The organism is Altererythrobacter chaiwopuensis (assembly GCF_054957735.1).
This window is the reverse complement of the sequence record NZ_JBTXJF010000001.1, coordinates 613,731-841,281: the sequence shown is the minus strand read 5'-3', so window position 1 is coordinate 841,281 and position 227,551 is coordinate 613,731. Positions and strand designations below refer to the sequence as shown.

The following is a 227,551-nucleotide window of genomic DNA, read 5'->3' as shown; positions in this document are numbered from 1 at the left end:
GGCAAAGACATTCCCGTGTCGAGCCATCGCCTGCTGGGCACAGTGCTCTACCAGCTTGGCGGCGAGCGGACCTATGCGCTCGAAGGTTCGGTATTCGTGGCCGGCAGCCTCGTGAAGTGGCTGCGCGATTCCCTTGGCATCGTTGATGTCGCTGGGCAGACCGAAGCGCTGGCGCGTTAAATTCCCGACAGCGGAGGCGTCACCATCGTACCCGCACTCACCGGGTTGGGCGCGCCGCATTGGCGGGCCGAGGCACGCGGGGTGATCACCGGGCTCAGCTTTGCCAGCGGCAAGGCGCAGCTGGCACGCGCCGCGCTGGAGGCGATGGCGCACCAGACGCATGATTTGGCCGAAGCTTTTGCTGCCGATGGTGCGCCTTGGGGCACCTTGCGGATCGATGGCGGAATGAGCGCCAATAACTGGATGGCGCAGGATCTTGCCAATATGCTCGATCTCACCGTCGAGCGGCCTGATTTCGTGGAAACGACTGCGCTTGGCGCGGCGATGCTGGCTGCAGCAGGGGCAGGGATATATCCGGATTTTCCAGCTGCAGCGGCGGCAATGCGTGGCCATTCGAGCAGCTTTACACCCGATATGGCTGATGCGGTCAGGTCAGAGCGGCTGGCGCGCTGGCACGAGGCGCTGGCAGCGGCCTGAACTTCGCAACTGCTTCAGTAAAGCGGATCAGCGCTGGCCAAGCGCGCGGCCCAGCCGCTCGTGCATGTTGTGCACCATCGGCCGCGCGGCAAAATGCTCGCTCCAGGCTTCATCGAGCCGGGAGATGCGGCGATGTAAATGGATCGTATCTTGGATCAGGGCGCGGGTCGCCGGCTCGAGCAATTCCATATCTTCGGGGCACGAATCCCGATCCTCGGGCAACCGCCCGTGGCGCCGCAACTGCATTTCGTTGAGCTCGCCGGAGAAAAACGCCCGCTGGTTGAGCAGCCAGGCGAGCACATGCATCATCCGTGTCGTCGCCTTCAAGCCCTCGCTCGACAGTACCAGGCGCAGCTCGTCGCTGCCGCCTGCGGCCTGATCCCCCATGCGCAGGGCGAACACAGCGCGTACTTCATCGGCCAGGAGCAAGGCTTCGCTGTAAAGCGATTCAATGATCGGGCGTGAAAGGCTGCTGGTTCGAAACATGTTCGCATCGCTAAAACGCTTGCGCGGCAAAGGTCCAGAGCGGCAACCATATTGTCCGCTACTTCTCCACCTACTGTCCCAAAGCGGAACGGATCGTAAGCCCGTATTAACCAAGAAATCATTGAAAATAAGTTATAATATTCAAGGAGGCGGTTTGCCGCAGCAGGTCTGGCTAAACGTCGTTAACGACAATTTTCGACCAGCGGCTGCCGCGCCCTGACCGGCGCAATCACGCGATAATGTCAGGCAACAAGTTGTCCTCGATCAGGGAGATCTGGTCCTTGAGCTTCAGCTTGCGCTTTTTGAGGCGCGCTATCTGCAGCTGGTCCTGCGAACCTGCCTCGGTCAACGCAGCAATGGCTGCATCGAGATCGCGATGCTCCGTGCGCAGCAGTTCCAGCCGCTTGCGAAGCTCTTGTTCGGACACTCGATTGCCTCCTGAAACCGGCGGCTTGCTGCGCGCCGGATGTTTCGAGCCGAATAGGGGCTCAGCCAGTCTTTTCAAGTTAAGCATTATATGGTTTGATGACAATTCGTGGCTCGTCCGCGTTCGGACGAGTCGCCCCTGCGGTCCCAACGTAAAGGAGAACCTTGATGGAATCGTCTCACGTCCAAGCGCTGCAATCCAAACATGCCGGTCTTGAAGCGCGGTTGCGCGATGAAATGAACCGACCCGCGCCTGACAATGCGACGATCCAACAACTCAAGAAGCGCAAGCTGAGGATCAAGGAAGCGCTCGCCGAAGCCTGATTTTCGGAAGTCTGCCCCCGGCGGCGCTGCAACGTGCGCATGCGCGTTGATGCGGCGTTCCGTATTGCGTTGAAGCTGCTATAGGCTCGGGCATGTCTGCCACTGCATCTGCTCGTTTGATCCTCACCCGCCTGCACGAGGTGATGGCTTCGCGCTTGCATGCGCAGGGCAAGCTTGACCAGGTGGTCGATATCATCGGGCAGAGCCTCGATAGCGAAGTATGCTCGATCTATCTCCTGCGCGAGGGCATGCTCGAACTGTTTGCTACGCGCGGGCTCAATGCCAGTGCAGTCCACGTTACCCGCATGGCGATTGGCGAAGGGCTCACCGGCACAATTGCCGCCAATATCGAAACGCTCAACCTGGCTGAGGCCAAGGCGCATCCTGACTTCCTGTATCGCCCGGAAACGGGGGAGGACAAGTTCCACAGTTTTGCCGGCGTGCCGATCGTCTATCGCGAACGGGCGGTGGGTGTGTTGTGTGTGCAGCATGTCGATCCGCGCCGTTATGAGGATGTAGAGATCGAGGCACTGCAGACCACCGCCATGGTCCTGTCCGAACTGATTGCCAATGCCGAGCTGGTCGACGAAGAAACACGCGGTCTTTCCGACGCACAAACGGGGATGCAGACCATCACCGGGCTTGCCTTGGTAAAGGGGCTGGCGCTGGGCCAGGCGGTCTATCACCAGCCGCGCGTCACGATAGACCAGGTTATGGCCGATGACATCGAGGCCGAACGCCAGCGGGTTTACCGCGCCTTTGACAAGATGCGCGAACAGATCGACAATATGGCGAACCAGGCCGAATTCGGCATCGGTGGCGAGCACGAGGAGGTCCTCCAGACCTACAAGATGTTCGCCTATGACGAAGGGTGGAGCCGCCGCATTAACGAGGCGATCGATAGCGGCCTGACTGCCGAGGCCGCAATCGAGCGGGTCCAGCAGCGCACCCGCATGCGCATGCGGGAAATTGATGATCCGTTGCTGGCAGACCGCATGCATGACCTTGAGGATCTGGCGAACCGCCTGCTGCGGATCGTTTCGGGCCAGCTTGGCACCGCAGCGCAGCAAGGCTTGCCGCGCGATTCGATTCTGATTGCGCGCAACCTCGGGCCGGCCGAATTGCTCGAATATGATCGGCGGCGGCTCAAGGGCGTTGTCCTTGAGGAGGGGTCGCTCACAGCGCATGTGGTAATCGTTGCCCGCGCAATGGGCCTTCCGGTGCTTGGCCGCGCGCGCGGGATCCGCGGGATCGTGCGCAGTGGCGATGAAATCCTGCTTGATGCCGATACCGCGAAAGCCCATGTCCGCCCTTCTCCGCAGATATCCGATGCCTTCGCTGTACGTTTTGCCAAGTCGCGCAAGAAACAGGCGGCCTATGCCAAATTACGCGACGTGGAGCCCTTCACCCGCTGCGGCACACGCATTCAGGTGATGATAAATGCCGGCCTGCGTGACGATATCTCGGCGCTGGCGATGACCGGGGCGGATGGAGTCGGTCTGTTCCGTACCGAGTTTCAATTCCTGGTTTCGGCCACCTTGCCGCAGCGCGAGCGGCAGACCAGGCTTTATCGCGATGTGCTTGATGCCGCCGGTGACAAGCCGGTGATTTTCCGCACGGTCGACATTGGCGGTGACAAGGCGGTGCCCTATCTGCAATCCGAGCAGGCCGAGCATGATGAAAACCCGGCGATGGGCTGGCGCGCCTTGCGCCTGGCGCTCGAGCGCGAAGGCTTGCTCAAGGTCCAGGCGCGTTCGCTGCTGGAGGCGGCCGCCGGGCGCGAGCTCTATGTGATGTTCCCAATGGTGTCGGAACCGTGGGAGTTTGACGCTGCGAAGCAGGTTTTTGACAGCCAGCTCAACTATCTGCGCAGGCAGAAGAAGTTGATACCTGATGCGATCCGTTATGGCGCGATGCTGGAAGTGCCCGCGCTGGCCGAAGTGCTTGATCTGATGTTGCCCAAAATCAACTTCCTTTCAGTGGGCACCAACGACCTTACCCAGTTCCTGTTCGCAGCCGATCGCGCCAATCCCAAGCTGGCTGAGCGCTATGACTGGCTCAGCCATTCGATCCTGCGGTTCCTGCGCAGGGTTTCCAACCAGATGGTGGGCTCGGATGTTGACCTGGGCGTGTGCGGCGAAATGGGCGGCCGACGGCTCGAGGCGCTGGCATTGATGGGTATCGGCTTTCGCCGCCTTTCGATCACGCCAGCTGCGGTTGGCCCGATCAAGGAATTGATTCGCAAGGTTGATCTGGAGGAGATAACCGAATCAATGAGCGGCTGGCTGGCTGATCCACAAGTCAATTTGCGGCAGGAAGTGCAAAACTGGGCCGAAGCGCGCGGGATCGAGACCGATTGATGAATTTCACCGGTTTGGCGTTGATTTACCGGCCTGCTGGCCATCTCGTCCCGATCCGATCTCGTCCCGACGCCAGATCGCTTGACAGGAAGGCTGTTCTTGCGGCTTGTTGCAGCAAATAAAAAAGGTCGCGGATATCATGGTTGAGGAAGAAACTGGCGAAACGGGCGAAGAACTGCCCCTTGAAGGGGTGGGCCAGAGGTTGCGCCGCGCGCGAGAAGAGCAAGGCCTTACGCTTGAGCAAGTGGCGCAAAGGACACGTATCTCGTTGCGCTATCTGGACATGATGGAGCAGGGCCAATTCTCTGAACTTCCCGCCCGCACATATGCTTTCGGTTTTACCCGAACCTACGCCCGAGAGGTCGGGCTTGATGACCAGAAGTTGATCAATGCCCTGCGCAGCGAATTTGCCGAAGGCGGCGATCGCCGCTCTGCCTATACACCTGCATTCGAACCTGGTGATCCGGCCAAGGTGCCGCCGGCCGGAGTTATCTGGGCGGCAGCGATTGCAGCGTTGGTGTTGGCGGTGGGAAGTTATGCTTTTTACGCAAGCCATTTTGCGCCGGGCGCTGATCCGGCTCCGCTAGTGGCCGAGAAGCAACCCGGCCCCACTGGCGCAGCGGTTGCTGCGGGTGCAAGCAATACCGAGCGGGCCGGTTCCCCGGTTCTTCCGCCCGACCAGGTTGTATTCACTGCACTCGAAGAGGGTGTGTGGGTAAGCTTCTATGAAGCTGGCGGGCGCCGGCTGGAACAGAAGCTGATGAGCGAGGGAGAGCGGTTTGTCGTCCCCAGCGAAGCGCGCGACCCCCGTATCTGGACCGGGCGGCCTGATGCGTTTGCGATCACCGTCGGCGGGGAGCGGGTTCCCAAACTGTCAGAGGAGGAAGTGGTAATCCGCGATGTTGCCATCACGGCCGAAGCGCTTCGCACTCGCGGTCAACCCGGCGAAGCCAGCCCCGCCGCGATGATTGAAGCCAACTCTGCGCCTGCGATGGTTATCGGCTGAGGATTACCCACCATTTTGGCATCTGCGCCGCTCGACTTGAGGGGCGGGATTGAGGCAGGATTCCTTTAAGGTTCAGGCGCAATGCGCTAAAGGCTGCCGCGAGCGCGCGCAGCCGCGCGTAATTTGATCGAGGAGTTTTCGCAGTGAAATTGCCTTCCCTCACACCGATTGCAGCAGCGGCGCTTGCCCTGTCTGTTGTTGCGACCTCGCCAGTGCCCGCGGTTGCGCAGGATGAGGTTTCTGCAGCTCGCGTGCGCAAGATCGAGGCCGAGATTCGCGCGCTCCAGCGCAAGGTATTTCCCGGTGGAGATGCTCGCTTTTTCGAGCCCGAGATCAGCACGGCCCAGCCGCAAGGCACCGCTGCCATCGACACGCCGTCAACAACGGCGGTGACCGACATCCTCGCCCGGCTCGATGCGATCGAGGCGCAGCTTCAGCAGTTAACTGCTGCGGGAGAGGAAAACCGCAATGCTGTTGCCCTGATGGAAGAGCGGGTGGCTGCACTTGAAGCAGGGAAAGCTGCTTTTTCTGCCCCTGAGGTGTTACCCGTGAGCGAGCCAGCGCCGAGCGAGCCAGAGGCACCTGCTACTCAAAGTAACCTTTCCGCGATGACTGGCGGAGCCTCAACCGGTAGCGCCGAGCTTCCGCCAGCCGCTGCTGCGAAAGGGCCCAGCGCAGATCGGCTCGCGGGTGTGCAGGCGATCACCAAACCGCAGACCGACGATGCCGGCGACGATGAATATACCTATGGCTTCCGCCTGTGGGATGCCGGTTTCTATCCCGAAGCGCAGCAGCAGCTTTCGCTGTTTGTCGAGAAATATCCGGAGCATTGGCGCGCCACCTATGGCCGCAACCTGCTTGGCCGCGCTTATCTTGACGATGGCAAGGCACGCGAAGCAGCCCCGTGGTTCCTGCGCAATTACCAGGTCGAAAAGCAGGCCGCACGCGCTGGCGACAGCCTGCTTTACCTTGCCGAAACGATGATCTCGCTTGGAGACACCAATCGCGCATGTATTGCATTGGCGGAATTTGGCGAGACTTATCCGGCGCTTGCGGCTGGCCGCCTCAAGGACCAGTATGAGGCGAACCGGCAGAAAGTAACCTGTAATTGATACGGCGCTCACACCTCAACTGATCGCCCGGTTCCGGGCGGAACTTGACCGCCTGGGAGCAGGTTCGGCGCGGCTTGGCGTGGCGGTGTCAGGCGGGCCGGACAGCCTGGCGCTGTTGCTGATCGCGCAGGCAGCCTGTCCGGGGCGGATCGAAGCGGCCACAGTCAATCATGGACTTCGGCCGGAAAGCGCTGCGGAAGCTGAAATGGTGGCTGGCCTGTGCGAGCGGCTCACCGTTCCGCACGCCACGCTCAATGTGGAGGTCGCCGCTGGAAATCTCCAGCAGCAGGCGCGGCTTGCGCGGTATCGGGCGCTGGGCGATTGGGCCGAAAGTCGCGGGCTTGCCGCTTTGCTGACTGCCCATCACGCAGATGATCAGGCGGAAACCTTGCTGATGCGGCTCAATCGCGCAAGCGGGCTGAGCGGGCTGGCAGGGGTGCGCGAGCGCGGCACTAACCCGGCAGGCGCAGGGCCGGTCCTGCGGCCCTTGCTCGGCTGGCGCAAGGCAGAGCTTGAGGCAATCGTGCGAGCAGCAGGTATCGAACCGGCGCGCGACCCCTCCAACGAGGATGAGCGGTTTGACCGGGCGCTAATCCGCAAGGCGCTGGAAGATGCGGACTGGCTTGATCCCGTTGCGATTGCGCAAAGCGCAGCCTGGCTAGGCCAGGCCGAGGCGGCTCTGGCTCATTTTGCAGCGCGAGAATGGGACACCTGCGTTCTTCTGCGTGATGGCGTTTTGCGCTATGCGCCCGGCCAAGAAACCCCGCGCGAGATCAGGCTGCGGGTGTTGGCGCGCGCAATTGCCACACTTGGCAGCACTCCGCGCCTGTCGCAGGTTGCCGAGCTGCTGGACGCGCTTGAACAAGGCGAGGGCGGCAATCTTGGCGGGGTGCTGGCGCGAGTGGAGCAGGGCGCATGGGTGCTGCGCCCAGAACCGCCGCGCCGCTGAGCGCGGTTAGCCGTGCGCGCCGAACTCGTTCGCGATTGCCGCAGATAGCCGCAGGCACAGCGCATAGGACCGCTCGATCCGGTCAATATAATCGCGTGCGATCGCAGTATAACCTTCATCGTTGGTATCCGGATAATCGCTCGGCTCGTCCACGGCGAAGTCGGTTATCTGCGGGAAGTGCGTGGGATAGGCGCGCCGCAATTGCGCCAATGCGTCATCGATCCGCAGCGTGAATACCATTTCCAGCACATCGTCGCGGCTAATGTCATTGGCGCGGCTGAAAGCCGGGATAGAAACAGCGCGCAGAAACATGTGCTGCAGCAAAGTCAGCCGAATGGCCTGTGCCGCGCCGATCAGGCGGCGGGTATGTTCGCGATCTTCAAGCGGGTTTTCGTCCGGTATCAGCGCCAGCAGCCGGTGCAGCTTGAGCGCATCGACCCGCAGGCGCGAGGCCAGACGACGAAACACGCCCGCGCGGTCATCCTTGGTGAGATATTCGGCCAACGCTTCGCAAGCGTCGGACAAATGGCCTTCCGTGCCGCGATAGGGGCGGCTGGCCCAATAGGCGCTGTTGAACAATTCACCATGCGCCGCCACCGTCTTGATGCTGGCCAGCGCATTGGAACTACGCACGAGACGGATCAACTGCTGCCCGCGTTCGCTTTCGGTGAGCAGCTGCGCAAGCTCTTCATATGTTCCGTCGGCCGCGCTGCCGATCCCGGCGATCACATTCACCGGATAGCCAAGTTGTTGCAGGACCGCATTGTGCGGGATCGCGCGGATCTGGCGCAAGCTCATTTCGCGATCGGCGGACAGATCGCCCTGGCGGCGCGAAACGCGGCTGCCGGTGGAATTGAGCAAGCCCAGGCCGAAGGCGGTGAGCGCGCGCGAATAGGTCTGGCTTTCCAGATGTTCGCGCTGATGGCTGCGGATCGCGCGGTAAAAATCCAGGCTCAGATCGGTGCGGCGATAGAACGGATCGACCGGCGCATCGGCACTGGTTTCGGCAGGACGAAGCTCGGCAATGCGGGTGAGCGTGGCGCGCGCCAGTTCGGGCGTGGCGAAGAACAGATAGCCATCGCCGCCCTGAAAGCTGACCTCGGGCTCGAGCCGGATCCCGGCGCGCTGGAAACGGCGTTTGGCCCAAGGGCTGAGCGGCCAGGTCAAACGGTCTGCAAAGCTATCTGGGTGGGCCCCGCGACCCATGCTTTCGCCATGTGTGTTGAAGATGAGTGCGGCGACATCGGTCAGGCCGCTTGCCGCCATGGCCTCGCAAAGCCGACCCTGGAGCCGCTCGATCGCAAGGCTTGCGGGGATTTGCCCGACAAAACGCCCGGCATCGGAAAAGCCCGTCTGGATTGCCAACCGTCCGCGTTTTCGCACATACTGCTGGTAGCTTTCTTCGGCACACAGCGCGTCAAGAAAACGCCCACCATGCTCAAGCGCACTCTCGGTTTCGAACAAGGGCGATACATCGACCTTGTCCTCGATCCCGAACAGTTTGGCAAAATATAGCGCCGCAAGGATGGTTGAAGGCTGCTCGCATTCGGCAATCAGCATTCGGATCGGCGTGTCTGCATCCACATGCGCCAGAATCTGCGCCATTGCCAGGAATTGGCGGATTGCGGTCGAACTTTCGATCGCCAGCGCGGCAAAGTTACTGCGCAGCGGCTTAACTTCAGCCAGGATATCGCGCAGTGCCGCAACCGCCCCCTGGCTGGCCAGGTCCAGCGTATTGTCCGGGTCAATCCGGCGGCGGATGGCATTGTGGAGCTGGCTCGAATTTACGCGGAAATGGATCCAGCCCATGCCCAGCCCGTCGGCGCGCATCGCAGCAGCCAGTGTCTTGAGCTGTACTGCACGCGCCGTCTCGGCCCCGCGTGCGTCCGCTTCCAGCGCTTCGATCAACGGCGTCAGGCTGAGCAGCTTGTGCGGATCGTCGCTAGTCAGCCGGTTGGCGGCGGCAGACAGCGTTTCGGGCTGGCTGAGGTCTGCCGCAAAATCTGCCATGCGTGCTTGCGCATGGGCAAGGGCAGGCCGCAGCGTGCCTAGCAACCGATGCTGCGGGTCGATCGCCTCAAGCGAGGCAGTGTAGCTTTCCAGTCGCTCGGCCTTTTCGGACAGCCTGAAACCGATGGAATCGAACCACTTGATGTCGGTCCGGCCATCCATGTCATAGCCGACCCAGCTAGCGAAGCGGAACGGCAGCGGCGCCAGATCATGCCATTGCTGGGGCCATTTGGCGGCGGCATGTTCCAGCGCCTCGCGAACAATTATGTCGCGCGCGTCCTGTGCGTGGGAAATCGCGCGCATCGCCCGGCCATGTTCGTAGCCAAGCGTGATTGCAGGCCGCACGGCGCCGGTTACGCACACGCGGGCGTCGATCTCGGCGCTGCTGCTGGCGGCCTCTGCCACCGCTTCGGACTGCTGCGGTGTGAGCAGGAAAGTAGGGTGGGCAGTGAACACGGCATTGAGCTGCGGCCGTTCCCAGCGAGCGCGGAAGGTATCGAAATCGGACTCTGTAAATGCATCTGCCAGCGCCTGACTGTTCTGGTCCGGCGCGACCGGCGCAACCAGCCGGCGCAGGCGCGCAGCGCGGCTCTGCATGCTTTCGCACTCAAGCTCTGCCACCAGCGCCTCGATCGCATCCAGATCAAGTTCTCCGCTTTCCAGCTGGCGCGACAGGTCAAGGCCCAGCTGGAATACAGGATTGAATAACGGGGTTTCCCGCGTCCGGTTGTGGAGCTGGCCAAGCCGCTCGATCAGGCCTGGAATACTGTTCATGAACCCAGTTTCATTGCCTCGCGGGCCATCGCCTCGATTTTCGCCTTGTCAGGCGCACCCCTGGGCGAAACCCAGCTTCCGCCTACGCAAAGCACGAAATCATGTGCCAGCCATTCAGCGGCATTGTCAGGTCCGATGCCTCCGGTGGGGCAGAAGCGCACCTGGCCAAACGGTGCCGCGAGCGCCTTTAGCGCGGGCAGGCCGCCTGCGGCCATGGCGGGAAAGAACTTGAAATGCCTGAGGCCCAGATCAAGCCCGCGCATGATGTCGCTGGCATTGGCTGTGCCGGGCAGGAACGGCACTTGCGCAGCAATCGCTGCACGGCTGAGCGGCTCGGTCAGGCCGGGCGAGACAATGAATTCGGCCCCTGCATTGAGCGCATCTTCAAGCTCTTCAGGGTTGGTTACTGTGCCCGCGCCGACAACCGCACCAGGCACTTGCTTCATCGCCGTAATCGCAGGCAGGGCGGCTGGCGTGCGCAACGTCACTTCGAGCGCGCGCAATCCCCCTGCAACCAGTGCTTCGGCCAGCGGTACGGCATGCTCGACTTCGTCGATCACAATCACCGGCACAACCGGCGCCAGGCGCATGACGCTATCTATATCCATCATCAAAAATGTTCTCTGGCAAATGCAGCGGCCGCGCCGAACAGGCCGGGCTGCGGATGAGTAATAAGCTTGACCGGAATGCGCGACATCAACCCGGCAAAGCGGCCCTTGGCGCGGAAGCGTTCCGCAAAGCCTGAACTGGGAAGATGGTCGCGCAAGCGATATCCCAGTCCGCCCGCGATCACGACCCCGCCGAAGCCGCCCTGCGCCAGTGCGATATCGCCCGCGACGCTGCCCAATGACAGGCAGAACCGGTCCACCGCCGCAGCCGCGAGCGAATCCTGGTCACTCATCCCGCGGGTCCAGATGGTGACATCGTCTTCATCGCGTGTCTTGCGGTTCTCCATCGCGGCGAGTGTCTGGTAAATGTCCACGATTGCGGGGCCGGCGACCACCCGCTCCACTGAAACACGGTTGTGCCGCTTGCGCAGGCGCGCCAGCACCGCGTCTTCGATCTGGTCGAGCGGGGCAAAATCGATGTGCCCGCCTTCGGTGGCTGTCACGCGATATTCGCTGCCCGAACGCCACAGATGGGCAACGCCCAGCCCCGTGCCCGGGCCGAGTACGCTGATCGTTCCTTCGCTGGCGAGCGGTTCGTCAGGGCCAGCAAGATGCAGAAACTGGTCATCCGGTGCGCGCGCCACGGCATGGGCTACCGCCTCAAAGTCATTGACGATGGTGAATTGTTTCACGCCCAGCTTCTGCGGCACCATTGCCGGGCGGATGATCCAGGGATTGTTGGTGAAACGGATCACTTCCTGATTGACCGGTCCGGCAATCGCCATGCTGACGCGCGGCGGGATTGAGCCCCCCTTGCGGGCCCGGTAATCCTCCCACGCGGTCTGGAAGCTGGCGTGATCTTCGGTGTGAAGCGTTTCGGGCTCGTCGAGCGTGATCGTGCCGTCCTGCGCGACAGTGGCGATGGCGAACCGCGCGTGGGTGCCGCCAATATCGACGCTGACCAGCTGGGTCACAGCCCTGCCGCAGCGAGCATGGCGCTGCCTCCCTGCTCGGCGCCATCCGCCCCCATGCGGAACATGGCGAATAGTTCGCGGCCCACGCCCATCGCGGGGCGCGGATCGGGGGCAGCGTCGCGCGCCTCAAGATCTGCTGTGGTCGAAAGCTCTCCTGTGGCCGCGCAGACTTTCACCACATCACCGTCGCGCAATTTTGCCAGCGGCCCGCCGCCAAGCGCTTCCGGCGTGACATGGATCGCGGCAGGCACCTTGCCCGAGGCGCCTGACATGCGGCCATCAGTGACCAGCGCCACGCGGTAGCCACGATCCTGCAGCACGCCCAGCGGCGGAGTGAGCTTGTGCAGTTCGGGCATGCCATTGGCGCGCGGCCCCTGGAAACGCACCACGACCACGACATCCTTGTCGAGTTCTCCGGCCTTGAAGGCTGCTGCGACGGCAGACTGGTCCTCGAACACGCGGCAAGGTGCCTCAATCGTATAGCGCTCGGGATCCACTGCCGAGCTCTTGAAGCAGCCGCGACCGAGATTGCCCTGCAGCAGGCGCATCCCGCCGTCAGGATGGAACGGGGCGCTCGCTGGGCGGAGCATGGTTTCGTCACCGCTTGCGCCAACTTCCCGCCAGACAAGATCCTCGCCGTCGAGCCCCGGTTCCTTCGCATATACCGAAAGATCGCTGTCCCACACGGTCAGGATATCGCGATGCGCCAGCCCTTCGCTCAACAGCTCACCGATGACATAACCCATTCCGCCCGCGTCATGGAAATGGTTCACATCGCCCGCACCATTGGGATAGACCCGCGCCACCAGCGGCACCGCGCTGGAAAGCTCGGATAGATCGTCCCAGTCGAACAGCACGCCCGCTGCGCGCGCCATGGCGGGGATGTGGATCGCGTGATTGGTCGATCCGCCGGTCGCGAGCAGGCCGATTGCGGCATTGATGATCGCTTTTTCATCGACGCACTTTGCCAAGGTGCGTTCACGCGTCCCGGCCAATGCGGCCAGGCGATGCACGGCGGCACGATCGAGCGCCTGGCGCAGCTTGGTGCCGGGCTGGATAAAGGCAGCGCCGGGGATATGCAGCCCCATCATCTCCATCATCATCTGGTTCGAATTGGCGGTGCCATAGAAGGTGCAGGTGCCGGGCGAATGATAGCTGCCCATCTCGCTGGCGAGCAGTTCGTCCCGCCCGACCTTGCCCTCGGCATAGAGCTGGCGCACGCGCTGCTTTTCCTTGTTGGCGACGCCGCTGGGCATCGGCCCGGATGGCACGAACACCGCCGGCAGATGGCCGAAGCGCAGCGCGCCGATCATCAAACCCGGCACGATCTTGTCGCAAATACCAAGGCAAGCCACACCGTCATACATCGCATGGCTCAGCGCCACCCCGGTCGACAGCGCAATCACATCACGGCTGAAAAGAGACAGCTCCATCCCGTCTTCGCCCTGCGTCACCCCGTCGCACATGGCGGGGGTGCCGCCGGCAACCTGCGCCGTTGCGCCCACTTCGCGGGCGTAAATTTTCATCCGTTCAGGATAACGGCCATAGGGCTGATGCGCGCTCAGCATATCATTATAGGCGGTGACGATACCGATATTTGGCGCGCCGCCCGCCTTCATCGTGGCCTGGTCATCCAGTGCCCCGGCATAGGCATGGGCGAGGTTTGAGCATGAAACCTGGCTGCGGTCTGGGGCGCGGTCAGCCTCGCGTTCCATCAGGTCAAGATAGGTCTGGCGGCTGCCGCGCGATTTTTCGATCACCCGCTCGGTCACCCGCGCGATGGTGGGGTTGAGATCACTCATGCCAGCTTACTCCGTCACGTTCGGCCAGCGCGATCGCGGCGCTCGGCCCCCAGCTTCCGGCAGTATATGTCTTCGGGGTCAGGCCATCGGCCTGCCATCCGGCGCGGATTGCGTCGATCCACTGCCATTGGGCTTCCACTTCGTCACGCCGCACGAACAGCGTCTGGTCGCCTTCGATCAGGTCGAGCAGCAGGCGTTCATAGGCGATGCGGCGCACCGCACCGGAAAAAGCATCGGGCATGGCAATATTGAGCGGCACCTGGCGCAACCGGATCCCTTCACGGTCAAGCCCGGGCACCTTGGTCATCAGAGACAGCGTGATGTTCTCTTCCGGCTGAATCCCGATCACCAGCCGGTTGGGCTGCATGGTTGCGCCTTTTCCGGCGAAGATCGAATGCGGCACGCAGCGGAACTGGACCACGATCTCCGTCACGCGTTCGGGCAGCCGCTTGCCGGTACGGAGGTAGAAGGGCACGCCCTTCCAGCGCCAATTGTCGACATGGGACTTGATAGCAACAAAGGTCTCGGTGTTCGATTCCTTGCCCAGTTCGTCATCATAGCCGGGCACGGCCTTGCCGTTGATCGCCCCGGCGCGGTACTGGCCCGTCACCGTCTCACCCGATTCGACCTGGCGCAGCGCGCGCAGTACCTTGACCTTCTCGTCGCGCACGGCGGTGGCATCGAAGCTGCCAGGCGGCTCCATCGCCACCAATGCCAGCAGCTGCAGCATGTGGTTCTGCACCATATCGCGCAGCGCGCCGGCATCGTCGTAGAAGCCAACGCGGCCTTCGAGCCCGACGGTTTCAGCCACAGTGATCTGGACATGGTCGATATGCGCCGCGTTCCAAATCGGTTCAAACATCAGATTGGCAAAGCGCAGTGCCAGCAGGTTCTGCACGGTTTCCTTGCCCAGATAATGGTCGATCCGGAATATCCGCTCCTCGGGGAATGCAGATGCCACCGCATCGTTGATTTCGCGGCTGGTGGCCAGATCGGTGCCAAGCGGCTTTTCCAGGCACATGCGCACGTTTGCGCCATCTAGCCCGGCGTGTTGCAGGCCCTTGATAGTGGGTTCGAACAGGCTCGGCGCGGTCGACAGAAATATCGCGAGCCCCTGCCCTGGTTGGCCAACCTTCTCCGCCAGCGCGTTGAAGCCATCAAGCGTAGTGGCATCGAGCGGCTGATAGCTCAGGCGATTGAGGAAATCGGCCATCCCGCCGCGCCGGTCTGCGGGCAGGTATTTCTCCAAAGCCGCGCGTGCGAAGTTGCGATACTCATGGTTCGTCAGCTCCGAGCGCGCCGTCGCCACGATCTTCAGCTCAGGATCGATCAGCTCGTCAGCGTGGAGCGCGCAGAGCGAGGGCAACAACATGCGCTGCGCCAGATCGCCTGTCGCGCCGAACAGCAACAACCGGTCGGCAGTGAAGCCGCCACTGTGCATCGAAGGCATGTTCATCTGCTCGCTTCTCCCGCGCGTCGTATCACAGACATCTAGCGTGTCGGCCAAATGTGGGCCATAGCATCGCATAGCTATTCACGCGCCGAAAATTCGCTCGTTCAAGGGTGGGGGTGGAAGCAAGGGATGAGGACGATGGATGCCCAGCGCAAGCCCGTGCGGGTTACCAGTTTCGATGTTGCCGAAAAGGCCGGTGTGAGCCAGTCAACGGTGTCGCGCGCACTGTCCGGTTCGGCGGTGATCACCGAGGGAACGCGAACGCGCGTGCTCGAGGCGGCACGTGAGCTGGGCTATTTCGTGGATGAACGCGCCGCCCGGCTGCGGCGCGGGCATACCGGCACCCTGGCCGCCGTTGTGATCTGCAAGCCGGGCTATAGCGCGAAAGACGTCAATCCGTTCTCCTATGCGCTGCTGGGCGGGATATGCACGGCGGCTTCCGCGCGCGGGCTGGAAGTGCTGGTGTCACTCCAGGCAGAAGAGGACCAGCTTTTCGGCCATTATGTCGAACGCGGCCAGGCCGAAGGACTGATCGTGATCGGCACCACGGCCAACCGGGCAGCGTGGGAATTTTTCCGCAAGATCGGCGAAGCCAGCCAGCCTGTCGCCTATTGGGGATCTCCGATGGGTGATCTCGATTGGGTCAGCTCTGACAATCATGCGGGTGCGAGGCTGGCGGCAGAGCATTTGGCCGGGCAAGGCTGCAAAGGGCTGGTTTGCATCGGTTCGCATGGTTCGGTGCAGCGCCAGTTTGCCGAACGGACGGACAGTTTCATGGCGCGCGCGACCGAATTGGGCCTGAAGGTTGATCTCATCGCGATCGAACAGGGCAAGGATCGGCGCGAGCAAGGCCGACTTGCGGCGCAGGCCTTGATCAAGCGCGGCGAACCCTTCGACGGCGTATTTGCGGTATGCGACGCAATCGCCTTTGGCGTGCTCGAGGCCTTCCATGCAGCAGGGGTAAGGATTCCCGGTGACGTAAAAGTTGTGGGCTTTGACGGGCTTCCGGCAGGGGAACTCAGCAACCCGCCGCTGACCACGATAGAGCCTGACCTTGATCTTGCCGGAAGGCTGCTGGTTGAAGCGGTCAGCGGTGAGGGCGTAAGGCACCCCAGCGTGCGGCGGGTGCCAGTGCGTCTGTTGGTGCGCGCCAGCAGCTGATTGCAGGCGTTGGATTACCCCATGTGGATCATGCGCATCGGCGTGTTCCACCGCGACATTGACAATATCGCCTGAGCTCAGCGTTACGGGCACATTGCGCCGATAGACCGCGCCGTCGATCTCTGGCGCATCGACTTGCAAATCTGCCTGTCACTGCGGCGAAATGCGATCTGATTATTCTGGCTGCGAGAAGCTGGTTGCGGCCGGCCCAGCCCGGACAGCAGCATAATCGGCCTCTGAACGCTGCATCTTGATCGTACCGTCAGCGATCATTTGCCGCGCCTTGGCCTGATCGGCTTCGGCCTTGGCGAGCTTTTTGCGGGCGTTGGTAATCTGGCTGGTACTTCTGGCGATCAGTTTCTCGCCATCGCGAACTTCCTTGTTTCCGGATGTCCAGTCATCGCCATATTGCGCGATCTCGCCGCCGCGTTCGGTGATCCGGTCACCCGCGCTCATTTGTGAAGTGTCCGGTCCGGCGCAGGCGGCAAGGCCCAAAGTGAGGAGGACGAACGCTGAAAACCCGGTAAATTTATTCATCTCATTTTCCTTTGTTTCCGATCAGATCAAAATCTGTCGGTTGCCATTCAATCAACAAAGGGAAAATACCGATGAATATTGTAATAGCCTAAGCTTGGTTTCTATATGGGAATAATCTTTTTTATTACAACCATTGCTTACATCAGCAAAGGAGGTTGGCAGGTTTTATTAAAATACTATTGTATTATTTTGGAGAAATCACCCCGAATAGGTCATGCGCGTCGGCATCTTCGATCTGCGTGTCGACAATATCGCCCGAACGCAGCGTTTCAGGCACATTGCGTAGATAGACCGCGCCGTCGATCTCCGGCGCATCGGCCTGCGAGCGCCCGGTTGCACCGATATCGCCGTCCTCGTCGGGCTCGCCGACCTCGTCGATGATGACGGTGAGCGTGAGGCCCACTTTCGCCGCAAGCTTGGCCGCGCTGATCCGTTCGCTCACTTCCATGATCCGCGCGTAGCGTTCTTCCTTGACCGCTTCGGGCACCGGATCGGGCAGGGCATTGGCCGCCGCGCCGGCCACCGGCTCGAACCGGAAGGCGCCGACACGGTCAAGCTGCGCCTCTTCCAGCCAGTCTAGCAGATAGCGGAAATCATCCTCGGTTTCGCCGGGAAAGCCGACCACGAAGCTGCTGCGGATGGCAATATCGGGGCAGATTTCACGCCAGCTTTTCAGCCGTTCGAGCACCTTGGCCTCGTTGGCGGGGCGCTTCATCAGCTTGAGCACCTTAGGCGCAGCGTGCTGGAAGGGAATGTCGAGATATGGCGTCAACAGCCCCTCGGCCATCAGCGGAACCACCGCATCGACATGCGGATAGGGATAGACATAGTGCAGCCGCACCCATGGCGGGGTGCCGTCTGCCGTGCGCAGCTGCCCCAGTTCGCGCGCCAGATCGGTCATGTGCGCGCGGACCGGGTGACCCTTCCACTCCCGCTCCTCGTGGCGGATATCGACACCGTAAGCGCTGGTATCCTGGCTGATGACGAGCAGTTCCCTGGTTCCCGCCGCGACCAGCTTTTCCGCCTCGCGCAGCACCGCATCGACGCGGCGGCTGGCAAGCTTGCCGCGCAGTTGCGGGATGATGCAGAAGGCGCAGGAATGATTGCAACCCTCTGAAATCTTGAGATAGCTGTAGTGACGGGGGGTGAGCTTGATACCCGCCTCGTCAGGCTGCGGAATCAAATCCACAAACGGCCCCTGGCTGGGCGGAGCATGTGTGTGCACCGCTTCAACCACCTGCTCATATTGATGCGCCCCGGTGATTGCCAGCACCTGCGGATGGGCAGCGCGGATCGCATCGGCCTCCTCGCCCATGCAGCCGGTCACGATCACGCGGCCGTTTTCGGCAATCGCTTCCCCGATCGCCGCAAGGCTTTCTTCCTTGGCACTGTCGAGGAAGCCGCATGTGTTGACGAGAACCACATCCGCCCCGGCATAGTCGGGCGACATGGCATAGCCATCGGCGCGCAGCCGAGTAAGGATGCGTTCGGAATCGACCAGCGCCTTGGGGCAGCCGAGGGAAACCATGCCGACCTTCTTCTGGTCGGGGAGACGGGTTGTGGTGGTGTCCATAAGTGGCGGCGCCCCTACACCAGCGCGGCAAAATACGCTACTGTTTCGCGCGGGTCGATTGGAGGGGAGGGCAATTCGATGGATCTGTTTGCAGTAAACTGGCTGGGCGTAGTGCTGGCGGCGTTGGCCGGTTTTGTAGTGGGCGGCATCTGGTACGGCCCGGTCATGGGCAAGAAATGGATGGGCGCGGTCGGCCTGACCGAAGAAGATGTGAAATCGGTCAACATGGGCATGGTCTATGGCGGCGCGTTCGCGTTTTCATTGCTGGCGAGCTGGGTGCTGGCGCATACGTTCCAGAGTTATGCCGAACTGGGCGCTGAATTCTCGGTTGGGGTCAAGGTGCTCACAGCGTTTGGCATGGCGCTGGGCTTTATCGTCCCGGCGATTGGCACCAATTACCTGTTCTCGCAGAAGTCGAAGGCGTTATTCTTCATCGATGCGGGATATTGGCTGCTGTTTTACATCGCCATGGGGCTGGTGCACGCCTACTTGCCTTAACGCCTTTGGCATGTGCGCGAAGATCAGTGATCGTCACCCCTGTCGTTGCCGTTCTCGGTCGGAACGATCTCGACGATAATATCGCCTGCCTGCAGGTTCTTGCACTCATCTTCCCAGAAACCGAACGTTTGGCCGTCACGATAGACGCGCAGGCCGCGTCCGCCGCCCGGCAATTGGTCGATTGAACTGCCGCATTCCTCTTGCGTGATCATGCGCTCGACCAGCTGCACCCGGCCACTGACGGAGGCGAGGTCTGCCAAGTAATCAGCGATGTGGGCGCCGCGCGCGCTTCCTGCCAGCAACAGGCCGGTGAAGCGGACCGGATTGATAACGGTGTTTGCGCCCGCCTGGCGCGCGAGCGCTTCATTGTCATCCGCGCGCACTACTACGCTGATCGGTACGTCGCCCGCCAGCGCGCGCACGGTCAGCACGATCAGGATCGAAGTGTCATCGCGCCCTGCCGATACCAGCACGCGCTGGGCCTTCCTGATCCGCACTGCCTCCAGCGTCGAATCGCGCGTCGCGTCGGCTGCCATCACATTGCAGCCCAGCTTTTCCGCTTCCACCAATCGTTCTTCGCTGGGGTCGACCACCACGATATGGCTTGGGTTGATCCCGCGCTCGATCAGCTCGTGCACGCTTTCGGAGCCGGAAATACCGAACCCCAAGACAACGATGTGATCAGCGAGGTTTTCCTGGATACGCTCCATGCGCCACTTCTCCCAGCTGCGCTTGATGATGAAATTATAGGCGGTGCCGACAAAGATAAAGAACACGGCAAAACGGATCGGAGTAACGATGATCGCCTCCACCATCCGCGCGCGGTCGGTCACCGGGGCAATGTCGCCAAATCCCGTGGTGGTGATCGAGATCATGGTGAAATAGACGATATCCGAAAAGCTGACTTCACCATCGACACTGTCGACCAGTCCTCCCCGGTCTAACCAGTGGATTATCACCACGAAGAACACCAGGGCGAGGGCCAAGCCGATGCGAATGAAGAAATCGCCCCAAACGGGCACCTTTACGGCGCGCCTGAGCGGCTTGAATTGCGGCCCGCGATAGTGGCGCGTGTCCTTGGCGATAACGACCCGGTCGAGCTGTTTTTCCGTCACGCTGTCGACTCTATCGCCCGTTGAACCGCTGCGCCAGCGGTTCCAGCGAAGCGCGGTGAGTGAGATCGAGCTGCAGAGGGGTGACCGAGACATAGCCTGCGGCGATGGCTTCAAGGTCAGTGCCGTGATCGGGGGTATGTTCGATCGCGTCGAGCCCGAACCAGTAATATCGCTGCCCGCGCGGATCGCGGCCTTCGATCACCGACGCGCGGGCATAATCGTGGAAACCCTGGCGCGCCACGCGTATTCCCATGACTTCTTCTGGTGCGAGGCAGGGGAAATTGACGCTCACCAGCGTGCGCGGCTGGAACGGTGTGCCAAGCAGCGGCTGGATCACCTTCGGCCCCCATTCGCGCGCCGCAGCAAAGCGGTCACCCCACGCCGGGCGATCCTGTTTCATTACCTGGCTCATGGCGATCGACCTCACGCCGGCCAGCGCCCCTTCCATGGCTGCGGATACCGTGCCTGAATAGGTGATGTCGTCACCCAGATTGGCACCTGCATTGATACCCGACAGGATCAGGTCAGGTTCGCCCTCCATCACCTGCTTGAGCCCGATCGAAACCGCATCGGTAGGCGTGCCGGTGACGGAAAAGCGCCGCTCGCCATGCTTGCGCAGGCGCACCGGCATCGCCAGCGTCAGCGAATGGCCCGCGCCGGTCTGGTTGTCGGACGGGGCACAGACCCACACGTCATCAGACAGCGCATGGGCAATCTCTTCCAGCGCCGCAATGCCAGGGGCGTGAATACCGTCATCATTGGTGACGAGAATACGCATCAGGACGCCGGCTCCAACTTGGTTACGCCGCCCATATAGGGGTGCAGCACTTCGGGCACATTCACGCTGCCATCGGCCTGCTGGTAGTTCTCGATCACTGCCACGAGCGTGCGCCCGACCGCCAGGCCCGATCCGTTGAGCGTATGGACGAAGGCGGTCTTTTTGTCACCGTCAGGGCGATAGCGCGTGTTCATTCGCCGTGCCTGGAAATCCCCCGTGTTGGAGCAGGAGCTGACCTCGCGATACGCGCCTTGCCCCGGCAGCCACACTTCAAGATCATAGGTCTTGCACGCGCCAAAGCCCATGTCGCCCGTGCAAAGCAGCATCTTGCGATAGGGCAATTCAAGTGCGCGCAGGATCGCTTCGGCGGCTTCGGTCATGCGTTCGTGTTCCGCCTCGCTATCTTCGGGCCGCGTGATGCTTACCAGTTCGCATTTCTCGAACTGGTGCTGGCGGATGAAGCCGCGTGTGTCCTTGCCCGCTGCGCCAGCCTCGCTGCGGAAGCACAGTGTCAGCGCGGTGAGCCGGATGGGAAGCACCGCATCGTCAAGGATCTGGCCCATAACCGAACTGGTGAGGCTGACTTCGGACGTGGGGATGAGCCAACGGTCGTCGGTTGTCCGAAATGAATCATCTGCAAACTTTGGCAGCTTGTCCGTGCCATACATGGCCTCATCACGCACCAGCACCGGCGGATTGCATTCGGTATAGCCATGCTCGCGGGTCTGGACGTCGAGCATGAACTGGCCCAGCGCGCGGTGGAGGCGCGCCATGTCGCCCCGCAGAAAGGTGAAACGGGCGCCGCTGATGCTGGCGCCGGTCTCGAAGTCCATGCCCAGCGCGGGCGCTATATCGGCGTGTTCCCTGGGCTCGAATTCGAATTCCCGCTTGGTGCCCCAGCTCGCAACCTCGACATTGTCGTTCTCGTCCGCGCCCACAGGCACATCGTCAGCCGGAAGGTTGGGAATAACCGCTAATAAGCCTTCAAGCTGTTGGTCGGCCGCGCGCGCGGTTTCCTCGAGCGCTGGCAGGACTTCCTTAAGTTCGGACACCTCGGCCTTCAGCGTTTCGGCGGTTTCCTTGTCACCCTTGGCCATGGCCTGGCCGATCAGCTTCGAGGCTTCATTGCGGCGGCCGAGTGCTTCCTGCAGGCGCGTGGTGGCGGCGCGGCGTACCTCGTCAGCCTCAAGCAGTTGGGCGGCCACAGGCTGCGCGCCGCGCTTAGCCAGCGCGGCATCGAACGCCTCGGGGTTCTCACGGATAAAACGGATATCGTGCATGGGCAGCGCCTATGCCCTTTGCGCCGCGCAAATGCCAGATGGGAATGGACGAAAATTCCCGCCTCTCAGCGCATCAGCCAGCGATCGCCCGGAAAGCCGCAGCCATGCGTGCCTTGTTCGGCTTAAAGCTTTGTCATGCAAGCCGCCAGGCAGGCGTGGCCCTATCTTTCCGCATCCTTCAGGTAGGCAATCAGATCCGCACGCTCCTGATCGTTTCTGACTCCCGCAAAGGCCATCCGGTTGCCAGGCACAACCCGGCGGGGATTTTCAAGAAACTCATACAGCTTCTCCGGCGTCCAGGTGATTTCGCTTTCAGCCATCGCTGGCGAATAGTTGAAACCGTCCACGGTGCCCGCCTTGCGGCCTATGATACCGGCCAGCGATGGCCCCATGCGGTTTACGCCGGGGTCCGTGACATGGCATGTGCGGCATTGCATGAAAGCCCTCTCGCCAGCAGCTGCATCTCCGTTGAAGTCTGCCAGCGCGGTGGCGCCAACCGTTGAAATGCTGCCTGCTTTCGGGGTTGCGGGGGCTGATTGTGGTGCCACCTGCTGGCTAGCTGGGGCAGTATCTTCGCTTGCGACGGAGGTGCTTTCGCTGCCGCCGCAAGCCGCAAGGAAAAGAGAGACGGCAATGGCGCCAATGCGGATCACTGATTGTTGCACGATGCTCTCTTTCTTTGCTGGTTTGGCAAAACGACACGGGGCTTAGAAGAACAAAGGGGCAAGGTCCATATGGCAGGCTCACTGGCCACGACGTTTTCAAACCGGCCTGATTCAACCTTCCTCTACTTCCAATACTGCTGCCATTGGTGTGGTACGCGGCAAGCTCTGGAATGCCTGCTGCTCGCGTGGCGGCACTGAACCGCGAGCCAGGGTGCGAAGCATACCGAAAATGGCACCCATTGCAGCGATCCCGCCGATAACCACAAATAGCCCCTCAGGGCCCAGCAATCCCATGCCCGTAGAACCGATTATCGGCCCGGCCATGGCACCAGCCGAGTAGGCCAGCACCAAGCCGCTACTTGCACCAACGCGTTCATCCTCGCCGAGATGGTCGTTCGAGTGCGCAACGCACAAGGGATAGAGAGCAAAGGCAAACCCGCCGAACAGGCTACCCAGCGCAATGGTGCCGACTGGAAGCAGCGGGAAAAAGGCGAGCGCAGCGCTGATTGCAGCGACGACCAGGAAGCAGGCGATTATTACGCGCCGTCTGTCAAACCGATCCGACAACATGCCCAGCGGATACTGCAATGCTACACCTCCAGCGATCACACTGGAGGTGAATAGCGCCACTTGCGACAGTTCCATCCCGATCCGCTGCACGTAGACCGCCCCCATCGCGTAGAACGCGCCCAGCATTGCACCCGTTGCCAGGGTCCCGAAGATTCCGAGGGGCGAGGCGTCATAGAGACGCCGCAGCGAAAATGGCACGAAATGCTCAAGCTGGGGTTGCTCCATGCGGGTCAGCAGCACCGGCAGCAATGCGATCGATAGGAGTACCGCAGAGATCATGAAGGGCAGATCGGGTGCGTTCTCGCCAAGGTTGAGCAGAAACTGTCCTGCCGCCTGACCGAGATACAGAGCGATCATGTAGGACGCGAGGATCGCGCTGCGGTTTGTTGGAGTTGCCTGCCGGTTCAGCCAGCTTTCGAGGCAAACAAACACTCCGGCCATGGTGAACCCATCGACAAATCGGAGGACAATCCAGATCGAGATGTGATCGATGATCGCATATGTCAGGCTGCTCGCCGAATAGACGGTAACAAAGGCAGCAAAGGCACGAATATGGCCGATCCTTGCGATCAGGCTTTCCACACGCAGCGATCCCAAAGTGAGGCCGGAAAAATAGCTGGTCGCCGCCAGGCCGATCAGCAACGCTGCCACACCTGCCTGTTCCAGTCGAACGGCGATCAAGGTCGACAGAAAGCCGCTGCCAATCATCAAGATGAAGATCGCTATCAGTAGAGCACGGACAGAGATGGCAGAAGCGAACATGCGCCATGCCTAGCAGCAATGCAGTGAGCATCAAACTCGGGACGGCTGGTTCGACAATTCCTGCTTCGCTGTCTAATTGGGGTGGCATGGACAAGATCGAATTCGCCGACTTCCTGAAGGTGGACATACGTTGCGGCACGGTGACGAGGGCGGAGCCATTTCCAGAGGCGCGCAAGCCTGCGATCAAGCTTTGGGTCGATTTCGGCCCTGGGGTTGGTGAAAAGAAGAGCTCGGCCCAGATCACCGATCTCTACACGCCTGAAGGCCTGGTGGGCCGCAAGGTCATGGCAGTGGTGAATTTCCCGCCGCGCCAAATCGGCCCGCTCATGTCCGAAGTGCTGGTGCTGGGCTTTCCCGATGAACACGGCCGGATCGTTCTTGCCGACCCTGGCGAGGCAACACCAGACGGAGCGCGGCTGGCCTAACTGGCCAGCGAACCGAGCGCTTCCTTGAGCGGACCCAGCCAGGGTTCATAGGGTTTCCATGCGCCTTGCCCGGTGCGGTTGAGGGGCTGGCGCACCTGCTCGGAACTGGCGGTGCGCACTGCACGGTCGGTCTTGTGGAACTCGAGGCACGCCTGTTCGAACGGCAGGCCGAGAAATTCGAGCATGCGGCGGGTCTGCCCTTCCAGATCGTCCAGCACGTCCTCATGCTGGACGCGCAATATCTTGCCCGGCAGCACGCGGTCCCAATGTTCCATCAGTTCGACATAGTCGGCGTAATAGCGCCCTATTTCGTGCAGGCCGTAGGTAAATTCCTGCCCCTCGGCGAATAATTGTTTGAAGCCCGAAAAACAGCAGTCGAGCGGCGCGCGGCGCGCATCGATGATCCTTGCATTGGGCAGGATCAGGTGGATCAGCCCTATGTGGCGGAAATTGTTGGGCATTTTGTCGATGAAGAACGGCGCGCCCTGGCGGTGAATGCCGGTCTCTTCGACAAATTGCGCGCCAAATTGTTCGAGCTGTTCGCCTGTCAGATCATGCAGAATTTCGGGATAGCGAGATTGGCCGGTTTGCTTGCCTCGCAAACGGTGTGCCAGCGCAAGGATATTGGGCAGTTCCAGCGTGCCGTCGATTTGCGAATGGCTGGCGAGAATCTGTTCCAGCAGGGTAGAGCCTGCGCGCGGCAGGCCGAGGATGAAGATCGGATCGGGCGCTGTATGCCCCCTATCGCGGTGTTTTGCGAACAGTTCGGGCGTGCAGACCTCGCGCTGGCTGGCCAGCTCGCGGCTCATCGTCTCCGCGCTATAGCGGCTTTGTGCCCGTTTCAGAGCATTGCCTGCGTCATAGAAACGGAAGCTCTGTTCATATTCGCCGCGGTCTTCCAGCGCCTTGCCCAGTGCAAAGGACAGATGAACCCGGTCCATGAAGGCAAGATCGGGGCGAGCAGCTTGCCGGCGCATCGCATCGATCTCGTCAGCGTCAAACCGATATGTCTTGAGATTGGCGAGCGCATAATAGGCATCGCCATGATCGGGCTTGGCCGCGATCGCCGCGTGATAGCTGGCCACCGCATCTTCGGCCTGGCCCACGGTCTTGAGCGCGTGCCCCCGGCTGGTGAGCGTGGCCGGATCGCCGGGCAATTTCTCAAGCACCGCATCGAACAGGGCGAAGGCGCGATCATAGGCGCCGGTCTGCATGCTCTCGATCGCCAGCCTTGACTGGAACACCGGATTGTCAGGATCGCGTGCGTGCAGCGCCTCGGCTTCGGCACAGGCCTTGTCGAACTTCTGCCGGCGGCGAAGAGCATCGATATAGTCCAGCCGCAGCTGGATATTGTCAGGCTCGAACGCGACCGCGCTCTCCAGCAGGAATTCGGCATCGTCGAGTATTCCCAGCTCGATCCCGATCCGCGCCAGCAACCGCATACCTTCGACATTGCGCGGGTTCTGGCGCAGGAAGTGGCGGCAGATCTCCTCTGACCGCAGCAGGCGCCCCTCATGCAGATGATTGGTAACGGCGACTAGCTCGCGCGGAAGCGAGCCGAGCCGTTCGAACTGTGCCGCAGCGCTGGCCGCTTCGGCAGGTCTGCCGAGCTTTCCCAGCAGGTTCGCCTGTTCGCGCCAGCTGGCCGCCAGCGCCGGGTTGAAACGGGTTGCCCGCACAAAGGCGTTAAGCGCGGCCGGTTCGTCCTGGCGGGCAAGCGCCAGATGGCCTTCTTCCTGCCACGCGCGGCCATACTCCGGCATCGCCTGGTGAAGTTCGCGAAGGTATCCGGCCGCTTTATCGTGCTGCTTGAGGTACCGGCAGGCAACCGCCGCCATATATAGCGCTTCGGGATGCGCAGCATCACCGTCCAGAACCGCTTGAGCGTGAGCGAGCCCGCGTTTGAACTCACCGGCTTGCAGAGCGGATTGTGCGGCTTTGAGTTGATCGTCGCGTTCGGCCATTGCCTGTCCCTACAAAGCAAAACGGTGGAGGTGAACCGCCAAGGCTCACCCCCACCGCTTCAAGCGCGTTTACGCAGAGTTCAATAGTCGAACGACACGCGCATGCCCACCGTGAGCGGACGGTTGGTGGTGATGCGCGCCCGGTCGAACACGAAGTTGCCGGAAATCTCGGCCCGTGTGTCGAACAGGTTCTCGCCAAACACTTCGAATTTCCACTGATCGGCGGCGATACCGGCGGAAAGATCGAATACCGTGTAGCTATCGAGTTCAAGCTTGTTGATCTCGATGATGTCGGTGAACTTCGAGGCGGAATAGGAAAGCTGCGGCTGGATATAGGCGCCCAGCGTGCTGCTGAGATCCCATTCATAACGCACCCGCATATTGCCCTGGAACGATGGGGCAAATGCCAGATCCGAACCTTCAACCACATCGTCGGTCGGGGTCAGCACCTCGGTGATCTTGGTGTCGAGCACCGAGAATGCGCCCGCCACTGTCAGGCCCGGCGCGGCATAGGGGGCAAAGGTGAAATCGGCTTCGACACCAAGGATTTCAGCATTCGCCGCATTGTCGGAAAAGAACAGATTGGTGATGCTGGGATCGAAGATGGTCGTCTGCAACCGGCTGATATCGACGAAAAACGCGCTGCCGTTGAAGCGCAATTGGCCATCGGCCATTTCCGTCTTCCAGCCCAGTTCGTAATTCTTCACCTCATCGGTGTCGAGTTCGAACGGCACCGTGAATCCAGTTGCGTTGGTTGCCCCGCCCGGGCGGTTTAGCAGGCCAGGGCGGAAACCCTCTGAATAGGTGGCGTAGAACAGAATATCTTCGCTGGGAGTGAGTGTGACGGTGCCCTTGTAAATCACACCGTCGGTCTTGGCCTTGTCGGGTGCGCGCACGGCGTTGAACACCTGCTGGGCCTGCGTCGCCGAAAGGCCAGCGGCCTGGATGTCGGCCAATGTATCGTCAAGCGTGAAGGTCTGGCGCAATGCCGGATCGCACGATCCAATGAAGGTGAATTCGCCATCGCCATCATACAGATCCGAGATATTGGTCCCGAACGCGTTCTGATCGGTAGCGCTGAAGCTGTTGCAGAACGAACCGTTGGCGCTGCCCTCAAGATCGACCTTGATGTCATAATAGCGTGCGCCAAAGGTCACCGTCAGCAGGTCAGGCACAATGTCCAGGCTCGCTTCACCAAACAGGCCGAGCTGCTTGTCCGTGCGGCGAATGTCGTTGCGGAAAATGACATCGGCCGGGAACGGCCCCGGATCGGTGTTGAAACCGGGGAAGGGGAAGTTCGGCTTGAACGGACCGAACGGATCGGCAAGCACATTGCCTGGATATGCAAAGTCATTGCGCTCCTTGAGCGTAAGATCGCTGTAGAAGCCGCCGGCTGTCACGCGCCAGCGGTTTTCCACCGGCGTGCTGAAGCGCAGTTCCTGGGTGAACACGGTGGTCTTGCTGTCCGAGGACACATAGAGATTGGGGGCCTGGCATGTGCCGCTGGGATCGGCCGCGCCGGGATAGGTCACAGCGCCATCGCAAATATAATAGGGCAGATACTGCCCGGCGAAGAGATAGTCGGAATAATCGACCCGCTGCTGCGTATCACGGTCGGTATAGGCACCGGTATAGACAACATCGAGCATGGCCAGGCGACCTTCGACGGTCCAGCTCGTGTTCGAGAAATCATCTTCCAGGCGGTCGTCTTCGAAACGCTGGATTTCGAGATCGCCGAGCCCGTCAAGTTCTGGATCGGCGAAAAATACGCCGTCGCTTTCCACGCTCTGGCGCGTGTGCGCGAGAGTGACGGTCCAGTCCGGCGTTACTTCCCATAGGGCGGTGGCGCGGAAGCCCGAATATTGCGTGTCGTTGAAGTCATCTTCAACCAGGCTACTATTGTCCGCGTCGATGAAATTGACTGCCGAAAGGTCTGATCCGGCCTGAAAGCCCGCCCGGCCAGCGCTGACCGGCACACCATTGGCGCGCACGGTGCCGGCGCTGCGGAAACGCGCGCTTTCGCTGGCATTGCGCGTGCCTGCGACATTGTCGATGTAGCCGCCCTGGTCATCCAGATAGACGACCCCGCGCAGGGCCAGCGTGTCGCTGACCGGCACATTGACCATGGCTTCCGCCTTGTAGCTGGCTTCCCCGCCCTTGGTGAACGAGACTCCTGCGGTGGCGCTTGCATCGAAGCCCGTAAGGCTGGGCTTGTTGGTGATCAGGCGCACAACACCTGCCTGCGAACTCGCCCCGAACAGCGTGCCTTGCGGCCCGGACAACACCTCGATCCGCGCCATGTCGGCGGCGTAGACATCGAGATTGCGGCCTGGCTGCGCAAGCGGTTGCTCGTCGAGATAGAGAGCGACATTGGGCGCAAGCCCCGCCACGCCGGCGGTGGTCAGATTGGGCGTGGTTGATGCCAGGCCGCGGATATAGATCGTGCTCTGGCCAGGGCCGCTGCCACCGGCCGTAACGGTGGGAAGCTGATCGAGATAGTCTTCGAATGTATTGATATTGAGCTGTTGAAGCTCTTCCTCGCCGATTGCCTGCACGGAAACCGGCACATCCTGCAGGTCTTCGCTGCGCTTCTGCGCAGTCACGACAATCGTCGGCACCCCTCCAGTGCGCTTCGGCTTGGCACCAGCAGGGCCCTGATCCTGGGCCGCAACCGGTGAAGCCATGGCGATGGCAATGGCGCTGATTGATGCGCCGGTGACGAACTGTTTCATTCTTTTGTCCTCTCAAGGCAAACTGTGCGGTCTTGATGGGCGCAGCGTGCGGAACTCACGCCGCCAATATTCACATGAGAATTTTGTGAATTTGAATCGATACCGATCCAATGGATGCGCGAGTTAACAATCCAATGGAGGGATAACCACAGCTTGAGGAGACAAAGTTTCAGAAAGAGTTGGGATGTTGTAAAATAACCACAACATGAAGTAGATATTGATTTTCTCTATGTAGTTTTAATGTAAAAACTACTATATATAGAAAGAGACGTTTTTTGATTGATCAGTCGAAAGAAAACGATAAAATACATTCATGTATACTCAAATATCAAAAAGTTGTTATTTGATTTTAGCAAGTTTTCCGCGGAATCAATCGGGTGTTCTTATTTTGCCGGTTGCCAGTCCTGACAAGCTTCGGCTGTAGTTGGCACGCCATGGTGTTTGCGTATCAGGTCGAAAATGATCGCCTTGACGATCGCAATCGCCATCAGGGCCAGCACAAATGAGAATGGCAACGCGCCGATTATCATCGTGATTCTGATTGCCTCAATGCCGCCCAGCACCAGCATACTGCCCACCATAAATGCCAGTGCTGCGCCCCAGAACATGATGTGATGACGCCTTTGGCCCTCGTCTTCACCGGCACCGTTGATCGTGTTGACGATCAGGATCGCACTATCCGCTGAAGTCACAAGATAAGTCATCAGCAAAACCACCACGATGATCGAGACGGCAAAGGCCATCGCCGGATCGAGCAGTACTGCCAATGTTGCATAGAGCTGGTCCGAGATACCCGTGCCCAAGATTGCACCTTGCGCCGCGCCGCTCAGCTCCAGGTCAATCGCCGTTCCGCCAACAATCGCCATCCAGGCAAAGCACATCAGCGAAGGGATGAGTATCACTCCAAGTACATACTCCCTGACCGTGCGGCCGCGCGAAACCCGGGCAATGAACATTCCTACAAAGGGTGCAAAGGCGATCCACCAGGCCCAATAGAACACCGTCCAGTCAAGCTGCCATTGCTGCAATTGCTCACCGATTGCAGAGCCATCGCTGGTGAAGATGGTCAGCGCCGTAGCTGGCAATGTTCGTAGATAGTCGAACAATCCGGTCACCAGCAGTTCCATGCCAAACAGACCTGAACCAACAAACAGGAACAGTGCCAGAAGAAGGAACGAAAGGCCCATGTTGAGGTTCGACAACCATTTGATGCCGCGGCCAACCCCGGACAACGCACTCAGGGTAGAGGCACCGACAAGCACCAACAGGGCAAGCACTATCGCGGTTACGCTGGCCCGTCCGTCTTCATTTAGCAGCCACTCGCCCATGCCTACCCGGTAGAGCCCCGCTACAAATTGTTCGACCCCAAGCCCCATGGTCACGGCCACACCCAGAATAGTCGCGACGACCGCCACGACATCGACGACATGTCCAGCCAGGCCTGACATCCGCTGCCCGAACAGAGGAACCAGGGCAGATCGGATGGTCAGTGGCAGATTGCGCCGATAGGCCACATATCCGATTGCAAGCCCGACCAGCGCATAAGTTGCCCAGGCGGCAAATCCCCAATGCAGAAAGGTGTAGACATAGGCAGGCCGCACTGCTTCGGCCGAGCGTGCATCGATCGCGCCACGAATAATCTCTGGACTATTGGCAAAATGGGACATCGGCTCGCCAACCGAATAGGTCAGCATGCCGATCCCGATGCCGGCGCCGAACAGCATGGCAAACCACGAAAAGCGCGAGAATTCGGGTTTCTCTCCGGGAGTTCCTATCCGCAAGCTGCCCGATTGCGGCAGGATCGCCAAAACCAGCGCCAGAACCATCAGCAGCGCGACGAGGTAGACATACCAGCTGCGGAAGCTCGAAATGATGTTGGCATTGGCGGCGGTCAGGGCTTCGCTCGCGCTGACAGGGAAAAAGATCGCCCACATGATGAGCAGGGACACGATGATCTTTCCGGGTATCGTCACCTCACGGCTGAAACCGTCGTAAAATCCCCGATTATGGGTCTCGATCGGCAGTTCAATGATGGGTGGTTCAATCGGACGATCCTGGTTTTCCGCCATGTGCTGATCTGATGTTCCTGCTAGCTGAATGGCAAATGCCTCATCGGCTCTGGAAGCAAGCCAATCAGCGTTTACCAATGAAAGATGGGGAACCAGCATAGAAGCCGTTCGGTACAATGCAAACCGGGTGCAGATTCAGAAGCAACGGCCAATGGCATCAAATTGATGGAAAGCCTTCATTTTGGCAGCTGAGCCATTCGGCACCTGGCCGAGATGGCGGCGATGCGCTCGAGGCAGTCCGCTGTCTTCGAGAAGAGCGAGCAATGGAGCTGACCGAGGCGCAGGTCCCCCTCGCCGAGGTGGGTGGGCATCTGCCCAGCTAAGGATCTGAAAAAGATGGTGGGCGCGGCAAGGATTGAACTTGCGACCCCACCCGTGTGAAGGGTGTGCTCTACCACTGAGCTACGCGCCCGTCCGCCTGGACAGGCGCGCGCCATTGCCATGCAGCGCGCCGATTGGCAAGCGCTCTGTTGCCGCTGTGCGGGCGCTAGCGCGCGATCAGCCGCCCTAGCATAGCGAGCCAGCCAGTGATGCCGATTTCAGGAGCTGCGCGCGCTTCGCGCGGGCATTCAAGGCAATAGGCCTGAACGCCCTGGACTCGCGCCAGCCGGTCAAGGTCGGTGGCGATCTGTGCGAATGTGGCGCTGCGCTGCCGCGCCATCAGGCCGAACAGATCGGCCTGGCCGCCGCTATCCTCGGCATTGTCGACCAGTAGTTGGCGGATCAGTGAATCATAGCTCGAAGGCGGCGTGCCCAACCGCTTGGCGTGCCATTTGCCCTTGTCGAGCTTGGCTTGTTTGGCCGCCCATTCGAGCGCGTCCTCAAGCCCGCCGAACTGATCCACCAGGCCCAGCTGGCGCGCGCTGCCGCCATCCCACACCCGGCCCTGCGCGATCCGGTCGACCTCCTGGGTCGAGATTCCGCGCCCGTCCGAAACATGGCGCAGGAAATCCGCGTAGCTGTCTTCCACCGAGGCTTGGAGGATCGCGTCGACTTCAGGGGTGAAGCCGGCGATGAGATCGGGCTGGCCCGAAAGCGGCGTGGTGCGCACGCCATCGGCATTGATGCCAAAGCGCGCCGCCGTGTCCTCGAAGGTAGGGATAACCGCGAAGACACCAATCGAGCCGGTAATGGTTTCGGGCTGGGCGAAGATGCGGTCGCCAGTGGTGGCAATCGAATAGCCCGCGCTGGCCGCGACATTGCCCATCGATACGGCGATCGGGATGCCCTTGGCCTTGTGGCGCAGGATTGCGCGCCTGATTTGCTCCGACGCGGTAACAGAGCCGCCGGGCGTATCGATCCGCACCACCAGCGCGGCGAGATCAGCATTCAGCGCATCGTCGAGCAGATCGGCGATCCGGTCGCCGCCTGCGGTGCCGGGGCCAGCCTCGCCGTCAACCACTTCGCCGGCCACGGTAATGATGCCAATTGCCTTGCCGCTGCGATCACTCCCGATGTCGGCCAGATAGGGCTTGAGCTCGGTTGAGGCGAAAGCGCCGGGCGCATCGCTCCAGCTGTCTTCCCCGGCCAGTTCCGCTACGCGGGCGCCCCACTGGGTGCGGTCGCCCAGCTTGTCGACCAGCCCGGCGTTAAGCGCCGCCTGGGCCAGGTCGCCCCTTGCGGACTGAACCCAGGCCACCGGATCGCCGGTCACAAGGTCAAGCTGGGCGGCAGCGCGCGCTTTCTTGACATTGGCTTGCCACTCTTCCCACAGCGCGCCGTAAAGCGCGGCCATGTTTTCGCGCGCCGGTTCGGAGAAGTTGCTGCGCGTATAGGGCTCGGTCGCGGCCTTGAAAGTGCCCACGCGATAGACCCGGGCGTTGACGCCATATTCCTTGAGCAAATCACCATAGAACAGATAGGATCCGCCCGGGCCGGCCACGATGGCCCCGCCAATGGGATCGACCCATACCTCGCTGGCGTGTGCGGCCAGATGCAAACCGTCGTCGGCATAGGCGAAGGAATAGGTCAGCACCGGCTTGCCGGCATCACGCACCCGCGCCATCGCCTCGCCCACTTCCTGCAGGTGGACCTGGCCGCCGCCAAGAAAGCGCGACAGATCGATGGCGACTGCCTTGATCCGATCGTCGCCAGCCGCAGCGTCAAGTGCACTGACCAGCTCGCCTACCTCGTATTCGGCCACCGGCGCTTGCTGTGACAACAGCGCCTGTAGCGGGTCGAACGTGGCACGTTCTTCCACCACATAACCGTCAAGCTCGATCAGCAACGCGCCATCGCGCACCGTGCCAGGGCTGGGCCGCGCTGAAAGCACTGCAAACAGCAGCGCAAAGAACAGCAGCATGAACAGCAGGACCAGGCCGTCCTTGATCCCGACCAGCAACCGCCAAACCTTGCCTGCAAAGCTCATAATTCGTGCATTCCCTTGCTTCTGCCCGCCAAGTTAGGCGCGATTGCGCAAACTTCCACTCAATTCGGGCCAGGAAATGGTTGAGCGAACGAAATGTCTCGTCGAACAACTTCCGGAGTGGAAAAGGTGGAAACGCACTGGACGGTTGGTTAAATCCAACTTACAGACCGATGCCATGCAAGACCTGCTCCACGAAATTGAAGCATTTTGCCTTCGCCATGAATTGTCCGAGACCCGCTTTGGCGAGTTGGCGCTCAATGATAAACCGTTCGTGTCACAGCTCAAGGCGGGGCGTGATCTGCGCAGCAGCACCGCAGTCCGGTTGCGTGAATTCATGGCCGAATATGAACAGAACCAGGCCGCGAGCTGCAGGAATTCCAGCCGCTATCCTGCGGGTAGGCTGGCCTTTCCGCATCGCGACCTGCTCGGCATCGCGCAGCTTGAGCGGCACGAAATCCTTTATGTGCTCGATCAGGCCGAACCCTGGATCGAACTCAACCGCCGCAGTTCGAAGCATGATGATCTGCTTTCCGGCCTCACCATCATCAACGCCTTCTTCGAGAATTCGACCCGTACGCTGCTGAGCTTCGAAATAGCGGGCAAGCGGCTGGGGGCAGACGTGGTCAACATGCATGCCGCGCAGTCCAGCGTGAAGAAGGGCGAAACGTTGATCGACACCGCCATCACGCTCAATGCCATGCGCGCCGATGCGATCGTGATCCGCCATGGATCGAGCGGGGCCACGCAGCTGATCGCGAGCAAGGTCGATTGCCCGGTCCTCAATGCAGGCGACGGGCAGCATGAACATCCTACGCAGGCGTTGCTCGATGCGCTTGCGCTGCGCCGCGCCTTGCGGGCGAGGGGCGAGAAGGCAGAGGATTTCACCGGCCTGACGGTCACAATCTGCGGCGATATATTGCACAGCCGCGTCGCGCGCTCGAACCTGCTGTGCCTGCAGGCGCTGGGTGCCTCAGTCCGCCTGTGCGCGCCCCCGGCGCTGATGCCTGCGGGCGTCGAGGCGTTGGGGGCAGAGCCGTTCCATGATTTCGATGCCGCGCTGGTCGGCAGTGACGTGGTGATGATGCTGCGCCTCCAGACCGAACGGATGCAGGGCCAGTTCATTCCCTCCGCGCGCGAATACCATCACCTCTACGGCCTCACCAAAGAGCGTCTGTCACGCGCCGCGCCCGATGCGCTGGTGATGCATCCCGGGCCGATGAACCGCGGGGTGGAGATCGACAGCGATGTAGCCGATATGCTCGATCGTTCGATCATCACCCGCCAGGTCGAAATGGGCGTGGCGGTGCGCATGGCCTGCCTCGACATACTCACCCGGCGCGCGCGGCAGGTGGAGGGCTGGGCATGAAGCAGCAGGCCCCCCTCACGATCCGGAACGGCCGCCTGGTCACGCCCGGGGGCGTTAGCCAAGGCGCCATTCGGCTGGTCGAAGGGCAGATCGCGGCGGTTGGTGAAGTCGCGGCGCAGGAAGGCGACGAGGTGATCGACGCGAACGGCCAACTGGTCACGCCCGGCCTGGTCGATCTGGGCGTGTTCGCGGTCGACAAGCCGGCCTTCCATTTTGGCGGGATCACGCGTGCAGCGTTGATGCCTGACCAGTCTCCCACGCTCGACCTGCCCAGCCGGGTCAGCTACATCGCCAAGAGCGGCAAGCCCGATCTGTGGGTGCATCCTCTGGCGGCGGCGACGCGGGCGCTGGAGGGACGCGAGCTGGCCGAAATCGGCCTGATGAAGGAGGCGGGTGCACGCGGGGTTGCAACCGGGCGGCGCTGGATCGCCGATAGCGGCGTGATGCTGCGGCTGCTACAATATGCCGCCATGCTCGATCTGGTGGTGGTGAGCCATGCCGAGGATGCCGGTTTGGTTGGTGATGCGGCCGCAACTGCCGGTGAAATGGCGACACGGCTCGGTTTGCCGAGTGCGCCATCCGGCGCTGAGGCGCTGGCGGTGGCGCGCGATATCGCGCTGGCCGAGATGAGCGGGGCGCGGCTGCATTTCCGCCAGATCACGACTGCCGCCGCGCTTGAACTGGTGCGTGCGGCCAAGGCTCGCAGCGTGCCTGTGACTGCGGGCGTCACCCCGGCGCATTTCATGCTTTCGGATCTCGCGACCGGCGATTTCCGTACCTTCGCCCGGCTTTCACCCCCGCTCCGCAGCGAGGCCGATCGGCAGGCGGTGATCGCAGCGATTGGCGATGGCACGATCGACGTGATCGCGTCTGGCCACGATCCGCGCGGGCCGGAAGACAAGCGGCTGCCCTTTGCCGATGCCGAACCGGGCATGGCCGGGGCCGAGACGCTGCTGGCGATGGTGCTTACGCTGGTGCGCGACGGGGTGATCGACATGAGCCGCGCATTTGCGCTGATGGCGGGTAACCCGGCCGCGCTGCTCGGTGTCGAGGCGGGCCTGCTGGTGCAGGGATATGAAGGCGATGTTGCGCTGGTCGATCCCGACAAGCCATGGATCGTCGACAGCGGCAAGATGGCCGCGAGCGCGGGCAATACGCCGTTCGACGGTCAGCCCGCGCAGGGACGAGCCACCGCGCTGTGGAAAGGCGGGGTGCGCGTGGGCGACTGAGAGCGCTTCCCATCGCCCGCCAAATTGCGCTATGCTCATAACCAAGGTCGCGTCCTTTTGGGGGAGGGGATATGGCGACCCAAGTAGAAGCGGCCTATGCCAGCGCCAGCGCTGGCCAGGCAAGCTCGCTGATATCGTTCGTTGATCGCTGGATTTACGTTTTCATGGCCGCACTGTTGATTGCGGTCGTACTTGTAGGCTTTGTGCCTGATTCCTTGGCAAAGATCGCTGCAGTAGAAGCCGGCCAACGACCACCTTTCCCGCTTGCCTTGCATGCTCACGCTGTCCTGATGGGCAGTTGGATGCTTCTGCTTCTGGCTCAGACTACCTTGATGGCTACGGGGCGCAGGCAATGGCATATGCAGCTTGGCGTGGCGGGTATGGTGCTCGCGCCGGCGCTGGTCATCGCCGGGGTCGTGCTGGTGCCAACCAATATCCGCTCGTTCCTGGCATTTACCGCTGACGCGCCAGCCGAGGTGCAGCTGCAAGTGCAGGGTTTCCTTGATTTCATGACGGACATAGCCTTGTTGCAGCTCAGGGCTGGAGTATGCTTCCTGCTGCTGGTGTATCTGGCCTTGAGGGCACGCAAGCGGGACTCAGGGTTACACAAGCGGTTGATAATCCTGGCAACGATCGTACCGATGCCCGCCGCTCTCGATCGCATGCCGTTTCTATACCACTCCTTGCCGGAATCACCGCTCACGGCTGACATCTGGCCGCTGTTCTGCATCGCGCCGATGTTCCTGTGGGACCTCTACCGCCAGCGTTCGATCCACAAAGCCTACTGGATTTACGCCGCCGTGATGATTCCGACCGGTATTGCGCTCAATCTTTTGTGGGGGTCACAGTGGTGGCACTCGGTCGCCCCGCAATACCTCTACGGTTGACAAGAAAAGCCCCCGGAACCTTGCGGTGCCGGGGGTGATCTTGCTGAAGTGTCGGGAGGAGATCAGTCAGCGAGAAGAAGCAACGCGGATGCCGCGATCCACGGCGCCGGGCAGCGGGCGGCTTTCGGCATAGGCAATACAGCCCCTGCCACCGGCCTTGACCGTACCGCACATCGCGCTGGCGCTGCGTGCACCGAATCCGGCGGCGGCAACGCGGAAGTAGGTCTTGCCCATCACCACCGCTTCGGTGATCACAACGTCGCGGCCAGACAATTCGGGATAGCGCTTCTGATAAATGGTCCAGGCTCGATCGGCATGCTCGCGGCTTGAGAAACTCCCCAGCTGCACAAGGTGCGTACCTTTGCCGCTGTCAGCCGTGGCGGCCATGCGGCGCTGTGACGAACTGGGTGCAAGGGGCGACTTCGCAGCAGGCTTGCTGGTTTCAGCCGACTTATAGTTTGCCGGAAGCGGTTGCACGACCGGCCCCTTGGCCGCGTGCGCGCGGGTGGCAACGGCGGCGGGTTCGGACGGAGCAAAGCTCTGATTCTGGGCGAATGCCACCGCAACGCTTTGCGCCGGGGCGGGTTCGCGCTGCGGCACTGGGCCGGGTTCGGGTGAGGGTTGCACGGCCGGTTCGATGGAAGCGAGTTCGCCCCCGGCACCGGTATCAACAACCGGCGTTTCGACACTGGAAGCAGCATCAGCCACCATCGCGCCATGGCTGGGGAAATTGGCCAGAGCCAGCTGCGCCGGCTGCCCGCCATCATAGGTCGGTTCGACCTGGAGCAGCCCGGCAACGCGGGACTGGAATTGTTCAGGCGCGGCAGTTTGCGCCCACTCGGCGATCCGGTCGGAAACCATATCGGCGGGCACATCTTCGGCCACCATGATGCGCGCGGCGCGCCAATTACCCTGAAGGGCATAGGCATAGGCGAGGTTCTGGCGCACCTTCGGGGTGGACTGGCCGGCTCGCAGCGCGTCTGAAAGCACCGCAACGCCGCGATTTGGGTTGCCCGCCAGCGCAAGCGCCAGGCCCATATCAGCCGGATCGATATCGGCTTCCGCCCGGTCGAGCGCGGCGACAGCTTCGTGGCTGTTACCCAGCGCGATCTGTGCCAGGGCATAGCTCAACGCGGTGCGGGGATTGTTGTCGCCCAGTTCGATCGCATCGGAGAAGCTGGTGGCGGCGGCCTGGAATCGACCGGCTTCAAGATAGGCGGCGCCAAGCAGGGCGCGCATCTGTGCATTGCGCGGATCGGCCAGAACGGCACTTTCTGCATGTGCCACAGCCTTGCTGGCATGGCCCTTTTCCAGTGCGACCTGTGCCTTGGCCATCGAAGCCTGTGCAGGCGGAGCAGTCGAAGTGGCGCAGCCTGACAGCGCGATGCTGACGAGTGCAGTGCTGAGCGCAAGTGCGATCTTGGGCTTGTTGGTAGCGGTGTGGCTCATTGGGTTATCCCCTCAGTCAACGCATTTCCGGTCACTTGCGCGTCATTTTTGCGGCAAGCGCATCCAGGTCTTCGAATTCTGCAAGCAGGCTATCGAGCGCATCGGTTACGATTTGCTGCGCGCTTTCACCTTTGATGGTGGCGGCGAGGCGAAGCTTCAGGTGGCGTTCTGCATCAAGCCGCAATGTAAACGCCGCGCGTTTGCCGCGTTTCAGTGCCGAGCTGCGCGTAGCAGCCGGCCTGGCTTTCTTCGTCGCAAGTGTGACCATCGGCGCTTCGTCATTTGAAGCGGCATTGATCGGCACGACATTGGTGCCGTCATCCTGCCCCATATCGTTCCAGCCCAGATCTTCCAGATTGGTAGCCTCGCCGGCTGGAATTGGCCCAAGCTGCGGGCGCATCGCGGGCTTGGCGCCACCTTTGCGGGCCAGCAGCGCTGGATTGAGGGAAGCAAAGCTGGCTTCGGTCATCTTGCGCGCTCCTTATTGAGCGACGCGGCGGCCAAAGCCGCCAGCTGGACGGTTCACACCTGGCATTTGTGATTGCGACCCCGGGGCCGCAAAGACGGTGCGGCGGAAATTCTTTTCGAGCCGGTCGGAGATGTATTTCCACAGCGCGGTCACTTCAGCTGCGCTGCGGCCTTCGGGATCGACTTCCATCACCGTGCGGCCATCGATCATCGAGGCGGCAAAGTCGGTGCGATGGTGAAGCGTGATCGGGGCTACGGTGCCATGCTGTGACAGCGCAACGGCAGCTTCCGAGGTGATCTTTGCCTTGGGCGTAGCTGCGTTGACCACGAACACCAGTGGCTTGCCGGCCCGTTCACACAGGTCAACCGTCGCACCCACGGCGCGCAGATCGTGCGGGCTGGGGCGGGTCGGCACAACAATCAGCTCAGCCACTGAAATGACTGACTGGATCGCCATGGTGATTGCCGGCGGCGTATCGATTACTGCCAGCTTGAAGCCCTGCTGGCGCAGTACCTGCAGGTCGTTGGCAAGGCGAGCGACGGTGGTCTGGGCGAAAGCAGGGTATTCTGCTTCGCGCTCGTTCCACCAATCGGCAAGCGAGCCTTGCGGATCGATATCGATCAACACGACAGGTCCGGCGCCAGCACGCTGGGCCTGGACTGCCAGATGTCCGGACAGGGTCGTCTTGCCCGATCCGCCTTTCTGCGATGCCAATGCTAGTACACGCAACGCTGGTCCCCCTATAAGGCCAAATTCACCCGCAAGCGGGCACTTCCGTTCCACCGGGATCGCAGGATACCCCTAATTTTGGGTTAACGTCGGCGCTCAAATCCGCTTTGCGGTTAAGATCGGAGCATCAAGAAAAGCAACGGAGCCTTGCCTCCTTCTTGTGTCGGGCTAGCTGTGATACGGGGCTCTATCGGGATGCTTCGCAGGGGGAACGGGTGGGCGATCTGGACAGTCTGGAAAATGGGCAGGCGGCGGCACCGCTGCAACCTGCCACTTCGAACGAGCGGATCGCCAGCCTGGATTTCATCCGCGGCATCGCCGTGATGGGAATCCTGGCGGCGAATATCGTGGCCTTCGGCCAGCCTTTCGGCGCCTATATGTATCCGGCGGGCTTCCTCACCGAACATGGCGTCACTTCGGACTGGCTGTGGGCGGCGCAATTTGTGCTTGTCGATGGCAAGATGCGGGGGCTGTTCACGCTGCTGTTCGGGGCCGGGACGATGCTGTTCATGGAGCGGGCCTGGGCGCGCGGCGCCACGCGCTGGCTGCAGGCGCGGCGATTGTTCTGGCTGGGCGTCTTCGGCCTGGTCCACTTTTTCTTCATCTGGCGCGGGGACATACTGTTTTACTACGCGGTGATCGGCCTGGCGGTGCTGCTAATGGTCGGCTGGCAGGCGCAAACCCAGCTCAAGGTCGGAATATGGGGCTATCTCGCCGGCGCTTTCATGTACGCGGTGATGATGGCGCCGCTGCCGCTGGTGGCGGACACGGACCTGGGCGAGCAGGCAAACTTCAGCGAGATGCGCGCGGAGCTCGAGGGTGCCAAGCAGGAGGCACTGGCCGATGACGTGATTGAAACAGAAATCGTGCAATCGGGCGATTACGCGGGATATGTCGTGCATCGGTTCAAGGAGCATGGCTCTGAGCCAGTCGCCAATATCGCGCTGTTCTTCATGGAAACCTTGCCGCTGATGCTGATTGGCATGGCGCTTTACCGCATGGGTCTGTTCAGCGGCGAGTTCGATCCCGGGAAGCAGCGCCGCTGGGGCTGGACCGGGGTTATTGTGGGCGGCGCGCTTCACCTGATCATCGCGCTGTGGGCCATGGCAGGCGGTTTGACCTATTACGGGACCCTGGCGGCCTTCGTCGGGATCAGTCCGGTGCCTCGGCTGGTGATGGTGTTGGGATTGGCCGCGCTGCTATCGCTCTATGCGCCGCGTGCGACCGGCTGGTTGGGGCAGCGGATTTCGGCTGCGGGCCGGGCGGCCTTCAGCAATTACCTGGGCACGTCGATCGTGATGCTGTTCGTCTTTCACGGCTGGGCGCTGGGCCTGTTCGGCAGGCTCGATCGCCCGCAGCTCTACCTGGTGGTGGCGGTGACCTGGGTGTTGATGCTGTTGTGGTCGAAGCCATGGCTGGACCGGTTCCGTTATGGCCCGCTCGAATGGCTGTGGCGCTGCCTGACCTATGGCAGGATTTTTGCCATGCGGCGCTGACAGCGCTTGCTATTGCGAATAATTCGCATAAATTGGTGTTTGCGAATCGCTCGCAGGAGAACACAGCCGATGTATGTCTGCATCTGCAATGCCATCAGGGAAGCAGAGCTGCGCCGCGTTGCGCAGCACGTGGTCGGCGATGCCGAAGCGGCCTATGCGGCGCTGGGAAAACAGCCCAATTGCCGCCAGTGCTTGGTCGAAGCCGAAGACATCCTGCTTGAAGAGCGCGCATGCGGTCTGCGATCCGTCGCGGCCTGAGCCTGAATTTCTCACAAGGCGCGGAATACCGGCGGCTGGCGGACTGCATGGCTTGCCAATCCTGCCTGCGCCCCGCATAATTGTGCCCGACCCGCTTCAGCTATAGGAGATGCGCCGTGAAGGGCGATGCCACTGTCATAAAGTTCCTCAACAAGGCACTGACAAACGAGCTGACCGCGATCAACCAGTATTGGCTGCACTACCGCGTGCTGCATGATTGGGGTGTTACCCGCCTGGCCGAATATGAGCGGCACGAATCGATTGACGAGATGAAGCATGCCGATCAGCTTGCCGAGCGGATATTGTTTCTGGGCGCTCTGCCCAATTTCCAGGCGATCCACAAACTCAAGGTGGGCGAGACGGTGGAGGAGATCCTCAAGGCCGATCTCGCTGTCGAGCTGGAAGCGATCCCGCTGCTCAAGGATGCGATCGCGCATTGCGAGAAGGTGCGTGACTATGTCAGCCGCGACTTGTTTGCGGGCATCCTCCAAAGTGAAGAGGAGCATGTCGATTTCCTTGAAACCCAGTTCGACATGATCGAACGTATGGGCCTGGAAAACTATGTTCAGCTGCAGAGCAAGCCAGCTGAAGGTTGAGCCCGCTTAAACCGTGCGGTGTTCTGGCAGCGGCCAGCGCCGGCGGCAGCTACTTCGTTGAGTTATCAGTTTGACTCTGCAACGAATCAGGCCCAGCTTCGACTCTGGGTGCGTGCAAATGCAAAACGGGGTCGTACACCATCCAGCTTTCGGGTCGCAGTCACCTGAAACGAATGGGGTACAAAATGAAATTTCTGAAATCGATCGGGCTTGGAACCGTGGCTGCCGCGGCAATGGCTCTCTCAACACCTGCCGCAGCCCAGCTGCAGGAATGGAAAGACTACACGCCGCAAAAGGAAGTGGTCGAACTGACATATGTCAAGGTCGACGAAGGGCAGCTTAACACCTATCTTGAAGGCTTGCGGCAAACCTGGGTCAGGGCCAATGAAGCGGCCAAGTCGATCGGCCAGGTTTCGTCCTACGGCATCTATGTGGTGCCCTATGGCAGCAACGAAGTGAACCTGGTGCTGCGGATAACTTATCCCAGCATGGCTTCGCTCGATGCCGATAAGGCGGAATATGACAAGTTCATGGATGCGTGGGGCAAAGCGCACCAGGCATCCAGTAACAAGACCGTGCTCGAGCTTTACAACAAGATCCGCGAGATCAAGGGCACTTATGTGCTGCGCGAATTGAAGATGAAATAAGCGTAGCGGCCTTTGAGGTCGGAATTTTGGGGCGGGGCGCCGTGCGCTTCGCCCCTTATTCTTGCCCTTGATCAACCGCGCCGGTCGTGGGCTCGCATTCTTGAGCGGCTTCGGCCTCTGCCCGCGCATCGTGGCCGCGCGCCGCGACCAGCGTTTCGAGCACGAAATGCACCAGTGCGGTGATCAGCAGAGCCATGGTCATGATCCAGGACACTGCAGTCAGCGTTCCGATCTGCGGCTTGATGAAAGCACTGATGAACAGCAGCGCTATCACCACGCAGATAATCAGCGCTGCCGAGGTCGAGAATACCACTGCACGCTGGGCCAGCTGGCGGCGTCGCTCGAGCCAGGCGAGTTCGCGCGTGGCGCGCGGGTTCCGTTTTCTCTTTGTGCGAGCCTCAAGCCGCTCGATCCGTTCCGCCACCCAGATCAGTCGGCTCATCATTACGTTCATGATCGCGCCGATGCCCGCGAGCAGGAAGGCTGGGGCGAGGCTGAGGCGCACGATTTCCTGCACGCGCACAGTGCTGGATGTGCGTTCGAGCAGTTCCACGGCAAGGTTAACGTTACTGGCGAGAAAATCGAACAACATCACCCATTACCCGCTGAAATTTCCGCCACCGCCCTTGTTGGCATTGAAAGGGTTCTTGGGGCTTCGCAGCAGCAACCGCACCGGCACAGCATCAAAGCCCAGCTTTGCGCGGATCGAATTCACCAGATAGCGTTCATAGCTTGTGGGAAGGGATTCCAGCCGCGTGCCGAAAATAACGAACCGCGGCGGCCGGGTGCCGGCCTGGGTGATATAACGCAGCTTGATCCGGCGGCCACCGGGCGCGGGCGGCGGATTGGCCTCCAGCGCATCGTCAAACCAGCGGTTGAGCGCTGCGGTTGGCACGCGTTTGCTCCAGCTGTCGCGGATTTCAAAGGCCGCGCGCAGCATATCGTCCAGGCCCTTGCCGGTCTTGGCGGATACGGCGAACAGCGGCAGGCCGCGCACCTGCGCCAATCCGTCGTCAAGTGCGCCGCGAATGCCGTTGAACAGCTTTGAGGCGTCTTCGTGCCCAGTCTGACCAGCAACGTCCCACTTGTTGATCGCCACCATCAGCGCGCGGCCTTCTTGCAACACCATGTCGGCGATCTTGAGGTCCTGATGCTCCAGCCCCTGCGTCGCATCGAGCAGCAGCACCACCACTTCGGCAAAATCGACCGCGCGGCGGGCATCGGCGACGCTGAGCTTCTCCAGCTTTTCGACGACATTGCGCTTCTTACGCATACCGGCAGTGTCGATCAGGCGGACGTCGCGCGTCTCGCCGCTCTTCGGATCGGTCCATTGCCAGTCAACCGCAATCGAATCGCGGGTAATCCCGGCTTCCGGGCCGGTCAGCAACCGCTCTTGACCCAGCAGGCGATTGATCAGTGTTGACTTGCCCGCATTGGGTCTGCCAACGATGGCCAGTTTGAGTGGACCAAGCGGTGCATCCTCATCTTCGCTGGCTGCAAACTCCGCTTCCGCCTCGGCAGCGTCTGCCTTCTCGCCGATAATCGGCCACAGCGCGCCAAACAGGTCCGCCACCCCTTCGCCGTGCTCGGCGGAAAGCGCAACCGGTTCGCCCAGGCCAAGCGAATAGCTTTCATATACGCCCGCTTCGCCCGCCCTGCCTTCGGCCTTGTTGGCCACCAGCACCACGGGAATATCCTGTTCGCGCAGCCAGCGTGCGATTTCCTCGTCAAGCGGTGTGATGCCAGCGCGCGCATCGATCACGAACAGCGCCGCATCCGCGCCTTCCAGGCTTACCTCCGTCTGCGCGCGCATCCGGCCGGGCAGCGAGTCCGCATCCTCGTCTTCCCAGCCTGCCGTATCGACCACGGTGAATGCCATGCCGGCCACTTCGGCATTGCCCATGCGGCGGTCGCGCGTCACCCCCGGCTGGTCATCGACCAGCGCAAGCTTCTTGCCCACCAGCCGGTTGAACAGCGTGGACTTGCCGACATTGGGGCGGCCGATAATGATGACCTGTGGTTTCATGTGCGCCTGCAAGTGGCCCTTAACCTGCCACTTGGCAAGCCAAGCGCAAGATCAGCCCTTTTTTGCGACCGGCGGGCTCTCGCCCAGGTCTTCGTACCAGGCTTCGACCGGACCATTAAGCCTGATCGTCAGCGGGTTGCCCTTGCGGTCCATCGTCTTGCCGGCCTGAACGCGTACCCAACCCTCGGAAATGCAATATTCCTCGATGTCGGTCCGCACCCGGTCCTTGAAGCGAATGCCGATGCCGCGCTGCAGCTTGTCGGCATCAAAATATTCACTGCGCGGGTTGACCGACAGGCGGTTGGGCGGGGTGTCTTGTGCGGGTTTCTCAGTCATGCGCGGCCCTTAGTCGCGTCGAGACGACCAAACAAGCGGCTTCCGCTTGCCCTTTCGCGCCTGCACGACTAATGGCGCTCCCCTACACGCGTTGCGGGCTGTTTCTGCGCGCGCGGCTTCGTTCGGGCTAGCGGGCGTGGCGGAATTGGTAGACGCGCTGGTTTTAGGTACCAGTATCGCAAGATGTGGGGGTTCGAGTCCCTTCGCCCGCACCAGTTCGCCCGGACGTAGCTATGTTATAGCGAAATTGTTGAAAAGGCTTCAGTTTAAATCCCATGAAGATCAAGGAAACCACCAACAACGGGCTCAAGCGCGCCTACCAGCTCACCATCGTGGCGGGCGATATCGCCGCCAAGATCGATGCCGAGATCAAGAAGATCGCGCCGCAAGTGAAAATGCCGGGCTTTCGCCCAGGCAAGGTCCCGGCGAATCTCGTCAGGAAGATGCATGGGGAACAGCTGCACGCGCAGACTGTGAACGATGTGATCCGCGAATCGGTCGACCAGCTGATGAAGGACAAGGCGCTGCGGCCCGCCATGCAGCCCAGAATCGAGCTTGGCGAAGGTTACGAAGAAGGCAAGGATGCGGAAATCCTGGTCGAGCTTGAAGTGCTGCCCACGGTCGAGGCACCTTCGCTCGATGGCCTGAAGCTTGAGCGCCTGATTGTCCCGGTGGCTGATGAGACGGTGGATGAAGCGCTGCAGGGCATTGCCGGGCAGAACAAGAGCTACAAGGATGCCGCCAAGAACAAGAAAGCGGCTGAAGGCGACCAGCTTATCATCGATTTCGTCGGCAAGCTGAACGGCGAGGAATTCGAAGGCGGCAAGGCTGAGGACGCAGCACTGGTGATCGGTTCGGGCCAGTTCATTCCCGGCTTCGAAGATCAACTGGTGGGTGTGAAAACGGGCGATACCAGAACCATCAAGGTCACCTTCCCTGACGATTACCCGGCGGAAAACCTCAAGGGCCAGGAAGCCGAATTCGACATCACTGTGAAGCAGGTGAAGGTCGAAACCGAAACCAAGGTGGATGAAGATTTCGCCACCTCACTGGGCCTCGACAGCCTCGACAAGCTCAAGGAACTGGTCCGCGGCCAGCTGGAACAGCAAACCGCCGGGCTCACCCGTACGCAAATGAAACGTCAGCTGCTTGACGCGCTGGCCGCTGGCCATGACTTCGAAGTGCCACAGGGCATGGTCAATGCCGAATTCGAACAGATTTGGGCGCAGCTGCAGCAGGAAGCCTCGCGCGAGGAAAATCCGCAGGATGCGCTCAAGGAAATCCAGAACGAACGCGATGAATATCGCTCGATTGCCGAACGCCGCGTGCGTTTGGGCCTGTTGCTGAGTGAAATCGGCCAGGCCAATGGCGTCGAAGTGACGGCGCAGGAAATGAGCATGCTGATCCAGCAGGCGGCGCAACAGTACCGCCCCGAAGATCGCGATCGTTTCGTGCAATATGTCCAGCAGGAGCCGATGGCTGCTGCTCAATTGCGCGCGCCGCTCTATGAAGACAAGGTGGTCGATTTCCTGTTCGACAAGGCCGAGATCACCGAGCGTGAAGTGACACAGGAAGAGCTGGAAGCGGCCATCGAAGCCGAGGAAACTGCCGAACCGAAGCCGGCTGCGAAGAAGAAGGTTGCAGCCAAGAAGAAGGCCCCGGCCAAGAAAGCCGACGACAAGGCGCCGGCTGAAAAGAAGGCGCCAGCCAAAAAGGCTGCGGAAGCAAAGCCTGCCGCCAAGAAGGCTCCGGCCAAGGCGGCAGCTGAAAAGAAGGCGGCTGACAAGACGCCCGCTGCCAAGTCGGCCGCGGCTAAGAAGCCTGCCGCTGAAAAGGCTGCACCCAAGAAAGCGGCGCCCAAGAAGGCTCCTGCCAAAACGGCCGCCAAGAAGTAATCAGCTGCGCGGCTGGCGGGGGATCACTCTGCCGGTTGCCAAGGTCTGAATGAGGGCGCGGGCAGCGGTGCTGTTCGCGCCCTTTCATATGCCGCACCGGCTTTCAGCACGGCATGATCCTGCCACTTGCCGGCAAAGATGCTGAGCCCCACAGGCAGGCGCTCAACCGCCCCCATCGGCACGGTCAGATGCGGATAGCCCGCGATCGCAGGAAGCGATCCCGCACCGATACCGCCACCGTAATTGTCGCCATTGACGAGATCGGTCGACCACGCCGGGCCGGTGGTCGGCGCGATCAGGAACTGCACATCATGCTCCGCCATCAGGCGGTCGATCCCGTTTTCGCGGGTTGCCTTGAGGATTGCCTCAAGCGCTTCCCGGTAGGCAATTTCATCCGTTGTTTCGAGCGCTTGTTCAAACAGGTCCTGCCCGAACCAGCGCATTTCCGCTTCGGCATTGGCCCTGTTGAAGGAGACCAGATCGGCGAGTGTGTCTGGCATAGCCGGATCGGTAAGAGTGCCGAGGTAGGCGTTCATATCGCGCTGCAATTCGTAAAGCAGCACCGTGAGCGAGCGCTCCCAGAATCCCTCGGGCCAATCATACTCGATCGGGACCAGCTCTGCGCCAGCACGTTCCAGATCCGCTTTCGCCTGCTCGAACAGTGCCGTGACGCCCGGATGCGAACCGACCTGGCTGGTCATCACACCTATCCGCACGCCTTCAAGCGAATAGTCAGCCAGCCCGGCGGTAAAATCGGTGGCATGTCGATCCGCTTCGGCCGTTGCCGGATCGGCCGGATCGCTGCCTGCCATCGCGCCGAGCAGTTGCGCCGCAGCCTCGACGCTGCGCGCCATCGGCCCGGCAGTGTCCTGAGTCGCGCTGATCGGCACCACATGAGTGCGACTGACCATGCCAACCGTGGGCTTGAATCCGACGATGCCGTTGACGCTGGCCGGGCAGGTAATCGAGCCATTGGTTTCGGTGCCGATCGCCGTCCAGGCAAAGCCCGCCGCCACCGCGGCCCCGCTTCCTGAAGAGGAGCCGCAGGTATTTCGGTCTGTCGCATGCGGATTGCGGGTGAGGCCGCCAATCGCGCTCCACCCGCTGGTCGAATTGTTGCTGCGGATATTGGCCCATTCGGAAAGGTTGGTCTTGCCCAGTATCACGCCACCCGCCGTGCGCAGGCGGGCGATCAGTGGCGCGTCGCGGCCGGTTGCATTGTCCCTGAGCGCCAGCGAACCGGCGGTGGTGGGCCATTCGCGCGTTTCGATATTGTCCTTGACCAGCACCGTTCGCCCGGCGAGCGGCAGCCCCGCCTGCTTGGCCTTGAATGCTTCGCCCATCGCATCGGGATTCATGGCAATGACTGCATTGATGGCCGGGCCCGCGTCATCCACAGCCTCGATCCGCTTGAGATAGAGTTCCGCACCCGCGGCGCCGTCAAATTCCCCGGTGAATTCGAGTTCGACTGTCTGCGGGTCGTTGCTGGAGTGGGCAGGCGCGGCGAATGCGATGGCAGCGGCAGCCGCAAATTGTGCGTATTTCTTCATACCGCCTACACTGCCACGCGCGGCCAAACTTGCAAGTTCCACATGCATTTTGGCGAGCAAGGGTTAATGCCCTTGAACATATGCGCTGCGCATCCGAAATAGGCGCTCAACCAAATGCACAAGGAATGTTCCATGATCGATCTGTTCGGCACCGGCGGTTACGCCAGCCAAGACCAATTCACCCGTGACCCGGTAACCGGGGCGCTGGTGCCGGTGGTTGTCGAGCAGACCAGCCGCGGCGAACGCAGCTTCGACATCTTCAGCCGGTTGCTGCGCGAGCGCATCGTGTTTGTCACCGGTCAGGTCGAAGACAATATGGCATCGCTGATAGTGGCGCAGTTGCTGTTTCTCGAAAGCGAGAATCCATCCAAGCCGATCAGCATGTATATCAACTCGCCCGGCGGAGTGGTGACGGCCGGCATGGCAATCCATGACACCATGCAATACATCAAGCCGCGCGTGTCGACCGTGTGCATCGGCCAGGCCGCCAGCATGGGCAGCTTCCTGCTTGCAGCGGGCGAGCCGGGCATGCGAATCGCGCTGCCCAATGCGCGGATCATGGTGCACCAGCCATCGGGCGGTGCGCGCGGCATGGCGTCCGATATCGAGATCCAGGCCAAGGAAATCCTGCGCATCAAGGCGCGCATGAACGATCTTTACGTCAATTACACTGGCCGGAGCCTCGAAGATATCGAGAAGGCGATGGATCGCGACACCTTCCTTGAAGCAGACGAAGCGCTGAAATTCGGGATCGTCGATAAAGTGTTCGAAACCCGCCCGGAAGGCGATTCCGATAGCGATGCAGAGGGTTCGGGCGGCGCGCCCGAGTAAGGATATCCGGTATTTTTTGCCCCTTCACGGGACATCAAGGGCCAGAAAGCCACTTATTTGCGCGGATTTGTCAGGCCACCCGGTGAAATGTGCGCGCTATAGGTTGATTCACGATTATGCGGCTATAGAGTCGCCGAATCCCCTCGGTTTCGGGGTTCAGGAAGCTTAGGAAATGACCAAATTGAGCGGAACTGATAGTAAGAGTACCCTGTATTGCAGCTTCTGCGGCAAGTCGCAGCATGAAGTGCGCAAGCTGATTGCGGGCCCCACCGTGTTCATCTGCGATGAATGCGTCGAGCTGTGCAATGACATCATCCGCGAGGAAACCAAGGCAGGTGTCGCTGGCCGCAAGGAAGGCGATGTTCCCACCCCTTCAGAGATTTTCGGCACGCTCAACGATTATGTTATCGGGCAGGACCGCGCCAAGCGCGTGCTTTCGGTGGCGGTGCACAATCACTACAAACGGCTCAAGCACAGCGGCAAGGGCAATGATGTAGAGCTGGCCAAATCGAACATCCTGCTGGTCGGCCCGACCGGATCGGGCAAGACGCTGCTGGCACAGACGCTGGCGCGCACCTTCGATGTGCCTTTCACCATGGCCGATGCCACCACGCTGACCGAAGCTGGCTATGTTGGCGAGGACGTGGAGAACATCATTCTCAAGCTGCTCCAGGCATCGGATTACAACGTCGAAAAGGCGCAGCAAGGGATCGTCTATATCGACGAGATCGACAAGATCACCCGCAAGGCCGAAAACCCTTCGATCACGCGCGATGTTTCGGGCGAGGGCGTGCAGCAGGCGCTGCTCAAGCTGATGGAAGGCACCACCGCCTCTGTGCCGCCGCAGGGCGGGCGCAAGCATCCGCAGCAAGAATTCCTGCAGGTCGACACCACCAATATCCTGTTTATCTGCGGCGGGGCGTTTGCCGGGCTCGACAAGATCATCGCCGACCGCTTGCAGAAGCGCTCGATCGGGTTCGGCGCGCACGTCGCCGATCCTGACAAGCGCCGCGTGGGCGAGCTGCTGGAAAAGAGCGAGCCGGAAGATCTGCTCAAGTTCGGCCTGATTCCCGAATTCGTCGGCCGTCTGCCGGTTATCGCCACGCTGCATGATCTTGATGTCGATGCGCTGGTCACCATCCTGCAAGAGCCGAAGAACGCGCTGGTCAAGCAGTATCACAAGCTGTTCGAGCTTGAGGATGTCGAGCTGACTTTCACCGCCGAAGCGCTGCAGGCAATTGCCGAGAAAGCCATCCTGCGCAAGACCGGTGCGCGCGGCCTGCGCTCGATCGTGGAGGGCATATTGCTCGACACAATGTTTGACTTGCCCGACATGGAGAACGTCAGCGAGATTGTGATCGACAAGGACGTGGTAGAGGGCCGCAAGGATCCGATCCACGTTGTCAACGGCGATGCCAAGAAAGGCGGTAAGGAAGCGGCGGCCTAGGTCACCGACTTGGGTGCCTGACCCCAAGGCACCTGTTGCCCCGGCTTCAAACGAATAGCCGCGCCAATATCGGGCAATCCGGCGATCCGCCACCTTCGCAGCTTTGCGACAGCGCCTTGAGCGAGGCTTCCATCCGTTTGAGGTCGGACAGGCGCGAGCGCACCGATGCGAGATGTGCCTCGGTCAAATCCTTGACCTCCTGACAGATGCGATCATTCGAGCCTGCAAGATCGAGCAGCGAGCGTATGTCGTCGAGCGAGAAACCCAGTTCGCGGCAGCGACGGATAAAGCTCAATCGCTGCCTGTCTTGGGGGTCATAGATGCGCCTGCCACTGTTGCTGCGCTGTTGCCGGGGTATCAATCCAATCCGTTCATAATAGCGGATCGTTTCGATATGCACGCCGCTCTCACGCGAAACTGATCCGATAGTATGTTGAATTTCCGTCATAAGACTGCCTCGATTTATCGCTTGATCCTGTAGCGGCTACAGCATGTATACGCCCTGTAGGCACTGCAAAACAGGAGAATCGGATTGCCAGCACAAACCGGATTGCACCGTGCCCGATCTTGCGTGGCGGCGGCATTGCTCATGGTGCTGGTGCCCACGCAGGCCGATGCGGCGCCGGCCACGTTCAATACTGCCCTTCCGGTGAGCGAGGGCCATGTCGTGGTGCGCCAGCAGATTATCGTGGCAGAGGCCGATCGGGGCAGCGACCGGTTGGAAGAGCGCACCCTCGAAACCGTGGGGGGATATGGTTTAACCCCCGATCTGGCGCTGTTTGTGGCGGTGCCGTGGGCCGATCGGGAGTTGCACGCCGCATTCGCAGACAAAAGGTCAGTCGCGGGTTTTGGCGATGTGCGCGCCTTTGCCCGCTATACCCTGATTCAGCGTGACCGGAATGGCCAGACCTTGCGCCTGGCTCCGTTTGTGGGAGTGGAATTGCCGACAGGTAAGGATTCGGCCGCTGACGAATACGGGCAATTGCCGCCCGGTTTGCAGCCGGGCTCAGGTTCGCTCGATCTGGTGGGCGGGGTGGTCGGATCGATTGCTTCGATCGACTGGAACCTCGACGCGCAACTGGCCTGGCAGGAAAACCGCGAAGCCGGATTGCAGGCGCAGGGTGATGTATTTCGCGCCGATCTTTCAGTGCAGAAAAGGCTGTTGCCTGCCGCGATCAATGCCGGAACGCGGGGGTTCCTGTTTGGCGGGGTGGAGCTAAACTATCTCGATCAGCGCCGCAGCCGCCTGGCGGGAGCTCCGATACCCGGGACCGCTGGCGAGCGGCTCTTTGTATCCCCTGTGCTGCAATATTCGCAGCGCCGCTGGATGGCCGAGGCGGCCTTGCAAATTCCCGTAACCCAAAGCCTCGATCAATCGAACTTCAGTCAGGACTTCGTGCTGCGGTTTGGTGTGCGAGCCAATATCTGAAGGAGATCGCCGACATGAGACCGAAATTCACTCTGCCGATTGTAGTGCTGGCCCTGGCGCTGCCCGCTGCCCCCGCATTGGCGCAGGAAGCGCAATATGTCCTGCGGATCGATGGCATCACCTGCCCGTTTTGCGTCGCAACATCGGAAAAAGCGCTGAAAAAAATCAAGGGTGTAAGCGCGGTGTCGGCAAATCTTGAGGAGGGCACAATCACGCTATGCGCCGATGAGAGCAAGGCGGACATTTCCGATGCCACTCTTGCCAAACTGTTCAAGGGCAAGGGCTTTACATATCGCGGCAAGGCAAAGCGCGGATCCTGCCCGGTGTGACCGTGCTGCATTCGACCATCACCTGCCCGCAATGCGGCCATACCCGCGGCGAGACCATGCCGACCGATGCCTGCCGCTTCTTCTATGAATGCGAGGGCTGCCACGCCCGGCTCAAGCCACTGGCGGGTGATTGCTGCGTGTTCTGCTCTTTTGGCGACGTGCCGTGCCCGCCGATCCAGGCCGAAAAGGGATGCAGTGATGCCCGCGCCTGATGCGATGCCCACGCCGCGCAGATGGGGCTGGCTGGTATTGCTGACCAGCACCACCACGCTGATATGCTGCGTCATCCCCATCGTTCTGGTTTTCCTGGGCCTGGGCGGGGCGGTGGCGTCGCTCTATGGCAATTCTCCATTCCTCACCTTCCTTGGCCTGCACAAGGAATGGACCTTTGCGATCACTGCGCTGATCATGCTGGCGGCGGCCTGGGCACTATTCAGGCCGGGGCGTGCCTGCCCCGCCGATCCCGAACTGGCGCGTGCCTGCAACACTGCCGATCGCTGGAACCGGCGGCTTTTAACAATTGCCTTTGCAATCTGGCTGATCAGCCTGTTTGCGGCTTATGCCCTGTTGCCGCTGGCGCAATGGCTGGGATTTCTTTGAATCGTAGCGCCGCGCTTTCAACAGCAGCCGGGCGTGGCGCATTTGCGTGAATTCTCGATCTGCACGGTCACGTGACCGATGCCGAAATTGCACGCAAGACCGTGTGCGACATCGTTGAGAAAGTCATCGCCCGGATGGCCGCCGGGCATCACCAGATGCACGGTCAGCGCGGTCTCTGTTGTGCTCATTGGCCAGATGTGGAGATCGTGGATCGTTTCGACGCCGTCCTGACTGGCGAGGTGCAGGCGCACTGCGGTGTCGTCGATATTCTCAGGCACAGCATGCAGGCCCAGCTTGATGCTGTCTCTCGCCAGGCCCCAGGTGCCCCAGCCAATTACCGCCACGATCACCAGGCTGGTGACGGGGTCGATCCACATTTCACCGGTCAAGAGGATCGCCAGGCCCGCCAGCACTACGCCCAGCGATACCAGCGCGTCAGCGGCCATATGCAGGAAGGCACCGCGAATGTTGAGGTCGCTCTTGCGGCCGCGCATGAACATTAGCGCGGTGGCAGTGTTGATCGCGATCCCGATCCCGGCCACCACCACCAAGGTCATGCCTTCCACCGGCGCCGGGTCGACCAGGCGGTTGATCGTTTCGAACAGGATCGCGCCGATTGCCAGAGCCAGCAGCATGGCATTGGCGAGCGCGGCCATGATGGTCGAGCTCTTGAAGCCATAGGTATAACGCGGGGAAGCCGGTTTTTTCGCGGCCACGCTCGCGCCCCAGGCCAGCATCAGCGCCAGAACGTCGGACAGGTTGTGGCCGGCATCGGCCACCAGCGCCATCGATCCTGACAGGATGCCATAGGTCGCTTCGATGATGACAAATGCCGTGTTGAGCACCACGCCCACCGCAAATGCCCGCCCGAAATCGGGCGGAGCATGGCCGTGGCCATGCGCGTTGGCGTGATCATGCTGGTGTCCCGGCCCCATCGCGGTCACTCATAGACGCAGGCGTCGAGCCCGTCACGCCGCACTGCACCCATACGGGCAGCGATCGTATTGCCGTAACGGCGGGTAAAGCCCGAAGGGGCGATCACCGCGCGCTTCTTCGGCTGGGGCAGGACGGCCGCCATGCGCGCGGCCTTGTCGCGGGTCAGGCGGGCAGCGGAATGCCCGAAATAGCGCTGCGCCCCGGCTTCGGCACCGTAAGTGCCAATTCCCGTTTCGGCGACGTTGAGATAGACCTCCATGATCCGCCGCTTGCCCCACACCTGCTCGATCAGGAAGGCAAACCAGGCCTCAAGTCCCTTGCGGAAATAGCCGCCACCTTGCCACAGGAACACGTTCTTGGCGGTTTGCTGGGAGATGGTCGAGCCGCCGCGGATACGCCCGCCCTGCAAATTGCGGGCAGCGGCCGTGGCAATCGCTTCGGCATCGAAACCGTTATGGCTGCAGAACTTGCCATCCTCACCAGCGATCACCGCGCTCACCAGATTGCGGTCGATGTTTGAAAGCGACTCCCAATCCTTGCTCAGCCCGTTTTCCCACACCTTGTCGTCGAGCAGCATGGTCGCGGTGATCGGCACCGGCACCCATTTGTAAAGCAGCACCAGCGCCAGGCTGATCCCGATGAACCACACGATAGTCTTGGCCAGCCAGCGCGCGAGCGTGCGGCCGGGCGCGCGCCGAAGGTTGGCGAAGCCATCGCGGACAGCGGGGAAGAAAGCGAAACGCATAGAGCCCTGCCGATTAATGCGCCTGCACGACTTGCGCAATCGGTGATGCGCGCTTGCACGGCCAGTGCGAAGCTGCTTGGATTGGGCAAGTGGGGATCACAGGAGGGATTCGATGATTTCGATGCGCAAATTGATGCTGGCCGCAAGTGTGGGTGCAATGCTGGCGGCAAGCCCGGCCTTGGCGAACACAGACGAGGTCGCGGCTGCGGTCGACGCTGATTACGAGGCCTATCTTGACGAGCTGTTCGTGCATTTTCACATGAACCCGGAGCTCTCCTTCCTTGAGACGAACACCTCTGCGCGCATGGCGGCGGAGCTGCGCGCGGCGGGGCTGGAAGTGACCGAGGGCGTGGGCGGCACCGGCGTTGTCGGCATGCTCAGGAACGGCGAGGGGCCGCTGATCCTGCTGCGCGCCGATATGGACGGGCTGCCGGTGGTGGAGAAATCGGGCCTCGAATATGCCTCGACCGCAACCCAGGTGGGCCAGGACGGGCAGGAATATCCGGTCATGCATGCCTGCGGGCACGATGTGCACATCACCTCGATGGTGGGAACCGCGCGCCGCCTGATGGCGATGAAGGACCAGTGGAGCGGCACGCTGATGTTCGTGGTCCAGCCGGCCGAAGAGCGCGTGGGCGGGGCGCGTGCGATGATCGCGGACGGGCTCTATCAGCGGTTCGGCAAGCCGGATTATGCGCTTGCCTTCCATGTCGCCTCCGTGCTGCCCACCGGAATGGTCACGGCATCCGAAGGCATCCAGTATTCGAGTGCGGATTCGGTCGACATCATGGTGCCCGGGATCGGCGCACATGGCGCCAGCCCGCATTCGGGGCGCGACCCGGTCTATATCGGCGCGCAGATCGTGAATGCGCTGCAATCGATCGTGAGCCGCGAAACCATGCCACTCGATCCGGTGGTGATCACCGTGGGGGCGTTCCATGCGGGCACCAAGCACAACATCATCTCCGACCGGGCTGACCTGCAGCTGACGGTGCGCGCCAATGACGAGAAGGTGCGCGCCAAAACGCTGGCGGCGATCGAACGAATCGCGGTCAATGTCGGGCGTGCGCACGGCCTGCCCGAGGATATGCTGCCAAAGGTTACGGTGACTGAAGGCACGCCGGTGACCTATAATGATCCGGCGCTGGCACGGCGGCTCAACGCGGTGATGAAGGAAACCTTCGGCGAGGCGGCGGTACCGCCCTTCGCGCAGCAGAACATGGGCGCGGAAGATTTCGCCTTCTTCGTGACCGAGGACTTGGGCGTGCCGGGATATTACTTCGCGGTTGGCGGAACCCCGCAAGCCGCGTTTGATGCGGCGGCCAATGGCGGACCGCCGGTGCCCAGCCATCACTCACCGCTGTTCAAGATCGCGCCGAAGGAATCGGTCACCACCGGCACCCGCGCGATGATCGCGGCAGTGCTGGATCTGGCCGGGGCGGAGTAGTGCAGATCAGATCCTCCCCGTTGCAGGGCAATGGGGAGGGGGACCGCTCGTGAAACGAGTGGTGGAGGGGCTAATTCAGCCTTTCCCTGCAAACTGCCAGAATAGCTTCAGCGCTAGATGTCGGGGATGAAAGTATTTCGTTCGCCGAGATACGAACAGTTTTTATTCCGCGGCTTTGGATTGCTTCATCACGCGCTGCGTCCTTGCAGGGCATTGCGCCCATATCATGAGCAATACCGTCTACTTCGATAGCAAGCTTCGCGGCCGCGCAATAGAAGTCCACTATATATGGGCCAATGGGATGTTGTCTGCGAAATTTCAGGTCAGACTGCCTTAGCTCGCGCCACATCAGGACTTCAGGCAAAGTCATGTTGCGCCGCAACGCCTTGGCTTGGCGGACTTTTCGCTTTGTCGTCTGTCGAGCCACAGCCCCTCCGTCAGCAACTGCGTTGCTGCCACCTCCCCATGAGCAAGCTCACGGGGAGGATCGCTCGATCAAACCACTCCCGGCAGCAGCCTTTCGCCCGCGATGCGCTGCATCGCCTTTTGCAGCTTCTCGAACGCGCGCACTTCGATCTGGCGGATGCGTTCGCGGCTGACATCGTAAACCTGCGACAGTTCTTCGAGCGTCTGCGGGTTCTCTGTTAGGCGGCGTTCGGTCAGGATATGCTTCTCACGCTCGTTGAGCGCATCCATCGCGTCGGCCAGCATTTCATGGCGCATCTGCGCCTCTTCGGCATCGGCCACCGTCTCGTCCTGCAGCGGACGGTCATCGGTAAGCCAATCCTGCCATTCGCCCGAGCCTTCCTCGCCGCCGCGCATCGGCACGTTGAGCGAACCATCACCGCCCATCATCATCCGGCGGTTCATATTGATCACTTCTTGCTCAGGCACGCCCAGATCGGTGGCGATCTTGGTCACGTCTTCCGGAGAAAGATCGGTATCCTCGTAAGCTTCGAGCTGTTTCTTCATCCGGCGCAGGTTGAAAAACAGCTTCTTCTGAGCGGCGGTGGTGCCCATTTTGACAAGCGACCAGCTGCGCAGGATGAATTCCTGGATACTCGCCTTGATCCACCACATGGCATAGGTGGCCAGGCGGAAGCCGCGATCGGGCTCGAACTTCTTCACGCCCTGCATCAGCCCCACATTGCCTTCGGAAATGAGATCGCTGACCGGCAGGCCATAGCCGCGATAGCCCATCGCGATCTTGGCCACGAGCCGCAAATGGCTGGTCACCAGCTGGGCAGCCGCCTCGGGATCGTCATGTTCGGCATAGCGCTTGGCCAGCATGTATTCCTGCTCGGCCGTAAGCACGGGAAACTTCTTGATCTCGGCGAGATAGCGGTTGAGGCTCTGCTCACCGCTGAGCGCCGGGACCGACGGGGTAGTCTTGTTGCTCACTTCTTCCCTAACCTTTCTTGCGTCAACCCGTCGTTACCGGACCCCTGATGGGCATCCGCTGGTGCGGGCTACTCAATTACATATAAACGCTTTTGCAGCGATTTGCAGTGCGTTTCATCGATTTCAACGAGCGGTTCGGCCGATTAGTTCCTGCATATCGGCGGGCAATTCCGACCGGAATTCGAGCCATTCGCCGCTCACCGGATGCTCGAATCCCAGCACTGCCGCATGCAGTGCCTGCCGTTCAAAGCCCAATTCCTTGAGAACAGGCCGTAAATCGTTTGGAGTGCGTCCATATAACGGGTCTCCTAATAGTGCATGACCGATTGACGCGCAGTGAACGCGCACCTGGTGGGTTCGCCCGGTTTCAAGCCGGCATTCGATCAGCGCGGCGGAATGCAGCCTTCTGATGGTTTTATAGTGCGTCACCGCGTGTTTGCCGCGCGAGGAATTCTTGTCGAGCACGGTCATTTTCTTGCGGTTTGCATCCGATCTACCGATTCGCGTGGCAATCGTGCCTTCGGGCGGGCTGGGATGGCCCGCGCAGACCGCCAGATAGCGCCGCTCGATCGAATGGTCCTTGAACTGGCGCGCCAGCCCTTCATGCGCCTTGTCGCTTTTGGCCACGACCAGCAGGCCCGATGTGTCCTTGTCGATGCGGTGGACGATGCCGGGGCGCGCCACCCCGCCGATACCCGAGAGCTGCCCCTGACAGTGATGGAGCAAGGCATTGACCAGCGTGCGGTCCGGGTTACCTGCTGCCGGATGGACCACCATGCCCGCAGGCTTGTCGATCACGATCAGGTGCTCATCCTCGTAAACGATATTGAGCGGGATATCCTGCGGCTGTGCCTCTGCTGCCACAGCGGGCGGGACATGGATGGCGAACCGTGCGCCAGCGGCCACCTTGATCTTGGCGCTGGTGGCGGGCTGGCCCTCCACTTCGACCTGGCCTGCGGCAATCAGCGCCTGGATGCGCGCGCGCGAAAGCTCGGTTACCTCGGCCAGCGCCTTGTCAAGGCGATCGGAGGTCGTGATAGTGCCGGTGATGGTGGCGTGTCCGTCCACTATGCTCGCTCAGCCCCGTTCGTTCGTCATCCCCGCAAAGGCGGGGGTCCAGATAAATTGCGCGCGATCCATGGATTCCCGCTTTCGCGGGAATGACGAAAAAGGCAAGGTAAGACCATGGTTTCGACAAGCTCAGGGCGAACGGATAGAGAGGGTGAATGGAGCTGTTCATCGGAAAATCAGTTATTTCCCAACTGATTGGTGCTTCCCGCGCCGTCCACCCGCGCGAATGCTGCGGTATCCTGCTGGGCAAAGCCGGCCGGATCAGCGAGGCAATGCCAGCCGCCAATGTCCACCCTTCGCCCGAGACACATTTCGAGATCGACCCGCAGGCGCTGATCGATGCCCACCGCAGCGCGCGCGGCGGCGGCCCGCAAGTGATCGGCTATTACCATTCGCATCCCTCCGGTCCGCCTGAGCCATCCGCCACTGATCGCGCAATGGCAGCGGGCGATGGATTGGTCTGGGCGATCATCGGGCATGACAGCGTGATGTTCTGGCAGGATGCGTCCGATGGGTTTCTCGCGCTTTCCTACCAGGCCGTTCGGGCATAATTTGCCCCAATGCAGCGGGTTCAAGCACAATCTTTGGCAGCTTTTCGGGGCAATCGGTCGATCCGTGACTGGCGAGCCGGGTTTTTTATCCTTAGGACTGTGTTCCAAGTGTTCCATCCTGCAGGAATTGAAGCCGTTCCATGAATTCCACATCCGCTACAGAACTCGCCGCGCTGATGTGCTCGCGCCTGTGCCATGACATGCTTTCGCCCGTCGGTGCGCTTTCGAACGGGCTTGAGCTGCTGGCCGACGAAAAAGATCCGCAGATGCGGGCGCGCTGCATCGAATTGCTCGAACAGAGCGCGCGGATCAGCACCGGCAAGCTCAAGTTCTTCCGCCTTGCATTTGGTGCGGCGGGCGGATTCGGCGATGCGGTGCCGGTTGAAGAGGCGCAGAGCGTGATCGACACGTTGGTGAGCGAAGCACGCGGGGTGACGGTCAACTGGGCGATCTCCGATACCAGCCTGCCCAAACCCGCGGTGAAGGTGATGCTCAACCTGGCGCAGATCGGGCTCGACGCCCTTATCCGCGGCGGCACGCTTGATATCGGGGCTGAACTGCATGACGGCAATTACGAGATCGTGGTGCGCGCAAGCGGTGACCGCATCGCCTTTGACGAAACCATCGGGCGCGCGCTGCAAGGCGATTTGGCGCCGGGCGAGCTTTCCAGCCGCACTGCCGCTGCTCATATGATCGCAACCCTGGCCGAAGAGATTGGCGGCGGGCTGCAATACAAGCGCAGCGAGGATGCGCTGGTGATGGGGGCGGTGTTGCCGCAGCCGCACGGGATGATTGGCTGAGATGGATAGCGAGCTGGTCCACCGCGAACAGCTGTCGCCCAATTTCAACGAGCGCAGCCTGCCGGTGAGCATGGTGGTGTTGCATTATACCGAGATGAAGCCGGTCGAGACCGCGCTGCAAAGGCTGTGCGATCCCACCGCGCAGGTCAGCGCACACTATCTCATCAGCGAGGAAGGGCAGGTGACCCGCCTGGTGCCGGAAGAGAAGCGCGCCTGGCATGCCGGCGCATCATATTGGCGCGGGCACAAGGATGTGAATTCGGCCAGCATCGGGATCGAGCTTGACCATCCGGGCCACGCCTTGGGCTATCGCGAATTTGCCGATGCCCAGATCGAGGCGCTGGTTCCGCTGCTGCACTGGATCGTGAAACATTACGATATCCCGCGCGCCAATGTTGTCGGCCATTCGGATGTCGCGCCCGCGCGCAAGACCGATCCGGGCGAGCTGTTCCCGTGGGACCGGTTGGCCGGATACGGCCTATGCCTGCCCAAGCCGGAAAAGCTCGAACTGGGCGATCCGTTCGACAATGACGGGGCGTTCTATCTTGCGCTCGAACGGTTCGGCTATGACATTACCGACGGGCACAAGGCGGTGGAGGCTTTTCAGCGCCGCTGGCGGCCTGGGAGGATCGACGGCCAGATCGACGGCCAGGTGCGGGCGATTCTGTTTCAATTGCTCTTGGATCGCGACCGCGGAGCGACTAGATAGGCCGTGCCAGGGGGCCGGGCAGCCGCGTCCTTCGACAAGCTCAGGATGAGCGGGAAGAAGGCCGAGGAAAGTCCGGGCTCCACGAAACAAGGGTGGCGGGTAACGCCCGCCCGGCGAGCGCCTTTCGGGGCGCGAAGCCGAGGGAAAGTGCCACAGAGAGTATACCGCCGATGGAGGGAAACCTCACAGGCAAGGGTGAAAGGGTGCGGCAAGAGCGCACCGGGGTTCTGGCAACAGCGCCCGCATGGCAAACCCCACCCGGAGCAAGGCCAAATAGGGGCCTCGCGCTGTAACGCAGCAGGGGCGTTTCGCCCCGAGAGGCCCGGGTTGGCTGCTTGAGCCATGGAGCGATCCATGGCCTAGACGAATGGCTGCCCCTGCGGGGCTGGTGTTCCCGAGATAATCGAGGGGCATACCGCCTGCAGGACAGAACCCGGCTTACAGGCCCCCTGGCATTTCTTTCCGCGAACGTTGTTATCTTTCGACAAACGAAGTTGCCAGGCACTGGCATTTCCTTGCAGGGACGGGCAATGTGCAGCTAAGAAACAGGGAGAAAACTATGACCATTCGCTGGTTTGCCGCCGCACTGCTGGCCGGCAGCATCATGTCCACCCAGGCCCATGCAGAGACGCGGTTGTTGCGCGATCCGGCAGTGTCGGACAACGCCCTTGCCTTCGCCTATGCGGGCGATATCTGGATCGCCAATCGCGACGGCAGCAACCCGCGCCGGCTCACATCGCATCCGGCGGACGAGCGCGATCCGATCTTCTCGCCCGACGGCAGCATGATCGCCTTCACCGCCAATATCGATGGCAATGACGATGTGTTCGTGATCAGCGCGAATGGCGGCCCGCCCAAGCGGCTGACCTGGCATCCGGGCAATGACCTGGCGGTGGACTGGGCGCCCGGCGGCAAGGCGGTGGCGATGGTTTCTGCGCGTGAGCGCCGCGCGGGCCGCGCCGGCCAGCTTTACCACGTCGCGCTTGATGGCGGCCTGCCGAAGAAGGTTTCCGAAGCGCGCGTCGCATCAGGCAGTTATGACGAAACCGGGCGGATCTTTGCCAATGTTCCCGGCTGGATGGCCTATAACGGGCTGGCTGGCGGCAGTTCTGGCTGGCGCGGCTATCGCGGCGGAAGCAGCCCTTCGATCCAGCTGATCGATTTCGCGGGCGGCACAGCCTCCACCATTCCCGGCGATCGCACCACCGAATTCGATCCGGAATGGATGGATGGAAAGCTCTATTTCCTTTCCGATCGTGACGGCAAGGTGTTCAACATATTCCGCTTCGATCCGGCAGATGGCACGCTGGTGCGCGTTTCGAACGAAACGGTGTGGGATATTCGCCAGTTCGGCGCACATGGCGGCGAAATCGTCTATGAGGCGGGCGGCGAGCTCAAGCGGCTCGATCCGGCCAGCGGTGCGGTGTCGCAGCTCAAGATCACGCTCAACGCCGATTTGCCGCAGCGCCAGCCCGGCTGGAAAGACGTTAGCGGCAATGTGACCAGCGTTGCTCTTTCACCTTCGGCCAAGCGTGTCGCAGTGACTGCGCGTGGCGAGCTGTTCACTGTGCCGACCGACAAGGGATCGACCCGCAATATCTCGAACAGCGCAGCGGTGCGCGATTATACCGGCATCTGGTCGAATGACGGGCAGAAGCTGGCCTATATCACCGACAATGGCAGCGGGCAGGCGCTGGTGATCGAGGATCAGAGCGGCATCGAAGCGCCGCGCCGGATTGAGCTGGGCGGAGATTTCTATCAGCTGGTCGAATGGGGCGGGGATGGCAAGCACATCGTTTATGCTTCCAACAGGCTGACGCTTCACGCGCTTGACTTGGCCAGCGGCAATTCATGGCAGATCGCCACAAGCGACCGCCGCAACGGCGATTTCGATGCGGCGATCTCGCCCAAGGGTCGCTGGGTGGCCTATACCACTCGCGGGGCGGCGAATAATGCTTCGCTGGAGCTTTATGATCTGGCCGAGCGGCGCAGATATCCAGTGACCGGCGATTTCGCCGATATTTCCTCGCCCACCTTCTCGAAGGACGGCAAATTGCTGTTCTTCGCAGCCTCCACCAATGCCGGATCGCAATTCGCGGGTCTCGACATGACGACGCAGGAGCGGCCCTATCGCGCGGGCATCTATGCCGCCGTGCTGGAAGCAGACGGCAAGAACCCGCTGGGGCCGGTGCTCGCCAATGAGGAAGCTCCCGAAAAGGACGAGGGCAACGGCAAGGACAAGAAAGACAAGGGGGACAAGGGCGACAGCGGCGGCAAGGGCGACAAGGGCGATGACAAGGCTGTCGCAGTAGCCCCCGCCGGGATCGCTGACCGCATTGTTGCACTGCCGGTTCGTGAAGCGGCCTATTCGGGCATCGCGACGGGTAAGGATGGTGCGCTCTATCTGGTTGAATCGGTGCAACCCGGCATCACCGCTGGCCCGGAAAGCGGGCAGGAAGATTCCACCCTGTTGCGCTTCGATTTCGAAGAACGGGAAACGAATAATCTGCTGAGCGGCGTGGTCGCGGTATCCACCGATGCGGCGGGCGAAAATCTGCTGATCCAGAAGCACGACGAGACTCTGCTCACCGCCAAAGCTGGCGAAAAGCTCGAGCCCGAGCCGGTCGATCTGTCCGGCTTGCGGATGCTGGTCGATCCCGCTGCTGAATGGAAGCAGATATTCGGCGACGTGTGGCGCATGGAAAAGGCATATTTCTATGCCGAGAACATGCATGGGCTCGATTGGGATGCGGTGCGCGCCCGCTACGAACCGCTGTTGGCGCATGTCGGGCGGCGCGAGGATCTGAACGAGCTGCTGGTCGAGATGATTGCCGAAATGCAGGTCGGGCACAACCGTGTGGGCGGCGGCGATGTCTATGACAATTCCTCTGCCCGGCCGGGCCTGCTCGGCGCCGACCTTGCAATCGAGAACGGGCGATACCGGATCAAGCGAATCTTTGCCGGCGGGCGCTGGAACCCGTTCCAGGCGGCTCCGCTAGCCGCGCCGGGTGTCGATGTGAAGGAAGGGGACTATATCCTCGCGATCAATGGGCGCGAGCTTGGCCCGGATGACAATATTTATGCTGCCTTGTCCGGCTCTGCCGGTGGGCAGGTGGCGCTGACCGTTTCAGCCACACCTGGCGGCACCGGGCGAACTTCGGTGGTTGAACCGATCCGTGATGAGGGACAGCTGCGGTTGTGGGCCTGGATCGACGGCAATCGCGAGCGTGTCGAACAGGCAACCGGCGGCAAGGTGGCCTATGTCTACATGCCCAATACCGCCGATGCCGGTTACACCTTCTTCAACCGTATGTATTTCGCCCAGACCGACAAGCAGGCGCTGATCCTGGATGAGCGGGCAAATGGCGGCGGGCAGGCGGCGAATTACGTGATCGACGTTTTGAATCGCAAGTTTCTGTCAGGCTGGAAGGATCGCGAAGGGCTGACCTGGTCCACGCCGGGTGGCGGAATTTGGGGCCCCAAGGTGATGCTGATCGATCAGGACGCGGGTTCGGGCGGTGACTGGATGCCCTATGCCTTCCGGCAATCGGGCATCGGCACGCTGATCGGTACTCGCACCTGGGGCGGGCTGATCGGGATCAGCGCCAATCCTGACCTGATTGACGGCGGTTTCCTGACCGTGCCGTTCTTCCGGTTCTACGATCCGAACGGACGTTTCTCCATCGAGAACGAAGGCGTTGCACCGGATATCAGGGTTGAGCTTGACCAGATCGCGCTGGAGCAGGGGCGCGATACTCAGCTCGAGGCGGCGATTGCGGTGGTGTTGCAGCAGCTCGCAGAAAATCCCCCGGCGCAGCACCCTGCGCCCCCGGATCCGGTCGAACTGGGGCAGTGAGGGCGGCTGTGGCGCAATGTCGGGCGGAATTAACCGCGGCCAATGCTTTCATATGTAAAGCCTGCAGCGCGCATATCTTCAGGTTTGTAGATATTCCGCAGATCCACGAGCAACGGCGTTTTGGCGAGCGATTTGACCCGTTCAAGGTCAAGCGCCCGGAAGGCGTCCCACTCGGTTACGATCACCACCGCATCGGCGCCTTCGATCGCGGCATAGGGGCTGCTGCACATGGAGACATCGGGCATTAGCGGGCGCGCCTGTTCCATGCCCTCTGGATCGTAGGCTGCAACGCTGACCCCGGCATCGGCCAGCGTCTGTGCGATCGCGATTGCGGGCGAATCGCGCATGTCGTCAGTGTTCGGCTTGAAGGTGAGGCCGAGCAGGGCAACCTTCTTGCCGCGCGCGGCATTGGCACCGCCCAGCGCGTCAATCACCTTGCGGCCCATCGCCCGCTTGCGGCTTTCATTGGCCTTGACCACCGCCTCGACGATGCGCACCGGGCTGTCATAGTCTTCAGCGGTCTTGAGCAGGGCGAGCGTGTCCTTGGGAAAGCACGAGCCGCCATAACCCGGGCCAGCATTGAGAAACTTGGCGCCGATGCGGCCGTCCATCCCGATTCCGCGGGCAACATCCTGCACATTGCCGCCGACCTTTTCGCACAGATCGGCCATTTCATTGATGAAGGTGATCTTGGTCGCGAGGAAGGCGTTGGCGGCATATTTGATCAGCTCGCTCGAACGCCGGTTTACGAACAGGATCGGCGATTCGTTGAGGAACAGCGGGCGATAGACCTCGCGCATCACCTCGCGCCCGAAATCTTCCTCCGCGCCGATCACGATCCGGTCGGGCCGCTTGAAATCGCCGATTGCCGCGCCTTCGCGCAGGAATTCGGGATTGGAGACGACCGCGACCTTGTGGCTCGTCCCGCTGGCCCGGATGATGCGCTCCACTTCGTCGCCGGTGCCCACGGGCACGGTCGACTTGGTGACCACCACTGCGTCATTGGCAAGGCTGGCGCCCACTTCCTCGGCGACGGCATAAACGAAGGAAAGGTCCGCATGGCCATCGCCCCGGCGGCTCGGCGTGCCCACGGCGATGAAGATCGCGCTGGCGCCCTTGATTCCTTCGGCGAGATCGGTGGTGAAGCTGAGCCGTCCTGCCTTCACATTGCTTTCGACCAGCGCATCGAGCCCCGGCTCGTATATCGGCATCACGCCCTGATGCAGGCGATCGATCTTGCCCTGATCCTTGTCGATGCAAACGACGTCATGGCCGAAATCGGCGAAACATGCGCCTGAGACCAGGCCGACATAGCCCGATCCCACCATTGCGATCTTCATGAAGTGAGTTCCTTGTGCTTGATCTTTATGCAGCTTTCCTTTTCGACCGCCTGGATGGTGCGCCGCTGGCTGCCTTCGAGCACCAGCGCGGTCAGAATGCCGCTGCGAAACGCACCGGTGTCGATACCGATACGTTGGCGTTTGTATTCGACTTCGTCGAAGATGGTGTGTCCGTGGACTATCACCTTTGGCAATGGCCCCTTGTGGCGCAGGAAGCGTTCGCGAATCCACAAGAGGTCGCTGCGGCGCTGCTCGTCGAGCGGCAAGTGCGGATCGATGCCGGCGTGCACGAAGGCATAGTCGCCAGCCACAATCATGTTTTCGAATGCGGCCACGAAATCGCGATCCTTGCCAGGAACCAGGCCCTGCAGGCGCTCGAACAATTCTTCGAGCGACAACTGGCGATATTCCTTGCGCGGCAGGCCATAGCTCAGGATCGTCTCGCGCCCGCCGTGCTTGAGGAAATGGCGCAGAACTTCCGGATCGGCAAAGGATTCGAGAAACATCTCTTCGTGGTTGCCAGCCAGGATGCGCACTTCGCGGGCCTTTTGCCACTTGCGCGCGCGTTTGATTACCCCGGCGCTGTCAGGCCCGCGGTCAATCAGATCACCCAGCAGCACGATGCGGGTGGTGGCAGGCGGATTGGCCGAATCATCTTCTTCGATTGCGGTGATCAGCCTGTCGAACAGGTCGAGCCGCCCATGGATATCGCCGACCACATAATATCGTTCCCCACCCGGCACGCGCGGGTTCGATGCACGCTCCTGGCTGCGGCGGAAGAATTTGTCGAAGGGGGCTAGAATCATGGTCCAGTTGCAATCTTGTCGCGCTTCAGGGCCTTAGGCGAGGCGCGCGTGATCGGCAACCGAGTGGTGGGAAGTGGCACAGCATGTCCGCACTGGTGCCAAAAATCCACACTTGACCAGCTTCGGGGAAACTTGCGCAATTTGTCTTGTGCAATGCAGCAAAAACATGCACGATTATTGCGTTTCCGGATGAGATTGCCCGTTTGAAGAGGTAACCGGCGGATACGCAGGTGGGACGAAGCAAAAACACAACACAAGGAAGTTGTCATGCTCACGTCCATTCGCGGCCTTACTGCTGCAAGCTTTGCTACCGGTCTTGCTCTTTCAGCAGCGCCGGCTCTGGCCGAAACCATCGATATCGAATCTTATGATCCGGTTGCGGCCAATTCCAATATTTCCTTCGAAATCGTTGACTCCGAGTCCGCTATCGATCTTGATCGCGCCTTGGCCGAGATCGATGTTGAAGCAGCCAGCAAGATCGGCGCGGAAAGCGACATCACACTGTCGGCAAATGTCGCCCTGGTGACCGATTACCGCTTCCGCGGTGTCTCGCTTTCTGGCGGTGATCCGGCCATCCAGGGTGGTTTCGATATTTCGCATTCGAGCGGGTTTTATGTTGGCACCTGGGGGTCGTCGATCGACGGCGGCAGCGCATTTGGCCAGCTGGAGCTTGATCTCTACGCCGGTTGGGGTGGTAACCTGGCCGAAGGCGTCTCCTTCGATATCGGCCTGCTTTACTACATGTACCCGACCGATGGTGATGCCCTGGTCGACGATTTCAACGTCAACTACTGGGAGCCTTATGCCTCGCTCGGTTTCTCGATCGGCCCGGCGTCTGCCACGGTTGGCGTCGCCTATGCGTGGGACCAGTCTTCGCTTGGCGATGAGGACAATCTGTATGTCTATACCGACCTTGAGGCAGGCCTGCCCGGCACTCCGCTGACGCTGGCCGCGCATCTCGGTTACACCGATGGCGTGCTGGCGCCCCCGCTGCTGGCTGGCGCGCTTGATGATACCGGGTTTGACTGGTCAATTGGCGCTTCGGCGGAAGTAGGCGCCTTCTCGATTGGCGTATCGTATATCGGTGTCGAAGGGCCAAGCATTGACGGCTTTACCGATGACACGGTGGTGGCAACGCTTTCGGCGAGCTTCTAATCGGTCAATTCCAGCGCGGCTTGGCTGTCGCGGCTGATTGCCAGAGAAGGGCGCAGGCGATTTACGCTTGTGCCCTTTCTCTTTCCTGGGGGCGCAATCAATCGAGCGCGAAGTTCACAGTGGTGACCACGCGCACCTTTTTATACGGTGTGTCGCTGACGCCCCAGCCGCCGCTGTCGCCGTCGCGTGCTTCGATCGAGAAATAGCCCTGCGTGGCGTTCTTGATCTCGCCCACGCCCGCGCCGCTATCCTGCGCGAATTGTTCGGCAGATGCGCGCGCATCGCGGGTTGCCTCGGCCACCATCTCGGGCTTGATGTCGTTGAGCCTGGTAAAGCTGTAAGCCATGCTTGACCCTTCCTCCAGGAACACGCCCCGGTTGACCAGATCGAACTGCTGCGCCACCGCCTTTTGCGCGCGCTCGATATCATCGCTGCGCAGCGCCATGCGCTGGCGCACGGTAAACTGAGTGATGCCCTCATTTGTGTAGCTCGAGACATTGGCCCCGGTTGGCTGCAGGGCGTCTTGCGGGAAGCCTAGCTCGCTGAAGAAGTCCCTGATCGCTTGCGTATCGCTGCGCATCTTGGCCTGTGCCTGGGTGAGACTGGGAGAGGTTGCGGAATAGGATATCGTCCAGGTGGCAAGGTTTGCCACAACGTCGCGTTCGGCCAGCCCGCGCACGGTAACCGATCGGTCGGCTTCCTTGGCCCGGAGTAGCCCGTCACCCAGCAGATAGCCGCCGACGATGAGCCCCAGCGAGCCGATCAGCGCGGTGCCGAACCAGCGCAGTGTGACGGGATCGCCCAGGAATGCGCCAGCTTTTGTGTCGCTTGCGGGTTGCACGGCAGGCTCGTTCATCGCATCTTCCTTCCAAATCGATTTGCACGACAAGCCGTGCATTATCATCGATGAACCGATTTTGAATGAAAGGTGCCGAGCATGGTCAAATATCTTCACAGCATGATCCGGGTGACCGATCCCGATGCCACGGTGGCGTTTTTCAACCTGATCGGGCTGGAGGAAGTGCGCCGCTTTGATGTGGAGGCGGGGCGGTTCACGCTGATCTTCCTAGCCGCGCCGGGGCAGGAGGGTGTGGCCGAAGTCGAGCTGACCTATAACTGGCCGAACGAGGATGGCAGCAAAGCTGAACAATATGGCGGTGGCCGCAATTTCGGCCACCTCGCGTACCGTGTCGAGAATATCTACGAAACCTGCCAGCGGCTGATGGATGCCGGGCACACGATCCATCGCCCCCCGCGTGACGGGCACATGGCCTTCGTCAAATCACCCGACGGAATATCGGTCGAGCTGTTGCAGGAAGGCCACCTGCCGCCGCAGGAACCTTGGGCGAGCATGGAAAACACCGGAAGCTGGTAGTTGCAGGGGCGCCGTGCCTTGGATGCGTCCCTACGCGCCTTGGTCATCCCAGGGGGTCATCCCCGGGCTGGCTGGTTGCCCTGATCCGAGCAATCCTCTTCGGGATGGGTGGTGGTCATCCGCAGCACGATATAGCCGAGCACCGCCGAAATGGCGGATCCGCACAGGATGCCCAGCTTGGCCTCGTCGATCAGCAACTGGTTGCCGGGGAAGGCGAGGCCGCCGATGAAAAGCGACATAGTGAAGCCGATACCGCACAAGATCGAGATGCCATAAATTTCCGCCCAACTCGCCCGGTCGGGCTTCTGCGCGAAGCCGGATTTGACCGCCAGCCACACCGCCCCAAAGATACCCAGCTGCTTGCCCACGACAAGCCCGGCAGCAATGGCATAGGGCAGCGGATCAAACAGCGCCTCAACGCCCAGCCCCTGCAGTGCGACACCCGCATTGGCAAAGCCGAATACCGGCACGATCAGATAGGCGCTCCACGGGGCGAGGTTGTGCTCCAGCTTCTCAAGCATCGAATTGCCGTCTTTGCGCATCATCGGGATCGTAAGCGCTGCAACCACCCCGGCGATAGTGGCGTGGACACCGGTATTCAGCACGCAAAACCACAGCACCAAAGCCAACAGGAGATAGGGCCACAGGACGCTCACGCGCGCTTTGCCAAGGCCAACCATCACGCCCACCACCACTACAGACGCGACCAGCCACATCACCTTGATTGTGGGTGTGTAGAACAGGGCGATGACGAGCACCGCCCCTATGTCATCCACGATCGCCACGGTCAGCAGGAACAGCCGCAGCGATGCCGGCACACGGTTGCCCAGCAGGCCCAGCACGCCCATCGCAAAGGCAATGTCTGTTGCAGCGGGGATTGCCCAGCCGCTGGTATACTGGCCGCCGCCCGATACCAGCATGTAGACCAGAGCAGGGACAAACATCCCCGCTCCTGCGGCAACCACGGGCAGGCGGCGTTTCATCGGATCGGCCAATTGCCCGGCGATGACCTCGCGCTTCACTTCCAGCCCGACGACAAAAAAGAAAATCGCCATCAATCCATCATTGATCCACAGGTGTAGATCATCGAGCTTGGCAATCGGGGTCCAGCGAAGATCCCCGTAGAACAGCTCTCGATACTCTTCCGAAAATGGCGAATTGGCCGCCAGCATGGCTGCCGCAGCGACCAGAATTAGCAGCACGCCAGCCGATGCATCGCTGACGAACAGCGCGCGCACCGGGGCAAAAAAAGAACGAAGCGGGTTGTAGCTGGAATTCATGACAGGGTGCGCTCTCACGGATTTTCTTCGCCGTTGCAAGGGGAGAATGTTCGAGTTAGTCTGCTAACTCAAGCGAGGGGGTCGCCTTGCCATTACTGGAACTGTCTACGTGGCAACTGCTGGTATTGTTCCAGCATGAGCTGCTGTTATTTGCTGGAATATTCTTTCTTGTCGGCGCGCTTGACGATGTTGCCGTGGATTTGTGCTGGCTGTGGCTGCGGTTGACGGGCCGCGCGCGCAGCGGCAAAATTGACAGTGCGCCGCTCGCAACTGCCGAGCTTGAGGGATTGGCGGCGGTCTTCATTCCGGCGTGGCAGGAAGCCAGCGTCATTGGTGACACGATCGCGCATGCATTGAACGCCTGGCCCCAGGCGGAGCTGCGGCTTTATGTCGGATGCTACCGTAACGATCCGGCTACAATCGAGGCGGTGACAACGGCGGCTTCAGGCGATCCGCGGCTGCGGTTGGTTATTCATGACCGCGCCGGTCCGACCACCAAGGCCGATTGCCTGAACCGGCTTTATCGTGCGCTGCTGGAGGATGAAGTGCGCACTGGCCTGCGAGCGCGCATGGTGGCGTTTCACGATGCCGAGGATATGGTTGATCCAGCCGCGCTCAAGCTGCTCGACATGGCGATTTCGCAGGCGGATTTCGTGCAATTGCCGGTGTTGGCGCTGCCGCAGGCAAGCAGCCGCTGGATCGGCAGCCATTATTGCGAGGAATTTGCCGAGGCGCATGGCAAGGCGCTGGTGGTGCGCGATGCGCTGGGCGCGGCTCTGCCGGCAGCGGGAGTAGGCTGTGCAGTTGCGCGGGACGCGCTGAAGCGGCTTGCGCGGGAGCGCGGCGGGGAGGGGCCGTTCGAGGCCGAATCTCTGACCGAAGATTACGAGCTGGGCCTGCGGATTGCAGAACTGGGCGGGCGCTGCCGCTTTATTCGTATGCGGCATCTCGATGGCGGGCTGATTGCCACGCGCGCCTATTTCCCCGCTCGGCTTGACCTGGTGGTTCGCCAGAAGACGCGCTGGATTCATGGCATCGCTTTTCAGGGGTGGGACCGGATGGGCTGGTATTCGGGCGCGGGCAAAGCGGGCCTTGCCGAACACTGGATGCGGATGCGCGACCGGCGCGGGCCGCTTACCGCGCTGGTGCTATTTGCCGGTTATCTGCTTTTGGCGCTTTCGGCGCTTGGCTGGGTGGTTGCGGCACTGGGCCATGGCGAAGCGGTTGCGTTATCGCCGACGCTCAAACTGTTGCTGGCAGCCAATTTCGCTGCGTTCTTGTGGCGGGTGATCTTTCGCTTCGGTTTCTCCGCACGCGAATTCGGGGTTAAAGAAGGGCTGCGCGCCGTGCTGCGTATCCCGATCACCAATATCATCGCGATCATGGCCGGCCGCAGGGCCCTGGTGGCTTATGTCCGCTCGCTGGTGGGGCATGGCGTGGTATGGGACAAGACCCCGCATTTCGATCATCCCAGCCGCGCAGGAGACCCGGCGATGACACGGGCACGGGCGCGCGGCCTGGCATGAGCATGCGTAGGAAGAATGCGGCGCGCACGCGGCGCGGACAGCCTCTGATCATGCTCGCGGTGGTTCTGTCGGTCTGGACTGGTGCCCGCATTGCCATGTGGGAAACACCATGGTCGACCATTGGAGGGTTGAGCGAGCTTGCCGCGCCGAAGCTGGCAGCCCGTGAAATTCCGCCGCCGCCCACCATCATTGCAGCGGAATTTCCGCAGCAAGCCGATGCAGGTTTAGTCAGGCAAGATGCACCGCCGAGGGCCGGTGACGCGATACGCGGCCGGCGGGCAACGCCGCCGCTGCAATGGAGCCAACTTGCCGCACCGCCGGTCCAGGGCAGTGACAGGGCTGAAGCGGGCCAGCAAATGCTGTGGTTGGCGGCGATGGCTCGTCTGCACCTGCCAAGTGAGTTCGAACCGCAACTGGAGCAGGTCGCCCGCCCCGGAGAGACTGCAACATTGGCGCGGAATCGCGATTATCCCCACACCGGCCGCTGGTCGCTCGATAGCTGGGCGCTGTGGCGTGAAGGATCGGGCAGTGCGCTGGTCTCGCAAGGCCGTGTGCCAACCTATGGCGCGAGCCAGGCAGGGGCGGTCTTGCGCTATAGCCTGGCTCCGGGCAGCAGCCGTGATCCGCAAGCATATGCCAGGGCCTATCGCGCATTGATCAGCGGCGGCGAGAGCGAGCTTGCGACGGGGCTTTCTGCGCGGCCGCTTGCACCAGTGCCGCTGCGTGTTCACGCAGAATTGCGGGTAACCGAATTCTCCCAAAGCACCGAACTGCGCCCGGCAGCCTTTGTCACCACCGAACTGCCGGTAATTCGCTTGCCCGCAGGCCTGCGGGCCGAGGCCTATCTTCAGGCCGGCTATGTGGCTGGAGAAGCAGCCACCCCCTTCGTCGACGGGCAAGCGCATGTGTTGCGTGGTGTTTACCGTTTTGACCTTGGTCAGCTGAGCCTTGGCGCGGCGGCCTGGGGCGGGGCACAGGAAGGCGCTGGGCGGCTCGATCTTGGCCCCAGCGTGCGGCTGGACATGACTATTGGCGAGACCCCGGCGCGCATCTCGCTCGATTACCGCGGACGCATAGCCGGTGATGCAGAGCCGCCTTCGGGTATGGCGCTGACGGTTTCGACACGCTTTTAAGCCGATACCGGCCTTCAGCGGCTTTAATCCGTAACCCTGCTGGGCTACGCGGGTTTCATGGATGTTTACCTGCCCATTGCGAATCTTTCCGTGAACGGTCTGCTGATCGTCGCGCTGGGCGGGTTGACCGGCGTCCTGTCCGGCCTGTTCGGGGTGGGTGGGGGCTTTCTCACCACGCCACTGCTGATATTCTACGGGATCCCTCCAACGGTGGCCGCCGCTTCGGCTGCCACGCAGGTCACAGGCGCCAGCGTTTCCGGCGTGCTGGCACATAGCAGGCGCGGCGGTGTCGATTATCGCATGGGGGCGGTGACAGTTGGCGGCGGTATTTTCGGCGCGTTGATCGGTGCCTTGCTGTTCCGCTTTTTCCAGGCGATCGGACAGATCGATGTGATCATCAACGTGCTATACGTGATCATGCTGGGATCGATCGGCTCGCTTATGCTGCAAGAGGCGCTTGCGGTGCTCCGCCCAAGCGAGGGCAAGGCCCCGCAAGTACGCAAGCGCCGTCATCACCCACTGGTGGCGGCGCTGCCGATGCGCTGGCGGTTCTATCGTTCGGGGCTTTATATTTCGCCCCTCGCGCCGGCCATACTGGGCTTTCTGATTGGCATATTGACCATGTTGATGGGGGTGGGCGGCGGGTTCCTGCTGGTGCCCGCCATGCTCTATATCCTGGGAATGAGCGGCAATGTGGTGGTCGGCACTTCGCTGTTCCAGATCCTGTTCGTGACCATGGCGACCACCATGGTGCACGCGCTTACAACGCAGGCGGTCGACATTGTGCTCGCCGGATTGCTGCTATTGGGGTCGGTCCTCGGTGCGCAGTTCGGCACGCAGATTGCGCTCAAGGCGCGGCCCGAAATCCTGCGACTGGTGCTGGCCGTGATTGTGTTGGCGGTAGCACTGCGAATGTTGTTCGGGCTTGGTGTGCAGCCTGACGAGATTTACACGGTGGCGCCGCTATGAGGGCGCTTTTGTTGATCTTTGCTGCGCTGATGCTGATGGGACAGCGCGACGCGATCCTGGTGCCAGCGGTATCGCAGAGCGAGGTGCAGGTGCGCCAGGGTTTCACCGGTACAGAACTGCTGCTCTATGGCGCCATCCTTGATCCGCGCGGCGGGCGTGCAGGTTCCGATTACGATATCGTGGTGGTGCTCAAGGGCCCGAGCGAGCCGATCCGGATCCGCGAAAAGGATCGCATCCTTGGCATGTGGATGAACGCGGAGAGTTCGGACTTCCGCTCTGCACCCGCGTTCTTCGCAGTCGCCGCTTCGCGCCCTGTCGACCAGATCGTTGATGAGCGTACGGCCGCGATCTACGAGCTTGGCACCCAGTTCATCCAGCTTTCGCCAACCGGGCAGATAGAGCCTGAAAAGCAGGCGCGCTTTGCCGCCGGCTTGGTTGATTTGCGCCAGCGCAAGGGCCTGTATAAGGAAGACATGGGCGGCGTCACGATCAGTGAACAAGTCCTCTATCAGGCCCGGATCGGCTTGCCATCGAATGTCACGACTGGCCAATATACCGCTGAAACCTTTGCCATTCGCGATGGCCTGGTGATTGCCTCTGCGATTGCGGAAGTCGAGGTGCGCAAGGTCGGCTTCGAACGCTTTGTCGAGCTTTTCTCGCAAGCCTATGCGCTGTGGTACGGGATGGCGGCAGTATTCCTTTCGGTCTCGATGGGCTGGATCGCGGGACGATTGTTTGCGTTCATATAACCTTAGCCGCGGTGCCATCGTTGACACGATTTTAACCTCGTCACGCTAGTCCACGCCCATTGTGAATCCACGCGATTTGGGGCCATTGCATGACCGATATGGGCAATCAGAATTTCGACCAGTTCAATCCGGCAGGCGGGCAGCAACCGCATGCCGCGCCGCCGCCCGCATCGTCGCCCGCTGGGTCCGCCCAGAATGCTCCAGCAGAACCCAGTGACAACGCCCGCATGCCGATTGGCGTAGTGCTTGAAATTGCCGGTTCGGGCTCGCAGATCGCGCTCGATATCGAGCGGCTCAACGAATGCATGGATGACGAGGATCCGTCTATCGCGCTGGCCGGCCAGGTTGGCAGCCAGATCAAGATTCGCGTGGGTGACAGCTGGCTGCTCGCCAGCGTGCGCAACCAGCGCAAGGATCGCCGCGCCAATGGCGGGATTCTGGCCAATATCGATTTCCTGGGCGAAGGGGTTGAAGAAAAGCTGACCGGGCGCTTGCGCGGGTTCCGCCGCGGTGTGACGCGCTATCCGGTTCCCGGAGCGATGATCTACCCGGCCACCACTTCCGACCTCAAGCAGGTCTATGCCAGCGATGGCCGCGCCAATATCGAAATCGGCACGGTATTCCCCACCCGTGATATCCGCGCGGGGCTTTATATCGACGCCATGCTGGGCAAGCACTTCGCGCTGCTCGGATCGACCGGCACCGGTAAATCGACCAGTGCCGCGCTGATCCTGCATCGGATCTGCCAGGCTGCGCCCGATGGTCACATCGTGATGATCGACCCGCATGGCGAATATTCGGCCGCGTTCCGCCAGACCGGGATGATCCTCGACGTTTCCAACCTGCAGATGCCCTATTGGCTGATGAACTTTGAGGAACACTGCGAAGTGTTGCTGACCAGCGGCGGCAACGAACGCCAGGTTGACGCCGATATTCTGGCCAAGTGTCTGCTGCATGCGCGGCAAAAGAACCGGCTTGCCGAACGTCTCGGCAAGATTACCGTCGATTCGCCTATCCCCTACCTGCTGTCGGATCTTTCGACCAAGCTGCAAGACGAAATGGGCAAGCTCGACAAGGCTACTTCTTCCGCGCCCTTCATGCGGATCAAGAGCAAGCTTGACGAGATCAAGGCTGACCCGCGCTACCAGTTCATGTTCTCCGGAATGCTGGTGGGTGACACCATGTCCGAATTCATCGGCAAGGTGTTCCGCATGCCGGGCAACGGCAAGCCGATTTCGATCATCGACGTGTCTGGCGTACCGTCTGACATCACCTCTACGGTGGTGGCTGTGCTCAGCCGCCTGGTGTTCGACTTCGCCATCTGGGGCCGCGATGATCGCACCCGCCCGATCCTGCTGGTGTGCGAAGAGGCGCACCGTTATGTGCCAAACGAGAAGAATGCCGATGGCTCTTCGGTGGGCCGCATTCTTTCGCGGATCGCCAAGGAGGGCCGTAAATACGGCATCTCGCTGGGCCTGATTACACAGCGTCCCTCCGACCTTGCCGAAGGCGTGCTGTCGCAGTGCGGCACGATCATCTCGATGCGCCTCAACAATGATCGCGACCAGGCTTTCGTGCGCGCAGCCATGCCTGAAGGTGCGCGCGGCTTCCTCGATTCGATCCCGGCGCTGCGCAACCGCGAATGCATCGTCTGCGGCGAAGGTGTGGCCATCCCGATCCGCGTGGCCTTTGACAATCTCGAGGAAAACAAGCGGCCTGCCTCCGAAGACCCGAGCTTTGTCGATCTGTGGAACGAAAGCGGCGGCGAAGAAGAGACTGTCCAGCGCGTTGTCCAACGCTGGCGTTCGCAGGGGTGATTTTCATTCCAGGTACCGTCATTGCGAGAAGGCTCGCAGAGCCGACGCGGCAATCCATCATCGAACGCTGAGAGTGGTGCAAAGGCAGATGCTGGATTGCTTCGCCTTCGGCTCGCAATGACGATTTGGCTCACGTTCCGCGCGTATCCCCGTACAAATGGATATGCAGCCGGTCGCTCATGCGGAAGCCGTGCTCAAGGCATAGCTGGCTGAGCCATGCTTCGCGCGCGCGCAGTGTGGCGCTGTCGGTGCCTTCCGCCATCAGGAAGACATGGCCCGGTCGGAAGCGATAGCGGCGCTGCAATTCCAGCACCTCTGCCACATCCTCAGGCGCGGCGATCACAAACTTGAAAAAGGCGCGCGGATCGGCGGCGTAAGCGTCGAGCCGTTCGGGGATCAGCGCCAGCGCGGCGTCGTTGCCTGAATGCGAAATCTTGGGGCTGACGTTGTATTGATCGACACGGATATCGAGCCGTGCGGGCGCTGCAATCGTGCCATTGGTTTCGATTTCGACCGCAATATCGGGCAGATTTTCCAGCATTTGCGCCAGCGCCCCCGCTTGCAACAAAGGTTCGCCGCCCGTGATGACAAGGCGCGATTGGCCCAGCGCGGCAATCCGCGCCGCGACATCGGTCACCTCCAGCGCCACCTGATTTGCCTTGCGCTCGTAGGTTTCGCCGCCGCGATGCGGGCGGTTATCGCCCTCGAAATGCCAGGTATAGGCCGTGTCGCACCAGGTGCAGGCGAGGTTGCAACGCGACAGGCGCACAAAGGCGACCGGCATGCCCGCGCTCGGCCCTTCGCCTTGCAGGCTGGCGAAAATCTCCGGTTCGCCGGGAGCCTGGGTGGCGAGCGTCAGCATGAAATCCTCCCCGTAGCGGGGAGGGGGACCGCCCGAAGGGGGGTGGAGGGGCACATTGTGGGCGCGCGCCCCTCCACCATGCTGCGCATGGTCCCCCTCCCCAATTTGGGGAGGATCATCATCCCAGCCTTGCCAGCGCCGCGCGCAGCCGCTCGGCCTCGGCAGCATGGTGCGCGTGATCGGCGCGGGCCTTCTCGACCGCCTCAGGCTTGGCCTTTTCGACGAATGCGGGGTTGCTTAGCCTGCCTTCGAGCGATTTGGCTTCCTTTTCGGACGCTTCGAGCGCCTTGGTGAGGCGCGCCTTTTCGGCATCGATATCGATCACGCCTTTGAGTGGAATAACGAACACAGCATCAGGCAAGACGATTTGCGCGGCGGGTAGCGGCACTGAACCCGGGAATTCCGGAGTTTCCACCCGCGCCAATTTGCTTATTGTTGAATAGTGTCTTCTAAACCGCCCATCTGACCGTGAGTTTTCGTGTGATGGAATAAGTTCGAGTCGCTTTCCAGGCGGAATACCGAGTTCATTTCGGGCGCTGCGGATTTCTTTGACTAATTCAATGAGCCAAGAAACGTCATCAGTGGCGGCCACATTCACTGAGGCCCGCGGATCGGGCCACTTGGCGAGGATCAGCTCGTAAGGCCGCTGCCCCTGCGCGTGCCACAATTCCTCGGTGATGAAAGGCATGAAGGGGTGCAGCATCACCAGGATCTGGTCGAGCACCCATCCGGCCACAGCGCGGGTTTCGTCCAGATCGTCATTCCGGCGCAGGCCGGAATCCATTTCGCCCTCAGCGCTGTCCTCTCCATGGACCCCGGCCTTCGCCGGGGTGACGAGCGGCTTGATCAGTTCCAGATACCAGTCGCAGAAGGTGTCCCACGCGAAGTGGTAGATCGCGTTCGCGGCCGCATCGAAGCGCAGATCGGCCATCGCCTTGTCGATAGCGCCAAGCGTCTCGACTACCTCGCCCACGATCCACTTGTTGACCGCCAATGTCGCGGGCGGCGCAGCGATGCTGGTCGAGGCACCGATGCCGTTGGCCTGGCAGAAACGCGCCGCGTTCCACAGCTTAGTGGCGAAATTGCGATACCCCTCGACCCGCTTCTCATCCATCTTGATGTCGCGGCCCTGGCTTTCCATCGCCGCCATGAAGAAGCGCAGCGCATCGGCGCCATAGTTGTCGATCAGGCCCAAGGGATCGACCACATTGCCCTTCGATTTGGACATTTTCTGCCCGTCTGGCGCGCGCACCAGCCCGTGCAGATAGAGCCGCGGCCACGGGTTCTGCCCGGTCATCGCCTGCCCCATCATCATCATCCGCGCATCCCAGAAGAACAGGATGTCGAAGCCGGAGATGAGCAGGGAGTTGGGGTAGTGGCGGGACAATAAATCCTCCCCATTCTGGGGAGGATTGGGCCAGCCGAGCGTGGCGAAGGGCCACAGCGCCGATGAGAACCAGGTGTCGAGGACGTCGTCATCGCGGGTGAGGGTGACGCCTGCGCCTGCCTGCGCCTGTGCTTCTTCCTCACTCTCGGCGACGAAAACCGCCCCATCCGGCCCATACCACGCTGGGATCCGGTGCCCCCACCACAGCTGGCGCGAAACGCACCATGGCTGGATGTTCTCCATCCAGTTGAAGAAGGTCTTCTCCCAGCTTTTGGGTACGATCTCGATTTCGCCCGACTTCACGGCTTCGATCGGCTTTTTCGCCAGTTTCTCGGCGTTGACATACCACTGATCGGTTAGCCACGGCTCGATCACCACCCCGCCGCGATCGCCGAATGGCGTGGCAATCGTGCGCGGTTCGGCATCGTGTTCCACACCATCCTTGTCGACATAGGAGATCAGGAAGCCTTCGGCCTTGAGCCGCTCGACCACGGCCTTGCGCGCGTCAAAACGGTCGAGCGACAGCAATTCGCCGGGGATCAGCCCATCAGATGTCTGGCACACGCGCGCCTCGGCATCGAGCATGTTGAGCATGTCCGCGGGCGCAATTCCCGCGCGCTTGCCTACCTCGAAATCGTTGAAATCATGCCCCGGGGTGATCTTGACGCAGCCCGAACCCAGCTCGGGATCGGCGTGCTCGTCGGCCACCACGGGGATGCGGCGCCCGGTGATCGGCAGGACGACATGCTTGCCCACGACCGATTTGTAGCGCGCATCGTCCGGATGCACCGCCACCGCCATATCCGCCAGCATGGTTTCGGGCCGCGTGGTGGCAACCACGAGGTGATCCGCGCCGTCTGCCGTGGTCACGCCGCCCGCCAACGGGTACTTGAAGTGCCAGAAGTGCCCCTGCACATCATGCGTTTCCACCTCAAGGTCCGAAATCGCGGTTTTCAGTTTGGGGTCCCAGTTGACCAGCCGCTTGTCGCGATAGATCAGATCACGATTGTAGAGATCGACGAACACCTTGGTCACCGCGCGAGTGAAATGCGGGTCCATGGTGAATTGTTCGCGGCGCCAGTCCATCGAACAGCCCAGGCGGCGCAGCTGGCGGGTGATGGTGCCGCCAGATTCCTCTTTCCACTCCCACACCTTTGCGATGAATTCCTCGCGCGTGTAATTGGTGCGCTTGTCCTGGCGTTCTTCCAGCTGGCGTTCGACCACCATCTGCGTCGCGATGCCCGCGTGGTCGGTGCCCACCACCCACAGCGCATCCTTGCCGCGCAGCCGCTCGTAACGGATCACCACGTCCTGCAGCGTATTGTCGAGCGCGTGGCCGATATGCAGACTGCCCGTCACATTGGGCGGCGGGTTGACGATGGTGAAGGGCTGCGCATCCGGGCGTGCAGGCCGGAACAGGCCGTTATCCTCCCAATGGGAATACCATTTCGCCTCAATCGCGGCGGGGTCGAAAGTCTTGGGCAGTTGCATAATCGTTCTTTGCTCGCTGACGCTCGTCGGCGGTGCCGGCCCACTCCCCCTCCCAGCCACCCGATATGATGCATGGAAGCTATCGGGTGGCTGGGAGGGGGAGTGGGCTGGAGCCGTTCAAATTTCAATATGCCCTTGCCAATGTTGCGCCTGCGAAGCAACGGCTGATACGCGGCATCGCAACTGCACGCTTGTTATGGCCCGATTTTCCTAGCATAGCTTGGCACCATGAGCGGCGGAGCCGAATTTTCCATCGAGCAGGATGAAGGCGGCAAGGCGAGGCTGGTCCTCTCCGGGCCCTATCTCGTCTCGACAATCGGCGCGATTGACCAGGATCTGCACGCAATCGAAGGTGAGTTCGGCACTATTGACCTGTCGGCGGTGTCGGAGATCGATACAGTCGGTGCCTGGGTGGCGTGCCGGTTGGCGGCACGGCACGGGGCGAAAATCACCGGCGAGAGCGGGCGTGCCAAGCGCCTGCTGGCCGCAGTCGAAACCGCGCGCAGCGAGGCTGACCTCACTCCGCCACGCGTGCCACTGTGGGAATTGATCCCGGAATTGACCGGAGATCTTGTGAGCAAGGGCGGTCAAGGCGTGGTCAATGTGATCGGCTTTCTCGGCCAGGTTCTGATCGCCTGCGGCAGCCTGCTGATCCATCCGCGGCGATTCCGCGTCAAGGCACTGGTGCGCCAGATGGAACTGGTGGGCGTTTCCTCGCTCCCGATCATCGGGTTGATGAGCTTTCTGATCGGCATCGTGATTGCGCAGCAAGGCTCTGTGCAGCTCCAGCAATTCGGCGCCGAGGCGCTCACCGTGAACCTTGTCGGGCGGATCACGCTGCGCGAGCTTGGCGTTCTGATGACGGCGATCATGGTCGCAGGCCGGTCAGGCTCGGCCTTTGCTGCGCAGATCGGTACGATGAAGCTGACCGAAGAGGTCGATGCGATGCGCACGATCGGCATTTCCCCGGTCGAGGCGCTGGTGGTGCCCCGCATCCTCGCCGCGATCATCATGATGCCGCTGCTGGGTTTCTACAGTTCCGTGGTGGCAATCATCGGCGGTGCGGTGGTGGGCGAACTGATGCTGGGCATACCATTCTGGACCTTCCTTATCAGGATCGAGGAAGTGGTGCCGACCTATGATTTGTGGGTCGGGCTGATCAAGGCGCTGCCCTTCGGGCTGATCATTGCGCTGGCGGGCTGCTATCACGGCATGCAGGTGCGCGGAAATTCGGAAGAGGTCGGGCTCAGGACGACCATGGCGGTGGTCTCGGCAATCTTCACGGTGATCGTACTTGACGCCTTCTTCGCGGTGTTCTTCACCGAGATCGGGTGGGGATGAACATGCCGGGACAGAACGCGCCGGACGCACACAAGCGCTTTCGCGGCGAACACCCGATCGTGGTCGAAGGGCTGAAGACAGCCTTTGGCGAGCATGTGGTGCACGACAACCTCTCGCTCTCGGTCAATCGCGGCGAGATCCTGGGCGTGGTGGGAGGATCAGGCTCCGGTAAATCGGTGCTCATGCGCGCGATTATCGGGCTGCAGGCCGCCGCAGAGGGCGAGATTGAGGTGTTTGGCCGTTCGATCGTCAATGCCGAGCCTGACACCTATCTTGGCGTGCGCAGCCGCTGGGGCGTGCTGTTCCAGGGCGGGGCGCTGTTCTCTACCCTCACCGTGGGGGAGAATGTCGAAGTTCCCTTGAAGCAGTTTTATCCCGATATCGAGGATGAGCTGCGCCACGATATCGCGCGCTACAAGGTCATGCTTTCTGGCCTGCCCGAAGATGCGGTGTGCAAGTTCCCGGCGGAACTTTCGGGCGGAATGAAGAAGCGCGCCGGGCTGGCGCGCGCGCTGGCGCTTGATCCTGAACTGTTGTTTCTTGACGAGCCGACTGCAGGGCTTGACCCGATCGGTGCTGCCAAGTTTGACCGGTTGACCAAGGAATTGCAGGAAACGCTGGGCCTCACCGTGTTCCTGATCACGCATGATCTCGATACGCTTTACGAGATCTGCGACCGGGTGGCGGTGATCGCTGACAAGCGGATCATCGCGGTTGGCACGATCCCCGAACTGATCGAAAGCAAGCATCCCTGGATTGACGAATATTTCAACGGGCCACGTGGGCGGGCCGCGCGTGCCAGCAAGCAGCGCGCCGATGGCGCAGCTTAAGCCGATGGACATTTGCGAGACGGGAAGGCCATAAGGGAAGCGTATGGAAACACGGGCCAATCATATCTGGGTCGGCGCAGTCACGCTGCTGCTGCTGGCGGCGCTGGCTGCCTTCATCGTGTGGATCGCGCGGCTGGGCGAGGGGGCGAGCAACGAGTACGATATCCTGTTCCAGCAATCGGTCTCCGGCCTTGCCAAGGGTTCGCAAGTATCCTTCGCCGGTGTGCCGGTAGGGCAGGTGAGCGAAATCGCCTTGTGGCGCAGGGATCCGCAGTACGTTCGCGTGCGGATCAAGGTGAAGGATGATGTACCGGTGCTGGTGGGCATAACCGCCACCATCCAGGCCAGCTTCACCGGGGTTTCCACCGTCATGCTTGATGGCGCGCGCAAGAATGCACCGCCCATCACCTGCGAGACCACCGCTTGCCCGGAAGGTGTTCCGCTGATTCCGCCCGCGCGCGGCGGTTTCAACGAAATTCTAGCCAATGCGCCCCTGCTGCTCGAACGGCTGGCGACCTTGACCGAGCGCCTGAACCAGGTCCTTTCCGACGAGAATCAGGCCGAGATTGCCGCGATTTTGCGCAATACCAATGCGATGACCAAGAGCTTTGCCGACACCGCGCCGCAAGTGAATGCGACGCTGGGCGAGCTGCAGGTCACGCTGACCGAGGCCGCCGAAGCGCTCGATTCCTTCGAGAAGGTGATGGATTCGACCGATCAGGTGATCAATAGTGAGGGGCAATCGCTCGCCAAGGAACTGCGCGGCACGCTCGAATCGCTCAATGTCGCCTCTGCCTCGCTGGCAAGAACGCTGGATGCGGCAGAGCCCGCCGCGCAGCAATTGTCGCAAACCACGATTCCTGCCGCAGAGGCTGCCATGCGCGATCTTGAGGCGACCAGCCGGGCGCTGCGCAAGGTTACCGAAAAGCTCGAAAGCCAGGGCGTAGGGTCTCTGCTGAAGGGCGAGACGCTACCGGATTACAAGCCATGAGGAATGCCATGACAAAAGCGCGTGCGATGCCTGTCTGCGCCAACCGATCCGCTGTGTGGCTGCGTGCAGGGCTTGCGGCATCGCTGCTCGCCCTGGGCGGCTGTGTCAGCCTGGGCGGGGCGGAACCGCCCGCCACTCTGCTTACGCTGACGCCTGAGCTGTCGGCGCCTGCGGGGAGTTCGCTGGATGTGGCGCGCGGTGATACGATCGCGCTTCATGAGCCAACCGTTCCTGCCGAGATCGATGTGCTGCGCGTGCCGGTGCAGATCAGCGATTCGAGTCTCGCCTATCTCACGAATGCGGTGTGGGTCGAGCGTCCCGCGCAATTGTTCCGCAGCCTTCTGGCCGAAACGATCCGGGTGCGCAGCGAAAAGGTGGTGCTGCCCGGCGGCGATCCGGCGGCGCGGGGAGGCGTGCAGCTGCGCGGCCATCTCGACACTTTCGGCTATGATTCATCGCGCTCGGCTGTGGTGGTGCGCTTTGATGCGACCTTGCTGGGCGCCGACGGCAGCGTTCGCCAGCAGCGTTTCGAAGCGGTGGAGGAAGGTATCCTTGCCGAAGCCGGGCCGGTTGGCGCTGCGCTCAACCGCGCCGCCAACGACGTTGCCCGCCAGGTGGCCGACTGGGTCAGCTGAATCGGGTCAGGCGCGCGCCAGGCGCGCAAATTCCGCCGCGGCGAGGAACGCTTCCTGCCGCTGGGCACGGCGCTCTTCAGCCTCGTGATCGCGCCCCCACAGATCGGCCTGCCACTCTTCCTCCAGGCTCGCCGCGCGCCACAGGCTGGCCGGATCGGCCCCGTCCTCCAGCGCCAGCAGCGCGATGCACAGCGATGTAGAGAGCGAGGCCATGGTCTGAAGCGCGGCCAGTGTGAAATGGTCATGGCTGGCCAGCCGTTGGCGCAGCCGCGCCAGCGTTTGGCTCGGCTGGGCGCGGTGAATGATCCCGCTGACGCGCGTAAAGCTGATCCCATCGCGCGATTCGATGGCCGCGAGCAGCGGTTCCCATACTTCCTGCTGGCGGACAAACAGCGGCTCGTCAGGGTCGGCGCGATAGCACAGCGTATCGCTCTCGGCGAAGCGGATCAGTGTGGCGATGGTTGCGGTGGGATCGGGCTGCACCAGGTCGATCGCGAAATCGGCCATGTCCCGCATCACGAAGCGTGCGGGATCGATTTCCTCACCCTGATCGGCCCATTCGCGCGCCAGCGCCTCGGCCAGCGCGCGCGTGGGCACGACTTGTGGGCTGCCCATTATGGTCTTGATGCCGCGACCGTCCAGCCGGACCTGCCAGCCGTGATCGATATCGCCAACATCCACCGTGTCGTAAAAGCGCTTCATCGATCTCCACTGCGCCAGTTCTTGGCGAGCATCGGAGGCAGGAAGAAGAATTCGGCCGTGCCGATGATCGCCAGCACCCATCCGACCGGCGCGGGCAGGGCGATTGTTCCGCTCGCAATGGCAATCCCCAACAGCACCAGCGCCAGCCCGCCCAGCCGCGCGAGGTTGAGCAGCATGAAGCGCCGCTTCGCCTGCGTTTCATCCGCCTGGTTCACAAAAGCGCCTCCAGATCCGCCGGGCGCTCGGCGATATTCTCTGCCCCGGCCTCGCGCAATTCCTCTGGCGTGTGATAGCCCCAGGCCACGCCCAGCGCCCGCACGCCGGCATCGCGCGCCATTACAATGTCGAAACTGGTATCGCCGATCATCACCGCCGCTTGGGGGGGGACGCCAGCCTCAAGCAAGGCAGCATCGAGCATGTCGGTATGCGGCTTTGAAGGGTGCCGGTCCGATGTCTGGAGCGATGAGAACAGGCCGGTGAGCCCGTGCTGCGCAAGGCAGGCCTGGAGCCCGCGTTCGCTCTTGCCGGTGGCCACGGCCAGCACCCAGCCCGAATCGGCCAGGCGGTGCAGCAGTTCGCGGATCCCGTCATACAGCGGCTCGTGGATCATTCCCTCCTGCCGGCGTGCGAAGAAACCTTGCTTGTAGGCCTGCACCAGATGCGCATTGAGCGCGTCGTCCAGATCAGGGGCTAGCCTGCGGATCGCGACTGGCAGGCTGAGGCCGACCGAGCGGCGCACTTCGTTGCGGTCGGGCGCGGGCAGGCCAGCTTCGATGAAGGCCTGCTCCATCGTGTCGCAGACATGCGCTTGCCCGTCGACCAGCGTGCCGTCGCAATCGAACACGGCGAGGCGATGGGTCATTTGCGCCGACCTTTCACCGGCCCCTTTGGCTTGCCCTTGCCTGGTTCCGCCACGCCGCGCGCGCGGCGCGGGCTGCGCTGGCTCTTGCGATATTGCTTGGCATGGGCGCGGGCGGCCTGCTTCTTCTCGGCGCGGGTCTTTTCCGTGATATCCGCGCGCAGCGAGGCGGCATCGCTTAGCCGTTGATCGAAGCCGAGCTGTTCCATGCTTGCAGCGAAATGTTCAGGCAGATCGGCGGTAACGTCGAGCGTCCCCCCACCGGGCTCGCCGATCACCAGCCGCCGCGCGTGCAGGTGCATCTTGCGGCTGATGCTGCCGGTGAGGAAGGCCTCCTGCCCGCCATATTTGCCGTCGCCTACGATCGGATGGCCGATCGCCTCCAGATGCACGCGCAGCTGGTGGGTGCGCCCGGTCAGCGGTTCCAGCTCGACCCACGCAGCGCGCTTGCCCGCGGTGTCGACCACGCGGTAGCGGGTCTTGGCCGTTTGGCCATTTTCCTGGTCGACATGCATCTTCTCGCCGCCGGTGCCCGGCTGCTTGGCCAGCGGCGCATCGATCGTGCCTTCCTTCACATCGGGCACACCAACCACCAGCGCCCAGTAAATCTTGCGCGCGCTGCGGCCAGAAAAACGCTTGGAGAAACTCGCTGCACTGCCTGGCGTGCGCGCGATCAGCAGGACGCCGGATGTATCCTTGTCGAGCCGGTGGACGAGGCGGGGTCGGGGGGCATCCCCCTCAACGAAGGCATCGAGCAGCCCGTCGACATGCTTGTGGGTCTTGCTGCCGCCCTGGGTCGCAAGGCCCGGCGGCTTGTTGAGCACGATCGCGCTCTTCGTTTCCGCGATCACCATCGCCTTGGCCTCGGCGATCTCCTCGGCTGACAATTCGCGCTTTGGCCTGGGCTTGCGGCCGGTTTCCTCGCCGCCCGGCGGAACGCGCAGCACTTGCCCGGCGCTGAGCCGGTCATCGGGCTTGACCCTTTTGCCATCGACGCGCAGCTGCCCGGTACGCGCCCATTTCGATACCGTGCCAAAGCCGATCTGCGGCAAATTGCGCTTGAACCAGCGATCAAGCCGCACGCCATCGTCATCGGCCTCGACGGTAAACTGGCGGACTTCGGCCGAGGTGCCCTGCTCGCTCATCCCGCCACCCGCATCACGATAAGGCCGAGATACAGCCCGACGAGCCCCGCCAGCACCGAAACGCCGGCATAGGTGAGGGCGGTTGCAGACTGTCCGCGTTCGATGAGCAGCATCAGCTCGAGGCTGAAGGCGCTGAAAGTGGTGAACCCGCCCAGCAGGCCCACGCCCAGCAGCAGCCGCATCTGCTCGCTGCTCATCAAGCTGCCACTGGCATTGCCGTGCCGCGCCAGCCACCCGGCGAGCAGGCCCATTGCCATGCTGCCGATCACATTGGCCGCCAGCGTAGCCCAGGGAAAGGTGGTGATGACGTTATGGCCGAGCCAATAGGTCATCCCGCGCCCCAGTTGGTAGCGCAGCAGTGCACCGATTCCGCCGCCAATGGCAACGTTGAGGCTGGCGCTAAGTGGAGAGAGGCTTGCAGACATTGCGGCCCTCCTTAACGGGCCTTGCGCGCGCTGCATAGCGGGGCTTTTCTGCGCTGGGCATCCGGCAAAGCCTTGCCAAAAGCGAATGATTTGGCTAGTGCGCGCCTCGATAGAGCCGACCGCCGTGCGGATTCGGCAGTTTTTCGTTGAATTTCAAGTGGGGCAACCCGCGCGCATGCGGGCTCTGTTTCATTGCTGTGAGGTGTAGGAATTTATGCAAATCATCGTTCGCGATAACAATGTCGACCAGGCCCTGCGCGCGCTCAAGAAGAAGCTGCAGCGCGAGGGGGTGTATCGCGAAATGAAACTGCGCCGCCACTATGAAAAGCCAAGCGAAAAGCGCGCCCGTGAAAAGGCCGCTGCCGTGCGCCGTGCACGCAAGCTTGAGCGCAAGCGGATGGAGCGCGACGGCGTCAAGTAAGCCGCGTGTTCAAGCTTTCACGCTTGAACAGATACATGCGATAAGCCATCAGGGCGCGGAAACCGATTCCGCGCCCTTTTGCATTCCCGCGCACAGACAGGACCCTATCCATGAGCGAAGTCACCCGCGTTCCCATCCAGCCGATCGAAAAAGGCTCGCTCACCAAGCTGTGGCTGGGGGTGATCGTCGCCATCCTGCTCGGCGCGGGGATCGCGTGGTCTGCAGCCCCGGCGGGAATAACGCTGAAAGAACTGGCGGCTGGCACGGGGGAGAGCCCGGCCGATGGCGATGTTGCCTTCGTCAAATACAAGGGCATGCTGGATGACGGCACGGTATTTGACCAGGCCGATTCGTCTCCCTTCCCTCCGGGCGTATTCCCTGACGGCATTCCCATGCTGATCCAGCCGGGCCAGATGGTGGAAGGCTTTTACCAGGGGCTCAAGCAGATGGAAAAGGGCGGCAAGTATCGCCTGAATATCCCGGCCAAGCTCGCCTATGGCGATGCACCCCCGCCACAATCGGAAATCCCGCCGGGCGCCGACCTGACATTCGAAGTCGAACTGGTCGATTTCATGAGCCAGGAAGATGCCGAACGACGTTTCATGATCATGCAGCAGATGATGCAGGGCCCCGGTGCTGGAAATGGCGAGCCGGGTGCGGAAGGACCGCCGCAACCCTGATCCGCCTGCAAGGTCGCTGAAGGAGAGATCAGCATGGCCGCGCATAGCGATAGCGAGAACGACAGCACGCTGCATGATTGGCCGCAGCGGCCCTGGGTGCTGGCGGCGCTGCTGGGCCTGGCCGCGCTGCTGGTCTATTTCGCAAGTGACGGGGGCGAACATGTGCCATGGCGCATGGCGCTGGCGGCGGCCCTGGTTTTCGGCCCGCTCGGCCTTGCGTTCACGCTTGCAGAAGATCGCTGGAAGGCGCCGTTGGTGTTTTCAGGCGGCGTGGCACTGGTAATGGCGGGGATCGCCTGGCGCGCGACCGCGGCTGGCGACAGCTATGCTGATGAAGAATTCTGGATCGCTGCGGGCATTCTGGCGGTGACGCTTTCCGTGCCCTTGTTCCAGGCCGGTTTTCACCGGCTGCGCTGGCAGACCTCTTACAAGGCGACCCATTTCCACGTCTGGACCGATGCAATCAGCGCCGCCGGCGCCTTGGCCTTTCTTGGCCTGGCCTGGGCCCTGCTGCTGCTGCTCAGCGAGTTGTTCCGGGTAATCAAGATCGATCTGCTGCGCGATCTGATCGACGAGGGCTGGTTCGGCTGGCTGTTTTCCGGCGCGGCAGTTGGCGCGGCGCTGGGCGTGCTGCGCAACCAGCTCAAGATTATCGGCACCTTGCAGAATGTGGTGCTGCTGGTTCTGTCAATCCTGGCGGTGCCGCTGGCGGCAGCGCTGGTGGTGTTTCTTGGTGCAGTCGCGCTCTCCGGCCTCGACGTACTGTGGGAAGCGACCAAGAGCGCCACTCCCTTGCTGCTGGCGATTGCAGTGGGCTGTTTCGTGCTCACCAACGCGGTGGTGCGCGACGAGGACGAGCAGGCCAGCAATTCGCGCATCTTGCGCATTGCGGGCTTCGTGCTGGCGCTCGGCATATTGCCGCTGGCAGTGATGGCGGCAATTTCGATGGGCACACGCATTGGCCAGCACGGACTCAGCCCTGAACGGCTGTGGGCGCTTGTCGCGATTGCTGTCGCGGTAGCCTATGGCGTGGGTTATTTCGTCTCCGCCATTCGCGGGCGGCGAGAGGGCTGGCGCGATCTGCTGCGGCAGGCCAACCTGCATCTGGCAGTGCTGACCTGCGTGATCGCTTTCATCCTCGCGCTGCCGATCTTCAATTTCGGGGCGATTTCGGCCAGCAACCAGCTCGCGCGGCTCGAATCGGGCGACGTGAGTGCACAGGATTTCGACTATGCCGCGCTGCGCTGGGATTTTGGCGACGCCGGGCGAACGGCACTGGCCAAGCTGGCCAAAAGCGAGAATGCGGAAATTGCCACGTTGGCCAAGGACGCACAAGTCCTTGAGAGCCGACCTTATGGTCGCATCACCACTAGCGAGCGCCGAGAGATATCCTTCAAGGCCGACCTATCTGAATTTGATGATACAACAGCGAACGCAATTCGCGCTTACTTACGTGATGAAGTCATCTTTTGCCGCGAAGGTTGCAGAGTTGTTTCGCTTGGCGACATCGAAAACGGTGAGCTGGTAGCGGTGATGACAAAGTCGGGATATGGAACCAACCCGCAATTGCTGCTTGTGAAGCCGGGTGCTGCCAAGGCGATTACCCAGCACGTGGTGAATGGCCGATTGATCCATGAGTATGAAGGTTTGCAGGGGGCACCCGACGCAGATGGAGAGGTCGAACTGCGTCCTTTCACCGGCTATCAGGTCTTTGTCGGCGGAAAGCCTGCCAGCCAACCCTTCAAATAAGGCGCGCGCTACATCAACTCGCGCTTGAAGGGCGGTCCGCGCGCGGCTAACGCGCAAGCCATGTCCGTAGATAAAGCAATTGTGGCCAAGATTGCAACTTTGGCCCGCATCAAGATGGGTGACGAAGAGCTTGAGCGCATGGTGCCCGAGCTCAACGGTATCCTCACCTGGGTTGAGCAGCTCGGCGAAGTCGATGTGACCGGGGTTGAGCCGATGACCGCCGTCATTCCGAACCATCTGCGCCTGCGCGACGATGTGATCGATGCCGATCCGCTGACCGGTGGAGGCAAGCGTGACGATGTGCTGGCCAATGCGCCTGCGCCGGAGCATGGCTTTTTCGGCGTTCCCAAGGTGATCGAGTGATGGTCCAGTATTCAATCGTCATCCCGGACAGCGGGACGAACTCGCTTCGGACCGCGCGTGATCCGGGAACCACAATCAAAGGGAATCTGGATTCCCGCCTTCGCGGGAATGACGAAGTATGAGTAGCGAGATTACCTCTCTTGGCGTCAAGGCCATTCGCGACGGGGTTGCCAAGGGCGATTTCACCGCACGCGAAGTGGCGGAAAGTTTCAACGCTGCTGTGGCCGAAGCTGCCGCGCTCAACGCCTTTATCGTCACCACGCCCGATCATGCACTGGCGGCGGCGGACAAGGCCGATGCCGCGCGCGCCGCAGGCCAGCCGCTGGGCAAGATGGCGGGCGTGCCGATCGGCATGAAGGACCTGTTCGCCACCCGCGGCGTGCAGACCACCGCAGCAAGCCACATCCTTGAAGGGTTCAAGCCCCAATATGAAAGCACCGTCTCGCAGAATTTGTGGGATGCGGGCGCGGGCATGCTGGGTAAGCTCAACCTTGACCAGTTCGCCATGGGCTCCTCGAACGAGACTTCCTATTTCGGCAATGTTTCCTCACCCTGGCGCAAGGCGGGCAGCAATGCCGCAATGAGCCCGGGCGGTTCCTCGGGTGGCTCGTCCGCAGCCGTTTCGTCGCGGATCGCCCCTGCCGCCACCGGCACCGACACCGGCGGCTCGATTCGCCAGCCCGCTGCCTTCACCGGCATTTGCGGGATCAAGCCCACCTATGGCCGTTGCAGCCGCTGGGGCGTCGTCGCCTTTGCCAGCAGCCTCGATCAGGCCGGGCCGATGGCGCGCAGCGTCGAGGATTGCGCGATCATGCTCGAGGCGATGGCGGGCTTCGATCCCAAGGATGCGACCAGCCTGGACCTGCCGGTGCCCGCATGGGAAGCCGAGCTCAATGCCGATCTCAGGGGCAAGAAGGTGGGCATTCCGCGCGAATACCGCATGGACGGCACCGACGAGGCGATCCTGAAAAGCTGGGACCAGGGCAAGGAATGGCTGCGCGATGCGGGGGCGGAGATCGTCGACATCAGCCTGCCGCACACGAAGTACGCACTGCCCGCCTATTACATCATTGCCCCCGCCGAAGCCTCCAGCAACCTCGCGCGCTATGACGGGGTGCGTTACGGCCTGCGTGAACTGCCCGAAGGCGCCGGTCTGCAGGACATGTATGCCGCCACTCGCGCTGCCGGCTTTGGTGACGAGGTCAAGCGCCGCATCCTGATCGGCACCTATGTGCTTTCGGCAGGCTTCTATGACGCCTATTACAACCAGGCGCAGAAGGTGCGGGCGCTGGTCGCGCGCGATTTCGAGCGTGCATGGGCGGAATGCGACGTGATCCTGGCGCCGACCACGCCGACGGCTTCCTTCCCGCTGAACTCGCTCAATGACGATCCGCTGACGATGTATTTGAACGATGTGTTCGCGGTGCCTGCTTCGCTCGCGGGGCTTCCGGCGATGAGCGTTCCCGCCATGCTGACCGATGACGGGTTGCCGCTGGGTTTGCAGATCGTGGGCAAGCCGTTTGACGAACAGGGCGTGCTCAATGCGGGCCTCGCGATTCAGCAGCGTGCGGGCTTCAGCGCGAAGCCGGAGAAGTGGTGGTGAGTGCTATAGAACTCATTGTAATAGCTGGTTTTTTGGGCGTTCTGTTCGGCTTGGATGGGATCCAAAAAACATTACGAAAGAACAATGAATCTGACAACTCCGACGCTGTTGAAGCGATTCGTGAGGAACTTAATTGGATACGCAAATCACTTGAGAGAATTGAGGAGCACACTGGGCGTGTGGCAGAGCCGCTTTACGATCAGGATAAATTTGAGCGGGAACATTTGATTGGCAAATATGACCCTGACAACTTACGCTAAGTTTGAATAATGCTCTACGCCGTCATCTTCCTGATCTGCTTCGTGCTGCTGGGGCTGTTGACCTTGTGGCTGAGCAAGAATGTCGAGCATGGCGAAGCAAGGTTCGGGCCTGATGGCAAAGTGATCGAGGATGATAAAAGCGAGGGCTGACGGACCTTTAATCGTCATCCCGGCGCAGGCCGGGATCCAGAATGGCAAAGCGCGACCGTCGGAACTGGATTCCGGCCTTCGCCGGAATGACGAGATAACATGATGACCAACTATCGCATCCAGGGCGCAACCGGCGAATGGGAGGTCGTGATCGGCCTTGAGGTCCATGCGCAGGTGACATCGCACTCCAAGCTGTTCAGCGGGGCCTCGACCGAATTCGGGGCGGAGCCGAACAGCCAGGTGAGCCTGGTCGATGCGGCCATGCCCGGCATGCTGCCCGTTCCCAACCGCGAGTGCATCCGCCAGGCGGTGCGCACCGGCATGGCGATCGAGGCGCAGATCAACAAGTGGAGCCGGTTCGACCGCAAGAACTACTTCTATGCCGATCTGCCGCAGGGCTACCAGATCAGCCAGCTCTATCACCCGCTGGTGGGCGAAGGGCAGCTGCTGATCGAGGCGGACGAGAAGGCGGGGATCGCCACTGACAAGGTGATCGGGATCGAGCGCATCCATGTTGAGCAGGATGCGGGCAAGCTGATGCATGACCAGCACCCGACCATGTCTTACGTCGATCTCAACCGCTGCGGCGTGGCGCTGATGGAAATCGTCTCCAAGCCCGACATGCGCTCTCCTGCCGAGGCGGGCGCTTACGTGCGCAAGCTGCGCAGCATCCTGCGCTATGTCGGCAGCTGCGACGGCAATATGGAAGAAGGCAGCATGCGCGCGGACGTCAACGTTTCCGTGCGCCGCCCGGGCGAAGAATTCGGCACGCGGACCGAGACGAAGAACGTCAACTCGGTGCGCTTCGTGATGCAGGTGATCGAATATGAGGCGAACCGCCAGGTCGATTTGATCGAAAGCGGCGGCAAGGTGGAACAGGAAACCCGCCTGTTCGACGTGGCAAGCGGCACCACGCGGACCATGCGCAGCAAGGAAGACGCGCATGACTATCGCTATTTCCCCGATCCCGACCTGCTGCCGCTCGAACTCGAGCAGGGTTTTCTTGAGGAATGCCGTGCCTCGCTGCCCGAACTGCCCGACGCCAAGCGCCGCCGCTATGTCAACGAGCTGGGGCTGAGCGAATATAATGCACGCGAATTGACCGCCGAAGTCGAAACCTTCGCCCGCTTCGAGACGCTGCTTAGCGCAACCGCCAGCGCCATCGGCAAGGGTGAGGCAGCAGTCGCCACTCAGGTCGCCAATTGGGCGCTCTCGGTCGCGCCGGGCGTGATCAATGCGCTGGGCGACGAGGCTGATCTGGCCCATGCTACCGCCGCGCGCCAGGCTGCAATCCTCAAGCTGCAGGATGCGGGCGAGATTTCGGGCGGCCAGGCCAAGGAAATCTTTGAGATCGTGCTCAGGGAAGGGCGCGATCCGGCCGAAATCGCCGATACCGAGGGCCTGAAGCAGGTCAGCGATACCGGCGCGATCGAAGCCGCGATTGACGGCATCATCGCCGCCAACATGGACAAGGTCGAGGAATATCGCGGCGGCAAGGACAAGCTGTTCGGCTTCTTCGTCGGCCAGACGATGAAGGCAATGGCCGGCAAGGCCAATCCGGCGGTGGTGAACCAGATCCTGAAGGACAGGTTGGGGTAAGTCTCGCCGCCTGACAATTGCGGAGCGAAGTTCGATTCCATGGCGAGTGCCGCGCCTGTCACGCTCTATTTTCACGGCTTGCCGGGGTCGGCAGCAGAGCTTCGGGCGTTCGGCCCGCAGATCGCGGCAGAGACCGAAGATTTCCACGTTGTCGCGCGAGATCTTCAGCGACCGTCTGCCAGTCGCCTCGACTATTTCGATGGGCTTGCCGAATCGATCGAGCGCACGGTGGCGACCGGTGAGGTGAGGCTGGTGGGCTTCTCGCTCGGGGCCGCCGCTGCCCTGCAGGTCGCGCCGCGGCTGGGCGCACGCGTATCGCAGATCGATCTCGTGTCCCCGGCTGGCCCGCTGGGCCTCGGAGACTTCATCGCGCACATGGCGGGTGCGCCGGTGTTTCGCGCAGCGCAAGCGGGGCGTTTGGCCTTTGCGGCCTTCACCACGATGCAGGCACAGTTTGCCCGTTTCGCCTCCCGCCGTCTGGCCGCTGCCCTGATGGCCAAGGCCCGGGGAGCCGATCGCGCTCTGACGACCGATCCGCAGTTCCTCGCGCAGCTTGCGTTTTCCTTGCGAAGCAGCCTGCTGGAACAGCGTGCGGCCTATGTCGAGGAAATCCGGCTTTATGTTGCCGACTGGTCGGCCGAACTTGCCAAGGTGCGCCAGCCGGTGACGATCTGGCAGGGCAGTGAGGACGACTGGACTCCGCCAATGATGGCGCGCGCCTTGGCCGAGGCCCTGCCCGACCAGCCGGAAGTGATCATGCTGTCCGGCCTGTCGCATTTCTCGACGCTGCGCTTCTACCTGGAAAGCATGGTTGCGCAGCCACTCCGGGAGCAGCCGTGACCTCCATCGTCCTCATCCAGCCAGAGATACCCGGCAACACCGGGGCAGTCGGGCGCACATGCGTGGCGCTGGATATGGAGCTTGTGCTGATCCACCCGCTCGGTTTTGATATTTCAGACAAGCGGGTGAAGCGTTCGGGCCTCGATTACTGGCCGCACATAAGGCTGGTGGAGTTCGCCAGCTGGGATGCGTTCATCGCGGAACGAAAGCCACGCGAAAACCAGCTGTTCCTGTTCGAGGAATATGCCCCGCGCACATTCTACGAACCCGAATATCCGGCGGACGCCTATCTGGTGTTCGGGCGCGAGACCAAGGGCATCCCGCCAGAGATCGTGGAGGTACACCGCGCGCAGATGGTGAGCTTGCCAATGCGCTCTGACAAGGTGCGCTCGCTCAATTTGGCCAACACTGTGGCTGCGGCGGCCTATCAGGCGCTGCGCAATCATTTACCCCATTAGGGACAGGGCGGGCCGGACCCGGATACGAAAAGCCGCCGGAGCGCTAACTCCGGCGGCCTTTGCTTGCTCCGAATATGATCGAATTTAAGCGCGCGTACCCGAAAGCGGCATCGCGCCGAATGCGCCGGCATTGACGCTGCCGGTCAGCGCATCGCCATCGATCGTTGCTGTGCAGTCAAGCGTCATCGGCATGGGTACCACCATCTGCATCTTCCAGGAGATGGTGTTGCCATCAACCGTGCCATTCTCAATGTCCATGCTGCCCATTGCGCCGGCCATATTGCCGCTGAAAGAACCATCGCCATTGTCATTGACGGTCAGCGTTCCGCTCTGGTCGCCCATCGGGCTTTTGACGGTGGTATTGTAAGTTCCGGCTACGGACATGGGGTTCTCCTATAAACTGGTTGCCCGGCAAACGCCTCCGGGCGGGGCATATGATATTGTTTACACGCGTGTCAGTTGGACTCAACCACATATCGCTGTTTGGCATTGGCCAGCGCGTCCTCGCGCCAGAAATGCACCGGTTTGAGCTTGTGCTGCACGAACAGCTGCATCTGGTCGGTGTGGTGCGGGCTGCCGGGCCGCGAGATCGCCGCGCCAAACGGCTGGACCGATTGTGAACGCACACGCTCGCCGGATCGCCATTCGACCCACTGGATGAAGCTGTCGCCATGGACCAGCCTCAACCGCCCGTCATCATCCACCTGCCATGTGGTGGAGGCTCGCAAAGTGTCCGAACCCCCATCCAGCGGCAGATCGACCTTCCCCTGCCGCAGCCTGAGCAATTCGCCCATCGGCGGATCGATCCGGCCAAAATGCGTATTCAGATGGTCGACCTTGTCGCGCAGGTGCTGCTTCACGTCAGGGTAGGGCTTGTTCTGGTATTCGGCCGACATGAAATCCTTGATCATCAGCAGGGCCAGGCTGTCAGCTGCGCCTTGCCCGTCTGCATTGAAGTCCCATCCCAGCAGCAGGTCGCGCGCCTTCGCCAGCCCGGCATCGCCTGACAGGTCGAGCTGTTCCAGCGCGTCCCACAATTCGGCGACATAGCCCTCGCGCTCATAGACGGTGTCATATTTGATCCGCCGCAGGGCTTCGCGGTCAAGCGTGCCTGCTTCGCTCAGCAATTTCCATGCCCGGCGCGAACGGTTGGTCTGCTTGAGCTCAACCCCCAGCACAGGCGAGACATCCGCCGGATCAAGATCGTCCGCCTCGCCGGCGGCTGTATAGGGCTCGTTGTTCGAATTGTAGAGCCAGCCGGAGGACGGATTGATCAGCTTGGGAAGCTCGGCATAGTCGACCGCGCCATGCCAGATCAGATCGCTGCGATCGCCGGGCAGGATGCCGCGCCAGTTGGCCTCTACATCCCTGGGCCGGTCAGGGATCGCGGCGTTATAGACATAGGCGATGTTGCCATCCTTGTCGGCATAGATGAAGTTGGTGCTGGGGATCGCCATCCGTGCGATTTGCGCCTGCCACTCCTCCAGGCTGGTTGCCTTGTTGAGCCGGTAATAGGCGTCAAGCTGGTCAATCCGGTCAATCCCGCCGTACCGGACTGCATAAACCCCGGTGTGGTTGAAGATCACCGGGCCGTGGACGCTGCGATGCACCGTGCGGCGGATCGGCAGCACAATCGGGCCGAACTTGACCGGCAAGGTTACCGTTTCGCTTTCCAGTTCGCGCCATTCGCCGTCGAGCCTGTAACGCGTACCGCTCTCGTCCATTTCCAGCTTGTAGATATCAACCATATCGGGCCGGTTGACGGTGTTGGTCCAGCCAAGATGTTCGTTATGGCCCAGAAACGGGAAGGGTGAACCGGGGAAATTCGCGCCCGCATAATGCCAGCCCTCTTCGCTCTCGACCACGAGTTCGTACCAGGCGACGCCGCCACGCAGCGGCTGGTGACTGTTCGAAATCAGCGTGGTTGGTCCGCCCGATTTCTCAGGTGCGATGGCAAAGGCGTTGGAGCCTGACAGCGCCGCCTCCTTGCCCCAGGGCAGCGGGAATGCGGCGGCTGTTTGCTGTGCCTCACCATCCATGATCGCTGGCGCGTCAGGCGTGCTGTCGCCGCGCGGAAAGCCGGGAATGTCCGGCCCGAATTCACGCCGCAAAGGGCCACCGTTCACCAATGGCTCGATCACATTGCCCAGCCCGAAGAAAAACGGCTGGCGCAGCGCGAAACCGGCGGCAATGTCTTCACCATTCACGGGGAACAGATTGGCCAGTTTCAGTTCGCCCGGGTGCGCGCGCGCATATTGGTTGAGGCCAACGGCATAGGCTTCGAACAGCGCCCGGGTATCTGCGGGCAGGCTGCCATAATGGCGCTGCGCGGTGCCGCGCGCATCGAGCAGGTGGTAGGCATAGTCAATCGCTGCGCCATCTTCGCCCGCGATCGCGCCATAGCGCCCGCGCGCCATCGCCACGACATCCTGCAGGGTTGCAAAATCGTCCTCTGCCTGAGCCAGGGCTACGCCAAAGGCGACGTCGGCATCGGTTTTGCCGTAGATATGGGGCACACCATATTGGTCGCGGATGATTTCGGCGCGGTATTGGCGGCCTGTGTCCGGTGCTTCGCCCCGCTGCGCGAAGAACGGTTCCCAGCTTGCCAGGACGACAAAAGTCACAACCAGCAGGACAAGCAGCGCCCAGCCGCCACGCGCGATCCATCTCCGCATTCGCTCTCTCCTTGGCTGCCATCTCTAGCCGCTCTGGTGATGCGGGTGAAGCTGTTGATTTCCCGGTGAGATGCAAAAATTTGCGCGTGGCCCCTTACTCGCAATCGAAGTGGTCCTATATTTGAATAATACACCCGCGAAGAATTCCAACACGGGTACTTGTGTTGCCATAATGCAACACTACATCAATAGGGTCTTGAAATGAGGGCCAAGGGGTAATCCGCTCATGAACCTGGAAAAATTCACCGATCGCGCCAAGGGCTTCCTCCAGAGCGCGCAGACCGTTGCCATCCGCATGAACCATCAGCGGATCACACCCACGCACCTGCTGAAGGCGCTGCTGGCAGATAATGAGGGCATGGCCGCCGGGTTGATCCAGCGTGCGGGCGGCAATCCCGGTGTCGCGATTACCGAGATCGATACCGAATTGGGCAAGATCCCGGCGGTATCGGGCAGCGGAGCACAGGCCACGCCCGGGCTCGACAATGATGCGGTGCGCGTGCTCGACCAGGCTGAGCAGATCGCGGAAAAGTCAGGCGACAGCTATGTCACGGTGGAGCGGCTGCTGGTCGCGCTGGCGCTGGCAAGCACCACCAGGGCGGGGCAGGCGCTCAAGGCGGCCGGGATCGACCCCAAGGCGCTTGAGGCGGCTATTTCCGAACTGCGCAAGGGCAAGACGGCGGACAGCGCCAATGCCGAAAGCGCATATGATGCGATGAAGAAATTCGCCCGCGACCTGACCCAGGCAGCGCGCGACGGCAAGCTCGATCCGGTGATCGGCCGCGACGAGGAAATCCGCCGCACGATCCAGATCCTTGCCCGCCGCACCAAGAACAATCCCGCGCTGATCGGCGAACCCGGCACCGGCAAGACCGCGATCGCCGAGGGCCTGGCGCTGCGCATTGCCAATGGCGATGTGCCTGACAGCCTGAAAGGGCGCACGCTGATGAGCCTCGACATGGGTTCGCTGATCGCGGGCGCAAAGTATCGCGGCGAATTCGAGGAACGGCTCAAGACCGTGCTCGACGAGGTCAAGGGCTCTGACGGGCAGATTATCCTGTTCATTGACGAGATGCACACGCTGATCGGTGCGGGCGCCAGCGAGGGATCGATGGACGCCTCGAACCTGCTCAAGCCTGCGCTGAGCCGCGGAGAGCTGCACTGCATCGGTGCCACTACGCTCGACGAATACCAGAAATATGTCGAGAAGGATCCCGCGTTGCAGCGGCGTTTCCAGCCCGTCTATATCGACGAGCCGAGCGTGGAGGACACGATCAGCATCCTGCGCGGGCTCAAGGAAAAATACGAGCTGCACCACGGGGTGAACATCACCGACAGCGCGCTGGTTGCGGCCGCGCAGCTTTCCAACCGTTATATCCAGAACCGCTTCCTGCCTGACAAGGCGATCGACCTGATGGACGAGGCCGCCAGCCGCATCCGCATGGAAGTGGAATCGAAGCCCGAAGAGATCGAGAACCTCGACCGCCGTATCATCCAGCTCAAGATCGAGGAATCGGCGCTGGCCAAGGAAAGCGATGACGCCTCGAAAGAGCGCCTGAAGGCGCTGCGCGAGGAGCTGGCAGGCCTGGAAGAGCAATCGGCAGCGCTGACCACCCGTTGGCAGAACGAGCGCGACAAGATCCACGCCGAAAGCCGGATCAAGGAGCAGCTTGATGCCGCCCGGCTGGAACTGGAACAGGCGCAGCGCGAAGGCGACCTCGCCCGGGCGGGCGAGCTTTCCTATGGCAAGATACCCGAGCTGGAAAACCAGCTTGAAGGCGCGCGCGCGCAGTCCGAAAACGCCCTTCTGCGCGAGGAAGTGACCGAGGAAGATATTGCCACGGTCGTCAGCAAATGGACCGGTATCCCGGTTGACAAGATGATGGAGGGTGAGCGCGACAAGCTGCTGCAGATGGAGCAGCTTCTGGGCAAGCGCGTGATCGGCCAGGATCAGGCGATCACAGCCGTTTCAAAGGCCGTGCGCCGCGCACGTGCGGGCCTGCAGGATCCGGGCCGCCCGCTTGGCAGTTTCCTCTTCCTCGGCCCGACCGGGGTCGGCAAGACCGAGCTCACCAAGGCGCTGGCCGAATTTCTGTTCGATGACGACACCGCCATGGTGCGTATCGATATGAGCGAATTCATGGAGAAGCATGCGGTTGCCCGCCTGATCGGCGCACCTCCGGGCTATGTCGGCTATGAAGAAGGCGGAGCGCTGACCGAGGCGGTGCGCCGCCGCCCCTATCAGGTGGTTCTGTTCGATGAGGTTGAGAAGGCGCACAGCGATGTGTTCAACGTGCTGCTGCAGGTGCTTGATGATGGCAGGCTCACGGATGGGCAGGGGCGTGTGGTCGATTTCTCCAACACGCTGATCATTCTCACTTCGAACCTTGGCAGCCAGTACCTCAGCCAGATGACCGATGACCAGAAGGTCACCGATGTCGAGCCGCAGGTGATGGACGTGGTGCGCGGGCATTTCCGCCCGGAATTCCTCAACCGGCTGGACGAGATCATCCTGTTCCACCGGCTGGGCCAAGAACACATGGCGCCGATCGTGGAGATCCAGGTGGGGCGCGTGCAGAAACTGCTCAAGGATCGCAAGATCACGCTCGAGCTGACCGATGCGGCGCTGCGCTGGCTGGGGCGGGTCGGTTACGATCCGGTCTATGGCGCGCGGCCGCTGAAGCGCGCGGTGCAGCGCTATCTGCAGGACCCGCTGGCGGAAATGCTGCTGGAAGGCAAAGTGCCCGACGGTAGCAAGGTGACCATCGACGAAGGTGACGGCGCGCTGAAGATGTTGGTGGGGTGATCTGCCGCAAGAGGGTGCTCCGGCCCACGCTATCGGCATGATTCGCCGTCCAACAAACAAGGGCCCTGGTTTCCCGGGGCCTTTTTTGTTTACGGGCAGACTTGCTCTGTTTGGTTGGCCGATCCTGCGTTCGTCGATTTAGCATGTCGCCAGATTGCCGTTTGTCCGTTCCGGGGGACGGTTCGTCGAAAATGGGGCCGGGTCACCGGCGAGTGCGAACCGGAATCTGGGGTCGATATTCGTGCTGATGCGCGCGCCGATCATTCCATAAACTTCTGTATTGTAGGAGTTCTTAGAGATAGCCGCGGTGCCCGGGTCCGGCCTGCGGGTGACCCTGTATCAACAATGCAACAGCTTCGTGACCAATCGACCGACTGCGCTTTGGGGTGCTTTACACCACTAAGGCACCGGCGTAGTTAGCAGCCATTGCGGCAGGGATGACGGGTGTTGCTGTATGGGAATGAGAGCTGCGGTTGAACGCAATTCTGTGCCTGTGCCTGCCAGCCACTCGGCCGTCAGGGACTACACACAAGCATGGGGATTGCTTCTGCTATGAAAATGACATTCACAAGAGCGCTTTGCGCGACGACGGCAATGGTTGCCGCCTCCGCTCTCGCCACTCCCGCATTCGCGCAGGATGGCGGGCAGGACATCGGCGGCGGCGCCGAGGTTTCGGAGTCCGAGGATGACGCCGGCATCATCGTTACCGGTTCGCGTCTGGCGCGGCCGGACATCGAGTCGGCCTCACCTATCAGTATCGTAAGCAACGATGACATCAAGCTTCAGGGCACGACACGTATTGAAGACGTGCTCAATTCGCTGCCTTCCATCACGGCAAGCCAGGCATCTTCGCTGGCCAACGGGGCAGATGGAACCGCTACGGTCGACCTGCGCGCGCTTGGCAGCACACGTACTCTCGCGCTGATCAATGGCCGCCGTATCGTGCCGGGCGATCCGTCTCCGGCGAGCGGTTCGGCAGCGGACATCAACATTATTCCTTCCGCCATGCTCAAGCGGGTGGAAGTGCTGACCGGCGGCGCTTCATCGGTTTACGGTGCCGATGCTGTGGCCGGCGTCGTCAACTTCATCATGGATACCGATTTCGAAGGCTTCCGGGTTGACGCGCAGTACGGGTTCTACCAGCACAACAACAACAACTCGTTCATCCGCCCGCTCCTCGACGCGCGCGGATTTCCGTTTCCTGACGGCAGCACCACCGATGGCGGCAGCATCGATGCCACCGTGGCATTCGGTTCGAAGTTCGCTGACGATCGCGGCCATTTCATGATGTATGGCGGTTATCGCAAGATCAATCCGGTAACGCAGGGCCAGCGCGATTTCAGCGCTTGCGTCATTCAGAACACTGGCGGCGGCGCCAACCGTTGCGGCGGTTCGGCCACTTCGCCGGACGGCAACGTCCTGGTGTTCGATACCGCGGTGACCACCGGCACTTCGACCTTCTACACCTTCACGCCAGGCGGCGGGTTTGTGGGCGGCGCGCCGACGTTGTTCAACTTTGCCCCGCTCAATTTCTTCCAGCGCAATGACGAGCGTTTCACCGCTGGCGCCTTCGTGAATTACGAAGTCAACGATTCGTTCCGTCCGTACATGGAATTCCAGTTCATGGATGACCATACGACAGCCCAGATCGCCCCATCGGGTGACTTCGGCAACACGCTCACGCTCAATTGCGACAACCCGCTGATGTCGGCTGCGCAATTTGCAGTGATCTGCGACGCAGACAATCTGATCAACGGCTTCATCGGAACGTTCCCGACTGCTGTAACGGCACCTTTCAACCAGAATCCGGGCGCAGCGCCGATTGACTTCGCCGATGGCCAGGGTGGGACCTACAATCAGGGTTATGCTCTGCTGCTTCGCCGCAACGTTGAAGGCGGTCCGCGCCGTGCTCAGCTCGATCACACCACCTTCCGCGGTGTTTTGGGCGCGAACGGCGACATTTCAAGCGATTGGAGCTACGACGCCTACTATCAGTACGGCAAGGTGAAATATTCGCAGGTTTACGAGAACGAATTCTCGGTTGCGCGCCTCGCCAATGCGCTTGATGCCGTCATCGACAATCGCGTCGGCAGCGCCACCAACGGACAGGTCGTCTGCCGTTCGGTCATTACCGGCGCGGATCCGAACTGCGTCCCCTATGACGTCTTCGCGGGCATCGGCGGTGCCAGCCAGGCTGCAGTCGACTATCTCTCGGCAGTCGGGTTCCAGGACGGCGAGACGACCGAACAGGTCGCCAACGTCTCGTTCACCGGAGATCTCACCTCTGCGGGCGTCAAGCTCCCCTGGGCCGATGACGGCGTAAGGGTCAACTTCGGTACGGAATGGCGCAAGGAAACGCTTGATCTTCGGACCGACCAGGCGTTCCAGACCGGCGATCTTACCGGTCAGGGCGGCGCGACGTTGCCGATTTCGGGCAGCTTCGACGTGCTGGAGTTCTTCGCCGAAACGGAGATACCGGTCATTCAGGACGGCTTTGTCGAACTGTTCCAGATCAGCGCGGGCTATCGCAATTCGCATTACGAGACGAGCGCCGACCGTTCCTACAACACCGACACCTACAAGATCGGTGCGGAACTCGCCCCGACAAGCGACGTCCGCTTCCGCGCGATGTACAACCGGGCCGTGCGTGCTCCCAACATTCAGGAGCTGTTCCGTACTCCGGCAGTTGGTCTCAGCGGATCGGTTGATCCCTGCGCCGGCTTCACGATCACGGCGACTGACTTTGGCTGTATCGCTCAAGGTCTTCAGGTTGGCCAGGGCGTGACTCCAAACCCGGCGGGCCAGTACAACGGCCTGCTTGGCGGCAATCCCGATCTCGAGCCGGAAACGGCCACGACCTGGACTGCCGGTGTTGTGCTGCAGCCGAGCTTCATCCCTCGTCTGTCACTCACCATCGATTACTTCAATATCAGGATCAACGACGCGATCCGCTCGTTTGGGCCCGATACGATCCTCAATGACTGCGTCGACAAGGCAACTGCGTCTTTCACGCCCATTTCGTGCGGGCTCGTCAATCGCGACGCAGCCGGGTCGCTCTGGCTGACGCCAGGTGGCTTTACCGAGGATCTTCCGAACAATGTCGGTCAGGTGAAGACCGCTGGCGTCGATATTTCCGGCAATTATTCGATGCCGGTCAGCTTCGGCACGATTGCGGTGCAGATGAATGGCACCTATCTCGACAAGTACAGGGTCAACAACGGCCTTGCCGATCCATATGATTGCGCGGGGCTCTTCGGACCCACTTGTAGTGTTGGCGGATCCACTGAACCCGGTGCTCCGTTGCCTGAATGGCGGCACAAGGCCCGCGTATCGGTCAACATGGACTCCGGTCTCGGCTTCTCGGCCCAGTGGCGCTATGTCGGCAAGGTGAAGGCTGAAACGCTTTCTTCGTTCTCGGCTCTTCAGGGTGCCAACAACTTCGACCCTGGCCTGCGCATTCCGGCGTTCAATTACCTCGACGCTGTGTTCAGCTTCGACCTTCAGGAGAAGTACAAGTTCCGCCTTGGCGTGAACAACATCTTCGACAAGGAGCCGCCGCTGGTTACGTCCGGGAGTGCCATTCGCCCAGGTTCGAACCTGTGCCCGACCGGTCCGTGTAACGGCAACACCTATCCGGCCACTTATGACGCACTTGGACGTTATGTGTTCCTGGGTGTGACGCTCGACTTCTAAAGCCGGGACTGTCAAAGATAATGGAGGGTTCCCGCAAGGGAGCCCTCCATATTCGTTTCAGGCTGACATGATCAGCGCCGACCTACTATCATCTTGATCGAAGGCAAACGATGGCCGAACTGTCACCTACAACTACCAACGACAGCTCACCGTTGAACCGGGCGGTCGCGGCGGCGCGCAGCGGCGATCTGGCACGCGCCAGAACCATCGCTGAAGACGCAGTTGAGAGTGGGGCTGGCGAAGTATCCGCCTTCCATGCCTTTCTCGGCATGGTTTGTGCCCGATTGGGTGATGATGCAGCTGCAACCACCCACCTCGAGCAGGCACACAGACTCAAGCCGGACGATGTAACGATCGCGTGCAACCTCATTTCACTGTTGATCGATCAGGAGCGGGATGCCGAAGCGTTGGCAATTGCCAGCAAGGACCTGGCCAAGTCAGATCAATCGCTGCGCGTCGCTCGCTACCGGGGATTCATCGCCCAGAAACTTGAGCAATATGATGCAGCAATCGAGGCCTATGAGCTGATACTTGACCGGAACCCGGACGATTTCGAGTGCTGGAACAATCTTGGTAACGCCCGTTCCGGACTGGCTGACGATGAGGGTGCCCTGGACGCACTGCGCCGCGCAATTCAGCTTGATCCCAATGTTGCACCGACCCGCCTTAACCTGGCAACCACGCTTCAAGCGCTTGGAAAGATTGATGAAGCGGAAGCCGAACTCGTCAAGGCCAGTGAGGATTTTCCCAACGACTCACGTGCACCCTTTCAGCTCTATGTCCATTACAAGTCCGCACAAAGACAGGACGAAGCAGTTGAAGCCTTGGTCGAGGCGGCCAGGCGCGACCCCGAGGCGGCCGATTTACAGCTCAAGCTGGGTATCGAATATGGCGTCCTGCGCCGGACGGAAGATTCCGAGCACGCCTATCGCCGGACGATCGAGCTCGATCCGTCCGAACTCGACGCCTATCTGGGCCTCGCCATCCAGTTCGAACACACCAACCGCGAAGATCAATTCGGCCCCCTGATCGAACTGGCGCGTGGCAACGCTATTGCGCCAGAGCCACTGTCGTTTATCGAAGCCTTGGAATTGCGCCGATTAGGAAAATTTGAAGAGGCCCTGGCCAAACTTGATGCCGTTCCAGCTGATGTCGAACCCATTCGCACGGTCCATGCGCGAGCTACCGTGCTTGAACGCCTCAAACGCACCGATCAAGCCTTCGCCGAATACAGCCGCGCCAACACGCTGTTGCAGGACAATCCGACCGAGCCACTTGATCGCGCGAAGCAATTGCGAGACCAGCTGAGGCAGGAAATTGCATGGCTGACGCCGCAATGGCGCGACAGTTGGATCGACGTCGAAATATCTGATCCACGTCCTGACCCAGTATTCCTGGTTGGCTTCCCCCGATCAGGCACGACCTTGCTCGATACCATCCTGATGGGCCATCCCGATACGGTGGTCATGGAAGAGCAGCCGCCGCTCAACTTTGTAGAGGAAGAGCTTGGCGGAATGAAAGCCATCCCCAGTCTCGACCGTGAAGCGATCAGCGGAGCTCGAGATCGGTATTTTGCCGAAGTCGAAAAGATCCAGCCGCTCGTTCCAGGCCAGCTGCTGATCGATAAGTCTCCGCTGTTCCTCTATCGGTTACCCCTGATCAAGCGCATCTTTCCCGATGCGAGAATTATCCTTGCGCTACGTCATCCTTGTGACGTCGTGCTTAGCTGTTTCATGAGCAATTTTCGGCTCAATTCTGCCATGGCCAACTTCCTGAGGCTGGAAGACGCGGCGGATTTTTACGACCTGTGCTTCAAGCATTGGGAAACTTCACGCGCCCTGTTCACCGCCAATGTGCATACGATTATCTACGAAAGACTGGTCGAAAACGTTGCCAGTGAGGTGAAGCCTCTTATCGAATGGCTGGAGCTGGAGTGGGACGACGGCCTGCTCGATCACACTGCAACCGCAAAATCTCGCGGCCTGATAACTACAGCCAGTTATTCGCAGGTTACCGAACCGATCTATCGGCGGGCCTCAGGGCGCTGGCTGCGATATCGCGCCCATCTGGAGCCCGTTTTCAGCCGACTTGCACCATGGGCTAAAAAATTCGGCTATGGCGATCCGCGCACCGAAGCCGGGGTCGACTAACTCAAGGTCATTCATTCGACCGAATGCGGCAAGCAGTAATTTGGGTCGGCACAATTCCGAGGCATCGAATTCAATTATCCACCCAGTAAGGCAACTGGAGCCTCGAACAGAAAGGGCCCCGGGAAACCAGGGCCCTTGTTTGTTGGACGACGAATCATGTCCTTGGCGGGGCCGGAGCACCCTCTAGCGGCAGATTACCCCACCAACATCTTCAGCTATAACCCAGTATCGCACGCAGGCCGGGCCCAAGCGGGATAGCTGCGCGTCAGGCCTTGGCAAGCTCACCCAACACTTCGCGCAGCGGGTCAAGCCATTGCGAATAGGGGCGCCAGACCTCTATCCCGTCACGGTTAAGGGGGCGGCGGACCTGTTCGCTGCTTGGCGTGCGCACAACGCGGTCTAGCTGGTGGAATTCGAGCACCTTGTCGTTCCACGGCAGGTTGAGATACTCGATCACCTTGCCCGCTTCTTCACGTGCATTTTCAACCAGTTGCGTATAGTCGACGTGGTGCACCATCCCTGGTGCGATGCTGTCCAGATAAGTCATCAGCCTGACGTAATCGACATAGCTGCGCCCCACGTCCTCAAGCGCAAATGAGGCGGGATGCGCGCTGGTGAATGACTGGGTGAAATTCGAAAAGCAGCAATCCATTGCCGGACGGCGGATGTCCACGAACTTTGCATTTGGCAGGATTCGGCGGATGAACAGGATATTGTTCCAGTTGTGGGGCAGCTTGTCGACAAACAGGGAGCAGTTGGTTTTCCGGTGGAATCTGGCGCGACGCATATACTCCCGACCAAATTCTTCCGCCTGTTGTTGGCTCATCTGCAGCAACGCGCGCGGTACGGTGATCTTGCCGCGCCGGGTAGCCATTTCCATGAACGTTCGCAGGATTGCAGGGATGTAAGGCAATTCACCTACGGGCTCAATTGATGGGTGACTACCCAGCATTTGCTCAAGCAAGGTAGAACCCGAACGCGGCAGCGAAACGAGGAATATCGGGACGTCTTCGCCCGGCACGCTTTGGTGCTCCCCGTCGAAGAACGTCTCATCGATAACACGTTCAACCTCGTTGATCTCTTCGCTCAATTCGTCCGCATTGTAATTGAGGCTTTCCGCTCGCTGCCGGTTGCCTGTATCGTAATGCTGGAAGGCGCTCTCAAAATTACCCTGATCGTGAAGCGCCCTGGCGAGCGCGAAGTTCAGGGGAGCCATATTGCGTGGATCGATGGCAATCGCCAGCGCCGCACGCATGGCCTTGATGTCGTTTTCGTCCAGCACCCTTCGCTTGATACTTGCCAGCGCCCACCATGCATCACCATATCCGTCGTCAGCAGCGATAGCGTGGCGATAGGAGTCGATTGCTTCCTCAACATTGCCGGCTGATCTCTGGCAATGCCCATACGCCACCCACAGTGCCGGGTTGGCGGGATTGTCGCGGGTGAGCTGTCGGTACAAGTCCCGCGATTCATCGCTTCGACCGACCTTCTCGAGCAAACCCGCCAGCACAGCCTTGAGGCCCGGTTCCTCGCGCTCGCTCGTAAGCTGTTCGAACATGGGAATTGCCTGCTCAGGCCGATCCTGCTGACTCAACACGGAGGCGAGATTGCGGCGCGTCTCAAAGTCCGACATTCCGCCAGCGATGGCCTGTTGCAGGAATTGCCGCGCCTGTTCGAGTGCGCCAAGCCGCATGGCGACAAAGCCCAGCTTTGCCAGTGCGCGCGGATCCTTCGGGCTCTTGCGGAGAAACTCAACCAATAGTTGTGCGGCACGATCGTATTTATCGGCTTCAATCAGCCGCTGTATGTGCCCAAGCTGGGGGTTCGTGGTAAGAAATCCGGGGCCCCTGGAAACCGTGTCATCATGCATAGCCAAGCACCGTTCTGAGGCCAGGTGCCTGGTAATCGACAAGGGCACGATGGTGCGGACCCAGGGATTTGGGCAACTCAATCCCGATCCCGGTCAGGTTTTCCCGCGCAGTTGCGCTTTCTTCACGGCTGGAGCCACGCCGAACGCGTTCACGCCAATCCTCCGGCATCTCGATATGGCAGGCATCAAGCAAGGATTTGAAGAAATCCTCGGCATGTAATGTGTCGAGTTCGCGAACATGCTGCATCAGCTCCTCATAGGTCACTACGTGGCAACGCGCACCAAGCCATGCGGCGGCATTGAGCTCATAGATGTCGTTGAGCGAGGGTAGCTTACCTGGCAGGCCAAAGATCATCATGGTCAGTAATTCGTCCGCGGTCAGCGCCCCACCCTTGAGATAATCGATATTTCCCTGGAATTGTTCGGACAGGATGAAACGTGCCCGGGCGATCACCCAGTCGTATGGATCGCGATAAAGCAGGATACGACTTGCGGGGGCCGTTTCGATCACTGAAGCATCGGCAAAGAACAGATGGCCCCAACTGAGCCGGGGATGCTCGGGATCGAACGCAATCCGGTGCTGCTGCAAGTTCGGCCATTGAATGAAGTCAGCGGAATATTGCTGATCGACCGGAACAAACATGCGGAGGATGTTGCGAAGCAAATGGCTGCCGCTTTTGGGAACCGAGTTCAGGAAAACCGGCTGTCTCAGGCGTTGCTGGGCAAATTCCGCATTGCTTTCATCCAGATTGTCCCTCCGGACATAGATTTGCGGCATTGCTCGGGTCTTTCTTCAGCGTGGATATTACGGACGGCCAATAACAGACGGGGCGGCATGTTGCCATGCCACCCCGCCTTGGTCTGGACAAAAAGATGCCCGTTTATCGTCGATCAGAACTTGGCCGAAACGTTGATGAAGCCGCGCCGTCCCACGAACGAGTATTGCGATGCAGCAACCACCGGGCCGAGCAATCCGATCTGGCCGCCATTCAACACTGACACGCGCGGTGGGCGGGTGTCGAACAGATTGCTGACACCAGCAGTAATCTCGAACCTGCCATCGGCGATTTCCTGTGTCACCGAGATGTTGTGATAGAACTTTGCCGGAGCAGTCAGATCCGGGCAGTAGGTTCCGTAAATCGGCAGATCGTCTGATGGATCGGCTGTGCCCTGATTGTTGAAGGAATTGATGCAGGGGCCGCCGAAGCGATCCTCAAAATCATCCTGATCCGACGTTCCGCCGATTACGTTGACGCCATAGAACAGGCTGAAGCCTGAACCATGCGCCCAGGTTGCCCGGAAATCGCCAACCCATTTGGGAGAACCCGCCTCACCGTTGTCCGATGTGACTGGCGAGGTTGGCAGAAGCTTGAAATCATCATCAAGCTGCCAGGTCATCCCGGCCGTCAGGCTCAGCTGCCCCAACGAACCCAGATCATGCCGCAGAATGGCTTCTACGTCGATGCCCCGGTTCTTCTGACTGGCGATGTTGACGAACTTGTCAGCAACCGTCGCAACCGAGAAGGGCGAGGTGGTGCCCTGGCCGCGGGTGAACAGGTCGCAGAGTGGTTCGGTCGCGAAACTTTCCGAATCGTAGCAGCCGAACAGGATATTGGCTGCGCCGAGCTGCGAGATCTCGCCCTTCACATCGATGTCGAAATAATCGACCGCGATGCTGATTTCCGTATCGGGAAGGAAGGCAAACCGGGGTGTCAGGACCGTGCCAAACACCTTTGCCTTGGAGGATTCCGACTCAAGCACTCCGAGGCCGCCCGAAGTAAGAATCGTGGCTGTCACGGTGCCGCCGCCGAAATTGTTCGGGATACCGTCAGCAGCGCAGTTGTCTGCCACCCGCTGTGAAGTGGTGCCTGCAGCAAGGCCGGCACCCCAGTTCACGCAAGGGTCGACCCGGTTGACGTTGGCGAAGCTGGTCTCGTCAGCCAGGAACTGTTCGAACAGCGCAGGCGCTCGGAAGGAGGTACCGTAACTGCCGCGGAAACGCAGCCAGTCGGTTACCGCCCAATTCAGCCCCAGTTTGTAGGTCCAGTTGCCATTATCCGAATCGGACACACCGTCTGAGGCGCGGGTGGCCTCGACATTGGTGAGGCGTCCGGCAGCTGAAAACGTCAGGTCCTTGAAGAAGGGCTTGTCAGCTAGCACTGGCACGCTGATTTCGCCGAAGGTTTCCAGCGTCACGCTTTTGCCGGCCGTGATTCCGCTGGCGGATGCACCCCAGGCATTGGCTGCAAGCGTGATTTCGCCCGGCGTATCGTTGATACGATCGCGTCGTGCGGTGCCCCCGAACGCAACCGCCATCGGCCCGGCCGGAAGTTCAAGCAGAGTTCCGGTAATCACCGCTTCGGCTGACAGCTGGGTGTAGATCGTCTTGCCTTCTTCCCAGTCGAACAGGAAGTCGAGCTGTTCCTGCGTCAGATTGCCGCGCAGGAACTCGGGGTCGGCCCAGGGAATATCGATACATTGCTTGCCCGAAACCGGCAGCACTGTGCCGACGCAGGAAGAATACTGGAAGTAACCGGAGTCATAGGCATCCTGCAGGATCTGCTGGCTGCGATACCGGCCGTTGCTGCGGCTGTATTGCCCGTAAACTTCGTATTTCCAGTTGCCTGCCCCACCAAGATCGCCACGTACACCGCCTACGCCGCGGTAATAGTCGACCTTCTGGCTACTGTCGGCCTGATCGGTGATCGGGGTCGGGCTGATGAAGTTCAATCCCTGCCAGCCATCACCCCAATAGTTGAAGTAGTTTCCGGCACCCGTGCTGTAGAGATCACCGGTCCAGCCAAAATTCCAGAACTGGCGCCAGCCGTTTTGATAAGTCTCGCGGCGGTTGAACAGGAACTCGCCGAACAACTCGACGGATTCGGATATCTCGAAGGAACCTTCTGCATAGGCCGTGTAAAGATCGGTTTCGGGGATGATCGTCTGATCATCGACAAACGGATGGTATGCATTCTGCACCGCCATCGATGCTGCATCATAGCCGGTAGGAAAGAAGCCTGCGGGGGCGCCGAAATCGAAAACGTCGGCTGGGGCGCCAAAGGCAGGTATGCCAAGCGTTCCGGCGCCGGGGCCCGAATCATACTGATACTGCAGCAGAACCGTGCGCCCACCGGGCGAAGTCTGAACGCCCGAATCGGGGCCACCAGGTCCATCTAGACGAAGGTTGTCGATCAGATTGTAAGTCCACACATGGCCCCAGCGCAGGTCTTCACAGTGCGGCTGGCCGGTGCGCGGATCGATCAGGTCAGAGCGGTTGCCGTCGGCATCGAAGATGTTCGCTTCCGGGCAGGCAAGATAGCTGCGATCGCCGCGCGCCAGTTCGTCACGATGCGTGTAGTCGCCGGCAATCAGGATGTGACCGCGATCGAAAGTCTTGCCCCATGAGGCACTGACGCGATACTCCTCACCACCCGAGTCAAATGGAACAGCGACGTTGAAATCAAGCGTCAGCCCATCGGCCTCGTCCATGGTAGAAATGTTGACAACGCCGGCGATGGCGTCCGAGCCATAGACTGATGATGCACCCGTCTTGAGAATTTCGATGTTCTTGATGATTGAAAGCGGGAGAACGTTCAGATCGAAGGAAGAGACCGCGCCCCGTGTACCCGCCGGGCCGGCTCGCTTGCCATTAAGCAGCACAAGGGTGCGGTTGGGCCCGAGCCCGCGCAAATCGATGGTTTGCGCGCCAGGTCCACCGTCGGTGACGAAGTTTGACGAAAGCGCTGCGGTGATCTGGGTGGAACCAGAGGCGATTGGCGAAGTCTGCAAGGCAGAGGCCAAGTCGAACTTGCCCTCCTTGCGTGCGATTTCAGGGCTGACGATTGAAATCGGGTCCGGGCTGTTGAACGGCGTCGTGGTTTGAATACGCGAACCGGTGACGATGATGGCCTGCGCCGGAGCCGCCTCTTCGGCTGATTGTTCGGCTTCATCTTCCTGACCTGCATCCTGCGCAAATGCGGGCATTGCTGACAGGGCAAGCGCCGCAAGACCGCTGCCCGCCATCAACTTGATGCGACCGATTTCAGCCACGTTCTTGTACGATTTCATAGTGTTCTGTCCCCTAACATGCCGCCCAGCAGCGGCAGACGTTTACGTCAAATTGTAGAGACGAGCGCTAGGCCCCCCCAGCAGCATCAACCCATGGGCCAATTCTTGCTTTCTTGATCCAAGCCCGGCAAGGGGGCGACGGCGGGCAGGGGCAATCGTATTTGTAACTGTGGCTTGATTGCAACGGTTTTGCTCGCAGGATTGAGCAATGCTCTGACATTGCGCATGCAACTTGCGAGCGGCAGGGTGATACGGTGGCCGGGGCATGCGCAAGGGGCCTTGGCCAGCTTGCATCGGATAGCCATCGCCCCAATCGAGGCCTGAAATGGTCTGGGTATGGCTGGCAATGGACGGTGGATTATCGCGAGTCGCGAAAGTGCAACTCGCTCACTACCGGCCGGGCGATTTCAGCAGCGCCCCTCACTTTCGCAGCCACTGTTGTTATTACGGTCCCTGCGGATGTTTTCGCGCACTTCCCGCTCTTCCCGTTCCCATGCTTCCCTGGTCATGCAGATGCGCTTGGGAATCTTGCTGTCGAGCGTGTGCATATACCTGCATTTGATAGCGTCACCCTTGGCAACGGCGGGTTTGGCAGGCGTAGCGTCCTTGACGGACGGGCTTTCTGTCTTGGCGGGTGTCTCACCCGCGGGCGTTTCCTGCGGCGAGGATGCATGGCCAGGCACGGCAAATGCACCAAGAGTAATTGCAATGAAGGCTCCGACAACTGGATTCATGATTTTACCTCAAGCATGTTCTGCAAACTGGCCGGTCAACATCCGGCGATGATTCCTGGCAGTGATAGCCCTGCGGTTGCGAGTGGATCAATCAGCAAAGCCATTTTTGCGACTGTGTGACGCAAAAAAGAGGGCGACGGTTGCCCGCCGCCCTCTCTCGATTTCAGTGTGTAACGCTGTGCTATCAGAAGCGCAGGCGCACACCGGTATAGAAGCGGCGACCGAAGACGTCATAGACGTCGGCTGCCGTGTCCGCCCCGGTCACGTTGAAGGTCGTGCCCGTCAGGATGTTCGGAGCATCGGTATCGAGCAGATTGTCAACGCCGAAGTAGAACTCAGCCTTCTCGGTAACATTGAAGGTAGCGTTCATGTCAAGATAGAACTTCGCCGGAACTGATTCGACTTTAGGCTCTCCAAAGAACTGATCGTCTTCATAAGACTTGCCGATGTACGTACCGGTGAAGCCAATGCGGAAGTCATCGGTCTGGTAACGCATGTTCGCCGTGACGCGATCCTTCGCCGTGCCGATCTCGCCGTCCGAGGGATCCGGATCAGAATCGGGCAGGGAGAAGAAATTGTACTTGAGCAGGTGGGTGTAAGCCACACGGAACGAAAGACGATCGCCCTCCATCAGGCCAAGCGGCGTGTACCAGTTGGCAGTGAAGTCAAGCCCGGCGGTCTCCAGGACCGAGGCGTTGACCGCCAATGCATTGATCAGGTCGATCGATCCCGAACTGTTGACTGCGGTAGCAGTCGGGCGGCGGGTGATCAGATCACAGAAGGTCTGGTTGCCCTGGCCATAGCACTGGTCCAGCGTGAACTGCCGCGGGAAGCCGCCGATAACATCCTCGATCTTGATGTTGTAGTAGTCACCGGTCAGCGTCAGACGATCGAACACACCACCCAGCGATTGCGGCTGGATAACCGCGCCAACGGTCCATGAATCCGCGGTTTCTTCAAACAGGTTGGGGTTGCCGCCGTTGAAGCCGCTGATGCCCTGAATGTCGGCCTGGTTGAGCGTGAACACGCCATTTGCGGCAATATTCGCTGCTACGCCCGGATCGGCGCGGCAATTGTCGCCAACGGCCCCGCCACCGGTTGCACCGATGCCGTTGCAGGGATCGGTAAGCCCGCTCGGGAAGGTCTGCGAAAGACCCGCGAACAGTTCACCGACGTTCGGCGCACGCACAGCGCGCGACCAGGTTCCGCGAATGCGGATGTCATCAATCGGCTGCCAGGTGCCGGTTAAGCTGTAGCTCGAAACTCCGCCAACCGTGGAATAATCGGCGTAGCGGAACGAGCCGCCGAGTTCGAGTAGCTTAAAGCCGGGCGTGTCAGCCAGGATCGGCACGCGAACTTCGATGAAGCCTTCAGCAACGTCGAACGAACCCTGGGTGTCGGGCAGGACGTTACCGGCATTGAGGCCCGCATTGGTCAGTGCATCGTTGTCAGACAACGAGTTTTCCTTGCGGTATTCAAAGCCGGCAGCAATGCCAAGCGGACCAGCCGGAAGATCGAACAGGGAACCGGAAATGTTGCCCTGCACAACCTGCTGCTTGATCTTGGTCTGGAAGGTGCCCTGCGCAGCGATGAAATTGACTGCGCCCTGCGAAAGGCTGCCTTCACCGAAGATATTGGCAGGCGCACAACCGTTGGCCCTGGCTTCCGGATCGATACAGATCGCTTCGCCATTGATGCCATTGCCGTTTTCGTCAGCGGTTTCCACCATCACGGCAAGCGCGTCACGGAAGTTCACCACATTGACCTGGCCATTCGAAACCTGGTTCTCGGTAACCTGGCCGAAGTTGTAGCTCACATCCCAGCGGAAGCGATCGTCAAGTATCGAGCCGTCAAAGCCGACGACAAAGCGATAGAAATCACGCTCGGTTGAGCCGGTACGGTTGCCGAATTCCGACAGGCGGCGGACAAAGCCGATGTCACGCAGGCCATCGCCATTGCTGTCGGTTGCCGCTGCCAGGATTTCTGCAGGAACGAACGGATTGGCCACAATCGTGTTCGTGCCCGGCAGGTAGTTTTCTACGTTGAAGCCGCCGCCGGTCGGGAAGATGCCGTTGGCGCCGCCGGATTCGAGCGGGAACGGCTCGATGATACGCGACGATGACGTCTTGTTAAACGTGCCTTCGAAGAAGAAGTTGATATCATCTGCCACCGCATATTCGCCGGCTGCAGCAAACAGGAAGCGTTCCACCGGCACGGCCAGCGTACGGAAGTTCTGGCGGTTGAAGCCGTTGGGGCCAGTGCCCGAACCGATGGTTGCGTTACAGGTAGCACCATTGGTGGTGAAGCAGTTCTGCAACTGGCCATTGGGGTCATAGGTAAAGGTGCCGTTCGAAGTGATGAAACGGCCCTGCGGAGGGAAGCTCGAGAAGAAAGGCTCGACTTCCTCGCCCCATTCACCACCGAAGAAGACAGCCGATAGGCCGTCAACTCGCGTGTTCGCACGCTGGCGTGAGAGCAGGCCTTCCTCGTTCGAATAGCCGAAGTGGACCATGATGTTGCCATCGCCATTGGCGACATTGGTGCCGATGGTTGCGTTGAGCTGGTAACGGGCATCGTCACCCTGTTCGGTAAGGCCGTATTGCCCGCCGAACTCGACGCCTTCGAAATCCGTCTTGTAGATGAAGTTCACAACGCCGGCCATGGCGTCCGAACCGTAGAGCGACGAGGCGCCACCGGTAAGAATGTCAATCTGGCTGATGAACTGGGTCGGGATGACGTTAAGGTCGACGGTCGAAGAGCCGGCGAGCGAAGCAACAACGCGGCGGCCGTTGATCAGCACCAGCGTGCGGTTGGAACCGAGATCGCGAAGGTCGATCGTGGCAACGCCTGTGCCCGAGGTCAGGAAGGCCGAGTTGGTGCGGCTGAGGGCCGGGGTACCGAACACGGGATTTTCGAGCAGAAGCTCCTGGATGTTGGTGACGCCAGCATCCTCGATCTCGCCCTCACCAACGATCTGCAAAGGAGCGGGCGAATCAACTGTCGGCGACGCGATGCGTGAACCGGTAACGATGATCATCTGACCCTCGTCTTCCGATGCACCCGCCGCATCCTGCGCGAACGACGGAGTCGCTGCGATGGCAAGACCAACCGCGAGCGTACCAGCGCTTAGTCGAAGTTTAGTTGCAACTTTCATTTGCTTTCAAGCCCTTATGAATGGGGCAATCAAATGCATTGATTGCCGCGTTACCGGCCAGGACCCTCACAACAGACATCCGGAAAGGAGGTCGAAGATCCCAGTCGCTTCATCAGACTGAGTCAACGCCGCGCCACCCATCAACATGGGTACACCAAGTCACCAGTCCCTGACGGCGAATTAGTCCCAATGGCGTGCCCATGGAAAGCCAAACTGGGAAACTGGTTGAAAATGTCACGATCGGTGTAACACCATTGCAACACTGAAAATCTTGCGGATAGGCAAGCTTTGCGGCACTTTGGAAAACGAGGTTCGGCAGGCGTAGTTCAACCCGGCCGTTCTAATGGATGAGGTATCGAATTTTATGATCAAACACCCCGGATTTTCCCTTGGTATGCTGGTGGCTGTGCCGCTTTTTGCCGCCTCCGGTGCTCTTGCGGCCCAGGATGGCAGCAAAGGCCCGCAAGCGGATACGCCGGCGGTGATGGTAAAATTGTTCGATTGCCGCGAGATTGCCGATCCGCAGGAACGGCTCGCCTGTTACGATCAAGAGGTAAGCCGGGTGTTCGAGGCGCAGGCCACCAAGGAACTGGTCATCGCCGATCGCGAACAGGTCAATGAGACGAAGCGGGGGCTGTTCGGCTTCTCACTTCCCAAACTGGGCATTTTTGGCGGCGATGATGACAAGGATGAGGTTTCGTCGGTCACGCTTGAACTGGCAGGCGCGCGCAAGATGGCCAATGGGCGTTACGTCCTGACCATGCGGGATGGGGCCCAATGGATGCAGATTGATAACACGCCGGTGTTGCGCGATCCCGCAGCTGGCGAAGAGGTGACTATATCCAGGGCGTCCATGGGCAGTTTCATGGCCAAGGTCGGCACGCGCAGGTCGTTCAGGGTCAAGCGGGTCGATTGAACCGCGCCAGCTGCTCGACCTGATCGGGGCGGTCAGCTCCTTTGCGCGATCCGTCTCCGGCTTGCCTCAAATCTCATAGTTGACGCACACGTAAGCCGTGCCTAGGCGAGTGGCGATTTGAAACCCGCATGAGGACAGAGAGATGCCCGCAGCCTATATCGTAGAAGCCGTGAGAACCGCCGGTGGCCGCCGCGGCGGGCGCCTGGCAGGCGTCCATCCGGTCGATCTTGCCACCAGATCGCTCGATGCCATCATCGAGCGCAGCGGGATCGATCCCAATGCAGTCGACGATGTGATCATGGGCTGCGTCACCCAGGCGGGCGAGCAGGCGATGCAGGTGGGCCGCAACGCGGTGCTCGCCTCCAGGCACCTGCCGCAATCGACCCCGGCTGTGACGATCGATCGGCAGTGCGGTTCCAGCCAGCAGGCGATCCAGTTCGCCGCGCAGGCGGTGATGAGCGGCACGCAGGACGTGGTGATCGCCAGCGGCGTCGAAAGCATGAGCCGCGTGCCGATGGGAACCAGTGCCACCTTCCACATGAAGGAAGGCATGGGTCATTATAAATCGCCCGGCCTCGAAGCGAAATATCCCGGCATCCAGTGGAGCCAGTTCATGGGCGCCGAGATGATCGTCAAGAAGCACGGCCTGACCAAGGACGATCTCGACCGTTTCGCGCTCTCCAGCCACGAAAAGGCGATCGCCGCGACCCAGGCTGGTGCGTTTGACAAGGAAATCGTCCCGGTCGAAATCGAAACTCCGGAAGGCACTCAGATGCATACCGTGGACGAAGGCATCCGCTTCGATGCCTCGCTTGAAGGTATTGCGAGCGTGAAGCTGCTGAGCCCCGATGGCGCGATCACCGCCGCAAGCTCCAGCCAGATCTGCGACGGATCGAGCGCGGTGCTGGTGGTGAGTGAGGCGGCGCTCAAGGCTCATGGCCTGACCCCCATCGCCCGCATCCACAATTTGACCGTAACCGCGGGCGATCCGGTGATCATGCTGGAAGAGCCGCTGTTCGCAACCGATCGCGCGCTCCAGCGCGCGGGACTGAAAATCGAAGATATCGATCTTTATGAAGTCAACGAAGCTTTCGCCTCTGTGCCGCTTGCATGGCTCAAGCATACCGGCGCCGATCCTCAGCGGCTCAACGTGCATGGCGGCGCAATCGCGCTGGGCCACCCGCTTGGTGCATCGGGCGCCAAGCTGATGGCAACGCTGGTCCATGCGCTGCACCGCCACGGCAAGAAATATGGCTTGCAAACGATGTGCGAAGGCGGCGGGGTCGCCAATGTGACCATCGTAGAGGCACTCTAACTCATTCCAATATCGAGAGGAAAATACTGATGGAAGTTTCAGCCAACACCCCCGCAGTTGTAACCGGCGGTGCATCGGGCCTGGGCGCGGCCACCGCCCGCGCGCTGGCCGCCAAGGGCGCCAAGGTCGCCATCTTCGACATGAACGAGGAAAAGGGCAACGCCATGGCGGCCGAGATCGGCGGCGTGTTCTGCAAGGTCAATGTGACCAGCGACGACGATGTGGATGCCGGTTTCGCCAAGGCGCGCGAAGCGCATGGGCAGGAACGCATCCTGGTCAATTGCGCCGGTATCGGCAATGCCATCAAGACCGCCAGCCGCAGCAAGGAAGACGGTTCGATCAAGCACTTCCCGATTTCGGCCTTCGATTTCGTGATCCAGGTGAACCTGATCGGCACCTTCCGCTGCATTGCCAAGTCAGCCGCGGGTATGCTGACGCTTGAACCGCTGAGCGATGAGGGCGATCGCGGCGCGATCGTCAACACCGCTTCGGTTGCGGGCGAAGATGGCCAGATCGGCCAGGCGGCCTATTCGGCCTCCAAGGCGGGTGTTATCGGCATGACCTTGCCGATCGCGCGCGATCTGATGAACGAGGGCATCCGCGTCAACACCATCCTGCCGGGCATTTTCGATACCCCTCTGCTGGCAGCCGCGCCGCAGAACGTGCGCGATGCGCTGGCCGCGTCAGTGCCGTTCCCCAAGCGCCTCGGCATCCCCGAGGAATATGCCAAGCTCGCCATGTGCATGATCGAGACGGGCTATTTCAACGGCGAGGACGTGCGGCTCGACGGTGCGATTAGAATGGCCCCTCGCTAACGGGCGAATTCGTTATTGCGAGCCGCAGGCGAAGCAATCCATTTCCTGCCGATTCCTTGATCGGGAATGCGGCATTATGGATTGCCGCGTCGCCGCCTTCGCGTCTTCTCGCAATGACGGGCGATCAGTTTGAACCCCCGCCGCAGCTGGCGGGGGTTTTTGTTTGGCGGCCCCAGTGTCACCGGCGCTCCAACAGGCGCTTGATGCTTTCATGTCGCCGCCGCCCCGGCTTCTGCGTGGCCACTTCCACCTCCAGGGCGGTACGGATATTTCCGATCTCGCTGTCGGTAAGGTGCTCGATCCCGACGAATTCATTGCGCGCGGCCCGCGCGGAGCGAATGAGTTCATCAAGCTTCGCCTGGATCGCGGCCGCATCGCGGTTCTGCGAGTTCTGGATCAGGAAAACCATCAGGAATGTCGCGATCGTCGTACCCGTATTGACCACAAGCTGCCATGTATCCGACCATCCGAAGACTGGCCCGCTCAAGACCCATACCGTGATCACGATAAGGGCAAGCGCAAAGGAAGTCGGCTTGCCAGCGGCCAAAGCGGTTCGGGAAGCGAGTACCGTAAACAACCGTTCCATTACCGAACCTCCATTAGCGCGAAACAGGATCATATTATGTCCGGCCATATGCCGGTTGGGAATGCGCACAAGCGGAAGAATTGCGCACAGCTCGCGAATCCACCACCGCTTGCTTCATCGCTTTCCTATTCGAAGGCCAACGACTATCCAAATCGCACCATGACAATGCACGACTTCTCCCGCCAAGGTGAATTCACAATCCCGGCCTTTCAGCGGGCGGCTTTTTCATTATCAGGACAGTGTTCCATGTGTTCCATCCTGTAGGGTTTGAGGGAGAGAAAACGAGATGAGCAAATACACCCAGATCATGGTGGACAAGGCAGATGGCATCGCCACCATCACGCTCAATCGCCCGGAAAAGATGAACGCCTATACGCGGATCATGGGCCAGGAGATCATGGCCGCGATGGACGATATCGATGCCGATGACTCTGTTCGCGCGGTTATCTTTACCGGAGCGGGTGAGCGCGCGTTCTGCGCAGGCGCCGATTTGACGCCCGAAGGTGGCGGGCACGTGTTTTCCGATCCGACGCAGGTCGACGACCTTTCCGATGAGCGCGTGCGCGACGGCGGAGGGCGGCTGACCCTGCGACTGTTCGATTCGAAGAAGCCGCTGATTTCGGCCTGCAACGGCGTGGCCGTGGGCGTGGGCGCGACGATGCAGTTGGCGATGGATATTCGCCTCGCGAGCGAGACTGCGCGCTATGGTTTTGTCTTTGCGCGGCGCGGGATCGTGCCCGAAGCGTGCTCAAGCTGGTTCCTGCCGCGGATCGTGGGGATCAGCCAGGCACTCGAATGGTGTTATAGCGGGCGGGTGTTCGATGCGCGCGAAGCGCTGGCTGGCCGGCTGGTCCGTTCGGTCCATCCGCAGGGCGAACTGATGGATACGGCAAGGGAGCTGGCGCGCGAGATTGCCGACAATACCTCGGCCGTGTCGGTGGCGATGACCCGCGCGATGATGTGGCGCCTGCCTTCGGGCGATCATCCGATGGACGCGCACAGGGTCGACAGCCGCGCGATCTATCGCTTGTCGCGCGGGGCCGACGCCAGGGAAGGGATCGCCAGCTTCCTCGAGAAGCGAGCGCCGCAATATCCGGGCAAGGTGAGCGAGGATATGCCTGACTTCTATCCCTGGTGGGACGAGCCGGAATATCGCTGAAATGGCTCCACCCTCTTGCCAGCGCCGATGGTTACATTAGTAACCTTGCCTGATGGGTGAACGGGCACAATCAAACGCGCATCCGGCGAACGGGCGGCTGGCGGATTTTCTGCCATACCAGCTGTCGGTCACGTCGAATGCGGTCAGCAGCTGGATCGCAGGCGCATACCGCGCCAGGTTCGGGCTGAAGATCGCCGAATGGCGGGTGATGGCGGTGCTGGGCGATTGCGGCGCGGCGACCCAGCGCGAACTGACCGATGCGACCTTGATGGACAAGGTGGCCGTCAATCGCGCTTGCAAGGTGCTGGAGGATCGCAATCTCGCCGCGCGCCGCCCCAATGCCGGGGATGGCCGTTCGCACCTGCTCGAACTGACCGGCGAGGGCAGGGCGGTGCACGACGAGGTTATGCCCATGGCCCGCGCGATGGAAGCGGAGATCTTCTCCACTCTGGCCGATGCCGAACGTGAACAGTTGCGCGGTTTGCTGCGCCGACTGTTCGAACAGACCGAAAGCATGCGGCCCTCCTCGCGTTCCTGACGCGAAGCGGGCCGGCTAGCCGTTAAGCCGGTGGGTTTAGCTCCCCGGCGGGCCGTCCGCGAATGCGTCGGCGATCGAACAGGCCGCCGGGCCAAGGATCACGACGAACAGCACCGGCAGGATGAACAGGATCAGCGGCACGGTCATGATCGCGGGCAGCCTGGCCGCCTTCTCTTCCGCGCGCATCATGCGCTCGTTGCGGAATTCGGCTGACAGCACGCGCAGGGCCGAGGCCAGCGGCGTACCATAGCGTTCGGTCTGGATCATGGTGGTAACAACGCCGCGGATCGCATCAAGGTTTACGCGATAGGCAAGATTGCTGAAGGCTTTCTTGCGTTCGTTGAGGAAGGAAAGCTCGATCGCGGTCAGCGCGAATTCGTCACCCAGTTCGGGATAGGCACGGCCCAGTTCCTTGGCCACCCGGTTGAACGCCGCATCGACCGTCAGGCCGGCCTCGGCGCAGATCACCAGCAAGTCGAGCGCATCGGGCAGGCCCTTGCGAATCTCGTCGGTACGCTTGCTGGCCTTGTTCTTGAGGAAAATTTCAGGCCCTTTGTAGCCAATGAAGATCGCGGCTGCCATCGCCATGACCTTCTTCATCTCCCATTCGGGATAGATCTGGACTACATAGAGCAGCACGAATGCGGTAAGGCCAAGCACCACCGGCAGGATCATGCGTGCGCCGATGACGTAGACCGCCAGTTCCTTGTTGCGATAGCCGGCATGGGCCAGCTTTTGCTGGATCGCCAGGATCTGGCTCTGCTGGAGGACCTTCATGCCTTCCAGCTGCTGTTTCATCCTATCGGTCGCGTCGGTCCTGCGCACCAGGCTGGTGCGCTTCTTGGCGCTCGAGGTGACGATTCCCGCCTTTAGTTCTTCGCGGCGATCGTTGAGCGATTTGACACGTTTGGCCATCGGATCCTTCACGGTGATCGCGGCATAAACCGCCATCAACACGGCAAAGGCGGCGATTCCGGCAAGGATCGTTCCGACGAGGATGACGTCGAAGCCGAGAAGCGTGGGTCCGGACGGGGTATTGAACATGATTTCCGTTTCCCTCGCTTAGATCTCGAAGCTGACCATTTTGGCCATGATGAATGCGCCGATGGACATCCAGACGCCGCCGCCGAGCCCGGCAACGATCAGGCGGTCATCGCTGAAGAAGCCACCAAGATAATCGGGATTGATCCAGTAGATCAGGCCGAAGACGATGAATGGCAGAGAACCAACGATGTAGGCGGAGGCTTTCGATTCCGAGCTCATCGCGCGGATCTTGAGCTTCATCTGCGCTCGTTTGCGCAGCACGTCAGACAGGTTCGAAAGTGTTTCTGCCAGATTGCCGCCGGTCTCGCGCTGGATCGCCAGTGTGATGGTGAAGAAGTTGAATTCGGGGATGCCCAGCCTGTCGGCCGTTTCCTGCAGCGATTCCTCCATTGTCCGGCCGATCTTGATCCGCTCGACGATGGACTTGAATTCCTCTCCAACCGGCCCAGGCACTTCCTGTGCCACCACGGCTAGTGTTTCGGTGACGGGCAAGCCCGAACGCAGGCCACGGACCAGCAATTCGATCCCGTCGGAAAATTTGGTGATGAAGCCATTGGTGCGGCGATTGATGAAATGTCTCACCACGAGGTGGGGGATTCCCGCCCCGATAAGCACGCCGATGCCCAGCGACAGCAGCAGGGCGCCCGAACGCAGGTAGATGATCACGGCGACGAACAGGGCAAGGCCGGCTGATGCATAGAGATATTGCGGCAGGGTCCATTTCTTGCCGGTGCGGTGGAGACGCGTCTCGAGCGCTTCGATCCGCGAGCCCGATCCAGCAACCTTGTGCACTTTCGGCTTGCGCGCCGCGATCGCCTTTTTCAGCTGCGATTCAACTTTGGTATCTGTGCTTTCGGAATGACGATAGCGCACCGCCTCCAGTCGGCGATGACCGGCCTTGCCGGCCGAGGTGCCGGTTGCGAGCATATAGCCAACAACCAGAACCGCCATGACTACACCGCTCAGAAGCAGGAGCTGGAGAATGTCCATGCGAATTTCCCGCCTTTCCTTCTCTTCAAGACATCATTCACCGGTCACGGGGCGGCCTGGCCCGCGCAAAACGCGCGCAAGACCGGCCCCGCTTCAGGTTATCCGGCTTCCGCCGGCACGACTTCGGACTTGTCCTTCTTCGCCAACAGCGATTTCAGGTCAAAATTGCCCAGCAGTGACTTCTTCGCTCCCTTGCCGGTCGTGAAATCTTCACTGCTTGCGCCCATCACCCGCTCGCCAATCTGCTTGATCGTGGCAGTTGCGCGGCTTGACCGATTGGCTTGAACGAAGGTCTGGCCAAGCTTGGCCGCATTGGCCGCAGCCTTGGCATCAAACGGGATCGAGAAGTCGATCTCGCGCTCGATCGAGGCCTCGAAATCGGCCTTGCTGATTTCGGCGGCGCCCGATTGGACCTTGTTGGCTACCACCATTGTGTGGGTATGTGCCGCATTGGTCTTCAGCCAGGAGAGGATGCGAATGGTGTCGCGTGCCGAAGCGAGCGTCATTTCCGCCATCAGGATCACCAGGTTCACATCCGACAGAACATGCGGGAAGTTGATCAGCATGTTGCGCGGCAGGTCGACCACCGTCATTTCGAACGCCTGGCGGAACTCTTCCTCCAGCTGCACGAATGCGGCGCCATCGGTCATCAGCGGTGAATTGATCGGAGCCTCTGCCGAAAGGATCGACAGATTGTCATTGGCGCGGATCATGGCACGTTCGATGAACAGCCCGTCGATGCGGCTCGGATTGTCAATCGCATCGGTCAACCCGCGGCCTGGCTCCAGGTCGAGAGTCAGGGCACCGGTGCCGAAGTGAACATCCAGATCCAGCAGCGCTGTGGGCGATTTGTGCTCGTCGCTGAACAGCCATGCGAGCGAGGTCGCGAGAGTGGAGGCACCCACACCGCCGCGTGTTCCGATGATGGCTGTTGAAATGTGGTGCTTGACCACTTCACCATCCTGGTTGCGCGGAGCAGAGAACACCGCCTGCGCCTGGTTCAGCGCATCGCGTACCTGGCCCGCCGAAAGGGGCTTGAGCAGGTAGTCGTGAATGCCGCTCGCGAGCAGATCGCGATAGAGCCGCACATCATTGACCTGCCCGATCGCGATCACCACCGTTCCGGGCTCGCAAACTTCGGCCAGGCCGTTGATGTCATTGAGCGGATCGCCGCTTTCCGACAGGTCGACCAGCAAGATGTTGGGGCTGGCGCTGACGCTCAGCGATTGCACTGCATTGCGCAAGCCGCCCTTGTTGCACTTCTCCGGCTGCCAGCCCATTTCGATAACCACCGGGCGCAGCACGTCCAGTGCGGCGTCATCGCAGATATAGGCGGCGAATGGGTCGCGGTTGCCGGACATCCCGGATTTCCAAGGCGCATTCATGGCTTAATTCCCTCCGGTTTCGTTATTGGTGAGGCCGTCAGCCCCGGTAGGAGCCTGCTCGCGATAAGTTGCAATCGCCTTGGTCGAGCTCATGATCACGGTTTCACCGGTCCCCTTCTGCCCTTCGATCAGGTCTTCGGGATTGGCGACCATTGCGGCCAGATTGCTGTTGACGGCACAGCCGTAACCCGGGCTGGTCGCATTGTTGTAGTTCATGTCCGACTTGGCTGACCAATCGGGGCAGCCGGGCACGGCAGCCGTCGAACGGGTCAGGACCACGCGGGCATAACCCGGTTGCACCGCGCCAGATGTCAGTGGCGCGCCGCTATCGACCAGGATGCCGCGACGACCGGCGAGTTCAGACACCGCTTCGCGTGTTGCATCGCTTGCCAGCGGGTCATCTATCGACACGCGGTCGCCATATCCCAGCTCCATTGCGTCGAACCAGCTGTCAAGTCGTTGCTGTTCGGGAATGGTCAGCCCGCTCTGGCTGGTGCGGACATCAAATGTATAGCTGGAGCGTTCAACCACTGGCTGTTTGACGCTGTAGAGGCTCTTGTTTGTGGCCACGCCACCGCAGCCACCCAGCACCAAGCCGAGCGAGAGGGCAAGGGCAAATGCCGGGGCCTTGGCCAGCTTGCTGTGTTTTGCAAAGGGCATTGTTCTTACCTTTCCCGATTAGAGGCTGAAACCAGGGGTCGCAGCGTCAGCGCGGCGATCCTTGTTCGCTTCGTCATTGCTTGTCCGGCGCGGTGCATCCGCATCCGGGTTTACTTCGCCTATGGTGGGCGCCGGAGCCTGTTTGTTGACTGCCGAGGGGCCAGGGCGCTGCGCTCCGCTGACACCGTCGTTTTCGCGATACCCAAGCAGCTGTTGCAGCTCGCTCGAAGCACGGAAGCCGTCGGTCGGCAGCTTGATGTCGCCATCGTTGACCGGCTTCACGAGATAGGGCGTTACGACAATGACCAGTTCGGTTTCGCCACGGCGGAACGAGCGCGAGCGGAACAGATTGCCGAGGATCGGCAGATCGCCAACTCCAGGTGCCTTGTCGATCGTGTTCTGGGCATTGTTGTTCATCAGCCCGGCAATCATGAAACTCTGGCCAGAGCCGAGTTCAACGGTCGTTTCCGCACGCCGAATGGTCAGGGCGGGAATCTGGAAGCCGTTAACGGTCACCGCGCCCTGGCTCGAAAGCTCGGACACTTCGGGGCGCACGCGGATCGAAATCCGCCCGTTCGCCAGCACAGTCGGAGTATAGGACAGGCTTACCCCAAATTTACGATATTCGATCGAAGTCGCGCCCAGCCCCTGGCTGGTCGGGATCGGGAATTCGCCGCCGGCGAGGAAATCCGCCGTTTCGCCCGAAAGCGCAGTCAAATTGGGCTGCGAAATCGTGGTTACCAGGCCATTACGTTCAGCCAGGTCAAGCGCACCGGCCAGATCAAGGCCAAGGAACTTGCCAAGGCCGGCCACGGTGGTGCCGCCTGGGTTCTGGGTTACCAGCGACGAACCATCGGTTGCTTCGGTTCCGCCGGTGAATACACCAGCACCAGGGGTCCATTGCGGCATGACGCCTTCGCGGCCGGTGGCAACACCGAACTGGAAGCCGTCGGTGCCGTCGAACGTGCTCAGATTGCCGCCCAGTGTGCGCACCAGCGAACGGCTCACTTCGGCAAAGCGAACTTGCAGGTTGACCTGCAGCGGCGTTGCCATCTTGAAGCGGCTGATCACATTGGTTTCGTCACCGACGAAGGCCTGCACCAGGCGCTCGGCCTCGGCAGCATCTTCCGGCGCCTTGACGGTGCCGGTCAGCAGCACTGTGTTGGTGCCCATGGTGGCGACGCCGATCTTGGCTTCGGGCATCGCCAGCGCCAGCATCTGGTCGATGCTGTCGATGTTGGAGCCGACGCGAATATTGGCTGACCAGATCACATCGCCGCGGCTGTTGCTGGCATAGATGGTGGTTTCGCCACCGGCCTTGCCGAAAACATACAGCTGGCGCTGCGATTTGACCTGGACATCGGCCACCGAATCGTTGGCGATGAAGACATCGGACATGGCGCCGGGGATGGTGATCAGTTCACCACGGCCGATCGAAATCACGATATCGGCGGCCGGGCTGGATACCGACTGCGCTGTAGCAGTGGTGGCCGGCACCGCAGCGAGCGGCGCAATGGCCAGGCTCGCAAGCAGCAATTTGGCAGTCAGGCGGCGTTTCATGGTTGTGCCCCTCGTTTGAATTCGATGCTCCGTGTTGGCGGAGTTGGCGTATGTGTGGCTGGTCATGTCCGGTCTCCTCAATTGACCAGCAGCGAACCGGCGACCGGCACGGTGCGGCCACCTTCGGCCATTGCGGCGGATTGGCGGTTCACAAGCGCTCTGGCCCCGCCGGCAACCGGCTCGACCGTGGTCTGCTTGCCGCGGGAGACGCGGACGACCGGGCCCGAGTAGACCGGGGCGCTCGTACCGCCGCCACCGCGCGAGGAGTTCGTCGCGGGCATCGAATGACGCTGGAAGCGCGACACATCACCACCGGTGCTGAAGGTCGAGCCCTTGTCGTTCGGGCGGCCCATAGCGGTACGGATCAGGCGGGCTTCCTCTTCCGGAGTCGCGCTTTCGGGGATCACTACGTCGCCCGAAGCGATCGCCATTTCGAGTTCGGCCTGGTTGTCCGCGATCGAACGCAGCGCCAGGCTGAGCGTGCCGATGGTCTGCGCCACGGCAACCTTCTCGGCGATCTTCGGGGTCACTTCCAGCGTAACGGTGCGGAAGGCGCGAACAATTGTTTTGCCGTTTTCATCGGAAGTTTGTTCAGTCGACTGGTCGGTTGCGAGCACGCGCAGGTTGCGCAGCACTGTTTCGGCAGCCTTGAGGTCCTGGCCATCTTCACCCTTGACCGTCTGGGTCAGTACCAGGTCAACACGGTCGCCTGGGAATACAAAGCCGGCGACACCGGTCTTTGCGGACACGGGAACCGTTACGGCACGCATGCCCGGGCCAAGCGCTGCAGCCAGGAATCCGCGGTCTCCAGGGGCGACAAGCGAGCCCTGGGTCACCGGTTCACCGGCAGTGATTGAATGGCGCACAACGGTGCCGAGCAACTGGTTTATGTCGGACTCGCCATCGATGAAATAGGCATCCTGCACCAGCTCTTCCGGCCATTGCTGGAAGCTCATTGCATCTGCAGTAATGATGGTGCCGGTTGGCAGTGCGCGCTGCGCGACCAGCACCTTGGGCCCTTTGGGGACCGGTGCGGCCACCGCTTCGGGTGCCGAATTTCCGGTAAACATGCTCCGCGCTGCCAGTGCCGTGCCGATCGCGATGACCAGCGCTACGAGCAGCAAAACCAGCTTCTTCCTATCCATGGCTATTCTAGCCCCCTAGTTCGGCCCGATCTCATGCGGGCGGGAATGGTTCATTCGTTTATGCTTGAACTGGTTAAAATCAGGTTCATCGCAATCCGGCGGCCTGGCTCGCCCCCGGCAGATATTGTGTTCCCAGCACCCACAATCCGCCGATTGCGATGGCGACCCCGTAAGGCACTTTGATGCGATCTCGCTGGCGCCGCATGACATGCCAGCTGCCCACGACGATGGTCAGAAGGCCGCCGGCCAGCGCCATCACGATGAGCAGTTTCAGAAACCAGCTTGGCTCGATCCACAGCGCCAGTGCGGTCAGCAGCTTCACATCGCCGCCGCCCATCATCTTGAGCGCGAAGAGGCCTGCCAGAACAGCAAAGGCCGCCAGGGCCACACCCAGCTGGATCGCCACGTCAGGCCACAGCGAAAGCCCGCTCGACCACCAGAACAGTGGCGCAGCCAGCGCAACGCCAGCGTTCAACCAATTGTCGATCTGGCGGCGGCGCAGGTCAGTGAATGCGGCAATCAGCAGCGCGATTGCCAAGCCGACCAGCAGTCCGTAGTGGAAATATTCGCCCAGCATGTGGCCCCCATTGGTTCCCCGTGGAGACTCTTGCTAGAGGATAGCACTTACCAAAAAGTAACCACGCCCGGAGGGTTGAAATTAGCCACGTGAGCCAAGCTGCTTTCCCAGCCATCGATCGGCGGGCAATTCCCGCCTCTGCCCATGAGAGCCGGTGGACCGCATCCGACGGCCACGAACTGCGCCGGATTGACTGGCCGGGAGCAAATTCCGGCACCAGCCCGCGCGGTTCGATCCTGTTTTTTCCTGGGCGCGGCGACAATTACGAGAAATATCTCGAGACGCTTGAACAGTGGCATCGCGCCGGATGGCGGGTAACCGCCGCAGACTGGCGCGGGCAAGCGGGATCGGGCCGATTGGGCAATGATACGGTGACCGGCCATATCGGCGATTTTTCAACCTGGGTTGCCGATCTGGGAAATTTCTGGAGCCAATGGAAGGCCAGCACCCCCGCACCGCATATATTGGCCGGGCATTCGATGGGCGGCCACCTTGTCTTGCGCGGGGTGATTGACGGCAAGGTTGATCCCGATGCGCTGGTGCTCTCTGCTCCGATGCTGGGATTCACTGGCGCCATACCGGCGGCGATCGGCCACGCTGCTGCCAAGCTGATGGCGAAGCTGGGCGACCCCGCCCGACCGGCCTGGAAATGGAGCGAAAAGCCCGGCGAAGTCCCGGCCTCGCGCCAGGCGCTGCTGAGCCATGACGATGACCGCTACGCTGACGAATTGTGGTGGCGTGAGCATCGCCCGGAACTGGTGATGGGGCCGGGCAGCTGGGGCTGGGTTGAGCGGGCCTATGCCTCGATGCGCGCGATTTTCGCGCCTGGCAGGCTGGAGCAGGTCGATATCCCGGTTCTGCTGATCGGCACATCGAATGACAAGCTGGTTTCAATGGCTGCGATCGAGCGCGCAGCGCTGCGCCTGCCCCACGCCGAACTGGTGCGTTTCGGCAATGAGTCGCACCATGAAATCCTGCGCGAGGTTGATCCGGTGCGTGACCGCGCGATGACGGCGATCGACGATTTTCTGGCCAGGGTGACGCCGCGCAAGTGACGAATCGGTTCGATATTGCCATCGTGGGTGCGGGAATGGCGGGAGCCAGCCTGGCAGCCGAGATCGGCGCATCGGCCAGTGTGCTGATGCTCGAGGCCGAGGATATGCCGGGCTACCATTCGACCGGGCGCTCGGCGGCGTTCTGGGAGGAATGTTATGGCGGGCCGGAAATCGTGCCGCTTACGATCGCGTCCGGGGAATATCTCGATCGGCACGATTTTCTCTCCAATCGCGGCGCGCTCTATCTCGCGCGCGCGGCAGACGATGCGAAAATTGACGATTTCTTCGCCCGCTTCGCCAGCACCGGCGCACAGTTCGAACGGATCGGCCGGGGCGAGCTAAACCGCCTCGTTCCGGGCCTGCGCCCGCAGTGGGACCGCGCGATCTGGCAGAAGCGCTGCGCCGACATCGATGTTGCGGGCTTGCATGCACATTATCTCAAACAGGCGAAAGCGAGCGCCGCCGTGCTGCAGTGCCGAGCGCGCGTCACCTCGCTTTCCTTTGCGGACAATTGCTGGCGCATCGCGCTCGAGGACGGAAGGCAGTTTTCGGCCGGCACGCTGGTCAATGCCGCCGGGGCCTGGGCAGACCAGATTGCCGGCCTGGCCGGGGTGCAGCCGCTGGGCATCACGCCCTATCGCCGTACGGTCGTGCAATTGCGGGTCGATCCATCTCTGCGCGACGATACACCGCTCTGCCTCGATATTTCGGGAGGGTTCTATTTCAAGGCTGAGAGCGGGCGCTTGTGGCTGAGCCCGCATGACGAAACACCTTCACCGGCAATCGATGCTGCTCCGGAGGAAATCGATGTTGCGACAGCAATTGACCGGCTGGAGCAGGCGACCGAGTGGCGCGTATTGGGGCTGGAACGCAAGTGGGCGGGGCTGCGCAGTTTCGCGCCCGACCGCAAGCCTGTTTACGGCCGCGATCCCGCCAATCCGGCGTTCTTCTGGTTTGCCGGGCAGGCTGGATATGGCATCCAGACTGCGCCCGCCGCCGCCCGCCTTGGCGCGCAATTGCTGCTCGAATGCCCGCTGGACGATATGACCGCGCGGCTCGATCCTTCAGCCTATGCGCCGGCCCGCTTTGCCAGAGCCTAGCTTTCTCCAATTGCGACGTTAGGATGCTTTGCAGTTGCAAAGCCAGCCGAGGGAGAATGCTCATGGCGCACCGTTTCGAAATTCGTAAGAACAAGAAGGGCGAGTTCGTGTCCTATTTCGTCTATAATTCGGAAACGATCTGGTGGACTGAAGGCTACAGTTCCAAGGCCAGCGCCAAGAACGCTATCGAATCGGTCCTGAAGAACGGGCCGAATGCTGAAGTGGTCGACACTACAGCCGGCTGAGCCGGCTTATCGAAGGACACCGGAGGTGATCGCTCGGGCCAAATGGCCTGGGGCGGTCAGCCCTTCTTTCCGTTTCGGGCGTCGGCTTCATCGCTCGCCAGCCGGTCGGCCCGCTCGTTCTCTGGGTGCCCGTTGTGCGCCTTGATCCAGTGCCAGGTAACATCGTGGCGGGCAGCCGCTTCGATCAGTTCGCGCCACAAATCTTCGTTCAGCACGGGCTTTTTTGCAGCGGTTTTCCAACCGCGCTTCTGCCAGCCGCCGACCCATTTCGTGATCCCTTCGACCACATATTTGCTGTCCGAATAGAGCGCCACCTTGCACGGTTCGTTAAGCGCACCGAGTGCCTTGATGACTGCCGTCATTTCCATCCGGTTGTTGGTCGTCTCGGCCTCGCCGCCCGACATTTCCTTCTCGTGCCGCCCCATGCGCAGGATCGCGCCCCAGCCGCCCGGCCCGGGATTGCCCTTGCAGGCACCGTCGGTGAATATCACGACCTGTTTCATGGTTTGTCTGTAAAAGCGCCAGCGCCGGCTGCGGCGTAAAAGTCCAGTCGGCGGACGAAATCCATCGGGTCCTTGCGGGTGACCAGTGCGTTTTGCGGAGTGTTGAGCCAGTCTTCCGCCCGGCTGGCAATGAAGCGCAGGCAAGCTCCTTGTGCCAGCAGCGGCAGTGCTTCGCGCTCTTGCAGGGACAGCGGACGAACCGATTCGTACCCCGCCACCAGAGCGCGCCCGATTCCTGCGCTGAATTCTCGCCCCTGGTGCCCGAAACACCAAGAGGCGTGAGTGACCGCCAGATCGTAAGCCATGGCGTCTTCGCAAGCGAAATAGAAATCGATCAGGGCACTGACCTTCTCGCCCAGCATCAGCACGTTATCCGGGAATAGATCGGTATGGCAGATCGCGCGTGGCAGTTCCCATGGCCAGGCTTCCCGAAGCGCAGCAGCCTTTGCAACACAGGCCGCCAGTTCTGGGCCGATTGCCGCAAGCGCCCCGTCACCGCAATTTTCAAGCGTCTGCTGTGACATGGTGATGTCGAGCGTATTGGGGCGGCTCATCCCGAAATCCTGCGATGCGAGATGCACCTGAGCCAGAGCCTGCCCGACCGAGCGCGCCTGCGCGGGCGTGGGATGGTCAACCGACACCCCCGGCAGAAACTCTATCAGCGCCACCGCCTTGCCTTCGATCATGCGGAAGCTCGCGCCCTCGCGGTCGTGGATAGTGCGCGGGACGGGGCAATTACGCTCTGCCAGATGATCAAGCAGGTTGAGAAAGAACGGCAGGTCGGCGATCTCGATCCGCCGTTCATACATGGTCAGGATAAAGCGCGAACCGGCGGCCTTGCTGCCGCCCGTTTCAACCACCCAATTGCTGTTCGAAACGCCTTCGGCAATGCCCTTTGCCGAGACCAGCGGCCCCACGTCATAAGCGTCGATCAGCTCTGCGAGCTGTTCTGCGGCGAGATGGGTATAGACAGCCACCGGCCAGCTTTCTGCTATTCGGCCAGCTCGCGCGGCAGCTTGAACACGATCTTTTCTACCGCAGCGGTGACCGTTTCCTCTTCAATCTGCCGCCATTCACTGAGCCGTGCGACCACTTCGCGCACCAGCATCTCGGGCGCGGAAGCGCCGGCAGTAAGGCCTAATGTCCCAACTCCTTCCAGCCATGCCGGATCGATATCGCCGGCTCGCTGGATCAGGTATGCGGTGGTGCCCAGCCGCTCGGCCACTTCGACCAACCGCAAGGAGTTCGAGCTATTGGGCGCTCCGATAACCAGCACCAGATCGCTTTGGGGGGCAATCTGCTTTACTGCCGCTTGCCGGTTTGATGTCGCATAGCAGATATCTTCCGCCTTGGGCCCGACGATGTGCGGATAGCGCCGTTCCAGCGCCTCCACGATCTGGGCGGTGTCCTCGACCGACAGGGTGGTTTGTGTCAGAAACGAGAGTTCATCCTTGTCGGTGAAATCCAGCCGTTCCACATCTTCAAGCGTTTCGACCAGCGTCATCTGGCCTGGCTCGACCTGGCCCATGGTGCCAACCACTTCAGGATGCCCGGCATGGCCGATAAAGATGATATGGCGGCCCTTGTCGATCTGGCGTTCGGCTTGCCGGTGAACCTTGCTAACCAGCGGGCAGGTGGCATCAACATATCGCAGTTTGCGCCGCTGCGCTTCGGCAGGAACCGACTTGGGCACGCCATGCGCACTGAACACCACCGGCGCATCATCAGGCACTTCGTCCAGTTCCTCGACGAACACGGCCCCTTTGGCCTTGAGCTCGTCGACAACATATTTGTTGTGCACGATTTCGTGCCGCACAAAAACCGGTGCACCGTGGCGTTCAAGCGCCTTCTCGACGATTTCGATCGCGCGATCGACTCCCGCGCAAAAACCGCGCGGCGCCGCAATCAGCAATTTGAGGACGGGGAGCTTGTCCCCCGATTCTGATGAGTGAAAGGGAGCGTTCATGTCCCGCCCTCTAGCGCTTTGCTGCGCGCACCGCTAGGGCGTGACAACCTATTCGAATTCGGGGCCGCTTGGCTCGCTTCTTGGAACATGGCCACCAACTGTGGCCGGTAATGAGGACCGCAGACTGATGATTCGTCGCAGCCGCATAGCTTTGACATTCGCATTTGCCGCCGCACTGGCTGGCTGTTCCAAGAAGGGTGAACTGGTCATTGACCAGGGCGTGGGGATTACCTCGGCGCTCACCTCCTGCCCCGCAGTCGGGATTCCCGATTACACCGGCGACGTCACACTGTTCCGCAGTGCCGGTGATCGCACTGCTGATAATATGGATGTGAGCGCAGCCATCACCAATCTGCGCCATACCTGCGACGAAGGGGCGCAGCGGGTCTATACCAATGCCACCTTCGATGTAGTGGCACGCCGCACCGATGTGCGCCGCGCGCGCACCGTGGAGCTGCCCTATTTCACCACTGTAGTGCGCGGCGGCAGCGCCGTGGTGACCAAGCGGGTGGGCACCGTCACGCTCAGCTTCGCCGATGGGCAGGAACGCGCCAGCGCTTCGGCACAGGCGGGCGCATTCGTGGACCGCGCCGAAGCGACCCTTCCGGCGGAAATTCGCGAGCAGATCACTCGCAAACGCAAGCCGGGGGACATCGATGCCGCGCTCGATCCGCTGGCCGATCCGCAGGTTCGCGCGGCGTTGCAGCGCGCAAGCTTCGAGCTGCTGATCGGCTTTCAGCTGACGCAGGACCAGCTGGCCTATAACGTCACGCGTTGATCGGGCGCAGGCTCGCCGCGCTTGCGATTCTGGCGAATTCGGCTAGGCGCACGAGCCATGTCCGACAGCCCAACGCTCTACAAACTATTCGAAGCCAAGATCGACGCGGCATTGTCTGCGCTCGAAGCCGAAGGGGTGCTGCCTGCAAGCTGCGCGCGCGGCAATGTGGCGGTCGAGCCGCCGCGCGATCCCAGCCACGGTGACCTTGCCACCAACGCCGCGATGGTGCTGGCCGGGCAGGCCAAGGCCAACCCGCGCGTGCTGGCTGAAGCGATCGCGGGCAAGCTATCCGCCGATCCGGCGATTGCCAGCGCCGAGATAGCCGGTCCAGGCTTCATCAATTTACGGCTTGATCCTGCCGTTTGGATTGCAGAGCTCAGCGCGATTGGAAAGCTGGGAAGCGACTACGGCCGTTCTGACACAGGCAAGGGACGGCGGGTGAATGTCGAATATGTTTCGGCCAACCCGACCGGGCCGATGCACATGGGCCATTGCCGCGGGGCGGTGGTGGGCGATGCCCTTGCGAGCCTGCTCGAATTTGCCGGGCATGAGGTCACCCGCGAATATTACATCAACGATGCCGGCGGGCAGGTGGATGTGCTCGCGCGCTCTGCCCACCTGCGTTATCGCGAGGCACTGGGTGAGGATATCGGCGAGATCCCGGAAGGGCTTTATCCGGGCGACTATCTGATCCCGGTGGGCGAATATCTCGCCAGCGAGCTGGGCGAGCGGTTCAAGGACGTGGCCGAAGGGGAATGGCTGCCGATCTTCCGCGCCGAGGCAGTCGAGCAGATGATGGGCCTCATCAAGGCTGACCTTGCGCTGCTCGGCATCCACCACGATGTGTTCTCGTCCGAGGCCGCCTTGCAGGCCGCAGGCAAGCCCGAAGCCGCCGAAGCCTGGCTGCGCGCGCATGACCTGGTTTACGACGGCGTTCTGGAAGCGCCCAAGGGCAAGGCTCCGCCAGAAGACTGGGAGCCGGTGGAACTGCCACTGTTCCGCAGCACGAAGTACGGCGACGATCAGGATCGACCGATCAGAAAGTCGGACGGCAGCTGGACTTATTTCGGCGCCGATCTGGCCTATCACATGCAGAAGGCGGAGAGTGCTGATGCGCTGATCGACATCTGGGGCGCGGATCATGCGGGCACGGTCAAGCGGATCAAGGCCGCTGTCGTAGCGCTGGCCGAAGGGCAGGGAAAAGCCATCTCCATCGACGTCAAGCTGGTGCAGATGGTGCAGCTGCTGCGTGGCGGCGAGCCGATCAAGATGTCGAAGCGTTCGGGCACTTTCGTAACGGTAGCCGACATGGTGCGCGAAGTAGGCAAGGATGTGGTGCGTTTCACCATGCTGACGCGCAAGCCCGAGGCGCAGATGGAATTCGATTTCGCCAAGGTGGTCGAAGCTTCGAAGGACAACCCGGTTTTCTACGTCCAGTATGCCCATGCGCGGATCCGTTCGACTTTGCGCAAGGCGGCTGCGGCAGGGCTTGCCCCGGCGGGCGTTTCCCTCTCGCTGCTGGGCGAGGAGGAGCTTGACCTGATCAAGCAGGCGGCACAGTTCCCGCGCGAGGTGGAGGCTGCAGCCAAGGCGCGTGAGCCGCACCGGATCGCCTTTTATCTTTACGAGCTGGCAGGGGCCTTCCACGCCTATTGGAATCTGGGCAATGACCGGCCCGACAAGCGCTTTATCCTCACCGATGATCCAGCGCTGACCGGTGCAAGGCTTTACCTTGCCGATCAGTTGGGTCAGGTTATCCGTAACGGCTTGCGCATTCTGGGGGTCGATGCGGTCGAGGAGATGTGAGCATGATCTCGCCGAGCGAGGGATATCGGGGTGACAGGGCAGATGAGGCGGAGCTTGCGCTAAACGGCGATGACAGCCTGCCGTGGCTCGAATCCGATGAATACGATCCCGAAGAGGGCGCGGTCGATACTAAGCGTATCGTGGGCTTTGCTGCGGTGCTGCTGGTGTTGCTCGCAGCCGCGATCGGCGGGGTCTGGTGGTATTCGAACCATGTTCTGGGTCCAAGTATCGTGGCCGATGGCAGCACGATCGAGGCCCCTCCTGGTCCCTATAAAGAGCGGCCAGAGGATGCCGGTGGCAAGACCTTTGCCGGCACAGGCAATGTGGCGCCCAAGGTAGGCGAAGGAATCACCCGCGCAGGGCAATTGGCAGAGGATCCCACGCCGCCGGCCCCGCCTGAGGTCGGCAGCGTGCCGCGACCTGTTATCGCGACCCGCAGCAGTGATGAAACCGCGATCGAACAAAACGGGGTGGGCGTGCAAGTGGGCGCCTATGGTTCGCAGGGCGCGGCGGAAACCGGCTGGGCCACACTGCAGCGCCAGACCACTTTGCTCAACGGCGTGCGCCACCGCGTTGTGAAGGGGCAGGCGGATATCGGTACTGTCTACCGCCTGCAGGCTGTGGCGCCCGATCTGTCGGCAGCGCGAACGCTGTGTGAAGCGCTCAAGGCCGATGGGCTCGCTTGCCAGGTCAAACGCTGAAATAGTGTAGCCAATTCGCTTGAGCGGGGCAGAAACGCGCCGTTTTCCCCCGCACTAACCATGTCCGAACTTGCCGTTTTCAGGCTTTGCTGCGAATCTTTTGCTTATGACGCCTGCCATTTTCGGGATTGCCGGGGCTGAGCTGACCGCTGACGAGCGCGCCTTTTTCGCAGAGGCCGATCCGGCGGGCTATATCCTGTTCGCCCGCAACTGCGTCGATCCTGTGCAATTGCGCCGCCTGACAGATGCTTTGCGCAGCATTCACGGGCGCGAAAATCTGCTGGTTTCGATCGATCAGGAAGGCGGACGGGTTGCACGGATGCGTCCGCCGCATTGGGCCGCCTATCCCGCAGGCGAAATATTCGACAGGCTTTACCGGATCGCCCCCGCCAGCGCGATCGAGGCAGCGCGGGCCAATGCGCAGGCGATGGCGCTGGAACTGGCGGCGATGGGGATCACGGTCGATTTCCAGGCTCCGCTCGACCTGCGCCGGCCCGAAACCGATAATGTCATCGGTGATCGCGCGCTGGGAAGCGAGCCCATGCAGGTGGCGGCCCTGGGGCGGGCGGTGCTTGACGGGCTGGCGCTTGGCGGAGTTGCGGGCTGCCTCAAGCATATGCCGGGCCATGGCCGCGCGACCTGCGACAGCCACCATCAGCTGCCGGTGGTGGATGCCAGCGCTGACGAGCTTGAAGCCGATATTGCGCCTTTCGCCGCGTTGAGCGACCGTGCGCATATCGGGATGACCGCGCATATCCGCTTCACCGCCTGGGATGCGGAACAGCCCGCCACGCTCTCGCCAGTCGTGATCGCAGAGATCATCCGGGGGCGGATCGGTTTCGACGGGCTTTTGCTGAGCGATGACATCGACATGGAAGCGCTTGAAGGCAGCGTGCCAGAACGCGCCGCGCGCGCCCATGCCGCAGGTTGCGACCTGGTGCTCAATTGCTGGGCCAGGATGCCCGACATGGCGGCGATAGCGGAAATTCTTCCCCCGATGGGTGAAGTGACCGGGACGCGGCTTGCCCGCGCGCTTGCTGGAACCCGGCTGCGTGAGGATCGCGGCGAGGCCGCCGAATTGCTGGCTCAGCGCGATGCGCTGTTGGGTGCTGTGGGGGAAGCCGCATGAGCGAGGACGGCCTGTTGTTCGCAGCCCCGCAAGCCGAAGAAGGCGATGACTGGGAAGGCGTTGCCGCACCGGCCAAGCCAGACGATGACAGCGCGCTCTATCTCGAGCTGGAAGGCTGGGAGGGGCCGCTTGACCTGCTTTTGGACCTGGCACGGCGGCAGAAGGTTGACCTGCGGCAGATTTCGATCCTCGCGCTGGTTGACCAATATCTGACCTTTATCGATCGGGCGGGGGCATTGCGGCTTGAGCTGGCCGCTGACTATCTGGTGATGGCAGCCTGGCTGGCCTATCTCAAATCGGCGCTGCTGCTGCCGAGGGAAGAGCAGGAAGATCCAAGCCCTGAAGATCTGGCGCTGCGGCTGCAATTGCGGCTCCAGCGGCTGGGCGCGATGCGCGAGGCGGCGGCCCGGCTGATGGGGCGTGACCGGATCGGACGCGATATCTTCCTGCGCGGCTCCCCGGAAGGCCTCAGGATCGATCGCAAGACGCAGTGGAAGTGCGACAATTATGCCCTGATCCAGGCCTATGGCCAGGTCAAGGCGCGTACCGCGCCGCGGATCTATCACGTTTTCGACCGGCCGGTGATGACGCTTGAAAGCGCGCTAGACCGGGTTTCCGCCATGCTGGGCGTGACACTTGACTGGATGGACCTGCGCGACTTCCTGCCGCCACATGCGGAGCCGCGGCTGCGCAAGTCCGCGCTTGCATCCAGCTTTGTTGCCGCGCTCGAACTGGCGCGGCTGGGCAGGGCGGAAATCGCGCAAGAGGAGATTTTCGGTGCCATGCGGCTCAGAAGGATCGTCAAGTGAGCAGCGAAACCCCGGGTGAAGTTTTGCGTGCGCTCGAGGCGACACTTTTTGCAAGCGAGGAGCCGATGAGCATTGAAGCGCTGGCCGGGCATCTCGGCGGTCTCGAGAATGCGATCGTGCGCGAGGCAGTGGTTGAGTTGCAGAACCATTATTCGGATCGCGGCGTACACCTGGTCGAACGGGGCAAGCGCTGGCATTTCGAAACCGCGCCCGATCTTGCGCATCTGCTGCGGCGTGAACGCGAGCAGGTTCGGCGCCTGAGCCGGGCGGCTACCGAAGTGCTGGCGATTGTCGCCTATCATGAGCCCGTCAGCCGTGCCGAAATTGAATCGATCCGCGGCGTGCAGACCGCCAAGGGCACGCTTGACGTGTTGATGGAAGCGGGCTGGATCAAACTGGCGGGGCGGCGCGAAGTGCCCGGACGCCCGGTGATCTACGCGACAACGCAGGAATTCCTCGACCACTTCGGCCTTTCCAGTCGCCGCGACTTGCCGGGAATTGACGAATTGCGCGCGGCGGGCTTGCTCGATCCGGTCGACGATGCTTTCGAAGCCTTGCACGAAGAGGCTGACGCTGCCGAGGCAGATGGCGGTGAGCCAGCCGATGAAATCGGCGAATCCAGCGAAGCAGGTGAATCGCGGGGCTGACCAAACGTTACTGGCGCCTGCGGCTCCGGTACCCTATATTGGCCCTGCAACGCATTCAGAGAGAATTCCCATGGGTCTTAGTATTTGGCAGCTCCTAATCATCGCGCTGGTCGTGCTCGTCCTGTTCGGGCGCGGGCGCATTTCCGAGATGATGGGGGATTTCGGCAAGGGAATCAGCAGTTTCAAAAAGGGTATGAGCGAAGAGGATAGCCCCTCAACAAAACCCACTGCACAAATCGAAGGGCAAGCGCAGAAGCCACACAGCGACGCGCAGCAGAAAGCAGACCCTCAGCCTGCGCCGCGTTCTGACACGCCCGATCTCAAGGGCTAGGAGGCCCACGGCATGTTCGATATCGGCGCCAGCGAACTGCTGGTGATCGTGATTGTGGCGGTGCTTGTCATCGGCCCCAAGGACATGCCGCTTGCCTTGCGCACCGCAGGCCGCTGGATAGGCAAGGTGCGCCGCGTGTCTTCCCACTTTCGCAGCGGGATCGACACCATGATCCGCGAAGCCGAGCTGGAAGAGCTGGAAAAGAAGTGGAAGGCGCAAAACGAAGCGATCATTGCCCGCACGGGTGATGCCGAGTCCTATGCGGACGGTACGATAACCGGTCCCTCGGCAGCTTCGGCTGAAGCGGCAGAGCCTGATTTCCCGACCGGGGACGATCCTGCGCCCGGTTCTCCAGTTGGTGAACCGCAATTGCCGCTGGGCAAGCCAGACCAGCGGGATTGAAGGCGGCAGCATGGCAATCAAGATCCGCGATATCGATGAGACCGAAGCGCCGTTACTCGATCATTTGATCGAACTGCGCACGCGCCTGGTCCGCAGCGTGCTGGCTTTGGGCGCCGGTTTCGCGATTTGCCTCTATTTCGCCGATCCGATTCTGGGGTTCCTGATACAGCCGCTCAAGAACGCCTTTCCTGACGGGGAGGGGCAGCTGATCTTCACCAAGCTCTACGAAGTTTTTTTCGTCGAGTTGAAGGTGGCACTGTTCGCGGGATTCTTTGTCAGCTTCCCGATCATCGCCAACCAGCTGTGGGCCTTCGTCGCGCCGGGGCTCTATGCGCGCGAGAAGAAAGCTTTCCTGCCGTTTCTGATCGCGACACCGATCCTGTTTACCGCTGGCGCCGCGCTCGCCTATTTCGTCGTAATGCCTACCGCCTTCGAGTGGTTTCTCGGCTTCGGAGGGGAGGCCGGCGGGCTCAAGATAGAGGCCTTGCCTTCGGCAGGCGATTATCTTGGTCTGGTGATGCAGTTCATCCTGGCCTTCGGGATAAGCTTCCTGCTGCCCGTTTTGCTGTTGTTGCTCAATCGTGCGGGGATTGTCTCGCGCGCGCAACTCGCCGGGGCGCGGCGTTATGTCATCGTGGGGATAGTGGCATTGGCCGCAGTTGTGACGCCGCCTGATCCCGGCTCGCAGGTCATTCTGGCGATCCCGCTGCTGTTGCTGTTCGAAGGCTCGCTACTTGTGATGCGCTTGCAGGAGAAAAAGAAGCCCGAAGGCTCTGACAGCGACAGCGAGGAAGTGGGCGACATTGCCGCTGAGGTTAAGACTGAACCAAGTTCAGATTGAGCTACGCTGTAAACTTATAGCCAGGATGCATGAGGCACCGGAATGGCGAACTGATCGGGCCAAATCATTGGGCCAAAAAAAACGGGGCCCCGAAGGACCCCGCTTTCTATTCGTTTTGGGTCGCCGATTACGGGCTGACCGGCTCGTCACTGCCATCAGCAGCGATGATAATGCCGCCAATCACTGCAGCAGCTGCAATAATGGCGATCAGCAGGCCCGAGCCACCACCCAGTTCGCTTTCGCCTTCAGCCGGAGCAGGGGCGCGAGCAAGCGAAACTTCGGCGATTGCCGGAGCGGTTGCCAGAGAGAGAACTGCAGCGGCTGCTGCGAGAGTACGCAATTTCATCAAGGATCTCCTATCGGCTTGTCTTGATTGTTTTTTATATTACGGAACCTTGCGCCTGGGCACAAGCCCCAATTCTAAATATTTGTTCGTCAAACTGTTTGAATTCATCGCCGAATTGAATGTTTCAGTGCAGACTGTTGCATTCTTGCCGCCAATAAAAAGACTCTGCGGCCTATGCCGCGCCCGTGAATACGTATGATGGCGGATCAAGGCTTAACACCGGGTAAACGCGAGTCTCCGGCATGACACGTGCCAAACACCGGCCTGATCATTTGGCGACGAACAGCCTTTCCCCGTTGATCCAGGTCTCTAATACACGTGTGTCGCGAATGTCCTGCGGGGACGACACGAACGGATCGCGATCGACCAGGATGAAATCGGCCCGTTCACCCGGCACCAACCGCCCAAACCGCCCGTCAGCGAATCCGGCATAGGCCGCGCCGGAAGTAAACGCAGCCAGCGCGGCCTCGCGCGTAACGCTTTCCTGCGGCAGCCAGCCACCAAACGGTTCGCCCTTCGCATCGGTGCGGCTGATCGCGGCCGCCATGCCGGCAAAGCTGTCTGCCGGTTCGACCGGCGCATCCGAGCCAAAGGCTAGCGGCGTGCCCGCTGCGGCGATGCTGCGCCAGGCATAAGCCCCACCCAGCCGGTCAGGCCCCAGCCGCGCTTCCGCCATCAAGCGGTCGCTGGTCTGGTGGAGCGGCTGCATCGAAGCGATGATACTGTGCTTGCCGAACAGTGCGATCTCCGCTGGATCGACAATCTGCGCGTGTTCGATGCGCCAACGCCTGTCGCCGGAATAGGATGAGCTCAGTTCTTCGATCGCGCTCAAGACATCGGAATTGGCGGCATCGCCAATTGCGTGGACGGCAAGCTGGAAGCCATCCATGGCGGCGCGGCTCATCAAATTGCGCAATTGCGCAGACGTAAGCCGCGGTAGCCCGCGATGATTCGGCTCGTCATGGTAGGGCTGTTTGAGTGCCGCGCCCCGCGAACCGAGCGCGCCATCGAGGTAGAGCTTGAGCCCGCCCATGCGCAGCCGGTCCTGATAAAGCCAGGGTGTGGGGCCGGGGCCGCCGATTAGTTCCATCGCCTGGACGCTGCCAGCATAGGCCATGATCCGTAGCTTGAGGGCGCCGTTGTCGCCGGCCCGGCGGTAAGTCTGCCAATCCTCGAGTGTGGTGCCCATGTCGGCAACCGCAGTTATCCCGCTGGCAATCAGCAAATCCTGCGCCTTGCGCAGTGCGATGTCGCGATCGCTCGGGCGCGGAGCGGGCACCACCGCATTGACGAGAGCTTCAGCGGCATCGACAAACACGCCCGCCGGTTCGCGCGAGCCGGGCTTGCGGATGATCCGGCCGCCGCTGGGGTCCTGCGAGGCCGCAGTGACCCCCGCCTTTTCCATCGCAATGCTGTTGGCCCAGCTGGCATGGCCGTCAACCCGGCTTAGCCACACCGGCCGGTCAGGCACCACGGCGTCCAGATCAGCAGCGGTCGGGAACCTGCCGAGGCCCCATTTCTCCTGGTTCCAGCCACGCCCAAGGATCCATGGGCGGCTGGGATTGGCGCGCGCAAATTCAGCGATCTCCTGCAGCGCTTCCTCAAGCGAAGCGGTCTGCGACAGGTCGAGTGTCAATTCCCCAAAGCCGACCCCCATGACGTGGAGATGCGCGTCGATCATGCCGGGGAGCATGACGCGGCCTTCGCCATCGACGCGGTAATCGATCCGCTTGGGGCGCGGATCGCCTTGCCTGAGCACTGCGCTGATGCGGCCGTCATCGGCAATTACCAGTGCTTCGAACCGGTCCAGCTTGCCATCGGTTCCGATGGTGATGCCCTGGACATTGTCGACCAGCGTATCGGCCAGCGCAGGCGCTGCCGGGACCGCTAGGAGGATTGCGGCCAGGCTGACGAAAAGTGTCTTCATGTCAATTTCCCTTGGGTAGCCGCGTGATCAGCGCGCTGGTGTCGCGCCTGCCGCCTCCTGCGGCCTGTACTTCGGCATAGAACTGGTCGACCAGCGCGGAGATCGGCGAGGACAGGCCCAGCCGGCGCGCCTCATCAAGCGCATAGCCCATGTCCTTGCGCATCCAGTCAATCGCGAAGCCGAAGTCGAATTCGTCCTTCACCATGGTGTGCCAGCGGTTTTCCATCTGCCAGCTTTGCGCCGCCCCGCCCGAGATCGCTTCAAAGGTCCTGTCCATGTCGAGCCCGGCCGCGCTGGCCAGCCTGATCGCTTCGGATAGTCCGCCAAGCACGCCGGCAATGCACATCTGGTTGGCCATTTTGGCCGTTTGTCCGGCGCCAGCCGTGCCGACATGGACGATGCGGGCAGCATAGCTGTCCATTACCGGCGTGGCGCGCGCCACGGCCCCCGCGCTGCCGCCGCACATGATTGCGAGCTTGCCGTTTTCGGCGCCCGCCTGCCCGCCGGAAACGGGCGCATCCACTGCTTCAAGCCCCAGCTCGCGCGTTGTCACGTCAATCCGCCGCGCCATATCGGCCGATACGGTGGTGTGATCGACCAGCAGTGCTCCTTGCTGCATCGCGCCAAGCACGCCGTCCGCGCCGAGCACGACTTCTGTCAGGTCTTCGTCATTGCCGACACAGGTGAATACCATGTCTGCTCCGGCGGCGGCTTCGGCCGGGGTGGGGGCAGTCAATACCTCAAGGCCATGGTCGGCGCACGCTAGCCGCCACGCTTCTGCCCGCGTGGGGGTGCGATTGTATCCGGTGACATCATATCCGGCGGCGGCAAGATGGCGCGCCATTGGCCCGCCCATCACGCCCAGCCCGATGAAAGCGACTTTCTGTTTCTGGCTCATAAGGGAGGCGGGGTAATGCCAAATTGTGTGACTGCAACCGCTTTTATCGCTCGCAAAAGCCCAAATAGCGTTGCGGCCAGCCGTTATAGCCCTTAAGCCGCCGCGCCATGACCAGCCAACCGGCCTTTGCCAGTGTAGATGCAGCGCGCGCCGCGCTGACGATCGAAGATGTCCGCGCCGCTGCCGCGCGGATCGAAGGCGCCGTTGTGCGCACGCCGATGATGCATTCGATCACGCTGTCGAAGATCGCAGGTTGCGAAATCTGGCTCAAATTCGAAAACCTCCAGTTCACCGCCGCCTATAAGGAGCGCGGCGCGCTCAACGCGCTGCTGCACCTGAGCGAGGAGCAGCGCCAGCGCGGCGTGATCGCCGCCTCGGCGGGCAATCACAGCCAGGGGCTGAGCTATCATGGCACGCGGCTGGGTGTTCCCGTCACCATCGTGATGCCGCGCACCACACCCACCGTTAAGGTGATGCAGACCGAAAGCGTGGGCGGCCGGGTGGTGCTGGAGGGTGAGACTTTTGACGATGCCTATGCCCAGGCCCGCAGCATGGAAAAGCAGCTTGGGCTGACCTTCATCCATCCCTTCGACGATCCGCTGGTAGCGGCAGGGCAGGGCACGGTCGGGCTCGAAATGCTTGAGGAAGTGCCCGATCTGGATTGCATGGTGGTGCCGATCGGCGGTGGCGGGCTGATGTCGGGAATTGCAACCGTTGCCGATGCGATCAATCCCGCGATCGAGCTGATCGGGGTCCAGGCTGAACTGTTTCCCTCGATGTATGCCCGGATCAAGGGCGAGGTGATGGATTGCGGCGGCGACACGCTGGCGGAGGGCATTGCGGTCAAGGCGCCGGGCGAATTTACTTCGCGGATTATCGCCAGCCTGGTTGACGACATCGTGCTGGTTGACGAGCGCGCGCTGGAGGAAGCGGTTTCGCTATTGCTGCAGATCGAAAAGACTGTGGTTGAAGGGGCTGGTGCGGCCGGCCTGGCGGCGGTGCTGGCCAATCGCGAACGATTTGCCGGCAAGAAGGTGGGCCTGGTGCTGTGCGGCGGCAATATCGATCCCCGCCTGCTTGCCAATGTGCTGCTGCGCGATCTTGCCCGTCAAGGGCGGCTGGCGCGGTTACGCATCACCTTGCAGGACCGTCCGGGCGCGCTGTTCAAAGTGATGCGCGAATTCAACGAACACAACGTCAATATCATCGAAATCTACCACCAACGCATTTTCACCTCTTTGCCGGCGAAGGGGTTGATCACCGATATCGAATGCGAGGCGCGCGACCGCGAACAGCTGGATGCCTTGGTTAAGTCATTGCGCGACAAGGGCTATACGGTGAGCCCGGTCGAGCTCAACTGACCCGCGAAAAGACCGTTTCATCGCGGGTTCAACCATCGGATTGCCGATATTAACCATACCTCATGGTTAAAGCCCTTTTACCGGGGCGCCTGAACAGGCATAACAGGGCCTTAACGCGCACCAGATGCGATTCCGTTGGTTGGACGAGGACCCGAGTAGACCCGTGACGGCGCCCATACGCTTTCCCCGCTTTTTTGTGACGAGCCCGGCACCGTGCCCCTATTTGCCGGGGCGCAGCGAGCGCAAGGTATTCACCGAGCTCAAGGGTCCGCACGCAGAACAGCTCAACGAAGCGCTAGGGCGGATCGGCTTCCGCCGCAGCCAGACGGTGGCCTATCGTCCCAGCTGCCTCGATTGCCAGGCTTGTGTGTCCGTGCGCGTGTCCGCGCTCGATTTCGACGAATCCGCATCGCAACGCCGGGCGCTGCGCCGCAATGGTGATCTGATCGCGACCGAGTGCCGCCCCTGGGCCACAGAAGAGCAGTTTGAGCTGTTGCGGCATTATCTCGGTGATCGCCACCCCGATGGCGGCATGACGTCGATGGACGAGATGGATTTTGCCGATATGGTCGAGCACACGCCAGTCTCCAGCACCATGATCGAATATCGAGAACCACTACCCAATGGCCAGCCTGGCCGGTTGATCGGCGCATGCCTGACGGATCGCCAGAACGACGGGCTATCGATGATCTACAGCTTCTATGATGCGCAGCACCCGATGCGCACCGGGCTGGGCAATTACATCATCCTCGATCATATCCGACGCGCAGCAGCCGAAGGGCTGCCCTATGTCTACCTTGGTTATTGGGTGGAAGGTTCGCCCCGTATGCAATATAAGGTGCGCTATCGCCCGCTTGAGAAGCTGACCCGTGATGGCTGGGTGCGTTTCAGCCGCGAGGAACAGGAAATGTTGATCGCAGATGCCACCAAGCGCCGCAATCCGGTTCCGGTTTCGAGTGGGAAGGATGGCCGGCAACCACGTATTTCCACGGGCTGACTTTATAGCACCTCGCCCCGCAGCCTTGATCCTTGGTGCGCTTCTAATTGCATCGCCGCTTGCAGCACAGGATACGGCTGCGCCAACCAGGCTGGAAGAGCTGATCCCTGATCGCGCGATCGAACAGCCGGGGGATTGGGCTAGCGAAGGGACCGATCAGGCAACCGCCGGTCAGCCACCAGTCGAACAGAGCGAAGCCCCGTTCGAAACTCTCGACATCCCCGATCCGGGATCGGACGAGCTCGATCTTGCGCCCGCGCCAGCGAATAATGGCGAGCCCGAAGCGGCAGATGACGAACCCTTTGCCAGTGTGGCCGAACTGGATTTACCACCGGTGCCGGCGCTTGAGACGGTCAGGATCGATCGCGGGCTGGAGCTGGCTTTCCCGGCGGATCGCGAGTTGTTTCCTGATCGCGACGCCTTTGTTGATCGGTTCAGGCAATTGCGTGAAGCCGAAGGGATCGGAAATGGGCAAGACAATGTTGCCCTGCGCGCATCGCGGATCAGGGCCGATCGCGAATTGCTGGAACAGCAACTAAGGGTTTACGGATATTACGATGCGCGTGTGTCGCGCAGCCTGGATGAAGCGGATGTGGCGGAGAATGATGCCGCTAACGTGCGGGCGGTGCGTTTCGCCATTTTCCCGGGCGAACGCTATCGCTTTGGCGCGATCGAACTTGGCCGGCTCGATCTTGCGCCAGATTACCCTGCCTTGCGCGAAACCTTCGCGATTGCGAGCGGCGATCCGCTGTTGGCGGACCGGATCGTCGAACGGCGCGATGCGCTCGCCGTGGCGCTTGGCGAAACCGGTTATCCCTTTGCCGAAATTGCACCGCCTGAATTGCTGATCGATCACGCGCGCAGCGAAGGCGATCTCACGCTGGAGGTCACGCCGGACGGAAAATATGTGTTCGGCGATGTGACCAGCAATCTGCCGGAATTTCTGCCCGCCAAACATCTTGCCCGGATCGCCCGTTTCAAGCCGGGCGAGATCTATCAACGCAGCCTTGAGCAGGATCTGCGCCGCGCCATCCTTGCCACTGGCCTGGTATCTTCAGTCAACATCACTCCGCGCGTAGAGGCAGAACCGCAGGCCGGTGAACCAGGCGAGCTGGCGATGGATGTCGCGCTCACCAAGGGGCGGCTGCGCACGATCGCAGGGGCGATCGGATATGGTTCGGAAGATGGGGCGAAGATCGAAGCCAGCTGGGAACATCGCAACTTTTTCCCGCCTGAAGGCGCTCTCAAGATACGCGGTATCCTGGGCACGCGCGAAAAGCTGGCGGGGATCGGCTTCAAACGCAACAATTTCCTAGGCCGGGATCAGATACTGACGCTCGATGCCTATGCCAGCGATATCCGGACCCAAGCGGTCGAAGCCAGGACGGTTGGGCTGCGCGCCGCGTTCGGGCGGCATTCGAACCTGTTGTTCCAGAAATCGTTCAGTTGGCAGATGGGCGCGGAGGTGTTGCTAACTGACGAGCGCAACCGTGTGATTGACGGGGTTCCCCGGCCGCGTGAGGAGTATCTTGTCGGCTCGCTGTTCGGGCGCGGCACGATTGACGAGAGCGACTCCTTGCTCGATCCCACACGCGGTTACCGCGTCAGCCTGCAAGTGGCACCGGAAATCTCGCGCACATTGGGCGACGACACCATCTATGGCCGGGCCCAGCTCGATGCGAGCTATTACCTGCCCGCCAGCGATGGCGTGACATTGGCCGCGCGCGGCCGCTTTGCCACGATCCAGGGCGCGCAATTATTCGAAGTCGCACCGTCGCGCCGGATCTATGCCGGCGGCGGTTCTTCGGTGCGCGGCTTTGGCTATCAGGCGGTTGGCCCACGCAACGATTTTGGCGAGCCGACCGGCGGGCGTTCGCTGGTCGAATTCAGTGCCGAGGCGCGGATCGATACCGGCCTGTTCGATGGCGCGGTGCAAATTGTGCCCTTCTTCGACATGGGTACGGTCTCGATCGATACTGTGCCGGATTTCCGCTTTGTCAAATACGGTGCCGGTGTGGGGATCCGCTACAAAACCGGCTTCGGGCCGATCCGTGTCGACGTGGGCGTGCCGCTCAACCGCGATCCGATGTTCGATAGCCCGGTGGCGGTCTATGTCTCGCTTGGGCAGGCCTTCTGATGGCGGAGGGCGAAATCGAGGAATCGGCGGAAGCCGATGCGCCTGAGGTGTCGCGGCGGCGGCGCTGGGCCAAACGCATAGGTTGGGCCCTTGCGGCGATCCTTGCGCCGCTGGTGCTGGCGTTCATGGTGCTCAATTCCCCCTTCGGCAAGCGCTTCATTGCAGACCAGATTGCCTCCTATGCGCCAGCTTCCGGCCTGCGCGTCGAAGTGGGGCGGATCCAGGGCGATATTTACCGTGAGGCGGTGCTGCACGATGTGATCTTGTCCGATCCCAAGGGGCGCTTCCTGGTCATTCCGGTGGTCGAACTTGATTGGCGGCCGCTCAGCTGGATTACGAGTGGGCTCGACGTCCGCCATCTTGTTGCGCGGCGCGGGCGGCTGGAACGCCTGCCTGAACTGCTGCCGGGCGATCCCGACGCGCCCATCCTGCCCGATTTCGATATCCGCATCGACCGGTTCGAGATCGACAATCTGACCATCGCCCCGGGCGTGGCGACGGATCAGGCCGAGCGGGTCGATTTGCAGGCCAGCGCTGATATACGCGATGGACTGGTCGCGCTTGAGCTTGAGGGCAACCTGGGCAAGGCGGACCGGATCGCCCTGTCGCTGCATGCCGAACCTGACGGAGACCGCTTCGATCTCGATCTCGACTATAGCGCACCCGCAGGCGGGGTGGTTGCCGGGCTGACCGGGGCCAAGACCGGTTATAGTGCGCGCGTGCTGGGTGACGGGACCTGGCGTACCTGGCTGGGGCACGCGCTGGTCAAGCGCGGCGACGAGCGTTTCGCCGCCTTCCGGCTGACCAATCGCGCGGGCCGATACGGCATGGTGGGTGAGGTCTATGCTGCGTCGGCGAGCGACGGCCTCGTCCGCCGACTGGTCGGCGCGCGCACCGGCGTGATGATCGACGGGACTTTAAAGGAAAGCACATTCGACGGGCGCACAGTACTGCGCAGCGATGCGCTGACCTTGCGCGGCGAAGGCGCGGTGGACCTGGCGGACAATCGCTTTGACGGTGTTGCGCTTGAGGCAGTGCTGCATGATGCCGGTGTTTTCGGCGAGGGCATCGCGCTGCGCAGCGCCAGCCTGCGCGCCACTCTGGAGGGGCCGTTCCGCAGCGCCACCATCGCGCATGACATCACCGCGTCCGAATTCGCTCTAGGCGAGATCACGGCGCTGGGCTTGCGGCAGGAAGGCACAGGCCGGATCGAGGAGGGTGCGCTCATCGTTCCACTCGCGCTCAGGATCGGGCAGATCGAAAGCGGCAGCGAGATTGCCGATGCCGAGCTGGTGTCGGGCCGTATTGGCGGCGAGTTGACTTATCGCCAGGGGGTAATCCGCGCCGCTCCGCTGCAAGTGGCCTTCCCGCGCCTTTCGGGCCGCCTCGCATTCGATGCGAATCTGGCAGCGGGCAGTCTGCGCCTGACGGGGCCGGCCAGCCTGCGCTCCGCACCGATCGAAGGCATTGGCACCGCTTCAGCCGATGCGCGGATAGATTTCGGGCTCAACGCTGGCCGCCCATGGACACTGCGCATGGATATCAAGGGAACCCTGGGCGATCTTGCCAATCCCACCGTGCGCCGCGTGGCAGGAAATGAGCTGGCGATCCGCAGCAGCCTGACCACAGCAGCGGGCGGACCGGTCACGTTCAGCGCGCTGGAGGTGAATTCTCCGCAGCTCAAGTTCACGGGAGGCGGCAGCTGGAACGATGGGCGCTTCGCCTTTGAGGGAGCAGGCAGCCACGTCACCTACGGCCCGTTCACCGTCGACGCGGCGATCGAGGACGGCTCGCCCAGGGCCACGCTGGTGCTCGCCTCGCCGCTTCCCGCCGCAGGCCTCGAAGATGTACGGCTGGCGATTGCTCCAGTCGATATGGGCTTCCGTATCGAAACCACCGGAACTTCGCTGCTGGGTGATTTCGTGGGCGTGTTGGGCTTGGAATTGCCAGAAAACGCGCCTGCCACGCTGGAGGTGGAACGCCTGCGTATCTGGCAGACTGCGATCGAAGGGCGGTTGGCATTTGAAGAAGGCGGCGCGAGAGGGCGGCTCACGCTGGCCGGCGGGGGGCTGAACGGTTCGGTCGATCTTGCACCGGCGCAAGGCGGGCAAGGCTTTACCGCATCGCTCGAAGCCAAAGATGCCGTGTTCGGCGGCGCGACTATGATCGAGCTGGGGCAGGCCCGTATCTCGGCCACGGGCACTTTTGGTGAAGGTGCGAGCCGGATCCAGGGTGATCTGAGCGGTCGCGGGATCCGCTATGGCACCCTGTTCCTGGGCCGCGTGGCCGCGCGGGCCAATATCGAGAACGGAGCGGGCAAGCTCACCGCTTCGGTGGTCGGGCGCCAGGGCGGGCGCTTCAACCTTCAGCTTGACAGCAATTTCGCGCCAGGCCGGATTGCGGCGATCGTGCGCGGCAATTACGCCGGTACGCCAATTACCATGCCCCAGCGCGCGGTGCTGACCCGCAGCGGCGAGGCAGGTTGGCGGCTCGCCCCGACCCGCATCAATCTGGGCAAGGGGAGCGCCGCCATCTCCGGCGAGTTTGGCGGTGGGCGCACCTTGTTCGATCTCAAGCTGGTGCAGGCGCCGCTGAGCCTGGCTGACCTGACCATGCGCGATCTTGGCCTGGGCGGAACCGCGTCGGGGATAGTGACCTATCGCGGTACACGCGGTGCTGCGCCCACCGGCGAAGCCAGGATCAAGGTTGAAGGGCTGACCCGTTCGGGCCTGTTACTGGCCTCGCGCCCGATCGACCTGGCACTGGTGGCATCGCTGGGGCAGGATGATTTCGGCGCGCGTGCATTGATCGAGGCAGGCGGGGAACGGCTCGGCTGGATGGATGCACGCATCACCGGCCTGCCAGCGCGGGGGGCGATCTATGAGCGGCTTCAGAGCGGCAGGCTGCAAGCCGATCTGCGCTATGATGGGAGCGCGGAGGCATTGTGGCGGCTGGCCGTGATCGATGAATTCGACATCGCTGGCCCGGTCGCGATCAGCGCGAAGGCCAGCGGCACGCTGGCCGATCCCGTGGTGCGCGGAAACCTGTCGGGTAGCGATCTGCGCCTGCGCAGTGTGATTTCGGGCACCGATATCAGCGGGGCCAGCGTGACGGGCGATTTCGTTGGCTCGCGGCTCAACCTGCGCCGCTTCTCCGGCAGCGTGGCGGGCGGCGGCTCGATCACGGGCAGCGGTACGATCGACCTGGCGGAGATGGGGCCGGGGCGCGGCCCGCGCATGGACCTGCGCGTGGCAGCCACGAAGGCGCGGCTGGTTGATGCGCGGGGGTTAAGCGCGACAGTAACGGGGCCGCTGCGGATCATTTCGTCCGGGGTTGGCGGAACGATCGCCGGGCGGCTCGAAGTTGACAGCGCGAGCTGGCGGCTCGGCACTGCAGGAGAGGAAGTTTCTCTGCCTGAAATTTCCACCCGCGAGGTCAATCTGCCGGCTGACCGGGCACCCGCCGCGCGCCCCGGCGCGCCCTGGCGCTATCTGATTGACGCGCGCGCGCGCAACCGGATTAATGTCGACGGTATGGGGCTCGACAGCGAATGGCGCGGAAACATCATCCTGCGCGGTACCACCGCCGACCCGCGCATCGGCGGCGCGGCACAGGTGATCCGGGGCAGCTACAGCTTTGCCGGCACGCGCTTCGAGCTTACCCGCGGCCGCATCACCTTCGACGAGAACGTGCCAATCGATCCGCGGCTCGACATCGAGGCCGAAACCCGGCGCGACGGGCTGGAAGTGACGGTGAGCGTTCGGGGCAATGCGTTGACGCCCGAGATATCCTTCACGTCGGAGCCGCCACTGCCCGAAGAGGAAATCCTTGCCCGGCTGCTGTTCGGCGGGCCGGTTACTGAGCTTTCGCCAACCGACGCACTGCAATTGGGCGCGGCGCTGGCCAGCCTGCGCGGCGGCGGCGGGATGGATCCGATCAACCAGCTGCGCAGCGCAATCGGGCTTGATCGGTTGCGTATCGTAGGGGCCGATCCCGCGCTGGGGCGTGAAACCGGCGTGGCGCTGGGCAAGAATATCGGGCGGCGTTTCTATATCGAGCTGATCACCGACGGGCAGGCTTATAGTGCGACCGAGGTTGAGTTCCGCATTACTTCATGGCTGTCATTGCTGGCCTCTGTTTCAACCTTGGGCCGTGAAAGCGTGGTGCTGGAAATCAGCCGTGATTATTGACCGGCAGTTTCAGCCATTGGCATAGACATGTGCTTCGGCCTGCCGCCGCCGCACCAACCCCTTGAGCACCCGGCCTCCGGCGCGGTTCCAGCGTGCGAACTGAGCCGCAGCACCAGCGGTATCGCCGGTGCGATGTTTCGAGGTCAGCGTCGCGCGTGAAATCGCGCCCGTGTTGTAATGGAAACTCACCAGCGCATCGAACTGCGCCTGCGTGGTGGGCGCATTGCCCAGCGCGCTGGCAACCTCGGCTGCGTGGCGTGCCAGATCCTGTTCCAGCCGCGCATCGCATTGTTCCTGCGTCCATACCGTGCCGGGGCCGATGTCGGGGCCGGTCGCGCCCCAGCCGATGGTCCACGGCGCGCCGCCGGTGGCGGGATCGGGATAGGCTTCGTAAAGTCCGTCACCCCGCAGCGAGGCGCAGCCTTCGAAGCGCTTGATCAGCTCGATCCCGGTCGAAGAAACGCGAAGGCGCACACCGCTTGCAACGCTGTCTGGGGAAAGATTCTCCGCTCCGTCGAGCGCATTATCGAGAGCGTCAACTTCGGACTGGCGAAAGCCGCGCCCCAGAATGCCGCGAAAAGTGTCGAAGATTGCCTTGCGTGCCATGCCGTAGATGCCTCTGACGTTGATTTGGAGGCGCGAGAATTAGGCAGGAAGCGGGCGAGTAGGAAAATGGTTTTTCACGGGTCCGCCCAAACACATGTGCTGCGCGGAAGCGCTTGCGGCAGTGCAAAGCCCCAGGGTCCTCACCCCAGAGCAGCCACCTTGCGGACGCTGACCGGGGTTCGCGATGGAAGCGGCGCCATTCACAGGGCTTATCGGCGATCGAGCACCTCGAAATCAGGTTCGATTACGGCAATCCGGGTGTTGTCGCGATAGATCCCGATGGTTTTGGCGGCGCCGCTGGCCGCTGCCCTTATCGTCGGTTGATAAGGCGAATTGCGTGGCGTTGTCGGATCGTCCGGCAATAGAACCTCTGATCGCCCTGTCGACCTGTTGAAGCGCCATACCGTGCGCACATCTCCGGTTCGCCAATTGCGGGCCAGCCCGTCATCGCCCTTCTGGTATGCCAGATCGCTGCCGATGATCCAGGCATACTCGTCGAACCGGTCGAGCAGGGTCCAGTTCCCGCCCGGATCTCTCCGCCAAATCTCGCGAATGTCGCCCCGGGTGGCACCGACCAGCATCGTCCCGTTAGCGTCGACTACATGAGTACCGAACCCCTTTGCCCCGAATTCGCGTCCGTTGTCGCTGAGTTCGCGGCGCAGATCGAAGCGGGCAATCTCACGTCCGTTCAGGTCAATACGATAAGTATCGCTAAGCCAGACTGTCGGCCAGCTAGTGGTCAACTGTCCGCTTCGCTCGACATAAAGATGGCCAGGGTCGGCTTTGAACCAGCGCACTTGAATGGAGCCCTGTCCGGGAAGCTCCTTGTTATCATAGCGCGCGATTTCGCGTGTGCGGCCATTCGGATCGACCAATGCCACCAGAACCTGATCGTGCTGAACCAGACTGATTCCGCCATCCGGCCATTCGGCAAGGCCAGTAGGACGGCGCGTGACGCTTTGCGAATAGCTGATCGCCACCCGCCCATCGCCGAGCAGTGCTGCAGACTTCAGCTCCCCCTTATAAACCGGCGGCTCATAGGTGCAGCCGGCCAGCATGAGCGCGGCAAGAAGCTTGATCGGCGTTATTCGCAGGAGACTCGAAAGCAGCAAGATTTGGTCCGTTCGGCTTGATTGTGTTCCAAGAGCAGGCTGGGCATGTCGCGAGACGAGGGTAGACTCCGATTCGGGGCCAGGATCAAGGCATACTCCGTGCGTGTTCGAATGCCTTGCCAGCTGCTGATAAGCCGACATTCGTTAAAAAAGGGCGCCCGGATCGCTCCGGACGCCCTTCCATTGAACTTTGATCCAAAGATCGATTACATGCTGTAATACATGTCGAATTCGACCGGGCAGGGGGTCGTTTCCGTGCGGATGACCTCCTCCCACTTGAGCTCGGCATAGGCTTCGATCTGGTCCTTGGTGAACACGTCGCCTTTCAGCAGGAACTCGTGATCGGCCTCGAGCGCTTCCAGTGCTTCGCGAAGCGAGCCGCACACGGTCGGAACCTCGGCCAGCTCTGCCGGCGGCAGGTCATAGAGGTTCTTGTCCATCGCTTCGCCCGGGTGGATCTTGTTGGTGATCCCGTCGAGACCCGCCATCAGCAGCGCCGAATAGGCGAGATAGGGGTTGGCCATCGCATCGGGGAAGCGGAACTCGACGCGCTTCGCCTTGTCGCCCGCGCCATAGGGGATGCGGCACGAAGCCGAGCGGTTGCGCGCCGAATAGGCAAGCAGCACGGGAGCTTCGAAGCCAGGCACCAGGCGCTTGTAGCTGTTGGTGGTCGGGTTGGTGAAGGCATTCAGCGCCTTGGCGTGCTTGATCACGCCGCCGATGTAGTAAAGGCAGGTTTCCGACAGGCCGGCGTATTCATTGCCCGCGAAAGTCGGCTTGCCGTCGGTCCAGATCGACATGTGGGTGTGCATGCCTGAACCATTGTCGGCCTTGATCGGCTTGGGCATGAAGGTCGCGGTCTTGCCATAGGCATGGGCGACCTGGTGCACGACATACTTGTACACCTGCATCCGGTCAGCGGTTTCAACCAGCGTGCCGAAGGTCAGGCCCAGCTCGTGCTGGGCGGCGGCCACTTCGTGGTGGTGCTTGTCACACGGCAGGCCCATTTCCAGCATGGTCGAAACCATCTCGCCGCGGATGTCCACGGCGCTGTCAACCGGGGCGACGGGGAAATAGCCGCCCTTGGCGCGCGGGCGATGGGCAAGGTTGCCGCTCTCATATTCCTTGCCGGTATTGGTCGGCAGTTCGATGTCGTCGATGGCGAAGCCCGAGCCGGCATAACCGTCTTCGAAGCGGACATCGTCAAACATGAAGAATTCGGCTTCAGGGCCGACATAGATTGTGTCACCGATGCCGGTTGACTTGAGATAGGCTTCGGCGCGCTTGGCGGTGGTGCGCGGGTCGCGCGAATACCAGTCGCCAGTCGAAGGCTCGACGATGTCGCAATTGACGATCAGCATCGGGGTGGCGCTGAACGGATCGATCCAGGTCGCATCCAGATCGGGCTTCAGGATCATGTCGGATTCGTTGATGACCTTCCAGCCGGCGATCGAAGAACCGTCGAACATCAGCCCGTCTTCGAATTCGTCCTCCCCCATCACACCGGCACACATGGTGAGGTGCTGCCACTTGCCCTTGGGGTCGGTAAAGCGGAGGTCGACCCACTCGATCTCATTGTCCTTGATCTGTTTGAGGACGTCTTTCACCTTGCTCATTGGTAGTCTTGCCTCCAGCTAGTCTGTACGTTTCTACCCGGTATCTTGCGGGCGGGTTGGTGGGAAATATCCAGTTTGTCTATTGTCCGCGCGACCCGATCAGATCGCGTCATCGTCCTTCTCGCCAGTGCGGATGCGCAGCGCGCTATCGATCGTCGAGACGAAAATCTTGCCGTCGCCGATGCGGCCGGTTTGCGCCGCCGCGGCGATCGCTTCGACCACGGCTTCGGCCATCGCGTCGCTCACCACGACTTCAAGTTTAACCTTGGGCAGAAAATCGACCACATATTCGGCGCCGCGATAAAGCTCGGTGTGGCCTTTCTGGCGGCCAAAGCCCTTGGCTTCGGTGACGGTGATGCCCGAAACCCCGATTTCGTGTAGCGATTCCTTCACCTCGTCGAGCTTGAAGGGTTTGATAATCGCTTCGATCTTCTTCACGTTGCTACGCTCCCCCTGTGAGCCGGGCGGATCGCAACGGGTTGCGCTCGCTGGCCGACGGTTCAATTTCTCACAATAGCACATCCAAGAATCGTGCCAAACGCCCAAACGCGGGGCAGGAGGCCTTATTTCAGGGGATTCGGGGCATGATCCGGCTTTTGCGGCAGGATTGCCGGGCTATGCCGCCGCGCCGCCGTTGCGCTGTCGCTGCACAATGCCCAAAAGCCAGACCATCACTGCCTAAAATTTAGGCAGTAAAGGAGCTTCAGAGCGCAAGACCGGTCGTTTCCGGCAAACCGCACATGATGTTGAGGTTCTGGATGGCGGCGCCGGACGCGCCCTTTCCAAGGTTGTCGAGCCGGGCGACAAGGCGGGCGTGCCAGCCACCTTCATTGCCGAACGCAAACAGTTCCATTGTATCGGTTGGCGGTGCGTGCTTTTCGAGCAGAAGTTCGCTGACATCGCTCTTGTCGACAACCGATATTACAGCCGAGCTGGCGTAGAATTCGCGCAAAGCGGCGCGAAGACCATCGGCAGTTAGCTCGCCCGGCATAGCGCCCAGATGGAGCGGCACTTCAACAATCATGCCGCGATAGGCCGGCACGACTGCAGGGGCGAAAATCACCCCGTGGGCCAGCCCGGCGTGCAGCTTCATCTCGGGCCGGTGCTTGTGCGCCAGGTCCAGGCCATAGGCGCGGAATGCCGGGGCGCCTTCGGCCTCGAACCGTTCGATCAGCGCCTTGCCGCCGCCCGAATATCCGCTGACGGCATTGACCGTGTAGGGCCAGTCTGCGGGCAGCAGCCCGGCGCGCACCAGCGGCGCGACCAGCGCCAGAAAGCCGGTGGGGTAGCATCCGGGGTTGGAGACAAATTGCGCGTTCGCGATTTTGTCGCGTCCGACGAGCTCGGGAAAGCCGTAGGTCCAGCCATCAGCAACACGGTGCGCGGAGGAGGCATCGATGATCCGCGTGTCAGACCCTTCGGCCAATTTCACCGCGTCCTTCGCCGCGTCATCGGGCAGGCACAGGATTGCGATATCGGCAGCGTGGAGCGCGTCCTTGCGCGCGGCTTCGCTCTTGCGCTCGGCATCGTCCAACACCAGCAGCTCGAATTCGCTGCGACCTTCCAGCCGCTCGCGGATTTCAAGCCCCGTCGTCCCGGCGGCACCATCGATGAAGATACGGGTGGCCATCGCTGGGCCGCCTAGCCCGCTGCGGCGGCGAGCGCGGGAAGCGGCACATATCCGCTCGGCCCGTCTGGCCCCAATGAGGCCCAGGCCCATGCCCCTGCAACATCGAGCACTTCGATCGTCGAACCGCCAGCCAGTTCGCTCACCACAGCACTGTCCGCCCGCGCGGCCAGGAACATCTGTGCCCCGGAAGCGCCGACTGCGCGCAGTTGGGGGATCACGTAATGCGCGGCAAGATAGCGCCCCGCCAGGGCGATATGCGCCAGGTCACCCCGCAGCGGCAGCGTGCCCGGCGCCGGACGCGCAACAGGGCCTGCCAGCCGCAGCGAGCCTTCAGGAACCACATATGGCTGGGCGCCACTCATTCCGCACCGAATCCCCGTTTGATCGCACCCGCCGGATGCGGGCTGCGCGGGCGCTTATACATTGCGCGCCTTTCGGGCAAGTTAGCCGCCGCCCGGTTATTTGCCAGCGTAGCGCGCGCGCAACATGTGGAAAGTGGCGCGCAGGCCATAGGCAGCGCCGCCCGCGGGGCGGCCCGGCTTGGCCGAGGGGCGCCAGGCGAAGGTGTCAAAATGCGCCCAGTCGATCCCTTCTCCCACGAACTTGTCGAGGAACAGGCCCGCCACGCTCGCCCCGGCAAAGCCGTTGAAATGGGTGTTGTTGGTATCGGCAATGTCGGACTTGAGCCATTCGGCATAGGCAGCGGGCAGGGGCAGGCGCCAGGGCTCGTCATCGCAGGCCTTGCCCGCATCGATCAGCGCCTGCGCGGTTTCGTCCGTGCGCGTCATCAACGCCGGGAAATCGGGGCCGAGCGCCACGCGGGCAGCGCCGGTGAGCGTAGCGAAATCCACGATCAGGTCGGGCTTTTCCTCGCTCGCGCGGGTCAGCGCATCGCCCAGGATCAATCGCCCTTCGGCATCGGTATTGCCGATCTCCACCGTCAACCCCTTGCGCGAGCCCAGAATATCGCCGGGGCGGAAGGCATTGCCTGCAATGGCATTCTCGACTGCCGGCACCAGCAGGTGCAGCCGCACGGGCAGATGCGCGTTCATCACCAGCCGCGCCAGAGCGATGGCATGCGCGGCGCCGCCCATATCCTTCTTCATCAGCTTCATGCCGCTCGCCGGCTTGATATCGAGCCCGCCCGAATCGAAGCACACGCCCTTGCCGACGATCGCCAGCACCGGGTGCTTTTCCTTGCCCCAGCTCAAATGCAGCATGCGCGGGGCGTGGTGCCGCGCCGCCGCCCGGCCAACCGCATGGACCATCGGGTATTCGCTTTCCAGCGTATCGCCCTTGGTCACTTTCAGCCTGGCATCGAAAGCCTTGGCAAGTTTTTCGAACTCGGCTTCGAGCGCGGCAGGCCCCATGTCCTCGGCCGGAGTGTTGACGAGATCGCGCACGAGGTTTTCCGCCTCCGCCTCGGCAATGGCAGCGTCGAGATGCCTGGCCTGGTTACTCAGCAGCACGCGCGGCCCGGTGGGCGATTCTTCCGGTTTGAGATAGCGCGCGAATCTGTATTGCGCGGTCTGCCAGCCATGGAGCGCCGCACCCGGATCGCCAGCGGCAAGGCGATAGGTGCCGCCGGGCAAGTCCTCAGCCAGCTTGGCAAGGCACCAGCTGGTGAGCTTTTCCGGATCGGCCACCCCGCCCGCCGCAAACCAGCCATCACCATCGGGCACGATGGCGACCTGCGCGGGCTTGCCTTCGAACTTCTGCGCCTTCAGCGCGGCTCGCTGGCCCGCCGAAAGCGGCTTCAGCCAGGCTTCGAAGCCGTCCTTGGTGACAAGGTGGATCGTAGTTGCAGTTTGCCCGCGATCAGGCTGGATCAGCGCGTCTTTCTTGCTCATGGGGGTTACTTAGTGACGCTGCGCTTGTTGTCACTCGCAATTTTGTGCGCGGATCGCTAAATGGACATTCATGCACCAGTACCAAACCATCGAAGGTAACGAGACCGTCTATCGCGACGGAACGATCAAGCTGCACGGGCCGGAAGGGTTTGAGGGGATGCGCAAGGCCGGGCGCCTCGCCGCCGAAATCCTCGACGAGCTGACGACTTTCGTGAAACCGGGCGTGACCACGGCACAGATTGACGATTTTGCCCGCGGCATGATGCTGGATGCGGGCGCGGTGCCCGCAACGCTGGGTTATCGCGGCTATGCGCACAGCTGCTGCACCTCGATCAACCACGTGATCTGCCACGGCATTCCGGGCGAGAAGGCGCTGAAGGATGGCGACATCGTCAATATCGATGTCACGCCGCTGCTCGACGGCTGGCATGGCGACACCAGCCGCATGTACTATGCGGGCGATCCGCCGCTGAAGGCGATGCGGCTCGTTGACGTCACCTATGAATGCCTGATGCTGGGGATCGAGGCGGCATCGAAGCCCGGCGCGCGGCTGGGCGATATTGGCGCCGCGATCGAGGCGCATGCGCATCAGTATCGCTACGGCGTGGTGCGCGAATTCTGCGGGCACGGGCTGGGGCGGCTGTTCCATGATGCGCCCGAGGTTGTGCATGCGGGGCGGGCAGGCACCGGGCCGGAGCTGAGGCCGGGCATGTTCTTCACCATCGAGCCGATGATCAACGCGGGCAAGCCCTGGGCCAAGGTGCTGAGCGACGGTTGGACCGCAGTGACCCGCGACAAATCATTGAGCGCGCAGTTCGAACACTCGATCGGCATTACCGAGAGCGGGGTGGAGATATTCACCAAGAGCCCGAAGGGGCTGGATAAGCCGCCTTACTGAGGGTAATCCCCTGATAATCAATTGGTTCAATTGGGGGTCGAATATGTTTCGCTTCATAGCTGTCGCAGTCGCGGTCAAAGCTGCAACAGTCTTGACACTCATGGGTTCAGTCTACGTTTTTCCTGACATCGACCCTGATAAGGTGCCTGACTTGAGTACACCCGCTGCAATCGCAGCGGTGGCCGCAGCAGTTTTCTGGTTTGCTAGAACGGTCAAGCGCCCGATGCTCAAAGGCGAAATTTTTAGCTTTGCTGGGGGCGTGACCATTGGTGAGATTGCAATCAGTGTTGGAATTTTTTTCCTCATGATTCTTGAAGCAGGTCAGCCGTTCTCACTTGAAGGACTGAATGCGGCAATGTCCGACGGAGGAACACCGATTGAAGCGAGCGCGTTTGCCCTGAGCCTAGTCTTCGGAGTTATTCTTGGCGCGCTGATGACATTTATCATCGCAGCGTTCTTCGCATGGATTTTGACGAAGAATTTGCCTGTTGTAGTTGATGACTTCGATTAACTTCGAACTCTAACCCTCCCTCCCGGCCCTGATCGCAGCGCCCGCAGCGAAGGGCGTGATCGCCACCAATCCGGTTCGTCATCCCGGACTTGATTCGGGATCCAGCTTTTCCTCGTCATTGCGAGCCGAAGGCGAAGCAATCCAGCTTCTGACCTAGCAGGTGCATGAAACGGCTGGTCGATGGATTGCCGCGTCGTCCCGAAGCGAGTTCGGGGCTCCTCGCAATGACGAAGGTAATTAACCCTCTCTCCCAGCTCTGATAGCAGCGCCCGCAGCGAAGGGCGTGATCGCCGTCAGCAGCAGGCTGATTGCGGCGGAAAAGCCCAGCGTTGCCGGATCGCCGCGTTCGAGTGCGCCCGCGCCGAAGATCAGGATCGGCAGCGCGAGCGGGATCAGCAGCAAGCCTGACAGCGCCGCGCCCGCGCGCAGCCCCGCCGTCAGCGCGGCGATCATGAGGCCGACCGCCGCCAGCCCCGGCGTGCCCGCGAGCAGGCCCAGAAGCAGCAGGCGCAGCGTCTCGCCCTCCAGCTTGAGCAGCGCCGCAGCCGGAAAGCATGCCAGCATCAGCAGCGGCCCGAAGCTGAGCCAATGCGCGAGCAGGCGCACCGCCATCACCAACTCTTCGGTCACGCCGCGCAGTTTCAGCTGATCGAACAGGCCCAGCTCGATATCGGGCAGCACCAGCCGGTCGAGCGGCAGGATCGCCGCGAGCAGCGCCGCGATCCACAGCACGCCGCCGCCGGTGCGCGCCAGCAGCGGCGCGTCTGGCCCCACCGCGAAGGGATAGAGCATGGCGATGGCGAGGAAGAACAGCAGTGGCAATGCAGCGCCGCCGCCGCCCGCAAAGGGCATCAACCGCGCCAGATCGCGCTTGAGCAGCGGCCAGATCACGGGATGAACTCCGCCAGCGCAAACATGGTCAGTCGCTCGACCATTAGCGGCTGGTGCGAAGCGAGCACCACGATCCCGCCCGCTGCGGCATGCGCGCTGACGGTTTCGGCAATGCGCGCCTGCGAGGAAACATCAAGCCCGCTCAGCGGCTCGTCGAGCAGCCAGATCGGCGCATTCTGGCCCATCAGCCGCGCCATCGCCGCGCGCTTGCGCTGCCCGGTTGAGAGATAGCGCACCGGCACTTCGAGCAGCGCATCAAGCTCCATCGCCGAAATCGCTGCTGACGCATCATCGCAGCCATCGACCATCTGCCAGAAGCGCAGCGCCTTACCCAGCGGCTGGTCTGGATCGAGCGCGGGCCGCTCATCCAGCATGCCGATGCCGCCTTCATGCGATACATCGCCTGCATATGGCGAAAGCAATCCCGCCAGAATACGCAGCAGGCTGGTCTTGCCGGTGCCGTTTTCGCCTGTGACATGCAGCACTTCCCCCGACCCCAGCGACAGCGAAAGCCCGCGGAACAGCAGGCGCTCGCCTCTCATGCAGGCAAGGTCAGTTGCGGCGAGGTGTGCTTGCATCACTTGCAGCGTTAGGCGAAAGGATGTGCACGAACAAGCAGATGCGCCAAGAGGAGAAACCGCATGTCAGTTCCCCAACTCACCGATGCCGAATGCGATACGCTGCTCGCCGCGCATCCCCACTGGTCGATCGCGCGCGGCGGCAAGGCGATCGAGCGGAGCTTCAAGTTCGCGAATTTCAGCGAGGCCTGGGGCTTCATGAACCGGGTGGCGCTGCTGGCCGAGGCGCATGACCACCACCCCGAATGGTTCAACGTCTACAATCGCGTCGAAATCACGCTCACCACGCATGACGCGGATGGCTTGTCGGAACGCGATGCAGTGATGGCTGCGGCGATCGACGCGCTGATCTGACTTTGGGGCTTTAGAGTTCCGCGCCCACGCCCTGATTGCGCATTTCCTTGCGCACCTTGCCGGGCAGGAAGCGTGAGAGGAACTGCAAACGGCTGGCCATCTTGCCCACGGTATAATCAAGCTTGTCGCCATGCACTGCGTCCCACACCACTTTGGGCACGGCGGATACGGGCGAAACTTCCACCCCGGCCTCGATCAGGCCTTCCTTCACGGTGCGGTTCGATTCCTTCGCGGTCTGCTCGATGATCGGTGTGTCGATAAAGCCGGGGCACAGCGCCGCGACCTTGATCCCGTCACCTGCCCATTCCGCATCGAGGCTGCGCGTCAGGCCGCGCACCGCCCATTTGCTGGCGCAATAGACCGACATGTTGGGCGCGCCGATGATGCCCGCCAGGCTGGCAGTGTTGATCAGCGCCGATCCCGGCGCGGTTTTCTTCAGATGCGGATAGGCTGCCTGCGCGCCATAGAGCACGCCCTTCACATTGATATCGAGCACCCGCTCGATCTCCTCGTCCGGTTGCTGCGCGAGCGGCCCGCCGTGTCCCACGCCTGCATTGTTGAACACCACATCGATCCGCCCGCCTGCTGCGGTTGAGAAGGCCGCGAGCGCCGCGTCCCATGCCGCGCGGTCACGCACGTCGAGCTTGTGGGCATATTTGAAGCCGCCTTCGATCAGGCCAAGTGTATCCTGCATCCCCTGCTCGTTGATGTCGGCCACGCCGACGAACCAGCCGCGCTCGGCGAAATAGACCGCTACCGCCCGCCCGATGCCCGATCCACCGCCGGTGATGAAGATTGACCTGCGTTCGCTCACGTTGCGCTCTCCCAAAAACAAACCGCGTGAGGAGGTAACCTCACGCGGCGTGTTTGTCAGCTATTTACATTGATGTCAGCTGCCGATTGCAGCTTCCAGCCCCTTCACATGCTCGGCGCCTTCGAGAATTTGAGTGGTCGAAGGCTTCAGCACATCGCCCAGCGGCTCTGCCCGCCCGCCCAGGCATTCGCTCAGGAAGTTCTCGGCGATACCGAAAAAGGCGATGTTGTTGGTCGGCTTGGCAAAGCCGTGGCCTTCATCGGGATAGAGCACATAAGTGACCGGGATCCCGGCCGCCTTCATCGCGCCCACGATCTGGTCGCTTTCGGCCTGCTTCACGCGCGGGTCATTGGCGCCCTGCGCGATCAGCAGCGGCTTGGTGATCTGGTCAGCCTTGTAGAGCGGGCTTGCCGCCTTGAGCAGTGCCAGCCCCTCTTCGGTATTGGGGTCACCCATGCGGGTGTGGAACACCTTCACCAGCGGCGCCCAATAGGGCGGGATGGTGGAAAGCAGGGTCTCGAGGTTGGACGGGCCGACGATGTCGACCCCGCAGGCGAATGTCTCGGGCGTGAAGGCAAGCCCCGCCAGCGTGGCATAGCCGCCATAGGAACCGCCCATGATCGCGACCTGGTCCTTGCCGGTGATGCCCTGGTCGATCGCCCAGTTGGTGGCGTCGATCAGATCGTCATGCATCTTCAGGCCCCATTGCAGATTGGCGGCGTTGAGGAAGTCCTTCCCGAACCCGGTCGATCCGCGATAGTTGACCGAGAGCACGGCATAGCCGCGATTGGCCAGCAACTGGTGAACCGTGTTGAAGCCGTAGGAATCGCGCGCCCAGGGGCCGCCATGGACGAACAGCACCATCGGCACCGCTTTTTCGGGCCTGCCATTGCCATCGGCATCGCTGCCCGGCGGCAGGGTGAGATAGGAAGGCAGGGTCAGCCCGTCGCGGCTGGCAATCTCGACCGGCTGCATCGGCTGCAATGGCGCGCCTTCAAGCTCGGGCCTGGTGGTATAGAAATGCTCGAGCGTGCCCTTGGTGCGGTCATAGATATAGGTCGCGCTGGGAGCGGTCAGCGGATCGTTCCACACGATCCATGTGCTGTCATCGTCGGTGCGCGACTGGACTCCGAATTCGCCCTCGAGCTTGCTGTCCAGGAATTCGAGCGCGGCAGCGATGTCGGGGGCGATCGCGGTCCATTCGGTGGTGAGATATTCGGCCGAATAGGCCTCGATCACGCCGGTCTTGGGATCGCGCATGGTGCCGCCGATATCGGCCTTGTCATTCTGGGCGACCAGCGTGCGTTCGCCGCTGGCGACATCCTCGGCATAGAGCGCCGCCGTGTTGCGACCGCGGCTGTCGAGCCAGTAAAGGATCGATCCGTCATTGGTATAGCCGGCCGGGTTGGTGGTGAGCGAGTCTTCCATCCCGGTGGAGGAAAAGGGCTCTGCTGCCACGGCATTGTCGACCACGCGGAAATAATCGGTCCCGCCTTCGGCGTTCTGGCGCATGGCCATGCGCACGGTCAGCGTGTCATCGGCCATGAAACCGGCATAGCTTTCATTCTGCAGCACCATGGTGAGCGTGCCGGTGTTGAGATCAAGCAAATGCACGTCATGGAATTGCGGGTTGCGATTATTCAGCCCGACCAGGATCTTGTCGCGGATACTCTCCGAACCACCAATCACCTGCACACGGGTGTTCTCGAACGGGGTGAGGGTGGTTTCCGTGCCGCTGGCAATATTGACGCCGTAGAGCAGGAAATTCTCATCGCCGCCCTTGTCCTGGATATAGAGCAGGCTTTGCGAATCGGGTGACCAGAAATACTGCCGGATCGGGCGATCCTTGGCATCGGTCATGACCTTGGCATCATCGGGATTGCCGACCGGGGCCATCCACACGTTGAGCACGCCGTCCTTGGGGGCCAGCCAGCTCAGCCACTTGCCGTCGGGGCTGATCTGGCCCGAAGCGCGGGTGGGGTTGCCGAACAGGGCATCGCGCGGGATCAATGGGGCGGCTTCGTGGTGGTGGTGCATCGTGGCTCCGTTGGTTGCGTGATGATCTGCGCTGGCCGCGGTGGGCATGGCAAAAGCTGCCCCTGCCAAAGCGGTGGTCACAAGGCAGCGTGTCAGGTTTCGCTTAGTCATGGGAAAACATCTCCGGCTCAAAGAGTGTATTGCGCGAACAATACACACTGGATTTCACTTGGCAATAGTCCTCTACAACGCCGGATTGGCGTAAAAGTGCCAGGTGAATATCGCCATCGCGCCGCGATGCGGGCGCCACGCTTCGGCCAGCTCGCGGGTCGGCTTTTCGGCCGGGCGCTCGGGCAGATCGAGCAGCCGCCTGACCCCTTCCTGCACCGCCAGATCGCCAGCGGGCCAGATGTCGGTGCGGCCTTCTGCGAACAACAGGTAAATCTCGGCTGACCAGCGCCCGATGCCCTTGATCCGCGTGAGTTCGGCGATCGCCGCTTCATCGTCAGCGGGCAAGGCATCGAAATCCAGCTCGCCAGCCGCCACCAGCTCGCACAAGGACCGGGCATAACCCTGTTTCTGGCGCGAGAGGCCGCAGGCGCGCAAGCTGTCGAAATCGCGGCTCAGCAGGCAGGCCGCGGTAAAATCCGGGCCCAGCTCGGCTTCCAGCTTGTTCCACATACTGCTTGCCGCAGCGACCGAGACCTGCTGGCCCACGATGGTGCGCAGCAGGGTCTTGTAGCCGGTTTCGCGGATGCGCGGCTCGGGATAGCCGACCCGCTCAAGCGCGCGCGCGATGCGTGCGTCGCGCCCGGCCAGTTCGTCGAGTCCGTTCCGGATGGCGCTGGCGCCCAGTCCCACTACCTTTTCTCCTGCTTGCAAATTGGTGCGCCACCGCTTAGCAGCCCGCCCGAAAGACTGATAGGGCGCTGCGGCGCCAAACTGGCTAGAGAGAAAGTTGAACATGCCCAAGCTCACAGTCGTCAACCGTGAAGGTGAAGAATCAACCATCGATGTTGAAGATGGCCTGACCGTGATGGAGGCGATCCGCGACAATGGCTTTGACGAACTGCTGGCACTGTGCGGCGGGTGCTGTTCCTGTGCGACCTGCCATGTGCTGGTCGATCCTGCTTTCGTAGCCAAGCTGCCAGAGATGAGCGAGGATGAAGATGACCTGCTCGAAAGCTCGGATCATCGCGCCGAAAATTCGCGCCTGTCGTGCCAGATCGCATTCACCGATGCGCTTGACGGGCTGAAGGTTACTATCGCGCCTGAAGATTGATCTTGATTGCGGGAAGGGGTGGGACGCCCTAGATCGCATTTCATGAACATTACCAAGCCTTATGCTTCGACGCTCGACCTGATCGGGCACACCCCGCTCGTGCTGCTCAAGGGGCCAAGCCAGGTGGCCGGCTGCGAAATCTGGGGCAAGTGCGAATTCGCCAATCCGGGCTCTTCGGTCAAAGACCGTGCGGCGCTCTATATCATCCGCGACGCCGAGGCGCGCGGCGAGATCGAGCCGGGCGGCACGGTGGTTGAAGGCACGGCGGGCAATACCGGCATCGGCATTGCGCTGGTCGCCAATGCGCGCGGTTACAAGACCGTGATCGTGATGCCGGACAACCAGTCGAAGGAAAAGATGGACACGCTGCGTGCGCTTGGCGCGGAGCTTGTGCTGGTGCCGCCGACCAAGTTCGCCGATCCCAGCCATTTCGTGCACACTTCGCGCCGCTTGGCCGAGGAAACGCCCGGCGCGGTGTGGGCCAACCAGTTTGACAATATCGCCAACCGCAAGGCGCATATCGAAGGCACCGCGCCCGAGCTCTGGGAGCAGCTCGAAGGCCGGATTGATGGCTTCACCTGCGCGGCTGGCACAGGCGGCACGATCGCGGGCGTCGGCATGGGGCTGAAGGCGTTCGACGAAAATGTCCGTATCGCGCTGACCGATCCACATGGCGCCGCGCTCTACAATTACTACGCCACTGGCGAGCTCAAGGCGGAAGGTTCTTCGGTTGCCGAAGGGATCGGGCAGGGCCGGATCACCGCCAATCTTGAAGGCGCGCCGATCGATGACCAGTACCGCATCTCTGACGAGGAGGGGTTGCACTGGGTTGGCAGGTTGCTGCGCGAGGAAGGGCTGTGTCTCGGCCTCTCCTCGGGCATCAATGTCGCGGGCGCGGTCGAGCTGGGCAGGAAGCTGGTGGCAGAGGGGCGCAAGGATGCGCGGGTCGCCACCATCCTGTGCGACACGGGCTTCCGCTATCTTTCCACGCTCTACAATGCTGAATGGCTGCGCTCGAAGAATCTGCCGGTGTTCGAATGGCTGTAATCGGGCGGTCCCGGCCATGCGGCGATTGAACCGGCGATTGACTGGGCGCCGCATTCCCCTAGCGTGATATTCATGGCTACGCGTGACCTTATCAAATTGCCCAAACTGCGCGGCGACGAACCGGAAACGGACGCGAGCGATGGTGATGCGGCTGACGCCTTGACGGCGGCGAACCGGAAACAGACGGTCCAGCGCCTGCAGGTTGGGCTGTCGGGCTTGGCCGCCATGGTCCTGTTGGTGGGGCTGGCCAATATCATCCAGGATCGTGCGCGCGTGACTGAAGAGCGCTCCGTACCCGAAGCGGCGCCCACGGTGCAGCCGTCCGGGCCGACGCCGCTCAGCGATCCGCTTGCCGATGCGGGGGTGGTGCCTGATCTTCCGGCGGAACCAACCCCTACCCAGAAGCCCGCAATCGTGCCCGAGCAAGGCAATGGCCCGGCCGGCACATCGTCTTAGCTTCGCACTGGCAGGTCTTCTGCTAGTGCTGGCAGCGGCTGGTGCGATGTGGGCGTGGCAGCAATCGACGCGGCCCACCGACAGGCCGACCGTGGGGCTGATGACCAGTCTGCCGATTTATTGGCCCGAAGGCGCGGACATGGTCACCATGATCGATGGCAGCGGCGAATTGCCGTGGGTGCGGCGCACGCTCGAGCAGAACTACAAGATTATGCCGCTCGATGCGCTGGCAGCTGATGGTGGACATGGCGGGGAGCCGCCACTGGCGGGGCTTCGGCGGCTGCTGATCGTCCAGCCACGCGGGCTCAGCCCGCAAGACAATGCCGCGCTTGATGCATGGGTGCGCGGCGGCGGGCATTTGCTGTTCGCGCTCGATCCGATGCTGACCGGCCAATATGCGGTGCCGCTGGGTGATCCGCGCCATCCGGTGACAGTGGGGCTGATCCCGCCCGTGATCGCTCGCTGGGGGCTGGCGATGCAATATCGCGAATTGCAGCCGCTGACGGTGCAGATGGTGGACTATGGTTCGGGCGCCCTGCCGGTAGCGCTGGCGGGAGAACTGATTGCGCGGGACCCGCCGTACGGTGCAACACCAGATGATCTGGCAGCGCGCGGTGACTGCCGCGTTCTGGGCAATGGCATTGCCGCCCAGTGCCGGTTGGGTGCGGGCCGGGTAACGATCGTGGCCGACGCCGCGCTGTTTGAATTGGCCAGGCCAATCGGCGATGCGGAGCAGCAAATGAACGATCTGGTCGCTTTCGGGCTGGAGTAGGCTTGCTGTCGGCAGACAGAGGGGCTGTGCGTTCCTCTGTCGCTTTAGGTAACTGTTCTGTCCCGATGGGGAAATTGCGGGAAAGCATGGCTGCAAACGACTCGAAGCGACCGAATCTGGCTGGAAAACAGGGAATTGCGTGCCGGACCTGGGGCAAATGGCGAAATACCCTGGTAAGACGATGAAGAATCTTTGTATTGTAAATCAATTCTTTACCATCTTTTCCCGTGAAATCCCGTAAAAATCCCTTCCATCCCCGCATCACCCGCGATATGTCCAAGGACCATCAGACATGATGTTTCGTTGTGCGCTCCCCCTCAGGTGAGCGTGCCGCCCACGGTTACGCGCTGGCGGCGGCGGGGAAGCTGTGTCTGTCGGGGCGAAGGGGCTTGGGGAACAGGGCGGAGAGGAACAGTGTCTTTCGGAGGTTATAGTGGACAGGCCTATTCGCCCGCTGGCGACAAGGGCCGCTTTGTCCTTCCTCCATCCTTCCGCAAGGCGGTAAAGGAAAGCTCGGGCGGGCGCGTGCTCTGCCTTGACAAGCATGACCGCTGGAACTGCCTCGTCGGCTTCGGCCTTTCGCGCAATGACGAACTGGAAACCCAGCTTGACCGCGAGGAAGAACGCGCGCTGCGCCTCGGCCGGGATTTTGACCGCGATCTGCGCGCCAACCAGCTGTTCGGCTTCGCCCAGGTTCCCTTCGATGACAGTGGCCGCTTCATCATGCCCGAGCACTTGCGCAATCTCGGCCGGGTCGATGACGGGCTTTATTTCCAGGGTGCTGGCCGCTTCTTCACCATCTGGAACCCTGCCGAACTTGCGCAGATGGACGGGCAATGGGAAGCTGCGCAAGCCGCCTGCGCCAATCTAGTTGCCGAGGCTGAGGCCAAGGGCAAGGGGGCGCGGAAATGAGATCCGCCGCCCCAGAAAACGACGCCCCGCATATCCCCGTTCTCCTTGATGAAGTCATCGCCGCGCTCGATCCGCAGCCCGGCGATGTGATCGTCGATGCTACTTTCGGTGCGGGTGGCTACACCCGCGCGCTGCTTGATCGCGGCGCAACCGTCCATGCCTTTGACCGCGATCCGGATGCGATCGCGCAGGGCCGCGGATGGGCCGAGGCGCGAATTACCCCTCCGCGTCTCGTGCTCCATCCGCGGCGCTTTTCCGAAATGGCAGTCGCGCTGGCGGAGGCCGGAATCGCGCAAGTTGACGGGGTGGCGATGGATATCGGCGTCTCCTCGATGCAGCTCGACCAGGCAGAGCGCGGCTTTGCCTTTTCGTCTGATGGCCCGCTCGACATGCGGATGAGCCAGGAAGGCGAAAGCGCGGCCGATTTCCTCAACACCGCTGAAGCCGAAACCATCGCCAACGTGCTTTATGAATATGGTGAAGAGCGCCAGTCACGCCGGGTCGCCCGTGCAATTGTGGCGGCGCGCCCGCTTGAAACGACCGGCGATCTTGCCCGCGTGGTGCGCAAGGCGCTGGGTTACAAGCCAAGCGACAAGAAGGATCCTGCCACCCGCAGTTTCCAGGCGGTCCGCATCCATGTGAACGGCGAGCTGGACGAATTGCGCGAAGGGCTCCACGCTGCAGAATGCATACTGCGCGCAGGCGGCAGGCTGGCGGTAGTAAGCTTTCACAGCCTGGAAGATCGCATCGTCAAGCACTTCCTGCGCGATGCCGCCGGCGGCAGGGGCGGATCACGCTACCTGCCCGAAGCGAATGCGGAACCCGCAATCTTTACCCATATCTCCAAGGCGATCCGTCCCTCGGACGCCGAGATCGCGCGCAATCCGCGCGCCCGCTCCTCCACGCTGCGCCACGCCGTTCGCAGCGCGATTCCAGCGCGAAAGGAAGCCGCATGAACATGACCGGATCCCGCTTGCGCCAGATTGGCTGGCTTATCGTGCTCGCCGCGTGTTGTGGCGCGTTCCTCGCGCTCAGTTTTCAGGTCCACGCGGTCAAAAGTGAAGTCTCGCTCGCCGAGCGCGAACTGATCGCGCTTGAGCGGGAAACCATGATGCTCGAAACTGAGTTCGAAGCCCGCGCCAACCAGCGGCAGCTGGCCGAATGGAACGCGGTCGATTTCGGCTATCTCGCCCCGCGCGCCGATCAATTCCTTGAAGGCGAACTGCAACTTGCATCGCTTGGCGCTGCGCGTGGGCCAGATGCTCCGAGCCCGATCCGCTTTGCGAGTGCCGAAGCCGCGGCCGATGGCGCAACAGCACGCGAACCGCGCCCGATGGTGTCCCCGGTTTCAGGGCGCCCGGTAACCTTGGCAGCCGCAGACATGCCCGATGCCACAGACAGCCTTGCGGAAGCGGTGGGCGAATTGCTGGCCGATGCCTCACCGGTGCGCAGCGCCAATGCGCGCACCTTGCTGAGCGCCGAGGCTATTGAATGAACACACTTTCGGCCAGCGCGGCCATATCCAGCGGCAGGGTCCAGCTCGTTACGTTCCGGCGCCAATCACTGGCGCAGGCGCACTGGCGCGTGCTGTGGATCGCACTGGTTTTTGCGCTGGTAGCGTTTGCAGCGCTGGTCCGCATCGCTTACCTGGGCCTGGCCGATCACGGCCCGGTGCGCACCTCGCTGGAAGAAGCGCTGCTGCCGCCGCGCGGTGAAATCACCGATCGCAATGGGGTGCCCTTGGCGCGTGCGTTCCCCGCTTATGCGCTGTGGTATAATCCAAGCGCCATGGGTGAGGGCGGATCGCCGCTGGTCAAGTCGCCGCAGGAAGTAGCCCGGCAGCTGAATGCGATCTTCCCCGAGATTGATGAAATCGACATTGCCGAGCGGCTGGCTTCGGGCAAGGCAGGCTATTTGCGCCGCCGCGTGCTGCCCGAAGATGCCAATCGCGTGCAGGCGATCGGCGAACTGGCGCTGGAAATGCCGCGCGAAAATGACCGGCACTATCCGCAAGGCATGTTGGCGGCGCATGTGCTGGGTTATGTGAATTCGGATGGCCAGGGCAAGATCGGCATGGAGCAGGTGCTCGATCAGCAATTGCGCGATCCGGCGTTGCGCGGCAATTCAGCGCCGCTTTCGATCGATATTCGCGTGCAGGGCGCGCTTGAGGATGAACTGCGGCGCGGGATGCTGGCGGTCAACGCGATGGGGGCTGCCGGAATCGTGCTTGATGTCGATAGCGGAGAGGTGCTGGCGCTGGCATCGCTGCCCGAATTCGATCCCAATGCTGTCCAGAGCAATGACCTGGTGCTGCCCAAGGAAGCCACGGAACGCGGCGAAACCCCGCGCGCTTTCAATCGGGTGACCAATCAGGTCTATGAACTCGGCTCCACTTTCAAACCATTGACTATCGCAGCTGCGATCGATGCCGGGGTGGTGCGCGACCTCGCCAAGCCGTGGAACGCTGAGCCGTTCAAGGTCGGGCGATTTACCATCAAGGATCTCAAGCCCAAGGGCGCGACGCTGAACGTGCCCCAAGCGCTGATCCATTCCTCCAATACCGTTACTGCACGGGTGGCCGATGAACTTGGCCCCGAACGCCTGCGCCGCACCATGATCGACCTGGGTATGAACGAGCGGCCCTATATCGAGCTGCCGGCGCGCGGTTTCCCGCTGTGGCCGGGCAAGGATTGGGCGCGGCTTACCAATATGACGGTAAGTTACGGCCATGGCATCGCGGTGACCCCGCTGCATCTGGCCAGCGCATATGCAGCAATGGTCAATGGCGGGATCTGGCGTCCAGCGACCCTGCACAAGCTTGAAGCGCATGAGATTCCGCGCGGCCGGCGGGTGTTCAAGGCTTCCACCTCCTCGCGCATGCGCCAGCTGCTGCGCATGATCTCGCTCTATGGGACTGGCAGGAATGCCGATGCGCCAGGGTTTCGCGTTGGTGGCAAGACCGGTTCGGCCGAAAAGCCTGGCGCTGGCGGATACAGGCGCTCCTCGCTTGTTTCGACCTTTGCCGCAGTCTTTCCGATGGATCATCCGCGCTATGTGGTGATTGCGATGCTTGATGAGCCGCACGGCACTGTTGCCAGCTCCTATCAGCGCACCGCCGCGTGGAATGCAGCCCCGATCGTGGGAAGGCTGGTGCCGCGGATCGGCCCGCTGCTGGGCGTGCGGCCTGACAATACCCGTGACGTCGACCTGACCGATCTTCAATCGCTCGTACCGGAGAAAGAGTGATGCGGCTGGGGGCGCTGGCAGAAAAGGCGGGGATTGCAATCGCAGGCGCGGGTGACGCCGAGGTGACGGGCTTTGCGATCGACCACCGCAAGGTTGCGCCGGGCACGGTGTTTGGCGCCTTCAAGGGTGCGCGCTTCAACGGTGAGGATTTCATCCCGGCGGCGATAAAGGCTGGCGCAATTGCGGTGGTCGCGCGCGCCGAAGCAAAAGTGGAAGGCGCGGTGCATCTTGCAGACGCCGAGCCGCGCCGCGCCTTTGCCCGGTTGGCGGCGGCTTTCTTCACCCCGGTTCCGCATACCATCGTCGCGGTCACCGGCACCAATGGCAAAACCTCGACAGTAGAGATGGCCCGCCAGCTGTGGCTGATGGGCGGCGAGCGGGCAGCAAGCATTGGCACATTGGGCGTGACGACCCCGGACGGTAGCGTTTCAACCGGCCTGACAACGCCCGATATAGTTACCTTCCTGAGCAATATGAGCGGCCTCGCACGCGAAGGCGTGACGCATGTCGCCTATGAAGCGTCAAGCCACGGGCTCGACCAGTATCGCAACGAAGGCGTGCCGGTTGTCGCTGGTGCTTTCACCAATTTCAGCCGCGATCATCTGGATTATCACGGCTCGATGGAAGCCTATTTTGCCGCCAAGATGCGGCTGTTTGACGACGTGATGCAGCCCGGCGCAGCGGCGGTGATCTGGCATGGCGAGGACGATAGCGAGTGGACCCGCCAGGCCATTGGGCACGCGAAATCGCATAAGCTGCGCGTGCTGACGGTGGGCGAGCGGGGCGAATTCATCCGCCTGCTTGCCCGCAAGCCAACCCAGTTGGGACAGACGCTGGAGATTGAACACGATGGCCAGCCGCGCTCGATCAATCTGCCGCTGATCGGGGCATATCAGGCTGCCAATGCGCTGACCGCCTGCGGGCTGGCGATTGCGACTGGCAGCGCGCCAGGCCAGGTACTTGACGCGGCAAATCGCCTCCAGCCCGTGCGCGGGCGGTTGGAGCGCGCAGCCATCTCTGCGCAAGGAGCGCCGGTCTATGTCGACTATGCGCACACGCCGGATGCGCTGGTCGCGGCGATCGATGCCTTGCGCCCGCATGTCGAGGGCAGGCTGATCACTGTGTTCGGCGCAGGCGGCGACCGGGATCAGGGCAAGCGTGTGGAAATGGGCGAGGCGGCGAGCAAGGGCAGCGAAGTGGTGATCGTGACCGATGACAATCCGCGCGGTGAAGACCCCGCAGCCATCCGCGCTGCGGTGCTGGCGGGCGCGCCGGATGCAATCGAGATCGGCGACCGGCGCGAAGCCATCGCCGAGGCCATTCGCAGGGCCGGCGCAAAGGATATCGTGCTTGTTGCAGGCAAGGGGCACGAACAGGGACAAATAATCGGGTCGGGAGAGAATATGTGGGTATTGCCGTTCGATGACGTGCAGGTAGCGCGCGAGGTGTCGCAATGAATGCACTGGGGGCCCTGCGCAGATGGCCTGTGGACCGGCGCGACGCATTGCCACTTGCGCTGTGGAATTCAGCCGAGATCGCGGCGGCAACCGGCGGCGCTGCAAGCCATGATTTCCAGGTTTCCGGCGTCGAGATGGATTCGCGCGATGTGCGCCGCGGCGATCTGTTCATTGCGCTCAAGGGTGAGGCGATGGACGGGCACAATTTCCTGCCGCAAGCCTTTGCCAATGGCGCGGTGGCGGCGATCGTCGATCACCCGGTGGAATTTCCGCATGTGCTGGTCGAAGATACCACGGCGGCGCTGCATGCGCTGGCCCATGCCGCACGCGAACGCGCCGGGGCGGTGCGGATCGCGGTAACGGGTTCGGTGGGCAAGACCGGGGTCAAGGAAAGCATCTTCCTCGCGCTCGACCGCGCCAGCCGCGGGGCGGCGCATCGCAGTGTGCGCAGCTACAACAACCACGTCGGCGTGCCCTTGAGCCTGGCGCGCATGTCCGCGCGCAGCCGCTTTGGTGTGTTCGAAATGGGGATGAACCATGCGGGCGAGATTGCCCCGCTTGCCGCTCATGTGCGCCCACATGTCGCGCTGATCACCACAATTGCCCCTGCGCATATTGAAAATCTCGGCAGCATGGAGGCGATCGCCGACGAGAAAGCCTCGATTTTCTCAGGGCTTGTGCCCGGTGGTACGGCAGTGATCCCGGCGGACAGCCCACACTGCGCGCAAATGGTCGCTATCGCGCGGCAATATGGCGCGAAAGTGGTGACTTTCGGTGCCGCGGCAGATGCAGACGTGCGGCTGCTTGATGCGATCCCCAGCGCCAATGGCGGCTCGCTGGTGACGGCGGACCTGGGCGATACGCGGCTGTGCTATTCGGTGGCGGAGCCGGGCGAGCACTGGATCGCCAACTCATTGGGCGTGATGGCTGCGGTCAAGGCCGCAGGGGGCGATCTGGGTGCAGCGGGGCTGGCGCTGGCGGAAATGGGCGGGCTGAAAGGGCGCGGCGCGCGCCACCAGCTGGCCGTGCCGGGCGGCAAGGCGCTGCTGATCGATGAAAGCTACAATGCCAATCCTGCTTCGATGCGGGCAACGCTGCGGCAATTGGGCCAAACGCCTGCCACCCGCCGCATTGCAGTGCTGGGCAGCATGAAGGAGCTGGGGGATTTCGGACCGAAGTTCCACGCCCAGCTGATCGAGCCGCTGACCGAGGCAAAGATCGACTATGCGGTGCTGGTGGGTGAGGAGATGCGCGTGTTGGCGCGTGAATTGGGGAAAGCGGGCGTGCAATCGCTTGGCATTCCCGGTGGCTTCGCGCATTGCGATACACCAGCCGAGGCGATTGCGGCGCTCAAGGAGTTCGGGCTCACCCATGGTGACGCGATCCTTGTCAAAGGTTCCAATTCGGTCGGCCTCGGTGCGCTGGTGTCACATTTTACAGGTCTATCCGGGTCGAAGGGCCCGGGCGGAACCTAGGATAATCGCATGCTATACCTGATCGCCGAATGGCTGGGTTTCGAAGGCGTTCTCAACCTCGTACGCTACCAGACCTTTCGTGCCGGTGCGACGCTGATTACCGCGCTGTTCTTTGGCCTGCTGATCGGCCCGCGTTTCATCAACCTGCTGCGCGTGCGGCAGGGCAAGGGGCAGCCGATCCGTGAGGACGGCCCGCAATCGCACCTTGCCAAGCGCGGTACGCCCACCATGGGCGGCCTGATGATCATGGTTTCGCTCACTTTTGCGCTGCTGCTTTGGATGGACCTGAGCAATCCGCTGGTTTGGGCCTGTTTCGCTGTGACGATCGGTTTCGGCCTGATCGGTTTCCTCGACGATTATGACAAGGTTTCCAAGGCCAGCCATCGGGGTGTGTCGGGCCGCGTGCGGCTGTTGCTGGAATTCATCGTGGCGGGCGTCGCCTCCTACATCATCGTCAGCCAGGTCAGCACCAATCTCTATGTCCCCTTTCTCAGCGGCGTTTCGATCCCGCTCGGGCCATTCTATTTCCTCTTCGCCGCCACTCTGATCGTGGGCTTCGGCAATGCGGTAAATCTGACCGACGGGCTTGACGGTCTGGCGATTATGCCTGTGATAATTGCGGCGGGCACCTTCGCGCTGATCGCCTATCTGGTCGGGCGCGTCGACTATTCCGCCTATCTCGGTATCCCCTATGTCGAGGGCGCAGGCGAACTGGCGATCTTCTGCGCCGCCATCATGGGGGCGGGTCTCGCTTTTCTGTGGTTCAACGCGCCGCCGGCCGCAGTGTTCATGGGCGACACGGGATCGCTGGCACTGGGGGGCGCGCTGGGTACGATCGCGGTGGCGAGCCACCACGAGATCGTGCTGCTGATCGTGGGTGGATTGTTCGTGGCTGAAACCGCCAGCGTGATCATCCAGGTGTTCTGGTTCAAGCGCACGGGCAAGCGGGTGTTCCGCATGGCGCCGATACACCACCATTTCGAACAGTTGGGCTGGAGCGAAAGCAAGGTGGTGATCCGTTTCTGGATCATTGCAATCGTGCTGGCGATGGCGGGCCTTGCCACACTGAAGGTGAGGTGACCGGGCGGTGATAACAGCGCAGGCCTTTTCCGGAAAAAGTTACGCGGTGCTCGGCCTCGCGCGCTCCGGCGCGGCGACCGTCGAGGCCTTGCTGGCCAGCGGAGCACGGGTGCTGGCGTGGGACCGGCAGGACAATGCGCGCACGCCGTTTGAGGGGCGCTGCGAGCTGGCCGATCCGCTGGAAAAGGATCTGACCGGGTTCGATGGTGTAGTCGTTTCGCCCGGCGTGCCGCTCAACACCCATCCGATTGTGCCGCATGCGGCAAGGTTCGCCGTGCCGGTGATCGGCGATATAGAACTGTTCGCTCAGGCCCGCGCCGAGCTGCCGCCGCACAAGGTTGTGGGGATTACCGGCACCAATGGTAAATCGACCACCACCGCGCTGGTGCACCATATCCTGAAGGCCGCTGGCGTACCGGCCGCGATGGGCGGCAATATCGGCCTACCGATCCTGGCGCAGGATCCGCTGCCGGAAGGCGGCGTGTATGTGCTGGAGTTGTCCAGTTACCAGATCGACCTGACCTTCTCGCTCGAGTGCGATGCAGCATCGCTCAGCAATATCACACCCGATCATCTTGACCGTTACGACGGATTCTCCGCCTATGCCGCGGCGAAAGCGCGCCTGTTTGAAATGCAGCAATCGCAGCAGTTCGCGGTGTTCGGCTGCGGTGACGCGCCGACCTGTGCGATCCGTGAACGCGAGGCCGCGCGGCGAGGCCAGGCGCGGGCAGTATGTGCCGATCTAAAGGCCTTGGCCGCTGAGCAGATCGGCTGGCCGGCGCTTGCCGGGCCTCACAATCTCGAAAACGCAGCGGTTGCGGTGGCGCTGGTCGAGGAACTGGGCCTGAAGCGCGAGCAGTGGCAGCGCGGAATGGCGAGCTTTCACGGTCTGCCGCACCGCATGGAGCTTGTGACCAAGCACGAAGGCGTGCTGTTCATCAATGATAGCAAGGCAACCAATCCAGACAGTGCAGCCCCCGCGCTGGCCGCCTGGCCGCCTGACCCCAAGATCAACGGCGGCGCGCCGCGCATCCACTGGATCGTCGGCGGGCTGCCCAAGGAAGACGGGCTGGGGCCATGCGCCGATCATCTAGGCAACATCGCGGCGGCCTATACCATTGGCGAGGCAGGCCCGCGCTTTGCCGAGCTGCTCGAGCCGCATATCCACGTCGAGCGGGCCGAAATGCTCAATGATGCTGTCGGGCGGGCGATGGCGCGCGCACGGTCAGGCGAAGTGATCCTGCTGTCCCCGGCCTGTGCCAGTTTCGACCAGTTCCGCGATTATGAAGCGCGCGGGGCGCATTTTCGCCAGGTGGTGGCTGCCCTGACCGGCGCGAGCGACGAGATCCAGTCTGCGCTTGAATCAGGGGAATCGGCATGAGCAGCGCCAAACCCTATATCCCGCACCATCGCGGCAAAGGCGCGTCTGGCGCGGCGAACCTGCGGATTGACTGGCGTGCCGAACTGCGCATCTGGTGGCGCGAGATCGACAAGGTCGTGCTTGGCCTTGTGCTGCTGCTGATGCTGATTGGCACTGGTGCAGTCGCGGCCGCCTCGCCCGCCAGCTCAGATCGGCTTTCGACAGTCGATGTGCAGCTGAGCGAGTTCTATTTCTTCAAGCAGCACCTGGTGTGGCAGGCGTTGGGGCTGAGCGTGATGCTGGGCACTTCGCTGTTGTCGCGTGAGCGCGCGCGGCAGGCCGGCATCCTTCTGGCATCCGCGATGCTGGTGTTGCTGGCACTGGTCCCGATGATCGGTTTCGAAGTCAATGGCGCGCGGCGCTGGATCAATTTCGGCTTTTCACTGCAGCCCTCAGAGTTTCTCAAGCCCGGATTTGCCGTTCTGCTGGCGTGGATACTCAGCCTCAGATTGCGCGATCCAGGCCTGCCGGTGCTTGCCTTTGCCTCAGCGATCATGGCGCTGATAGCCATTTTGCTGATGCTTCAGCCCAATCTGGGCGACACCATGCTGTTCGCCGGTATATGGTTCGTGCTGGTATTGCTTTCAGGCGTCAGCGTGCAGCGGCTGAGCGTGCTGGTAGGGGCAGGTATCGTGGGCGTCACCGCAGCCTATTTCCTGTACGACAATGCGCGCCATCGGATCGATTCCTTCATCGGCGGCGGCACTGCCTTCGATCAGGTCGACCTGGCGCAACGCACGCTTCTGGCTGGCGGCTGGACCGGGACGGGGCTATGGTTGGGGGTACGCAAGATGAACCTGCCTGAAGCACATACCGACTATATCTTCTCCGTCATCGGCGAGGAATTCGGCCTGCTCATCTGCGCCTTTGTGGTGGTGCTTTACATAGCGCTGCTGTGGCGCGTGTTGATACGGCTGGTGGATGATGACAATCTTTTCACCGTGCTCGGCGGTGCGGGACTGGTCGCGGCGATCGGCGGCCAGGCGTTCATCAATATACTGGTCAATCTGCAGATGTTCCCTTCCAAGGGCATGACCTTGCCGCTGGTAAGCTATGGCGGTTCGTCGACTATCGCAATGTGCCTGACCATCGGCCTGCTGCTGGCGATCACCCGCCGCAACCCCTTCCTGAGGCGGCAATCACCGGGCCTGAAGGCATTGTTCGAACGCAAGGAGGAGCCGACATGAGCGGCGACATCCGAACCGGCGCCAGCCGCCATTATGTGCTCGCCGCAGGCGGCACCGGCGGCCATCTGATTCCTGCCTTTGCACTGGCGCAGGAGCTTGATCGGCGCGGGCACCATGTCGCGCTGATCACCGACGAGCGCGGGGCGGCAATCCCTGGCAAACCCGATTTCCTCACCGCGCATGTTATCCCCGCCGGGCGTTTCGGCAAGAACCCGCTGCGCTGGCTTGGCGGGATCAAGGCAGTGCTTGAAGGCCGCGCCATGGCGCACCGCCTGTTTGACAGTTTTGCACCCAGCGCGGTGGTGGGCTTTGGCGGCTATCCTGCTTTGCCCGCCATGCTGGCCGCTGGGGGATCGGGTATTCCGACGGTGATCCATGAACAGAACGCGGTGCTGGGCCGCGTCAACCGCCTGCTCGCCGGGCGGGTCGATGCGATCGCCACCGCCTATCTCGAGGTCGAGCGGCTCAAGCACAAGCACACGGACAAGGTGCATGTCGTAGGCAATCCGGTGCGACCCGAAGTGCTGGCACTGCGTGACGAGGACTATCCGCCTTTCACCGAAGACGGGCTGCTCAAGGTGCTGGTTACAGGCGGAAGCCAGGGTGCGCGGGTGCTGTCCGAAGTGGTGCCCGATGGCCTGGCAATGCTGCCGCCCGCCTTGCGTCAGCGTTTGCAGGTGACGCAGCAATGCCGGGCGGAAGATCTGGAGCGGGTGCGCGAGCGCTATCGCACGCATGATATTCCGGCAGAGCTGGGCACCTATTTCGAGGATATGGAGGTGCGCCTTGCCGAATGCCACCTGTTCATCGGGCGCGCGGGCGCATCGACCATTGCCGAGCTGACCGCGGTGGGACGCCCGGCGATCCTGATCCCGCTACCGATCGCGACTGACGATCACCAGGCCGCCAATACCCGCGAAATGGTGAAGGCGGGCGGGGCGCGTATGATCCGCCAGCCAGCCGTAACGGTTAAGGAAGTCACCGGCTGGGATCACAAGGACAACCGTGAGCGTGTGGCGCAATCCGACGCCTTGCAGAAGCTTTCGAAGGATATCTCGCTACAGATCCAGGCGATGGCGATGGCGCCGCAAACGCTCTCCAATGCCGCCCATGCGGCCTGGAATTGCGGGCGACCGCACGCCGCGCGCGACCTTGCAGATCTGGTCGAGAGTTTCGGACGGATCGATCTGATGGATGTGATCCGCGTTGGTTCCAGTGGGCACAGTCGGGCGGGCGAAGGTGCGCGCACGGCGGGTACGGCCAACCGGGACCGCGCAGAATGAAGGGTGTCGGCACCGATATCGGGGTGATCCACTTTGTCGGCATCGGCGGGATCGGGATGTCGGGCATCGCTGAAGTGATGCACAATCTCGGCTATCAGGTGCAGGGATCGGACTTGTCGGACAGCCCCAGTGTCGAGCGGCTCCGCGCCCGCGGGATCGCGATCAGCATAGGCCATGCGCGCGAGAATGTGGACGGGGTGGCGGTGGTCGTCACTTCGACTGCGGTCAAGCGCAGCAATCCCGAAGTCGCCGCCGCGCTTGAAGCGCGCATTCCCGTGGTGCGCCGCGCGGAGATGCTGGCCGAGCTGATGCGGCTCAAGTCCACCGTCGCAGTGGCAGGCACGCATGGCAAGACCACCACCACCAGCATGATCGCCGCACTGCTTGATCGTGGAGGCATCGATCCCACCGTCATCAATGGCGGGATCATCGAGCAATATGGCTCGAACGCCCGGCTGGGCGCGTCAGACTGGATGGTGGTTGAAGCGGACGAGAGCGATGGCAGCTTCCTGCGGCTCGACGGGACGATCGCAGTGGTCACCAATATCGATCCCGAACATCTCGATCACTACGGCGACTTCGAGGGCGTCAAGCGCGCCTTCGTCGAATTCATTCACAATGTGCCCTTCTATGGCGCGGCGGTGCTGTGCATCGATCATCCCGAGGTGCAGGCAGTGATCGGCCAGGTGCGCGACCGCAAGGTTGTGACCTATGGCTTCTCGCTCCAGGCCGATATTTGCGGCGTGAACATCCGGCCGGATGCGGGCGGGAACCTGTTTGACGTAATCGTGCGCCAGCGCGGTGAGGAAGACCGCCGGATCGAAGGCGTGCGCCTGCCGATGCCGGGGAGGCACAACGTGCAGAACGCGCTCGCCGCGATTGCCGTGGCGATCGAGATGGGCTGCGATGAAAGTGTGATCCGTGAAGGCTTTGAAGCATTCAGCGGGGTACGGCGGCGCTTTACTCGCGTGGGCGAATTTGCGCGCAAGGGCGGCACGGTGTCGATCATTGACGATTACGCGCACCACCCGGTCGAAATCCAGGCGGTGCTGGCTGCGGCGCGTGAAGCCGTGGGCGGTATCAATGGCGGGCGGGTAATCGCGGTGGCCCAGCCGCATCGCTTTACGCGGCTGCGTGACCTGATGGACGAGTTTCAGAGCTGCTTCAACGATGCCGATCAGGTGTTCGTGACCCCCGTCTATACGGCGGGCGAGGAACCGATCGAGGGCATTGATGCGGAAGCGCTGGTGGCGGGGCTGAAGTCACGCGGGCACCGCGCCGCCTCCACGGTCGCCGACCAGAGCGAGTTGGCGCGAGTGCTCGGGCAAGAGCTTGAGGCGGGCGATATTGTAGTGTGCCTGGGGGCAGGCGACATCACCAGATGGGCAGCGGGGCTGGCGCCGGCGATCGATGCAGCGGCGGGGAAATCCGCATGACTACTGCCACCTTGCCAGGCGTTCGCGGCAGGCTGACGCCGCAGGCGCCGCTTGCCAGGCTGGTCTGGTTCAAGACAGGAGGCAATGCCGACTGGCTGTTCGAACCTGCCGATCTTGACGATCTGCGGCAGTTCCTGGCGGGGCTGGACGGCAGCATGCCGGTGATGGCCCTGGGCCTGGGCTCGAACATGATCGTGCGCGACGGCGGGGTGCCCGGTGTGGTGGTGCGGCTGGGCAAGGCGTTTGCCGGCGTAAAGGTGCTAGGCGGCCACCGGCTCGAATGCGGCGGCGGGGCGAGCGGTATACTGGTCAGCTCGACCGCACGCGATGCGGGGATTGCGGGCCTCGAATTTCTGCGCGGGATACCGGGCACCGTAGGCGGCTTCGTCAAGATGAATGGCGGCGCCTATGGCCGCGAAGTGGCCGACATATTGATCGATTGCGAGGTGGTGATGCCTGATGGCAGGCTGGCCACGCTCTCGGCGTCTGATCTGACCTATACCTATCGCCATTCCAGCCTGCCCGATGGGGCGGTGGTGGTTTCGGCGCGCTTTCAGGGATTGCCGGGCGATCCGGCAGTCATCGGAGCGGAGATGGACCGCATCGCCGCCGCACGCGAGGAATCGCAGCCGCTGCGGACCAAGACGGGCGGCTCGACCTTCAAGAACCCCGCAGGGCACAAGGCCTGGCAACTGGTTGACGCAGCGGGTTGCCGCAGGCTCAGGCTGGGCGGCGCGCAGGTATCGGAAAAGCACACCAATTTCCTCATCAATACGGGCGACGCGACCAGCAGCGATATCGAGGCGCTGGGCGAGGAAGTGCGCCGCCGCGTGCGAGAGAATTGCGGGATTGAGCTGGAATGGGAAATCCAGCGGGTGGGGCGGCCATGACCCGTCTTCCCAAACTCCCGAAGCTACACATCGCGGTTCTGATGGGCGGCTGGGCCAATGAACGCGAAGTTTCGCTGATGAGCGGCAAGGGCGTGGCTGAGGCGCTCGAAAGTCGTGGCCACCGCGTCACCCGCATCGACATGGACCGACAAGTTGCCGCGCGCATCGCCGAAGCTGCGCCCGATGTGGTGTTCAACGCGCTCCACGGCGTGCCGGGCGAAGATGGCAGCGTGCAGGGCATGCTCGATCTGATGGGCATTCCCTATACCCATTCGGGCCTCGCGACATCGGTGATCGCAATCGACAAGCAGCTGACCAAGCAGGCGCTAGTGCCGCACGGCATCCCCATGCCGGGCGGGCGGATCGTCAAGAGCAAGGAGCTGTTCGAAAAAGACCCGTTGCCGCGGCCCTACGTGCTCAAGCCGGTCAACGAAGGATCGTCGGTTGGTGTCGCGATCGTTACCGCTGAGGGCAATTACGGCAATCCGATCGGGCGCGACACGCCTGGCCCGTGGCAGGATTTTGCCGAACTGCTGGCAGAACCCTTCATCCGCGGGCGCGAGCTCACATCCGCTGTGATCGATACGCCCGATGGCCCGCGCGCGCTGGGCGTGACCGAACTGGTGATCGACAGCGGCTTCTACGATTACGAGCACAAATATACCGAAGGCCGCACCCAGCACGTCTGCCCGGCGCAGATTCCGCCCGAAATCGCGGCGCTGTGCGAAGACTATGCGCTGCGCGCGCACCGCGTGCTGGGCTGTGCGGGCACCAGCCGCACCGATTTCCGCTGGGATGACGAGCAGGGTGAACAGGGGTTGTTCGTGCTCGAGACCAATACCCAGCCCGGTATGACCCCGCTCAGCCTGGTGCCCGAACAGGCGCGCCATGCCGGCATGGACTATGCCGATCTGGTCGAAGCGATCATTGCCGCGGCCTTGCGCAAGCATGCGCCCGAAAAGCTGGCCGGAGGCGGCGATGGCGACGATTAAGCGCTCTGCCAGAGGGGTGCGCCGGGTCGCCAGGGCGAACGACCGGGCAAGCAAGGCGCGCAAGGCGCGCAGCATCACCGGCCGCATAGTCGATTGGCTGATGGGGCTGCTCCCCTTCACCGAAGACCAGCTACAGCGCATTTTCCTCTACCTCATCATCGCGGCTGCCCTGGCGCTGGCCTGGCTGGTCGCGAGTATCGCGGGCGTTCCCGCGCTGGTGCAGGCGCAGATCTCGCAAATGGCGTCCAAGGCGGGCTTCGAAGTGCGCCATGTCCGCGTGAGCGGGATCGAACGGATGAACGATGATCGCGTCTATGAGCGCGTGCTGGGCGAGCGGGACCGGCCCATGCCGCAGGTTGATCTCCAGGCAATCCGCGAGGATCTGCTCCAGCTTGCCTGGGTCAAGGATGCGCGCGTCTCGCGCCAGCTGCCGGGCACGCTGGCAATCGATATTGTCGAGCGCGTGCCGCATGCAGTGCTGCAAAAGCCGGATCGTTTCATGCTGGTCGATGTTGAAGGAACCGAACTTGAACCGATCAGCCGCGCCGCGATTGGTGACAGGCTGTTGATTTCCGGGCCGGGTGCTGCGCGCCAGGTGGCAGCGCTCGAACGGCTGCTTGAGGCTGCGCCGGCGCTGCGTCCGCAGGTTCGAGGGGCGGAGTGGGTCGGCAATCGCCGCTGGAACCTGACCTTTCAGACCAAGCAGGTGCTGGCGCTGCCGCAGGGCGAGGACGGCGCTGCTGCCGCGCTGGTATCCTTTGCGCGGCTCGACGGGCAGAATCGCCTGCTGGGCGGGGAAGTGACGACTTTTGACATGCGTGCGCCGCCGCGCATCTACATGCGCATTCCGGGCCGCGCGGACGCGCTGTTGAACGCGCCCAAACAGGCAGAAGAGACAGAGACACCCTGATGGCCGCGACCCGCTTCACCCGCTATTTCGGTGCCGTCAACACCGGTTCGTTCCGCATCTCCGCGATGATTATGGGGCAGACCGAGAATGGCGAGCTGCAAGTGCTCGGATCGGGCCATCGCGCTTCGAACGGGATCAAGCGCGGTTATGTCACCGATATGGCGGCGGCAACCTATGCCATCCGCGATGCGGTGGAGCGGGCGGAAAAGAACGCCGGCACCAGCGTGCAAAGCGTGTGGGTGGGTTGCGCCGGGGCGGGCCTAGCGAGCAAGGTCGCCAGGGTCGAGATCGACATTGGCGGACGGCGCATCGAGGAAGAAGATATCGAGCACTTGCTGATATCGGCGCGCGAGACTGTCCAGCCCGATGGCCGCATGGTGCTGCATGCTCAGCCGGCGCATTACACACTCGACGGGGCGCATGGCGTGGCCAATCCCAAGGGCTTGCATGCCGAGCGGCTTGGGGTCGATGTGCACGTGATTTTGGCTGATGGCGCCCCGGTGAGAAACCTCACTGAGGCAGTGCAGAACGCGCATCTGGATGTCGAGGCGATTGTCGCGGCGCCGCTGGCGGCAGGTTATGCCTGCCTTAGCGAGGAAGAGCGCGAACTTGGCGTGGCGCTGATCGAGATCGGCGGTGAAGTAACCAATGTCGCGGTTTATGCGGCGGGTATGCTGCTGGGGCTCAAGGCGCTGCCATTCGGATCGGGCGACATTACCGATGCCGTCGCTTCTGCTTTCGGCATCCGCCGCTTTCAGGCGGAACGGCTCAAATGCGTTTCGGGTTCTGCCATTGCCAGCCCGACCGACCACCGCGAAATGATCCCCGTCAACGGGCCGGGCGATGATCAGGCGGGCCCTGTTGCGCGCGGGGCGGATGACAAGAACCGCATCGCGCGTGCTGAACTGGTATCGATCGTTACCCAGCATCTTTCCGGGCTGACCGATGAGATCGGGCGCGCACTCAAGGCAATGGGCTTTACCGGGGTGCGCGGCGGGCAGGTGGTGATGACGGGCGGAGGGGCCGAACTGGCCGGGCTGGCAGAGTTTGCCCAAGGCGCGCTGGGCATGCCGGTGCGGATCGGTCGCCCGCCAGCACTTACCGGACTGCCAGAGGCGCATGCGACGCCGGGGTTTGCTACACTGGCGGGGCTGTGCCTCTATGCGGCAGACGATCCGATCGACATACGTTCGGTGGGCGCGGCGAGTGCGCCGATCACCCGTTTGGGCGGCGCTTTCGGGATTCAACGGCTGTGGCGGGCGCTTAGAGAGAACTTTTGATGGAACAAGGACGCACGATGGCCGCTTTAACCACTGTGGATAAGGGTTATTACGCTATCAAAGGTGTAGCGGCTTTGTGCCAAATACAGGGTAATGGTTAATGGGCGCGCTTTGCGCTCGGAGGGCGAAGAGATGAGTATCAATATCGGACCGGCTTCAAGCGAGGACCTGCGCCCCCGGATTACCGTGGTGGGAATCGGCGGGGCCGGCGGCAATGCGATTGCCAATATGATTGAGGCCGAGATCGAAGGTGTGGACTTCATCTGTGCCAATACCGACGCACAGGCGCTCAGCATGTCGCGGGCGAACACCAAGATCCAGCTAGGTCCCGAAATCACCGGCGGCCTGGGCGCGGGCGCGCGGCCTGAAGTGGGCAAGGCAGCAGCGGAAGAAACCGTGGCCGAGATCGAGGATGCACTCGACGGGGTCAACATGGTGTTTATCGCCGCAGGCATGGGCGGCGGCACGGGCACCGGCGCTGCGCCGGTGATCGCCGAGGCGGCCCGCCGCAAGGGTGTGCTCACCGTGGGCGTAGTGACCAAGCCGTTCCTGTTCGAGGGCACCCGCCGCATGCGTGCGGCAGAAGCGGGCATCGACGAGCTGCAGAAGCATGTCGATACGCTGATCGTGATCCCGAACCAGAACCTGTTCCTGATCGCCAAGGCGGAAACCACCTTCAAGGAAGCATTTATGCTGGCCGACGAGGTGTTGCAGCAAGGCGTTCGTTCGATCACCGATCTGATGGTAATGCCTGGGCTGATCAATCTCGATTTTGCCGATGTTCGCTCTGTCATGAGCGAAATGGGCAAGGCGATGATGGGCACCGGCGAGGGCGAGGGTGAGAACCGCGCGCTTGAAGCCGCCGAACGCGCCATCGCCAATCCGCTGCTTGACGGGGTCAGCATGGCCGGGGCCAAGGGGGTGATTATCTCGATCATTGGCGGCGAGGACATGAAGCTGCTCGAAGTCGACGAGGCAGCCAACCACATCCGCGAACTGGTGGATGAAGACGCAAATATCATCTGGGGTTCGGCCTTCAATCCCGATCTGGAAGGAAAGATTCGCGTTTCGGTGGTAGCCACGGGCATTGACCAGCACGCCGTCCAGCGCGCGCCCGATGCGACGCCGATTTCGCTCGGTGGCGCTCGCCCGCCCAAACGGCCGGTACTTGAAATCGGCGATAACAATGCGTCGCCTGCGCCGTTTGCGGAGCCGATGGATGAGGAGCCGCTTGAGCTGGCCATGGAAGCAGAAGGCGAGACCGCGCCTGAGCGCGCGGACCAGCCGGAATATGATCTGGAGGAGGACTACGAGGAATCGGCGGCTGAGCCATTCGATCTCACCGGCATGCAATTTGGCGATGACATGGGCGATGACGAGGATGATGACGTGGATGGGATCGTCGATCCGCTCGCCGGATTGCGCAACGAGGAAAACGATCCCTATGGCGATATCGCCGGTGATGGCAGTGAAGCGGCCAACCACGGTGATGCTGCACCCCAATTCGATCAGGAGCCGTTCGATCTGACAGCCGAAGCTCCGGCCGCATCAGTCGATCCCGCCGATGCGAACGAAGCAGGCCATCAAGGCGGCCGCCGCGCTTCGATACTGGGAGGTCGCAGTGCGAGTGACTCCAGTTCTGGCGATGACTCCGTTTCCAGCGGCGGTGACGGCGATAGTGCAGCGGGCAGCGATGCAGGCAAATCTGCCGCAGGACGCGGTGCGGGGGCCGGTGGAGCAGCCGGCGGTGCCGCAGCAACCGGTAGCACGTTGTTCGAACGCATGGCCAATCTGTCACGCGGTGCGGGGCGCTCTGAAGAGGAAGATGACGAGGAAGACGAGGAAGACGATGGCGGTTCCTCTCTCAGCATCCCGCGCTTCCTTGGCAGGCAGAACAATCAATAACACGCGCGCTCAGCGCAGTTCGTCGCGCGTTTACCTGCAGTTCGGCTCAGCTGCACTAGCGGTAGATAGCGGCTTGCTGTCTTGAAGGCGGCATGAAGGTCAGCTTCCGAATCGCGGTAACTGCTGTGTGCTTTGCGCTTGCTTTGCCAGCTACGTTGAGCGCGCAGCAGCCAAACAGCCTGTCGACATCGCGCGAAGTGGTGCAGTCGCTGCCGACGCCAGAAGTCGAGAGGCTGCGTGATGCACTGCAACGCCTGGCCAGCAACCCGCAAGACCTTGGGGCGCTGGTTGAGGCAGGTGGCGCATCGCTTGGAGTGGGAGATCTCGACGCTGCGCTGGGCTTTTTTGGCCGTGCCTTGTCGCTCTCGCCCGAGCATGCCCAAGCCAAGCTGGGCATGGCATCAGTCTACCTCCGTTCGCAGCGGCCGGTGGAAGCACTGCAGATGTTCGCCGAAGCCGAGCAGGCCGGAGCCAACACCGACGCAATCCTGAGCGACTGGGGCCTGGCTCAGGACCTGGTTGGAAACAGTGCCCTGGCGCAGCAGAGCTATCGCACCGTGCTGGCGACGGAGCCCGATGACGAGACCCGGCGGCGGCTGGCGATCAGCCTTGCCATTACGGGTGAGCGTGCCGGGTTTGAGGCCGCCTTGCGGCCGCTGCTCGATCGGCGCGATCTGGCGGCGTTTCGCGCTCGCGCCTTTGGGCTGGCGATATTGGGAGATAGCGATGATGCGGCGGCACTCGCCGGTCAGCTGATGCCGACCGATCTTGCCAGCCGGATGGCGCCCTATCTTGCCTTTATGCCTCGTCTCACGCCATCGCAGCAGGCTGCAGCTGCCAATCTGGGAATTTTTCCGCGAGCCGCGGAAATCGGGCGGGACGATCAGCGGATCGCACGCAAGGCGGGTTCGGGTGCCGGTGCTGCCGCCGCCAAGGCCGACAATAGACTTGCACCGCGCGGTACGCCGCTCGGCCAGCCTAGCACCCGCGCCGCCCCGGCTTCTTCTCCGCCGCGCAATGAGAGCCGGCTGGCGCAGGTTAGCCGCGCCCAGGTCGTTGAACCGCAGGCCAGTGTTGCGGAGGCATTTAACGGACTTGCCGGTCCATCGGCTGCGCCCGCTCAGGCGCGTGATGGGGCGGTCGATGTTACCGCAATCGAAATTCCGCGCGAATCGCGCGTGCAGGCGGAACCCGCGCCACCTGCAAATCCCAGCCGACATTGGGTCCAGATGGCTACCGGGCGGGACCGTGATGCGCTCAAGTTTGATTGGCGCAGGATGGTGCGCAAGGCGCCCGATCTGCTGGATGACAGCGGCGCCTATGTCACTCGCTGGGGCCAGGCCAACCGCTTGCTGACCGGCCCCTTCGAAAGCCGTGACGATGCGCGCGAAATGGTGCAGTCACTGCGTGCGCAGGGGTTTGACAGCTTCGCCTATACCAGCCCGGATGGTGAAGAAGTCATTGAATTAAAATAATTAAAATCAAACTCACAGGTTTCTTTGCACAGGCTTTGAACAAGCCAGTTGGGTTCTCCCCAGCCCGGTGTTGCATGGCCATTGCCTTACCCCCTGCGTCCGAGGCAATCAGCATGGCGATGCAAAGCAAGACCCACTTTGAGAGCGCCCCGGCATGAGACCGCGCGAAATCGAATACGTCGGATCAGACGATGCCGCACCGGTGGAAATGCTGGCTGCGCTGTTCGAGGCGCGTGGCTGGGCCTTTGAAGTAACCAGCGATGACGAGCTGGCTGGCGAGGTGCAGGGCAGTTGGGCCAAGTACCAGCTCAAGGCGATCTGGCGCGGTGAGGATAATGTGCTGCAATTGCTTTGCCTGCCCGACATTCGCGTGTCGGATGACAAGCAAAAGCAGGCCTATGAATTGCTGGCACTTGTCAACGAGCAGATGTGGTTGGGGCATTTCGATATCTGGTCGAAGGGGAATGTGCTGCTTTATCGGCACGGGGCATTGATGGGCGATGATGGCTTGCTCAGCATTGATCAGGCTCAGGCGCTGGTGGAGATCGCGATTGACGAGTGCGATCGATTCTATCCAGCTTTCCAGTTTGTACTATGGGGTGACAAGAGCCCGCGCAGCGCGCTCGAAGCGGCGCTTGTCGATGCCGCAGGCGAGGCTTAGGGTCAGGACTCATTAAGCCCGTGGCTGTGGATCCCCGGCCCAAGGGGAGTTTGAATGGCTGAATTCAATAAATTGCTGATTATCGGTTGTGGCAACATGGGCGGCGCCATGCTGGCCGGATGGCTGGCTTCCGGCGAGGATCCGGCGCGTTTCGAAGTGCTCGACCCTGCGATACCCGATGTGCCGCCGGGCGTGAACCTGTATCGTGAGCCGCCTTCGCAGCCGGATCATGACGCGGTTTTGCTGGGCTTCAAGCCGCAGCAACTGGGCGCTTTCGGCCCGGGCCTGCAAGCGCTGGCCAGCGAAGGAGTGACCGTTTTCTCGCTGCTGGCGGGGATCGACCTTGCCATGCTGCGCCAGTCATTCCCCTCTGCCGCTGCGCATGTGCGGGTGATGCCCAACCTCGCCGCGCGGATCGGCAAGTCGCCTGTGATCCTGGCGGAAACTGGCCTGGGCAGCGCACAGCGCGATGCGGCACAGGCACTTTTCGGCAAGCTTGGCACGGCAATGTGGCTTGATGACGAGGCTCGTTTCGATCTGGTGACGGCATTGGTGGGATCCGGGCCGGGCTTCGTCTATCGCTTCATCGACGCCCTTTCCGCTGCCGCGCAGGAGCTGGGCATTGACGAGGAAATGGCCGATAGTCTGGCGTTGGCAACCGTCGAAGGAGCGTCCAGCCTTGCCGCATCGGCAGGTGTGCCATCCGGGGAGCTGGCCGATCGCGTGGCCAGCCCCGGCGGCATGACGCGCGAGGGCTTGAATGTGCTCGATGCCGATAACGCATTGAAATCACTTCTGATCGAGACATTGCGGGCGACTGCCGCCAAGGGAAGCGAGCTGGCTGGGCGGGGCCGGGAGCAAGGTTAAATAGTTGCACGCTTTGCAAGCCGGTTTTGCTTGAAAATCGCTCACAAAATCCCGATATTCGCGGAGATGGCGCTAAATCCGCGCCCGTTATTATCGGAGTAGGTATTACAATGGCTGATTGGAACGAAACCCAGCGCATGCAACAGCAGGAGCAGGGCTTCGCCGGCGCTTCAGTGCCGCGCACCGCCACGGTGTTCGATGCCGGGCTGCGCAAGCACATGCTCTCGATTTACAACTACATGACATCAGGCGTGCTTCTAACCGGCATCGTGGCGCTGCTCACCGCACGGTCAGGGCTGGCGCTGCAGTTCGCGCAAGGCCCGATGATGTGGCTGGTGGCACTTTCACCACTGGCGATCGTCTTTGCGATGAGCTTCGGCGCAAACCGGTTCAGCAAGGGCACGCTGCAGATGATGTTCTGGGGCTTTGCCACGCTGATGGGCCTGTCGCTCTCGACTATCTTCCTAGTCTATACCGGCGGTTCGATCGCGGCGACATTCTTTGCCACTTCGGCAGCTTTCGCGGGGCTTAGCCTGTGGGGTTACACCACCAAGAAAGACATCTCTGGTTGGGGCAGCTTCCTGATCATGGGTGTGATCGGCCTGCTCGTGGCCACCCTGCTCAACTGGTGGCTTCAGTCGCCGGCTCTCAACTATGCGGTTGGTGCGATCGGTGTGCTGATCTTTGCCGGCCTCACCGCCTATGACACGCAGCGGCTGAAGAAAGAGTACAGCTATTATCGGGGCACCGAATGGGCTGGCAAGGCGATTATCCTTGGCGCGCTCAGCCTGTACCTCGATTTCATCAACATGTTCCTGTTCCTGCTGCGCTTCATGGGGTCGCGCGAATGATCCAGCGCAGATGGTCGCAAGCATGAGTCATTTCATCGTGCCCGGGGCGCTACACGCGCCTCGGGCATTTTCTTTGCCTGCAAGACGGTATACTCCTGCTGCATTAACCCTCGGGGTTCAGCCGGTGTTAGGGACACTCTGACTAGCTTTCCCCAGGATCACAACAGATGGGCAAGGCAAACCATGGGTCGAGGAATGATTTCAAAAACCAGAATGGCGGTTGTAGCCGCCACTGTCGCAGCTCTGGCAGCGTGCGCAGCGCCGCCGCCGCCTCCGGCGCCGGTGGCGGTCGCGCCACCCCCGCCACCGATGGTGGTGATCCCGCCGCGGCCCACGCCGCCGGCCGGTGCATTTGCCACCATGGCGATCCCGCAACTGTCCACAGCTGGCATTCGCGAGACCGTGAATGTGGGTATCAGCGAGCAACAGACACTGTGGAATTTGCGCTCAGGCCTTAATGTCGCGGCCCTGAATTGCACACGCCCCGAGCATACCGGGCTGGTCGATAACTATCGCACCTTTCTCAAGCGTCACTCGCGCGAACTGGCTGCGGCCAACAATGCCCTGGCGGCCGAATATCGCAACAAGCACGGGCGTTCATTCCGCGAGTATCAAGACGCCTATATGACGCGCGTTTACAACTACTTCGCGCTGCCACCCGTGCTGCCCGATTTTTGCAATGTGGCATTGCAGCTGAGCGGCGAGGTCAATCAGGTTCCCGGTGGCCAGCTGCGCGAATTCGCCCAGAACGCGCTGCCGCGCATGGAGCAGGTGTTCGAGAATTTCTTCAGTGCTTACGAGAAATACCGGGTCGATCTGGCTGCCTGGGATGCTCGTTATGGCAGTGGCGGTTCGCGCACGCTTGAAGCGACCTATCGCCAGGCTACCAGTGTAGCGGCAGGTTCAAACTAGGCTCGGATAAGTTCAAACGCAGAATCAGGCGATGTCCCCTCCACAGGGGTGTTGCCTGACCTGTATCGGGCGCAGGAAAGCAATTTTTCTTTGCAGGGCGCGCAGCCATTCGCTATTTGCCGCCTCCCGATGCGAAGGTATGCCCTCGCCTGGAACACCTGAACGGGGCCGTAGCTCAGTTGGGAGAGCGCGTCGTTCGCAATGACGAGGTCAGCGGTTCGATCCCGCTCGGCTCCACCAGGTGGATATTTCCCCATTTCTGACTCTTGATCCGGCCTATTGGCTTACCTAAAGCCATGCACGTGAACGGGCGGCTGCAAGGCGGCTCCTTCACGACTTGCGTGCCGGTAACGGGAACGCGGTGCGGGCGGGAAACGTCCAATTCCGCGGCTGTCCCTGCAACTGTAAGCGGCGAGCGTTTCATTCACGCGCCATGGATCATGGTGCACTCACTGGGCCTCGACGGGCCTGGGAAGGGGAGTGAGGCGCGGTGACCCGCAAGCCAGGAGACCGACCGGATGCGCAGTCGCTCTTGCCTGGTCCAGGGATTGGCCCGGCGCGAAACCTTTTCGTCTGAGCGACGAAGCGCGGCCGGGGCCGCTACGATGCCGTGGGCGGGGCAGGCGCTGGCCCTGCGCACGGCGCCGCTTCCCGCAACGGGAGGAGATCCCGGCCCTGACATCGCTCAGGCGCGAGAAGGTAGTGATTCTACATGCGACATAATGTCATTGCGGCGGGCGTGATCGCGCTTGCGCTCCCGTCGTCCGCACAGGGCCAGACGGCACCACACTCCGAAGACGAAATCCTGGTCAGTTCCAGCCGTTCGGGCGATCCTCAGCTTGCCGGTGATTACCCCGGCTCTGCCACGATCCTGACCGCCGACGATCTCGAGCGGCGCCAGGTGCGCGACGTGGCCGATGTGCTGCGCGATGTGCCCGGCGTGGCGGTGAGCGGTGTGGCCGGGCAAACCCAGCTGCGCCTGCGCGGCAGCGAAGCCAACCATGTGCTGGTGCTGGTTGACGGGATCGAAGTGTCCGATCCCTTCGCTGGCGAGTTCGATGTCGGGACATTGCAAGCCGATCTGGGCTCCAGCGTAGAGGTGCTGCGCGGTCCGCAATCCGCGCTATACGGGTCGGATGCGATCGGAGGCGTCATTGCCTATCGCAGCGCGTCTGGGCGCGAGGCTCCGGGGCTTTCCGCAAGGATCGAAGCGGGCAGCTTTGGCACCGTCAACGCCGCTGCACTGGCTGGATTGGCAGGCGAGGGGCATGATCTTGCCCTGAGCGCGACGCTGGTTTCCACCAATGGCACGCCCAATGCGCGGGGCGGCAGCCGCAAGATCGGGCGCGATGGCTATACGCTTGCGGCCAAGGGCTCGGTCGAAGCGGCACCCGGCATCGCGCTGCGAGCGGCGGCGCGCTATACATTGAGCGAAGGGCAGTTCAACGATCAGGATTTCGACCCGGCCAGCCCGACATTCGGCATGGTCGTCGATTCGCCTCAGGCCCGCTTCGAACAGAATGCGCTCTATGCTCTGGTCGGAGCGCGGGCAGAGACGCTGGGCGGGCGCTGGGTGCACGATCTTTCCGGGCAGATGGCGGATATCAGCCGCGACAGTTTCGGCCCCATCGGACGCACATTCGGGCACAAGGGGCAGCGGCTCAAGGGTTCCTATGTCTCCACTCTGTCGCTGGGCGGCCCGGTATTCGCGCATGGCCTGACCTTCGCTGCCGATATCGAACGCGAAACATTCCGCAATACCGATCCGTTCGGCTTTGCCTTCACCGGGCGCCGCAGCACGCGCAACATCGGGTTGGTGGGCGAATATCGCGCGGCAGGAGAACGCTTCGATCTTTCGGCGGCGCTTCGTAAGGACATCAATAATCGCTTTGCCGACCCAGGGACCTTCCGCGTCGCAGGCGCTGTGGATGCCGCACCGGGCACCCGTATCCGCGCGGCCTATGGCAGCGGGATCAAGAATCCCGGCTTTTTCGAACTTTACGGCTTCGTGGACGGGCGCTTCATCGGCAATGCGGGGCTTCGGCCGGAGAAGTCGACCGGTTGGGAAGTGGGGTTCGATCAGTCGCTTGCAGGTGGCGCAATCCGGTTTTCCGCGACCTGGTTCGACAGCGAGCTGAAGGATGAGATCTTTACCGATTTCCCGCCGCCGGATTTTATCGCGATGCCGGCCAATCGAGATACGCTGTCAAAGCAACAAGGCATTGAACTGAGCGCACGCGCGCAGCTTAGCCCGCAAGTCACGCTCGATGCGGCCTACAGCTGGCTTGATGCCGCGGAGAACGGGGTCAAGGAAGTGCGCCGCCCCGCCAATATCGCCTCGGCCGTGCTGACGTGGACTGCGCCAGGTGATACAGCTTCAGCCACGCTGATCGTGCGGCACAATGGCGCAAGCGATGATCTGGCCTTCACCGATCCCAGCTTCATTCCGGTTACGGTCCGGCTGGACAGTTTTACGCTGGTCAATCTGGCGGCGGAGACGCGCGTGTCCGATTCCATCAAGTTGTTTGCGCGGATCGAAAATCTCCTCGATGAGACTTACGAACAGGTGTTCAGCTTCATCTCGCCGGGCCGTTCGGTAATCGGCGGTTTACGCATCGCGCTCTGAACTTCACCAGGGGCGCTCGCCAAATCGCTCGCAATCTGGCCGGGAAATGCATAGGGGGAGCCCATGCATTTCCTCGACCAAGCCAAGATCTACCTCAAATCCGGCGCCGGCGGCCCCGGTGCCGTCAGTTTCCGGCGCGAGAAATATATCGAATATGGCGGGCCTGACGGCGGCAATGGCGGCAAGGGCGGCGATATCGTGTTCGAAGCCGTGGCCGGCCTCAATACGCTGATCGATTTCCGTTACAGCCAGCATTTCAAGGCCAGCCGCGGCGCGCATGGCATGGGCAAGGATCGCACCGGCGCTTCCGCGAGCGATCTGGTGATCAAGGTTCCGGTGGGCACGCAAGTGCTTTCCGAAGACAAGGAAGAGGTGCTGGCGGACTTTACCGAAGTCGGCCAGCGCGAAGTGTTCCTGCATGGCGGGATGGGCGGGCGCGGCAACGCCAGCTACAAGACCGCAACCAACCGCGCGCCGCGCCAGCATCAGCCGGGAATGCCAGGCGAAGAAATGTGGGTGTGGCTGCGACTCAAACTGCTTGCCGATGTCGGGCTCGTGGGTCTGCCCAATGCCGGAAAGTCCACCTTCATCAACGCGGTGTCCAATGCCAAGGCGAAGGTGGGCGATTATGCCTTCACCACGCTGATCCCCAAGCTGGGCGTGGTGCGGCACAAGGGGCGCGAATTCGTGCTGGCCGACATTCCCGGCCTGATCGAAGGAGCCGCAGACGGGGCGGGGATCGGCGACCGGTTCCTGGGCCATATCGAGCGATGCCGCGTGCTGATCCACCTGATCGACATTACCGGCACCGGAGATGCCGATCCGGTAGAGGCCATGCGCGTGATCGAAGAGGAACTTGCCGCCTATGGTGCCGGGCTGGAGGACAAGCCGCGGCTTGTCGCGCTGAACAAGATCGACCAGGCCGATGCCGAACTGGCAGAGGGGTTCGCCAGCGAACTGAAGGCAGCCGGCGCGGATGACGTGTTCGCCGTGTCCGGTGCGACCGGCCAGGGGATCGATGCCTTGCTTGACGCAGTGCTGGGTTATCTGCCCGAGCACACGATGACCGAGCAGCCGGGCGAATTGCCTGAAGAAGGCGCACCCGCGCTGGAAGAGGAAAAGCCGTGGTCGCCGCTGTGATTTTGCGCGAAGCCGCACTGGCCGGCAGCGCCGCGATCCTTTAACGAAGCAGGCATCATGCCCATCCAGACCCTGCCCGATTTCCGCGATCCCGCCATTTGCAAACGCCTGGTCATCAAGATCGGCAGCGCGCTGCTGGTGGATGCCAGCGGGCGGGTGAATGCCGAATGGCTGCGCACGGTGGTCGATGATATCTGGACCGCGCGCGAATTGGGCATGGAAGTAGTGGTGGTCAGTTCGGGGTCGATCGCCATCGGCGCCAAGAAGCTGAAACTTAGCCACGGCGGACGGCGCACGCTGTCTGAAGCGCAGGCATCGGCATCGGTCGGACAGATCGATCTGGCGGCGGCGTGGTCCGCGCTGCTCGCTGAACGCGGGCTGGTAGCCGCGCAGATGCTGCTGACGCTGGATGATTTCGAGAGCCGACGGCGCTATCTCAACATTTCCGCCACCCTACGCCGCCTGCTTAAAAGCGGCGTGGTGCCGGTGGTGAACGAAAATGACACCATCGCCACGGGCGAAATCCGTTTCGGCGACAATGATCGGCTGGCCGCGCGTGTGGCGCAGGCCTGCGCGGCTGACGGCGTGTTGTTGCTGACCGATGTCGACGGGCTGTATGACCGGCATCCCGAGCACCCGGAGGCCGAGCGGCTGGACCAGGTTGACGGGGTGACGGAGGAAATCCACGCGATGGCGGATTCGGGCTCGGGTTCGGGCCTGGGGTCGGGCGGGATGACTGCCAAGCTGTTGGCCGCAGAGATCGCAGAAAGGGCCGGTATCGCGCTCGCCATCATCGATGGGCGCCCGGAAATGCCGATCGCCCATGCGATAGCGTCGCAGGCGGGCACGCTGTTCCTGCCGCAGCGCGAGGAAAGCGGGCGGCGGGCATGGATCGGCGGTCGCATGCGCTTCAACGGCGCGATTACGGTGGACGATGGCTGCGTTGCCGCGCTGCGCGATGGCAACAAGAGCGTGCTGGCTGCAGGCATCACCGGCGTTGAAGGCGATTTTTCGCGCGGCGACATTATCGAAGTCAAGGATGTGACCGGACGGGTGATCGCCAAGGGGCTGGTGGAATATGACGCCGACGATGTGGAGGCGGTCATGGGTCGGCAGAGCGCCGAACTGGAAGCGATCCTGGGCCATTCGCCGCGATCCTCTGTGATTCACCGTGATCATCTGGTGCTGATGTGAGCGGCGAAGTGCCGCTTGCCCTCACCGGCGGGTCCGGTTTCGTGGGGCAGGCGGTGCTTGACGTGCTGGGAGAGCGCAATCTGCCTGCCGAAGCGCTGGTACGGCGCGTAACCGAGCACGAACACAGCCGCGTCGAATGGGTGATGGGCGAGCTGGCTGACAAGCCTGCGCTCGACCATCTTGTGGCTGGCACGCGCGGTGTGATCCATATTGCCGGGCTCACCAACACGCCCGACCCGGCCCGATTTGCCGCGGCCAATGTGGAAGGAACGGCAAATCTGATTGCGGCGAGCAAACAGGCTGGCGTGAAACGATTCGTGTTCGTTTCGTCGCTTGCGGCGCGCGAACCTGCATTGTCAGCCTATGGTGCGTCCAAGGCTGAGGCGGAAAAGCTGGTCGAGCAAAGCGGGCTTGACTGGACCATCGTGCGCCCCCCGGCGGTCTATGGCCCGCGCGATGCTGACATGTTCGAACTGTTTCGCAGTGCGCGCTTCGGCTTTGTCCCCCTGCCGCCGGGCGGGGCGACTTCGATCATCCATGTCGCCGATCTTGCCAGGCTGCTGGTCGACCTGATCGATGCGCAGCCCGCCCTGGTGCGCAAGCGTGTGTTCGAGCCAGACGATGCGCGCGAAGGTGGGTGGAGCCATAAGGAACTGGCGGCCGCGATCGGGCAGGCGGTTGGCAAGCGCGTGTTCGCGCCGCATCTGCCGCGCGCAGTGTTGCAGGGCGCAGCAGGGGTCGATCGGCTATTTCGCGGCCACGGGGCCAGGCTGACGCATGACCGCGTTGGCTATATGTGCCACCCCAATTGGGTTGTCCGCTCCGATCGCAAGGTGCCTGAAAGCGTCTGGCTGCCGCAGATCGGCGGCCCGGAAGGCCTGAAATCGACGGCAGACTGGTATCGCCGCGAAGGCTGGCTTTGAGATTACAATTTCAGCTTTGGCCGGTTTCGTCCTAGATTCCCCTCTGCGGTCGCGAGTCGCAAACACGGCATGAGTCGGTTTGCGGGTCACGAAAAGGGGAAATCATGAAAAAGATCATAGCTATAGCTGCTGTCGCGGCACTCGCTGCCTGTTCCCAGGCTGAGGAGGCGCCCGAGGCTGAAACGACCGAGGAAGCGGCTGAGGCCGCGCCTGCAAATATTGCCGCTGACGGTCTGCCGACCGTCGGGACGTATAAGATAACCAATGCCGATGGCACCACTTTCACATCTGACGTTCGAGCCGATGGGACTTGGGTGGACACTGCAGCCGACGGTACGCAGACTTCGGGGAGATGGGAGCAACCGTCGCCCGATCGCTATTGTTCAACGCCTGATGAAGAAGGCGCTGTGCAGAAGTGCTACGAAGAGTACATCGATGAAAACGGGGTGTACATCTCTAAGGATCCGGAAACCGGAGAGACTTCGAAGGTGGAGCGCGTCGAATCCTGACGCCAGTTTGCCAAGCCAAATGACGAATGCCCCGAAGTGCATGCTGCGCTTCGGGGCTTTCGCATTTCTAAAGGAAGGGTTCGTAGCCCGGCGGCAATTCGCCATCCTCGGTCAGCGGGGTATGGATGCCGCACTCGGTCTTGTCCCAGCCCTTCCAGCGGCCCGAGCGCAGGTCTTCTCCCGGCATAACCTTGTGCGTGCAGGGGCTGCACCCGATTGAAGGGAAGCCCTGCGCCACCAGCGGATGCTGAGGCAGATCGTGCATCACGAAATAGGCGGCAATCTGGCTTGCGTCCCAATCTATCAGCGGGTTGATCTTGAGCCGCCCTTGCGCGTCGGAATTGTCGATCTCGAAGCGCGGCAGATTGGCGCGGGTCGATGACTGGAACGCCTTGCGCCCGGTGAAGCTGGCATCGAACTGCTCAAGCGCGCTGGCAAGCGGTTTGACCTTGCGGATCTCGCAGCAGCCATCGGGGTCATACGACCAGCGCAGCCCGCTTTCATCCCTGGCCTTGAGTTCTTCGAGGTCGGGATAGAGATTGACGAGGTTGGTCAGGCCGAGCCGGTCGACCAGATCATCGCGATAGGCGAGCGTTTCGGGAAAATGCTTGCCCGTTTCGAGGAACAGCACCGGCACATCGGGGTCGATGCTGGCGATGAGGTGCAGCAATACCGCGCTCTCGGCACCGAAACTCGATACCGCCGCCAGATTGCCCACAAGACCGTCCTTGATCACCGCCTCGAGCATTTCCTCGGTCGAAGACCCGCGAAACATCCGGTTGAGCCGGATGACATCTGCCCCGTCGAAACGCGGCGCGGTGCTTATCCGGTCGACGTTCCGCGTTACTATGGGCAGATCGGCTTCAGCCATGGCGCAGTTTCCAGATCGGTTCTGCGCCGTCTGCCGCGTGTTGATAGACATTGTCCCAACGCGCGAAGGCAGCTTCGGCATCAGCCATATCGAGCGGCGTGTCGGGCGCAAAGGCATCGAAGCCGCAGCGGCGCATATAGGCGAGCTGGTCGATCAGAACCTCGCCTACGGCGCGCAGTTCACCCACATAGCCTGCCTCGCGCAGGATGCGCGCAGCGGAATAGCCGCGCCCGTCTCCGAACACCGGGAAATTCACTTCGACCAGAGCGATGCGATCAAGGTGCGGCAGCAATTCGCGGGCATCGTCGCCCGGCTCGATCCGCACTGCAGTGGCGTTGGACTGATCGACGAAGCTGTCGACCGTGACTGTGCCGTGATCCACCACGTCGTCGTCGCGGAAGCGGAACTGCACCTCGTCCGGGCTGGTGCCCAGTACCGTTCCTGGTGTGTCAGCCATAAAGCGCCTCCTTGAACGGTTCCATTCCGATGCGGCGATAGGTGTCGAGGAAACGCTCACCTTCAGTGCGGTTGGAGAGATAGACTTCGGTGGCGGTCTCGACTGCATCGACGATCCCCGCTTCGTCGAAGCCGGGGCCGGTGATCTTCGCCAGCGAAGTGTCCTGCGCCTCGCTGCCGCCAAGCAGCAGCTGGTAGTTTTCGACGCCCTTCTTGTCGACGCCAAGGATGCCGATGTGGCCCGCGTGATGGTGCCCGCAGGCGTTGATGCAGCCGGAAATCTTGAGCTTGAGTTCGCCCAGTTCTCTGGTCCGGCCCTTGGCCGCGAAGCGCTCGGAAATTCTCTGCGCAACCGGGATCGATCGCGCATTGGCTAGGCTGCAATAATCGAGGCCGGGGCAGGCAATGATATCCTCGATCGTGTCGAGATTGGGTGCGCCGAGGCCTGCCGCTTCGAGCTGGCTCCACAGTGCGTGGAGATCGGCGATCCTTACATGCGGCAGAACGATATTCTGCGTGTGCATCACCCGCAGCTCGTCGAACGAATACTGCTTCGCCAGCTCGGCCATCAGGTGCATCTGCTTGGCGCTGGCGTCACCGGGAATGCCGCCAACCGGCTTGAGGCTGATGATGGCAGAGACATAGCCCGGCGTCTTGTGCGGATGCGTGTTGCTGTCAGCCCACAGCGCGAATTCCGGGTCCGAACGATCAAGCTCGCTCGGCAGCCCGGTTTCGAGCGCCGGATCGGCAAAATAGGGTCTGATCCGCTCCAGCTCTGCCAGCGGCGGTTCAACGCCCTGCTCAAGCAGGTGGGCGAATTCCTCCTCTACCTGGCGGGCATATTCCTCTGCGCCCATCTCGTGCACCAGGATCTTGATCCGTGCCTTGTACTTGTTGTCGCGGCGGCCATGGCGGTTGTAGACGCGCAGGCAGGCTTCGGCATAGGTCACCAGCTGATCCAACGGCACGAAGTCGCGGATGCAGGGCGCGATCATGGGCGTGCGGCCCATCCCTCCGCCAACATAGAATGCCGCGCCCAATTCGCCCGCATCGTTCCTGACGATCTGGATTCCGATATCGTGCAGCTTCATCGCCGCGCGGTCGCTATCGCTCGCAATAACCGCGATCTTGAACTTGCGCGGCAGATAGCTGAATTCGGGGTGGAAGCTCGACCACTGGCGCAGCAGTTCGGCATAGGGCCTGGGATCGACCAGCTCATCCGCTGCAGCGCCCGCAAAATGATCGGAGCTGATATTGCGGATGCAATTGCCGCTGGTCTGGATCGCGTGCATCTCAACCCTGGCGAGATCGGCCAGGATATCGGGTGCATCCTCCAGCCTGATCCAGTTGTACTGGATATTCTGCCGCGTGGTGAAATGGCCATAACCGCGGTCATATTTGTCGGCGATATCCGCCAGCGCGTGCATCTGGCGCGAATCCAGCGTGCCATAGGGGATCGCCACCCGCAGCATATAGGCATGGAGCTGCAGGTAGAGGCCGTTCATTAGCCGCAGCGGCTTGAACTGATCCTCGCTCAGCTTTCCTTCAAGCCGGCGGCGGGTCTGGTCGCGGAATTCCTCAACGCGCGTATCGACCATAGCCTGGTCGTATGAATCATACTGGTACATCAGATTACCCAGTCCATCGCTGCGGGGTCTTTGGGCTTCAATGTCAGGTCCGGGCGCACGGTAGGACCCAGCGCCCGGACGCGCTCCTTGATATGCGCGGGACGGACCCCTTTATCGTCACGGTTTGCGCTGACGGCATAGGCTGCGTTGACCCGCCGTGCGGACTGTTCGCGGGCGAGGATTTCCTCGGCGCGGTCACCCACATCGACAGCGTCATCGACGTAGAGCGACCATCCGGTGCCGTCCCACCACACAACTGCGCCGCTTTTCAGATCATTTCCGGTTAGGATATTCATTGCGCGGCCTCCTGTGCAATCTGCACCAGCGAAATGTCATCGCGCGCGGTCACTTCGCCGATCACGATCAGCGCGGGGCTCTTTACCCGATACCTGGCAACCAGATCGGGCAGCCCCGCAAGCATTCCGCGCAGCACGCGCATTTCGGGCCGTGCGGCATTCTCGATCACCGCCACCGGCATGCCGGGCGCAAGCCCGTCTTCCATCAACTTCTCGGCGATCTGCGGCGCAGTTTTGACGCCCATATAGATCACCAGCGTGCGGCCCTTGCCGGCGAGCCCGGTCCAGTCCTGTTCGCTCAGCCCTTTGCATTGACCGGCCACGAAGCTGACAATGCTTGAAGCCTCGCGATGCGTCAGCGCGATCTGTGCTGCGGCGGCGGCGCCATTGGCAGCGCTGATGCCCGGGACGATTTCCACCGGAACGCCGGCTGCATGGGCAGCCTCTGCCTCTTCACCCCCGCGCCCGAAAATAAGTGGATCGCCTCCCTTGAGGCGCACCACGTCGCGGCCGTTCAATGCTTCGCGCACCAGCAGCGCATTGATCTGCTCTTGCGGCAGGGTGTGCTTGCTGCGCTGCTTGGCGACCGAGATCAACTCGGCCCCTTCTTGTGCCAACGCCAGTATGGCGGGATCGACCAGACCGTCATGGACGATGATCTCGGCGCGCGCGATCAGCCGCGCAGCGCGCAGCGTCAACAGCTCCGGATCACCGGGGCCCGCGCCGACAAGATAGATAGTTCCTGGGTTTGCCATTTCTGCGAAATGGAAGATTGACGGCCATGTCGCCAGCGAGAATGGTTTTCGGGCGGCGTAGCTAAGCTTGGGGCAAAGCAATGGTCACAGCCGGGCCAGTGTTACACCGCTATGATTCCGAACGGGAATCCTCTCGCCGGGAAAGCGCTTCGATCAGCCGGTCGAACTGCTTGTTGGTGCGCAAGTTGATGTCGCGCTGGGGGAACGGGATCTCGATTTCATTCTCGTGGAACAGCGCCCAGACCCGCTTGAGCACGTCGGATCGAACGTTGCCCAACCCCTCTTCGGGATCGTCGATCCACATCCGAATCTCGAAGTTCAACGAGCTGTCGCCAAAGCCGACCATGAACGCGCGCGGTTCGGGATTGGTGAGAACACGCGGTGTATCCTTGGCTGCCTGAAGCAGCAGTTTCTCCACCAGGTCCATGTCCATGCCATAGGAAACGCCGACGGGCACTTTCACCCGCACGTCGCGCGAACTGTAGGACCAGTTGACCACCTGGTTGATCATCAGGTTTTCGTTTGGGATCAGATATTCGGTGCGATCGCGGGTGATAACAGAGATTGCGCGAATGCCGATCTTGCGGATCTGGCCAAAGCTTTCCTGCCCGGCCTGGTCCGTCACGGAAATGACGTCCCCCGGCTTGATCGACTTGTCCATCAGCAGGATGATCCCCGCGATCAGGTTGCCAAAGGTTTTCTGCAAGCCGAAACCGATGGCGAGGCCGAAGGCGCCGGAGAACACGGCAAAGGCGGTGAGATCGATCCCCAACATGCCGATCCCGATGAAGAAGGCGATCGCCCATATGAAGATGCTCGTAATCTTCTGCGTCAAAAGCCGCTGCGTATCGTCGAGCCGTGTCGCGCGGCGCACCAATCGCCCGCTGATCCGGGTGAGCATCCAGGCGCCGACGATTACCAGCAGGATCACACCGATGATCAGCAATCCGTTGAGCACCGAAAACTCTGTATTGCCTAAGGTTATGCTCCACGAATCGAGCTTTTCCAGGATTGCCCCGGCCGTCTCGCTCTTGGACGATACCGATTCCTTGATTCCGCCGGTTGCAATGGCATCTTGCGCGGTCGGAGGTGCCTGTTCGGCAAGGCTCCAGGCCTGGCCGGGGGGCGGCGGTGTGTCAGTGGCCAAGGGTGAGGGGGAGGGTGAGGTAGGTGTCGTCATGATGCTTTCATTGCAGCAAAGCCCCGTTCAAGATCGGTGATCAGATCCTGCGGGTCTTCCAGTCCTATCGATAGCCTAACGCCCAGCCGGTCATCCGGGTCCCAACCCGTCAAGGGCCAAGGCAACAAGGCGCGGATCGTGTCCGGGTCGAACGGCAGTGCAAGGCTTTCAAAGCCGCCCCAGCTATAGCCGATCCCGAACAGATCCAGCGTGTCGACCAGCCGGGCGCGCGCAGACTCGTCAGTCCCCTTGAGCACAAAACTGAACAAGCCGCAGCCGCCGGTAAAGTCGCGGAGCCACAACTCATGGCTCCTGTCGCCTGGAAGCATCGGGCACAACACATGCGCGACTTCGGGCCGGGCCTGGAGCCACTCCGCCACTTCGATCGCACTGGCAGTCGATTGTTTCAGCCGCACGCCCATGGTCCTGAGACCGCGCAGCGCCAGCGCCGCATCGTCGGGCGAAGCCACCTGGCCCAATTGCTGGCTGGTCCGGCGCAGCGCGTGATACCACCGTTCGCCCGCGCTGGCAGAGCCCATCATCAGATCGGAATGCCCGCCTACATGCTTGGTCAGGCTCATCACGCTGATGTCACACCCATGCTGAAGTGCGGGAAAGCCCAGCGCCGTGGCCCAGGTATTGTCGATCAGGCTGACGGCGCCCCGTTCGCGCGCGATCGCTGCCATTGCGGGTACATCGCACACTTCCATGGTCAGGCTGCCCGGGCTTTCAAGCCACACGGCGCGGGTCTTTTCGCAGAAGGCGTGTTGGTAGGCTTCGAGGTTGAGCGGATCGAAAAAACGGTGCTCGACGCCCCAGCGCTTGAGCAGGCCGCGGGCGAAATTGCGGCTGGGTTCGTAGGAATTGTCGCTCACCAGCAATACATCGCCGGGCCGCAGCACCGCCATCAGCGCACTGGCGATCGCAGCAACTCCGCTGGGATAGAGCACAGTGCCATGCGCTCCCGGCTCAAGCTCGGTCAACGCCTCCGCCAGCGCCCACTGTGTCGGTGCACCGCGCCGCCCATAGTAAAATGTGCCATCGGTATTTTTGCCCAGCGCCGCCTGACGATCGGCCTCGCTGGCAAAAAGATGCGTGCTTGCACGCCATACCGGCGGGTTCACCACCGCGCCGGTCCATTCCTTGCGGCGCCCGGCTTCTACAAGCCTGGTGGCGGGTTTGCGGGGCGGGGGCTTGCCGCTCACAGCGATACTGTGGCCTTGGGCGTGCGCGGATCGCTGCCCCAGTCGAGCCAGCTTCCATCGTAAAGCGCAGTGTCATCATATCCAGCCAGGTGCAGCGCGAACAGCAGTACGCAGGCCGTAACGCCGCTGCCACAGGTGGTCACCACAGGCTGGCTGGGATCGATTCCAGCGTCGATGAAGGCAGAGCGCAGTTCGTCAGCCGGTTTAAAGGTGCCATCCTCGCGGAAGAGCTGGCCGAACGGCAGGTTGCACGAGCCGGGAATATGCCCGGTCGGTTGGCCATGAACCTCGTCAATCGTCGTGCCTGAAAACCGGCCCTTGTCGCGCGCGTCGAGCACCTGTTCGCTGCAACTGTCGAGGTTGGCGAGCATATCTGCCTTGAAACGGACGCGGCTGGGCGCTGGCAGGGAAAAGCTCTGCGCGCGCAAGGGGGCGGCAACGCCGCTTTCGAGCGGGAGCCCGTCTGCCTTCCATTTTCCGAGGCCACCATCAAGGATCGCGACATTGGCAAGGCCATGCGCGCGGCACAGGAACCAGGCGCGCGCGGCGGTTTTAACTGCCGAATCGTCATAGAAGACAATCCGGCTTTGCGGGCCGGCGCCGCAGCGCGCCAGTTCCATCGCCAGCTGTTCGGGGCGGGGTAGCGCCTGCGGCACTTCCGACGTGTCATCTACCATCGCGGTGAGATCGAAAAAGCGCGCGCCGGGGATATGCGCACTGGTGAATTCCGCCTTCGCATCGCGTTCTGCCGCAGGAAGGTGACGCGAAGCGTCGAGCACGATGAGATCGGCTTTGCCAAGCCGCTCTGCAAGCCATTGGGTGGAAACGAGACTGTCCATGGCCAATGGATTAGCGCTGCATTCGTGCCGCGTCGAGGGGGATGGCTTGACTGCTTCAATCGAGCGGGCGGGCCTGTGCGCCTTCATAGCCGCCCGGCGGCCCATTCAGGGGCAGCGGGTGGAGCTTGCCGCCAATCGCGCCGGATTCAAGCCCGACCAGGAAACTGCGCAAATGCGGTTCGCTGCCCGCGCATTCGATCCGCAAGCGCGCCAGAGGGACACACAGCGGCACCTGACCTTGCTGAAATATCTCGATTTCGTTGAGCGGCAACCGAAGCTCACCGCTGACGGTGGTGCTCTGGTGCGGCCCGACCCGTTCGATGCTGGAATTGGCAGGCAGTTCGATCAAGCCAGCGGCCAGTTGCTGCTCCACCGGCAAATGGCGGCGCGCGCTTACCAGGTCGGCGCAGATGGACAGGTTGCGCAGCGCCCTGTCGGAGCGATTGGCGATGGTCAGCCGGTATTTCAGCGTCAGCACCATCATGCTGCGCGTCAACCGCTCGACCTCGAATGTTGTGCTGATGCGCACCGGGGCATCGGCAACTTCAATCTCAGATTGGGCATTTATGCCCGATCGAACCACAGGCGGTTCGATTCTGGGCGCGAACCGCGCAGACCGCCGCCGCGCGATCCACCAACCTCCCAGCGCGCCCAAGCCAAGTGCCGCCATTATGCCAGCCACCCAGGGCCACCATTCAGGCAAGGCTGGCTGCGGGCTGGATGCAGCTTCGCCTTCGGCTGCTGCTGCGGCCTCTCCAGTCGCCGCCTGCTCGGGTGTGAATACCGGCAAGTTGTCGAGCGGAGAAGGGCCCGATTCCGGGATGGCTTCAGAATTGGTTTGCGCCGGGCCTGGTGCAGGCGTGGGAGTAGCGGTCTGGCGGGGGCTCGGCTGCGCCGTCGGCGTAATGCGCTGGGTTGGCGCCGCCGCAGGTGTCTGCGCGGGTCGGACCGTTTGCATTGGTGCCGGGGTTGGCAGGGGTGTCGGCGTCGCAGTGGGAATCACGCGAGGTCCGATCGGCACCAGACCGCTGTCATCCACCGGCCCTTCCACATTGGGCGTTGGTGTAGGGGTGGGATTGGGCGGCAGGGTAAAATCCTGCGGGTTCTGCTGCGCTGCCAGCGGCGTGGCGGCAAGGGCAAACACAATCGCGGCAAGGGGCAGGTTGGGGCGGGTCATTATCGGCACATGGTGGGCAAAGCGGGAGCGGCGCTGAATAGGCACTTAACCTGCGGCATTCCAGCCAATAGCTTGCGCTGGGCGTAACTTCGCGGCAACAGCGCTGCATGAGCGACACACCATCCCCTCAGTTCCTGGGCAAGCAAAGCGAACTGCCCGCTTCGCCCGAACAGGCGCAACTCGATTACGTGCCCAACCCGCGCGAGGGCGCACTGTATCTGGTGCGGTTTGCCGCGCCGGAGTTTACCTCGCTGTGTCCGGTGACAGGCCAGCCCGACTTCGCGCATCTGGTGATCGACTATGCCCCAGGCAAGACGATCGTCGAATCGAAAAGCCTCAAGCTGTTTCTGGGCAGTTTTCGCAACCACGCTGGTTTTCACGAGGATGTGACTGTGGGGATCGGCCAGCGGCTGACGGCGGAAATGAAACCGATATGGCTGCGCATCGGCGGATACTGGTATCCGCGCGGCGGCATTCCGATCGATGTGTTCTGGCAAAGCGGGCCTGCTCCCCAAGGGCTGTGGGTGCCCGATCAAGGCGTTGCGAGTTATCGCGGGAGGGGTTGAGTCCTGAACTCCTGGCCCCGTAAAGCAAATGGTGCCGGCTGGAGGATTCGAACCCCCGGCCTGATGATTACAAATCAACTGCTCTACCAACTGAGCTAAGCCGGCACGTTTCTTTTCGCCCTATCGCTGCGCTGCTTGAGGGCGAGCGCCCGCTAGCCTTAAAGCGCACCAAATGTCCAGCCTTCAGTGCGCGCGATGTCAGGCGTCAGGCCCCGCGGCTGCCAGTAGGCCGGCTTGTGTGCAACGCGCCGCAGCCAGGCGGCGGTAACCAGCGCATCGGAGGAATGATCGTCAATCGGGCCATGCCCGGGCACAGGCGGCGAATCGAGTTGGCCCAGCGCGGCGTTGAGTTCGGCATAGCTCCTGAGCTTGGTCTTGCCCCCGCCAACACTTCCGCCGCCAACACCGCAGGCACGCGCGGCAATCGAGGTGTACATTTCGACCACCACCGGGCCGCTATCGGGCAGCGGGTCAACCGGCCACACAGACACGTGCCCGCGCAAACGGTGCAGCATGCGCATTCCGGTGAGCGAGCTCTTGCCGACCTGTGCCGCACCAACGAGGTTGAAATTGCTGACCGGGCGCACACCCTGCTGGCGCTGGGCGGACTCCGCTATGCGGAAGCGCCCTTCGCGGGTTGGCGCATCGGGCAGGTGGAACCGGTCGCCCACATGGTCACTGGAATGGCGGAAATAGCGCGCGGCCTGCGGGTGGCTGACGAAGCTGCCGCATTCGAGATTGGGATCATGGGCGCAGATGTCGTCAATCAGCGCCCACAGAGCCTTTGCGTGTTGTGGGCTCCCTTCCCAACCGGGAAAGAAGTCGCCCGCATCGGCATGCGGCAATGAAATGCCCAGATCCATGCCCACTAGCGTATCTTGCGGGATGCCGTCGCGCAGCAGCACCAGCACATCCTCGCGGGCCCAGCCGCGCGGCGGCGGCTCAACCAGGACCGGCGGCCCGCCACCTGCATCGGCCAGCGAAAGTGCAATACCCCTGTGCCGTTCACCCTTCGCGCCCGACCAGTCGATGGCGAGGAAGTGGGTGAAGCGTTGGGGGCTCACTCTTTGTGATCTCCTGCGCAAGCAGGAGTCCAGGGCAACTCGAGCGCAGCCCATCTGGGTTCCTGCTTTCGCAGGAACTCACAAGTCATCTTTGCGCTCCGTCCGCAATCGTTCCCAATAGGCAATCCGTTCGCGCACCTTTCGTTCGAAGCCGCGCTCGACCGGCTCGTAATAGCTCTGCGGCTGCATCCCTTCGGGCCAGTAATTCGCGCCGGAAAAGCCTTCGTCCGCATCGTGATCATAGGCATAGCCCGCGCCATAGCCGATATCCCTCATCAGCTTGGTCGGCGCGTTGAGGATGCTTTGCGGCGGCATCAGACTGCCGGTCTCCCTCGCGCTGCGCCATGCAGCTTTCTGCGCGGCATAGGCCGCCTTCGATTTGGGCGCGGTGGCGAGGTAGAGGCAGGCCTGCACGATCGCCAACTCGCCTTCGGGGCTGCCCAGAAACTCATAGGCTTCTTTCGCTGCAAGGCATTGCACCAGCGCCTGCGGATCAGCCAGGCCGATATCCTCGCTGGCGAAGCGTACCAGACGGCGCAGCACATAGAGCGGTTCCTCGCCTGCGGTGAGCATCCGCGCCATGTAATAGAGCGCGGCTTGCGGGTCAGACCCGCGCAGGCTTTTGTGCAGCGCGCTGATGAGGTTGTAATGCCCCTCGCGGTCCTTGTCATAGACTGCAACGCGGCGTTGGAGGAATTTGCCCAGAGCCGCCGGGTCAAGCGGCCCGGACCCATCCGCGCCAATCTTCGCGTTATAAAGCGTTTCGGCCTGGTTGAGCAGGAATCGCCCGTCGCCATCGGCGCTGGCGATCAGCGCCTGCCGCGCTTCGGGCGTCAGGGGCAGGGGGCCTTCCAGTTCCTCGGCCCGGTCGAGCAATTTGCTCAGTGCCTCGTGATCGAGCCGTTCCAGGATCAGCACTTGCGCGCGGCTGAGCAGTGCGGCGTTGAGTTCGAAGCTGGGGTTTTCGGTGGTCGCGCCCACCAGCGTTACCGTGCCGCGCTCGACAAAGGGCAGGAAGCCATCCTGCTGAGCGCGGTTGAAGCGGTGAATCTCGTCCACGAACAGCAGCGTCTTCTGGCCTGCACCCGCCAGCCGGTCAGCTTCGGCGAAAGCCTTTTTGAGATCGGCGACGCCGGAAAACACCGCGCTGACCGCAACGAAGCGCATGCCCACCGCATCGGCCAGCAGGCGCGCTATGCTGGTCTTGCCGGTGCCGGGCGGCCCCCACAATATCATTGAGGAAAGCTTGCCCGCGGCGACCATCCGCCCGATCGCACCTTCGGGGCCGGTCAGGTGCTCCTGCCCGATCACCTCGCTCAATGCGCGCGGGCGCAGGCGGTCAGCCAGTGGCGCATCCGCGCGCGGTTCAGCCGGCACGGAAGAGGTTGGGGCAGGGTCGTCAGCGAACAGATCGGCCATTGGTCGAGTTTCATAGGACGTTCGTCGCTCAAATCCATCACGCTCTTGCAAAGATACGTCTAAGATATATCATAGAGCTATCTAGACATAGCAGGAGATACAAGATGACCTGGAGCAAGCATCGCCGCTTTAGCGGTTCGTATGCCATGCCGTGGCTGGCCATGATGGCCGCGAACAGCGGCAATTGGGGCGCCTCACAGCGCGGCGGCTGGGATGACGAAGACGAAGACTTTAACGGCGGACACCGTCGGCGCAGGCGCCGCATGTTCGCGCAGGGCGAGTTGCGTTTGGCGCTGCTGGCGCTGGTGCGAGACGAGCCGCGCCACGGCTATGAACTGATCAAGGCGATCGAAGAACTGACCGGCGGCGAATACGCGCCAAGCCCGGGCGCGGTCTATCCCACCCTGCAAATGCTCGAAGATGAGGGCATGATCGCCGAGGCCGAAGCCGAGGGCTCGAAGAAGCCCTATGAAGCCACGGTTGACGGGATTGCCGAACTTGATGGCCGCGCGGATGAAGTCGATGAATTGATGCGGCGCCTTTCCGGCATGGGGGAGCGGCGTTCGCGCGTTCGCTCGCCCGACCTGTTCCGCGCCATGGGCAATCTCGCCAGCGTGCTCAAGAACCGCGCCAAGGCTGGCAAGCTGGACAAGGCCGCGATGGACGAGATCGTCGATATTATCGACGAGGTTGCCAAGCGCATCGAACGCATGTGAACCCTTAACGCATTTGCACGGCGCAGGATCACATTATAGTTTCCCTCCATTGAGCTGGCCTTGTGCCAGACTGGGAGGGGAGACGGAGAATGAACGAAGCAACCAAGGCGCCGTGGCATCTTTGGGTGGTGGGCGTAGTCAGCCTGCTGTGGAACGGAATTGGTGGCTGGGACTATACGCAAACCCAGCTGCGAAATCGCGAATACATCGCTTCGATGACTGAGCCTATGGGCATTTCGGTTGACGACGCCGTGGCATATTACAACGCCTTTCCGCTCTGGGCAGATGTTCTATGGGCATTTGGCGTGTGGGGATCAGTGGCCGGATCGCTGCTTCTGCTGCTGCGCAGCCGGTTTGCATTTCATGCGTTTGCACTGTCGCTGGTGGGCCTGGTAGGCGGAATGTTCTATCAGTTCGCCAACCCGATGCCGGGTTTCACTGACACGGCGACGCCGATGATCTTCACTGCGGTGATTTTCGCCATCATCGTTGCGTTGATCTACTACTCCCGCAGTATGACGGTTAAAGGCGTCCTACGCTAATTCGATCGCGGCCTTGATCCTGGCTGCGTCGGCGGCACGTTCTTCCTCGCGCCGTTCGACCAGCCGGATATAGGTTTCGGCAACTACCTGGTTGATCGCGTCCCAGCTGTATTCGCGGGCCTTGCGTTCGCCTGCTTTGCCGTGCGCGCGGCGCAGCGCATGATCGGTACAATAGGGGGCGATCGCCTCGGCAAAGGCGGCTGTATCGCCGGGCGGGACGAGTTGCCCGGTCTCATCCGGGTCGACCAGCGAAGACGCGCCGGTTGCTCCTGCGGCGACCACCGGCAATCCGCTCGCCATCGCCTCCAGCGTCACATTGCCGAAGGTTTCGGTGATCGAGGGGTTGAGGAAGATGTCCCCGCTGGCGAGAGCCTGCCCAAGGCCAGCCCCGGTCTTGAACCCGGCAAAAATGCCGCCGGGCAGCGCCTGCTCGAACCACCCCCGCGCCGGCCCGTCGCCGATTACGAGAACCTTGTGCGGGACCTGGCGTTTCCGCAGCTGGATGATGGTGTCGGCAAAGACATCCAGCCCCTTTTCCATCACTAGCCGACCCAGGAACACAACCGCCACGTCGTCATCTTCAAGTCCGTGCGCGCGGCGCCACTCCATGTCGCGCTTTGAGGGATCGAATATCGTCCGGTCGACACCGCGTGACCAGATCGTGATATCGTCATGCATGTCCTGTGCGATCAGGATTTCGACCATGCTCTGCGATGGTGCGACCAGTGCATCGCAGCGGTTGTAGAACCGCCGTAAAATCCATTCGATCGGCCGTTCCAGGAAGCCGAGCCCGTAATAACGCGGATAGGTTTCGAAGCGGGTGTGAACCGAGGCGAGCACGGGAATATCGTAATCCTGCGCCCATCGCAGTCCAGCATGGCCCGATGGATCGGGAGAAGAAAGATGCACTATATTGGGCTCGAACCGCAGCAGATCATGCTTTACGCGCCGCCCCAGCCCCAGGGGCAAACGGTATTCGCCGCGGCCCTTCACCGGCATGCGGACATTGGGTACACCCACCAAATCGCCGGTCGGCTCGAAATCGGGATTGGCAACCTTGGGCCCATAGACGCGCACTGCGGCGCCCTGGCGCAGCAGATACTCAACCAGCCGGTTCAGCGCCTGGTTGGCGCCGTCGCGCGTATAGTTGTAATTGCCGCTGAACAGGGCAATGCGTAGATCGCTTGTTTGCATATTCGCGTGTGACATAATGAGACTGCGCCCGCTTGGCGAGGGGGCATGTTGTTTCGCCCCTTTCTCCTGCCAGCCAGCGCGCCTTGCCGCAAAACAGGAATGGCGCGCGGACATGCCGCGCGCCACCTTACCTCAGGCCTGAGTTTTGCCCTGCGCTCCCGGCATGCCGGGAGTTTGGGCCCAAATTCAGCTTCCTGACATCCCTTTCACACCGCCCAACACCATCTCGTAAAGGCGGCGCGCGACCAGCGAAGCCGAAGCGCCCGCTGCAAGAATGGCAAGATTGCCGAAGATTGCCGCAAGATATCCACCAACTACCGGCACACCTGAAAGCACTGCGCCGATTGCAGGGAATACCAGCACGGCCAGGAACATCCTCACCGCACTGTCTTGCGATGCGGTTATTCCTGCCACGATACCCAGCAAAAGGATTACAAGTGCGACGTCCAGGCCAGGAATGTTGACCACTCCCGCAACGATTGCCAGTATGATGCCAAGGGCAGATACCAGTCCCCCAATTTTCTCCATTAGTCACTCCTCTCCGTTTCCCATAGAGGCCTGCGAGACTAGCCGAGAATGCGCCGTGTACAAAATTTCATGCTGCGCGGTAAATAATTGTATTTACACACGTAATAGTGATTTCCACTGCTTTCTTTCGGCGCTTATGCTGCAGGTAGCCCGGGATGGACCGACTTTGGGCTGCGACGAATCGTTGCGGATTGGCCCTCTCCGCAGATAAATGCACGGCTTGACTTGCTGCGCCGCAGCACTAATGGGGCCAGCGGGCCACGCGGTCCCAACGCCGCGCGAGCTCTCTGCAAGGAGAGTCTTAAATGACTGAATGCCGAGTACCCGCACGCAAACCCGTGCGTCCGCAATTCTCTTCCGGTCCCTGCGCCAAGCCGCCGGGCTGGTCCCCTGACAAACTCGCCACCGAATCGCTCGGCCGCTCGCATCGTTCGAAGCTCGGCAAGGCGCGCCTGGCCTATTGCATCGATCTGATGCGCGAAATTCTGCAGGTGCCCGATACGCACCGCATCGGCATCGTGCCCGGATCTGACACCGGCGCTGTGGAAATGGCGATGTGGACCATGCTGGGCGCTCGCCCGGTTACCACGCTGGCGTGGGAAAGCTTTGGCGAAGGCTGGGTGACCGATGCGGCAAAGCAGCTCAAGCTCGACCCGACTGTGATCCGCGCCGATTACGGCCAGCTGCCTGATCTTGGCCAGGTTGACTGGGGCAGCGATGTCATCTTCACCTGGAACGGCACCACCTCGGGCGTGCGCGTACCCAATGGTGACTGGATCGCGGCTGACCGCGAAGGCCTGTGCATTGCGGATGCGACCAGCGCGGTGTTTGCGCAGGACATCCCCTGGGACAAGGTCGATGTGCTGACCTTCAGCTGGCAGAAAGTGCTGGGCGGCGAGGGTGCGCATGGCGTGCTGATCCTTGGCCCGCGCGCAGTCGAGCGGCTCGAAAGCTATACTCCGGCCTGGCCACTGCCCAAGGTATTCCGCCTTATGAGCAAGGGCGCGCTGGCTGAAGGCGTGTTCAAGGGCGAGACGATCAACACCCCCAGCATGCTGGCAGTGGAAGACGCGATTTTCGCGCTTGAATGGGCGAAATCGGTCGGGGGCCTTGAGGGTATGAAGGCGCGCGCCAATGCCAATGCCGCCGCGATCGACGCGATCGTGCGCGAGCGCAACTGGCTTGGCCACCTGGCTGCCGATCCGGCGATCCGTTCGAACACCAGCGTGTGCCTGACGGTCGAAGGTGCGGATGCAGATTTCATCAAGAAGTTTGCCGGCCTGCTCGAAGCGCAAGACGCGGCCTATGACATTGCGGGCTACCGCGATGCACCGCCCGGCCTGCGCATCTGGTGCGGCGCGACCGTCGACACCGCCGATATCGAAGCGCTTGGCCCGTGGCTCGACTGGGCCTGGGCAAGCCTGGAGGCCTGATCCCTTGTGCGTTCCTGCGGAAGCAGGAACCCATTTCCAGAAATTTCCTAGGCTCCCGCTTTCGCAGGAGCTCACCCAAGGACCGCAACCATGACCAAACCCAAAGTCCTCATTTCCGACAAGATGGATCCCAATGCCGCGCGCATTTTCGAAGAGCGCGGCTGCGATGTCGATGTCATCACCGGCCAGTCACCTGAAGAGCTGAAGGCTATCATCGGCCAGTATGATGGCCTGGCGATCCGTTCGGCGACCAAGGTGACCAGGGAAATCCTTGACGCGGCGACCAATCTGAAGGTGATCGGGCGCGCCGGAATCGGGGTCGACAATGTCGATATTCCATATGCCAGCGCGCGGGGCGTAGTGGTGATGAACACCCCGTTCGGCAATTCGATCACCACTGCCGAACATGCCATCGCGATGGTTATGGCGCTCGCTCGCCAGATTCCTGCTGCCGATCGCCGCACTCAGGCGGGGGAATGGCCCAAGAATGATTTCATGGGCATTGAAGTGACGGGCAAGACTCTGGGCCTGATCGGGGCAGGCAATATTGGCTCGATCGTGGCCAGCCGGGCGTTGGGGCTGAAGATGAAGGTGGTTGCCTATGATCCGTTCCTGACCGAAGAGCGCGCGATTGATCTGGGTGTGGAAAAGGTTGATCTCGATACGCTGCTGAGCCGGGCGGATTTCGTCAGCCTGCACACGCCGCTGACCGATCAGACGCGCAATATCCTGAGCCGTGAACGGCTGGAGAATGCCAAGCCGGGCATACGCATCGTCAATTGTGCGCGCGGCGGGCTGATCGATGAAGTGGCGCTCAAGGACCTGCTCGACAGCGGGCATGTTGCCGGTGCAGCACTGGATGTGTTCGAAATTGAGCCCCCGGCCAAGGATCATCCGCTGTTTGGCGCGAAGAATTTCATCTGCACGCCGCATCTGGGCGCATCGACCAACGAAGCGCAGGTTAATGTGGCGTTGCAGGTGGCCGAGCAGCTGTCCGATTATCTCGTCAATGGCGGCGTTACCAACGCGCTCAACATGCCATCACTCAGCGCGGAAGAGGCGCCCAAGCTCAAGCCCTATATGGCGCTGGCGGAAAAGCTCGGCAGCCTGGTGGGGCAGCTGGCGCATGGCAATCTTGAAAAGATCAGTATCGAGCGCGAAGGCGCTGCCGCACAACTTAACGGCAAGCCCATCACCGGCGCGGTGCTGGCTGGCCTGATGCGGTGCTATTCGGACACGGTGAACATGGTCAACGCGCCCTATCTGGCCAAGGAACGCGGGCTCGACGTGCGCGAAGTGCGCCACGACCGTGAAGGCGTTTATCACACGCTTATCCGGGTAACGGTCGAAACCAGCCAGGGGCCGCGTTCGGTCGCGGGCACGCTGTTCGGCAATACGGCGCCGCGCCTGGTCGAGATATTCGGCATCGGGATCGAAGCCGATCTGGCCGGTCACATGCTTTACATCGTCAACGAAGATGCGCCGGGCTTTATCGGCCGCATCGGTACGCTGCTGGGCCAGGCCGGCATCAACATCGGCACCTTCCACCTTGGCCGCCGCGAAGCGGGCGGCGAGGCTGTGCTGCTGCTGAGTGTTGACCAGCCGATCAGTGACGGCATCGTCAAGCAGGCCTGCGCTGTCGATGGCGTAAAAATGGTCAAGGCGCTGGAATTCTGATTTTTTCCCTTCGTCATTCCCGCGAAAGCGGGAATCCAGCCTGCGACCGTGTGGCCCGCTATGGATCCCCGCTTTCGCGGGGATGACGAATTGGGTAGTGAGATAACCAGATGACTCATGCTGACGACCTGCTGCCCGAAGGGCTTGAAGATCGCCTGCCGCCGGAAGCGGAGGCGATCACCCGCGCCATGCGGGCTTGCCTGGATGTGCTGGCGAGCCACGGCTATGACCGGGTCCGGCCGCCGCTGGTCGAATTCGAGAAATCGCTGGCGGGCAGAATGGACGGTGTGCAGCCGCGCCGCATGTTCCGCTTCGTCGATCCGTCGAGCCTGCGCACGCTGGCGCTGCGTAGCGACATTACTCCGCAGATCGGCCGTATAGCCGCCACCAGCCTGGCTGGGGCGCCGCGTCCGCTGCGCCTGGCCTATTGCGGCGAAACCACGGTGATCAAGGCGGACCAGCTCGAGCCGGCGCGAGAGCGCCTGCAGCTTGGTGCCGAACTGATCGGTTCAGATACAGTCGCCGCAGCGAGCGAAGTGGTGGGCTTGGCGGTAGAGGCGCTTGCTGCTGCGGGGCTCAGCGGCATTTCGGTCGATTTCACTCTGCCGGATCTGGTCGACACGCTGGCCGAAAAAGCCATGCCGCTGGCCGAAGGCGCGCGCGATGCGGTGCGTCGCGAGCTCGATACGAAGGATGCCGGCGGGCTGGTTGCGGCAGGGGGCGAAGCTTATCTGCCGCTGCTCTATGCCACCGGGCCGTTTGACGAAGCGGTTGCGAAGCTGCGCGAGATAGATGCGGGCGGGGCATTGGCGAGCCGGATCGCGGGGCTGAAGCAGATCGCTGCGCGCATCGGCAATTCGGCGCGGGTCACGCTCGACCCCACCGAGCGCCATGGCTTCGAATACCAGAGCTGGTTCGGCTTCACGCTTTATGCAGAGGGGGTGCGGGGGGCGCTGGGCCGCGGCGGTACCTATCTGATCAAGGGCAGCGACGAGGCAGCAACCGGATTTTCGCTCTATCTTGACCAGCTGGTTGGCGCGGTGCCCGCCCCGGCGCAGCGGGATGCGATTTATCTGCCGCTGGGGCATGATGCGCAGGCCGCAGCGCGGCTGCGCGCTGAAGGCTGGCGCACGATAGCCCAGATTAGCGACAATGAAGACCCGCGCGCGCTTGGCTGCACGCACCGGCTCGCTGGGAACGAGGCGGTAGCTCTCTAGCCGCGCGATCGCACCCGCGGGCCGATCCATTCGCCTGCTCGGCTCAACCCGGCCGCTCTGTGCGCACCGAGCTATCGCTGGCGGCGGCCTCGTCGCGGGTATTCCCCGCGATCAAGCGCGGACTGGGCCATGCCTCCGCGTGTAAAATCCCAAGGACGAGGTAGAGGCGCTTGCCCAATGTCTAGGATTGGGTGGGGAGCCGAACGGCGGATAGATAAGGTTTGCCCCGGCATGGTTAGTGTCTAGGTGTCGGGGGATGAACAACTCTGATCTCGCCACTCGTTCAAGTGCGCTCCTTCACGATGAAAATGGGGTCATGGAAATCGCGCCGGCCGAAGTCGCTGCTTATCGTGGCAATGGCTTTATCTGGCTGCATATCGAGGTTGCCGGGCGCAACGGCCGCCCGGAGTTACCGGACTACGTGCCTCCCCTCGCTGCCCATGCCCTGTTTGCGGGCGAGACCCGCCCGCGCTGCGACGAGATTGACGATGCCGTGCTGATCAACCTGCGCGGTAATGCGCTGGAGCCGACGCTGGACAGCGATAGGCTGGTTTCGATCAGGGTCTGGGTGGAAGGCAAGCGCGTGACCTCGGTCACACGCAGTCCGCTCGCCGCGCTCGGCAAGGTCGAGGAGGCGATGCGCGGGGGCAAGCTGTCGGACGGCGGGGATTTCGTGGCGGCGCTGGCGCAGGCGATCAGCACCAAACTCGATCCCGAAGTGGCTGAGCTCGGCGACCGGCTCGACGATTGCGAGGCCAAGCTCGAGGCCTCTGACATCTATGCGCTGCGTCGCCTGATCGCCGGGTTGCGCTCGCAGGCGATCGCACTCCGCCGCTTCGTCGTGCCCGAACGCGACGCACTCGCCTCCATGGCGCAATTGCCATTCGCCTGGATCAGCAAGGAAGACCGGATGCACTTGCGCGAGGCGGCGGATCGCTTCGCCCGGATGGCCGAAGAGCTCGAAGCGGTGCGCGAACGCGCCGCGCTGCTGCACGAGCAACTCACCGACCTCAGGGCCGAGATCATCGATCGCCGCAGCCTCGTGATCGCGGTGATCGCCTTCATCTTCCTGCCCCTGACCTTCCTCACCGGCCTTCTGGGGATGAACGTAGCGGGCATCCCCTTCGCCCAGGAGGACTGGGCGTTCTGGGGCGTGGTTGGCTTCTGCCTCGTCATCGCGTTGGTGGTGCTAGGCTGGTTCACCGTCCGCCGGTGGCTGGAGGACTAGCGAGTCGCCAAGGTGTTCAACTTGCTGTAAGCGTCCGTGCGGCACTGCACCGGGCGGGCCCCCACCCAGCCATCCTCTCCCGTTTCGGACCAGCATTCATGACCTCACGAGACACCACCCGCCTGCTGGCCTTGCCCGATGATGTCTCGGACACTTCCAGCGCAAGTTTCTCTGACATCGCGCATCGCCTCGCGTTCGGGGCGATCGGCTGGCCCTGGCTGCTTTTCAGCCTGTGGGGCGGAACGAAGGCGTCCAAGCGGCGGCTGCTGGCGCGCGTCGGACTTGGCGAAAACTCGCTTCCCAATCTTGGCAGCTGGAAGGCTGACACCGGCTTCCTGCACCGGATCGTCGATACGATTGAAGAGCTGCGCCCGGAAGTGGTGGTCGAACTGGGCGCCGGTGCCTCGACGCTCGTATGTGCCAAGGCGTTGGCCCGCAACGGTGGCGGACGCCTGATCAGTTTCGACCAGCACAGAGACTTCGTCGAGGCGACGGCGCGCTGGATCAGGGAAGAGGGGGCTGCGGCGGACCTGCGCTGGGCACCGCTGGCGGAGGATGCGAGCGATTGGCCGGGACGGTGGTATTGCCTTCACGGCGTTCCCGATCAGATCGACCTCATCATCATCGACGGCCCCCCGTGGGCGGTGCATCCCTTCGTGAGAGGCGCGGCGGAGTGCCTGTTCGATCGCCTGTCGCCCAATGGAAGGGTGTTGCTCGATGATGCCGCACGTCCCGGAGAGCGGGTCGTTGCCCGGCGCTGGCGCAGGAATTGGCCAGGCATGAGCTTCGAGCGCGCAAACGGCAGCACCAAGGGTACACTTGTTGGCCGCAAGCTGGGCGCTTCGCAAACCTCACATCCGCGCGTTACTTCAGCGAACGACAATCAGCGCATGGCGCGTTGGCGGCGGGCGGCAGCGGTCCTCGGATTGTTTGCCGCTGGATGGACGGCGAATGATTTGACGGGCGATCTATCTTCGCCCGCACAGGCCGCCTCGATCGTGGACGAAGCGCATGCCTCATACACGGTCAGCCGGGCGCGCCAGGCGATGATCTCGCTGCCCGAAGCCGAGCGGCTTGACCCCCGGGAGATTGCGCAGGCCACGGGTCTCAGCTTGCCCGAACTGCCTAAAGGCTGGCGGGTTAGCGACGTGCAACTTTACCCCTCCGACCTCGGCAATTCACTGACGGTGACGCTCACCACCGACCAGGACGAGCGACTTTCGCTGTTCGCGGCCCGCGCCGAAACTCCGGCAGAGGGCCTGCCTCTCGTCGAGCGGCGCAAGGGGACTTCGATTGCCTATTGGGAGGAAGGTCCGCTCGCCTATGCTCTCGTGGGCGAGATCGAGACTCAGGTCCTGCTGCGGCGCGCTGCCCAGATGAGCGGAGCAGACCTGCAGTAAGACCTAAAGGCGGGGGTGGTTGTCAGCCTGCAGGACCGTGAGTGTGGATGTCCGCTTCGGGGTCGCAAGCGGGCTTTCCAATAGCTGCGCTTTTCGGGCGACTCCGGCAGCTCAACAATTTGTCTGACGCTTTCCTACATCGGGCTTTTCATGCCAAGCCGGTTGAATGCCTGAAAAAGCCCTGCAACCCCATGAATTAACGCTAAATTATACGGCATCGCGTGCAAAGACTTTTCGGTTCATGGACAGTGTTCCATGTGTTCCATCCTGCAGGATTTGGGAGGCGGCCTCGACCTGCTTGACTGGATGCCGCCGCCGCTCTAACCCGCGCGGCGCATTCGAGGCACCGTTGCCTCTCTATTTCCATCCCGTAGTCGAGTCCTGTCGAAGGACTGCGAGGATCACCTTGGCAGGTGAGGAAGCACAAGCATGGCCAACGTAACCGTGATCGGTGCCCAATGGGGCGATGAAGGCAAGGGCAAGATCGTTGACTGGCTCGCCAGCCGCGCCGATGCCGTGGTCCGCTTTCAGGGTGGCCACAATGCCGGCCACACGCTGGTGGTCGATGGCACGACCTACAAGCTCAGCCTGCTTCCATCCGGCATTGTCACCGGCACGCTGTCGATAATTGGCAACGGCGTGGTGCTTGACCCGTGGCACCTCAAGTCGGAGATCGAGAAACTCGAAGGCCAGGGCGTCACCATCAATGACGACAATTTCGCCATCGCTGACAATTGCCCGCTGATTCTGCCGATCCACCGCGACCTCGACGGGCTGCGAGAGGCGGCGGCGGGTAGCGGCAAGATCGGCACCACTGGCCGCGGGATTGGCCCGGCCTATGAGGACAAGGTCGGTCGCCGCGCGATCCGGGTGTGCGACCTGGCGCATCTCGATCACCTAGAGCCGCAGCTTGACCGGCTGTGCGCGCATCACGATGCGCTGCGTGCCGGTTTCGATCAGCCGCCGGTTGACCGCGAACGCCTGCTGGCAGACTTGCGCGAGATTGCGCCCTTCGTGCTGCAGTTTGCCCAGCCGGTGTGGAAGCGATTGAAGAAAGTGCGCAAGGCCGGCGCGCGCATCCTGTTCGAAGGCGCGCAGGGCGTGCTGCTCGATATCGATCACGGCACCTATCCTTTCGTCACCAGCTCCAACACCGTCAGCGGCACCGCCGCATCGGGCAGCGGGCTTGGCCCCAATGCGACCGGCTTCGTGCTCGGCATCGTCAAGGCCTATACCACCCGCGTCGGCAGCGGGCCGTTCCCGACCGAGCTGAATGACGAGGTGGGCCAGCGGCTGGGCGAGCGCGGCCATGAATTCGGCACCGTCACCGGGCGCCAGCGGCGCTGCGGCTGGTTCGATGCGGTGCTGGTACGCCAGAGCTGCGCCATCAGCGGAGTAACCGGCATCGCGCTGACCAAGGTTGACGTGCTCGACGGGCTGGAAACGGTCAAGATCTGTACCGGCTACCGGCTGCGCGGCAAGATCATGGACTATTTCCCCTCGCATGCGGCGGATCAGGCCGCGGTCGAGCCGATCTACGAAGAGCTGGATGGATGGCAGGAATCGACCGCTGGTGCGCGCAGCTGGGCCGACCTTCCCGCGAATGCGATCAAATATATCCAGCGTGTGCAGGAATTGATCGAAACTCCGGTGGCGCTGGTTTCGACCAGCCCCGAACGCGATGACACGATCCTGGTGCGCGATCCCTTCATGGATTGATGCAATAAGCAGGCAGAGAGTTAAATTCTTGACCTGATCCGTATTTGTTCTTATCCTGTTTCAGTCAATTCAACAGGTTGAGGGCCAGGCCGCATGCACACGCCAGCCGATTTTGCGTATGTTCCAGCCAGCGATGCGGCCGGGCTTGCTGCCTCGGCAGCGGTCTTTTCCGATCGAGATGGTTTGCGCCAGCAATTGGCAGGGGACCTGACAGGGGCCGGGCTGCGCGTGGTGCACCAGGGCAGGTTGCCGGAGCTTCTTGATGGCGAAATCGCCCTGCTGGGCGATGTGGTGATGCTCGATTGCCCGGTTGTGGACGCAGCCACCATGGCCGCGCTGGCCCGGCTCGATATGCGGATAGCGCGATCCGGCGCGCAATTGATCGTTTCTACATCGCTTGAGGCGCTGGACGATGTGTTCGCCTGTTTCGACCAGTCGGCACCGCAGTTGCTGGTCGATCCCACGCGCGCGGACTGCGTGGTGGCGATGGGCCGCGTGATGGCGAATGTTTCGGGCGGGCGGGTGCGCGAATTGTCGCAGGATGACCGCGCGGCGCTGCTCAGCCTGACCCAGCAGGTCGAAGCGATTGCGCGGCAGCTGGAAGGGTTTTCGCGGAGCTCGCAGCCAATCGCCGATGATCCGGGCAAAGTAAGCGATGCGAGGAGCGCGTTTCGCGGGTTCGATGACAATTCGCTGCGGGATCCGTCGGCCAAGCCCCGATTGCCCGATCCGCAGCTGGTCCGCCAGATTATCCGCCACCGCCAGGCGCGTACAAAATTTTTCGACCCCTCACTGTTTGGCGATCCGGCGTGGGACATGCTGCTGGATCTCACCGCTGCCTATGCCGAGCGGCGCAAGGTTTCCGTTACCTCCCTCTGCATTGCTTCGGGCGTGCCGCCCACTACCGCGCTGCGGTGGGTGCGGCAGATGACCGAAGCGGGACTGTTCGAGCGCGTCGAGGATTTGGGCGACAGGCGCCGCGCCTTCATTTCGCTGACGGATAAGGCCCGCGATGCGATGGCGCGCTATTTTGCCGAAGTCGGGCCTGGAGCGATCTGACCGGGTGCAATGATCACCACGGTCAGGCCGCGCAACTGTGCAGCGGGCGCCTGATCGAGCCTGTATCGCGCCGCATCGGCGCGGGCGCGGGCCAGCACCGCTTCGGGCACATCGCCATCGATCAGCAGTGTGTCAGCCTCGCCCAGAAGGCGTGCCTGGCGCAGCGTAAGCTCGTCAGGGTCGGTGCTTGAAAGCTGCACGATCTCGCGCCGCCCGCAAACATCTGGGCGGGTTTCGCCCAGCCATTGATCGACCCTTGCGGCTGCATCTTCACGCAGGGGATCGAGCATGCCCCCTTCGCGCAGCGCATCGTCAAGCGCGCGCCGCCGGTCGGCGCCATCCGGGAATATCTTGCGCAGCTTCACCCGCGATGCACTGAGAGCGCTGGCAAGTTCGCCCAGCCTCTGGGGAAGGATGCGCTCGAGCCGCAAGCGCAGATGCTTTGCCAGGCCCGCCGAAGCGCCGCCCGTTCCGATGGCCAGCAGCACTGGATCGCGGTCGAGAATGCTGGGCGTGGTAAAGTCGCACAGCTCGGGCATGTCGACCACATTCACCAGCATGCCCGCGCAGCGCAGGTTGATCGCTGCATTCTCGCAGGCGCGCGGATCGTCATAGGCGATGAAGGCCAGCCGCACACCCTCGTCGATGGCGCGCTGCATGTCATGCTCGACGATGCCCCCCGCGCGCTCGACCAGCCGCTTCTTCGGTTCTGCCGCTTCTCCATCGCCCAGCACCAGCACTTTCTGGCCCTGGATGCGGTGGAATAGGGGCAGCGAGTTTATCATTGCCGCTCAGAGCCAGTCGGGGACGCGCTCGGCATCCATGATTGCCGCGGCCGCGATCCGGTCAGCCACCACGGCGTAGCGATCGCCGTCAACCAGCACTTCGGGCACGAAGCCGCGCGAATTGTAGCTGCTTGCCATGGTCGCGCCATAGGCGCCCGCGGTCCGGAACACGGCAAGATCGCCCGCGACCAGCGCATCGCAATCGCGATCGCTTGCGAAGGTGTCACCCGTCTCGCAGATCGGCCCGACGATGTTTGCGGTCATGCGCTCGCCCGAAGGCTGGACCGCGTCGAAATCGTGCCATGCGCCGTACAGCGCGGGGCGCGCGAGATCGTTCATCGCCGCATCCACGATCACGAAGGGCGGGCCATTGCCGCCGCGCTTCACCCGCACCACACGGGTCAGCAGCACCCCGGCATTGCCCGCGATGACACGACCCGGCTCGAAGGTCAGGTGTACACCCCAGTCTTTCGTCACTCGCGCCACCATCGCGCCATATTCGGCCGGGGAGGGCGGATGTTCGCCCGCCTTGTAGGGTACGCCCAGCCCACCGCCCAGATCGACATGGGTGATGGTGTGCCCGGCTGCGCGCAGGTCTTCCACCAACTGGCCAACCTTGGCGAAGGCAGTTTCGAGCGGCTCGAGGTCGAGTAGCTGGCTGCCGATATGTACCGCCACTCCGCGCAGGTTCAGCCCGTCAAGGGCGGCCAGTTCGGCAAATGCCTCGCGCGCGTGGACCAGCGGAATGCCGAACTTGTTCTCGGCCTTGCCGGTGGAGATCTTTTCGTGAGTCTTCGCGTCGACATCGGGATTGATGCGCAGGCAGACGGGTGCCCGCTCGCCGCGGGCCGCCGCCAGAACGGCCAGCTCGCGGCCTTCCTCGCGCGATTCGATGTTGAACTGGCCGATATGCTTGTCGAGGCCAAGTTCAAGCTCCGCGCGGGTCTTGCCCACGCCCGAAAACACGATCATTTCGGGCGCCATGCCCGCTGCCAGCGCGCGCATCAGCTCGCCGCCCGAGACAACATCGGCGCCAAAGCCTTCGCGTTGCAGCACCTTGAGCACGGCAAGATTGGGGTTTGACTTGACCGCGAAGGCGATCAGCTTGTCGGGCACACTATCCAGACCTTCGCGGAACACCTGCGCATGGCGTTCCAGCGTGGCGCGCGAATAGACATAGACCGGCGTGCCGACATCATCGGCGATGCGTGGCAGCGGCATGTCCTCGGCGTGAAGCACGCCATTCTTCAGTTCGAAATGGTCCATCTTCGTTCCGGTCTGGCTCACTCGGGCGGAAGATCGAAAGGATCGTCCTGGCGTTCTTCAGAGCGCCGCCTCAGCTCGACGCTCCGCTTTGGCGCAGCGAGCGTTTCCATTTCGAGCAATTCCTCTGCCTCAGGTGCGGTTTCGCTGCCATAGGGCGCGGGCGGCAGGGTCTGGCCTGCCGCCGGCTCGAGATTGGTGCGTTTCCCGCAGGCGGCAAGCGCCAGGCAGCACATCAAGACGGCGATGGGAAAGCGGGCGCGCATTGTCATTCCTTGTCCAGGCGCGACTTTGCACGCGCCACTTGCGCCTTTACCTGATCGGGCGCGGTCCCGCCATAGGAGGCGCGCGAGGCAACCGAGGCATCGACCGAAAGTGCCTGATAAACGCGTTCGTCGATCCGGCTATCAATCGCCTGCAGCACTTCGAGCGGCAATTGATCGAGCGCTACGCCATCTGCCTCGGCACGCTTCACCGCCGCACCGGTTATGTGGTGCGCCTCGCGGAAGGGAATGTCGGCCTCGCGCACCAGCCAGTCAGCAAGGTCGGTCGCGGTGGCATAGCCGAGCTCGGCAGCCTGGCGCATCCGCTCGGTGCGGAACTCGCTCTCGGCGACCATTCCGGTCATAGCCGCAATGCTGAGCGCAAGCAGGCCGGCGGCCTCGAATACTGGCGGCTTGTCATCCTGCATATCCTTCGAATAGGCGAGCGGCAGGCCCTTCATCGTTACCATCAGCGAAGTCGCGCAGCCGATCACGCGCCCGGCATGGCCGCGCACCAGCTCGGCGGCATCGGGGTTTTTCTTCTGCGGCATGATCGAGCTGCCGGTCGAAAGG

General features: G+C 61.9%; 207 protein-coding genes, 4 tRNA genes, 1 other RNA gene, 1 pseudogene and 1 riboswitch (2 of these 214 only partly in view). Of the genes and pseudogenes, 119 read left to right on the top strand and 94 right to left on the bottom strand.

The window, feature by feature from the left end:
- Positions 1 to 657, top strand: a pseudogene (gene glpK, locus ACX3VQ_RS04145) (glycerol kinase GlpK); it begins 813 nt to the left of the window's first position.
- 27 nt (positions 658 to 684) lie between these two features.
- Here the strand turns inward: glpK and ACX3VQ_RS04140 are convergent.
- The gene (locus ACX3VQ_RS04140) at positions 685 to 1,143 is read right to left on the bottom strand and encodes a DUF1465 family protein (RefSeq protein WP_462571380.1); all 459 of its coding nucleotides are present in this window, start codon (positions 1,141 to 1,143) and stop codon (positions 685 to 687) included.
- A gap of 229 nt (positions 1,144 to 1,372) precedes the next feature.
- Entirely contained in the window at positions 1,373 to 1,570 is a 198-nt protein-coding gene (locus tag ACX3VQ_RS04135) for a YdcH family protein (RefSeq protein ID WP_462571381.1), read from the bottom strand.
- Between the two features lie 167 nt (positions 1,571 to 1,737).
- Here ACX3VQ_RS04135 and ACX3VQ_RS04130 point away from each other — a divergent pair, with 167 nt between their 5' ends.
- The 5 genes from ACX3VQ_RS04130 to tilS all read left to right on the top strand — a co-directional run bounded on the left by ACX3VQ_RS04130 (position 1,738) and on the right by tilS (position 7,320).
- Positions 1,738 to 1,893: a YdcH family protein gene (locus tag ACX3VQ_RS04130; protein WP_462571383.1), complete on the top strand. Its 156-nt coding sequence runs from the start codon at positions 1,738 to 1,740 to the stop codon at positions 1,891 to 1,893.
- Between the two features lie 92 nt (positions 1,894 to 1,985).
- Positions 1,986 to 4,253 carry a phosphoenolpyruvate--protein phosphotransferase gene (ptsP, locus tag ACX3VQ_RS04125; RefSeq protein ID WP_462579680.1) on the top strand — a complete coding sequence of 756 codons (2,268 nt, stop codon included), beginning with the start codon at positions 1,986 to 1,988 and terminating at the stop codon, positions 4,251 to 4,253.
- A gap of 139 nt (positions 4,254 to 4,392) precedes the next feature.
- Positions 4,393 to 5,259, top strand: coding sequence for a helix-turn-helix domain-containing protein (locus ACX3VQ_RS04120; RefSeq protein WP_462579679.1), 867 nt, complete (start codon positions 4,393 to 4,395; stop codon positions 5,257 to 5,259).
- Between the two features lie 143 nt (positions 5,260 to 5,402).
- Positions 5,403 to 6,371 (top strand): tetratricopeptide repeat protein, encoded by a 969-nt coding sequence (locus ACX3VQ_RS04115; RefSeq protein ID WP_462579678.1) that lies wholly within the window; start codon positions 5,403 to 5,405, stop codon positions 6,369 to 6,371.
- Between the two features lie 79 nt (positions 6,372 to 6,450).
- Entirely contained in the window at positions 6,451 to 7,320 is an 870-nt protein-coding gene (tilS, locus tag ACX3VQ_RS04110) for a tRNA lysidine(34) synthetase TilS (RefSeq protein ID WP_462579676.1), read from the top strand.
- A 6-nt stretch (positions 7,321 to 7,326) separates the two neighbouring features.
- On the opposite strand, the gene ACX3VQ_RS04105 is transcribed toward tilS, so the two are convergent.
- From ACX3VQ_RS04105 to zwf, 5 genes are read right to left on the bottom strand one after another with little or no spacing between them, the layout of a single operon-like run.
- The gene (locus ACX3VQ_RS04105) at positions 7,327 to 10,104 is read right to left on the bottom strand and encodes a phosphoenolpyruvate carboxylase (protein WP_462579675.1); all 2,778 of its coding nucleotides are present in this window, start codon (positions 10,102 to 10,104) and stop codon (positions 7,327 to 7,329) included.
- Positions 10,101 to 10,715, bottom strand: coding sequence for a bifunctional 4-hydroxy-2-oxoglutarate aldolase/2-dehydro-3-deoxy-phosphogluconate aldolase (gene eda / locus ACX3VQ_RS04100; RefSeq protein ID WP_462579674.1), 615 nt, complete (start codon positions 10,713 to 10,715; stop codon positions 10,101 to 10,103). Before eda ends, ACX3VQ_RS04105 begins: the two co-directional genes overlap by 4 nt.
- A complete protein-coding gene (gene glk, locus ACX3VQ_RS04095) occupies positions 10,715 to 11,686 on the bottom strand; it encodes a glucokinase (RefSeq protein WP_462579672.1) in 972 nt (323 codons plus the stop codon). The genes eda and glk overlap by 1 nt, the downstream gene beginning before the upstream one ends.
- Positions 11,683 to 13,488, bottom strand: coding sequence for a phosphogluconate dehydratase (edd, locus tag ACX3VQ_RS04090; RefSeq protein WP_462579670.1), 1,806 nt, complete (start codon positions 13,486 to 13,488; stop codon positions 11,683 to 11,685). Before edd ends, glk begins: the two co-directional genes overlap by 4 nt.
- Positions 13,481 to 14,944 carry a glucose-6-phosphate dehydrogenase gene (gene zwf / locus ACX3VQ_RS04085; RefSeq protein ID WP_462579669.1) on the bottom strand — a complete coding sequence of 488 codons (1,464 nt, stop codon included), beginning with the start codon at positions 14,942 to 14,944 and terminating at the stop codon, positions 13,481 to 13,483. Before zwf ends, edd begins: the two co-directional genes overlap by 8 nt.
- Positions 14,945 to 15,070: 126 nt before the next feature.
- Between zwf and ACX3VQ_RS04080 the strand changes: the two genes are divergently transcribed.
- Positions 15,071 to 16,102: a LacI family DNA-binding transcriptional regulator gene (locus ACX3VQ_RS04080; RefSeq protein WP_462579668.1), complete on the top strand. Its 1,032-nt coding sequence runs from the start codon at positions 15,071 to 15,073 to the stop codon at positions 16,100 to 16,102.
- A 174-nt stretch (positions 16,103 to 16,276) separates the two neighbouring features.
- Here ACX3VQ_RS04080 and ACX3VQ_RS04075 read toward each other — a convergent pair whose 3' ends face one another.
- Positions 16,277 to 16,639: a hypothetical protein gene (locus ACX3VQ_RS04075; RefSeq protein WP_462571394.1), complete on the bottom strand. Its 363-nt coding sequence runs from the start codon at positions 16,637 to 16,639 to the stop codon at positions 16,277 to 16,279.
- 184 nt (positions 16,640 to 16,823) lie between these two features.
- Positions 16,824 to 18,212, bottom strand: a complete 1,389-nt coding sequence (gene rimO, locus ACX3VQ_RS04070) for a 30S ribosomal protein S12 methylthiotransferase RimO (RefSeq protein ID WP_462579667.1) — start codon at positions 18,210 to 18,212, stop codon at positions 16,824 to 16,826.
- A 78-nt stretch (positions 18,213 to 18,290) separates the two neighbouring features.
- Between rimO and ACX3VQ_RS04065 the strand changes: the two genes are divergently transcribed.
- The gene (locus ACX3VQ_RS04065; protein WP_462579666.1) at positions 18,291 to 18,710 is read left to right on the top strand and encodes a DUF1761 domain-containing protein; all 420 of its coding nucleotides are present in this window, start codon (positions 18,291 to 18,293) and stop codon (positions 18,708 to 18,710) included.
- A gap of 23 nt (positions 18,711 to 18,733) precedes the next feature.
- On the opposite strand, the gene ACX3VQ_RS04060 is transcribed toward ACX3VQ_RS04065, so the two are convergent.
- The 5 genes from ACX3VQ_RS04060 to ACX3VQ_RS04040 form a co-directional block, all read right to left on the bottom strand.
- Positions 18,734 to 19,795, bottom strand: coding sequence for a potassium channel family protein (locus ACX3VQ_RS04060; protein ID WP_462580681.1), 1,062 nt, complete (start codon positions 19,793 to 19,795; stop codon positions 18,734 to 18,736).
- Positions 19,796 to 19,835: 40 nt separating this feature from the next.
- Positions 19,836 to 20,603 (bottom strand): 5'/3'-nucleotidase SurE, encoded by a 768-nt coding sequence (surE, locus tag ACX3VQ_RS04055; protein ID WP_462579665.1) that lies wholly within the window; start codon positions 20,601 to 20,603, stop codon positions 19,836 to 19,838.
- Entirely contained in the window at positions 20,603 to 21,883 is a 1,281-nt protein-coding gene (serS, locus tag ACX3VQ_RS04050; protein ID WP_462579664.1) for a serine--tRNA ligase, read from the bottom strand. The genes surE and serS overlap by 1 nt, the downstream gene beginning before the upstream one ends.
- 161 nt (positions 21,884 to 22,044) lie before the next feature.
- Positions 22,045 to 22,548 (bottom strand): c-type cytochrome, encoded by a 504-nt coding sequence (locus ACX3VQ_RS04045; protein WP_462579663.1) that lies wholly within the window; start codon positions 22,546 to 22,548, stop codon positions 22,045 to 22,047.
- A 111-nt stretch (positions 22,549 to 22,659) separates the two neighbouring features.
- Positions 22,660 to 23,880, bottom strand: a complete 1,221-nt coding sequence (locus ACX3VQ_RS04040; protein ID WP_462579662.1) for an MFS transporter — start codon at positions 23,878 to 23,880, stop codon at positions 22,660 to 22,662.
- Positions 23,881 to 23,966: 86 nt separating this feature from the next.
- Between ACX3VQ_RS04040 and ACX3VQ_RS04035 the strand changes: the two genes are divergently transcribed.
- Positions 23,967 to 24,305: a tRNA-binding protein gene (locus tag ACX3VQ_RS04035; protein WP_462579661.1), complete on the top strand. Its 339-nt coding sequence runs from the start codon at positions 23,967 to 23,969 to the stop codon at positions 24,303 to 24,305.
- Here ACX3VQ_RS04035 and ACX3VQ_RS04030 read toward each other — a convergent pair.
- The 5 genes from ACX3VQ_RS04030 to sppA form a co-directional block, all read right to left on the bottom strand.
- On the bottom strand, positions 24,302 to 26,269 hold the full coding sequence (locus ACX3VQ_RS04030; RefSeq protein WP_462579660.1) for a sulfotransferase: 1,968 nt from the start codon (positions 26,267 to 26,269) through the stop codon (positions 24,302 to 24,304). The genes ACX3VQ_RS04035 and ACX3VQ_RS04030 overlap by 4 nt on opposite strands.
- 80 nt (positions 26,270 to 26,349) lie before the next feature.
- Complete coding sequence (locus ACX3VQ_RS04025) at positions 26,350 to 29,001, bottom strand: TonB-dependent receptor (RefSeq protein ID WP_462579658.1); 2,652 nt, start codon at positions 28,999 to 29,001, stop codon at positions 26,350 to 26,352.
- 383 nt (positions 29,002 to 29,384) lie between these two features.
- Positions 29,385 to 31,070, bottom strand: coding sequence for a BCCT family transporter (locus ACX3VQ_RS04020; RefSeq protein ID WP_462571404.1), 1,686 nt, complete (start codon positions 31,068 to 31,070; stop codon positions 29,385 to 29,387).
- Between the two features lie 337 nt (positions 31,071 to 31,407).
- Positions 31,408 to 31,482, bottom strand: a tRNA-Val gene (locus ACX3VQ_RS04015).
- A gap of 75 nt (positions 31,483 to 31,557) precedes the next feature.
- Positions 31,558 to 33,438, bottom strand: coding sequence for a signal peptide peptidase SppA (gene sppA / locus ACX3VQ_RS04010; protein WP_462579657.1), 1,881 nt, complete (start codon positions 33,436 to 33,438; stop codon positions 31,558 to 31,560).
- Between the two features lie 334 nt (positions 33,439 to 33,772).
- On the opposite strand from sppA, the gene ACX3VQ_RS04005 reads away from it, so the two are divergent.
- From ACX3VQ_RS04005 to ACX3VQ_RS03995, 3 genes are all read left to right on the top strand, one after another.
- Positions 33,773 to 34,804 carry an aspartate carbamoyltransferase catalytic subunit gene (locus tag ACX3VQ_RS04005; protein ID WP_462572558.1) on the top strand — a complete coding sequence of 344 codons (1,032 nt, stop codon included), beginning with the start codon at positions 33,773 to 33,775 and terminating at the stop codon, positions 34,802 to 34,804.
- Positions 34,801 to 36,033 carry a dihydroorotase gene (locus ACX3VQ_RS04000; protein ID WP_462579656.1) on the top strand — a complete coding sequence of 411 codons (1,233 nt, stop codon included), beginning with the start codon at positions 34,801 to 34,803 and terminating at the stop codon, positions 36,031 to 36,033. Before ACX3VQ_RS04005 ends, ACX3VQ_RS04000 begins: the two co-directional genes overlap by 4 nt.
- A gap of 71 nt (positions 36,034 to 36,104) precedes the next feature.
- Positions 36,105 to 36,920 (top strand): hypothetical protein, encoded by an 816-nt coding sequence (locus tag ACX3VQ_RS03995; protein WP_462579655.1) that lies wholly within the window; start codon positions 36,105 to 36,107, stop codon positions 36,918 to 36,920.
- Positions 36,921 to 36,986: 66 nt separating this feature from the next.
- Here the strand turns inward: ACX3VQ_RS03995 and ACX3VQ_RS03990 are convergent, their stop codons facing one another.
- From ACX3VQ_RS03990 to ACX3VQ_RS03980, 3 genes are read right to left on the bottom strand one after another with little or no spacing between them, the layout of a single operon-like run.
- On the bottom strand, positions 36,987 to 38,369 hold the full coding sequence (locus ACX3VQ_RS03990; protein ID WP_462579654.1) for an SPOR domain-containing protein: 1,383 nt from the start codon (positions 38,367 to 38,369) through the stop codon (positions 36,987 to 36,989).
- Between the two features lie 31 nt (positions 38,370 to 38,400).
- Positions 38,401 to 38,838: a hypothetical protein gene (locus ACX3VQ_RS03985; RefSeq protein WP_462579652.1), complete on the bottom strand. Its 438-nt coding sequence runs from the start codon at positions 38,836 to 38,838 to the stop codon at positions 38,401 to 38,403.
- A 12-nt stretch (positions 38,839 to 38,850) separates the two neighbouring features.
- The gene (locus tag ACX3VQ_RS03980; protein ID WP_462571410.1) at positions 38,851 to 39,567 is read right to left on the bottom strand and encodes an AAA family ATPase; all 717 of its coding nucleotides are present in this window, start codon (positions 39,565 to 39,567) and stop codon (positions 38,851 to 38,853) included.
- A gap of 215 nt (positions 39,568 to 39,782) precedes the next feature.
- Here ACX3VQ_RS03980 and ACX3VQ_RS03975 point away from each other — a divergent pair, with 215 nt between their 5' ends.
- The 4 genes from ACX3VQ_RS03975 to ACX3VQ_RS03960 all read left to right on the top strand — a co-directional run bounded on the left by ACX3VQ_RS03975 (position 39,783) and on the right by ACX3VQ_RS03960 (position 42,564).
- Positions 39,783 to 41,063, top strand: coding sequence for a DUF418 domain-containing protein (locus tag ACX3VQ_RS03975; RefSeq protein WP_462579650.1), 1,281 nt, complete (start codon positions 39,783 to 39,785; stop codon positions 41,061 to 41,063).
- A gap of 69 nt (positions 41,064 to 41,132) precedes the next feature.
- Positions 41,133 to 41,321 (top strand): (2Fe-2S)-binding protein, encoded by a 189-nt coding sequence (locus tag ACX3VQ_RS03970; protein ID WP_462571414.1) that lies wholly within the window; start codon positions 41,133 to 41,135, stop codon positions 41,319 to 41,321.
- A gap of 116 nt (positions 41,322 to 41,437) precedes the next feature.
- A complete protein-coding gene (gene bfr, locus ACX3VQ_RS03965; protein ID WP_462571415.1) occupies positions 41,438 to 41,917 on the top strand; it encodes a bacterioferritin in 480 nt (159 codons plus the stop codon).
- A 185-nt stretch (positions 41,918 to 42,102) separates the two neighbouring features.
- Positions 42,103 to 42,564 (top strand): hypothetical protein, encoded by a 462-nt coding sequence (locus ACX3VQ_RS03960; RefSeq protein ID WP_462579649.1) that lies wholly within the window; start codon positions 42,103 to 42,105, stop codon positions 42,562 to 42,564.
- A gap of 55 nt (positions 42,565 to 42,619) precedes the next feature.
- Here the strand turns inward: ACX3VQ_RS03960 and ACX3VQ_RS03955 are convergent, their stop codons facing one another.
- Genes ACX3VQ_RS03955 through ACX3VQ_RS03945 form a run of 3 tightly spaced genes read right to left on the bottom strand, consistent with a single transcriptional unit; the run spans position 42,620 to position 44,926 of the window.
- On the bottom strand, positions 42,620 to 43,156 hold the full coding sequence (locus ACX3VQ_RS03955; RefSeq protein ID WP_462579648.1) for a DUF2721 domain-containing protein: 537 nt from the start codon (positions 43,154 to 43,156) through the stop codon (positions 42,620 to 42,622).
- Between the two features lie 6 nt (positions 43,157 to 43,162).
- A complete protein-coding gene (gene der / locus ACX3VQ_RS03950; protein ID WP_462579646.1) occupies positions 43,163 to 44,590 on the bottom strand; it encodes a ribosome biogenesis GTPase Der in 1,428 nt (475 codons plus the stop codon).
- A gap of 51 nt (positions 44,591 to 44,641) precedes the next feature.
- A complete protein-coding gene (locus tag ACX3VQ_RS03945) occupies positions 44,642 to 44,926 on the bottom strand; it encodes a DUF3297 family protein (protein ID WP_462579645.1) in 285 nt (94 codons plus the stop codon).
- A gap of 130 nt (positions 44,927 to 45,056) precedes the next feature.
- On the opposite strand from ACX3VQ_RS03945, the gene ACX3VQ_RS03940 reads away from it, so the two are divergent.
- Both ACX3VQ_RS03940 and tig read left to right on the top strand, forming a co-directional pair.
- Positions 45,057 to 45,141 (top strand) — tRNA-Leu (locus ACX3VQ_RS03940).
- Between the two features lie 60 nt (positions 45,142 to 45,201).
- Positions 45,202 to 46,821: a trigger factor gene (tig, locus tag ACX3VQ_RS03935; protein WP_462579643.1), complete on the top strand. Its 1,620-nt coding sequence runs from the start codon at positions 45,202 to 45,204 to the stop codon at positions 46,819 to 46,821.
- Between the two features lie 23 nt (positions 46,822 to 46,844).
- Here tig and ACX3VQ_RS03930 read toward each other — a convergent pair whose 3' ends face one another.
- Positions 46,845 to 48,371, bottom strand: coding sequence for an amidase (locus tag ACX3VQ_RS03930; protein ID WP_462579641.1), 1,527 nt, complete (start codon positions 48,369 to 48,371; stop codon positions 46,845 to 46,847).
- A 132-nt stretch (positions 48,372 to 48,503) separates the two neighbouring features.
- Here ACX3VQ_RS03930 and ACX3VQ_RS03925 point away from each other — a divergent pair, with 132 nt between their 5' ends.
- On the top strand, positions 48,504 to 49,202 hold the full coding sequence (locus tag ACX3VQ_RS03925) for an ATP-dependent Clp protease proteolytic subunit (RefSeq protein ID WP_462571424.1): 699 nt from the start codon (positions 48,504 to 48,506) through the stop codon (positions 49,200 to 49,202).
- A gap of 172 nt (positions 49,203 to 49,374) precedes the next feature.
- Positions 49,375 to 50,649 carry an ATP-dependent Clp protease ATP-binding subunit ClpX gene (gene clpX / locus ACX3VQ_RS03920; protein WP_462571425.1) on the top strand — a complete coding sequence of 425 codons (1,275 nt, stop codon included), beginning with the start codon at positions 49,375 to 49,377 and terminating at the stop codon, positions 50,647 to 50,649.
- A 46-nt stretch (positions 50,650 to 50,695) separates the two neighbouring features.
- Here clpX and ACX3VQ_RS03915 read toward each other — a convergent pair whose 3' ends face one another.
- Positions 50,696 to 51,097 (bottom strand): MerR family transcriptional regulator, encoded by a 402-nt coding sequence (locus tag ACX3VQ_RS03915; protein WP_462579639.1) that lies wholly within the window; start codon positions 51,095 to 51,097, stop codon positions 50,696 to 50,698.
- Between the two features lie 123 nt (positions 51,098 to 51,220).
- On the opposite strand from ACX3VQ_RS03915, the gene ACX3VQ_RS03910 reads away from it, so the two are divergent.
- Genes ACX3VQ_RS03910 through ACX3VQ_RS03895 form a run of 4 tightly spaced genes read left to right on the top strand, consistent with a single transcriptional unit; the run spans position 51,221 to position 53,007 of the window.
- The gene (locus ACX3VQ_RS03910; protein WP_462579637.1) at positions 51,221 to 52,078 is read left to right on the top strand and encodes a transporter family protein; all 858 of its coding nucleotides are present in this window, start codon (positions 51,221 to 51,223) and stop codon (positions 52,076 to 52,078) included.
- 14 nt (positions 52,079 to 52,092) lie between these two features.
- Complete coding sequence (locus ACX3VQ_RS03905; protein ID WP_462579635.1) at positions 52,093 to 52,407, top strand: heavy-metal-associated domain-containing protein; 315 nt, start codon at positions 52,093 to 52,095, stop codon at positions 52,405 to 52,407.
- Entirely contained in the window at positions 52,404 to 52,619 is a 216-nt protein-coding gene (locus ACX3VQ_RS03900) for a GDCCVxC domain-containing (seleno)protein (RefSeq protein WP_462571429.1), read from the top strand. Before ACX3VQ_RS03905 ends, ACX3VQ_RS03900 begins: the two co-directional genes overlap by 4 nt.
- Entirely contained in the window at positions 52,606 to 53,007 is a 402-nt protein-coding gene (locus ACX3VQ_RS03895; protein WP_462579634.1) for a hypothetical protein, read from the top strand. The genes ACX3VQ_RS03900 and ACX3VQ_RS03895 overlap by 14 nt, the downstream gene beginning before the upstream one ends.
- A 17-nt stretch (positions 53,008 to 53,024) precedes the next feature.
- Here ACX3VQ_RS03895 and ACX3VQ_RS03890 read toward each other — a convergent pair whose 3' ends face one another.
- Both ACX3VQ_RS03890 and mtgA read right to left on the bottom strand, forming a co-directional pair.
- The gene (locus ACX3VQ_RS03890; RefSeq protein ID WP_462580680.1) at positions 53,025 to 53,942 is read right to left on the bottom strand and encodes a cation diffusion facilitator family transporter; all 918 of its coding nucleotides are present in this window, start codon (positions 53,940 to 53,942) and stop codon (positions 53,025 to 53,027) included.
- A 5-nt stretch (positions 53,943 to 53,947) separates the two neighbouring features.
- The gene (gene mtgA, locus ACX3VQ_RS03885) at positions 53,948 to 54,688 is read right to left on the bottom strand and encodes a monofunctional biosynthetic peptidoglycan transglycosylase (RefSeq protein ID WP_462579633.1); all 741 of its coding nucleotides are present in this window, start codon (positions 54,686 to 54,688) and stop codon (positions 53,948 to 53,950) included.
- A gap of 112 nt (positions 54,689 to 54,800) precedes the next feature.
- Here mtgA and ACX3VQ_RS03880 point away from each other — a divergent pair, with 112 nt between their 5' ends.
- Positions 54,801 to 56,135 (top strand): amidohydrolase, encoded by a 1,335-nt coding sequence (locus ACX3VQ_RS03880; protein WP_462579632.1) that lies wholly within the window; start codon positions 54,801 to 54,803, stop codon positions 56,133 to 56,135.
- Positions 56,136 to 56,205: 70 nt separating this feature from the next.
- On the opposite strand, the gene ACX3VQ_RS03875 is transcribed toward ACX3VQ_RS03880, so the two are convergent.
- The 3 genes from ACX3VQ_RS03875 to ACX3VQ_RS03865 all read right to left on the bottom strand — a co-directional run bounded on the left by ACX3VQ_RS03875 (position 56,206) and on the right by ACX3VQ_RS03865 (position 58,604).
- Complete coding sequence (locus ACX3VQ_RS03875) at positions 56,206 to 56,562, bottom strand: endonuclease domain-containing protein (RefSeq protein WP_462579631.1); 357 nt, start codon at positions 56,560 to 56,562, stop codon at positions 56,206 to 56,208.
- 68 nt (positions 56,563 to 56,630) lie between these two features.
- Positions 56,631 to 57,536, bottom strand: a complete 906-nt coding sequence (rpoH, locus tag ACX3VQ_RS03870; RefSeq protein WP_462579628.1) for an RNA polymerase sigma factor RpoH — start codon at positions 57,534 to 57,536, stop codon at positions 56,631 to 56,633.
- A gap of 123 nt (positions 57,537 to 57,659) precedes the next feature.
- Positions 57,660 to 58,604, bottom strand: coding sequence for an RluA family pseudouridine synthase (locus tag ACX3VQ_RS03865; RefSeq protein WP_462579626.1), 945 nt, complete (start codon positions 58,602 to 58,604; stop codon positions 57,660 to 57,662).
- Positions 58,605 to 58,762: 158 nt separating this feature from the next.
- On the opposite strand from ACX3VQ_RS03865, the gene ACX3VQ_RS03860 reads away from it, so the two are divergent.
- The 5 genes from ACX3VQ_RS03860 to ACX3VQ_RS03840 all read left to right on the top strand — a co-directional run bounded on the left by ACX3VQ_RS03860 (position 58,763) and on the right by ACX3VQ_RS03840 (position 64,523).
- Positions 58,763 to 59,158: a M67 family metallopeptidase gene (locus tag ACX3VQ_RS03860; RefSeq protein WP_462579625.1), complete on the top strand. Its 396-nt coding sequence runs from the start codon at positions 58,763 to 58,765 to the stop codon at positions 59,156 to 59,158.
- A 140-nt stretch (positions 59,159 to 59,298) separates the two neighbouring features.
- Entirely contained in the window at positions 59,299 to 59,958 is a 660-nt protein-coding gene (locus ACX3VQ_RS03855) for a histidine phosphotransferase family protein (RefSeq protein ID WP_462571439.1), read from the top strand.
- Position 59,959: 1 nt separating this feature from the next.
- On the top strand, positions 59,960 to 60,667 hold the full coding sequence (locus ACX3VQ_RS03850) for an N-acetylmuramoyl-L-alanine amidase (RefSeq protein ID WP_462571440.1): 708 nt from the start codon (positions 59,960 to 59,962) through the stop codon (positions 60,665 to 60,667).
- 6 nt (positions 60,668 to 60,673) lie between these two features.
- Positions 60,674 to 61,124: RNase P RNA component class A (rnpB, locus tag ACX3VQ_RS03845), an RNA gene on the top strand.
- 102 nt (positions 61,125 to 61,226) lie between these two features.
- Positions 61,227 to 64,523, top strand: coding sequence for a S41 family peptidase (locus tag ACX3VQ_RS03840; protein ID WP_462579624.1), 3,297 nt, complete (start codon positions 61,227 to 61,229; stop codon positions 64,521 to 64,523).
- A gap of 29 nt (positions 64,524 to 64,552) precedes the next feature.
- Here the strand turns inward: ACX3VQ_RS03840 and ACX3VQ_RS03835 are convergent, their stop codons facing one another.
- Both ACX3VQ_RS03835 and ACX3VQ_RS03830 read right to left on the bottom strand, forming a co-directional pair.
- On the bottom strand, positions 64,553 to 65,863 hold the full coding sequence (locus ACX3VQ_RS03835; RefSeq protein WP_462579622.1) for a UDP-glucose dehydrogenase family protein: 1,311 nt from the start codon (positions 65,861 to 65,863) through the stop codon (positions 64,553 to 64,555).
- Complete coding sequence (locus ACX3VQ_RS03830; RefSeq protein WP_462571445.1) at positions 65,860 to 66,669, bottom strand: metallophosphoesterase family protein; 810 nt, start codon at positions 66,667 to 66,669, stop codon at positions 65,860 to 65,862. The genes ACX3VQ_RS03835 and ACX3VQ_RS03830 overlap by 4 nt, the downstream gene beginning before the upstream one ends.
- A gap of 267 nt (positions 66,670 to 66,936) precedes the next feature.
- Between ACX3VQ_RS03830 and ACX3VQ_RS03825 the strand changes: the two genes are divergently transcribed.
- The gene (locus ACX3VQ_RS03825; protein WP_462571447.1) at positions 66,937 to 67,824 is read left to right on the top strand and encodes a TorF family putative porin; all 888 of its coding nucleotides are present in this window, start codon (positions 66,937 to 66,939) and stop codon (positions 67,822 to 67,824) included.
- Positions 67,825 to 67,921: 97 nt separating this feature from the next.
- On the opposite strand, the gene ACX3VQ_RS03820 is transcribed toward ACX3VQ_RS03825, so the two are convergent.
- Positions 67,922 to 68,680 carry an SIMPL domain-containing protein gene (locus ACX3VQ_RS03820; RefSeq protein ID WP_462571448.1) on the bottom strand — a complete coding sequence of 253 codons (759 nt, stop codon included), beginning with the start codon at positions 68,678 to 68,680 and terminating at the stop codon, positions 67,922 to 67,924.
- Positions 68,681 to 68,761: 81 nt separating this feature from the next.
- On the opposite strand from ACX3VQ_RS03820, the gene ACX3VQ_RS03815 reads away from it, so the two are divergent.
- Positions 68,762 to 69,199 carry a VOC family protein gene (locus ACX3VQ_RS03815; RefSeq protein WP_462579621.1) on the top strand — a complete coding sequence of 146 codons (438 nt, stop codon included), beginning with the start codon at positions 68,762 to 68,764 and terminating at the stop codon, positions 69,197 to 69,199.
- Between the two features lie 56 nt (positions 69,200 to 69,255).
- Here ACX3VQ_RS03815 and nhaA read toward each other — a convergent pair whose 3' ends face one another.
- Positions 69,256 to 70,479 (bottom strand): Na+/H+ antiporter NhaA, encoded by a 1,224-nt coding sequence (gene nhaA, locus ACX3VQ_RS03810; protein WP_462579620.1) that lies wholly within the window; start codon positions 70,477 to 70,479, stop codon positions 69,256 to 69,258.
- Between the two features lie 86 nt (positions 70,480 to 70,565).
- Here nhaA and ACX3VQ_RS03805 point away from each other — a divergent pair, with 86 nt between their 5' ends.
- The 5 genes from ACX3VQ_RS03805 to ACX3VQ_RS03785 all read left to right on the top strand — a co-directional run bounded on the left by ACX3VQ_RS03805 (position 70,566) and on the right by ACX3VQ_RS03785 (position 76,673).
- Positions 70,566 to 72,005: a glycosyl transferase family protein gene (locus ACX3VQ_RS03805; protein ID WP_462579619.1), complete on the top strand. Its 1,440-nt coding sequence runs from the start codon at positions 70,566 to 70,568 to the stop codon at positions 72,003 to 72,005.
- Entirely contained in the window at positions 72,002 to 73,138 is a 1,137-nt protein-coding gene (locus tag ACX3VQ_RS03800) for a hypothetical protein (RefSeq protein WP_462579618.1), read from the top strand. Before ACX3VQ_RS03805 ends, ACX3VQ_RS03800 begins: the two co-directional genes overlap by 4 nt.
- A 57-nt stretch (positions 73,139 to 73,195) precedes the next feature.
- The gene (locus ACX3VQ_RS03795; RefSeq protein WP_462579617.1) at positions 73,196 to 74,107 is read left to right on the top strand and encodes a sulfite exporter TauE/SafE family protein; all 912 of its coding nucleotides are present in this window, start codon (positions 73,196 to 73,198) and stop codon (positions 74,105 to 74,107) included.
- The gene (locus tag ACX3VQ_RS03790) at positions 74,104 to 74,856 is read left to right on the top strand and encodes a TIGR02186 family protein (RefSeq protein ID WP_462579616.1); all 753 of its coding nucleotides are present in this window, start codon (positions 74,104 to 74,106) and stop codon (positions 74,854 to 74,856) included. Before ACX3VQ_RS03795 ends, ACX3VQ_RS03790 begins: the two co-directional genes overlap by 4 nt.
- A gap of 89 nt (positions 74,857 to 74,945) precedes the next feature.
- On the top strand, positions 74,946 to 76,673 hold the full coding sequence (locus ACX3VQ_RS03785; protein ID WP_462579615.1) for an ATP-binding protein: 1,728 nt from the start codon (positions 74,946 to 74,948) through the stop codon (positions 76,671 to 76,673).
- 130 nt (positions 76,674 to 76,803) lie between these two features.
- On the opposite strand, the gene ACX3VQ_RS03780 is transcribed toward ACX3VQ_RS03785, so the two are convergent.
- Together ACX3VQ_RS03780 and ACX3VQ_RS03775 are read right to left on the bottom strand one after the other, a co-directional pair.
- Positions 76,804 to 77,535 carry a 7-carboxy-7-deazaguanine synthase QueE gene (locus ACX3VQ_RS03780; protein WP_462579614.1) on the bottom strand — a complete coding sequence of 244 codons (732 nt, stop codon included), beginning with the start codon at positions 77,533 to 77,535 and terminating at the stop codon, positions 76,804 to 76,806.
- Positions 77,536 to 77,653: 118 nt separating this feature from the next.
- Positions 77,654 to 80,413: a valine--tRNA ligase gene (locus ACX3VQ_RS03775; protein ID WP_462579612.1), complete on the bottom strand. Its 2,760-nt coding sequence runs from the start codon at positions 80,411 to 80,413 to the stop codon at positions 77,654 to 77,656.
- A gap of 228 nt (positions 80,414 to 80,641) precedes the next feature.
- Between ACX3VQ_RS03775 and ACX3VQ_RS03770 the strand changes: the two genes are divergently transcribed.
- Genes ACX3VQ_RS03770 through ACX3VQ_RS03755 form a run of 4 tightly spaced genes read left to right on the top strand, consistent with a single transcriptional unit; the run spans position 80,642 to position 84,210 of the window.
- On the top strand, positions 80,642 to 81,754 hold the full coding sequence (locus ACX3VQ_RS03770) for an MlaE family ABC transporter permease (protein ID WP_462579611.1): 1,113 nt from the start codon (positions 80,642 to 80,644) through the stop codon (positions 81,752 to 81,754).
- A gap of 2 nt (positions 81,755 to 81,756) precedes the next feature.
- Entirely contained in the window at positions 81,757 to 82,584 is an 828-nt protein-coding gene (locus ACX3VQ_RS03765; RefSeq protein WP_462579609.1) for an ABC transporter ATP-binding protein, read from the top strand.
- 43 nt (positions 82,585 to 82,627) lie between these two features.
- On the top strand, positions 82,628 to 83,575 hold the full coding sequence (locus ACX3VQ_RS03760) for an MlaD family protein (protein ID WP_462579608.1): 948 nt from the start codon (positions 82,628 to 82,630) through the stop codon (positions 83,573 to 83,575).
- A gap of 8 nt (positions 83,576 to 83,583) precedes the next feature.
- Positions 83,584 to 84,210: an ABC-type transport auxiliary lipoprotein family protein gene (locus ACX3VQ_RS03755; protein WP_462571462.1), complete on the top strand. Its 627-nt coding sequence runs from the start codon at positions 83,584 to 83,586 to the stop codon at positions 84,208 to 84,210.
- A gap of 6 nt (positions 84,211 to 84,216) precedes the next feature.
- Here ACX3VQ_RS03755 and ACX3VQ_RS03750 read toward each other — a convergent pair whose 3' ends face one another.
- From ACX3VQ_RS03750 to crcB, 5 genes are read right to left on the bottom strand one after another with little or no spacing between them, the layout of a single operon-like run.
- On the bottom strand, positions 84,217 to 84,912 hold the full coding sequence (locus ACX3VQ_RS03750) for an ATP12 family chaperone protein (protein ID WP_462579606.1): 696 nt from the start codon (positions 84,910 to 84,912) through the stop codon (positions 84,217 to 84,219).
- Complete coding sequence (locus tag ACX3VQ_RS03745; RefSeq protein ID WP_462571464.1) at positions 84,909 to 85,127, bottom strand: hypothetical protein; 219 nt, start codon at positions 85,125 to 85,127, stop codon at positions 84,909 to 84,911. The genes ACX3VQ_RS03750 and ACX3VQ_RS03745 overlap by 4 nt, the downstream gene beginning before the upstream one ends.
- Complete coding sequence (locus ACX3VQ_RS03740) at positions 85,124 to 85,774, bottom strand: HAD-IA family hydrolase (protein WP_462579605.1); 651 nt, start codon at positions 85,772 to 85,774, stop codon at positions 85,124 to 85,126. The genes ACX3VQ_RS03745 and ACX3VQ_RS03740 overlap by 4 nt, the downstream gene beginning before the upstream one ends.
- Positions 85,771 to 86,916 (bottom strand): RluA family pseudouridine synthase, encoded by a 1,146-nt coding sequence (locus ACX3VQ_RS03735; RefSeq protein ID WP_462579604.1) that lies wholly within the window; start codon positions 86,914 to 86,916, stop codon positions 85,771 to 85,773. The genes ACX3VQ_RS03740 and ACX3VQ_RS03735 overlap by 4 nt, the downstream gene beginning before the upstream one ends.
- Positions 86,913 to 87,341: a fluoride efflux transporter CrcB gene (gene crcB / locus ACX3VQ_RS03730; RefSeq protein WP_462579603.1), complete on the bottom strand. Its 429-nt coding sequence runs from the start codon at positions 87,339 to 87,341 to the stop codon at positions 86,913 to 86,915. The genes ACX3VQ_RS03735 and crcB overlap by 4 nt, the downstream gene beginning before the upstream one ends.
- A 214-nt stretch (positions 87,342 to 87,555) precedes the next feature.
- Here crcB and rpsU point away from each other — a divergent pair, with 214 nt between their 5' ends.
- From rpsU to ACX3VQ_RS03680, 10 genes are all read left to right on the top strand, one after another.
- Positions 87,556 to 87,762: a 30S ribosomal protein S21 gene (rpsU, locus tag ACX3VQ_RS03725; RefSeq protein WP_066772550.1), complete on the top strand. Its 207-nt coding sequence runs from the start codon at positions 87,556 to 87,558 to the stop codon at positions 87,760 to 87,762.
- A 110-nt stretch (positions 87,763 to 87,872) separates the two neighbouring features.
- The gene (locus ACX3VQ_RS03720; RefSeq protein ID WP_462571469.1) at positions 87,873 to 88,442 is read left to right on the top strand and encodes an FKBP-type peptidyl-prolyl cis-trans isomerase; all 570 of its coding nucleotides are present in this window, start codon (positions 87,873 to 87,875) and stop codon (positions 88,440 to 88,442) included.
- A gap of 33 nt (positions 88,443 to 88,475) precedes the next feature.
- The gene (locus tag ACX3VQ_RS03715) at positions 88,476 to 90,191 is read left to right on the top strand and encodes a DUF4153 domain-containing protein (RefSeq protein ID WP_462579602.1); all 1,716 of its coding nucleotides are present in this window, start codon (positions 88,476 to 88,478) and stop codon (positions 90,189 to 90,191) included.
- 60 nt (positions 90,192 to 90,251) lie between these two features.
- Positions 90,252 to 90,554 (top strand): Asp-tRNA(Asn)/Glu-tRNA(Gln) amidotransferase subunit GatC, encoded by a 303-nt coding sequence (gene gatC / locus ACX3VQ_RS03710; protein ID WP_462579601.1) that lies wholly within the window; start codon positions 90,252 to 90,254, stop codon positions 90,552 to 90,554.
- Between the two features lie 118 nt (positions 90,555 to 90,672).
- Positions 90,673 to 92,157, top strand: a complete 1,485-nt coding sequence (gene gatA, locus ACX3VQ_RS03705; RefSeq protein ID WP_462579600.1) for an Asp-tRNA(Asn)/Glu-tRNA(Gln) amidotransferase subunit GatA — start codon at positions 90,673 to 90,675, stop codon at positions 92,155 to 92,157.
- The gene (locus ACX3VQ_RS03700) at positions 92,154 to 92,417 is read left to right on the top strand and encodes a hypothetical protein (RefSeq protein WP_462571474.1); all 264 of its coding nucleotides are present in this window, start codon (positions 92,154 to 92,156) and stop codon (positions 92,415 to 92,417) included. The genes gatA and ACX3VQ_RS03700 overlap by 4 nt, the downstream gene beginning before the upstream one ends.
- Before the next feature lie 9 nt (positions 92,418 to 92,426).
- Positions 92,427 to 92,567, top strand: coding sequence for a glutamyl-tRNA amidotransferase (locus ACX3VQ_RS03695; protein WP_462571475.1), 141 nt, complete (start codon positions 92,427 to 92,429; stop codon positions 92,565 to 92,567).
- Positions 92,568 to 92,669: 102 nt separating this feature from the next.
- Positions 92,670 to 94,166, top strand: coding sequence for an Asp-tRNA(Asn)/Glu-tRNA(Gln) amidotransferase subunit GatB (gene gatB, locus ACX3VQ_RS03690; RefSeq protein ID WP_462580678.1), 1,497 nt, complete (start codon positions 92,670 to 92,672; stop codon positions 94,164 to 94,166).
- Positions 94,167 to 94,205: 39 nt separating this feature from the next.
- On the top strand, positions 94,206 to 95,006 hold the full coding sequence (locus tag ACX3VQ_RS03685; RefSeq protein ID WP_462579599.1) for an alpha/beta fold hydrolase: 801 nt from the start codon (positions 94,206 to 94,208) through the stop codon (positions 95,004 to 95,006).
- Positions 95,003 to 95,464 (top strand): tRNA (cytidine(34)-2'-O)-methyltransferase, encoded by a 462-nt coding sequence (locus ACX3VQ_RS03680; RefSeq protein ID WP_462579598.1) that lies wholly within the window; start codon positions 95,003 to 95,005, stop codon positions 95,462 to 95,464. Before ACX3VQ_RS03685 ends, ACX3VQ_RS03680 begins: the two co-directional genes overlap by 4 nt.
- A gap of 84 nt (positions 95,465 to 95,548) precedes the next feature.
- Here the strand turns inward: ACX3VQ_RS03680 and ACX3VQ_RS03675 are convergent, their stop codons facing one another.
- Together ACX3VQ_RS03675 and ACX3VQ_RS03670 are read right to left on the bottom strand one after the other, a co-directional pair.
- A complete protein-coding gene (locus ACX3VQ_RS03675) occupies positions 95,549 to 95,848 on the bottom strand; it encodes a lipocalin/fatty acid-binding family protein (RefSeq protein WP_462579597.1) in 300 nt (99 codons plus the stop codon).
- Between the two features lie 71 nt (positions 95,849 to 95,919).
- Complete coding sequence (locus ACX3VQ_RS03670) at positions 95,920 to 98,139, bottom strand: acylase (protein ID WP_462579596.1); 2,220 nt, start codon at positions 98,137 to 98,139, stop codon at positions 95,920 to 95,922.
- A 226-nt stretch (positions 98,140 to 98,365) separates the two neighbouring features.
- Between ACX3VQ_RS03670 and clpB the strand changes: the two genes are divergently transcribed.
- From clpB to ACX3VQ_RS03655, 3 genes are all read left to right on the top strand, one after another.
- Complete coding sequence (clpB, locus tag ACX3VQ_RS03665) at positions 98,366 to 100,945, top strand: ATP-dependent chaperone ClpB (RefSeq protein WP_462579595.1); 2,580 nt, start codon at positions 98,366 to 98,368, stop codon at positions 100,943 to 100,945.
- A 558-nt stretch (positions 100,946 to 101,503) separates the two neighbouring features.
- A complete protein-coding gene (locus ACX3VQ_RS03660; protein ID WP_462579594.1) occupies positions 101,504 to 104,638 on the top strand; it encodes a TonB-dependent receptor domain-containing protein in 3,135 nt (1,044 codons plus the stop codon).
- Positions 104,639 to 104,748: 110 nt separating this feature from the next.
- A complete protein-coding gene (locus ACX3VQ_RS03655; RefSeq protein WP_462579592.1) occupies positions 104,749 to 106,788 on the top strand; it encodes a tetratricopeptide repeat-containing sulfotransferase family protein in 2,040 nt (679 codons plus the stop codon).
- Positions 106,789 to 107,053: 265 nt separating this feature from the next.
- On the opposite strand, the gene ACX3VQ_RS03650 is transcribed toward ACX3VQ_RS03655, so the two are convergent.
- From ACX3VQ_RS03650 to ACX3VQ_RS03630, 5 genes are all read right to left on the bottom strand, one after another.
- Positions 107,054 to 108,658 (bottom strand): tetratricopeptide repeat-containing sulfotransferase family protein, encoded by a 1,605-nt coding sequence (locus ACX3VQ_RS03650; protein WP_462580677.1) that lies wholly within the window; start codon positions 108,656 to 108,658, stop codon positions 107,054 to 107,056.
- Positions 108,651 to 109,436 (bottom strand): hypothetical protein, encoded by a 786-nt coding sequence (locus tag ACX3VQ_RS03645; protein ID WP_462579591.1) that lies wholly within the window; start codon positions 109,434 to 109,436, stop codon positions 108,651 to 108,653. Before ACX3VQ_RS03645 ends, ACX3VQ_RS03650 begins: the two co-directional genes overlap by 8 nt.
- A gap of 113 nt (positions 109,437 to 109,549) precedes the next feature.
- Positions 109,550 to 112,726, bottom strand: coding sequence for a TonB-dependent receptor domain-containing protein (locus ACX3VQ_RS03640; protein ID WP_462579590.1), 3,177 nt, complete (start codon positions 112,724 to 112,726; stop codon positions 109,550 to 109,552).
- Positions 112,727 to 113,133: 407 nt separating this feature from the next.
- A complete protein-coding gene (locus ACX3VQ_RS03635) occupies positions 113,134 to 113,460 on the bottom strand; it encodes a hypothetical protein (protein WP_462579588.1) in 327 nt (108 codons plus the stop codon).
- A gap of 184 nt (positions 113,461 to 113,644) precedes the next feature.
- A complete protein-coding gene (locus tag ACX3VQ_RS03630; RefSeq protein ID WP_462579586.1) occupies positions 113,645 to 116,614 on the bottom strand; it encodes a TonB-dependent receptor domain-containing protein in 2,970 nt (989 codons plus the stop codon).
- A 364-nt stretch (positions 116,615 to 116,978) separates the two neighbouring features.
- Here ACX3VQ_RS03630 and ACX3VQ_RS03625 point away from each other — a divergent pair, with 364 nt between their 5' ends.
- From ACX3VQ_RS03625 to ACX3VQ_RS03615, 3 genes are all read left to right on the top strand, one after another.
- Positions 116,979 to 117,530, top strand: a complete 552-nt coding sequence (locus ACX3VQ_RS03625) for a hypothetical protein (RefSeq protein WP_462579585.1) — start codon at positions 116,979 to 116,981, stop codon at positions 117,528 to 117,530.
- 142 nt (positions 117,531 to 117,672) lie between these two features.
- Positions 117,673 to 118,845 (top strand): acetyl-CoA C-acetyltransferase, encoded by a 1,173-nt coding sequence (locus tag ACX3VQ_RS03620; protein ID WP_462579584.1) that lies wholly within the window; start codon positions 117,673 to 117,675, stop codon positions 118,843 to 118,845.
- Positions 118,846 to 118,874: 29 nt separating this feature from the next.
- Positions 118,875 to 119,660, top strand: a complete 786-nt coding sequence (locus ACX3VQ_RS03615) for an SDR family NAD(P)-dependent oxidoreductase (protein WP_462579582.1) — start codon at positions 118,875 to 118,877, stop codon at positions 119,658 to 119,660.
- 178 nt (positions 119,661 to 119,838) lie between these two features.
- Here the strand turns inward: ACX3VQ_RS03615 and ACX3VQ_RS03610 are convergent, their stop codons facing one another.
- Positions 119,839 to 120,246: a low affinity iron permease family protein gene (locus ACX3VQ_RS03610; protein ID WP_462579580.1), complete on the bottom strand. Its 408-nt coding sequence runs from the start codon at positions 120,244 to 120,246 to the stop codon at positions 119,839 to 119,841.
- 286 nt (positions 120,247 to 120,532) lie between these two features.
- On the opposite strand from ACX3VQ_RS03610, the gene ACX3VQ_RS03605 reads away from it, so the two are divergent.
- Both ACX3VQ_RS03605 and ACX3VQ_RS03600 read left to right on the top strand, forming a co-directional pair.
- The gene (locus ACX3VQ_RS03605) at positions 120,533 to 121,405 is read left to right on the top strand and encodes a crotonase/enoyl-CoA hydratase family protein (RefSeq protein WP_462579579.1); all 873 of its coding nucleotides are present in this window, start codon (positions 120,533 to 120,535) and stop codon (positions 121,403 to 121,405) included.
- A 52-nt stretch (positions 121,406 to 121,457) separates the two neighbouring features.
- Positions 121,458 to 121,943, top strand: coding sequence for a MarR family winged helix-turn-helix transcriptional regulator (locus ACX3VQ_RS03600; RefSeq protein WP_462579578.1), 486 nt, complete (start codon positions 121,458 to 121,460; stop codon positions 121,941 to 121,943).
- Between the two features lie 36 nt (positions 121,944 to 121,979).
- On the opposite strand, the gene ACX3VQ_RS03595 is transcribed toward ACX3VQ_RS03600, so the two are convergent.
- The 7 genes from ACX3VQ_RS03595 to ACX3VQ_RS03565 form a co-directional block, all read right to left on the bottom strand.
- Complete coding sequence (locus ACX3VQ_RS03595) at positions 121,980 to 122,987, bottom strand: type II secretion system F family protein (RefSeq protein ID WP_462571489.1); 1,008 nt, start codon at positions 122,985 to 122,987, stop codon at positions 121,980 to 121,982.
- 18 nt (positions 122,988 to 123,005) lie between these two features.
- Positions 123,006 to 123,977, bottom strand: a complete 972-nt coding sequence (locus ACX3VQ_RS03590; protein ID WP_462571490.1) for a type II secretion system F family protein — start codon at positions 123,975 to 123,977, stop codon at positions 123,006 to 123,008.
- A 98-nt stretch (positions 123,978 to 124,075) separates the two neighbouring features.
- Complete coding sequence (locus ACX3VQ_RS03585; RefSeq protein ID WP_462571491.1) at positions 124,076 to 125,362, bottom strand: pilus assembly protein CpaE; 1,287 nt, start codon at positions 125,360 to 125,362, stop codon at positions 124,076 to 124,078.
- 3 nt (positions 125,363 to 125,365) lie between these two features.
- Entirely contained in the window at positions 125,366 to 126,022 is a 657-nt protein-coding gene (locus tag ACX3VQ_RS03580; protein ID WP_462579577.1) for a CpaD family pilus assembly protein, read from the bottom strand.
- 18 nt (positions 126,023 to 126,040) lie between these two features.
- Positions 126,041 to 127,582 carry a type II and III secretion system protein family protein gene (locus tag ACX3VQ_RS03575; RefSeq protein WP_462579576.1) on the bottom strand — a complete coding sequence of 514 codons (1,542 nt, stop codon included), beginning with the start codon at positions 127,580 to 127,582 and terminating at the stop codon, positions 126,041 to 126,043.
- Positions 127,583 to 127,659: 77 nt separating this feature from the next.
- Positions 127,660 to 128,727: a Flp pilus assembly protein CpaB gene (cpaB, locus tag ACX3VQ_RS03570; RefSeq protein ID WP_462579575.1), complete on the bottom strand. Its 1,068-nt coding sequence runs from the start codon at positions 128,725 to 128,727 to the stop codon at positions 127,660 to 127,662.
- Positions 128,728 to 128,812: 85 nt separating this feature from the next.
- A complete protein-coding gene (locus ACX3VQ_RS03565) occupies positions 128,813 to 129,304 on the bottom strand; it encodes an A24 family peptidase (protein ID WP_462579574.1) in 492 nt (163 codons plus the stop codon).
- An 89-nt stretch (positions 129,305 to 129,393) separates the two neighbouring features.
- Here ACX3VQ_RS03565 and ACX3VQ_RS03560 point away from each other — a divergent pair, with 89 nt between their 5' ends.
- From ACX3VQ_RS03560 to ACX3VQ_RS03550, 3 genes are all read left to right on the top strand, one after another.
- A complete protein-coding gene (locus ACX3VQ_RS03560) occupies positions 129,394 to 130,359 on the top strand; it encodes an alpha/beta hydrolase (protein ID WP_462579573.1) in 966 nt (321 codons plus the stop codon).
- Positions 130,356 to 131,459 carry an NAD(P)/FAD-dependent oxidoreductase gene (locus ACX3VQ_RS03555; protein ID WP_462579572.1) on the top strand — a complete coding sequence of 368 codons (1,104 nt, stop codon included), beginning with the start codon at positions 130,356 to 130,358 and terminating at the stop codon, positions 131,457 to 131,459. Before ACX3VQ_RS03560 ends, ACX3VQ_RS03555 begins: the two co-directional genes overlap by 4 nt.
- 62 nt (positions 131,460 to 131,521) lie before the next feature.
- Positions 131,522 to 131,704: a YegP family protein gene (locus ACX3VQ_RS03550; protein WP_462579571.1), complete on the top strand. Its 183-nt coding sequence runs from the start codon at positions 131,522 to 131,524 to the stop codon at positions 131,702 to 131,704.
- A gap of 56 nt (positions 131,705 to 131,760) precedes the next feature.
- Here ACX3VQ_RS03550 and rnhA read toward each other — a convergent pair whose 3' ends face one another.
- The 3 genes from rnhA to ispH are packed head-to-tail and all read right to left on the bottom strand — an operon-like array spanning position 131,761 to position 134,173.
- Complete coding sequence (gene rnhA, locus ACX3VQ_RS03545) at positions 131,761 to 132,207, bottom strand: ribonuclease HI (protein ID WP_462579569.1); 447 nt, start codon at positions 132,205 to 132,207, stop codon at positions 131,761 to 131,763.
- The gene (gene thrB / locus ACX3VQ_RS03540) at positions 132,204 to 133,184 is read right to left on the bottom strand and encodes a homoserine kinase (protein ID WP_462579568.1); all 981 of its coding nucleotides are present in this window, start codon (positions 133,182 to 133,184) and stop codon (positions 132,204 to 132,206) included. Before thrB ends, rnhA begins: the two co-directional genes overlap by 4 nt.
- A gap of 14 nt (positions 133,185 to 133,198) precedes the next feature.
- Entirely contained in the window at positions 133,199 to 134,173 is a 975-nt protein-coding gene (gene ispH, locus ACX3VQ_RS03535) for a 4-hydroxy-3-methylbut-2-enyl diphosphate reductase (RefSeq protein ID WP_462571503.1), read from the bottom strand.
- Positions 134,174 to 134,300: 127 nt separating this feature from the next.
- Between ispH and ACX3VQ_RS03530 the strand changes: the two genes are divergently transcribed.
- From ACX3VQ_RS03530 to tatC, 9 genes are all read left to right on the top strand, one after another.
- On the top strand, positions 134,301 to 134,951 hold the full coding sequence (locus ACX3VQ_RS03530; RefSeq protein WP_462579566.1) for a hypothetical protein: 651 nt from the start codon (positions 134,301 to 134,303) through the stop codon (positions 134,949 to 134,951).
- Positions 134,952 to 135,008: 57 nt separating this feature from the next.
- Positions 135,009 to 136,757 (top strand): arginine--tRNA ligase, encoded by a 1,749-nt coding sequence (gene argS / locus ACX3VQ_RS03525; RefSeq protein WP_462579565.1) that lies wholly within the window; start codon positions 135,009 to 135,011, stop codon positions 136,755 to 136,757.
- A 2-nt stretch (positions 136,758 to 136,759) separates the two neighbouring features.
- Positions 136,760 to 137,458, top strand: a complete 699-nt coding sequence (locus ACX3VQ_RS03520; RefSeq protein WP_462579564.1) for an SPOR domain-containing protein — start codon at positions 136,760 to 136,762, stop codon at positions 137,456 to 137,458.
- A gap of 106 nt (positions 137,459 to 137,564) precedes the next feature.
- Complete coding sequence (gene nagZ / locus ACX3VQ_RS03515; protein ID WP_462579562.1) at positions 137,565 to 138,587, top strand: beta-N-acetylhexosaminidase; 1,023 nt, start codon at positions 137,565 to 137,567, stop codon at positions 138,585 to 138,587.
- Positions 138,584 to 139,396, top strand: a complete 813-nt coding sequence (locus ACX3VQ_RS03510) for a segregation and condensation protein A (protein WP_462571509.1) — start codon at positions 138,584 to 138,586, stop codon at positions 139,394 to 139,396. The genes nagZ and ACX3VQ_RS03510 overlap by 4 nt, the downstream gene beginning before the upstream one ends.
- Positions 139,393 to 140,043: an SMC-Scp complex subunit ScpB gene (gene scpB / locus ACX3VQ_RS03505; protein ID WP_462579561.1), complete on the top strand. Its 651-nt coding sequence runs from the start codon at positions 139,393 to 139,395 to the stop codon at positions 140,041 to 140,043. The genes ACX3VQ_RS03510 and scpB overlap by 4 nt, the downstream gene beginning before the upstream one ends.
- Positions 140,044 to 140,113: 70 nt before the next feature.
- Entirely contained in the window at positions 140,114 to 140,374 is a 261-nt protein-coding gene (locus ACX3VQ_RS03500; protein ID WP_462571511.1) for a twin-arginine translocase TatA/TatE family subunit, read from the top strand.
- A 12-nt stretch (positions 140,375 to 140,386) separates the two neighbouring features.
- Positions 140,387 to 140,776: a Sec-independent protein translocase protein TatB gene (gene tatB, locus ACX3VQ_RS03495; RefSeq protein ID WP_462579560.1), complete on the top strand. Its 390-nt coding sequence runs from the start codon at positions 140,387 to 140,389 to the stop codon at positions 140,774 to 140,776.
- Positions 140,777 to 140,786: 10 nt separating this feature from the next.
- Entirely contained in the window at positions 140,787 to 141,617 is an 831-nt protein-coding gene (tatC, locus tag ACX3VQ_RS03490) for a twin-arginine translocase subunit TatC (RefSeq protein ID WP_462579559.1), read from the top strand.
- 127 nt (positions 141,618 to 141,744) lie between these two features.
- Here the strand turns inward: tatC and ACX3VQ_RS03485 are convergent, their stop codons facing one another.
- The 3 genes from ACX3VQ_RS03485 to ACX3VQ_RS03475 form a co-directional block, all read right to left on the bottom strand.
- Entirely contained in the window at positions 141,745 to 141,963 is a 219-nt protein-coding gene (locus tag ACX3VQ_RS03485; protein ID WP_462571514.1) for a hypothetical protein, read from the bottom strand.
- Between the two features lie 268 nt (positions 141,964 to 142,231).
- The gene (locus tag ACX3VQ_RS03480; protein WP_462579557.1) at positions 142,232 to 143,890 is read right to left on the bottom strand and encodes an amidohydrolase; all 1,659 of its coding nucleotides are present in this window, start codon (positions 143,888 to 143,890) and stop codon (positions 142,232 to 142,234) included.
- Position 143,891: 1 nt separating this feature from the next.
- Positions 143,892 to 144,788, bottom strand: coding sequence for an NAD(P)-dependent oxidoreductase (locus tag ACX3VQ_RS03475; protein ID WP_462579556.1), 897 nt, complete (start codon positions 144,786 to 144,788; stop codon positions 143,892 to 143,894).
- A 107-nt stretch (positions 144,789 to 144,895) separates the two neighbouring features.
- Here ACX3VQ_RS03475 and ACX3VQ_RS03470 point away from each other — a divergent pair, with 107 nt between their 5' ends.
- The 4 genes from ACX3VQ_RS03470 (at position 144,896) to ACX3VQ_RS03455 (ending at position 153,473) form a co-directional block, all read left to right on the top strand.
- Positions 144,896 to 146,149, top strand: coding sequence for a threonine ammonia-lyase (locus ACX3VQ_RS03470; RefSeq protein WP_462571517.1), 1,254 nt, complete (start codon positions 144,896 to 144,898; stop codon positions 146,147 to 146,149).
- 163 nt (positions 146,150 to 146,312) lie between these two features.
- Entirely contained in the window at positions 146,313 to 147,146 is an 834-nt protein-coding gene (locus ACX3VQ_RS03465) for an arginyltransferase (protein ID WP_462571518.1), read from the top strand.
- Between the two features lie 25 nt (positions 147,147 to 147,171).
- The gene (locus ACX3VQ_RS03460) at positions 147,172 to 149,283 is read left to right on the top strand and encodes an autotransporter assembly complex protein TamA (protein ID WP_462579555.1); all 2,112 of its coding nucleotides are present in this window, start codon (positions 147,172 to 147,174) and stop codon (positions 149,281 to 149,283) included.
- Positions 149,283 to 153,473 carry a translocation/assembly module TamB domain-containing protein gene (locus ACX3VQ_RS03455; protein ID WP_462579554.1) on the top strand — a complete coding sequence of 1,397 codons (4,191 nt, stop codon included), beginning with the start codon at positions 149,283 to 149,285 and terminating at the stop codon, positions 153,471 to 153,473. Before ACX3VQ_RS03460 ends, ACX3VQ_RS03455 begins: the two co-directional genes overlap by 1 nt.
- A 9-nt stretch (positions 153,474 to 153,482) precedes the next feature.
- On the opposite strand, the gene ACX3VQ_RS03450 is transcribed toward ACX3VQ_RS03455, so the two are convergent.
- The 7 genes from ACX3VQ_RS03450 to ACX3VQ_RS03420 form a co-directional block, all read right to left on the bottom strand.
- The gene (locus tag ACX3VQ_RS03450) at positions 153,483 to 154,079 is read right to left on the bottom strand and encodes a lysozyme (RefSeq protein ID WP_462579553.1); all 597 of its coding nucleotides are present in this window, start codon (positions 154,077 to 154,079) and stop codon (positions 153,483 to 153,485) included.
- 209 nt (positions 154,080 to 154,288) lie between these two features.
- Positions 154,289 to 155,137 carry a hypothetical protein gene (locus tag ACX3VQ_RS03445; RefSeq protein ID WP_462579552.1) on the bottom strand — a complete coding sequence of 283 codons (849 nt, stop codon included), beginning with the start codon at positions 155,135 to 155,137 and terminating at the stop codon, positions 154,289 to 154,291.
- Positions 155,138 to 155,397: 260 nt separating this feature from the next.
- Positions 155,398 to 156,807: a type I glutamate--ammonia ligase gene (gene glnA / locus ACX3VQ_RS03440; protein ID WP_462571523.1), complete on the bottom strand. Its 1,410-nt coding sequence runs from the start codon at positions 156,805 to 156,807 to the stop codon at positions 155,398 to 155,400.
- 99 nt (positions 156,808 to 156,906) lie between these two features.
- On the bottom strand, positions 156,907 to 157,245 hold the full coding sequence (locus ACX3VQ_RS03435) for a P-II family nitrogen regulator (protein ID WP_462571524.1): 339 nt from the start codon (positions 157,243 to 157,245) through the stop codon (positions 156,907 to 156,909).
- A 265-nt stretch (positions 157,246 to 157,510) separates the two neighbouring features.
- Positions 157,511 to 158,437, bottom strand: a complete 927-nt coding sequence (gene argC / locus ACX3VQ_RS03430) for an N-acetyl-gamma-glutamyl-phosphate reductase (RefSeq protein ID WP_462579551.1) — start codon at positions 158,435 to 158,437, stop codon at positions 157,511 to 157,513.
- Between the two features lie 11 nt (positions 158,438 to 158,448).
- A complete protein-coding gene (locus ACX3VQ_RS03425; RefSeq protein ID WP_462579550.1) occupies positions 158,449 to 158,799 on the bottom strand; it encodes a hypothetical protein in 351 nt (116 codons plus the stop codon).
- Positions 158,800 to 158,895: 96 nt separating this feature from the next.
- Positions 158,896 to 160,287, bottom strand: coding sequence for a leucyl aminopeptidase family protein (locus tag ACX3VQ_RS03420; RefSeq protein ID WP_462579548.1), 1,392 nt, complete (start codon positions 160,285 to 160,287; stop codon positions 158,896 to 158,898).
- A 70-nt stretch (positions 160,288 to 160,357) separates the two neighbouring features.
- Here ACX3VQ_RS03420 and map point away from each other — a divergent pair, with 70 nt between their 5' ends.
- Both map and ACX3VQ_RS03410 read left to right on the top strand, forming a co-directional pair.
- Positions 160,358 to 161,185 (top strand): type I methionyl aminopeptidase, encoded by an 828-nt coding sequence (map, locus tag ACX3VQ_RS03415; protein ID WP_462579547.1) that lies wholly within the window; start codon positions 160,358 to 160,360, stop codon positions 161,183 to 161,185.
- Positions 161,186 to 161,228: 43 nt separating this feature from the next.
- A complete protein-coding gene (locus ACX3VQ_RS03410) occupies positions 161,229 to 161,696 on the top strand; it encodes a hypothetical protein (protein WP_462579545.1) in 468 nt (155 codons plus the stop codon).
- A 237-nt stretch (positions 161,697 to 161,933) separates the two neighbouring features.
- On the opposite strand, the gene ACX3VQ_RS03405 is transcribed toward ACX3VQ_RS03410, so the two are convergent.
- Together ACX3VQ_RS03405 and ccmA are read right to left on the bottom strand one after the other, a co-directional pair.
- Entirely contained in the window at positions 161,934 to 162,587 is a 654-nt protein-coding gene (locus ACX3VQ_RS03405) for a heme exporter protein CcmB (protein ID WP_462579544.1), read from the bottom strand.
- Positions 162,584 to 163,165, bottom strand: a complete 582-nt coding sequence (gene ccmA / locus ACX3VQ_RS03400; RefSeq protein WP_462579543.1) for a heme ABC exporter ATP-binding protein CcmA — start codon at positions 163,163 to 163,165, stop codon at positions 162,584 to 162,586. The genes ACX3VQ_RS03405 and ccmA overlap by 4 nt, the downstream gene beginning before the upstream one ends.
- 63 nt (positions 163,166 to 163,228) lie before the next feature.
- On the opposite strand from ccmA, the gene ACX3VQ_RS03395 reads away from it, so the two are divergent.
- Positions 163,229 to 163,519, top strand: coding sequence for a 4a-hydroxytetrahydrobiopterin dehydratase (locus tag ACX3VQ_RS03395; RefSeq protein WP_462571531.1), 291 nt, complete (start codon positions 163,229 to 163,231; stop codon positions 163,517 to 163,519).
- Between the two features lie 10 nt (positions 163,520 to 163,529).
- Here the strand turns inward: ACX3VQ_RS03395 and ACX3VQ_RS03390 are convergent, their stop codons facing one another.
- The 3 genes from ACX3VQ_RS03390 to ACX3VQ_RS03380 form a co-directional block, all read right to left on the bottom strand.
- Positions 163,530 to 164,333 carry an SDR family oxidoreductase gene (locus tag ACX3VQ_RS03390; protein ID WP_462579541.1) on the bottom strand — a complete coding sequence of 268 codons (804 nt, stop codon included), beginning with the start codon at positions 164,331 to 164,333 and terminating at the stop codon, positions 163,530 to 163,532.
- Positions 164,334 to 164,408: 75 nt separating this feature from the next.
- A complete protein-coding gene (locus ACX3VQ_RS03385; protein WP_462579540.1) occupies positions 164,409 to 166,481 on the bottom strand; it encodes a S9 family peptidase in 2,073 nt (690 codons plus the stop codon).
- Between the two features lie 72 nt (positions 166,482 to 166,553).
- Positions 166,554 to 167,171 carry a DNA-3-methyladenine glycosylase family protein gene (locus ACX3VQ_RS03380; protein ID WP_462571534.1) on the bottom strand — a complete coding sequence of 206 codons (618 nt, stop codon included), beginning with the start codon at positions 167,169 to 167,171 and terminating at the stop codon, positions 166,554 to 166,556.
- Positions 167,172 to 167,274: 103 nt separating this feature from the next.
- Here ACX3VQ_RS03380 and ACX3VQ_RS03375 point away from each other — a divergent pair, with 103 nt between their 5' ends.
- The 31 genes from ACX3VQ_RS03375 to ACX3VQ_RS03225 all read left to right on the top strand — a co-directional run bounded on the left by ACX3VQ_RS03375 (position 167,275) and on the right by ACX3VQ_RS03225 (position 200,498).
- Positions 167,275 to 167,592: a 2Fe-2S iron-sulfur cluster-binding family protein gene (locus tag ACX3VQ_RS03375; RefSeq protein ID WP_462571535.1), complete on the top strand. Its 318-nt coding sequence runs from the start codon at positions 167,275 to 167,277 to the stop codon at positions 167,590 to 167,592.
- 42 nt (positions 167,593 to 167,634) lie between these two features.
- The gene (locus ACX3VQ_RS03370; protein ID WP_462571536.1) at positions 167,635 to 168,639 is read left to right on the top strand and encodes a cysteine synthase A; all 1,005 of its coding nucleotides are present in this window, start codon (positions 167,635 to 167,637) and stop codon (positions 168,637 to 168,639) included.
- 72 nt (positions 168,640 to 168,711) lie between these two features.
- Positions 168,712 to 169,095: a hypothetical protein gene (locus ACX3VQ_RS03365; protein ID WP_462571537.1), complete on the top strand. Its 384-nt coding sequence runs from the start codon at positions 168,712 to 168,714 to the stop codon at positions 169,093 to 169,095.
- On the top strand, positions 169,070 to 169,867 hold the full coding sequence (locus ACX3VQ_RS03360) for a Gldg family protein (RefSeq protein ID WP_462579539.1): 798 nt from the start codon (positions 169,070 to 169,072) through the stop codon (positions 169,865 to 169,867). Before ACX3VQ_RS03365 ends, ACX3VQ_RS03360 begins: the two co-directional genes overlap by 26 nt.
- Before the next feature lie 414 nt (positions 169,868 to 170,281).
- Complete coding sequence (locus ACX3VQ_RS03355; RefSeq protein WP_462571539.1) at positions 170,282 to 170,779, top strand: division/cell wall cluster transcriptional repressor MraZ; 498 nt, start codon at positions 170,282 to 170,284, stop codon at positions 170,777 to 170,779.
- Positions 170,776 to 171,735, top strand: a complete 960-nt coding sequence (gene rsmH / locus ACX3VQ_RS03350) for a 16S rRNA (cytosine(1402)-N(4))-methyltransferase RsmH (protein WP_462579538.1) — start codon at positions 170,776 to 170,778, stop codon at positions 171,733 to 171,735. The genes ACX3VQ_RS03355 and rsmH overlap by 4 nt, the downstream gene beginning before the upstream one ends.
- A 2-nt stretch (positions 171,736 to 171,737) precedes the next feature.
- A complete protein-coding gene (locus ACX3VQ_RS03345; protein WP_462571542.1) occupies positions 171,738 to 172,274 on the top strand; it encodes a hypothetical protein in 537 nt (178 codons plus the stop codon).
- Positions 172,271 to 174,025, top strand: a complete 1,755-nt coding sequence (locus tag ACX3VQ_RS03340; RefSeq protein WP_462579537.1) for a peptidoglycan D,D-transpeptidase FtsI family protein — start codon at positions 172,271 to 172,273, stop codon at positions 174,023 to 174,025. The genes ACX3VQ_RS03345 and ACX3VQ_RS03340 overlap by 4 nt, the downstream gene beginning before the upstream one ends.
- The gene (locus tag ACX3VQ_RS03335; protein WP_462580675.1) at positions 174,025 to 175,482 is read left to right on the top strand and encodes a UDP-N-acetylmuramoyl-L-alanyl-D-glutamate--2,6-diaminopimelate ligase; all 1,458 of its coding nucleotides are present in this window, start codon (positions 174,025 to 174,027) and stop codon (positions 175,480 to 175,482) included. The genes ACX3VQ_RS03340 and ACX3VQ_RS03335 overlap by 1 nt, the downstream gene beginning before the upstream one ends.
- Entirely contained in the window at positions 175,479 to 176,957 is a 1,479-nt protein-coding gene (locus ACX3VQ_RS03330; RefSeq protein WP_462579536.1) for a UDP-N-acetylmuramoyl-tripeptide--D-alanyl-D-alanine ligase, read from the top strand. The genes ACX3VQ_RS03335 and ACX3VQ_RS03330 overlap by 4 nt, the downstream gene beginning before the upstream one ends.
- A gap of 9 nt (positions 176,958 to 176,966) precedes the next feature.
- The gene (gene mraY / locus ACX3VQ_RS03325; RefSeq protein WP_462579535.1) at positions 176,967 to 178,037 is read left to right on the top strand and encodes a phospho-N-acetylmuramoyl-pentapeptide-transferase; all 1,071 of its coding nucleotides are present in this window, start codon (positions 176,967 to 176,969) and stop codon (positions 178,035 to 178,037) included.
- Positions 178,038 to 178,044: 7 nt separating this feature from the next.
- Positions 178,045 to 179,418 (top strand): UDP-N-acetylmuramoyl-L-alanine--D-glutamate ligase, encoded by a 1,374-nt coding sequence (murD, locus tag ACX3VQ_RS03320; protein ID WP_462579534.1) that lies wholly within the window; start codon positions 178,045 to 178,047, stop codon positions 179,416 to 179,418.
- Entirely contained in the window at positions 179,415 to 180,644 is a 1,230-nt protein-coding gene (locus ACX3VQ_RS03315; protein ID WP_462571549.1) for an FtsW/RodA/SpoVE family cell cycle protein, read from the top strand. Before murD ends, ACX3VQ_RS03315 begins: the two co-directional genes overlap by 4 nt.
- The gene (gene murG, locus ACX3VQ_RS03310) at positions 180,641 to 181,927 is read left to right on the top strand and encodes an undecaprenyldiphospho-muramoylpentapeptide beta-N-acetylglucosaminyltransferase (RefSeq protein ID WP_462579533.1); all 1,287 of its coding nucleotides are present in this window, start codon (positions 180,641 to 180,643) and stop codon (positions 181,925 to 181,927) included. The genes ACX3VQ_RS03315 and murG overlap by 4 nt, the downstream gene beginning before the upstream one ends.
- The gene (gene murC / locus ACX3VQ_RS03305) at positions 181,924 to 183,363 is read left to right on the top strand and encodes a UDP-N-acetylmuramate--L-alanine ligase (protein ID WP_462579531.1); all 1,440 of its coding nucleotides are present in this window, start codon (positions 181,924 to 181,926) and stop codon (positions 183,361 to 183,363) included. Before murG ends, murC begins: the two co-directional genes overlap by 4 nt.
- Positions 183,360 to 184,253, top strand: coding sequence for a UDP-N-acetylmuramate dehydrogenase (murB, locus tag ACX3VQ_RS03300; protein ID WP_462579530.1), 894 nt, complete (start codon positions 183,360 to 183,362; stop codon positions 184,251 to 184,253). The genes murC and murB overlap by 4 nt, the downstream gene beginning before the upstream one ends.
- Complete coding sequence (locus ACX3VQ_RS03295; RefSeq protein ID WP_462579529.1) at positions 184,250 to 185,245, top strand: D-alanine--D-alanine ligase; 996 nt, start codon at positions 184,250 to 184,252, stop codon at positions 185,243 to 185,245. Before murB ends, ACX3VQ_RS03295 begins: the two co-directional genes overlap by 4 nt.
- Positions 185,232 to 186,155 (top strand): cell division protein FtsQ/DivIB, encoded by a 924-nt coding sequence (locus ACX3VQ_RS03290; RefSeq protein ID WP_462579528.1) that lies wholly within the window; start codon positions 185,232 to 185,234, stop codon positions 186,153 to 186,155. The genes ACX3VQ_RS03295 and ACX3VQ_RS03290 overlap by 14 nt, the downstream gene beginning before the upstream one ends.
- Positions 186,155 to 187,435 (top strand): cell division protein FtsA, encoded by a 1,281-nt coding sequence (ftsA, locus tag ACX3VQ_RS03285; RefSeq protein WP_462579526.1) that lies wholly within the window; start codon positions 186,155 to 186,157, stop codon positions 187,433 to 187,435. Before ACX3VQ_RS03290 ends, ftsA begins: the two co-directional genes overlap by 1 nt.
- Before the next feature lie 132 nt (positions 187,436 to 187,567).
- Positions 187,568 to 189,340: a cell division protein FtsZ gene (gene ftsZ, locus ACX3VQ_RS03280; RefSeq protein ID WP_462579524.1), complete on the top strand. Its 1,773-nt coding sequence runs from the start codon at positions 187,568 to 187,570 to the stop codon at positions 189,338 to 189,340.
- Positions 189,341 to 189,432: 92 nt separating this feature from the next.
- On the top strand, positions 189,433 to 190,815 hold the full coding sequence (locus tag ACX3VQ_RS03275) for an SPOR domain-containing protein (protein WP_462579522.1): 1,383 nt from the start codon (positions 189,433 to 189,435) through the stop codon (positions 190,813 to 190,815).
- 154 nt (positions 190,816 to 190,969) lie between these two features.
- A complete protein-coding gene (locus ACX3VQ_RS03270; protein ID WP_462571561.1) occupies positions 190,970 to 191,476 on the top strand; it encodes a type III secretion system chaperone family protein in 507 nt (168 codons plus the stop codon).
- A 54-nt stretch (positions 191,477 to 191,530) separates the two neighbouring features.
- Positions 191,531 to 192,343 carry a pyrroline-5-carboxylate reductase family protein gene (locus tag ACX3VQ_RS03265; RefSeq protein WP_462579520.1) on the top strand — a complete coding sequence of 271 codons (813 nt, stop codon included), beginning with the start codon at positions 191,531 to 191,533 and terminating at the stop codon, positions 192,341 to 192,343.
- Positions 192,344 to 192,453: 110 nt separating this feature from the next.
- Complete coding sequence (locus ACX3VQ_RS03260) at positions 192,454 to 193,194, top strand: Bax inhibitor-1/YccA family protein (protein ID WP_462571563.1); 741 nt, start codon at positions 192,454 to 192,456, stop codon at positions 193,192 to 193,194.
- A gap of 213 nt (positions 193,195 to 193,407) precedes the next feature.
- Positions 193,408 to 194,106: a hypothetical protein gene (locus ACX3VQ_RS03255; protein WP_462579519.1), complete on the top strand. Its 699-nt coding sequence runs from the start codon at positions 193,408 to 193,410 to the stop codon at positions 194,104 to 194,106.
- A 164-nt stretch (positions 194,107 to 194,270) separates the two neighbouring features.
- A tRNA-Ala gene (locus tag ACX3VQ_RS03250) sits at positions 194,271 to 194,346 on the top strand.
- 89 nt (positions 194,347 to 194,435) lie between these two features.
- Positions 194,436 to 194,639, top strand: a riboswitch (cobalamin riboswitch).
- Between the two features lie 179 nt (positions 194,640 to 194,818).
- Complete coding sequence (locus tag ACX3VQ_RS03245) at positions 194,819 to 196,732, top strand: TonB-dependent receptor plug domain-containing protein (protein WP_462579518.1); 1,914 nt, start codon at positions 194,819 to 194,821, stop codon at positions 196,730 to 196,732.
- Positions 196,733 to 196,795: 63 nt separating this feature from the next.
- The gene (gene cgtA, locus ACX3VQ_RS03240; protein WP_462579517.1) at positions 196,796 to 197,872 is read left to right on the top strand and encodes an Obg family GTPase CgtA; all 1,077 of its coding nucleotides are present in this window, start codon (positions 196,796 to 196,798) and stop codon (positions 197,870 to 197,872) included.
- 57 nt (positions 197,873 to 197,929) lie between these two features.
- Positions 197,930 to 199,066, top strand: coding sequence for a glutamate 5-kinase (gene proB, locus ACX3VQ_RS03235; protein ID WP_462579515.1), 1,137 nt, complete (start codon positions 197,930 to 197,932; stop codon positions 199,064 to 199,066).
- The gene (locus ACX3VQ_RS03230; protein WP_462579514.1) at positions 199,063 to 199,989 is read left to right on the top strand and encodes an NAD-dependent epimerase/dehydratase family protein; all 927 of its coding nucleotides are present in this window, start codon (positions 199,063 to 199,065) and stop codon (positions 199,987 to 199,989) included. The genes proB and ACX3VQ_RS03230 overlap by 4 nt, the downstream gene beginning before the upstream one ends.
- Before the next feature lie 104 nt (positions 199,990 to 200,093).
- Complete coding sequence (locus ACX3VQ_RS03225) at positions 200,094 to 200,498, top strand: hypothetical protein (protein WP_462579513.1); 405 nt, start codon at positions 200,094 to 200,096, stop codon at positions 200,496 to 200,498.
- Between the two features lie 67 nt (positions 200,499 to 200,565).
- Here the strand turns inward: ACX3VQ_RS03225 and ACX3VQ_RS03220 are convergent, their stop codons facing one another.
- The 9 genes from ACX3VQ_RS03220 to ACX3VQ_RS03180 form a co-directional block, all read right to left on the bottom strand.
- Positions 200,566 to 201,369, bottom strand: coding sequence for a phosphoadenylyl-sulfate reductase (locus ACX3VQ_RS03220; RefSeq protein ID WP_462579512.1), 804 nt, complete (start codon positions 201,367 to 201,369; stop codon positions 200,566 to 200,568).
- Positions 201,362 to 201,826: a DUF934 domain-containing protein gene (locus ACX3VQ_RS03215; RefSeq protein ID WP_462579511.1), complete on the bottom strand. Its 465-nt coding sequence runs from the start codon at positions 201,824 to 201,826 to the stop codon at positions 201,362 to 201,364. Before ACX3VQ_RS03215 ends, ACX3VQ_RS03220 begins: the two co-directional genes overlap by 8 nt.
- Entirely contained in the window at positions 201,819 to 203,453 is a 1,635-nt protein-coding gene (locus ACX3VQ_RS03210) for a nitrite/sulfite reductase (RefSeq protein ID WP_462579510.1), read from the bottom strand. Before ACX3VQ_RS03210 ends, ACX3VQ_RS03215 begins: the two co-directional genes overlap by 8 nt.
- Complete coding sequence (locus ACX3VQ_RS03205; RefSeq protein ID WP_462571576.1) at positions 203,453 to 203,749, bottom strand: DUF2849 domain-containing protein; 297 nt, start codon at positions 203,747 to 203,749, stop codon at positions 203,453 to 203,455. Before ACX3VQ_RS03205 ends, ACX3VQ_RS03210 begins: the two co-directional genes overlap by 1 nt.
- Positions 203,746 to 204,504 carry a uroporphyrinogen-III C-methyltransferase gene (cobA, locus tag ACX3VQ_RS03200; protein ID WP_462579509.1) on the bottom strand — a complete coding sequence of 253 codons (759 nt, stop codon included), beginning with the start codon at positions 204,502 to 204,504 and terminating at the stop codon, positions 203,746 to 203,748. Before cobA ends, ACX3VQ_RS03205 begins: the two co-directional genes overlap by 4 nt.
- A gap of 109 nt (positions 204,505 to 204,613) precedes the next feature.
- On the bottom strand, positions 204,614 to 205,684 hold the full coding sequence (locus tag ACX3VQ_RS03195) for a mechanosensitive ion channel family protein (protein ID WP_462579508.1): 1,071 nt from the start codon (positions 205,682 to 205,684) through the stop codon (positions 204,614 to 204,616).
- Positions 205,681 to 206,889, bottom strand: a complete 1,209-nt coding sequence (metC, locus tag ACX3VQ_RS03190) for a cystathionine beta-lyase (RefSeq protein WP_462579507.1) — start codon at positions 206,887 to 206,889, stop codon at positions 205,681 to 205,683. The genes ACX3VQ_RS03195 and metC overlap by 4 nt, the downstream gene beginning before the upstream one ends.
- Positions 206,886 to 207,728, bottom strand: a complete 843-nt coding sequence (locus tag ACX3VQ_RS03185) for a sulfurtransferase (RefSeq protein ID WP_462579506.1) — start codon at positions 207,726 to 207,728, stop codon at positions 206,886 to 206,888. Before ACX3VQ_RS03185 ends, metC begins: the two co-directional genes overlap by 4 nt.
- 55 nt (positions 207,729 to 207,783) lie before the next feature.
- Complete coding sequence (locus ACX3VQ_RS03180) at positions 207,784 to 208,905, bottom strand: hypothetical protein (protein ID WP_462579505.1); 1,122 nt, start codon at positions 208,903 to 208,905, stop codon at positions 207,784 to 207,786.
- Between the two features lie 107 nt (positions 208,906 to 209,012).
- Here ACX3VQ_RS03180 and queF point away from each other — a divergent pair, with 107 nt between their 5' ends.
- Complete coding sequence (gene queF, locus ACX3VQ_RS03175) at positions 209,013 to 209,471, top strand: preQ(1) synthase (protein ID WP_462571584.1); 459 nt, start codon at positions 209,013 to 209,015, stop codon at positions 209,469 to 209,471.
- 29 nt (positions 209,472 to 209,500) lie between these two features.
- On the opposite strand, the gene ACX3VQ_RS03170 is transcribed toward queF, so the two are convergent.
- From ACX3VQ_RS03170 to ACX3VQ_RS03160, 3 genes are all read right to left on the bottom strand, one after another.
- A tRNA-Thr gene (locus ACX3VQ_RS03170) sits at positions 209,501 to 209,576 on the bottom strand.
- Between the two features lie 53 nt (positions 209,577 to 209,629).
- Entirely contained in the window at positions 209,630 to 210,535 is a 906-nt protein-coding gene (locus ACX3VQ_RS03165) for a hypothetical protein (RefSeq protein WP_462579504.1), read from the bottom strand.
- A 78-nt stretch (positions 210,536 to 210,613) separates the two neighbouring features.
- Positions 210,614 to 211,954, bottom strand: a complete 1,341-nt coding sequence (locus ACX3VQ_RS03160; RefSeq protein WP_462579502.1) for a replication-associated recombination protein A — start codon at positions 211,952 to 211,954, stop codon at positions 210,614 to 210,616.
- A 104-nt stretch (positions 211,955 to 212,058) separates the two neighbouring features.
- Between ACX3VQ_RS03160 and ACX3VQ_RS03155 the strand changes: the two genes are divergently transcribed.
- Positions 212,059 to 212,670 (top strand): PadR family transcriptional regulator, encoded by a 612-nt coding sequence (locus ACX3VQ_RS03155; RefSeq protein WP_462571587.1) that lies wholly within the window; start codon positions 212,059 to 212,061, stop codon positions 212,668 to 212,670.
- Positions 212,671 to 212,759: 89 nt separating this feature from the next.
- Positions 212,760 to 213,212 carry a hypothetical protein gene (locus ACX3VQ_RS03150; RefSeq protein ID WP_462579500.1) on the top strand — a complete coding sequence of 151 codons (453 nt, stop codon included), beginning with the start codon at positions 212,760 to 212,762 and terminating at the stop codon, positions 213,210 to 213,212.
- Here ACX3VQ_RS03150 and ACX3VQ_RS03145 read toward each other — a convergent pair.
- Together ACX3VQ_RS03145 and ACX3VQ_RS03140 are read right to left on the bottom strand one after the other, a co-directional pair.
- Entirely contained in the window at positions 213,204 to 214,406 is a 1,203-nt protein-coding gene (locus ACX3VQ_RS03145; protein ID WP_462571589.1) for a glycosyltransferase family 4 protein, read from the bottom strand. The genes ACX3VQ_RS03150 and ACX3VQ_RS03145 overlap by 9 nt on opposite strands.
- A gap of 186 nt (positions 214,407 to 214,592) precedes the next feature.
- Positions 214,593 to 214,934: a hypothetical protein gene (locus tag ACX3VQ_RS03140; protein WP_462571590.1), complete on the bottom strand. Its 342-nt coding sequence runs from the start codon at positions 214,932 to 214,934 to the stop codon at positions 214,593 to 214,595.
- A 305-nt stretch (positions 214,935 to 215,239) separates the two neighbouring features.
- Here ACX3VQ_RS03140 and ACX3VQ_RS03135 point away from each other — a divergent pair, with 305 nt between their 5' ends.
- From ACX3VQ_RS03135 to ACX3VQ_RS03105, 7 genes are all read left to right on the top strand, one after another.
- Positions 215,240 to 216,367, top strand: a complete 1,128-nt coding sequence (locus ACX3VQ_RS03135; protein ID WP_462579499.1) for a phosphoserine transaminase — start codon at positions 215,240 to 215,242, stop codon at positions 216,365 to 216,367.
- A 90-nt stretch (positions 216,368 to 216,457) separates the two neighbouring features.
- Positions 216,458 to 218,044 (top strand): phosphoglycerate dehydrogenase, encoded by a 1,587-nt coding sequence (serA, locus tag ACX3VQ_RS03130; protein ID WP_462579498.1) that lies wholly within the window; start codon positions 216,458 to 216,460, stop codon positions 218,042 to 218,044.
- 110 nt (positions 218,045 to 218,154) lie between these two features.
- Positions 218,155 to 219,261 (top strand): ATP phosphoribosyltransferase regulatory subunit, encoded by a 1,107-nt coding sequence (locus ACX3VQ_RS03125; protein ID WP_462579497.1) that lies wholly within the window; start codon positions 218,155 to 218,157, stop codon positions 219,259 to 219,261.
- A gap of 256 nt (positions 219,262 to 219,517) precedes the next feature.
- Positions 219,518 to 220,489, top strand: a complete 972-nt coding sequence (locus ACX3VQ_RS03120) for a CorA family divalent cation transporter (protein WP_462579495.1) — start codon at positions 219,518 to 219,520, stop codon at positions 220,487 to 220,489.
- Positions 220,490 to 220,587: 98 nt separating this feature from the next.
- Positions 220,588 to 221,889, top strand: a complete 1,302-nt coding sequence (locus tag ACX3VQ_RS03115) for a class I SAM-dependent methyltransferase (RefSeq protein ID WP_462579494.1) — start codon at positions 220,588 to 220,590, stop codon at positions 221,887 to 221,889.
- A gap of 429 nt (positions 221,890 to 222,318) precedes the next feature.
- A complete protein-coding gene (locus ACX3VQ_RS03110; protein ID WP_462579493.1) occupies positions 222,319 to 223,608 on the top strand; it encodes an adenylosuccinate synthase in 1,290 nt (429 codons plus the stop codon).
- A gap of 93 nt (positions 223,609 to 223,701) precedes the next feature.
- Complete coding sequence (locus ACX3VQ_RS03105; RefSeq protein ID WP_462579491.1) at positions 223,702 to 224,667, top strand: winged helix DNA-binding protein; 966 nt, start codon at positions 223,702 to 223,704, stop codon at positions 224,665 to 224,667.
- Here ACX3VQ_RS03105 and ACX3VQ_RS03100 read toward each other — a convergent pair.
- The 4 genes in view from ACX3VQ_RS03100 to argH are tightly spaced (at most 17 nt apart) and all read right to left on the bottom strand, a layout consistent with a single transcriptional unit that may run on beyond the window.
- A complete protein-coding gene (locus tag ACX3VQ_RS03100) occupies positions 224,634 to 225,452 on the bottom strand; it encodes a precorrin-2 dehydrogenase/sirohydrochlorin ferrochelatase family protein (RefSeq protein WP_462579489.1) in 819 nt (272 codons plus the stop codon). The two genes, ACX3VQ_RS03105 and ACX3VQ_RS03100, sit on opposite strands and share 34 nt — an antisense overlap.
- A gap of 6 nt (positions 225,453 to 225,458) precedes the next feature.
- Positions 225,459 to 226,718 (bottom strand): diaminopimelate decarboxylase, encoded by a 1,260-nt coding sequence (gene lysA / locus ACX3VQ_RS03095; RefSeq protein ID WP_462580674.1) that lies wholly within the window; start codon positions 226,716 to 226,718, stop codon positions 225,459 to 225,461.
- 17 nt (positions 226,719 to 226,735) lie between these two features.
- Entirely contained in the window at positions 226,736 to 226,981 is a 246-nt protein-coding gene (locus ACX3VQ_RS03090) for a hypothetical protein (RefSeq protein ID WP_462572560.1), read from the bottom strand.
- Positions 226,982 to 226,983: 2 nt separating this feature from the next.
- Positions 226,984 to 227,551, bottom strand: partial view of an argininosuccinate lyase gene (gene argH, locus ACX3VQ_RS03085; RefSeq protein WP_462580673.1) — the 3' end only. 806 nt of this gene lie beyond the right edge of the window; the window shows 568 of its 1,374 coding nt (coding positions 807-1,374); the start codon falls outside the window, past its right edge — the gene reads right to left on this strand; its stop codon occupies positions 226,984 to 226,986.

Coding starts and splice junctions, on each gene's coding strand:
- ACX3VQ_RS04120 (WP_462579679.1), top strand. CDS start 4,393: ATGGTTGAGGAAGAAACTGGCGAAACGGGCGAAGAACTGCCCCTTGAA.
- ACX3VQ_RS03510 (WP_462571509.1), top strand. CDS start 138,584: ATGAGCGAGGACGGCCTGTTGTTCGCAGCCCCGCAAGCCGAAGAAGGC.
- ACX3VQ_RS03315 (WP_462571549.1), top strand. CDS start 179,415: ATGAGCAGCGCCAAACCCTATATCCCGCACCATCGCGGCAAAGGCGCG.
- ACX3VQ_RS03795 (WP_462579617.1), top strand. CDS start 73,196: ATGGATGTTTACCTGCCCATTGCGAATCTTTCCGTGAACGGTCTGCTG.
- ACX3VQ_RS03985 (WP_462579652.1), bottom strand. CDS start 38,838: ATGACCGAAGCCAGCTTTGCTTCCCTCAATCCAGCGCTGCTGGCCCGC.
- ptsP (WP_462579680.1), top strand. CDS start 1,986: ATGTCTGCCACTGCATCTGCTCGTTTGATCCTCACCCGCCTGCACGAG.
- ACX3VQ_RS03480 (WP_462579557.1), bottom strand. CDS start 143,890: ATGAAGACACTTTTCGTCAGCCTGGCCGCAATCCTCCTAGCGGTCCCG.
- ACX3VQ_RS03780 (WP_462579614.1), bottom strand. CDS start 77,535: ATGCTGACGCTCGCCACCCAGGCTCCCGGCGAACCGGAGATTTTCGCC.
- ACX3VQ_RS03960 (WP_462579649.1), top strand. CDS start 42,103: ATGAAATTTCTGAAATCGATCGGGCTTGGAACCGTGGCTGCCGCGGCA.
- ACX3VQ_RS03590 (WP_462571490.1), bottom strand. CDS start 123,977: ATGGACATTCTCCAGCTCCTGCTTCTGAGCGGTGTAGTCATGGCGGTT.
- murG (WP_462579533.1), top strand. CDS start 180,641: ATGAGCGGCGACATCCGAACCGGCGCCAGCCGCCATTATGTGCTCGCC.
- argC (WP_462579551.1), bottom strand. CDS start 158,437: ATGGCCACCCGTATCTTCATCGATGGTGCCGCCGGGACGACGGGGCTT.
- ACX3VQ_RS04025 (WP_462579658.1), bottom strand. CDS start 29,001: ATGAAACAGTTCGTCACCGGCGCATCAATCAGCGCCATTGCCATCGCC.
- ACX3VQ_RS03775 (WP_462579612.1), bottom strand. CDS start 80,413: ATGCAACTGCCCAAGACTTTCGACCCCGCCGCGATTGAGGCGAAATGG.
- ACX3VQ_RS03715 (WP_462579602.1), top strand. CDS start 88,476: ATGGCCGCGCATAGCGATAGCGAGAACGACAGCACGCTGCATGATTGG.
- gatB (WP_462580678.1), top strand. CDS start 92,670: ATGACCAACTATCGCATCCAGGGCGCAACCGGCGAATGGGAGGTCGTG.
- ACX3VQ_RS03675 (WP_462579597.1), bottom strand. CDS start 95,848: ATGTCCGTAGCCGGAACTTACAATACCACCGTCAAAAGCCCGATGGGC.
- ACX3VQ_RS03105 (WP_462579491.1), top strand. CDS start 223,702: ATGCACACGCCAGCCGATTTTGCGTATGTTCCAGCCAGCGATGCGGCC.
- ACX3VQ_RS03630 (WP_462579586.1), bottom strand. CDS start 116,614: ATGAAAGTTGCAACTAAACTTCGACTAAGCGCTGGTACGCTCGCGGTT.
- murC (WP_462579531.1), top strand. CDS start 181,924: ATGAAGGGTGTCGGCACCGATATCGGGGTGATCCACTTTGTCGGCATC.
- ACX3VQ_RS03915 (WP_462579639.1), bottom strand. CDS start 51,097: ATGACGGAAATTCAACATACTATCGGATCAGTTTCGCGTGAGAGCGGC.
- ACX3VQ_RS03595 (WP_462571489.1), bottom strand. CDS start 122,987: ATGTTCAATACCCCGTCCGGACCCACGCTTCTCGGCTTCGACGTCATC.
- mraY (WP_462579535.1), top strand. CDS start 176,967: ATGCTATACCTGATCGCCGAATGGCTGGGTTTCGAAGGCGTTCTCAAC.
- ACX3VQ_RS03290 (WP_462579528.1), top strand. CDS start 185,232: ATGGCGACGATTAAGCGCTCTGCCAGAGGGGTGCGCCGGGTCGCCAGG.
- ACX3VQ_RS03215 (WP_462579511.1), bottom strand. CDS start 201,826: ATGGCTGACACACCAGGAACGGTACTGGGCACCAGCCCGGACGAGGTG.
- ACX3VQ_RS04040 (WP_462579662.1), bottom strand. CDS start 23,880: ATGTTCGCTTCTGCCATCTCTGTCCGTGCTCTACTGATAGCGATCTTC.
- ACX3VQ_RS04005 (WP_462572558.1), top strand. CDS start 33,773: ATGGCCGAATATGAACAGAACCAGGCCGCGAGCTGCAGGAATTCCAGC.
- proB (WP_462579515.1), top strand. CDS start 197,930: ATGCCCATCCAGACCCTGCCCGATTTCCGCGATCCCGCCATTTGCAAA.
- ACX3VQ_RS03150 (WP_462579500.1), top strand. CDS start 212,760: ATGAACGAAGCAACCAAGGCGCCGTGGCATCTTTGGGTGGTGGGCGTA.
- ACX3VQ_RS03605 (WP_462579579.1), top strand. CDS start 120,533: ATGAGCAAATACACCCAGATCATGGTGGACAAGGCAGATGGCATCGCC.
- ACX3VQ_RS03640 (WP_462579590.1), bottom strand. CDS start 112,726: ATGAAATCGTACAAGAACGTGGCTGAAATCGGTCGCATCAAGTTGATG.
- glnA (WP_462571523.1), bottom strand. CDS start 156,807: ATGAGCAAGGTGAAAGACGTCCTCAAACAGATCAAGGACAATGAGATC.
- ACX3VQ_RS04000 (WP_462579656.1), top strand. CDS start 34,801: ATGAAGCAGCAGGCCCCCCTCACGATCCGGAACGGCCGCCTGGTCACG.
- ACX3VQ_RS04140 (WP_462571380.1), bottom strand. CDS start 1,143: ATGTTTCGAACCAGCAGCCTTTCACGCCCGATCATTGAATCGCTTTAC.
- cgtA (WP_462579517.1), top strand. CDS start 196,796: ATGCATTTCCTCGACCAAGCCAAGATCTACCTCAAATCCGGCGCCGGC.
- ACX3VQ_RS03295 (WP_462579529.1), top strand. CDS start 184,250: ATGACCCGTCTTCCCAAACTCCCGAAGCTACACATCGCGGTTCTGATG.
- ccmA (WP_462579543.1), bottom strand. CDS start 163,165: ATGCAAGCACACCTCGCCGCAACTGACCTTGCCTGCATGAGAGGCGAG.
- ACX3VQ_RS04030 (WP_462579660.1), bottom strand. CDS start 26,269: ATGGCCGAACGCGACGATCAACTCAAAGCCGCACAATCCGCTCTGCAA.
- ACX3VQ_RS03220 (WP_462579512.1), bottom strand. CDS start 201,369: ATGGCTGAAGCCGATCTGCCCATAGTAACGCGGAACGTCGACCGGATA.
- ACX3VQ_RS03520 (WP_462579564.1), top strand. CDS start 136,760: ATGATCTCGCCGAGCGAGGGATATCGGGGTGACAGGGCAGATGAGGCG.
- ACX3VQ_RS03160 (WP_462579502.1), bottom strand. CDS start 211,954: ATGGCCGATCTGTTCGCTGACGACCCTGCCCCAACCTCTTCCGTGCCG.
- ACX3VQ_RS03995 (WP_462579655.1), top strand. CDS start 36,105: ATGGCGACCCAAGTAGAAGCGGCCTATGCCAGCGCCAGCGCTGGCCAG.
- ACX3VQ_RS03840 (WP_462579624.1), top strand. CDS start 61,227: ATGACCATTCGCTGGTTTGCCGCCGCACTGCTGGCCGGCAGCATCATG.
- crcB (WP_462579603.1), bottom strand. CDS start 87,341: ATGTCTGCAAGCCTCTCTCCACTTAGCGCCAGCCTCAACGTTGCCATT.
- tig (WP_462579643.1), top strand. CDS start 45,202: ATGAAGATCAAGGAAACCACCAACAACGGGCTCAAGCGCGCCTACCAG.
- ACX3VQ_RS03635 (WP_462579588.1), bottom strand. CDS start 113,460: ATGAATCCAGTTGTCGGAGCCTTCATTGCAATTACTCTTGGTGCATTT.
- map (WP_462579547.1), top strand. CDS start 160,358: ATGCACCAGTACCAAACCATCGAAGGTAACGAGACCGTCTATCGCGAC.
- tatB (WP_462579560.1), top strand. CDS start 140,387: ATGTTCGATATCGGCGCCAGCGAACTGCTGGTGATCGTGATTGTGGCG.
- ACX3VQ_RS03115 (WP_462579494.1), top strand. CDS start 220,588: ATGACCTCACGAGACACCACCCGCCTGCTGGCCTTGCCCGATGATGTC.
- ACX3VQ_RS03245 (WP_462579518.1), top strand. CDS start 194,819: ATGCGACATAATGTCATTGCGGCGGGCGTGATCGCGCTTGCGCTCCCG.
- ACX3VQ_RS03755 (WP_462571462.1), top strand. CDS start 83,584: ATGACAAAAGCGCGTGCGATGCCTGTCTGCGCCAACCGATCCGCTGTG.
- ACX3VQ_RS03395 (WP_462571531.1), top strand. CDS start 163,229: ATGTCAGTTCCCCAACTCACCGATGCCGAATGCGATACGCTGCTCGCC.
- nagZ (WP_462579562.1), top strand. CDS start 137,565: ATGACGCCTGCCATTTTCGGGATTGCCGGGGCTGAGCTGACCGCTGAC.
- ACX3VQ_RS03420 (WP_462579548.1), bottom strand. CDS start 160,287: ATGAGCAAGAAAGACGCGCTGATCCAGCCTGATCGCGGGCAAACTGCA.
- ACX3VQ_RS03340 (WP_462579537.1), top strand. CDS start 172,271: ATGAACACACTTTCGGCCAGCGCGGCCATATCCAGCGGCAGGGTCCAG.
- ACX3VQ_RS03685 (WP_462579599.1), top strand. CDS start 94,206: ATGGCGAGTGCCGCGCCTGTCACGCTCTATTTTCACGGCTTGCCGGGG.
- clpB (WP_462579595.1), top strand. CDS start 98,366: ATGAACCTGGAAAAATTCACCGATCGCGCCAAGGGCTTCCTCCAGAGC.
- ACX3VQ_RS03580 (WP_462579577.1), bottom strand. CDS start 126,022: ATGCCCTTTGCAAAACACAGCAAGCTGGCCAAGGCCCCGGCATTTGCC.
- ACX3VQ_RS03650 (WP_462580677.1), bottom strand. CDS start 108,658: ATGCATGATGACACGGTTTCCAGGGGCCCCGGATTTCTTACCACGAAC.
- ftsZ (WP_462579524.1), top strand. CDS start 187,568: ATGAGTATCAATATCGGACCGGCTTCAAGCGAGGACCTGCGCCCCCGG.
- ACX3VQ_RS03850 (WP_462571440.1), top strand. CDS start 59,960: ATGGATAGCGAGCTGGTCCACCGCGAACAGCTGTCGCCCAATTTCAAC.
- edd (WP_462579670.1), bottom strand. CDS start 13,488: ATGAGTGATCTCAACCCCACCATCGCGCGGGTGACCGAGCGGGTGATC.
- ACX3VQ_RS03990 (WP_462579654.1), bottom strand. CDS start 38,369: ATGAGCCACACCGCTACCAACAAGCCCAAGATCGCACTTGCGCTCAGC.
- gatC (WP_462579601.1), top strand. CDS start 90,252: ATGTCCGTAGATAAAGCAATTGTGGCCAAGATTGCAACTTTGGCCCGC.
- queF (WP_462571584.1), top strand. CDS start 209,013: ATGAGCGACACACCATCCCCTCAGTTCCTGGGCAAGCAAAGCGAACTG.
- ACX3VQ_RS03835 (WP_462579622.1), bottom strand. CDS start 65,863: ATGAAGATCGCAATGGTGGGATCGGGCTATGTCGGCCTGGTCTCAGGC.
- ACX3VQ_RS03470 (WP_462571517.1), top strand. CDS start 144,896: ATGACCAGCCAACCGGCCTTTGCCAGTGTAGATGCAGCGCGCGCCGCG.
- zwf (WP_462579669.1), bottom strand. CDS start 14,944: ATGAACATGCCTTCGATGCACAGTGGCGGCTTCACTGCCGACCGGTTG.
- ACX3VQ_RS04075 (WP_462571394.1), bottom strand. CDS start 16,639: ATGAATAAATTTACCGGGTTTTCAGCGTTCGTCCTCCTCACTTTGGGC.
- ACX3VQ_RS03180 (WP_462579505.1), bottom strand. CDS start 208,905: ATGACCCGCCCCAACCTGCCCCTTGCCGCGATTGTGTTTGCCCTTGCC.
- ACX3VQ_RS03275 (WP_462579522.1), top strand. CDS start 189,433: ATGAAGGTCAGCTTCCGAATCGCGGTAACTGCTGTGTGCTTTGCGCTT.
- ACX3VQ_RS03945 (WP_462579645.1), bottom strand. CDS start 44,926: ATGACTGAGAAACCCGCACAAGACACCCCGCCCAACCGCCTGTCGGTC.
- ACX3VQ_RS03155 (WP_462571587.1), top strand. CDS start 212,059: ATGACCTGGAGCAAGCATCGCCGCTTTAGCGGTTCGTATGCCATGCCG.
- ACX3VQ_RS03210 (WP_462579510.1), bottom strand. CDS start 203,453: ATGTACCAGTATGATTCATACGACCAGGCTATGGTCGATACGCGCGTT.
- rpsU (WP_066772550.1), top strand. CDS start 87,556: ATGCAAATCATCGTTCGCGATAACAATGTCGACCAGGCCCTGCGCGCG.
- ACX3VQ_RS03110 (WP_462579493.1), top strand. CDS start 222,319: ATGGCCAACGTAACCGTGATCGGTGCCCAATGGGGCGATGAAGGCAAG.
- ACX3VQ_RS03575 (WP_462579576.1), bottom strand. CDS start 127,582: ATGAAACGCCGCCTGACTGCCAAATTGCTGCTTGCGAGCCTGGCCATT.
- der (WP_462579646.1), bottom strand. CDS start 44,590: ATGAAACCACAGGTCATCATTATCGGCCGCCCCAATGTCGGCAAGTCC.
- argS (WP_462579565.1), top strand. CDS start 135,009: ATGTCCGACAGCCCAACGCTCTACAAACTATTCGAAGCCAAGATCGAC.
- serA (WP_462579498.1), top strand. CDS start 216,458: ATGACCAAACCCAAAGTCCTCATTTCCGACAAGATGGATCCCAATGCC.
- ACX3VQ_RS03720 (WP_462571469.1), top strand. CDS start 87,873: ATGAGCGAAGTCACCCGCGTTCCCATCCAGCCGATCGAAAAAGGCTCG.
- ACX3VQ_RS03645 (WP_462579591.1), bottom strand. CDS start 109,436: ATGCCGCAAATCTATGTCCGGAGGGACAATCTGGATGAAAGCAATGCG.
- ACX3VQ_RS03475 (WP_462579556.1), bottom strand. CDS start 144,788: ATGAGCCAGAAACAGAAAGTCGCTTTCATCGGGCTGGGCGTGATGGGC.
- ACX3VQ_RS03620 (WP_462579584.1), top strand. CDS start 117,673: ATGCCCGCAGCCTATATCGTAGAAGCCGTGAGAACCGCCGGTGGCCGC.
- ACX3VQ_RS03970 (WP_462571414.1), top strand. CDS start 41,133: ATGTATGTCTGCATCTGCAATGCCATCAGGGAAGCAGAGCTGCGCCGC.
- gatA (WP_462579600.1), top strand. CDS start 90,673: ATGAGTAGCGAGATTACCTCTCTTGGCGTCAAGGCCATTCGCGACGGG.
- ACX3VQ_RS03455 (WP_462579554.1), top strand. CDS start 149,283: ATGGCGGAGGGCGAAATCGAGGAATCGGCGGAAGCCGATGCGCCTGAG.
- serS (WP_462579664.1), bottom strand. CDS start 21,883: ATGCACGATATCCGTTTTATCCGTGAGAACCCCGAGGCGTTCGATGCC.
- surE (WP_462579665.1), bottom strand. CDS start 20,603: ATGCGTATTCTCGTCACCAATGATGACGGTATTCACGCCCCTGGCATT.
- ACX3VQ_RS03660 (WP_462579594.1), top strand. CDS start 101,504: ATGACATTCACAAGAGCGCTTTGCGCGACGACGGCAATGGTTGCCGCC.
- ACX3VQ_RS03410 (WP_462579545.1), top strand. CDS start 161,229: ATGTTTCGCTTCATAGCTGTCGCAGTCGCGGTCAAAGCTGCAACAGTC.
- ACX3VQ_RS03370 (WP_462571536.1), top strand. CDS start 167,635: ATGAACATTACCAAGCCTTATGCTTCGACGCTCGACCTGATCGGGCAC.
- ACX3VQ_RS03145 (WP_462571589.1), bottom strand. CDS start 214,406: ATGCAAACAAGCGATCTACGCATTGCCCTGTTCAGCGGCAATTACAAC.
- ACX3VQ_RS03090 (WP_462572560.1), bottom strand. CDS start 226,981: ATGCGCGCCCGCTTTCCCATCGCCGTCTTGATGTGCTGCCTGGCGCTT.
- cpaB (WP_462579575.1), bottom strand. CDS start 128,727: ATGGATAGGAAGAAGCTGGTTTTGCTGCTCGTAGCGCTGGTCATCGCG.
- ACX3VQ_RS03625 (WP_462579585.1), top strand. CDS start 116,979: ATGATCAAACACCCCGGATTTTCCCTTGGTATGCTGGTGGCTGTGCCG.
- ACX3VQ_RS03365 (WP_462571537.1), top strand. CDS start 168,712: ATGGCTACGCGTGACCTTATCAAATTGCCCAAACTGCGCGGCGACGAA.
- lysA (WP_462580674.1), bottom strand. CDS start 226,718: ATGGACCATTTCGAACTGAAGAATGGCGTGCTTCACGCCGAGGACATG.
- ACX3VQ_RS03345 (WP_462571542.1), top strand. CDS start 171,738: ATGACCGGATCCCGCTTGCGCCAGATTGGCTGGCTTATCGTGCTCGCC.
- ACX3VQ_RS03695 (WP_462571475.1), top strand. CDS start 92,427: ATGCTCTACGCCGTCATCTTCCTGATCTGCTTCGTGCTGCTGGGGCTG.
- ACX3VQ_RS03855 (WP_462571439.1), top strand. CDS start 59,299: ATGAATTCCACATCCGCTACAGAACTCGCCGCGCTGATGTGCTCGCGC.
- ACX3VQ_RS03880 (WP_462579632.1), top strand. CDS start 54,801: ATGATTTCGATGCGCAAATTGATGCTGGCCGCAAGTGTGGGTGCAATG.
- ACX3VQ_RS03750 (WP_462579606.1), bottom strand. CDS start 84,912: ATGAAGCGCTTTTACGACACGGTGGATGTTGGCGATATCGATCACGGC.
- ACX3VQ_RS04020 (WP_462571404.1), bottom strand. CDS start 31,070: ATGGCGGAAAACCAGGATCGTCCGATTGAACCACCCATCATTGAACTG.
- nhaA (WP_462579620.1), bottom strand. CDS start 70,479: ATGAATTCCAGCTACAACCCGCTTCGTTCTTTTTTTGCCCCGGTGCGC.
- murB (WP_462579530.1), top strand. CDS start 183,360: ATGACTACTGCCACCTTGCCAGGCGTTCGCGGCAGGCTGACGCCGCAG.
- ACX3VQ_RS03140 (WP_462571590.1), bottom strand. CDS start 214,934: ATGGAGAAAATTGGGGGACTGGTATCTGCCCTTGGCATCATACTGGCA.
- ACX3VQ_RS03335 (WP_462580675.1), top strand. CDS start 174,025: ATGCGGCTGGGGGCGCTGGCAGAAAAGGCGGGGATTGCAATCGCAGGC.
- ACX3VQ_RS04105 (WP_462579675.1), bottom strand. CDS start 10,104: ATGAACAGTATTCCAGGCCTGATCGAGCGGCTTGGCCAGCTCCACAAC.
- ACX3VQ_RS03670 (WP_462579596.1), bottom strand. CDS start 98,139: ATGCGGAGATGGATCGCGCGTGGCGGCTGGGCGCTGCTTGTCCTGCTG.
- sppA (WP_462579657.1), bottom strand. CDS start 33,438: ATGAGCTTTGCAGGCAAGGTTTGGCGGTTGCTGGTCGGGATCAAGGAC.
- ACX3VQ_RS03760 (WP_462579608.1), top strand. CDS start 82,628: ATGGAAACACGGGCCAATCATATCTGGGTCGGCGCAGTCACGCTGCTG.
- ACX3VQ_RS03790 (WP_462579616.1), top strand. CDS start 74,104: ATGAGGGCGCTTTTGTTGATCTTTGCTGCGCTGATGCTGATGGGACAG.
- ACX3VQ_RS03450 (WP_462579553.1), bottom strand. CDS start 154,079: ATGGCACGCAAGGCAATCTTCGACACTTTTCGCGGCATTCTGGGGCGC.
- ACX3VQ_RS03485 (WP_462571514.1), bottom strand. CDS start 141,963: ATGAAATTGCGTACTCTCGCAGCAGCCGCTGCAGTTCTCTCTCTGGCA.
- ACX3VQ_RS03120 (WP_462579495.1), top strand. CDS start 219,518: ATGAACAACTCTGATCTCGCCACTCGTTCAAGTGCGCTCCTTCACGAT.
- ACX3VQ_RS04080 (WP_462579668.1), top strand. CDS start 15,071: ATGAGGACGATGGATGCCCAGCGCAAGCCCGTGCGGGTTACCAGTTTC.
- ACX3VQ_RS03500 (WP_462571511.1), top strand. CDS start 140,114: ATGGGTCTTAGTATTTGGCAGCTCCTAATCATCGCGCTGGTCGTGCTC.
- tatC (WP_462579559.1), top strand. CDS start 140,787: ATGGCAATCAAGATCCGCGATATCGATGAGACCGAAGCGCCGTTACTC.
- ACX3VQ_RS03600 (WP_462579578.1), top strand. CDS start 121,458: ATGGGTGAACGGGCACAATCAAACGCGCATCCGGCGAACGGGCGGCTG.
- ACX3VQ_RS03360 (WP_462579539.1), top strand. CDS start 169,070: ATGGCCCGGCCGGCACATCGTCTTAGCTTCGCACTGGCAGGTCTTCTG.
- ACX3VQ_RS03135 (WP_462579499.1), top strand. CDS start 215,240: ATGACTGAATGCCGAGTACCCGCACGCAAACCCGTGCGTCCGCAATTC.
- ACX3VQ_RS03530 (WP_462579566.1), top strand. CDS start 134,301: ATGATTCGTCGCAGCCGCATAGCTTTGACATTCGCATTTGCCGCCGCA.
- ACX3VQ_RS03825 (WP_462571447.1), top strand. CDS start 66,937: ATGCTCACGTCCATTCGCGGCCTTACTGCTGCAAGCTTTGCTACCGGT.
- ACX3VQ_RS03195 (WP_462579508.1), bottom strand. CDS start 205,684: ATGACGACACCTACCTCACCCTCCCCCTCACCCTTGGCCACTGACACA.
- mtgA (WP_462579633.1), bottom strand. CDS start 54,688: ATGCGTTTCGCTTTCTTCCCCGCTGTCCGCGATGGCTTCGCCAACCTT.
- ACX3VQ_RS03895 (WP_462579634.1), top strand. CDS start 52,606: ATGCCCGCGCCTGATGCGATGCCCACGCCGCGCAGATGGGGCTGGCTG.
- ACX3VQ_RS03265 (WP_462579520.1), top strand. CDS start 191,531: ATGGCTGAATTCAATAAATTGCTGATTATCGGTTGTGGCAACATGGGC.
- ACX3VQ_RS03425 (WP_462579550.1), bottom strand. CDS start 158,799: ATGAGTGGCGCCCAGCCATATGTGGTTCCTGAAGGCTCGCTGCGGCTG.
- ACX3VQ_RS03185 (WP_462579506.1), bottom strand. CDS start 207,728: ATGGACAGTCTCGTTTCCACCCAATGGCTTGCAGAGCGGCTTGGCAAA.
- ACX3VQ_RS03800 (WP_462579618.1), top strand. CDS start 72,002: ATGAGCATGCGTAGGAAGAATGCGGCGCGCACGCGGCGCGGACAGCCT.
- ACX3VQ_RS03330 (WP_462579536.1), top strand. CDS start 175,479: ATGAATGCACTGGGGGCCCTGCGCAGATGGCCTGTGGACCGGCGCGAC.
- ACX3VQ_RS03815 (WP_462579621.1), top strand. CDS start 68,762: ATGGTCAAATATCTTCACAGCATGATCCGGGTGACCGATCCCGATGCC.
- ACX3VQ_RS03955 (WP_462579648.1), bottom strand. CDS start 43,156: ATGTTGTTCGATTTTCTCGCCAGTAACGTTAACCTTGCCGTGGAACTG.
- ACX3VQ_RS04130 (WP_462571383.1), top strand. CDS start 1,738: ATGGAATCGTCTCACGTCCAAGCGCTGCAATCCAAACATGCCGGTCTT.
- ACX3VQ_RS04065 (WP_462579666.1), top strand. CDS start 18,291: ATGGATCTGTTTGCAGTAAACTGGCTGGGCGTAGTGCTGGCGGCGTTG.
- ACX3VQ_RS03830 (WP_462571445.1), bottom strand. CDS start 66,669: ATGATTCTAGCCCCCTTCGACAAATTCTTCCGCCGCAGCCAGGAGCGT.
- cobA (WP_462579509.1), bottom strand. CDS start 204,504: ATGGCAAACCCAGGAACTATCTATCTTGTCGGCGCGGGCCCCGGTGAT.
- ACX3VQ_RS03925 (WP_462571424.1), top strand. CDS start 48,504: ATGATCGATCTGTTCGGCACCGGCGGTTACGCCAGCCAAGACCAATTC.
- ACX3VQ_RS04035 (WP_462579661.1), top strand. CDS start 23,967: ATGGACAAGATCGAATTCGCCGACTTCCTGAAGGTGGACATACGTTGC.
- ACX3VQ_RS03905 (WP_462579635.1), top strand. CDS start 52,093: ATGAGACCGAAATTCACTCTGCCGATTGTAGTGCTGGCCCTGGCGCTG.
- ACX3VQ_RS03260 (WP_462571563.1), top strand. CDS start 192,454: ATGGCTGATTGGAACGAAACCCAGCGCATGCAACAGCAGGAGCAGGGC.
- ACX3VQ_RS03770 (WP_462579611.1), top strand. CDS start 80,642: ATGAGCGGCGGAGCCGAATTTTCCATCGAGCAGGATGAAGGCGGCAAG.
- ftsA (WP_462579526.1), top strand. CDS start 186,155: ATGGCCGCGACCCGCTTCACCCGCTATTTCGGTGCCGTCAACACCGGT.
- ACX3VQ_RS03385 (WP_462579540.1), bottom strand. CDS start 166,481: ATGACTAAGCGAAACCTGACACGCTGCCTTGTGACCACCGCTTTGGCA.
- ACX3VQ_RS03205 (WP_462571576.1), bottom strand. CDS start 203,749: ATGAATATCCTAACCGGAAATGATCTGAAAAGCGGCGCAGTTGTGTGG.
- ACX3VQ_RS03100 (WP_462579489.1), bottom strand. CDS start 225,452: ATGATAAACTCGCTGCCCCTATTCCACCGCATCCAGGGCCAGAAAGTG.
- ACX3VQ_RS03225 (WP_462579513.1), top strand. CDS start 200,094: ATGAAAAAGATCATAGCTATAGCTGCTGTCGCGGCACTCGCTGCCTGT.
- ACX3VQ_RS03445 (WP_462579552.1), bottom strand. CDS start 155,137: ATGCTGGCCGGCTGCACCTATGAGCCGCCGGTTTATAAGGGGGAGCTG.
- rnhA (WP_462579569.1), bottom strand. CDS start 132,207: ATGAAACAGGTCGTGATATTCACCGACGGTGCCTGCAAGGGCAATCCC.
- ispH (WP_462571503.1), bottom strand. CDS start 134,173: ATGAACGCTCCCTTTCACTCATCAGAATCGGGGGACAAGCTCCCCGTC.
- ACX3VQ_RS03585 (WP_462571491.1), bottom strand. CDS start 125,362: ATGAATGCGCCTTGGAAATCCGGGATGTCCGGCAACCGCGACCCATTC.
- eda (WP_462579674.1), bottom strand. CDS start 10,715: ATGATGGATATAGATAGCGTCATGCGCCTGGCGCCGGTTGTGCCGGTG.
- ACX3VQ_RS03550 (WP_462579571.1), top strand. CDS start 131,522: ATGGCGCACCGTTTCGAAATTCGTAAGAACAAGAAGGGCGAGTTCGTG.
- ACX3VQ_RS03255 (WP_462579519.1), top strand. CDS start 193,408: ATGGCGGTTGTAGCCGCCACTGTCGCAGCTCTGGCAGCGTGCGCAGCG.
- ACX3VQ_RS03610 (WP_462579580.1), bottom strand. CDS start 120,246: ATGGAACGGTTGTTTACGGTACTCGCTTCCCGAACCGCTTTGGCCGCT.
- rimO (WP_462579667.1), bottom strand. CDS start 18,212: ATGGACACCACCACAACCCGTCTCCCCGACCAGAAGAAGGTCGGCATG.
- ACX3VQ_RS03565 (WP_462579574.1), bottom strand. CDS start 129,304: ATGCTGGGCGAATATTTCCACTACGGACTGCTGGTCGGCTTGGCAATC.
- ACX3VQ_RS03655 (WP_462579592.1), top strand. CDS start 104,749: ATGGCCGAACTGTCACCTACAACTACCAACGACAGCTCACCGTTGAAC.
- ACX3VQ_RS03820 (WP_462571448.1), bottom strand. CDS start 68,680: ATGAACGAGCCTGCCGTGCAACCCGCAAGCGACACAAAAGCTGGCGCA.
- ACX3VQ_RS03740 (WP_462579605.1), bottom strand. CDS start 85,774: ATGACCCATCGCCTCGCCGTGTTCGATTGCGACGGCACGCTGGTCGAC.
- ACX3VQ_RS03860 (WP_462579625.1), top strand. CDS start 58,763: ATGGAGCTGTTCATCGGAAAATCAGTTATTTCCCAACTGATTGGTGCT.
- ACX3VQ_RS03125 (WP_462579497.1), top strand. CDS start 218,155: ATGACTCATGCTGACGACCTGCTGCCCGAAGGGCTTGAAGATCGCCTG.
- ACX3VQ_RS03765 (WP_462579609.1), top strand. CDS start 81,757: ATGCCGGGACAGAACGCGCCGGACGCACACAAGCGCTTTCGCGGCGAA.
- ACX3VQ_RS03890 (WP_462580680.1), bottom strand. CDS start 53,942: ATGGGGCCGGGACACCAGCATGATCACGCCAACGCGCATGGCCACGGC.
- ACX3VQ_RS03930 (WP_462579641.1), bottom strand. CDS start 48,371: ATGAAGAAATACGCACAATTTGCGGCTGCCGCTGCCATCGCATTCGCC.
- ACX3VQ_RS03735 (WP_462579604.1), bottom strand. CDS start 86,916: ATGAGCGAGCAGGGCACCTCGGCCGAAGTCCGCCAGTTTACCGTCGAG.
- clpX (WP_462571425.1), top strand. CDS start 49,375: ATGACCAAATTGAGCGGAACTGATAGTAAGAGTACCCTGTATTGCAGC.
- rsmH (WP_462579538.1), top strand. CDS start 170,776: ATGAGATCCGCCGCCCCAGAAAACGACGCCCCGCATATCCCCGTTCTC.
- ACX3VQ_RS03615 (WP_462579582.1), top strand. CDS start 118,875: ATGGAAGTTTCAGCCAACACCCCCGCAGTTGTAACCGGCGGTGCATCG.
- ACX3VQ_RS03785 (WP_462579615.1), top strand. CDS start 74,946: ATGACCGATATGGGCAATCAGAATTTCGACCAGTTCAATCCGGCAGGC.
- ACX3VQ_RS03375 (WP_462571535.1), top strand. CDS start 167,275: ATGCCCAAGCTCACAGTCGTCAACCGTGAAGGTGAAGAATCAACCATC.
- ACX3VQ_RS03270 (WP_462571561.1), top strand. CDS start 190,970: ATGAGACCGCGCGAAATCGAATACGTCGGATCAGACGATGCCGCACCG.